General features: G+C 71.4%; 198 protein-coding genes and 2 pseudogenes (2 of these 200 cut by a window edge). 105 read left to right on the top strand and 95 right to left on the bottom strand.

Going from position 1 to position 230,686, the window contains the following annotated elements; translation table 11 throughout:
• The 6 genes from BM290_RS20760 to BM290_RS20735 form a co-directional block, all read left to right on the top strand.
• Window positions 1–1,058: the 3' portion of an aspartate aminotransferase family protein gene (locus BM290_RS20760; RefSeq protein ID WP_093616492.1), read on the top strand. The gene continues 283 nt to the left of window position 1, outside the view; 1,058 of the gene's 1,341 nt are visible here — the last part of the coding sequence; its start codon lies off the left edge, out of view; it ends in the stop codon at window positions 1,056–1,058.
• Between the two features lie 153 nt (window positions 1,059–1,211).
• Entirely contained in the window at window positions 1,212–2,663 is a 1,452-nt protein-coding gene (locus tag BM290_RS20755) for an aminobutyraldehyde dehydrogenase (protein WP_203779430.1), read from the top strand.
• 3 nt (window positions 2,664–2,666) lie between these two features.
• Window positions 2,667–3,779, top strand: a complete 1,113-nt coding sequence (locus BM290_RS20750; RefSeq protein WP_093616490.1) for an ABC transporter ATP-binding protein — start codon at window positions 2,667–2,669, stop codon at window positions 3,777–3,779.
• 41 nt (window positions 3,780–3,820) lie between these two features.
• Window positions 3,821–5,029, top strand: coding sequence for a polyamine ABC transporter substrate-binding protein (locus tag BM290_RS20745; protein WP_239143620.1), 1,209 nt, complete (start codon window positions 3,821–3,823; stop codon window positions 5,027–5,029).
• 4 nt (window positions 5,030–5,033) lie between these two features.
• Window positions 5,034–5,897 (top strand): ABC transporter permease, encoded by an 864-nt coding sequence (locus tag BM290_RS20740; RefSeq protein WP_093616486.1) that lies wholly within the window; start codon window positions 5,034–5,036, stop codon window positions 5,895–5,897.
• Entirely contained in the window at window positions 5,894–6,691 is a 798-nt protein-coding gene (locus tag BM290_RS20735) for an ABC transporter permease (protein WP_093616484.1), read from the top strand. The genes BM290_RS20740 and BM290_RS20735 overlap by 4 nt, the downstream gene beginning before the upstream one ends.
• Window positions 6,692–6,719: 28 nt before the next feature.
• Here BM290_RS20735 and BM290_RS20730 read toward each other — a convergent pair whose 3' ends face one another.
• The gene (locus tag BM290_RS20730) at window positions 6,720–8,894 is read right to left on the bottom strand and encodes a hypothetical protein (protein WP_093616482.1); all 2,175 of its coding nucleotides are present in this window, start codon (window positions 8,892–8,894) and stop codon (window positions 6,720–6,722) included.
• A gap of 73 nt (window positions 8,895–8,967) precedes the next feature.
• Entirely contained in the window at window positions 8,968–9,777 is an 810-nt protein-coding gene (locus BM290_RS20725) for a hypothetical protein (protein WP_093616480.1), read from the bottom strand.
• 104 nt (window positions 9,778–9,881) lie between these two features.
• On the opposite strand from BM290_RS20725, the gene BM290_RS20720 reads away from it, so the two are divergent.
• Window positions 9,882–11,264, top strand: a complete 1,383-nt coding sequence (locus BM290_RS20720) for an aspartate aminotransferase family protein (RefSeq protein ID WP_093616478.1) — start codon at window positions 9,882–9,884, stop codon at window positions 11,262–11,264.
• Window positions 11,265–11,427: 163 nt separating this feature from the next.
• On the opposite strand, the gene BM290_RS20715 is transcribed toward BM290_RS20720, so the two are convergent.
• Window positions 11,428–11,763, bottom strand: a complete 336-nt coding sequence (locus tag BM290_RS20715; RefSeq protein WP_093616476.1) for a gamma-glutamylcyclotransferase family protein — start codon at window positions 11,761–11,763, stop codon at window positions 11,428–11,430.
• A gap of 38 nt (window positions 11,764–11,801) precedes the next feature.
• On the opposite strand from BM290_RS20715, the gene BM290_RS20710 reads away from it, so the two are divergent.
• Window positions 11,802–12,575, top strand: coding sequence for a hypothetical protein (locus BM290_RS20710; RefSeq protein WP_093616474.1), 774 nt, complete (start codon window positions 11,802–11,804; stop codon window positions 12,573–12,575).
• 95 nt (window positions 12,576–12,670) lie between these two features.
• Here BM290_RS20710 and BM290_RS20705 read toward each other — a convergent pair whose 3' ends face one another.
• Window positions 12,671–14,758, bottom strand: coding sequence for a glycoside hydrolase family 3 protein (locus tag BM290_RS20705; RefSeq protein ID WP_093616472.1), 2,088 nt, complete (start codon window positions 14,756–14,758; stop codon window positions 12,671–12,673).
• Between the two features lie 134 nt (window positions 14,759–14,892).
• Between BM290_RS20705 and BM290_RS20700 the strand changes: the two genes are divergently transcribed.
• Both BM290_RS20700 and BM290_RS20695 read left to right on the top strand, forming a co-directional pair.
• A complete protein-coding gene (locus BM290_RS20700; RefSeq protein ID WP_093616470.1) occupies window positions 14,893–15,321 on the top strand; it encodes a response regulator in 429 nt (142 codons plus the stop codon).
• A gap of 73 nt (window positions 15,322–15,394) precedes the next feature.
• Window positions 15,395–17,029, top strand: a complete 1,635-nt coding sequence (locus tag BM290_RS20695) for an ATP-binding protein (protein WP_093616468.1) — start codon at window positions 15,395–15,397, stop codon at window positions 17,027–17,029.
• Between the two features lie 137 nt (window positions 17,030–17,166).
• On the opposite strand, the gene BM290_RS20690 is transcribed toward BM290_RS20695, so the two are convergent.
• From BM290_RS20690 to BM290_RS20665, 7 genes are all read right to left on the bottom strand, one after another.
• Complete coding sequence (locus tag BM290_RS20690; protein ID WP_093616466.1) at window positions 17,167–18,438, bottom strand: NAD(P)/FAD-dependent oxidoreductase; 1,272 nt, start codon at window positions 18,436–18,438, stop codon at window positions 17,167–17,169.
• Between the two features lie 4 nt (window positions 18,439–18,442).
• Window positions 18,443–18,898, bottom strand: coding sequence for an Lrp/AsnC family transcriptional regulator (locus BM290_RS20685; RefSeq protein ID WP_093616464.1), 456 nt, complete (start codon window positions 18,896–18,898; stop codon window positions 18,443–18,445).
• 48 nt (window positions 18,899–18,946) lie between these two features.
• On the bottom strand, window positions 18,947–20,212 hold the full coding sequence (gene gabT / locus BM290_RS20680; protein ID WP_093616462.1) for a 4-aminobutyrate--2-oxoglutarate transaminase: 1,266 nt from the start codon (window positions 20,210–20,212) through the stop codon (window positions 18,947–18,949).
• A gap of 2 nt (window positions 20,213–20,214) precedes the next feature.
• Window positions 20,215–21,651 (bottom strand): gamma-aminobutyraldehyde dehydrogenase, encoded by a 1,437-nt coding sequence (locus BM290_RS20675; protein ID WP_093616460.1) that lies wholly within the window; start codon window positions 21,649–21,651, stop codon window positions 20,215–20,217.
• A gap of 140 nt (window positions 21,652–21,791) precedes the next feature.
• The gene (locus BM290_RS49890; RefSeq protein WP_239143622.1) at window positions 21,792–22,037 is read right to left on the bottom strand and encodes a SpoIIE family protein phosphatase; all 246 of its coding nucleotides are present in this window, start codon (window positions 22,035–22,037) and stop codon (window positions 21,792–21,794) included.
• Complete coding sequence (locus tag BM290_RS20670) at window positions 21,932–22,441, bottom strand: serine/threonine-protein phosphatase (RefSeq protein ID WP_239143624.1); 510 nt, start codon at window positions 22,439–22,441, stop codon at window positions 21,932–21,934. Before BM290_RS20670 ends, BM290_RS49890 begins: the two co-directional genes overlap by 106 nt.
• Before the next feature lie 113 nt (window positions 22,442–22,554).
• A complete protein-coding gene (locus BM290_RS20665) occupies window positions 22,555–24,903 on the bottom strand; it encodes a glycoside hydrolase family 3 N-terminal domain-containing protein (protein WP_239143619.1) in 2,349 nt (782 codons plus the stop codon).
• Between the two features lie 235 nt (window positions 24,904–25,138).
• Here BM290_RS20665 and BM290_RS20660 point away from each other — a divergent pair, with 235 nt between their 5' ends.
• The 3 genes from BM290_RS20660 to BM290_RS20650 are packed head-to-tail and all read left to right on the top strand — an operon-like array spanning window position 25,139 to window position 28,279.
• The gene (locus BM290_RS20660) at window positions 25,139–26,455 is read left to right on the top strand and encodes an extracellular solute-binding protein (RefSeq protein WP_093616456.1); all 1,317 of its coding nucleotides are present in this window, start codon (window positions 25,139–25,141) and stop codon (window positions 26,453–26,455) included.
• A 17-nt stretch (window positions 26,456–26,472) separates the two neighbouring features.
• A complete protein-coding gene (locus BM290_RS20655) occupies window positions 26,473–27,378 on the top strand; it encodes a carbohydrate ABC transporter permease (RefSeq protein WP_239143618.1) in 906 nt (301 codons plus the stop codon).
• A 1-nt stretch (window position 27,379) separates the two neighbouring features.
• Window positions 27,380–28,279: a carbohydrate ABC transporter permease gene (locus BM290_RS20650; RefSeq protein ID WP_093616452.1), complete on the top strand. Its 900-nt coding sequence runs from the start codon at window positions 27,380–27,382 to the stop codon at window positions 28,277–28,279.
• On the opposite strand, the gene BM290_RS20645 is transcribed toward BM290_RS20650, so the two are convergent.
• Window positions 28,244–29,281 (bottom strand): LacI family DNA-binding transcriptional regulator, encoded by a 1,038-nt coding sequence (locus BM290_RS20645; RefSeq protein WP_239143617.1) that lies wholly within the window; start codon window positions 29,279–29,281, stop codon window positions 28,244–28,246. The genes BM290_RS20650 and BM290_RS20645 overlap by 36 nt on opposite strands.
• A gap of 221 nt (window positions 29,282–29,502) precedes the next feature.
• Here BM290_RS20645 and BM290_RS20640 point away from each other — a divergent pair, with 221 nt between their 5' ends.
• The gene (locus tag BM290_RS20640; protein WP_093616448.1) at window positions 29,503–29,982 is read left to right on the top strand and encodes a hypothetical protein; all 480 of its coding nucleotides are present in this window, start codon (window positions 29,503–29,505) and stop codon (window positions 29,980–29,982) included.
• A 42-nt stretch (window positions 29,983–30,024) separates the two neighbouring features.
• On the opposite strand, the gene BM290_RS20635 is transcribed toward BM290_RS20640, so the two are convergent.
• Window positions 30,025–30,906: an LLM class F420-dependent oxidoreductase gene (locus tag BM290_RS20635; RefSeq protein WP_093616446.1), complete on the bottom strand. Its 882-nt coding sequence runs from the start codon at window positions 30,904–30,906 to the stop codon at window positions 30,025–30,027.
• A gap of 305 nt (window positions 30,907–31,211) precedes the next feature.
• Between BM290_RS20635 and BM290_RS20630 the strand changes: the two genes are divergently transcribed.
• Window positions 31,212–31,703 carry an Hsp20/alpha crystallin family protein gene (locus BM290_RS20630; protein WP_093616707.1) on the top strand — a complete coding sequence of 164 codons (492 nt, stop codon included), beginning with the start codon at window positions 31,212–31,214 and terminating at the stop codon, window positions 31,701–31,703.
• A gap of 414 nt (window positions 31,704–32,117) precedes the next feature.
• On the top strand, window positions 32,118–32,303 hold the full coding sequence (locus tag BM290_RS20625; protein WP_093616444.1) for a hypothetical protein: 186 nt from the start codon (window positions 32,118–32,120) through the stop codon (window positions 32,301–32,303).
• Window positions 32,304–32,501: 198 nt separating this feature from the next.
• Here BM290_RS20625 and BM290_RS20620 read toward each other — a convergent pair whose 3' ends face one another.
• Window positions 32,502–34,550: a catalase gene (locus BM290_RS20620; RefSeq protein ID WP_093616442.1), complete on the bottom strand. Its 2,049-nt coding sequence runs from the start codon at window positions 34,548–34,550 to the stop codon at window positions 32,502–32,504.
• A gap of 97 nt (window positions 34,551–34,647) precedes the next feature.
• On the opposite strand from BM290_RS20620, the gene BM290_RS20615 reads away from it, so the two are divergent.
• Window positions 34,648–35,493, top strand: a complete 846-nt coding sequence (locus BM290_RS20615; RefSeq protein ID WP_093616440.1) for a P1 family peptidase — start codon at window positions 34,648–34,650, stop codon at window positions 35,491–35,493.
• On the opposite strand, the gene BM290_RS20610 is transcribed toward BM290_RS20615, so the two are convergent.
• Window positions 35,480–36,295 carry a MerR family transcriptional regulator gene (locus tag BM290_RS20610; protein WP_093616438.1) on the bottom strand — a complete coding sequence of 272 codons (816 nt, stop codon included), beginning with the start codon at window positions 36,293–36,295 and terminating at the stop codon, window positions 35,480–35,482. The genes BM290_RS20615 and BM290_RS20610 overlap by 14 nt on opposite strands.
• 60 nt (window positions 36,296–36,355) lie before the next feature.
• Here BM290_RS20610 and BM290_RS20605 point away from each other — a divergent pair, with 60 nt between their 5' ends.
• Entirely contained in the window at window positions 36,356–37,375 is a 1,020-nt protein-coding gene (locus tag BM290_RS20605) for a TIGR03617 family F420-dependent LLM class oxidoreductase (protein WP_093616436.1), read from the top strand.
• Here BM290_RS20605 and BM290_RS20600 read toward each other — a convergent pair.
• The gene (locus tag BM290_RS20600) at window positions 37,324–37,698 is read right to left on the bottom strand and encodes a DUF427 domain-containing protein (protein ID WP_093616434.1); all 375 of its coding nucleotides are present in this window, start codon (window positions 37,696–37,698) and stop codon (window positions 37,324–37,326) included. The genes BM290_RS20605 and BM290_RS20600 overlap by 52 nt on opposite strands.
• Window positions 37,699–37,714: 16 nt before the next feature.
• On the opposite strand from BM290_RS20600, the gene BM290_RS20595 reads away from it, so the two are divergent.
• Window positions 37,715–38,176: an aminoacyl-tRNA deacylase gene (locus BM290_RS20595; protein ID WP_093616432.1), complete on the top strand. Its 462-nt coding sequence runs from the start codon at window positions 37,715–37,717 to the stop codon at window positions 38,174–38,176.
• On the opposite strand, the gene BM290_RS20590 is transcribed toward BM290_RS20595, so the two are convergent.
• Window positions 38,166–39,020 carry an SDR family oxidoreductase gene (locus BM290_RS20590; RefSeq protein ID WP_093616430.1) on the bottom strand — a complete coding sequence of 285 codons (855 nt, stop codon included), beginning with the start codon at window positions 39,018–39,020 and terminating at the stop codon, window positions 38,166–38,168. The two genes, BM290_RS20595 and BM290_RS20590, sit on opposite strands and share 11 nt — an antisense overlap.
• Before the next feature lie 140 nt (window positions 39,021–39,160).
• Here BM290_RS20590 and BM290_RS20585 point away from each other — a divergent pair, with 140 nt between their 5' ends.
• The 6 genes from BM290_RS20585 (at window position 39,161) to BM290_RS20560 (ending at window position 45,325) form a co-directional block, all read left to right on the top strand.
• Window positions 39,161–39,532, top strand: coding sequence for a winged helix-turn-helix transcriptional regulator (locus BM290_RS20585; RefSeq protein WP_239143616.1), 372 nt, complete (start codon window positions 39,161–39,163; stop codon window positions 39,530–39,532).
• Between the two features lie 12 nt (window positions 39,533–39,544).
• Window positions 39,545–39,895, top strand: coding sequence for a UBP-type zinc finger domain-containing protein (locus tag BM290_RS20580; RefSeq protein WP_093616426.1), 351 nt, complete (start codon window positions 39,545–39,547; stop codon window positions 39,893–39,895).
• 68 nt (window positions 39,896–39,963) lie between these two features.
• Complete coding sequence (locus tag BM290_RS20575) at window positions 39,964–41,523, top strand: methyl-accepting chemotaxis protein (RefSeq protein WP_093616424.1); 1,560 nt, start codon at window positions 39,964–39,966, stop codon at window positions 41,521–41,523.
• A gap of 208 nt (window positions 41,524–41,731) precedes the next feature.
• Window positions 41,732–42,787 (top strand): GGDEF domain-containing protein, encoded by a 1,056-nt coding sequence (locus tag BM290_RS20570; RefSeq protein WP_177319811.1) that lies wholly within the window; start codon window positions 41,732–41,734, stop codon window positions 42,785–42,787.
• Between the two features lie 45 nt (window positions 42,788–42,832).
• Entirely contained in the window at window positions 42,833–43,876 is a 1,044-nt protein-coding gene (locus BM290_RS20565) for a GGDEF domain-containing protein (RefSeq protein ID WP_177319810.1), read from the top strand.
• Window positions 43,877–43,984: 108 nt separating this feature from the next.
• Window positions 43,985–45,325: a cellulase family glycosylhydrolase gene (locus BM290_RS20560; RefSeq protein ID WP_093616418.1), complete on the top strand. Its 1,341-nt coding sequence runs from the start codon at window positions 43,985–43,987 to the stop codon at window positions 45,323–45,325.
• Window positions 45,326–48,748: 3,423 nt separating this feature from the next.
• Here the strand turns inward: BM290_RS20560 and BM290_RS20555 are convergent.
• Window positions 48,749–49,831, bottom strand: a complete 1,083-nt coding sequence (locus tag BM290_RS20555; protein WP_093616416.1) for a CaiB/BaiF CoA transferase family protein — start codon at window positions 49,829–49,831, stop codon at window positions 48,749–48,751.
• A gap of 15 nt (window positions 49,832–49,846) precedes the next feature.
• On the bottom strand, window positions 49,847–51,010 hold the full coding sequence (locus BM290_RS20550; protein WP_093616414.1) for an acyl-CoA dehydrogenase family protein: 1,164 nt from the start codon (window positions 51,008–51,010) through the stop codon (window positions 49,847–49,849).
• A 140-nt stretch (window positions 51,011–51,150) separates the two neighbouring features.
• On the opposite strand from BM290_RS20550, the gene BM290_RS20545 reads away from it, so the two are divergent.
• Together BM290_RS20545 and BM290_RS50700 are read left to right on the top strand one after the other, a co-directional pair.
• Complete coding sequence (locus BM290_RS20545; RefSeq protein ID WP_093616412.1) at window positions 51,151–51,756, top strand: TetR/AcrR family transcriptional regulator; 606 nt, start codon at window positions 51,151–51,153, stop codon at window positions 51,754–51,756.
• 169 nt (window positions 51,757–51,925) lie between these two features.
• The gene (locus tag BM290_RS50700; RefSeq protein WP_275413281.1) at window positions 51,926–52,051 is read left to right on the top strand and encodes a hypothetical protein; all 126 of its coding nucleotides are present in this window, start codon (window positions 51,926–51,928) and stop codon (window positions 52,049–52,051) included.
• Window positions 52,052–52,076: 25 nt separating this feature from the next.
• Here the strand turns inward: BM290_RS50700 and BM290_RS20540 are convergent, their stop codons facing one another.
• The gene (locus BM290_RS20540; RefSeq protein WP_307837942.1) at window positions 52,077–53,933 is read right to left on the bottom strand and encodes a sulfatase-like hydrolase/transferase; all 1,857 of its coding nucleotides are present in this window, start codon (window positions 53,931–53,933) and stop codon (window positions 52,077–52,079) included.
• Between the two features lie 127 nt (window positions 53,934–54,060).
• On the opposite strand from BM290_RS20540, the gene BM290_RS20535 reads away from it, so the two are divergent.
• The 11 genes and pseudogenes from BM290_RS20535 to BM290_RS20485 form a co-directional block, all read left to right on the top strand.
• A complete protein-coding gene (locus BM290_RS20535) occupies window positions 54,061–55,692 on the top strand; it encodes an ABC transporter substrate-binding protein (RefSeq protein WP_093616410.1) in 1,632 nt (543 codons plus the stop codon).
• On the top strand, window positions 55,689–56,603 hold the full coding sequence (locus BM290_RS20530; protein ID WP_239143615.1) for an ABC transporter permease: 915 nt from the start codon (window positions 55,689–55,691) through the stop codon (window positions 56,601–56,603). The genes BM290_RS20535 and BM290_RS20530 overlap by 4 nt, the downstream gene beginning before the upstream one ends.
• A 5-nt stretch (window positions 56,604–56,608) precedes the next feature.
• On the top strand, window positions 56,609–57,457 hold the full coding sequence (locus tag BM290_RS20525; protein ID WP_093616408.1) for an ABC transporter permease: 849 nt from the start codon (window positions 56,609–56,611) through the stop codon (window positions 57,455–57,457).
• A 114-nt stretch (window positions 57,458–57,571) separates the two neighbouring features.
• Complete coding sequence (nikE, locus tag BM290_RS20520; RefSeq protein ID WP_093616406.1) at window positions 57,572–59,101, top strand: nickel ABC transporter ATP-binding protein NikE; 1,530 nt, start codon at window positions 57,572–57,574, stop codon at window positions 59,099–59,101.
• On the top strand, window positions 59,098–60,063 hold the full coding sequence (locus BM290_RS20515; RefSeq protein ID WP_093616404.1) for an LLM class flavin-dependent oxidoreductase: 966 nt from the start codon (window positions 59,098–59,100) through the stop codon (window positions 60,061–60,063). The genes nikE and BM290_RS20515 overlap by 4 nt, the downstream gene beginning before the upstream one ends.
• Window positions 60,056–61,324 (top strand): LLM class flavin-dependent oxidoreductase, encoded by a 1,269-nt coding sequence (locus BM290_RS20510; protein WP_093616402.1) that lies wholly within the window; start codon window positions 60,056–60,058, stop codon window positions 61,322–61,324. The genes BM290_RS20515 and BM290_RS20510 overlap by 8 nt, the downstream gene beginning before the upstream one ends.
• Window positions 61,321–62,334, top strand: coding sequence for an LLM class flavin-dependent oxidoreductase (locus BM290_RS20505; protein ID WP_093616400.1), 1,014 nt, complete (start codon window positions 61,321–61,323; stop codon window positions 62,332–62,334). The genes BM290_RS20510 and BM290_RS20505 overlap by 4 nt, the downstream gene beginning before the upstream one ends.
• Window positions 62,335–62,336: 2 nt before the next feature.
• The gene (locus tag BM290_RS20500) at window positions 62,337–63,464 is read left to right on the top strand and encodes an LLM class flavin-dependent oxidoreductase (RefSeq protein ID WP_093616398.1); all 1,128 of its coding nucleotides are present in this window, start codon (window positions 62,337–62,339) and stop codon (window positions 63,462–63,464) included.
• A gap of 78 nt (window positions 63,465–63,542) precedes the next feature.
• Complete coding sequence (locus BM290_RS20495) at window positions 63,543–64,736, top strand: MFS transporter (RefSeq protein ID WP_143133852.1); 1,194 nt, start codon at window positions 63,543–63,545, stop codon at window positions 64,734–64,736.
• Between the two features lie 8 nt (window positions 64,737–64,744).
• Window positions 64,745–65,722, top strand: a complete 978-nt coding sequence (locus BM290_RS20490; protein ID WP_093616394.1) for an SMP-30/gluconolactonase/LRE family protein — start codon at window positions 64,745–64,747, stop codon at window positions 65,720–65,722.
• A 302-nt stretch (window positions 65,723–66,024) separates the two neighbouring features.
• Window positions 66,025–66,843: pseudogene (locus BM290_RS20485) on the top strand (LysR family transcriptional regulator); the annotation flags it as partial.
• A gap of 33 nt (window positions 66,844–66,876) precedes the next feature.
• Here the strand turns inward: BM290_RS20485 and BM290_RS20480 are convergent.
• The 4 genes from BM290_RS20480 to BM290_RS20465 form a co-directional block, all read right to left on the bottom strand.
• A complete protein-coding gene (locus BM290_RS20480; protein ID WP_093616392.1) occupies window positions 66,877–67,602 on the bottom strand; it encodes a GNAT family N-acetyltransferase in 726 nt (241 codons plus the stop codon).
• Entirely contained in the window at window positions 67,599–68,540 is a 942-nt protein-coding gene (locus BM290_RS20475; protein ID WP_244903939.1) for an ABC transporter substrate-binding protein, read from the bottom strand. The genes BM290_RS20480 and BM290_RS20475 overlap by 4 nt, the downstream gene beginning before the upstream one ends.
• 66 nt (window positions 68,541–68,606) lie before the next feature.
• The gene (locus BM290_RS20470; RefSeq protein ID WP_093616388.1) at window positions 68,607–69,362 is read right to left on the bottom strand and encodes an amino acid ABC transporter ATP-binding protein; all 756 of its coding nucleotides are present in this window, start codon (window positions 69,360–69,362) and stop codon (window positions 68,607–68,609) included.
• The gene (locus tag BM290_RS20465) at window positions 69,359–70,267 is read right to left on the bottom strand and encodes an amino acid ABC transporter permease (protein ID WP_093616386.1); all 909 of its coding nucleotides are present in this window, start codon (window positions 70,265–70,267) and stop codon (window positions 69,359–69,361) included. The genes BM290_RS20470 and BM290_RS20465 overlap by 4 nt, the downstream gene beginning before the upstream one ends.
• 155 nt (window positions 70,268–70,422) lie before the next feature.
• Here BM290_RS20465 and BM290_RS20460 point away from each other — a divergent pair, with 155 nt between their 5' ends.
• Genes BM290_RS20460 through BM290_RS20450 form a run of 3 tightly spaced genes read left to right on the top strand, consistent with a single transcriptional unit; the run spans window position 70,423 to window position 73,068 of the window.
• Window positions 70,423–71,274 (top strand): ABC transporter permease, encoded by an 852-nt coding sequence (locus BM290_RS20460; RefSeq protein WP_203779428.1) that lies wholly within the window; start codon window positions 70,423–70,425, stop codon window positions 71,272–71,274.
• A 17-nt stretch (window positions 71,275–71,291) separates the two neighbouring features.
• Window positions 71,292–72,323 (top strand): taurine ABC transporter substrate-binding protein, encoded by a 1,032-nt coding sequence (locus tag BM290_RS20455; protein WP_093616382.1) that lies wholly within the window; start codon window positions 71,292–71,294, stop codon window positions 72,321–72,323.
• A complete protein-coding gene (locus BM290_RS20450) occupies window positions 72,310–73,068 on the top strand; it encodes an ABC transporter ATP-binding protein (protein ID WP_093616380.1) in 759 nt (252 codons plus the stop codon). Before BM290_RS20455 ends, BM290_RS20450 begins: the two co-directional genes overlap by 14 nt.
• Before the next feature lie 54 nt (window positions 73,069–73,122).
• Here the strand turns inward: BM290_RS20450 and BM290_RS20445 are convergent, their stop codons facing one another.
• The 8 genes from BM290_RS20445 to BM290_RS20410 all read right to left on the bottom strand — a co-directional run bounded on the left by BM290_RS20445 (window position 73,123) and on the right by BM290_RS20410 (window position 89,513).
• A complete protein-coding gene (locus BM290_RS20445) occupies window positions 73,123–74,124 on the bottom strand; it encodes a hypothetical protein (protein WP_093616378.1) in 1,002 nt (333 codons plus the stop codon).
• Between the two features lie 135 nt (window positions 74,125–74,259).
• Window positions 74,260–75,066 carry an SAM-dependent methyltransferase gene (locus tag BM290_RS20440; protein WP_093616376.1) on the bottom strand — a complete coding sequence of 269 codons (807 nt, stop codon included), beginning with the start codon at window positions 75,064–75,066 and terminating at the stop codon, window positions 74,260–74,262.
• A gap of 111 nt (window positions 75,067–75,177) precedes the next feature.
• A complete protein-coding gene (locus BM290_RS20435) occupies window positions 75,178–77,112 on the bottom strand; it encodes a putative bifunctional diguanylate cyclase/phosphodiesterase (protein ID WP_093616374.1) in 1,935 nt (644 codons plus the stop codon).
• Window positions 77,109–82,367, bottom strand: coding sequence for a diguanylate cyclase domain-containing protein (locus BM290_RS20430; RefSeq protein WP_143133851.1), 5,259 nt, complete (start codon window positions 82,365–82,367; stop codon window positions 77,109–77,111). Before BM290_RS20430 ends, BM290_RS20435 begins: the two co-directional genes overlap by 4 nt.
• Window positions 82,368–83,283: 916 nt before the next feature.
• Window positions 83,284–84,963, bottom strand: a complete 1,680-nt coding sequence (locus BM290_RS20425) for a glycoside hydrolase family 13 protein (RefSeq protein WP_093616370.1) — start codon at window positions 84,961–84,963, stop codon at window positions 83,284–83,286.
• Window positions 84,964–85,045: 82 nt separating this feature from the next.
• A complete protein-coding gene (locus BM290_RS20420; RefSeq protein ID WP_093616368.1) occupies window positions 85,046–86,077 on the bottom strand; it encodes a LacI family DNA-binding transcriptional regulator in 1,032 nt (343 codons plus the stop codon).
• 10 nt (window positions 86,078–86,087) lie between these two features.
• Window positions 86,088–87,290: a sulfite oxidase gene (locus tag BM290_RS20415; RefSeq protein WP_093616366.1), complete on the bottom strand. Its 1,203-nt coding sequence runs from the start codon at window positions 87,288–87,290 to the stop codon at window positions 86,088–86,090.
• Window positions 87,291–87,458: 168 nt separating this feature from the next.
• On the bottom strand, window positions 87,459–89,513 hold the full coding sequence (locus BM290_RS20410) for an MMPL family transporter (RefSeq protein ID WP_093616364.1): 2,055 nt from the start codon (window positions 89,511–89,513) through the stop codon (window positions 87,459–87,461).
• Window positions 89,514–89,658: 145 nt separating this feature from the next.
• Here BM290_RS20410 and BM290_RS20405 point away from each other — a divergent pair, with 145 nt between their 5' ends.
• The 3 genes from BM290_RS20405 (at window position 89,659) to BM290_RS20400 (ending at window position 91,813) form a co-directional block, all read left to right on the top strand.
• Window positions 89,659–90,090 (top strand): MarR family winged helix-turn-helix transcriptional regulator, encoded by a 432-nt coding sequence (locus tag BM290_RS20405; RefSeq protein ID WP_239143614.1) that lies wholly within the window; start codon window positions 89,659–89,661, stop codon window positions 90,088–90,090.
• Window positions 90,091–90,589: 499 nt separating this feature from the next.
• A complete protein-coding gene (locus BM290_RS48450; RefSeq protein WP_177319809.1) occupies window positions 90,590–90,748 on the top strand; it encodes a hypothetical protein in 159 nt (52 codons plus the stop codon).
• Between the two features lie 228 nt (window positions 90,749–90,976).
• On the top strand, window positions 90,977–91,813 hold the full coding sequence (locus BM290_RS20400) for a tetratricopeptide repeat protein (RefSeq protein WP_093616701.1): 837 nt from the start codon (window positions 90,977–90,979) through the stop codon (window positions 91,811–91,813).
• Between the two features lie 420 nt (window positions 91,814–92,233).
• On the opposite strand, the gene BM290_RS20395 is transcribed toward BM290_RS20400, so the two are convergent.
• Window positions 92,234–92,647, bottom strand: a complete 414-nt coding sequence (locus BM290_RS20395) for a MarR family winged helix-turn-helix transcriptional regulator (protein ID WP_093616360.1) — start codon at window positions 92,645–92,647, stop codon at window positions 92,234–92,236.
• A 163-nt stretch (window positions 92,648–92,810) separates the two neighbouring features.
• On the opposite strand from BM290_RS20395, the gene BM290_RS20390 reads away from it, so the two are divergent.
• The gene (locus BM290_RS20390; RefSeq protein ID WP_203779427.1) at window positions 92,811–94,556 is read left to right on the top strand and encodes an ABC transporter ATP-binding protein; all 1,746 of its coding nucleotides are present in this window, start codon (window positions 92,811–92,813) and stop codon (window positions 94,554–94,556) included.
• A gap of 116 nt (window positions 94,557–94,672) precedes the next feature.
• A complete protein-coding gene (locus BM290_RS20385) occupies window positions 94,673–94,951 on the top strand; it encodes a hypothetical protein (RefSeq protein ID WP_093616356.1) in 279 nt (92 codons plus the stop codon).
• A gap of 517 nt (window positions 94,952–95,468) precedes the next feature.
• Here BM290_RS20385 and BM290_RS20380 read toward each other — a convergent pair.
• Together BM290_RS20380 and BM290_RS20375 are read right to left on the bottom strand one after the other, a co-directional pair.
• Window positions 95,469–96,110, bottom strand: coding sequence for a nitroreductase family protein (locus BM290_RS20380; RefSeq protein ID WP_093616354.1), 642 nt, complete (start codon window positions 96,108–96,110; stop codon window positions 95,469–95,471).
• A 49-nt stretch (window positions 96,111–96,159) separates the two neighbouring features.
• Window positions 96,160–97,338 carry a citrate synthase gene (locus tag BM290_RS20375; RefSeq protein WP_093616352.1) on the bottom strand — a complete coding sequence of 393 codons (1,179 nt, stop codon included), beginning with the start codon at window positions 97,336–97,338 and terminating at the stop codon, window positions 96,160–96,162.
• A 67-nt stretch (window positions 97,339–97,405) separates the two neighbouring features.
• Between BM290_RS20375 and BM290_RS20370 the strand changes: the two genes are divergently transcribed.
• On the top strand, window positions 97,406–98,530 hold the full coding sequence (locus tag BM290_RS20370) for a citrate synthase 2 (RefSeq protein ID WP_093616350.1): 1,125 nt from the start codon (window positions 97,406–97,408) through the stop codon (window positions 98,528–98,530).
• A gap of 192 nt (window positions 98,531–98,722) precedes the next feature.
• Window positions 98,723–99,613, top strand: a complete 891-nt coding sequence (locus BM290_RS20365) for a hypothetical protein (protein ID WP_093616348.1) — start codon at window positions 98,723–98,725, stop codon at window positions 99,611–99,613.
• A gap of 160 nt (window positions 99,614–99,773) precedes the next feature.
• On the opposite strand, the gene BM290_RS20360 is transcribed toward BM290_RS20365, so the two are convergent.
• Genes BM290_RS20360 through BM290_RS20340 form a run of 5 tightly spaced genes read right to left on the bottom strand, consistent with a single transcriptional unit; the run spans window position 99,774 to window position 104,131 of the window.
• Window positions 99,774–100,613, bottom strand: a complete 840-nt coding sequence (locus tag BM290_RS20360) for an alpha/beta fold hydrolase (RefSeq protein WP_093616346.1) — start codon at window positions 100,611–100,613, stop codon at window positions 99,774–99,776.
• Window positions 100,610–101,482, bottom strand: a complete 873-nt coding sequence (locus BM290_RS20355) for an SDR family NAD(P)-dependent oxidoreductase (protein WP_093616344.1) — start codon at window positions 101,480–101,482, stop codon at window positions 100,610–100,612. Before BM290_RS20355 ends, BM290_RS20360 begins: the two co-directional genes overlap by 4 nt.
• Before the next feature lie 12 nt (window positions 101,483–101,494).
• Entirely contained in the window at window positions 101,495–102,949 is a 1,455-nt protein-coding gene (locus tag BM290_RS20350; protein ID WP_093616342.1) for a flavin-containing monooxygenase, read from the bottom strand.
• Complete coding sequence (locus BM290_RS49885) at window positions 102,939–103,442, bottom strand: DUF4873 domain-containing protein (RefSeq protein WP_093616340.1); 504 nt, start codon at window positions 103,440–103,442, stop codon at window positions 102,939–102,941. Before BM290_RS49885 ends, BM290_RS20350 begins: the two co-directional genes overlap by 11 nt.
• Window positions 103,439–104,131, bottom strand: coding sequence for a TetR/AcrR family transcriptional regulator (locus tag BM290_RS20340; protein ID WP_093616338.1), 693 nt, complete (start codon window positions 104,129–104,131; stop codon window positions 103,439–103,441). Before BM290_RS20340 ends, BM290_RS49885 begins: the two co-directional genes overlap by 4 nt.
• 54 nt (window positions 104,132–104,185) lie before the next feature.
• Between BM290_RS20340 and BM290_RS20335 the strand changes: the two genes are divergently transcribed.
• The 12 genes from BM290_RS20335 (at window position 104,186) to BM290_RS20275 (ending at window position 117,274) form a co-directional block, all read left to right on the top strand.
• Complete coding sequence (locus BM290_RS20335; protein WP_093616336.1) at window positions 104,186–105,139, top strand: AurF N-oxygenase family protein; 954 nt, start codon at window positions 104,186–104,188, stop codon at window positions 105,137–105,139.
• A 450-nt stretch (window positions 105,140–105,589) separates the two neighbouring features.
• A complete protein-coding gene (locus BM290_RS20330; RefSeq protein WP_093616334.1) occupies window positions 105,590–106,105 on the top strand; it encodes a hypothetical protein in 516 nt (171 codons plus the stop codon).
• 240 nt (window positions 106,106–106,345) lie between these two features.
• A complete protein-coding gene (locus BM290_RS20325; protein WP_093616332.1) occupies window positions 106,346–106,564 on the top strand; it encodes a hypothetical protein in 219 nt (72 codons plus the stop codon).
• 131 nt (window positions 106,565–106,695) lie between these two features.
• A complete protein-coding gene (locus BM290_RS20320; protein ID WP_203779425.1) occupies window positions 106,696–107,793 on the top strand; it encodes a uroporphyrinogen-III synthase in 1,098 nt (365 codons plus the stop codon).
• Between the two features lie 528 nt (window positions 107,794–108,321).
• Complete coding sequence (locus BM290_RS20310) at window positions 108,322–109,152, top strand: sirohydrochlorin chelatase (RefSeq protein ID WP_239143611.1); 831 nt, start codon at window positions 108,322–108,324, stop codon at window positions 109,150–109,152.
• Window positions 109,153–109,247: 95 nt separating this feature from the next.
• Complete coding sequence (locus BM290_RS20305; RefSeq protein WP_093616328.1) at window positions 109,248–111,347, top strand: molybdopterin oxidoreductase family protein; 2,100 nt, start codon at window positions 109,248–109,250, stop codon at window positions 111,345–111,347.
• Between the two features lie 2 nt (window positions 111,348–111,349).
• The gene (locus BM290_RS20300) at window positions 111,350–111,697 is read left to right on the top strand and encodes a molybdopterin oxidoreductase (protein WP_093616326.1); all 348 of its coding nucleotides are present in this window, start codon (window positions 111,350–111,352) and stop codon (window positions 111,695–111,697) included.
• Window positions 111,697–114,159, top strand: coding sequence for a nitrite reductase large subunit NirB (gene nirB, locus BM290_RS20295; protein WP_093616324.1), 2,463 nt, complete (start codon window positions 111,697–111,699; stop codon window positions 114,157–114,159). Before BM290_RS20300 ends, nirB begins: the two co-directional genes overlap by 1 nt.
• Window positions 114,156–114,473: a Rieske (2Fe-2S) protein gene (locus tag BM290_RS20290; RefSeq protein WP_093616322.1), complete on the top strand. Its 318-nt coding sequence runs from the start codon at window positions 114,156–114,158 to the stop codon at window positions 114,471–114,473. Before nirB ends, BM290_RS20290 begins: the two co-directional genes overlap by 4 nt.
• A gap of 2 nt (window positions 114,474–114,475) precedes the next feature.
• A complete protein-coding gene (locus BM290_RS20285) occupies window positions 114,476–115,825 on the top strand; it encodes a nitrate/nitrite transporter (RefSeq protein ID WP_093616320.1) in 1,350 nt (449 codons plus the stop codon).
• A gap of 157 nt (window positions 115,826–115,982) precedes the next feature.
• Window positions 115,983–116,402 carry a hypothetical protein gene (locus BM290_RS20280; protein WP_093616318.1) on the top strand — a complete coding sequence of 140 codons (420 nt, stop codon included), beginning with the start codon at window positions 115,983–115,985 and terminating at the stop codon, window positions 116,400–116,402.
• 227 nt (window positions 116,403–116,629) lie between these two features.
• On the top strand, window positions 116,630–117,274 hold the full coding sequence (locus BM290_RS20275; protein WP_093616316.1) for a maleylpyruvate isomerase family mycothiol-dependent enzyme: 645 nt from the start codon (window positions 116,630–116,632) through the stop codon (window positions 117,272–117,274).
• A gap of 114 nt (window positions 117,275–117,388) precedes the next feature.
• On the opposite strand, the gene BM290_RS20270 is transcribed toward BM290_RS20275, so the two are convergent.
• Window positions 117,389–119,215: a hypothetical protein gene (locus tag BM290_RS20270; protein WP_143133850.1), complete on the bottom strand. Its 1,827-nt coding sequence runs from the start codon at window positions 119,213–119,215 to the stop codon at window positions 117,389–117,391.
• Window positions 119,212–119,970 (bottom strand): ABC transporter ATP-binding protein, encoded by a 759-nt coding sequence (locus BM290_RS20265; RefSeq protein ID WP_093616312.1) that lies wholly within the window; start codon window positions 119,968–119,970, stop codon window positions 119,212–119,214. Before BM290_RS20265 ends, BM290_RS20270 begins: the two co-directional genes overlap by 4 nt.
• A 96-nt stretch (window positions 119,971–120,066) precedes the next feature.
• On the opposite strand from BM290_RS20265, the gene BM290_RS20260 reads away from it, so the two are divergent.
• Complete coding sequence (locus tag BM290_RS20260; protein WP_093616310.1) at window positions 120,067–121,953, top strand: zinc metalloprotease; 1,887 nt, start codon at window positions 120,067–120,069, stop codon at window positions 121,951–121,953.
• A gap of 71 nt (window positions 121,954–122,024) precedes the next feature.
• Here BM290_RS20260 and BM290_RS20255 read toward each other — a convergent pair whose 3' ends face one another.
• Window positions 122,025–122,393, bottom strand: a complete 369-nt coding sequence (locus BM290_RS20255) for a MerR family transcriptional regulator (protein ID WP_093616308.1) — start codon at window positions 122,391–122,393, stop codon at window positions 122,025–122,027.
• A gap of 53 nt (window positions 122,394–122,446) precedes the next feature.
• On the opposite strand from BM290_RS20255, the gene BM290_RS20250 reads away from it, so the two are divergent.
• Together BM290_RS20250 and BM290_RS20245 are read left to right on the top strand one after the other, a co-directional pair.
• Window positions 122,447–123,064, top strand: a complete 618-nt coding sequence (locus BM290_RS20250; protein WP_093616306.1) for an NADPH-dependent FMN reductase — start codon at window positions 122,447–122,449, stop codon at window positions 123,062–123,064.
• 236 nt (window positions 123,065–123,300) lie between these two features.
• Window positions 123,301–124,896, top strand: coding sequence for an MFS transporter (locus BM290_RS20245; RefSeq protein WP_143133849.1), 1,596 nt, complete (start codon window positions 123,301–123,303; stop codon window positions 124,894–124,896).
• 398 nt (window positions 124,897–125,294) lie between these two features.
• Here BM290_RS20245 and BM290_RS20240 read toward each other — a convergent pair whose 3' ends face one another.
• The 4 genes from BM290_RS20240 to BM290_RS20225 form a co-directional block, all read right to left on the bottom strand.
• On the bottom strand, window positions 125,295–126,215 hold the full coding sequence (locus BM290_RS20240; protein ID WP_093616302.1) for a carbohydrate ABC transporter permease: 921 nt from the start codon (window positions 126,213–126,215) through the stop codon (window positions 125,295–125,297).
• Entirely contained in the window at window positions 126,215–127,192 is a 978-nt protein-coding gene (locus BM290_RS20235) for a carbohydrate ABC transporter permease (protein ID WP_093616300.1), read from the bottom strand. The genes BM290_RS20240 and BM290_RS20235 overlap by 1 nt, the downstream gene beginning before the upstream one ends.
• Before the next feature lie 120 nt (window positions 127,193–127,312).
• Window positions 127,313–128,686, bottom strand: coding sequence for an ABC transporter substrate-binding protein (locus tag BM290_RS20230; protein ID WP_093616298.1), 1,374 nt, complete (start codon window positions 128,684–128,686; stop codon window positions 127,313–127,315).
• 362 nt (window positions 128,687–129,048) lie between these two features.
• Window positions 129,049–130,413, bottom strand: coding sequence for a UDP-glucose dehydrogenase family protein (locus BM290_RS20225; RefSeq protein WP_093616296.1), 1,365 nt, complete (start codon window positions 130,411–130,413; stop codon window positions 129,049–129,051).
• 301 nt (window positions 130,414–130,714) lie between these two features.
• Here BM290_RS20225 and BM290_RS20220 point away from each other — a divergent pair, with 301 nt between their 5' ends.
• The 5 genes from BM290_RS20220 to BM290_RS20200 all read left to right on the top strand — a co-directional run bounded on the left by BM290_RS20220 (window position 130,715) and on the right by BM290_RS20200 (window position 141,970).
• A complete protein-coding gene (locus BM290_RS20220; RefSeq protein WP_093616294.1) occupies window positions 130,715–133,393 on the top strand; it encodes a cellulose-binding domain-containing protein in 2,679 nt (892 codons plus the stop codon).
• A gap of 104 nt (window positions 133,394–133,497) precedes the next feature.
• On the top strand, window positions 133,498–136,383 hold the full coding sequence (locus BM290_RS20215) for a glycoside hydrolase family 48 protein (protein WP_093616292.1): 2,886 nt from the start codon (window positions 133,498–133,500) through the stop codon (window positions 136,381–136,383).
• Window positions 136,384–136,385: 2 nt separating this feature from the next.
• Entirely contained in the window at window positions 136,386–137,495 is a 1,110-nt protein-coding gene (locus BM290_RS20210) for a lytic polysaccharide monooxygenase auxiliary activity family 9 protein (RefSeq protein WP_093616290.1), read from the top strand.
• Between the two features lie 163 nt (window positions 137,496–137,658).
• Complete coding sequence (locus tag BM290_RS20205) at window positions 137,659–138,918, top strand: SGNH/GDSL hydrolase family protein (RefSeq protein WP_177319807.1); 1,260 nt, start codon at window positions 137,659–137,661, stop codon at window positions 138,916–138,918.
• Window positions 138,919–139,093: 175 nt separating this feature from the next.
• Entirely contained in the window at window positions 139,094–141,970 is a 2,877-nt protein-coding gene (locus tag BM290_RS20200) for an AfsR/SARP family transcriptional regulator (protein WP_093616286.1), read from the top strand.
• Here the strand turns inward: BM290_RS20200 and BM290_RS20195 are convergent.
• Window positions 141,951–142,583: an L-threonylcarbamoyladenylate synthase gene (locus BM290_RS20195; protein WP_093616284.1), complete on the bottom strand. Its 633-nt coding sequence runs from the start codon at window positions 142,581–142,583 to the stop codon at window positions 141,951–141,953. The genes BM290_RS20200 and BM290_RS20195 overlap by 20 nt on opposite strands.
• A 23-nt stretch (window positions 142,584–142,606) precedes the next feature.
• Between BM290_RS20195 and BM290_RS20190 the strand changes: the two genes are divergently transcribed.
• Window positions 142,607–143,059: an NUDIX hydrolase gene (locus tag BM290_RS20190; RefSeq protein ID WP_093616282.1), complete on the top strand. Its 453-nt coding sequence runs from the start codon at window positions 142,607–142,609 to the stop codon at window positions 143,057–143,059.
• 23 nt (window positions 143,060–143,082) lie between these two features.
• Here the strand turns inward: BM290_RS20190 and BM290_RS20185 are convergent, their stop codons facing one another.
• The 3 genes from BM290_RS20185 to BM290_RS48430 form a co-directional block, all read right to left on the bottom strand.
• Window positions 143,083–143,913, bottom strand: a complete 831-nt coding sequence (locus BM290_RS20185) for an SWIM zinc finger family protein (RefSeq protein ID WP_143133848.1) — start codon at window positions 143,911–143,913, stop codon at window positions 143,083–143,085.
• A 10-nt stretch (window positions 143,914–143,923) separates the two neighbouring features.
• On the bottom strand, window positions 143,924–144,121 hold the full coding sequence (locus tag BM290_RS48435) for a hypothetical protein (RefSeq protein ID WP_177319806.1): 198 nt from the start codon (window positions 144,119–144,121) through the stop codon (window positions 143,924–143,926).
• 94 nt (window positions 144,122–144,215) lie between these two features.
• Window positions 144,216–144,371: a hypothetical protein gene (locus tag BM290_RS48430; RefSeq protein ID WP_177319782.1), complete on the bottom strand. Its 156-nt coding sequence runs from the start codon at window positions 144,369–144,371 to the stop codon at window positions 144,216–144,218.
• Window positions 144,372–144,473: 102 nt separating this feature from the next.
• Between BM290_RS48430 and BM290_RS20175 the strand changes: the two genes are divergently transcribed.
• On the top strand, window positions 144,474–145,901 hold the full coding sequence (locus tag BM290_RS20175; protein WP_093616276.1) for an NAD-dependent succinate-semialdehyde dehydrogenase: 1,428 nt from the start codon (window positions 144,474–144,476) through the stop codon (window positions 145,899–145,901).
• On the opposite strand, the gene BM290_RS20170 is transcribed toward BM290_RS20175, so the two are convergent.
• Entirely contained in the window at window positions 145,891–146,424 is a 534-nt protein-coding gene (locus BM290_RS20170; protein ID WP_093616274.1) for a GNAT family N-acetyltransferase, read from the bottom strand. The two genes, BM290_RS20175 and BM290_RS20170, sit on opposite strands and share 11 nt — an antisense overlap.
• 306 nt (window positions 146,425–146,730) lie before the next feature.
• On the opposite strand from BM290_RS20170, the gene BM290_RS20165 reads away from it, so the two are divergent.
• A complete protein-coding gene (locus tag BM290_RS20165; RefSeq protein ID WP_093616272.1) occupies window positions 146,731–147,861 on the top strand; it encodes a sugar ABC transporter substrate-binding protein in 1,131 nt (376 codons plus the stop codon).
• 31 nt (window positions 147,862–147,892) lie between these two features.
• Here the strand turns inward: BM290_RS20165 and BM290_RS20160 are convergent, their stop codons facing one another.
• From BM290_RS20160 to BM290_RS20150, 3 genes are all read right to left on the bottom strand, one after another.
• A complete protein-coding gene (locus BM290_RS20160) occupies window positions 147,893–148,618 on the bottom strand; it encodes an alanyl-tRNA editing protein (protein WP_093616270.1) in 726 nt (241 codons plus the stop codon).
• Between the two features lie 11 nt (window positions 148,619–148,629).
• Window positions 148,630–150,768 carry an RNA polymerase recycling motor ATPase HelR gene (gene helR / locus BM290_RS20155; protein ID WP_093616268.1) on the bottom strand — a complete coding sequence of 713 codons (2,139 nt, stop codon included), beginning with the start codon at window positions 150,766–150,768 and terminating at the stop codon, window positions 148,630–148,632.
• Window positions 150,769–150,898: 130 nt separating this feature from the next.
• Window positions 150,899–151,879, bottom strand: coding sequence for an ArsR/SmtB family transcription factor (locus BM290_RS20150; protein WP_093616266.1), 981 nt, complete (start codon window positions 151,877–151,879; stop codon window positions 150,899–150,901).
• A gap of 66 nt (window positions 151,880–151,945) precedes the next feature.
• On the opposite strand from BM290_RS20150, the gene BM290_RS20145 reads away from it, so the two are divergent.
• Window positions 151,946–153,316: an MFS transporter gene (locus BM290_RS20145; RefSeq protein ID WP_093616264.1), complete on the top strand. Its 1,371-nt coding sequence runs from the start codon at window positions 151,946–151,948 to the stop codon at window positions 153,314–153,316.
• A gap of 154 nt (window positions 153,317–153,470) precedes the next feature.
• Here BM290_RS20145 and BM290_RS20140 read toward each other — a convergent pair whose 3' ends face one another.
• The 4 genes from BM290_RS20140 to BM290_RS20125 are packed head-to-tail and all read right to left on the bottom strand — an operon-like array spanning window position 153,471 to window position 155,706.
• Window positions 153,471–154,475 carry an LLM class flavin-dependent oxidoreductase gene (locus tag BM290_RS20140; protein ID WP_093616262.1) on the bottom strand — a complete coding sequence of 335 codons (1,005 nt, stop codon included), beginning with the start codon at window positions 154,473–154,475 and terminating at the stop codon, window positions 153,471–153,473.
• A gap of 6 nt (window positions 154,476–154,481) precedes the next feature.
• Window positions 154,482–154,961 carry an SsrA-binding protein SmpB gene (smpB, locus tag BM290_RS20135; protein WP_093616260.1) on the bottom strand — a complete coding sequence of 160 codons (480 nt, stop codon included), beginning with the start codon at window positions 154,959–154,961 and terminating at the stop codon, window positions 154,482–154,484.
• A complete protein-coding gene (locus BM290_RS20130; RefSeq protein ID WP_093616258.1) occupies window positions 154,954–155,247 on the bottom strand; it encodes a hypothetical protein in 294 nt (97 codons plus the stop codon). Before BM290_RS20130 ends, smpB begins: the two co-directional genes overlap by 8 nt.
• Before the next feature lie 27 nt (window positions 155,248–155,274).
• Entirely contained in the window at window positions 155,275–155,706 is a 432-nt protein-coding gene (locus BM290_RS20125; RefSeq protein ID WP_093616256.1) for a DUF1801 domain-containing protein, read from the bottom strand.
• Between the two features lie 24 nt (window positions 155,707–155,730).
• Here BM290_RS20125 and BM290_RS20120 point away from each other — a divergent pair, with 24 nt between their 5' ends.
• Together BM290_RS20120 and BM290_RS20115 are read left to right on the top strand one after the other, a co-directional pair.
• Window positions 155,731–156,489 carry a suppressor of fused domain protein gene (locus tag BM290_RS20120; RefSeq protein ID WP_093616254.1) on the top strand — a complete coding sequence of 253 codons (759 nt, stop codon included), beginning with the start codon at window positions 155,731–155,733 and terminating at the stop codon, window positions 156,487–156,489.
• Between the two features lie 60 nt (window positions 156,490–156,549).
• Window positions 156,550–159,846 (top strand): hypothetical protein, encoded by a 3,297-nt coding sequence (locus BM290_RS20115; protein ID WP_093616252.1) that lies wholly within the window; start codon window positions 156,550–156,552, stop codon window positions 159,844–159,846.
• Window positions 159,847–159,889: 43 nt separating this feature from the next.
• Here the strand turns inward: BM290_RS20115 and BM290_RS20110 are convergent, their stop codons facing one another.
• From BM290_RS20110 to BM290_RS20095, 4 genes are all read right to left on the bottom strand, one after another.
• On the bottom strand, window positions 159,890–160,957 hold the full coding sequence (locus BM290_RS20110; RefSeq protein WP_093616250.1) for a cellulose binding domain-containing protein: 1,068 nt from the start codon (window positions 160,955–160,957) through the stop codon (window positions 159,890–159,892).
• 423 nt (window positions 160,958–161,380) lie between these two features.
• Window positions 161,381–162,790, bottom strand: coding sequence for a (Fe-S)-binding protein (locus tag BM290_RS20105; protein WP_093616248.1), 1,410 nt, complete (start codon window positions 162,788–162,790; stop codon window positions 161,381–161,383).
• A gap of 81 nt (window positions 162,791–162,871) precedes the next feature.
• Window positions 162,872–164,053, bottom strand: coding sequence for an FAD-binding oxidoreductase (locus tag BM290_RS20100; protein WP_093616246.1), 1,182 nt, complete (start codon window positions 164,051–164,053; stop codon window positions 162,872–162,874).
• 40 nt (window positions 164,054–164,093) lie between these two features.
• Window positions 164,094–165,542, bottom strand: a complete 1,449-nt coding sequence (locus BM290_RS20095; RefSeq protein WP_093616697.1) for an FAD-linked oxidase C-terminal domain-containing protein — start codon at window positions 165,540–165,542, stop codon at window positions 164,094–164,096.
• 158 nt (window positions 165,543–165,700) lie between these two features.
• Between BM290_RS20095 and BM290_RS20090 the strand changes: the two genes are divergently transcribed.
• The 3 genes from BM290_RS20090 (at window position 165,701) to BM290_RS20080 (ending at window position 170,232) form a co-directional block, all read left to right on the top strand.
• The gene (locus BM290_RS20090; protein ID WP_093616244.1) at window positions 165,701–166,393 is read left to right on the top strand and encodes a hypothetical protein; all 693 of its coding nucleotides are present in this window, start codon (window positions 165,701–165,703) and stop codon (window positions 166,391–166,393) included.
• A gap of 321 nt (window positions 166,394–166,714) precedes the next feature.
• Entirely contained in the window at window positions 166,715–169,393 is a 2,679-nt protein-coding gene (ppdK, locus tag BM290_RS20085; protein ID WP_093616242.1) for a pyruvate, phosphate dikinase, read from the top strand.
• 434 nt (window positions 169,394–169,827) lie between these two features.
• Window positions 169,828–170,232 (top strand): VOC family protein, encoded by a 405-nt coding sequence (locus BM290_RS20080; protein ID WP_093616240.1) that lies wholly within the window; start codon window positions 169,828–169,830, stop codon window positions 170,230–170,232.
• Window positions 170,233–170,381: 149 nt separating this feature from the next.
• Here the strand turns inward: BM290_RS20080 and BM290_RS20075 are convergent, their stop codons facing one another.
• The 4 genes from BM290_RS20075 to BM290_RS20060 form a co-directional block, all read right to left on the bottom strand.
• Entirely contained in the window at window positions 170,382–170,795 is a 414-nt protein-coding gene (locus BM290_RS20075; RefSeq protein WP_093616238.1) for a DUF4259 domain-containing protein, read from the bottom strand.
• A 371-nt stretch (window positions 170,796–171,166) separates the two neighbouring features.
• Window positions 171,167–172,144 carry an ABC transporter permease subunit gene (locus BM290_RS20070; RefSeq protein WP_093616236.1) on the bottom strand — a complete coding sequence of 326 codons (978 nt, stop codon included), beginning with the start codon at window positions 172,142–172,144 and terminating at the stop codon, window positions 171,167–171,169.
• On the bottom strand, window positions 172,141–173,040 hold the full coding sequence (locus BM290_RS20065) for an ABC transporter ATP-binding protein (protein ID WP_093616234.1): 900 nt from the start codon (window positions 173,038–173,040) through the stop codon (window positions 172,141–172,143). The genes BM290_RS20070 and BM290_RS20065 overlap by 4 nt, the downstream gene beginning before the upstream one ends.
• On the bottom strand, window positions 173,037–173,432 hold the full coding sequence (locus BM290_RS20060; RefSeq protein WP_093616232.1) for a GntR family transcriptional regulator: 396 nt from the start codon (window positions 173,430–173,432) through the stop codon (window positions 173,037–173,039). The genes BM290_RS20065 and BM290_RS20060 overlap by 4 nt, the downstream gene beginning before the upstream one ends.
• 489 nt (window positions 173,433–173,921) lie before the next feature.
• Between BM290_RS20060 and BM290_RS20055 the strand changes: the two genes are divergently transcribed.
• Window positions 173,922–174,593 (top strand): YceI family protein, encoded by a 672-nt coding sequence (locus BM290_RS20055; protein ID WP_239143610.1) that lies wholly within the window; start codon window positions 173,922–173,924, stop codon window positions 174,591–174,593.
• Between the two features lie 602 nt (window positions 174,594–175,195).
• Here BM290_RS20055 and recQ read toward each other — a convergent pair.
• From recQ to BM290_RS20040, 3 genes and pseudogenes are all read right to left on the bottom strand, one after another.
• A pseudogene (recQ, locus tag BM290_RS20050) lies at window positions 175,196–177,037 on the bottom strand (DNA helicase RecQ); the annotation flags it as partial.
• Between the two features lie 137 nt (window positions 177,038–177,174).
• Entirely contained in the window at window positions 177,175–179,085 is a 1,911-nt protein-coding gene (locus BM290_RS20045; protein ID WP_093616228.1) for a SpoIIE family protein phosphatase, read from the bottom strand.
• Between the two features lie 42 nt (window positions 179,086–179,127).
• Complete coding sequence (locus tag BM290_RS20040; protein WP_093616226.1) at window positions 179,128–179,787, bottom strand: GTP cyclohydrolase II; 660 nt, start codon at window positions 179,785–179,787, stop codon at window positions 179,128–179,130.
• Between the two features lie 114 nt (window positions 179,788–179,901).
• On the opposite strand from BM290_RS20040, the gene BM290_RS20035 reads away from it, so the two are divergent.
• The gene (locus tag BM290_RS20035) at window positions 179,902–180,594 is read left to right on the top strand and encodes a RibD family protein (RefSeq protein WP_093616224.1); all 693 of its coding nucleotides are present in this window, start codon (window positions 179,902–179,904) and stop codon (window positions 180,592–180,594) included.
• 53 nt (window positions 180,595–180,647) lie between these two features.
• On the opposite strand, the gene BM290_RS20030 is transcribed toward BM290_RS20035, so the two are convergent.
• From BM290_RS20030 to BM290_RS20010, 5 genes are all read right to left on the bottom strand, one after another.
• Window positions 180,648–181,739, bottom strand: coding sequence for a lysylphosphatidylglycerol synthase transmembrane domain-containing protein (locus BM290_RS20030; protein WP_093616221.1), 1,092 nt, complete (start codon window positions 181,737–181,739; stop codon window positions 180,648–180,650).
• 51 nt (window positions 181,740–181,790) lie between these two features.
• A complete protein-coding gene (locus BM290_RS20025) occupies window positions 181,791–182,702 on the bottom strand; it encodes a class I SAM-dependent methyltransferase (RefSeq protein ID WP_093616693.1) in 912 nt (303 codons plus the stop codon).
• A 330-nt stretch (window positions 182,703–183,032) separates the two neighbouring features.
• Window positions 183,033–184,061: a glycosyltransferase family 4 protein gene (locus BM290_RS20020; protein ID WP_239143609.1), complete on the bottom strand. Its 1,029-nt coding sequence runs from the start codon at window positions 184,059–184,061 to the stop codon at window positions 183,033–183,035.
• A 296-nt stretch (window positions 184,062–184,357) separates the two neighbouring features.
• Complete coding sequence (locus BM290_RS20015) at window positions 184,358–184,756, bottom strand: 6-pyruvoyl trahydropterin synthase family protein (RefSeq protein ID WP_093616219.1); 399 nt, start codon at window positions 184,754–184,756, stop codon at window positions 184,358–184,360.
• Between the two features lie 56 nt (window positions 184,757–184,812).
• Window positions 184,813–185,757 carry a zinc-dependent alcohol dehydrogenase gene (locus BM290_RS20010; RefSeq protein ID WP_093616217.1) on the bottom strand — a complete coding sequence of 315 codons (945 nt, stop codon included), beginning with the start codon at window positions 185,755–185,757 and terminating at the stop codon, window positions 184,813–184,815.
• A gap of 107 nt (window positions 185,758–185,864) precedes the next feature.
• Here BM290_RS20010 and BM290_RS20005 point away from each other — a divergent pair, with 107 nt between their 5' ends.
• Window positions 185,865–186,626, top strand: a complete 762-nt coding sequence (locus tag BM290_RS20005) for a CDP-alcohol phosphatidyltransferase family protein (RefSeq protein ID WP_093616215.1) — start codon at window positions 185,865–185,867, stop codon at window positions 186,624–186,626.
• Between the two features lie 10 nt (window positions 186,627–186,636).
• Here the strand turns inward: BM290_RS20005 and BM290_RS20000 are convergent, their stop codons facing one another.
• Genes BM290_RS20000 through BM290_RS19990 form a run of 3 tightly spaced genes read right to left on the bottom strand, consistent with a single transcriptional unit; the run spans window position 186,637 to window position 190,053 of the window.
• Window positions 186,637–187,200 (bottom strand): PadR family transcriptional regulator, encoded by a 564-nt coding sequence (locus BM290_RS20000; protein WP_093616213.1) that lies wholly within the window; start codon window positions 187,198–187,200, stop codon window positions 186,637–186,639.
• Between the two features lie 10 nt (window positions 187,201–187,210).
• Window positions 187,211–188,008, bottom strand: coding sequence for a crotonase/enoyl-CoA hydratase family protein (locus tag BM290_RS19995; protein WP_093616211.1), 798 nt, complete (start codon window positions 188,006–188,008; stop codon window positions 187,211–187,213).
• Window positions 188,009–188,016: 8 nt separating this feature from the next.
• On the bottom strand, window positions 188,017–190,053 hold the full coding sequence (locus tag BM290_RS19990) for an NADPH-dependent 2,4-dienoyl-CoA reductase (RefSeq protein ID WP_093616209.1): 2,037 nt from the start codon (window positions 190,051–190,053) through the stop codon (window positions 188,017–188,019).
• A 132-nt stretch (window positions 190,054–190,185) separates the two neighbouring features.
• Between BM290_RS19990 and BM290_RS19985 the strand changes: the two genes are divergently transcribed.
• On the top strand, window positions 190,186–190,728 hold the full coding sequence (locus BM290_RS19985) for an SLOG cluster 4 domain-containing protein (RefSeq protein ID WP_177319805.1): 543 nt from the start codon (window positions 190,186–190,188) through the stop codon (window positions 190,726–190,728).
• Window positions 190,729–190,836: 108 nt separating this feature from the next.
• On the opposite strand, the gene BM290_RS19980 is transcribed toward BM290_RS19985, so the two are convergent.
• Window positions 190,837–192,279 carry a nucleobase:cation symporter-2 family protein gene (locus BM290_RS19980; RefSeq protein WP_093616689.1) on the bottom strand — a complete coding sequence of 481 codons (1,443 nt, stop codon included), beginning with the start codon at window positions 192,277–192,279 and terminating at the stop codon, window positions 190,837–190,839.
• Between the two features lie 92 nt (window positions 192,280–192,371).
• A complete protein-coding gene (locus BM290_RS19975) occupies window positions 192,372–192,650 on the bottom strand; it encodes a hypothetical protein (RefSeq protein ID WP_093616207.1) in 279 nt (92 codons plus the stop codon).
• 176 nt (window positions 192,651–192,826) lie between these two features.
• Here BM290_RS19975 and BM290_RS19970 point away from each other — a divergent pair, with 176 nt between their 5' ends.
• Both BM290_RS19970 and BM290_RS19965 read left to right on the top strand, forming a co-directional pair.
• Window positions 192,827–193,195, top strand: coding sequence for a hypothetical protein (locus tag BM290_RS19970; RefSeq protein ID WP_093616687.1), 369 nt, complete (start codon window positions 192,827–192,829; stop codon window positions 193,193–193,195).
• A 96-nt stretch (window positions 193,196–193,291) separates the two neighbouring features.
• On the top strand, window positions 193,292–194,182 hold the full coding sequence (locus tag BM290_RS19965) for an alpha/beta hydrolase (RefSeq protein WP_239143608.1): 891 nt from the start codon (window positions 193,292–193,294) through the stop codon (window positions 194,180–194,182).
• 133 nt (window positions 194,183–194,315) lie between these two features.
• Here BM290_RS19965 and BM290_RS19960 read toward each other — a convergent pair whose 3' ends face one another.
• Window positions 194,316–194,972 (bottom strand): hypothetical protein, encoded by a 657-nt coding sequence (locus tag BM290_RS19960; protein ID WP_093616205.1) that lies wholly within the window; start codon window positions 194,970–194,972, stop codon window positions 194,316–194,318.
• Between the two features lie 165 nt (window positions 194,973–195,137).
• Here BM290_RS19960 and BM290_RS19950 point away from each other — a divergent pair, with 165 nt between their 5' ends.
• From BM290_RS19950 to BM290_RS19935, 4 genes are all read left to right on the top strand, one after another.
• Window positions 195,138–195,896 (top strand): prolipoprotein diacylglyceryl transferase, encoded by a 759-nt coding sequence (locus tag BM290_RS19950; RefSeq protein WP_093616201.1) that lies wholly within the window; start codon window positions 195,138–195,140, stop codon window positions 195,894–195,896.
• Window positions 195,887–197,431, top strand: a complete 1,545-nt coding sequence (locus BM290_RS19945) for a radical SAM protein (protein WP_203779415.1) — start codon at window positions 195,887–195,889, stop codon at window positions 197,429–197,431. Before BM290_RS19950 ends, BM290_RS19945 begins: the two co-directional genes overlap by 10 nt.
• On the top strand, window positions 197,428–197,682 hold the full coding sequence (locus BM290_RS19940) for a hypothetical protein (protein WP_093616199.1): 255 nt from the start codon (window positions 197,428–197,430) through the stop codon (window positions 197,680–197,682). The genes BM290_RS19945 and BM290_RS19940 overlap by 4 nt, the downstream gene beginning before the upstream one ends.
• 95 nt (window positions 197,683–197,777) lie before the next feature.
• Window positions 197,778–198,707 (top strand): endonuclease/exonuclease/phosphatase family protein, encoded by a 930-nt coding sequence (locus BM290_RS19935; protein ID WP_239143607.1) that lies wholly within the window; start codon window positions 197,778–197,780, stop codon window positions 198,705–198,707.
• Window positions 198,708–198,728: 21 nt separating this feature from the next.
• Here BM290_RS19935 and BM290_RS19930 read toward each other — a convergent pair whose 3' ends face one another.
• Entirely contained in the window at window positions 198,729–200,069 is a 1,341-nt protein-coding gene (locus BM290_RS19930) for a hypothetical protein (RefSeq protein WP_093616197.1), read from the bottom strand.
• A 93-nt stretch (window positions 200,070–200,162) separates the two neighbouring features.
• Here BM290_RS19930 and BM290_RS19925 point away from each other — a divergent pair, with 93 nt between their 5' ends.
• Entirely contained in the window at window positions 200,163–201,224 is a 1,062-nt protein-coding gene (locus tag BM290_RS19925) for a hypothetical protein (protein ID WP_143133847.1), read from the top strand.
• Window positions 201,225–201,335: 111 nt separating this feature from the next.
• Here the strand turns inward: BM290_RS19925 and BM290_RS19920 are convergent, their stop codons facing one another.
• Window positions 201,336–201,905, bottom strand: coding sequence for an HAAS signaling domain-containing protein (locus BM290_RS19920; protein WP_093616193.1), 570 nt, complete (start codon window positions 201,903–201,905; stop codon window positions 201,336–201,338).
• Between the two features lie 142 nt (window positions 201,906–202,047).
• On the opposite strand from BM290_RS19920, the gene BM290_RS19915 reads away from it, so the two are divergent.
• On the top strand, window positions 202,048–202,932 hold the full coding sequence (locus BM290_RS19915) for an ABC transporter substrate-binding protein (protein WP_093616192.1): 885 nt from the start codon (window positions 202,048–202,050) through the stop codon (window positions 202,930–202,932).
• 59 nt (window positions 202,933–202,991) lie between these two features.
• Window positions 202,992–204,839, top strand: coding sequence for a molecular chaperone HtpG (htpG, locus tag BM290_RS19910; protein WP_203779413.1), 1,848 nt, complete (start codon window positions 202,992–202,994; stop codon window positions 204,837–204,839).
• Between the two features lie 73 nt (window positions 204,840–204,912).
• Here the strand turns inward: htpG and BM290_RS19905 are convergent, their stop codons facing one another.
• Together BM290_RS19905 and BM290_RS48425 are read right to left on the bottom strand one after the other, a co-directional pair.
• Entirely contained in the window at window positions 204,913–205,749 is an 837-nt protein-coding gene (locus tag BM290_RS19905) for a PfkB family carbohydrate kinase (protein WP_093616190.1), read from the bottom strand.
• 1 nt (window position 205,750) lies between these two features.
• The gene (locus tag BM290_RS48425; RefSeq protein WP_177319804.1) at window positions 205,751–205,912 is read right to left on the bottom strand and encodes a hypothetical protein; all 162 of its coding nucleotides are present in this window, start codon (window positions 205,910–205,912) and stop codon (window positions 205,751–205,753) included.
• Between the two features lie 151 nt (window positions 205,913–206,063).
• On the opposite strand from BM290_RS48425, the gene BM290_RS49880 reads away from it, so the two are divergent.
• From BM290_RS49880 to BM290_RS19890, 3 genes are read left to right on the top strand one after another with little or no spacing between them, the layout of a single operon-like run.
• Window positions 206,064–206,756 carry an MFS transporter gene (locus tag BM290_RS49880; protein WP_239143606.1) on the top strand — a complete coding sequence of 231 codons (693 nt, stop codon included), beginning with the start codon at window positions 206,064–206,066 and terminating at the stop codon, window positions 206,754–206,756.
• Window positions 206,657–207,571, top strand: coding sequence for an MFS transporter (locus BM290_RS49875; protein WP_239143605.1), 915 nt, complete (start codon window positions 206,657–206,659; stop codon window positions 207,569–207,571). The genes BM290_RS49880 and BM290_RS49875 overlap by 100 nt, the downstream gene beginning before the upstream one ends.
• Window positions 207,568–208,173, top strand: a complete 606-nt coding sequence (locus BM290_RS19890; protein WP_093616186.1) for an acyl-CoA-like ligand-binding transcription factor — start codon at window positions 207,568–207,570, stop codon at window positions 208,171–208,173. Before BM290_RS49875 ends, BM290_RS19890 begins: the two co-directional genes overlap by 4 nt.
• Here BM290_RS19890 and BM290_RS19885 read toward each other — a convergent pair.
• Entirely contained in the window at window positions 208,139–208,777 is a 639-nt protein-coding gene (locus tag BM290_RS19885) for a TetR/AcrR family transcriptional regulator (RefSeq protein WP_093616184.1), read from the bottom strand. The genes BM290_RS19890 and BM290_RS19885 overlap by 35 nt on opposite strands.
• 82 nt (window positions 208,778–208,859) lie before the next feature.
• Between BM290_RS19885 and BM290_RS19880 the strand changes: the two genes are divergently transcribed.
• The 4 genes from BM290_RS19880 (at window position 208,860) to BM290_RS19865 (ending at window position 213,686) form a co-directional block, all read left to right on the top strand.
• Window positions 208,860–209,534: an SDR family oxidoreductase gene (locus BM290_RS19880; protein ID WP_093616182.1), complete on the top strand. Its 675-nt coding sequence runs from the start codon at window positions 208,860–208,862 to the stop codon at window positions 209,532–209,534.
• A 68-nt stretch (window positions 209,535–209,602) separates the two neighbouring features.
• Window positions 209,603–211,141: an alpha/beta hydrolase gene (locus BM290_RS19875; protein WP_093616180.1), complete on the top strand. Its 1,539-nt coding sequence runs from the start codon at window positions 209,603–209,605 to the stop codon at window positions 211,139–211,141.
• 9 nt (window positions 211,142–211,150) lie between these two features.
• On the top strand, window positions 211,151–212,620 hold the full coding sequence (locus BM290_RS19870) for a GntP family permease (protein WP_093616178.1): 1,470 nt from the start codon (window positions 211,151–211,153) through the stop codon (window positions 212,618–212,620).
• Between the two features lie 316 nt (window positions 212,621–212,936).
• On the top strand, window positions 212,937–213,686 hold the full coding sequence (locus BM290_RS19865) for a class I SAM-dependent methyltransferase (RefSeq protein WP_093616176.1): 750 nt from the start codon (window positions 212,937–212,939) through the stop codon (window positions 213,684–213,686).
• A 635-nt stretch (window positions 213,687–214,321) separates the two neighbouring features.
• Here the strand turns inward: BM290_RS19865 and BM290_RS19860 are convergent.
• From BM290_RS19860 to BM290_RS19850, 3 genes are all read right to left on the bottom strand, one after another.
• Window positions 214,322–215,356, bottom strand: a complete 1,035-nt coding sequence (locus BM290_RS19860) for an NAD(P)H-dependent flavin oxidoreductase (protein WP_093616174.1) — start codon at window positions 215,354–215,356, stop codon at window positions 214,322–214,324.
• Entirely contained in the window at window positions 215,353–215,634 is a 282-nt protein-coding gene (locus BM290_RS19855) for a hypothetical protein (protein ID WP_143133846.1), read from the bottom strand. The genes BM290_RS19860 and BM290_RS19855 overlap by 4 nt, the downstream gene beginning before the upstream one ends.
• Window positions 215,635–215,728: 94 nt before the next feature.
• On the bottom strand, window positions 215,729–216,475 hold the full coding sequence (locus BM290_RS19850) for an SDR family NAD(P)-dependent oxidoreductase (RefSeq protein WP_307837941.1): 747 nt from the start codon (window positions 216,473–216,475) through the stop codon (window positions 215,729–215,731).
• Between the two features lie 602 nt (window positions 216,476–217,077).
• Here BM290_RS19850 and BM290_RS19845 point away from each other — a divergent pair.
• From BM290_RS19845 to BM290_RS19815, 7 genes are read left to right on the top strand one after another with little or no spacing between them, the layout of a single operon-like run.
• Complete coding sequence (locus tag BM290_RS19845) at window positions 217,078–217,392, top strand: WXG100 family type VII secretion target (protein ID WP_093616168.1); 315 nt, start codon at window positions 217,078–217,080, stop codon at window positions 217,390–217,392.
• 18 nt (window positions 217,393–217,410) lie between these two features.
• Window positions 217,411–217,689, top strand: coding sequence for a WXG100 family type VII secretion target (locus BM290_RS19840; protein ID WP_093616166.1), 279 nt, complete (start codon window positions 217,411–217,413; stop codon window positions 217,687–217,689).
• Window positions 217,690–217,713: 24 nt separating this feature from the next.
• Entirely contained in the window at window positions 217,714–218,115 is a 402-nt protein-coding gene (locus tag BM290_RS19835; protein WP_093616164.1) for a hypothetical protein, read from the top strand.
• A gap of 10 nt (window positions 218,116–218,125) precedes the next feature.
• Entirely contained in the window at window positions 218,126–219,403 is a 1,278-nt protein-coding gene (locus BM290_RS19830; RefSeq protein WP_093616162.1) for a WXG100 family type VII secretion target, read from the top strand.
• Between the two features lie 37 nt (window positions 219,404–219,440).
• Window positions 219,441–220,736 (top strand): S8 family serine peptidase, encoded by a 1,296-nt coding sequence (locus BM290_RS19825; protein ID WP_177319803.1) that lies wholly within the window; start codon window positions 219,441–219,443, stop codon window positions 220,734–220,736.
• The gene (locus tag BM290_RS19820) at window positions 220,733–221,032 is read left to right on the top strand and encodes a hypothetical protein (protein ID WP_093616158.1); all 300 of its coding nucleotides are present in this window, start codon (window positions 220,733–220,735) and stop codon (window positions 221,030–221,032) included. Before BM290_RS19825 ends, BM290_RS19820 begins: the two co-directional genes overlap by 4 nt.
• A complete protein-coding gene (locus BM290_RS19815) occupies window positions 221,029–221,373 on the top strand; it encodes a YbaB/EbfC family nucleoid-associated protein (protein ID WP_093616156.1) in 345 nt (114 codons plus the stop codon). The genes BM290_RS19820 and BM290_RS19815 overlap by 4 nt, the downstream gene beginning before the upstream one ends.
• Window positions 221,374–221,431: 58 nt before the next feature.
• On the opposite strand, the gene BM290_RS19810 is transcribed toward BM290_RS19815, so the two are convergent.
• From BM290_RS19810 to eccCa, 6 genes are read right to left on the bottom strand one after another with little or no spacing between them, the layout of a single operon-like run.
• Window positions 221,432–221,998, bottom strand: coding sequence for an SMI1/KNR4 family protein (locus BM290_RS19810; protein ID WP_143133845.1), 567 nt, complete (start codon window positions 221,996–221,998; stop codon window positions 221,432–221,434).
• A 17-nt stretch (window positions 221,999–222,015) separates the two neighbouring features.
• A complete protein-coding gene (locus BM290_RS19805; RefSeq protein WP_093616152.1) occupies window positions 222,016–222,621 on the bottom strand; it encodes a suppressor of fused domain protein in 606 nt (201 codons plus the stop codon).
• A gap of 17 nt (window positions 222,622–222,638) precedes the next feature.
• The gene (locus BM290_RS19800) at window positions 222,639–223,724 is read right to left on the bottom strand and encodes a hypothetical protein (protein ID WP_093616150.1); all 1,086 of its coding nucleotides are present in this window, start codon (window positions 223,722–223,724) and stop codon (window positions 222,639–222,641) included.
• A complete protein-coding gene (locus BM290_RS19795; protein ID WP_093616148.1) occupies window positions 223,717–224,049 on the bottom strand; it encodes a hypothetical protein in 333 nt (110 codons plus the stop codon). Before BM290_RS19795 ends, BM290_RS19800 begins: the two co-directional genes overlap by 8 nt.
• 16 nt (window positions 224,050–224,065) lie before the next feature.
• Complete coding sequence (mycP, locus tag BM290_RS19790; protein WP_143133844.1) at window positions 224,066–225,421, bottom strand: type VII secretion-associated serine protease mycosin; 1,356 nt, start codon at window positions 225,419–225,421, stop codon at window positions 224,066–224,068.
• Window positions 225,421–229,362, bottom strand: coding sequence for a type VII secretion protein EccCa (gene eccCa, locus BM290_RS19785; RefSeq protein WP_093616144.1), 3,942 nt, complete (start codon window positions 229,360–229,362; stop codon window positions 225,421–225,423). Before eccCa ends, mycP begins: the two co-directional genes overlap by 1 nt.
• An 86-nt stretch (window positions 229,363–229,448) precedes the next feature.
• Between eccCa and eccD the strand changes: the two genes are divergently transcribed.
• Window positions 229,449–230,686, top strand: the 5' portion of a protein-coding gene (eccD, locus tag BM290_RS19780; protein ID WP_093616142.1) for a type VII secretion integral membrane protein EccD. 166 nt of this gene lie beyond the right edge of the window; 1,238 of the gene's 1,404 nt are visible here — the first part of the coding sequence; it begins with the start codon at window positions 229,449–229,451; the stop codon falls past the right edge of the window.

The raw sequence follows: 230,686 nt of genomic DNA, 5'->3' as shown, positions 1-230,686 counted from the left end.
TCGCCGAGCTCGCCCCGCCGAACCTGAACAAGGTGTTCTTCACCAACGGCGGCGCCGAGGCCAACGAGAACGCGATCCGGATGGCCCGGCTGCACACCGGCCGGCACAAGGTGCTGTCGACCTACCGCAGTTACCACGGCTCGACGGCCACCGCGATCACCGCGACCGGGGACCCGCGCCGCTGGCCGAACGAGCCGGTCGCCGTCGGTGTCGTGCACTTCTGGGGGCCGTACCCCTATCGGTCGCCGTTCTTCTCGAAGGACGAGCACGAGGAGGGGCAGCGGGCTCTGCGGCACCTGCGCGACACGATCGTCTTCGAGGGCCCGGCCACGATCGCCGCGATCCTGCTGGAGACCGTGGTCGGCACCAACGGCATCCTGGTGCCGCCGCCCGGCTATCTGGCCGGGGTGCGGGAGATCTGCGACGAGTTCGGCATCGTCTTCATCGCCGACGAGGTGATGGCGGGCTTCGGTCGGTGCGGCGAGTGGTTCGCGGTCGACCGCTGGGGTGTCGCCCCCGACCTGATCACCTTCGCCAAGGGCGTCAACTCCGGCTACCTGCCGCTGGGTGGCGTGGTGATCTCCGACGCGATCGCCGAGACGTTCCGCGAGCGTCCGTTCCCGGGCGGCCTCACCTACTCCGGGCATCCGCTGGCCTGCGCCTCGGCGGTGGCGAGCATGCAGATCTTCAAGGAGGAGGGGATCGTCGAGCACGCCCGCGCGCTCGGGGACGACATCATCGCGCCCTTTTTGAAAGAGATGTCGGAAAAGCACCCGAGCGTCGGCGACATTCGCGGCCTCGGCGTGTTCTGGGCCGTCGAGTTGGTCACCGATCGGGAGTCCAAAGCGCCTTTGGTACCGTTCAACGCCGCCGGTGCCGCGGCCGCGCCGATGAACGCGGTCGCCGCGGCCTGCAAGGAACGGGGCCTGTGGCCGTTCGTTCACTTCAACCGGCTGCACGTGGTTCCGCCGTGCACGATCACGGCCGGGGATCTGCGCGAGGGCCTCGCGATCATCGACGAGGCGCTGACCGTCGCCGACGGCTATTACGCCGCCTAAAACGCCGGATTACGTAGCTGGAACGGGGTCGGATCTTCTGATTCCGTTTCGGTTTTGGAAATTACTTCGGATTCCCTTGCTAGCTCACTCGTCTGTGTGACAAGGTCCCTCCAGTCCGGGTGAGATCGCCCTAGACGGAAGGCCAAAATCCCTGTGAGCACTCCTGTTCCCGTGCTGCGCAATTTCGTCGCCGGGGCCTTCACCGGCACCGAGGACGGCGTCACGTCCCCGGTGATCGACCCCAGCACCGGGGAGACGTATGCGCAGGCGCCGGTCTCCTCGGCGCGGGACGTCGAGAGGGCGGTGGCGGCCGCCGCACAGGGCTTCGAGGTCTGGCGGGACAGCACCCCGGCCGAGCGGCAGCGGGCGCTGCTGCGCATCGCCGACGCGATCGAGGCGCGGGCCGACGAGATCATCGCGGCCGAGGTCCGCAACACCGGCAAGCCGGTCGAGGCGACCCGCGCCGAGGAGATGGGACCGATCCTCGACGAGCTGCGGTTCTTCGCCGGCGCGGCGCGGATCCTGGAGGGCAAGGCCGCGGGGGAGTATCTGCGGGACCACACCTCTTTCGTACGCCGTGAGCCGATCGGCGTCTGCGCACAGATCACCCCGTGGAACTATCCGATGGTGATGGGTGTGTGGAAGTTCGCCCCCGCCATCGCGGCCGGCAACTCGGTAGTCCTCAAGCCGTCCGACACGACCCCGGTGAGCACGCTGCTGCTCGCCGAGATCGCGAGCGAGTTCCTGCCGCCCGGCGTGCTGAACGTGGTCTGTGGCGACCGGGACACCGGCCGGGCCCTGGTCACCGATCCGATTCCGCAGTTCGTGTCGATCACCGGCTCCACCCGGGCCGGCATGGAGGTCGCCGCGGCCGCCGCCCCCGACCTCAAGCGCGTGCACCTGGAGCTGGGCGGCAAGGCCCCGGTCGTGGTCTTCGACGACGTCGACGTCGCCGCTGTCGCCGCCGCGGTCGCCGGCGCCGGATACTTCAACGCCGGCCAGGACTGCACCGCCGCCACCCGCGTGCTGGTGCACGAGCGGATCGCCGCCGACTTCACCGCGGCGCTCGCCGAGGCCGCCCAGGGCACCAAGGTCGGGCCGCCGAGCGACGCCGACGCCTTCTTCGGCCCGGTCAACAACGCCGTCCAGCTGGACCGGGTCACCGGCTTCCTGAACCGGACCCCGGACCACGCCGAGGTCGTCACCGGCGGCCACCGCGTCGGCGACCGTGGCTACTTCTTCGCGCCGACCGTGGTGGCGGGGCTGCGGCAGCGCGACGAGATGATCCAGGACGAGATCTTCGGACCGGTCGTCACGGTGCAGAGCTTCACCGACGAGGACCAGGCCGTCCGGTGGGCCAACGACGTGCGGTTCGGGCTGAGCGCCAGCGTCTGGACACAGAACCACGGCCGGGCCATGCGGATGTCCCGTCGTCTCGACTTCGGCGCCGTCTGGATCAACACGCACCTACCCTTCGTGTCCGAGATGCCGCACGGCGGATACGGTCACTCCGGTTACGGCAAGGATCTCTCGATGTACGGGTTCGAGGAATACACCCGTATCAAGCATGTGATGAGCTTCAATGACACCCCCGCTCAGAGGTGATGGATGACCACTTCTCCCTCCACGCCGGCGATCGAGTTCGCCGGCGTGCGCAAGGACTACCTGTCGCACGGTGAGGCGGTGCCCGCCGTCAAGAGCCTGGACCTGGCGATCGGACAGGGGGAGTTCTTCTCACTGCTCGGCCCGTCCGGCTGCGGCAAGACCACCACGATGCGGATGATCGCGGGCTTCGAGGAGCCCACCGCCGGCAAGGTCTTCCTGGACGGCCGGGACGTGACCGGGGTCGCGCCGAACAAGCGCGACGTCAACATGGTCTTCCAGTCGTACGCGCTGTTCCCGCATCTCACGGTGCAGCAGAACGTCGCGTTCGGCCTCGAACGCAAGAAGGTCGCGAAGAACGACATCAAGCGCCGCGTCGGCGAGATGCTCGAGATCGTCTCGCTGACCGGCATGGAGCGGCGGCAGCCCAAGGAGATGTCCGGCGGCCAGCAGCAGCGGGTCGCGCTGGCCCGGGCGCTGGTCAACCACCCGCGGGCGCTGCTGCTCGACGAGCCGCTCGGCGCCCTCGACCTCAAGCTGCGCCAGCAGATGCAGATCGAGCTCAAGCGCATCCAGCGCGAGGTCGGCATCACCTTCGTCTACGTCACCCACGACCAGGGCGAGGCGCTCACCATGAGCGACCGGATCGCGGTGATGAACAGCGGCCTCATCGAGCAGCTCGGCTCGCCGCGCGACATCTACGAGCGCCCGTCCACCCGCTTCGTGGCCGGCTTCATCGGCACCTCCAACATCATCGACGGCCGGGTCACCTGGTCCGATCAGGGCTACGCGGTCCTCGAGAAGGGCCCCGGCGAGCGCGTCGTGGTGCCCGTGCCGGCCGGCGTCGCCGTCGGCCGTGACATCGAGGTCTCCGTCCGTCCGGAGAAGATCGACCTGCACCGGACGATTCCGAGCAATGTCAATGGGAGCCTTCTCTCCGGCACCGTCACCGAGGTCGTCTATCACGGGACCTCGACGAATTACACAGTGGCGACCACCGCTGGAACGGACTTCGTGGTGTTCGATCAGAATGCTCACGATGCAGAGGACGTCGCGTCTCGTGGCGAGCGCGTCTTCCTCACCTGGGCCCCGCAGCACTCGTACCCGATCGGAGTCTGATGTTCCCCACCGATAAGCCGAGCCCCTCCCTCCTGCGAGGCATGACGCAGTCGCGGCTCGGTCGCCGTGACGCGCTGCGCCTCGGCGGGTTGTCGGCGATGGGCGCCTTCCTCGCCGCGTGTGGCGTGGAGGGCAAGGGCAAGCCGCAGGCCAGTATTGCCCCCGACGCCGTCGCGAAGTTCTGGAGCGGCAAGACCCAGTCCGGCAAGCTCAACTTCGCCAACTGGCCGCTCTACATGGACCCGAAGAAGCCGGAGCTCAAGAAGTTCACCACGAAGACCGGCATCCAGGTCAAGTACGACGAGGTCATCCAGGAGATGGGCCCCTGGTTCGCCAAGGTCCAGCCGCAGCTGTCGGCCGGGCAGTCGATCGGGTACGACCTGATGGTCATCACCAACTCGATCCAGTTCGGCCAGTTCCGCGACTCCGGCTTCCTCGCTCCGCTGGACCACTCGAAGCTGCCCAACTACGCCGCCAACGCGGCCAAGTCGTACGCCGCCTCCTCGTACGACCCGGGCAACGTCTTCAGCATCCCGTACGCGTCCGGCATCACCGGCATCGCCTACGACCCGTCCAAGATCAAGGAACCGGTCACCAGCCTCGCCGACCTGTGGAACCCGAAGTACAAGGGCAAGGTCGGCATGTTCAAGGACCTCCAGGAGCTGGGCAACTTCGGCCTGCTCGCGGCCGGCCTCGACCCGTCCAAGTCGGACGAGACCTCGTGGAAGCAGGCGGCCGCCAAGCTCAAGGAGCAGAAGGACGGCGGCCTGGTCCGCAACTACTACGACCAGAGCTACGTGGACGCGCTCGGCAAGGGCGAGGTCTGGATCACCCAGGCCTGGTCCGGTGACATCTTCCAGAAGAACGTCTCGGACGGCACGAACTTCAAGTTCGTCATCCCGTCCGAGGGCGGCACCATCTGGACCGACAACATGGCCATCCCGGTCACCGCCGAGAACCCGGTGGACGCGATCACGCTGATGGACTTCCTCTACGACCTGGAGAACGCCACCACGCTCGCCGAGTACATCAACTACGTGTGCCCAGTCCCCGGCGCGCAGGCCCAGATGAAGAAGCACGCGGCCGCCGCGTCCGGCGAGGACAAGGACTTCCTGCTCTCGGTCGCCGACAGCCCGCTCGTCTTCCCGGGTGACGCCGAGTACAAGCGGCTGCACTACTACGTCAACTTCAACACCGCCGAGGAGAAGAACGACTTCGAGCGGGTGTTCCAACCGATCGTGCTGGGGTAATCGTATGGACCGGGTGAAACGTACACTCGCGCCCTATCTGCTCGTCCTGCCCGGCGGGCTGTGGCTCCTGCTGTTCTTCGCGGTGCCGATGGTCACCATGCTGTCGCTGTCGCTGCAGGAGGGCGACATCGTCAACGGCTTCGTGTTCACCGGCCACTGGCAGAACTACACGGAGTCGCTGGCGGACTATCAGACACAGCTGATCCGCTCGCTGGTGTACGGCGCCATCACGTCGATCGTCCTGATCGTGCTGGCGTTCCCGGTCGCCTACTGGATCGCCTTCTACGGGGGTAAGAAGAAGGCGACCTACCTGTTCCTGATCATGCTGCCGTTCTTCGTGTCGTTCGTGCTGCGCACCATCTCGTGGCGGATGCTGCTCACCGACGACGGCGTGCTGCTGCATCCGCTGAAGTCGGCCGGAGTGCTCCCCGACGACTTCCAGGTGCTCGGCTCGTCCAGCGCGGTCGTCTTCGGGCTGGTGTACAGCTTCCTGCCGTTCATGGTGCTGCCGATCTACGTGGCACTGGAGCGCATCGACCCGCGGGTGGTCGAGGCGGCGCGGGATCTGTACGCCTCCCCGATGACCTCGTTCCGCAAGGTGATCTTCCCGCTGGCGCTGCCGGGTGTCTTCGCCGGCGTGCTGATGACCTTCGTGCCGGCCAGCTCCGACTACGTCAACTCGGAGCTGCTCGGCAGTTCGGAGACCACCATGATCGGCCAGGTCATCCAGGCCAAGTTCCTGTCCAACTCCGACTACCCGTCCGCCTCGGCGCTGTCCTTCACGCTGATGGCGGTTCTGTTGATCGGTGTCTTCGCGTACGCCCGTGCGCTGGGCACCGAGGACGTGATGAAGGTGGCGGCGCGATGAACGGTCGTGGCGGACGCCTGCTGCACGTCTACACCTGGGTGCTGATCGCCTGGCTGATCCTGCCGATCTCGGTGATGATCCTCTTCGGGTTCAACAATCCGAGCGGCCGGTACAACCAGACCTGGCAGGGCTTCACGCTCAAGTGGTACAGGGACGTGTTCGCCCTGGAGGCGCTCACCGACGCGCTGATCACCTCGCTGCTGGTGGCGGTGCTGACCGCGCTGATCGCCGGCGCGCTCGGCACCGGCATCGGCTACGCGCTGGGCCGCTGGCAGTTCCGCGGGGCGGGCGCTCTCAACCTGCTGATGTTCGCCGCGATCTCCTCGCCCGAACTGGTGATGGGCTCGTCGCTGCTGAGCCTGTTCGTGTCGATGGGGGCCTCGCTCGGGACGGTGACCATCACGATCGCCCACGTGATGTTCTCGGTCTCGTTCGTCGCGATCGTGGTCCGGGCCCGGGTGGTCACCCTGGACCGGTCCCTCGAGGAGGCGGCGGCCGACCTCGGCGCGACCGGGTGGACCACCTTCTGGAAGGTGATCTTCCCGATCATCCTGCCGGCCGTCATGTCCGGCGTGATGCTCGCGTTCGCGCTCTCCATCGACGACTTCGTGATCACCAACTTCACCGCGGGAACCACCGAGACGTTCCCGCTGTGGATCTGGGGCGCGACCCGTGTCGGCCTGCCCCCGCAGGTCAACGTGATGGGGACGATGATCTTCGCGGCCGGCGTGCTGTTCGCGGTCGTCTCCAACGTCCGGTCGCGGTCGAAGCGTAAGGCCGCCGTGGCGGCCTGAGAGACCCGGTGTGTGCGGTCCGGCGCGGTCAGCGCCGGGCCGCGTTCCATTCCCGGCGTCGCCGCTGCTGACGCCACAGTGATCGTACGAACAACGCCGCCACCAGCAGCGCCATCACCGCCCCGGCCAGCCAGGTGAGCAGGGACGTCACCTTGAACGGCACGGCCGGCCGGTCGGCGGAGACGCCACCCAGCCAGATCTGCCCGCCGTCCTCGACCGTGCCGCCCAGCGAGTTCGCGACCGTCGACGGCAGCCCGCCCAGCGCGGCGGCCCCCACGTCGCTGCGCGGCGATCGGGAGAAGTCCACCCCGCCGTAGATGTAGGTCCGCGTCTCGACCACGTTGCCCGTGGTGGTCCGGTGGGTCACGTTGAACTCGCCGTCGGTGTACGACTTCACGTACCTGTCGAACACCTCCCGGGGCGTCCACCCGGTCCGCGACGGCCAGCGGCTCACGTCGCCGCTGTTCACCACACCGGCGAAGGCCGTGTTGTGGTTCGTGCTGCGCTGCCGGTACCACTCGGCGGCGACCCGGCTCAGGTAGACGCGGCGCAGCTCGGCGTACTCCGGCGCGGTGTTCACCGCCTCCTGGACCTTGACCAGGATCTGGCTGCGGAACACCTCGGCGTTGTGCTTCTCGGTCGCCTCGTCACCCGGCTTGCAGCCGGCCGCGGCCCCTTCGGCGGCGTCCCCGCTGTCGAAGTACTCGGTCTCCGACTTGACGATCAGCGGCGCGTCCACGATGTAGAGCCCGCCGTCCTGCTCGTGCACGGTCGCCGTGTCCGGCACGATCCACTGCCGGAACGACAGGCACGTCTGCTCGTCGTCGGTGTTACGCAGCGCGTCCCAGAACCGCCGGCCGCCCGCGCTGTCCGGGTGGATCAGCTTCGCCACGGTCTTCTTCATCTGCAGGTCGGCCTCCAGCAGCACCCGCCCCGCATCGGTGGTGCCGAGGCGTTCCTCGATGATCCGGTCCGGCTCGTTCGGGTTGAGGTTGACCCAGAAGTGCTCGGGCCGCAGCGCCATCCACACGAAGAACGCGTCCGACGCCTGCTGTGCCGCCGCCAGCCCACCCCACGACAGCTGCCCGTCCGCCGTCGGCTTCGCCGAGAACGAGTACTTGAGCCCGGCGTCCCCGTCCACCGGATCGGCGATGTACCGGAGTTCCAGCGTGCTGAAGTCGATCCCCCCGGTCTCGTCCGGCATGTCGTCCGGGTCGTCCCACTCGCCGGCGAACTCGGCCCTGGCCTTCCTCAGCTGTTCGGCCTCGGCCCTGGTGGCGGGTGAGGTGGCGATCGCTGTGACGGCGGTTCCGGTCGACGGCGCCTGGTCCGGGGTGGTGAACACCTGACCGCTGCCGCCGTCCTCGGGCCCGGTGGGTTCGGTGGCGGCGGCCGCATTGCCCGGGGGGTCGCTTCCCGGCAGCACCGGGGTGCCGGTGGCGCGGAGCAGAACCACGACGATGTTCGCTTCGGTAAGGGTCTCGAGGTCTTCCTCCGACGGCATGTCGGCGACCACCTGGATCTGCAGGATCTCCTGTCCGGCGGGCCGGGTGTCCGCCTTCTTGATCGCTTTGTCCTTGTCGACCTGCTCCTGCACGAACTTCTCTTCGCCGGACTTGCCCTCGATGCTGATCGGGCGGCCCTTCTTGCGGAAGACGTCGTACACGCGCTTCTTGTCGAAACCGGGAGCCGTGACCTTCTCCTGGCAGACCCAGCCCTTGTCGCCGCCCAGCCGGAAGGCCTTGATGATCTCCTGGTCGAAGGCGTTGCCCTGGTTCGGCTTGCCCTGGTTCCCGACGTACATGTCCCGGTACTGTTCCCAGGTCAGCGAGCCGTCCGTCTCCTGGTGCCGCTTCCAGTACGCGTAGAGGCGATTCGTGCGCAGTTCTTTCGGGTTGACCGCGCCCAGCCCTTTCTTCAACTTGTAGTCCTCGACCTCGGTGATGGCGTCGAGCACTTCCGGAGCAGGTTCGGGAAGATCGGCCAGATCCATGGCGGGAGCGAAGAAGAAGTAGTCGAACCGTTTGTCCGGGAAGGGGTCGACCACCGCGCCGGGCTTGAGGCTGTCCAGGTCGAACGGCTCTTCATCGAAGATCGGGCACTTCGCTCCGGCCAGGGCCGGGGTCGTGGTGACCGGCGTGGTCAGCAGCAGCAGGACAGCGGCCAGGATCGCCGCCGGTGCCGAGCGTCGCCATCCGCGCATGAGCCACCTCGCCGTCAGCGGGAACCGGCTGCCAGGATAGTGCTCGCACGCAACACATGCGAATGCCTGGATGTCACCGGCAGTAGCGCTCCAGGGCGCGCCGGAAGTCGCCGGGCTCGGTCCGCTCCAGTGCGGCGAGCCGGACGACCGGGACGACGGTTCCGGTTCTCGGCGGCGCTTTGCGCACGTATCGGTTGCCGCGGAAGATGTTGCCGCGGACCGGCGGCCCGGCCATGAAGGTCCACGCGCCGCCGCCGCGCCGGACCAGGGTCTCGCCGAGATACCACTCGGCGACGGCGGCCGGCACCTCACCGGCTCGCGCGATCGCCTCCAGCGCATCCAGGGAATCCGCGGAGAAGTCCCAGTTCCCGACCCGGCCACGGGACCACTCGGCGAACGCCGCCGACTGGGCGTCGAGCCAGCCCGCCAGCTCGGGGGACGCCGGCTCCGGCGCCTTCTCCAGGCCCGGTGTCGCCTGCTTCGCCGGAGTCCAGCCGGGGTCCGTGCGCTGCCGCTCGGCCACCGCGGCGGCCACCCTCCGCGCCGTCGCCCGGAGCCCGGCGTGCGGCAGGGGCGCGAGCATCAGATCGGGCAGGCCGAGCGCATCGTCGAACCGTACCGCTGCGGGGTTGTCGTCGGTGACCACCCACCGCCCGCCGCCGATGCGCATCAACGTCTCACCGATGTAGGCGCGCGCGCCGTCGGCGAAGGTCTCGTCGCCGTCGCGCGCCGCGAGAAGCGGCTCCAGCGCGTCGAGCGAGGCGGGGGAGAAGTCGAGCCGGACGTCCTCCGGAAGGTCCTGGTAGTCCTCGAGGTTGCCGAGACGGGGATGAACCGCCTGCACCCAGTCCGAGTCGTCCTCCAGCGGCACGATCCTCACCATCGCGCCATTGTAAAACGTGCGGAAATAGTGGCCATCTGTCTTGTGCGCGACGGAATCCGTGGGCAGTATCGGATCAACATCCTGAACTAGTGGGAGAGATACCCGTGACAGACCGATCGCCCGCTGACGTGGACACACTGTCCGACACCGCCCGTGACCACCTCTGGATGCACTTCACCCGCCTGTCGGCCTACCAGAGCGCCCCGGTTCCGGTGATCACGCGCGGCGACGGCTGCTATGTCTGGGACTCCACCGGCCGCCGCTACCTGGACGGACTGTCCGCCCTGTTCGTGGTGCAGACCGGGCACGGCCGGCAGGAGCTGGCCGACGCCGCCGCCAAGCAGGCGTCCGAGCTGGCCTACTTCCCGATCTGGTCGTACGCCCACCCGAAGGCGATCGAGCTGGCCGCCCGCCTCGCCGACCTGGCCCCCGGCGACCTGAACCGGGTCTTCTTCACCACCGGCGGCTCGGAGGCCGTCGAGTCGGCGTGGAAACTGGCCCGCTCCTACTTCAAGCGGGTCGGCAAGCCGCTGAAGACCAAGGTGATCTCCCGGGCCGTCGCCTACCACGGCTCGTCGATGGGCGCCCTGTCGATCACCGGCATCCCGCCGTTCAAACAGGACTTCGAACCGCTCGTCCCGTCGACGATGCGGGTGCCGAACACCAACTACTACCGGCGCCCCGACGAGAGCATGACACCCGAGCAGTTCGGGATCTGGGCCGCCGACCGGATCGCCGAGCAGATCGAGTTCGAGGGCCCGGACACGGTCGCCGCCGTCTACCTGGAGCCGGTGCAGAACGCGGGCGGCTGCTTCCCGCCGCCGCCCGGCTACTTCCAGCGGGTCCGGGAGATCTGCGACCGCTACGACGTGCTGCTCGTGTCCGACGAGGTGATCTGCGCGTTCGGCCGTCTCGGTGAGTGGTTCGGCGCCGACCGGTACGGCTACCAGCCCGACATCATCACCGTCGCCAAGGGCCTGACCTCCGGTTACGTCCCGCTCGGCGCGATGATCGCGTCGGAGCGCCTTGCCGAGCCGTTCCTCACCGGCACCAACTGGTTCGCGCACGGCATCACCTACGGTGGCCACCCGGTCGGCTCCGCGGTGGCGCTGGCCAACCTGGACATCATGGAGCGCGAGGGCCTCAACCAGCACGTCCGCGAGAACAGCCCGGTCTTCCGCTCCTACCTGGAGAAGCTGCTCGACCTGCCGATCGTCGGCGACGTCCGCGGCGACGGCTACTTCTTCGGCATCGAGATGGTCAAGGACAAGTCCACCAAGGAGACCTTCAACGCCGACGAGTCCGAGCGCCTGCTCCGCGGTTTCCTCTCGCAGGCCCTCTTCGAGGCCGGCCTGTACTGCCGGGCCGACGACCGCGGCGACCCGGTGATCCAGCTGGCGCCGCCGCTGACCGCGACGGAGACCCAGTTCGCCGAGATCGAGCAGATCCTGCGCGCGGTCCTCACCGAGGCCCACAACCGCCTCTGAACCATGAGAGGTACGGCCACGAACAGCACCGTTCCCTACCCCGCGACGCGCGTCGCCGGTCCCGGCCGGCAGCGCGCCCGCCGGGCGTGTGCGGTGGTTGCGGGTAGGGCTCTCACCGGTGTCTCGGCTCGCCGGAGACACCGGTCAGCGCCACACCGGGTTCTCAGGCGCGGGCCGCATACACCCACGCGGTGTCGCCGGAGGACAACGGGGCCGTGACGCGGTGGTAGTCGTCGACCTCGTAGGCGTCGGCGAGCAGCAGCTCCGCCTCGGTCACCTCGAACACCGACCCCTCGACCGTCTCTCCGTCGTCGCCGGTGCGCACCAGGATCGGGTGGAAGGCCTCCCCGCTCACGGCGAGCACCTCCGGATCGGTGATCTCCAGCTGCTCGACCCGGAACCCGACGATCCGGTCGCCGCGCCCCGCCGGCTCGCGCCCGAAGACGCTCCTCTGCACGGCCGGATCACGCAGGGTCCCGTAGGAGAACAGCAGCGGCATGGCGGTGATCCTATCCGGACGCCCGGCTATCCTCGGGCATGATCCAGTTGCGCAACCACGCGGGCCCGGACAACCTGCGGACGGTGACCCCGGCCGACCCGGCCGAGGCCTACCGGGCCGCGGACCCCGCCGACTGCCCGCTGTTCTTCCGCGGCGACGACCCGCTGCTGCAGGTGTGGATCGTCGACGACACCCGCTGCCAGGTGGTGCGGCGCGAGGGCGGCCGGTGGTACGACCTGATCGACTCGGACGCCGCGGGTGATGTCGAGGTCCTGCTGGGCGGCTGGCCCTCGCTGGTTCCGGCCGCCTCGGTGGTGCACCGCGACCGGGGCCTGGAACTGCTGCGGACCACCGGCGACCTGGCCGGGTGCACGTGGCGTCCGGTCCCGGCGTGGGTGGTGGACCGCGGTTCGTCGCTGATGCGCGACGTGGTGGACGCCCATTGGGAGCAAGCCGTCGACCTGCACTGGGACATGATGTTCGACGACGAGCCCGGGGACGGCGTCTCGCCCGGGCTGCGCGGTCTGGCCTGGCTCTCCGGCATCCACAACAAGACGATGGCCGACGGCCTGCACGACGCCGTCGAGGCGCACACCCCGGAGCAGCTGGACGAGGCCGTCGCCTTCGCCACCCGGGTCGGCCTGCACGAGATCGCGGCGCTGATCACGTTCGCCCGGACCGCCGAGCCGTCCGACGAGCACAGCGAGCAGTACTGGCACCTGAGCGGCTGGCCGGAGCGGGACGCCGGCGCCGTCCTCGACGCGATCCGCCGCGACATCGCCGACGACCCGGCCCACTGGGGCCTGGCCTGACGATCAGCACCGGCCGCCTGGCCTGACGATCAGCACCGGCCGCGCGCACGGCGCTCCGGCGAGCCCGGCGAGCGAGGCCCGGGAGCCGGCCGGGATCAGGAGTTCAGGCGGCTCAGGAGGGAGGCGGCGCGGGTGGGGTCGCCGGACTCGGTGGCGGCCTCGGCGTCGGCGATCGCCGACTGCCAGCCGTCCGGCACCGCACCGGCGGCCACCCGCTCGCCGGCCGTGGAGCGGGCGTCCGTAGCGGCGGCGACCCGGTCGACGGCCGTGGCGAGGGCGTCCGTCGCGCCGGGGCGCAGGCCCCAGCCGTACGGATAGAGCGGCTGATAGGTCCTGTCGCCGACGTTGACCGGCACCTGATCGGCGGCGGCCGGCCACGACACCGGCAGCCGTCCGGTGAACGGTTTCGCGCCGAAGAGCACGTCGGCGACCCCGCCGCCCTCGCTGCCCGGCAGCCACGAGGCGACGAGCGCGTCGATCCCGCCGAGCTGCTCGGTGATCACCTGCGGCCGGCCGGAGACGATCAGGACGACACACCGGTCCACCGCCCGGCAGACCCGGTCGACGACCGCCCGGTCGCCCGGCTGGAGGGTGAGCGACTTGGGTTCCCGCTGCCGGTCGGTGCCCCGGGTCCAGGGCACGCTGCCGACGTCGCCGAACCCCTCGGCGTAGGGAGTCTCGCCGACCACGACGACGCCGACGTCCGAGGCGGCGGCCGGGGCGGACCCGTCGGCGCTGTAGGTGACCCGCGAGGTCATCGATCGGAGGCCGTCGAGGATGGTGGTCCCGGGGATGACGTCGCCGTCGCGACCCTGCCAGTCGACGGTCCACCCGCCGGACTGCATGCCGATGTCGTCGGCGGCCCGCCCGGCCACGTAGATCCGGGTGTCGCGGGGCAGCGGCAGCAGGTTCCCGGTGTTCTTCAGCAGCACCTGGGACGCGGCGACGGCTTCGCGGCCGAGGTCCCGGTGGGCGGTGGTCCCGATCGGCCCGGCGACGGGGTACGGGTTCTCGAAGAGCCCGAGCTCGAACTTGACCCGCAGGATCCGCGTGACGGCGTCGTCGATCCGGGACATCGGCACCCGCCCGGCCAGCACTTCGGCACGGAGCCGGTCCTGGAAGAGAGGGGCGGTGGACGGCTCCATGAACATGTCGACGCCCGCCGCCACGCCGGCCCGGACCTGCTCGGCGCTGGGCTCGTCGCCGGCGCCCGAGGGCAGTTGGTGGATGGCCTCCCAGTCGCTGATCACGAACCCGTCGAAGCCGAGCCGCTCCTTGAGGGTCCCGGTGATCAGCTCCCGGTTCGCGTGCATCTTCACCGCGTCGCCGGCGCCGTCCTCGGTCCAGTCGACGCTGGAGAACGACGGCATGACGCTGCGCACCCGGTGCCCGCTGACGGCCGCGGCGTACGGCGCGAGGTCGATCCGGTCGAAGTCGGCCCGGCTGGTGACGGTCACCCCCTGGTCGACGGCGTAGCCGCTGTCCCCGGTGCCGTTCTCGGTGTCGCCGTCGGCGGCGAAGTGCTTGACGGTGGCGATCACCCCGTTGCGCTGGAGCCCGTCCACGGCGCCGCCACCGAGCCGGGTGACCAGGGCCGGGTCCTCGCCGAAGCTCTCGTAGGAACGGCCCCACCGCTCGTCGCGGGTCACGCACACGCACGGCGCGAAGTCCCACGTGATGCCGGTGGCCAGCATCTCCCGGGCGGTGGCGGCGTACACCCGCTCGACCAGGGCGGGGTCCCGGGCCGCGCCGAGGCCGATGTTGTGCGGGAAGACGGTGGCGCCGGGCACGCTGCCGTGGCCGTGGACCGCGTCGATGCCGTACAGCAGCGGGATCCTCAGCGGGGTGGCGAGGGCCGCGTCCTGGAGCCGGCGGACCAGGGCGGCCCACGCCTCCGGGGTGTTCGGGTCCGGCGCCGATCCGCCGCCGGACAGCACCGACCCGAGTCGCCGGCGGGTGACCAGGTCCGGATCGTCGGTGACCTCGGCGCGTTCGGCCTGGGTCATCTGCCCGATCTTGTCGTCCAGGGTCATCCGGGACAGCAGGTCGGCGACCCGGCGTTCCACCGGCTGTGTGGCGTCCCGGTAGACGACCGGCGGTGACGTGCCGGCGGACACCGGGACCACCGCCACGGTGAGCGCCGCGACAGCGCCCAGCGCGGCCAGGCGGAAGTGCTGTCGCATGTCGTGCTCCTCGGGATGATCGGGGTTCTCCGCCAGGGAGAACGCGCGAGTCGGGGGTGGCGATATGCGGTTCTCGCCCCGGCCCGGAGCGGGCTGGCGCATGCTGGAACGACGGACTTCTCCACGGAGCTGACATGGCCGTATTGCTGATCGCTGAGGACGACGAGGACATCGCCCTGGTACTGGTCAGGGTGTTCAAGCGAACCGGAATGACCGTGCTGCGCGCATCGGACGGCCGGGCGGCGTTCGACGCGATCCTCGAGCACCGGCCGGACCTCGTGCTCACCGATCTCGGCATGCCGGTGATGGACGGCTGGGAGTTGATCGAGGCGATCCGTAATCACCCGGACGACGATGTCCGGCTCATCCCGGTTGCTGTGCTCAGCGGGCACCTGCGGCCCGGCGATCCGCGGGCCGGCTCGGCGCGGGTCTGCGCCATCATGCTCAAACCGTGCCCCAACGACCAGCTGCTCGCAACCATGGAGGAGCTGATCAGCATCGGGCCGCACGACCACGACGCGGCCGACAAGCGCTGTCCGGCGGACGTGCCCGTCTCCGTATGAAAAATGCCGAACAGGGTACGGCGGTGAGGCAGCCCGTGACCCACGGGCCTCGCTGAACAGGATCGGGCGGGTCATGGTGGTGCTGGACGAGGCCGCGGCTGCGCTGGGCAACGGGGCCTTCCTCGGCGCCCTGCTGCAGAGCATGGACGCCGGGGTGCTCGCCTGTGACGCCGACGGGCGGGTGGTCTTCGCGAACCGGGCGATGCGCGAGATCGTCGGCATCGACACGGACGGCCCGCTCCCGCCCGACTTCGAGGACCGGGCCTTCCGGCACCTGACCACCCCCGACCGGCGGCCGATGACCCCCGCCGAGAACCCGCTGCTGCGCGCCCTGCACGGCGAGCACGTGATCTCCGAGGACATCCTGGTCAGCCGCCCCGGTCACCGGGTCCGGATCTTCGACACCAGCGCGCAGCCGATCCCCGGGCCGGCCGGGACGCCGCTCGGCGCGGTCGCCGTCGCCCACGAGGTCACCGCGCTGCGCCGGGTCGAACGGTTCCGTAACTGCCACATCGCCGTCGAGTACGTGCTCAAGCACTCGGCCGGCGCGGCCGAGGCGGCGCCGAGCGTGCTGCGCGCCGTCACCACCACGCTCGGCTGGCCCTGCGCGGAGCTGTTCCTCATCGACGAGGCCACCGGACGGCTGCAGCCGGCCGGGCACTGGGACTCGGCCGGCCTCGACCCGGAGGACTTCTTCGGCCACACCCCGGAGTTCGGGCAGGGCATCACCGGGCGGGTCTGGGAGTGCGGCCGCCCGATCTGGGTGCCGGACATCGCGCTCAGCTCCAGCCGGCGGACCGCGTACGAGCGTGAGCGGGTGAAGATCTGCCTGCGCCACGGCGTACGGACCGCGCTGGCCGTGCCGGTCCGCGACGGCGGCACCCTGCTCGGTGTGCTCACCTGTTACGCCGGCACCCAGGAGTACGAGCCGGACCTGCTCACCGTGCTGCTCGACGGGGTGGCCGCCCAGATCGGCGTCTTCGTCGCGCAGCGTCGCGCCGAGGAGTTGTCGCGTCAGCTGGCCCGCGTTCAAGGTGACTTCGTGAACCTGGTCGGGCACGAGCTGCGTACCCCGCTGACCTCGATCACCGCCAACGCCACCCTGCTCGCCGAGGAGAGCGCCGGGCTCGATCCGGAGATCCGCGAGATGGCCCGGGTGATCGCCCGCAACGCCGAGTCGCTGCAGCGGATCGCCGACACCCTGCTCGACCTGGCCGGCCTCGACTCCGGCCACGTCGGGCTCGACCTGCACGACGTCGACCTGGCCTCGCTGGTCGCCGACGCGGTGACGTCCCTGCGGCGCGGCGGCGGCCGGCTCACCCTGGTCACCGAGGTGCCGGCGGTGCTGTGGCTGCCCGGCGACGCGGTCCGGCTGCGGCAGGTCGTCGACGACGTGCTGCTGAATGCGGTGCGCTACAGCCCGCCCGGCTCACCGGTCCACGTCCGGCTGCGCCAGGCCGGTCCGGTGGCCGAGCTGTGCGTCGCGGACAGCGGCATCGGCACGCCGGCGGGCGAGCACACCCGGGTCTTCGACCGGTTCTTCCGCGGCAGCAACGTGCGCCACCAGGGCAGCGCCGGCAGCGGACTGGGCCTGAGCCTGGCCCGCGCGGTGGTGCTGCTGCACGGCGGAACGATCAAGCTGTCCGACAACCGGCCGTCCGGCACGATCGTCTGCATCCGCCTGCCGCTCGCCGGCCCGCCGGGCTGACCGGCCGCCGGCTCACCGGCCCGCCGGACTGACGGGCCGGGCTGACGGGCCGGGCTGACGGGCCGGGCTGACGGGCCGGGCTGACGGGTGGCAGGGGCTGACCGGCCGGCCGTTCGCCGGGCCGGCGGTTTCAGGTCTCAGGCCGCCCGGCGGCGGTCGAGGGCGTCGAGCAGGGCGGTGGCCCGCAGGCCCGCGTTGATGCCGAGCCAGCGGGCCGGCTCCGGCTCCCAGCGGCGCGAGCGATGCCCGACCCAGGGCAGGCGGGTCAGGTCGCTGTTCACCCCGAGGATCAGATCAGCGAGGGTACGCCCGGCGAGGTTGGCCGCCGCGACACCGTCGCCCACGTAGCCCCCGGCCCAGGCGATGCCGTCGCGCAGGCCGACCGACGGCATCCAGTCCCGCGCGATGCCGAGCGGCCCACCCCAGCGGTAGGCGATCGGCGGGTCGATCCCGAACAGCTCGGTGATCGTCGCCCGCAGCGCCTCGAACACCTCGGGGACCAGGTCGTACTCCGGGCGGACCTTGGAGCCGAAGTGGTACGGGGCGCCGCGCCCGCCGAACGCCAGCCGGTCGTCGGCGGTCCGCTGACCGTAGATGACCAGCCGCCGCTCGTCGGTGAACGTCTCCCGCCGGGCCAGGCCCACGCGCTGCCAGAACTCCCCGGGCAGCGGCTCGGTGACGATCATCAGGGAGTAGATCGGGGCGATGTCACGGCGGTGCCCCGGCAGTTCGGCGGTGTAACCCTCCAGTGCCCGCACGATCGTGGGCGCGTGGACCGTACCCCGCATGGTGTTGATCTGTCCGGTTTTGATCTGCTCGGCCCGGGTGCCCTCGTGGATGGTGACGCCGAGCCGCTCGACGGCGCCGGCGAGGCCGCGGACCAGTTTCGCCGGGTGCAGGGCGGCGCAGTGCTCGCTGTAGACGCCGCCGAGCACGTCGGTGGCGTGGCACATGGCCCGCGCCGTCGCCGCGTCGACGAAACCCGGGTCGCGGCGGGCGCGGCGCAGCTGGGCCGGGCTGCGGACCAGCGAGAGCGTGCCGCCCTTGGCGTAGTCGCAGTCGATGCCCTCGGCCTCGGCGACCCGGCCGACCTCGTCGACGGCGCCGGCGAGCGCCCGGTGCATGGCGGCCGCCGCGTCCGGCCCGGACCGCCGGGCGAGTCTGGCCTCGGAGACCGGGAAGAGGCCGGAGGCCCAGCCGCCGTTGCGGCCGGACGCGCCGAACCCGCAGTACTCCGCGTCGAGGATCACGATCCGCCGCGACGGGTCGGCCTTGGCCAGGTAGTACGCGGTCCACAGGCCCGTGTACCCACCGCCGGCGATGGCCACGTCGGCGTCGAGGTCACCGGCGAGCGGCGGGCGCTTCTCGATCGGGCCCAGACTGTCGAGCCAGAAGGAGGGGCTTGTCATGTGGTTACCGTGTTCCCCAGGCGTAGGTCTGTTTGGCGAGCCGCAGATACATGAAGGTGTCGGCCTCGGTGACGCCCTCGATGGTGCGCACCTTCTCGTTGAGGATGTCGAGCAGGTGCTCGTCGTCGGTGCAGACCAGCTCGACGAGCAGGTCGTAGCGCCCGGCGCAGATCACCACGTAGTCGACCTCGGGGATCTCGGCGATCCGGTCGGCGATCGTCCGCAGGTTGCCGTTGACCCGCAGCCCGACCATCGCCTGCCGGGCGAAGCCCAGCGTCAGCGGGTCGGTGACCGCCACGATCTGCATCAGCCCGTTGTCCAGGAGCCGTTGCACGCGCTGGCGCACCGCGGCCTCGGAGAGACCGATCGTCTTGGCCAGCGTGGCGTACGACATGCGGCCGTCACGCTGCAGATGCTCGATGATCAGTTTGTTCGTATCGTCCAGCGTCACGTCCGTCACGCCGCGATTCTTCCCTGGAACGCTTGACGTCAGCAAAGGGGTCGCCCGTCAGGTGAGCAGAGCGGCGCGGAGGATGTCGAGTCCGCGGCGCAGATCCTCGTCCGGAATGACCAGCGGCGGCAGGAAACGCAGCACGTTGCCGTAGGTGCCGCAGGTCAGCGTGAGCAGCCCGGCCTCGTGGCAGGCCTTCGACACGGCCGCGGTGCGGGTCGCGTCGGGTTCGATCGTTCCGGGGATCACGAACTCCATGGCGATCATCGCCCCACGGCCACGCACCTCGGCGACACCCGGATCGAGGTCGGCGAGCGCCGCCTTGATGGTGTCGCCGATGCGCCGGGCCGCGGCGTTCAGGTCCAGCTCGCGCATGGTCTCGATGGCGGCGAGGGCGGCCGCGCAGGCCACCGGGTTGCCGCCGTACGTGCCGCCCAGCCCACCGGCGTGCACCGCGTCCATCAGATCGGCCCGCCCGACGACACCGGCGATCGGCAGCCCGCCGCCCATGCCCTTGGCCGTGGTGATCAGATCCGGCTCCAGGCCCTCGTCCTCGGAGGCGAACCACTGCCCGGTACGCGCGAACCCGGTCTGGATCTCGTCGGCGATGAAGACCGCCCCGTTCGCCTTCGCCCACGCCGCGACGGCCGGCAGGAAGCCCGGCGCCGGCACCACGAAACCGCCCTCGCCCTGGATCGGCTCGATCAGCACGGCGGCCACGTTCGACCCGCCGACCTGCTTCTCGATCACGTCGATCGCGCGGCGGGCGGCTTCCGGACCGGTCAGTCCGCCGTCGCGCAGCGGGTACGACATCGGCGCCCGGTAGACCTCCGGGGCGAACGGGCCGAACCGGTGCTTGTACGGCATGTTCTTGGCGGTCAGCGCCATCGTCAGGTTGGTCCGGCCGTGGTAGGCGTGGTCGAACACGACGACGGCCGGCCGCCCGGTCGCGTGCCGGGCGATCTTGACGGCATTTTCCACCGCCTCGGCGCCCGAGTTGAACAGCGCGGCCCGCTTCTCGAAGCTCCCCGGCGTCAGGTCGATCAGCTGCTCGCAGACCGTCACGTACGACTCGTAGGGGGCCACCATGAAACAGGTGTGGGTGAACCGCTCGACCTGCGCGCGGACCGCCTCGACCACCCGCGGGGCGGCGTTGCCCACGTTGGTGACCGCGATCCCGGACGCGAAGTCGATCCACTCCCGGCCGTCGACGTCGGTGAGGGTGCCACCTCCGGCCGAGGCGACGTAGCTCGGGATCACCGACCCGACACCCTTGGCGACGGCCGCGAGCCGCCGCTTGTGCAACTCCTCCGAGCTGGTCACGGTCAGGCCCCCACGTTGTGCATGACGTGCTTGATGCGGGTGTAGTCCTCGAACCCGTACACCGACAGGTCCTTGCCGTGCCCGGAGTGCTTGAACCCGCCGTGCGGCATCTCGGCGACCAGCGGGATGTGGCAGTTGACCCAGACGCAGCCGAAGTCGAGCCGCTGCGTCATCCGCATGGCCCGGCCGTGGTCCTTCGTCCACACGCTGGAGGCCAGGGCGTACTCGACGCCGTTGGCGTAGGCGACCGCCTCGTCCTCGTCACCGAACTTCTGCACGGTGATGACCGGGCCGAAGACCTCGTTCTGGATGATCTCGTCGTCCTGCCGCAGCCCGGAGACGACCGTGGGGGAGTAGAAGAAGCCCCGGTCGCCGACCCGCGAGCCACCGGCCTGCAGCACGGCGTGGTCCGGCAGCCGGTCGATGAAACCGGCCACCCGCTCCAGCTGCGAGGCGTTGTTGACCGGGCCGTAGAGCACGTCCTCCTGGTCCGGGGCGCCGGTCCTGGTCTGGCGGGCCTGCTCGGCGAGGGCGGCCACGAAGTCGTCGTGGACGCCGGCCGAGGCCAGCACGCGGGTGGCGGCGGTGCAGTCCTGCCCGGCGTTGAAGTAGCCGGCCTCGGCGATCGACGCGGCGGCCGCCTCCACGTCGGCGTCGTCGAAGACCACGACCGGGGCCTTGCCGCCCAGCTCCAGGTGGGTGCGCTTGAGGTCGGCGGCGGCGCTGCCGGCCACCTCCATGCCGGCCCGGACCGAGCCGGTGATCGACACCATCTGCGGAGTCCGGTGGGTGACCAGGGCGCGGCCGGTGTCGCGGTCGCCGAGGACCACGTTGAACAGACCGGCCGGCAGGAACTCGGCGGCGATCTCGGCCAGCAGCACGCTGGTGACCGGGGTGGTGTCGGAGGGCTTGAGCACCACGGCGTTGCCCGCGGCCAGCGCCGGCGCGATCTTCCACATCGCCATCAGCAGCGGATAGTTCCACGGGGTGACCTGCGCGCAGACGCCGATCGGCTCGCGGCGCACGTAGCTCTCGAAGCCGTTCATGTACTGCCCGGCCGAGCGGCCCTCCAGCACCCGGGCGGCGCCCGCGAAGAACCGCAGGTGGTCGATGGCCGGCGGCAGCTCCTCGCTGGCGGTCAGGCCGAGCGGCTTGCCGGTGTTCTTCGACTCGGCGGCGACCAGCTCGTCGGCGCGCGCCTCGATGGCGTCGGCGAACTTCAGCAGAGCCCGCTGCCGCTCGCCGGGGGTGGTGTCGCGCCACTGCTGGAACGCGGCGGAGGCGGCGGTCATGGCCCGGTCGACGTCCTCGGACCCGGAGACCGGCGCCGAGGCGAACACCTCACCGGTGGACGGGTCGATGAGATCGGAGTACCGCCCCTCGACGGGCGCGACGGCTTCGCCCCCGATGAGATTGTGCAGTACCGTCTTCGCGGTCATCCGGCGCCTCCAGCTGTGGTATCAGCGAATTCGGCCCCATCTTTTCTGCTGAATCCGTTGCGAACAAGAGTTCACGGCAATATTTCCGTAGGATCCGGGACCGGTAACGAACCTGCCATGGAACGGTGACACACCGGTCGTCATCCGTGACGGCGAACGGCGAGAACCGCGACGTCGTCGGAGGGCGACGCGTCGGCGGCGTCCGACATGACGGTAGCGCAGACCACCTCCGGTGTGTCGGCCCGAACCGTCGCGACCAGCCGGTCCAGCCCGGTGTCGATCACCTCGCCGCGCCGCTCCACCAGCCCGTCGGTGTAGCACAGCAGCAGCGCGCCCGGCACCGGCGCGACGGTGGTGCTGCGCCGCGGCCGGACCGGGTGCGGCACCCCGAGCGGCGGGTCCACCGGCACCGCGGCCAGCCGGCCGCCCCGTCCGGTTCGGCCAGCACCGGGCACGGGTGCCCGGCCGTGGAGATCACCGCCCGGTCCCGGCCCGGACTGATCATCGCGTAGAGGGCGGTGGTGAGGCTGCCGCCGCCGATCCCGGTGGCGTGGCCCGGAACATACCGCGCGGCCAGGTCGACGCTAGGCACCGACGGCAGGCGGGCCGGCAGCAGGCTGCGCTGCAGCGCCAGGATCGGCACGCCCAGCAGCGAGCGGATGCCCTTCGCCGTCAGGATCGGGTTGACCACGTCGCCGGGCCGGACGTCGACGAGCCGGACCGCGGTGCGGGCCGCCGCGATCCGGCCGGCGAACCCGCGCCCCACCGCCACCCGGAACCCGGCCCGCACCTCCTCCTTCAGGCCTTGGCCGCGGTCGCGACCAGGTGCCCGGAGTGGTCGTCCAGCAGCAGGATCGCCGCGGTGTCCACATGCAGCAGGTCACGTCGGGGCACGGTCTCAGCCTAGTGTTCCGGCAGCACCTCCACCGGTGTGGTGATGACCCGTCCGGGCCCCGCCGGGCGGACCGGCCCGGTCAGCTCGACGGTCGCCGCACAGGGCAGGTCGCCGGCCGACGTGCCGGCGAGAACCCGCAGCTCACCGGGCTCGACGATACGTTTCAAATCACGGCCGGTGAAAGCCGTACGGTCGGTGTGCACCCGGAAGACGACGTCCGCCGCGGCGCCGGCGGCCAGCTCCACCCGCTGGAAGCCGGCCAGCTGAATGACCGGACGGGTGACCTGGGCGACCGGGTCCGACAGGTACAGCTGCACCACCTCGGCGCCGTCCCGGCCACCGGTGTTGCGCACCCGTACCGTCGCGGTGAACTCGCCGTCGGTCGGCACCCGGGTGTCCGACAGGCGCAGGTCGCCGACCTCGAACGTGGTGTACGACCGGCCGTGCCCGAACGCGAACAGCGGCGTCGGGTCCAGGTTGCTGGTGCCGGTGTGCACCGCGCCGAGCCGGGGCTGCAGGTAGGTGCCGGGCTGGCCACCCGGGGTCCGCGGGATCTGCACCGGCAGCTTGCCGCTGGGCTGCACCCGGCCGGAGAGCACGCCGGCGATCGCCGGGCCGCCCTCCTCACCCGGCATGAACGCCTGCACCAGGGCGGCGGCCCGGTCGGCGAACTCGCCCAGCGCGTACGGCCGGCCGGAGACCACGACCACCACCACCGGAGTGCCGGTCGCGAGAAGCGCTTCGACGAGGTCCGCCTGGACGCCGGGCAGCCGCAGGTCGGCGGCGTCGCAGCCCTCGCCCGAGGTGCCCTTGCCGAACAGGCCGGCCAGGTCGCCGACGAACGCCAGGCACACGTCGGCGTCCCGGGCGGCGTCCACCGCCTCGGCGAACCCGGACCGGTCGTCGCCGTCGACGGCGCAGCCCCGGGCGTACGCGAACGTGGCGTCGGCGAACTCGGCCCGCAACGACTCGGCCGCGGTCGGCAGCGCGATCTCCGGCTCGACGCCCGGATAGCGGGGGAGCACGTGGTTGGCGAAGGCGTAACAGCCCAGGAAGGTACGGGCGTCGTCGGCGCACGGGCCGACCACCGCGATCCGCCCCGTGCCGGACAGCGGCAGCGCGTCACCCGGGTCGAGCAGCACGATCGACCGCTCGGCCACCTCGCGGGCCAGCTCCCGGTTGGCCGCGGAGTCCAGCACCACCTGTCCCGACGTGGCCACCGAGGCCTCCGGGGTCCACTCCGGATCGAGCAGGCCCAGCTCGGCCTTCTGGGTCAGGACCCGGCGGGCGGCGCGTTCCACGTACGACTCGTCCAGCTCGCCGGACCGGACCCGGGCGACCATCTCGGCGCCGTAGCCGATGGTGTCCGGCAGCTCCACGTCGATGCCGGCCTCCAGCGCGCGCGCCCCGGCGCCGCCGTCGTCGGCCGCGATGCCGTGCATGCTCGCCAGGAACGGCACCGCCCAGTAGTCCGAGACGACCGTGCCGGTGAAGCCCCACTCGTCCCGCAGCAGGTCGGTGAGCAGCCAGGAGTCGGCGCCGGCGGGCACCCCGTCGACGTCGGAGTACGAGTTCATCACCGATCCGGCGCCGTCGCGGACGGCGGCCTCGAACGGTGGGAGGATCATGTCGAGCAGCTCCCGACGGCCCATCGGCACCGGGCCGTGGTTGCGGGCGCCGCGGGAGGCGGAGTAACCGGCGAAGTGCTTGAGCGTGGCCAGGACCCCGGAACTCTGCAGACCGCGGACGTACGCCGACCCCACCCGCCCGACCAGGTAGGGGTCCTCGCCGATGGACTCCTCCACCCGGCCCCACCGGTAGTCGCGGACCACGTCGAGGACCGGGGCGAGCGCCTGGTGCACCCCGAGCGCCGCCATGTCCCGCCCGATCGCCGCGGCCATCCGCTCGATCAGCTCGGGGTCGAACGTGGCGCCCCAGTTGATCGCGGACGGATAGACCGACGCGCCGTGCATGGTGAACCCGGTGAGGCACTCCTCGTGCACCATCGCCGGGATCCCGAGCCGCGACGAGGCCATCACGATCCGCTGCTGGCGGACGAGCTCGGCGGTACCCTCAGCGACGGTGATGGGGTAGCTGCCGTAGATCCGGGTGAGCTGGCCGAGACCGTGCCGGCTGGCGTCCTCAAGCGCGGGGCCCCCGCTGAACTCGCTCTCCATCGGGGCGACCGAGTGCTCGTGCTCCGGCTCGGGTCCGGCCGGGCCGGTGGCGCCCTTGTCCTTGCCGATCCACCGGCTGCCGAGCTGGGCCACCTTCTCCTCGAGCGTCATCGCGGCGAGCAGTGCCTCGACCCGCTCGGGAACCGGCAGCGCCGGATCTTGCCAGGGATGTGTTGTCAACGAAACCTCCGAAACTTTCGGTGCCGTCAAGCGGCGGGCCGGCGGGCCGCGGCGAACGGTGACGCGCCCGGCGGCGTTGCTAACTCTCGCGCTCCGGGCACGGTTAGGGCAAGAGTCTTGACACTCGTCACGGCGAAACCCTACGTTAACGAAACCTCGCGTTAATTTGCAGCTGTCACTCGAAACTTTCGGCAGTGGTTCCGCTCCTAATTTGCGTCAGACAACGGAGATCAGCGTGAAGCGCAGGAATTTCTTGACCCTCGGCGCCGGCGCCGCCGCCAGTGCCGCGCTCGCCGCCTGTGGCACGTCCGGTCCGGCCGGTGGCGGTGGCACCGCCAAGGCGGGCGAAGCGTCCTACTGGTTCCTCAGCGGCCCGCCCGGTGAGTCGGTCCGCACCGGGGCCGTGGAGCGGTTCAACAAGGCCAACCCGAACTCCCCGATCAAGCCCACGGCGTTCCAGAACGACGCCTACAAGGACAAGCTCAAGACCGCGCTGGGCGCCGGGCAGCCGCCGACGATCATCTGGGGCTGGGGCGGCGGCGGTCTGAAGAGCTACGTCGACGGCGGCCAGGTCGAGGACCTCACCGACTGGTTCGGGCAGAACGCCGCGGTCAAGGACCGGCTCTTCCCGGCCTCCTTCGGGCCGGCCACGATCAACGGCAAGATCTACGCGATGCCGGCCGAGACCGTGCAGCCGATCGTGCTCTTCTACAACAAGCAGGTCTTCGCCGACAACAACCTCACCCCGCCGCAGTCGTGGGGCGAGATCATGGACCTGGTGCCGAAGTTCAACGCCAAGGGCATCGCGCCGTTCTCCCTCGGCGGGCAGTCCCGCTGGACCAACATGATGTGGCTGGAGTTCCTCTTCGACCGCATCGGCGGCCCGTCGGTCTTCGGTGACGTCTTCGAGGGCAAGGCCAACGCCTGGAGCAACCCGCTCGCCATCGACGCGCTCACCAAGATCCAGGACCTGATCAAGGCGGACGGCTTCGTCAAGGGCTTCTCCTCGATCACCGCCGACTCCAACGCCGACCAGGCCCTGCTCTACAAGGGCAAGGCGGCCATGATGCTGCACGGCAGCTGGTCGTACGGCATCATCCAGGCCCAGGGCGGCTCGTTCATCAAGGACGGCAAGCTGGGCTACATGAACTTCCCGGGCGTCGACGGCGGCAAGGGCGACCCGAACGACACCGTCGGCAACGCCGGCCAGTACCTGTCGATCTCCTCCAAGGCCTCGGCCGAGCAGAAGGACATCGCCAAGAAGTTCTTCACCAGCCTGCTCGACGACACCGAGCAGTCCGACTGGATCAAGACCGGCGGTGTGCCGATCATCAAGGGCGCCGACGCCAAGCTCGCCTCCTCGCCGGACGCCGACTTCCTCAAGTTCGTCTACGGTGTGGCCAGCAACGCCAAGGTGTTCGCCCAGTCGTGGGACCAGGCGCTCAGCCCGACCGCCGCGGAGACCCTGCTGTCCAACATCTCGAAGCTGTTCACCCAGTCGATCGGTCCGCAGCAGTTCGCCGACAACATGAACGCGGTCATCGGGAAATGACGATAGCTCCGCCTGTGGTGCGGACCGCTCCCCCCGGCAGCAACAACGCCGGGGGGAGCGGGTCCGTCTCGTGGATGGCCTGGCCGGCCCTGATCGCGTTCACCCTCTTCGGGGTGGTTCCGCTGCTCGGCGTGCTGGTGCTCAGCTTCAGCTCGTGGACCGGCCAGACCACCGACATCCCCTTCTCCGGGCTGGACAGCTGGCGTACGGTGCTGGCCGACCCGGACCTGCCGCACGCGCTCTGGGTCACCTTCCTGATCATGGCGTTGTCCTGGCTGGTGCAGACGCCGCTCTCGATCCTGATCGGGGTGTTCCTCGCGGCCCGGCACCGCTACCGCGCGGTGCTGGCGGTGCTCTACTTCATCCCGCTGCTGCTCAGCCAGGCCGCCATCTCGATCACCTACAAGGCGCTGCTCGACCCCAACTTCGGGCTCGGCGCCGGGCTCGGCTTCCCGTTCCTGCAGCAGGACTGGCTCGGCGACGGCACCCTGGCGCTCGGCGTCGTGGTGTTCGTGGTGTCCTGGCAGTTCATCCCGTTCCACTCGCTGATCTACCAGGGCGGGGTACGCCAGATCCCGGCCTCGATGTACGAGGCGGCCCAGATCGACGGGGCCGGCCGGATCCGCCAGTTCTTCAGCATCACTCTGCCGCAGCTCAAGTACACGATCATCACCTCGTCGACGCTGATGGTCGTCGGGTCGCTGACCTTCTTCGACCTGATCTGGGTGCTCACCGCCGGCGGTCCCGGCGGCGCCACGCAGGCCCTCGCCGTCGACATGTACCAGCGCGGATTCAAGGCCAACCTGATGGGGCCGGCCAGCGCGATCGCTGTCATCCTGGTGCTCGTCGGACTGTTGCTGGCGCTGGGACTGCGCCGGCTGGGCGGGCGCGACCAGGCCGACAGCCAGCTGGAAGGAGCCTGACATGGCGACGATGCTCGACAGCCGTACCCCCGCGCCGGTGGCCGAGAAGCCGCCGGTCAAGGCGCGTCGCCGGATCAACCCGCTGCAGTGGAACGTCGCCGGTGGCCTGGCCGGCTGGCTCTGGCTGGCGATCGTGGTGGTCCCGATCTACTGGATCGCCGTCACCAGCCTCAAGCTGCAGGACGACTACTACGACGCCAACCCGCTCGCCCTGCCGACCGACCCGACGCTGGAGAACTACCGGTTCGTTCTGGAGAGCGACTTCGCCCGGTACTTCACCAACAGTGTCATCGTCACGGTCGGCTCGGTCGGCCCGGCGGTCCTCGTGTCGTTCATGGCGGCGTACGCGATCATCCGCGGCGGCGCCGGCAGCCGGTTCCTGCGGACGGTCAACGGCCTGTTCCTGATGGGCCTGGCGATCCCGCTGCAGGCGGTCATCATCCCGATCTACCTGATCATCATCAGGATCCAGATGTACGACACCCTCGGCGCGATCATCCTGCCCTCGCTGGCCTTCGCCATCCCGCTGAGCGTGCTCGTCCTGGGGAACTTCATCCGCGACGTGCCGAAGGAACTCTTCGAGTCGATGCGGATGGACGGCGCCACCGAGTGGGGCACCCTGTGGCGGCTCGCCTTCCCGCTCACCCGCCCGGCCCTGGTGACGGTCACCATCTACCAGGGGTTGACCGTGTGGAACGGTTTCGTGCTCCCGCTGATCCTGACCCAGAGCCCCGAGCAGCGGACCCTGCCGCTCGCCCTCTGGGAGTTCCAGGGACAGTACAGCGTCAACATCCCCGCCGTGCTCGCCGCCGTGGTCCTGACGACGCTGCCGATCCTCACCCTCTACGTGATCGGGCGCCGTCAGCTACTGAGCGGCCTGACCGCCGGTTTCGGCAAGTGACCTGGTGCTCTCCCGCACCATGAGCTTGGTGGCCAGCTCCACCCGGGGGGTCTCGATGGCCTCGCCGCGCGACAGCCGCAACACGGTCCGCGCGGCGAGCCCGCCCATCTCGGCCAGCGGCTGGCGCACCGTGGTCAGCGGCGGCGACGACCAGCGCGACTCGGGCAGGTCGTCGAAGCCGACCACGCTCAGCTGATCGGGCACGCGCAGGCCACGCCGCCGGGCCGCCTCGCACACCCCGAGCGCCATCAGGTCGCTGGAGGCGAAGATCGCGGTCGGCCGGTCGGGCAGGTCGAGCAGCCGGTTGCCGGCCAGGAAGCCCGCCTCGTTGCCGAAGTCACCGGTGGTGAGCAGCTCCTCGTCGACCCGGACCCCGGCCGCCTCCATCGCCGCGCGGTAGCCGTCCAGCCGGGCGCGGCTGCACAACAGGTTACTGGGGCCGGCCACGAACCCGATCCGCCGGTGGCCCAGCGACAGCAGATGATCCGTGGCGGTGCGGCCGCCGGACCAGTTCGTCGCCCCGATCGTCGGCACGTCCGAGGCCACCCCGCCGGCCGGGTCGATGATCACCACCGGCACCTTGAGCCGGTGCAGCTCGCTGTGCACCGGCTCGGCGACGTCCGAGGTCACGAAGATGACCCCGTCGGAGGCGCGGGCCCGCAGGTTCTGCAGCCACTGCCGGGTCGCGGTGCTGCGCCGGTGCACCTGGGACACCACCGTCCCGACGCCGGCGGCGTGCGTCACGTCCTCGACGCCGCGCACCAGCTCCAGCGCCCACGGGCTGTCCAGGTCGTTGAAGACGAGGTCGACAAGCCGGGCTCGTCCGGAATGCCGAGAGTTGCGGGGCCGGTAGTCATGCTCTCGCAGCAGCCGCTCGATCAGCTCCCGGGTCCCTGGTGACACGTCGGACCGACCGTTGAGCACCCGAGACACCGTGGGCACGGAAACCCCCGCTGCCTCGGCTATCGCGGCGATCGTCACTCTTCCCCTGCCAGACACCACGGGGATGCTCCTTACCGCCGGCCCATCTCGGCTGGAACTTTCGGAGCCCGGCATCGGAATTCTGCCATGCCCCGATCGTACGAGAAATGCCTGGTCGGACTGGGACCGCTCCCACATGCGTTTCGCTTCCCGGAACACCGATTTCCCTCAGTGGCTCGCCCGTGGACACTCCGCCGGAAAATCCGATGTGGAGGTACGTCGCGCCCGGGCAGCATGATCGGATGCGGACATCGATCGGCCTGCTCGTCATCGGCGCGGCTCTCGTCGCCCTCACCGGCTGCGGCGGCGACGGCGAAGCACCGAAGGTCTCTCCCGACAAACCCTGTGAGCTGCTCACCGACGCGGAGGTCACGGCCGCCTCCGGCATCGGCGAACAGGGCAGCCCGTGGACCGAGGGGCTGCACGACGGCTGGGAGTGCCGCTGGCGCCGGCCCGCTGCCGGCCGTGACTCGTGGGAGCTGCGGCTCATCACGCAGAACAACGACGGTGGCTGCTACACCCCGCCGGGCGCGGTGCCGGCTCCCGACCTGGACCCGACGGCGTTCATCTCCACCGAGACCGACTCGGTGGTCGCCGTCGAGCGCAACGGCACCTGCATGCGGCTCTACGCCGACAGCGACACCCCGGAGGGCAACGGCACCGGCATCTCCGTCGAGGAGAACCGCGAGCTGACCGAGAAGGCGATGGAGCGCCTGCGCTGACCGGTCTGTCGCGGGCCCGTCGTGGCGGGCCCGCGACAGTGCTCAGGAGAACTGCGGGACGACCTCCTCGGCGAAGCGCAGCAGCGGCTCGTGGTCGTACGCGACCCGCGGGAAGTAGGCGATCACGTAGTCGGCGCCGGCCGCGGCGAGCTGCTCGATCTTCGCGATGTGCTGGGCGCTGGAGTGGGCCAGGTCGATGTGGTAGCTCGTCGACTTCCTGATCCGGTCGTAGTCGCGCTCGAGCCGGTCACAGTGCTCGCGCAGCACCGCGGTCTTCTGCTTGACGATCTCCGGGTCGCCGTTGCCGAAGTTGGCGCCGTCGGCGTATTTAGCCACCAGCTTGAGCGTCACCTTCTCGCCGCCGCCGCCCAGCCAGAACGACGGGTGTGGTTTGCGCACGCCCTTCGGCTCGTTGATCGGCTGGTCGATGCGGTAGTGCTTGCCGGTGAAGACCGGACGCTCCTCGGTCCACATCCGGTGCACGATCTCGACGGCCTCCCGGAACGCGGCCATCCGCTCCGGGACCTCGGCCCACTCGTAGCCGTACGCCTTCCACTCGTGCTCATACCACCCGGCGCCGAGGCCCGCGTAGAGCCGGCCGTGGCTGGCCACGTCGACCGTCGACGCGATCTTGGCGTAGAGGGCCGGGTGCCGGTAGCCGTTGCAGCCGACCATCTGCCCGATGTTGACCCGGCTGGTGTCCCGGGCCAGTGTCGAGCTGACCGTCCAGGCCTCGAACGTCGTGTTGATCGTGGGCTCGGGCACGGTGTGGAAGTGGTCGTACACCCAGATCGAATCCCAGGGTCCGGCGTCGGCCACCTTCGCCACCGCCGTCATCGCCTCGTACTGCTCGACCGGGTCGGCGATCTCGACCAGATCCATCCGCCACCCCTGTGGCACGAAAACCCCGAAACCAATGCTCATGAGATCAACCTACCCACCGTACGAGCGGTTACCCGAACCTGAGCGCCTGCCCGCCTTCACCATCGACGCCACCCGGTGACGGTCGCCGGCTCACGCGCGTTCGTGACGGCCACCGGGTTCCGGTCCGGCGCCCGGCGGTTCTTCAAAAAATCTTGGCGGAACGGTTGGCACTCCAGGTCGGGTAGTGCTAAAAAATGTCTTGTCGGTGCTGGTCAGAGAGAGATGACCACCGACCTCGGCGAGAATTGTCAGCCGAGCGCCACGTGCCGCCGGACAGTCCGGCGGCCGCTTCGAGGAGGTTGATCGTGGTGCTGACTTTCGATCCTTTCCGCGAGTTCGACCGCCTGGCCGACCGGATGCTGGGGGTCCCCGCCGTCGCAGGTGGCGCCGCCGCCGTGGCGATGCCGATGGACCTGTACCGGTCCGGTGACCACTTCGTCCTGCACTGTGACCTGGCCGGGATCGACCCGGGCTCGGTCAGCGTGGACGTCGACAACCGCGTGCTCACCATCCGGGCCGAGCGTTCCGCCCGCACCGACGCCGACGTCCAGTGGCTGCGCCGCGAGCGCGTCACCGGCACCTTCGAACGGCGGCTCACCCTCGGCGACGGCCTCGACCTCGCCCGCATCGACGCGACCTGGCAGGACGGCGTCCTCACCCTGACCATCCCGGTCGCCGAGGCCGCCAAGCCGCGCCGCATCGAGATCAACACGGGCGGCGCGCCGGCCCTCACGAAGCAGGCCGACCCCACCACCATCGAGGGCGACACCACCGCACAGAAGTCCCTCGCCGGCTGACCCGTGGCGGGCGCTGCGCCTTGCGGGCGCAGCGCCCCCGGCAGCCCCGACGTGCGGTGCAGCGCTCTCCGGCGGCCGGGCTTTGCGGCTGCAGCGCCCTGCGGCAGGCGGGCTTTGCAGCAGCAGCGCCCTCGCCGGTCTTTGCCCCGTTGATGTCGTGGATCCACCGGCGACGGCCCGGCCCAGGTTCTGGGCCCACGGTTGACCGGCCCTCGACCGGTGGGATCCGCGCCATCCCATGGTCATCCGATCGCTCAGCCAGTTGTTCCCTCACCCGGCCGGGTCGGCGATGCGCCGGCCCGGCTCTTCGCCGTCGACGGACGTCCGGAAGATCGGCCGACTGAGCCGTTGCGACCGGACAGGGTGGTGGGGGAGGGTTGCTGCTCCCCGTCAGCCACACCCCGGGAGCCTGTCTTGCCGCGCTCATACCTGCAGGTGGCGGCCACCGCCGCACTCGTCTTCATCGGCGCCGCCCTGATGGTCCTTAACAGTTCACCGACCGGATTTCCCGGCACCCTGATGACCTCCGTGCTGGCGCTCACCTGGCTCACCGTCTGCTGCAGCCTCGCAGGCCTGGCCCTGTCCTCGATCCGCCGCTGACTTCCGGCTGGTTCTCCGTGCTGTCCCAAGACCCTCGCGACAGCACGGAGAACCAGCCGGGATCTCCGCGGGCCGCCAGGCCCGCGGTAGATGGCCCGGACCGGGCCCGCGGTGGGTGAGGCGGACCATGCCGCGGTGGGTGGCCCGGGACCGGCCCGCGGCGGGCGGGGCGGACCGGGGCCGCCGCGGGCGGATGGGTCAGGAGCCGGCGGAGGCGGCGGCCGGCTTCAGGAGGGGGACCCGGTCCCAGACACGGTGCTGGCCGAGGGCGGTGGCCAGGGACTCGGCGTCCGGGTCGGTGAGGATGCCCGGGGCCTTCGGGTCGATGCCGGCGGCGGCCAGGGTCCGGTCGCCGGCGCCCTGGACACCGATCGGCTTGGCGTGCCGGTACGCCTCCTGCAACAGGACCGTGACCTGCGGATTGTCGGTCGCCATGGCTACCACGACGGCGTCGAACTCGACGGACCGCGCGGTCTGGAACGTGCGTTCCACTCCTTCGCCGCCGACGGGCGCGATCACCCGTACCACCGCGCCCTGGGTTTTGAGGGTCTGTTGCAGTGCCGCCGTGCCGGCGTCGGGTGTGCCGATGACGCCGACCACCCGCCCGGTGATCGGCCACGCCCGGTCGGTGATCTGGGCGAGCGCCGGCGACGGCGTGACCTGGGCGGGCGGTGTCCCTTCGGGTGCCGGGAGGCCGAGTCCGGCGGCGACCTCGGCGGTCAGACCGGCGTCCACGTTGGCCAGGACCGACAGCATGCGTACGCGAATGGCCTGCTCGTAGCACTTGCTCAGCTCGAACGTGAACGCCTCGACGATGTGGTCCTGCTCGATCGGGCTGAGGCTGTGGTAGAAGAGCGCGGCCTGGCTGTAGTGGTCGGCGAACGACACCGGGTTGGCGCGCACCTTCTCACCGTGCACCAGCCGGGGCACGTTGACGTAGCCACCCTTCTCCGGTCCGGCCGGTACCGGTCCCTCCGGGCCGCTGAGGCTGTTCGGCAGGTAGGGCGCCACGCCGCGGTGCACGACGCTCTGGTGCAGGCCGTCGCGGTGGTTGTCGTTCACCGGGGCCTGGGACCGGTTGATCGGCAGTTGCGCGAAGTTGGGGCCGCCGAGCCGGCTGAGCTGGGTGTCCAGGTAGGAGAAGAGGCGGCCCTGCAGCAGCGGGTCGTTGGTGACCTCGATGCCGGGCACCAGGTGGCCGAGGTGGAAGGCGATCTGTTCGGTCTCGGCGTGGAAGTTGTCCGGGTTGCGGTTGAGCACGAGCTTGCCGACCGGCTGCACCGGCGCCAGCTCCTCCGGCACGATCTTGGTGGGGTCGAGCAGGTCGATGCCGTGGAACGTCTCGTCGTCGCTGTCCGGCATCACCTGGATGCCGAGCTCGAACTCGTAGAACAGCCCGGCGTCGATCGAGTCGGCCAGGTCGCGGCGGTGGAAGTCGGGGTCGACGCCCGCGGTGATCTGGGCCTCCTCCCAGGCGAGCGAGTGCACCCCGGCGACCGGCTTCCAGTGGAATTTCACCAAGGCCGTCCCGCCCTCGGCGTTGACCAGGCGGAAGGTGTGGACCCCGAACCCCTCCATGGTCCGGTACGACCGCGGCACGGCTCGGTCGGACATGGCCCAGAACACGTGGTGGGTGGCCTCGGTGTGCAGGGACACGAAGTCCCAGAACGTGTCGTGCGCGGTCTGTGCTTGCGGGATCTCCCGGTCCGGATGCCACTTCGCGGCGTGGATGACGTCCGGGAACTTGATCGCGTCCTGGATGAAGAAGACCGGCATGTTGTTGCCGACCAGGTCGAAGTTGCCCTCGGCGGTGTAGAACTTGACGGCGAACCCGCGGGTGTCACGGACCGTGTCGGCGGAGCCCCGCGATCCGAGCACGGTGGAGAAGCGCACGAACACGTCCGTCTCGCGGCCCTTCTCGGCGAGGAAGCCGGCCTTCGTCACGGACGCCGCGTTCCCGTACGCGGTGAACGTGCCGTAGGCGCCGGACCCGCGGGCGTGGACCACCCGTTCCGGGATCCGCTCGTGGTCGAAGTGCGTGATCTTCTCGCGGAGGTGGAAGTCCTCCAGCAGTGACGGCCCGCGCGGCCCGGCCTTGAGGGAGTGGTCGGTGTCCGGCAGCCGGAGGCCCTGAGCGGTGGTCAGGTAGTCGCCGGTCTGCAGTCCCCGCGCCGGGGCGAGGGATTCCTTGACCGGGCTGGTCTCCGCTTCTTCCTTCGCCTTGGGACTGGGAACAGTGGGCTCCATGTCGGATTTCCGTTTCTGTGCGCAGTTTCAGCCGAACAGCCGACTGCATACCCCGGCAATCCACGGCGGAACGTCCCAGCGGCTACGGTTCCGGTTCATGAGCCGACCACAGCTGCTTTCGGCCCACGCGGGCCATTGGACCGGCGCCGGCACCGGCGTCACGGTGATCCTGCCGCCGCCCGGCACGGTCGGGTCCGGCGAGGTCCGCGGCGGCGCCCCGGCCACCCGCGAGTTCGCCCTGCTGGAGCCGGGCCGCCTGGTCGAGCACGTCGACGCGGTGGTGCTGTCCGGCGGCTCGGCGTTCGGGCTGGCGGCCGGCGACGGCGTCGCGCGCCTGCTGCGCGAGCGTGGCCGCGGTTTCCCGACGCCCTTCGGCCCGGTCCCGATCGTCGTCGGCATGTCGATCTTCGATGCCTCGGTCGCGGCCGATCCGCCGGGTCCGGGTGCGGGGCGCGAGGCGGCGCTGGCGGCGCTCACCGGACAACCCTTCGGCGGCGGTACGGTCGGAGCCGGCGCCGGGGCCACCATCGGCAAGTGGCGTGGCGCCCTGGAACCCGGCGGTCTCGGCGTGGCCACCGGGCGAGCCGGGCGGGCCACCGTCGAGGCGGTCGCCGTCGTCAACGCCTGGGGTGACGTGATCGGCGCCGACGGGTCCGTCCCGGCGCCGCCGGACACCCCGGCCGGCGGGTTCCTGACCAACACCACGATCGCCGTGCTGCTCACCGACGCCAGGCTGAGCAAGCTCGACTGTCACCTGCTCGCCCAGAGCGGCCACACCGGGTACGCCCGCGCCCTGCACCCGGCGCACTCCCGCTACGACGGCGACGCCGTGGTCGCGCTGGCCACCGGCGAGGTCGAGGGCGCCGACCTGGACCTGCTGCGGGCGGCGGCCGCCGAGGTGACGGCGGCCGCGATCCGGTCCGCGGTGGTCAGGCCCTCGTGACCGCCACCTGCAGCTCGGTCACCCAGTCGTCGCGGTTCTCCGGGCACTCCAGGTTGATCTCGCGGGCGTAGCCGACGGCCCGGTAGCCGTTCGCGTCGATCCACTCGGCGAGGGCCTGGCCGGTCGGCACCACGGCGTCCATCGACCCGTGATGCACGATCGTCGCGGCCTCGGCGATAACCGGCAGATCCCGTACCTCGAAATCGCCCGAACCCGGACCGGCGGCGACCTGGATCGCGGCGTGCACGGTGATCCGCCCGTCCGCCGCGTCCTCGTAGTAGGCGACGCCCGGACCGGTGGGCCGCACCCCGGCCGCCTCCAGGCGCTGGAACAGCTCGGCGTAGAGCGGCTGGATCACCGGGGAGATGTGCTCCGGCTCGTAGCCGTCGGCGACCGCGGTCAGCTCGGCGACACGGACCGCCGGGATCGGCTTGATGACGACGTCGTCGGTGGGCATGCGGCCCTCCCTCTCGATGGCCCGGAGACGCGCCTCGACCCGCACCAGCCGCGCCGCCGACTCGGCCACCGCCGCCTCCAGCTCGGCGCGGCGCAGCCGGAGCATGCCGCGCAGCTCGCCGGCGTCCAGCGTGCCGTCGAGGATCTCCCCGACCTGCTGCAGGGTGAGCCCGAGATCCTTGAGCGCGATGATCCGGTTGAGCCGGGCCAGCTGGCCGGCCGTGTAGTGCCGGTAGCCGGTGAACCTGTCGACGTGGGCCGGCCGCAGCAGCCCGGTCGCGTCGTAGTGACGCAGCATCCGGATCGACACGCGGCCGTGGCGGGCGAAATCTCCGATGGTGAACATGACAGCTCCGAGTTCAGACCCTGACACGGTGGGAGAGTCAAGATCTGGTAAGTCTGGGGGATGCTGGTCGACTACGCCGCCCCGATCGCGGCCTCCCCGTCCGAGGCCGAGACGGCCGCCGTCTCCGCCGAGCAGGTCGGCTACGACGGCTTCAACGCGGCCGAGACCCGGCACGACGTGTTCACCACGCTGACCCTGGTGGCCCGGGCGACCGCCACCCTGTCGCTGCAGTCGTCGATCGCGGTCGCGTTCGCCCGCAACCCGATGAACGTCGCGGTCCTCGCCAACGACCTGCAGCTGATCTCCGAGGGCCGGTTCCGGCTGGGTCTCGGTTCCCAGGTGAGACCACACATCGAGCGGCGGTTCTCGATGCCGTGGGGGCGGCCGGCCGCGCGGATGGAGGAGTTCGTGGCAGCGCTGCGGGCCGTCTGGCACTCCTGGGCGACCGGCGAGCGGCTCGCTTTCCGCGGCTCGTTCTACCAGCACACGCTGATGACGCCGTTCTTCGACCCGGGGCCCAACCCGTTCGGCAACCCGCCGGTGCAGCTGGCCGCGGTCGGCGAGCGGATGGTCGCGGCGGCCGGCCGGGTCGCCGACGGGCTGCTGGTGCACCCGCTGACCAGCCCCGCCTATCTCGCGGAGCGGCTGATCCCGGCCGCCCGGGAGGCGCGCGGCGGCTCCCTCGACGGATTCGCGATGGAGATGAGCGCCTTCGTGGTCCTCGGCGCCGACCCGGCCGGCCGGGCGAAGGCGGAGCGGGCGGTGCGCGGGCAGATCGCCTTCTACGCGTCGACACCGTCCTACCGGCCGGTGCTGGAGCTGCACGGGTGGGGTGAGCTCGCCGACCGGCTCAACCTGCTGTCACGCCGGCAATCGTGGGACGAGATGGCCGACGCGATCACCGACGACGTGCTCGACGCGTTCGCGGTGGCCGGCGACCCGGCGGCGGTGGCCGCCGGGCTGCTCGACCGATTCGGTTCCGCGATTGATCGGATCTCGCTCTACACGCCGTACGAGGCGGATCGCTATCAGCTGGCGGCGGTGCGATCCGCGATCCGGACCTCCGCCTTGTCCGGATAGAACGCGACGTGGCCCTTGATCTCGGCGACCGCGTCGTGCGGATCCTGGTATCCCCAGACCGCATTGTCCGCCTCCGGCAGTGACCAGTAACTGGCCTCACCCTTGTACGGACAGTAGGTCTGGTGATCGGTGGCGGAGATCAGTGCCGGGTCGACGTCGCTGAGCGGCACGTACTGCACGGGCGGATAGTTCGCCTCCTGCAGCGTGAGCGCGCTCGTGGTGTCGGCGACGACCCGCCCACCGGCGGTGACCGTCACCCTTGAGCCGGTCGGGGTGATCGTGATCGGATGATCGGGGCCTGGTTGCAGACGAGGCTTGGCCATGTGAAGGAGCCTAACGTTGTCGAGTGCCGTGGATGCGGTGTCCGCCGCCGGAATCGATTACGACGTGATCCGGCACGGCCCGGTCAGCAGCGTGGCCGAGGCCGCCGCCGCCCAGCGGGTCGAGGTGCGTGACCTGGTGAAAACCCTGGTGGTGCGCCGCGCCGACGATGACTATCTGTTCGTCCTGGTGCCCGGCGACCGGTCCATCTCGTGGCCCAAACTGCGGGCGCTGCTCGGCGTGAGCCGGCTGTCGATGCCCGACGCGGCGACCGCCAAGGAGGCCACGGGGTACGAACGGGGCACCATCACCCCGTTCGGTTCCCGCCGCCCGTGGCCGGTGATCGCCGACGAGTCGGTCCGCGGCCGGACCATCAGCCTCGGCGCGGGCGAGCGCGGCCTCGGTCTACGGGTGGAGGCCGACGCGGCGGTCAAGGCCTTGGGCGGCTCGTTCGCCGACGTGACCGACCTCAGTTCTTGAGGGCGGCCGCCACGGCGTCGGACAGCGGGGTGGTCGGGCGGCCGATCAGGCGGGACAGGGTCTTCGTGTCGTCGTCGAGGTGGCCGTCACGGATCTTGACGTCGGTGTCGGCGAGGAGGCCGGCGAAGGCCTCCGGCAGGCCGGCGCCGACCAGGGCGGCCTGGTACTGCTCGGCGGGCAGGTCGGTGTAGGCGACCGGGGCGCCGGACGCCTCCGCCACCGCGGCGGCCAGGCCGGCCAGGGTGAACGACTCGTCGCCGGCCAGCTCGTAGACGCCGGTCTCGCCGCTGAGCAGGACGACCGCGGCGGCCTCGGCGAAGTCGGCGCGGGTGGCGGCGGCGATCCGGCCGTCGGCGGCGCTGCCGTACAGGGCGCCCTGGGCGATCGCGGACCCGAACGAGCCGGCGTAGTTCTCGATGTACCAGCCGTTGCGCAGGAACGCGTACGGAATGCCGCTGTCCTTGATCAGATTTTCGGTGGCCAGGTGCTCGGGCGCGAGGCCGATCGGGCTGGTGTCGGCGCGCAGGATGCTGGTGTAGGCGAGGAAGCCGACACCGGCCTGCTTGGCGGCGTCGATCACCGCGGTGTGCTGGGGGATCCGCTGGCCGACCGCGTTGCCGGAGATCAGCAGCAGCCGGTCGACACCGTCGAGCGCCGCGGTCAGCGTCTCCGGCCGGTCGTAGTCGCCCTCGCGCACCTGCACGCCGAGCGTGAGCAGGCCGCCGGCCTTGGCGGTGTCCCGGACGACGGCGACGATCTCGCCGGGCGTGGCGCCGCGGGCGATCAGCGCCTCGACGACGAGGCGGCCCAGCTGTCCGGTGGCTCCGGTGACGGCGATGGTCATGTCGACTCCCTGTAGAAGGTCCTCCCGGCCGGCGCTGAGACCACGCTCAGCTCCGACCGGCCGCTTTGGCGATGACCAGAACAATGGCACTAACTTTTCGAAAGCGCAAACCTGACGACAGTGCTGGTATTCTCTGCCGCGTGGACGACGACGAGCTGATTCCCAGCGTTTTCGCGCGGGACTGCGCCTCCCGCGGCGTGCTCGCCGACGTGACCGGGCGCTGGGGTGGCCTGGCGCTGGCCGCGCTGCACGACGGGGCGTTCCGGTTCAACGCGCTGCGCCGCCGGGTCGACGGCGTGAGCGAGAAGATGCTGGCCCAGACGCTGCAGGCGCTCGAGCGCGACGGCCTGGTGCGGCGCGAGGTGCAGGCCACCATCCCGCCCCGCGTGGAGTACAGCCTGACCCCCCTCGGCGAGAAGGTCGCGGCCAAGTTCGTCGAGCTGATCGAGCTGGTCGAGGGCGAGTTCGGGCAGATCGCCGTGGCGCAGCAGGCGTATGACCGTACCCATTGATAGGTTTTGGCCGTGACCAGCGACGCACCGATCCATACCGACGTCCCTCCTTCCGGCACCGGCTGCGCCGAGTGTCTCGCCGCCGGCGGCTGGTGGTTCCACCTGCGCCGATGTGCCGAGTGCGGCCATGTGGGCTGCTGTGACAGCTCGCCCTCGCAGCACGCCACCGCGCACTGGAAGCAGACCGGGCACCCGATCGTCCAGTCGTTCGAGCCGGGCGAGGACTGGTTCTGGAATTATGAGACCGAGCAGGGCCTGTCCGGGCCCGAACTGGCCCCACCGGGCAGCCGGCCGGACGATCAGCCCGTCCCCGGGCCGGCCGGCTCGGTGCCTTCCGACTGGACGCGTCGTCTGAACCGCTGAATCCGCCCTTCCCTCAGGTGAGCCCCGCCACTTCCGATGATGTGTGCGTCGGATGCTAAGGAGGGCAGATGCGGGCGATTCAGAACATCGGCACGGCCAAGCGGCTGGGGGTGATCGTCGTCACCGGGGCCGTCGCGCTCGGCGGCCTGGCCGCCATCACCCTGACCAGCCAGTCGACCCTGAGCACCCAGGCCGAGGAGATGCGCAGCCTGGAGGCCTGCCTCGCCGCGATCAACCACCTGAACAACCGGCAGAGCGAGCTCAAGGTCGACGCCTACCGGGCCGCTCTGGGCCAGGACGTCAGCCAGGACGTGGTCGACGACGTGGCGTCGTCGACCGAGGCCGCGGACAAGGTCGTGGAGTGCGGCCTTCCTGCCGCGATGCTCACGGAGTTCCAGGGCGACCGCCCGGACTTCGTGGCGTTCGGCGAGTTCATCAGCAAGTTCGTCACCGACGGTGTGGCCGACCCCAAGTCGGTTCTCGGCCGGATCGACGAGATCCCCGAGGCCAACAACAAGACCGACGACCAGCTCGACGCCCTCACCGAGAAGGTGGAGGCCGCCATCACCGAGCAGAAGGCCGAGATGCTGAAGGCGGTGTCCGGCACCCGTACCATCGCGATCATCGTGGCCGGCATCGGTCTGGTCGTGCTGATCGGCATGGCGATCCCGCTGGTCCGCTCGATCCTCGGCCCGATCCGCGAGCTCGGCAAGGTCATCGACGCCCTCGACAAGGGCGACCTCACCGTCCGCAGCGGCATCACCAGCCGCGACGAGTTCGGTGTCATGGCCGCCGGCCTGGACCGCTCCCTCGACAAGCTGCGCACCTCGATGCAGACCATCGCCGGTGACGCCGACAAGCTCGCCACCGCGTCGAACCAGCTCGCCGGGGTCTCCGGGCAGATCGCCGACGCCGTCGACAACACCGACCGGCAGAGCTCCTCCGCCGCCACCGAGGCCGACGAGATCTCCCGCAACGTGCAGACCGTCGCCGCCGGCTCCGAGGAGATGGGCCTGTCGATCCGGGAGATCTCCCGCAATACCAGCGAGGCCGCCCAGATCGCGTCGATCGCCGTCACCGAGGCCGCCCGCGCCACCGACACGATCCGCCAGCTCGGCGAGTCGTCCGCCGAGATCGGCAACGTGATCAAGCTGATCACCTCGATCGCCGAGCAGACCAACCTGCTCGCTCTCAACGCCACCATCGAGGCGGCTCGCGCCGGAGACGCCGGCAAGGGCTTCGCCGTGGTCGCCAGCGAGGTCAAGGACCTGGCCCAGGAGACCGCCCGCGCCACCGAGGACATCCACAGCCGGGTCAACGCCATCCAGCAGGACACCGGCGGCGCGGTCGAGGTCATCAACCGCATCTCCGAGGTCATCGCGCAGATCAACGACTTCCAGACCACCATCGCCTCGGCGGTGGAGGAGCAGACCGCCACCACCGGCGAGATGAGCCGCAGCATCGCCGAGGTCGCCGCCGGCTCCAGCCGGATCGCCGCCAACATCAGCGACGTCTCCTCGGCCAGCGCGGCCACCGTCGGCGGCGTCACGCAGACCCGCGAGGCCAGCGCGGCGGTCTCCCGTACCGCCGATGAGCTGCGCAACCTGGTCGGCGCCTTCAAGTTCTGACGTCTCGCTCGTCCTTCCGGCGGGGCCGGTCGCCATTGCGGTGACCGGCCCCGCCGCTTTCCTCCTGGCTCGCGGTGGTCCGCTTTCCTCTTCTCTCAGGGGCCGCGGTGGTTCGCTTCTCTCAGGGGCCGCGGTGGTTCGCTTCTCTCAGGGGCCGCGGTGGTCCGCTTCTCTCAGGGGCCGCGGTGGTCTGCCGATCGGAGGGCCCATGCCTACGCTGCCTCAGCGCTCAGCCGCCCCGGTGGACGACGACGGGCTCTCGCGGCGGCGGCGCACCATCGAGACCGGCGCTCTCGTGGCCCGCAGCTTCGGGCTGATCTCCACCGGCGTGGCCGCGGCCGGGATCGGCGCCGGAGCGGCCGCCGTGGCCAGCGCCGACATGCGCTTCGTCTGCTGGGCGGGCGTCGTCACGATGGGCGTGTCGAACGTGCTGGCCCACCTCGGCCGGCGCCGCCCGGCATCGAGGTGGTACCCCTGGCTCAGCGCCGGGCAGAGCGTGATCGAAACCGCGACGATCACCGCGATCGTGGCCCTCGCGTCGCGGGAGACCGCCGAGACCACCTGGCCGCTGCTGGCCCCGGCGATCGCGGTGGCCGCCGTACGGCATCGGATCGTCGGCGCCCTGATGGTCTTCGCGGCCACCACCCTGGGCTTCGCGCTGCTGGCGCCCGGCTCGCACGATCTGTTCTACCTGATCGTCGTCGGCTTCATGATCGCGGTGATCACCGGCACCCAGTCGTCGGCGCTGGACCGCCACCTCCGGGCACTCGACGAGACCCGGCACGCCCTGCAGCACCAGGCCACCCACGACGGGCTCACCGGCCTGCCGAACCGGGCCCACCTCGCCGCCTACGCCGACCGGCACACCGGCCGCCCCTTCGGCGTGCTGCTGCTCGACCTCAACGGGTTCAAGCAGGTCAACGACGAACACGGGCACGCCGCCGGCGACCTGCTGCTGCACGAGATCGGCGCCCGGCTGACCGTCGCGCTCGGCGGCGACGGGCTGGCCGGACGGCTCGGCGGCGACGAGTTCCTGGTGCTGCTGCCGGACGCGGACAGCGCCGTCGCCGCCCGGGTGATGGTCCGCATCCACGACGCGATCCGCCGGCCGGTCGACATCGGCGCCGGGCGTGCGGTCACCGTCGGGGTCAGCGCCGGCGTGGCGTTGCGGCCCAGGGACTGCCCCGCCGATCTGGACACGCTGACCGCCGAGGCCGATGCCGGGATGTACCGCGACAAACGGGGCCGATCTCGGGCGGCCTGACTCCTCAAGGTGAGGGCCGTCACCGCCGATGGGAGGCACATGAGGGTGATCGGCAGAGGGGCCGTGCCGGTGGTCGACGACTCCATGCGATCGCGCCGGCGTACCGTCGAAGCCGCCGGACTGGCCTCCCGATCCCTCGGGCTGCTGCTCACCGCGGTCTACATGAGCGGCGTGACCGACCTCGCGCCGCTGGTCCTCAGCGACGACATGGCCACCGTCTGCCGGCTCGTGCTCGGGCTCATGTCCGGGGCGAACGTGCTGGCCGTCCTCGCCGCCCGTAACCCCTGCTCACGCCGGTACCCGCTGTGGAGCGCCCTGCAGGTGCTGCTCGACACGGTGACGATCGTCGCCTTCGTGGCCGTGTCGGAACGCGACTTCACCCAGACCACCTGGCCACTGCTGGGTCTCAGCATCTCCATCGCCGCGGTCCGGCACCAGTTCCTCGGCGCCCTCCTCACCTTCGTGGCCACCTCGGCGGCGTTCGTCCTGCTCGTGCCGGACTCGCCGGACACCGCCTTCGTGCTCGGCACCAGCGCGATGACCGCGATCATCGCCGGTTCCCAGTCGACCGCGTTCGCCCGGCAGCTCACCACCCTGCAGGAAACCCGGCGGGCGCTGCAGCACCAGGCCACCCACGACGGGCTCACCGGCCTGCCCAACCGGGCCCACCTCGACGAGTACGCCTCCCGGCTCACCGGTGGCGCGCTCGGTGTCCTGCTGCTCGACCTCAACGGATTCAAGCAGGTCAACGACACGTACGGGCACGCGGCGGGGGACCGGCTGCTGCACGAGGTGGCGGTCCGGGTCACCGAGGCCGGCGGCCCCGGAGTGACCGCCGGGCGGCTCGGCGGCGACGAGTTCCTGATCCTGCTGCCCGGCGCCGGAGCGGGCGCGGTCGCCGCCGCCTGCGAGCGCATCCGCGACGCGATCCGCCGGCCCGCCGACCTCGGCGACGGCATCGTGGTCACGGTCGGCGTCAGCATCGGCGTGGCGCTGCGCCCGGCCGGCGGCGAAGCGGGGCTCGACGCGCTCACCGCCGAGGCCGACGCCGCCATGTACCGGGAGAAGCAGGCCCGGCGGGCCGCCTGACATCGATCCATTGCGATGCGACAGGTGGGCGGGTAACGTGCCGTTAACAACTGCCCGGGGCGGGGCGTTCAGTGAACGCCGTTACATTCCCCCCTCAAGAGGCAGGTCATGAAGAGAAGACTGACCACGATCGCCGCAGTCCTCGTCACCCTCACCGCAGCAGTGCTGACCGTCGTCACCCCCGCCTACGCCGCCACCGGCCTGCACATCAGCGGCCGGAACATCGTCGAGGCCAACGGCAGCACGTTCGTCATGCGCGGCATCAACCACATGCACACCTGGTACGCCGGGCAGACCGGATCGTTCGCCGACATGAAGGCGGCCGGCGCGAACACGGTCCGGGTCGTCCTCAGCGGCGGCCGCTGGACCGCCAACACCGCCGCCGACGTCACCAACGTGATCAACCTGTGCAAGGCGAACAGGCTGATCTGCGTCCTGGAGGACCACGACACCACGGGGTACGGCGAGGACGGCGCCGCTTACACCCTCGACCAGGCCGTCAACTACTGGATCTCGCTGAAGAGCGTGCTCCAGGGCCAGGAGAACTACGTCGTCATCAACATCGGCAACGAGCCGATCGGCAACACCAACCCCGGCCAGTGGACCGCCGCCACCGTCGCCGCCGTCCAGAAGATGCGCAGCAACGGCTTCCAGCACCTGCTCATGGTCGACGCCCCGAACTGGGGACAGGACTGGCAGTACACCATGCGCGACAACGCGCAGACGGTCCTGGACGCCGACACCCTCGACAACACGGTGCTCTCCATCCACATGTACGCCGTGTTCAACACCGCCGCGTCGATCCGCAACTACCTCGACGTGTTCCAGAACAACAACTGGCCGCTCGTCATCGGCGAGTTCGGCTGGCAGTTCGCCTCCGGCGAGGTGGACGACACCACGCTGATGGCCGAGGCACAGGCCCGCGGCATCGGATACCTCGGGTGGTCGTGGGCCGGCAACACCGACCCGATCCTCGACATGACGAACAGCTTCAACGCGGCGTCCCTCACGACCTGGGGGCAGCGCATCGTCAACGGACCCAACGGTCTGAAGGCCACCAGCAAGGAGGCCACCATCTTCGGCGGGGTGCAGCCCAGCTCGCCCGCGCCGTCGCCCTCCTCCCCGTCGCCGTCCCCGTCGACCCCGGCCGGCGCCTGCACCGCCACCTATGCGGTCACCGGCCAGTGGGCCGGCGGATTCCAGGGCGACGTCAAGGTCACCGCGGGCAGCGCGGCGATCAAGGGGTGGACGGTGACCTGGACGTACGCCAACGGCCAGACCGTGAGCAACGCCTGGGGCGCGACCGTCACCAGCAGCGGAACCACGGTGACCGCCCGCAACGCCGCCTGGAACGGATCCTTGGGCGCCGGCGCGAGCACCAATTTCGGTTTCCTCGGCTCCTGGACGGGAAACAACAGCGTACCCACGCTGACCTGCGCCGCCAGCTGATCCCAACCGGCCCGGCCGGTCGTTCTCCCGGCCGGTCCGGTTGCTTTGGGAGCGCTCCCATGTAGGATGTCCGGCAGGCGCGCCCGCCCCGGCGCAGGATACACCCTCTCTACCAACACATCCCCTGCACAGAAACACCCGGTCAGGGGCTCACCACCGCCCCCACGTGGGGTGGGCGACGGCGGCGAGCCCCTGACCGGCCCCACACTCTGGTCCCCTCACGCACCCCCGCCGGCGGTTCCCCTGCCGCCTGGCGGGCGGCGGTCCTCTCGGTCCACTTCCGGTTGGCGGTCCTGGCGGTTGAGTCTCTGCCTGCCGCTTCCGGTTGGCGGTCCTCGTGGTTCAGTCTCTGCCTGCCGCTCCTGGTCGGCGGTCCTGGCGGTTCAGTCTCTGCCTGCCGCTCCTGGTCGGCGGTCCTGGCGGTTCAGTCTCTGCCTGCCGCTCCTGGTCGGCGGTCCTGGCGGTTCAGTCCCTGCCTGCCGCTCCCGGTTGGCGGTCTTCTGGGTTGAGGTGCTGCCTGTTCGCGGCCGCTTTGGCCTCAGCCGCTTGCGGCTGGCGGTCTTGCTGAGCCAAGCGACTGTGGTCGCCGCCCCTTCTCGCGTCCCCGGGTATCCCTGGCTCTCGGTTCCGTTGAACTTCCATACCTCCGGAGCCTGGTCTCGGGCGGCCGCCTCCGTCTGCTGGCTGTCTCCTGTTGGTGGTCTTCTCCCGTCGGCCGTCTTCTCCTGTCGGCCGTCTTCTCCTGCCGGCTGTCTCCTGTTGCTGGCTGTCTCCTGTTGGCGGTCTCCTGCTACTGGCCACCTTCCTCCTGCCGGCTGTCTTCTCCTGTCGGCCGTCTCCTTTCGTCCTGTCGGCCGTCTCCTTTCGTCGGCGGGCTCCTCCTGCCGGGTGTTCGTCGCCTGCGTCGATTCCGCTGGCCGGCTCCCTCGTTGGCTGCCATCGGGAGGGCTGGCGTGCTGACGGCGAGGGTCGCCACTTCCGGGTTCCATGCCGTCGCGTTGCTGGTTTCCATTGCTGCTGTCGGGATGTTCCCTTCGAATTCCGTCGAGCAAGCATCTCCTTGTCGCCTCCTTCACCCCCTTTGTCGCCGCGCCGTCGGTGATCCTCTTTGGGCTGTCATGCTGTTGTGCTTTTTCGTCAGTTCTTTGCAACCGATTTCCGTCCCGCTGACGCCCTCGTCGGCCATCTTGCTAAGACGAGCTGAAAGTATTGACAGATTCATCCGCAAACTCGTGGTCTCCGGCCGTCGTCACCCATAATTGTTGTGCCGAGGATCACTCTTTTTCGAGGTCGGGTAGCTGGTGAGATCATGGCGATATCCGATTTTGATGAGAATCTGGTTTGGCATGATCAAATACTGACATTCTCGTATGGGGGCGCGAGAGAATCTAGGCATGGCGCAGATGTCGTTGTTCAGTCGGGCAGAGGTTTCTACGATGCGTGACCGAACCGCGTCGCGGAACTATTCAGCCGCCAGAGAAGAGTTTCGGCGTGAGCACGAGCGTCATCGCGCGTGGGGATTGCAACGGCGCCATGCCGAGAAGCTTCGACGCATCCGCGAGGCCGCAAGCTCGCCAACGCCCGAAGGTGCGAAGCGTTCCGATTCGCCGGCTGCATCGCACGCGGTTCCGGAGTCTCGGCAGCCATCCGTCGCATCGCCGACTGTGCCTTCCTCGGCGTCTGGGCGCCCGCCTCGGGACCCGTCACCAGCACCGCACGGAGTACTTCACTCTCTGACTCGTCCGCCTGCAGGTCGCCCGCCTGCAGGTCGCTCGCTTGCAGGTCGCTCGCTTGCAAATTGCGCATTTGTAGATCGCTTGCCTGCGGACCGCTCGTCTGTTGACCGTCTGTCGCCAGGCCGCTCGACCCCAGGCCGCTCGCCCGCGGACTGCTCGTCTGTCGCCAGCTTGCCTGCGAGTCTCTCGTCCGCGGGCCGCTCGTCTTTGGTCAGCTGGTTTTGGGATTGCTCACCGTCGGGCCACTCGTTTGTGGAACGCCTGTTCGCAGGGCGCTTGCTCGTGGGCCGTCCGTCCGTGGGCCGCTCATCGGCGGGTTGCTTACTTGCGGGCTTCTTGACCGCGAGCTGCTCGTCTGGGGACCGCTCGTTCACGGGGCGCCTGGCCGTTGGCTTCTTGTCTGTGGATCGTTCGTCTGAGGGCTGCGCGAGTGCGGATCGCTGGCCTGCGGCTTGCTCGTCTGCGGTGCCTGTGTCTACTGCGGACTTATCGTCCGGCGACCCGTTGACCTTGTGCCAGGTGTCGGTCGATCAGGTGCCGTTCAGCGAGTCGCCTCTGGGCCGATCACCTGCAGGTCTCGCGATGGTTGCGCCTTCTTCTGCAGGGCCGTCAGCTGTTCCGCCGCTGTCTGCCGTTCCGGGACCGTCTGCTGTAGTGCGGCCATCCGTCGAGATGTCGACTCTTGGCGTGTCGCCCTCGGCGAAGGTGCTTGTACTTAACGTGCTGCAGGCGTCTGGCCTGGTGATTGGGGCTGACGCGCGATCGGCTTGCGTTATGTGGCCGGTTGCTACTGTTCGGCGGTTTGAGAGATTGACTCGGCTTCTTTCTGGGCGATGTTCGGATTTGTTGCTGGATTGTGCGCAGATTCCGTTGTTTTCTTCTCTGCGACGGTGGCTGGTTCTGTGTGTTGCCGGAGGCGGATTGAACGCTTGCGTTGGGCGCTTCGCTGGGGCGCGGCTGTGGAGGTTGTTACGGCTCTGGCTGTGTTGGCGTTGGAGGTTATTGATTCGGGTGGCCGGTGCAGGATTGTGGCTGAGGTTTCACGCGAGGAAGTCGATCGGGAATGGGATCGTTTCTATCACCCTTCTGTGGTTGAGGTCAAATCTGGGTCGAATTGCTGTGCGCGCGGGTGGATTTCGATTTTGCGTAGTGACCTTCCAGTCCTGTCAGTTGTTTGGGGGATATTTTCCTTGCGATAGCGGAATGGCTCGATTTTTATCTTTCGGCGGCGGCGGCGGCGGCGGCGGCGGTGGCGGTGGCGGCGAAGGAGGCAGCGGGGAAAGAAGCGGAGAGGGAGGCGGTGGCGGAGGAGAGACGGAGAGGAAGGCGGTGGAGAGGGCGAAGGAGAAGGGGAAGCGGTGGAGAGGGTGAAGGAGAAGGGGAAGCGGTGGAGAGGGTGAAGGAGAAGGGGAAGCGGTGGAGAGGGCGAAGGAGAAGGGGAAGCGGAGGGGAGGGCGAAGGAGAAGCGGCGAGGAAGGCGGTGGCGGAGGAGAAGCGGTGCGGAGGGCGGAGGCGAAGGAGAAGGGGAGGTGGGGCCGCAACGGAGACGGGACTTGGGGTGGGGGAGCGTCTTGGGCCGCATTCGGCCCGGTGGAGGCGGGTCGGTCCGGGCCCGGCAACCACCTTGCGTGGTGGGGCGGGTCCGGGCCGGCTGCGGTGGGGCGAGGTGTGGTTCGTACCGTCGCGGTCAGGACCAGGAGGTGAGGATCTCCTGGACCGTCGACGCCTGCGGTGGGGCCGGGATCTCGGCCGGGGTGCGCTGGAAGCGTGGCGCCGGCGCCGGCTGGACCACGCCGCCCACCTCGATGAACGCCTTCCGAGCCTCGTTGTGTGGGTGCAGCGGCGCCTCGGTCAGGGAGAGGACGGGGGTGACGCACGCGTCGAGGGGCTCGAAGATGGCCGCCCATTCGTCGCGGGTCTTCTGCAGGAAGCGTTCGGTGAAGCGGCGCCGGAGTTCCGGCCAGGCGGCGAAGTCGAACTGGCCGGGGAGGTCCGGGTCGTCGGCCAGGTCGAGGCCTTTCAGCAACGCGGCGTAGAACTGGGGTTCCAGCGAGCCGACGGCCAGGTGACCGCCGTCGGAGGCCTGGTACGTGTCGTAGAAGGGAGCGCCGCCGTCGAGCAGGTTGCGGCCTCGCGGGCCGGGCCAGCGGCCGGCTGCGGACATGCCGTGGATGAACGTCATCAGCAGCGATGATCCGTCGACCATGGCGGCGTCGACGACCTGGCCACGGCCGGAGCGGGAGCGTTCGACCAGGGCGGCCAGGACGCCCACGGCCAGGAGCATGCCGCCGCCGGCGAAGTCGCCGAGCAGGTTGACGGGGGCGTGCGGCTTCTCGCCGGCGCGGCCCAGCGGGTCGAGGGCGCCGGCGATCGCGATGTAGTCGATGTCGTGGCCGGCCGCGGCGGCCAGCGGGCCCTCCTGGCCCCAGCCGGTCATCCTCGCGTAGATCAGGCCGGGGTTGAGCCGCTCGCAGACGTCGGGGCCGAAGCCCAGGCGCTCGGCCACGCCGGGGCGGAAACCCTCGACCAGGACGTCGGCCCTCCCGGCCAGGGCGAGCAGCTCGGCGACGCCGGCTTCGGATTTCAGATCGATCGTTACGGTACGGCGCCCGCGCTGCAGCGGTCCCGGAGGCGGACCGGCCGGTCCGTTGCCACCGGGACGTTCCACCAGCACCACGTCGGCGCCGAGATCCGCCAGGACCATGCACCCGAACGGGGCCGGCGCCAGGCCGGACAGCTCCACGACCCGGATGCCGGCGAGGGCGGTCATCGGGGGAGCCCGCTGTCACAGGACACGGGAGATCAGCTCCTTCATGATCTCGTTGGTGCCGCCGTAGATCTTCTGGACCCGCGCGTCCGCGTACATCTTCGCGATCGGGTACTCGGTGGTGTACCCGTAACCGCCGAAGATCTGCAGGCACCTGTCGACGACCTCGCACTGGCCCTCGGTCAGGTACAGCTTCGCCATCGCGGCGGTCGCCACGTCCAGTTCGCCGCGGGCGTGCCGCTGGATGCAGTCGTCCAGGAACGCCCGGGACACGCGGGTACGCGTCGCCACCTCGGCCAGGACCATGCGGGTGTTCTGGTGGCCGAGCAGCGGCTTGCCGAAGGCGACCCTCTCCTTGGCGTACGCGACGGCCAGCTCGACGGCCCGCTGCATGGCCGCCACCGCGCCGACCCCGATGACCAGCCGCTCCTGCGGGAGCTGCTGCATCATCTGGATGAAACCGGACCCCTCGGTCCCCAAGAGGTTCGCGGCGGGAACCCGGAAGTCGTCGAAGAACAACTCGGCCGTGTCGTTGGAGTGCAGGCCGATCTTCTCGATCTTGCGGCCGCGCCGGAAGCCGGCCGGGTCGCCGGTCAGCTCGCACACCAGCAGCGAGATGCCGTGCGCACGTGCGGACGTGTCGGTCTTCACCGCCAGGACCAACAGGTCCGCAAGGATCCCGTTGGTGATGAACGTCTTCGAACCCGTCACCACATAATCGTCGCCGTCACGGACCGCGCGGGTGCGGATCGCCTGCACATCGGAGCCGCCGTCGGGCTCGGTCATGCCGATCGCGCCGACCAGCTCGCCGCTCACCAGGCCCGGCAGCCAGCGACGTTTCTGCTCCTCGGAGCCGTAGTCGTTGATGTAGCCGGTGACGATGCCGCTGTGCACGGCGATGCCGAGGCTACCCTCGCCGGCCAGGGTCTGCTCGTGCAACAGCGTGGCCTCGTGGGTGAAGTCGCCGCCACCACCGCCGTACTCCTCCGGCATGGAGAGGCCCAGCAGGCCCAGCTCGCCGGCCCGGCGGTAGTGCTCGCGGTCCGGGTGGCCCTGCTGCTCCAGGCGTGCGGCGTGCGGCAGCACCTCCTTGGTGAAGAAGGTGCGCGCGAGTTCGGCCAGGTCGTCGTGTTCCGGCTTGCGCCACGGTTCGACATAACCGTCCAGTCCAGGCGTCGGCATCGACCCACCATCGAGCACTATTGGCGATGTGTCAACAAGCCGCGTATGAATTGCCGCGATTCATCGTTTGCGCCGATGGGAACATCGACAACCCGGGCATCTCGGAACGGTATCGATCGACGTGCCGTAAGGTCGGGCGGGTGAGTGTCGAGGCGATACGCCGGCGCCGGCTGGAACCGGACGCCCGGCGCGAACAGATCCTGTCGGTCGCGATCCGCCTGTTCGGGTCGAAACCCTACGCCGACGTCTCCACCACGGACGTCGCCCGGGACGCCGGCGTCGCCCGGGGCCTGGTCAACCACTATTTCGGTACGAAAAAGGACCTCTACCTCGAAGTGGTGCGCGTCATGCTGACGGTGCCCGAAGTGGCGCTGGAGCAGCTTCCCGAGGGCGAACTGCCCGAACGGGTCGATTCCATCGTCAGCTGGTTCCTCGACGTGGTCTCCCGGCACAGCACGTCCTGGCTGGCCGCCACCGGCGCCGGCGGGATGGCCGGTGACGCCGACGTGAACGCCGTGATCGCCGAGGCGGTTGATGTCGCCGCGGCCGGTGTGCTGCGTGCGGTGGGAATGGGCGACGATCCGTCACCGGCGCTGCGGGGGATGGCCCGGTCGTATGTCGGCCTCGCGATCTGGACCGCTCAGGAGTGGCTGCAGCGTGGGGTGCTGACGCGCGAGCAGGTGCACTCGCTGCTGGCCACGTCGCTGGTGGCGCTGGTGGACCGGGTGTTCCGTTCGGCAGACTGATCGGTCCCGCTTTTGAACTAGCCTCCTAGGATGTTCTAGCGGATGGGGCCACGGCGGCGTGTCCTGCGGAGGGTGGTCGGCGGGTTCGGGGCCGCCTGGTGGTAGCGCTGATTCCTCGTCGTCGATCTGACGACGACGTTCCCGATGTCGCACGACAGGAGCGATGTCGATGCCGTTCCTGGCGGAGGCGGCGCGGCGTGGAGTGTTGCGGCGCAACGGTGCGGTGTACCAGTTCCGGCACGAGCGGCTGCGGGAGCATCTGGCCGGGGCAGGCGGTGTGCGGCGCCTGGAGTGACCGGGACCGGCGCCGCACACCTGGCTCAGTGGCTGCCGCCGTTGGGGCCGAAGGCGGTGAAGAAGCGGTCGCGGAAGGTGTTCATCGGCCAGACCGGGGCGTCGGGGGCCGGCTTGAGGCTGGGGGTCCAGTTCCAGCCGGTGATGCGGTCGAGGACGGCCGGGTCCTTGGCGACGATCGTGATCGGGACGTCGTGGCTGGCGTTGTCGCCGGTGACGACGCTGGACGGCTGGTGGTCGCCGAGGAAGACGAGGACCAGGTTGTCGTTGCCGTACTTCTCGATCCACGAGATCAGGGTGGTCAGGGTGTAGCGGATCGACTTGCCGTACTCCCGGCGGACCTTCGCGGCGCTGGACCAGATGTCGGCCTTCTGGGCGCCGTCGGCGGCGATCGCGTTGTAGACGGAGCCGTCGCCGACCTGGTCCCAGTCGATGAAGGTGGGGATCGGGGCCCACGGGGTGTGGCTGGAGATGAGCGGCATCTCGACCATCAGCGGCTTGCGGCCGGGCTTGTTGTACTCGACCTCGGTGAACTGCTTGAGCGTGTACTGGTCGGGCATCTGCGCCCAGCTGAACCGCGGACCCTGGTAGGAGAGGTTGCGGGAGTCCCAGATCCGGTTGTAGCCGTAGAACTTGCCCTCGGGGAAGGCGCGGGTGGCGCCGGGCATGACGCTGACGGTGTCCCAGCCGGCCTTCTGCATGGCGTACGGGATGGTGAGCCGGTCGCTCGAGGTGAGGTTGCGGTACCGGGACTGGTTGTTGATCCACAGTCCGGACAGCGTGGTGGAGTGGGCGAGCCAGCTGTTGCCGCCGAACGTGGGTGAGGTGAGCCAGCCGCTGCGTGCGGAGAAGCCGGCGGCCTTGAGGGTGGCGTCGCCGTCCTCGAGCACGGCGGCGGTGCCGGCGGCCAGGCTGGGCGACTCGACGGCGTTGCGGCCGTAGCTCTCCACGAAGGTGATCATGACGTCCTTGCCGCGCAGGGCGGTGAGGATCTGGTCGGCGGGCACGTCCTTGTACGGGTCGGTCTTGATCTCGTCGGCGAACGCGGCCTCGTTGGCGATGCCCTCCTTGGCCTGCCAGGCGCGGTCCCAGGCGTAGGTGACCGAGGTGCGTGCGGCGACCGGGACGGCCGGGAGGAGCTGGAAGCCGAGGGCCAGCGACAGCATCCAGGCGGACGCGATGCCGGCGGCGGCCAGGGCGGAGCGGCGGCGGTGCTCGGTGATCAGGGCGGCGAGGCGCAGCACGGCCCAGATCATCAGGGCGACGACGCCGATGGCGAGCACTACGGCGCCGATCGCGGCACCGTAGGCGCCGAACGCGCCGTACGAGTCGCGGATGAAGTTGAACGTGTCGTCGAAGAGCTCCCAGTCGAGGATCACGTCGAAGGGGCGGGCGAGGGTCTTGAACCAGCCCATGTCGAGGCTCTTCTGGATGAGCAGCCAGCCGAGGCCGGCGCCGAGGATCGAGCCGACGACCAGGCGGGGCCGGCGGGGCAGCACGATCAGCAGGAGGATGCCGAACGCGGCCTCGATCGGGATGCGGGCGAAGTTGCCGAGGGTGAGCCGGCGCAGGACGTTCGGGTAGAGCAGGGCGACGAAGACGAGCCCGCCGGCCAGGATGTTGAGTGCGTACGACATGCCCGGCGAGCGCAGGATCCGCCGGATCCGTCCCGGCGCCCGGCCGGCCGGCTCCTCGACGGCGGGCTCGGCCGGCTCGTCCTCCGAGGCATCCGAGTCGACCAGGGCGACCGAGTCCTCCGAGGCATCCGAGCTGTCCGGAGCCTCCGAGGCGACCGAGGAGACCGGGGTGACGGGTGAGGTCGGTGGCGTCGGCTCCTCCGCGTCGGGGTTCTGTGTCGGGTCGGCGAGGTCTGTCGGCTGCACGTCATGGGACACGCATGCCGCCGCGGGATGGTTCAGCGGAAGGTCGAGAAGTTGGGTGTCCAGGGTCTCAGCCTCTTGCCAATTTCCTATAGGAACGATAGGAAAAGTGGTAGAGGAGGAACCGCCCATGCGCCGTACCCGGCCCGCCGTCGCCGCCATCGCTCTCGCCCTCGTCCTCACCGCCTGCTCGTCCGGAACACCTCAGGCGGGCGCCGAGGCCGGCCAGCCGGTCAGCGGCGGATCGCTGACCTGGGCCGTCGAGACCGAGCCGATCACCTTCAACCCGCACCAGTACGCCCAGGCCAAGGCCCGCCTGCTGGTCTGGAACACCTTCGAGGCCCTGCTCACCCACGACGGCCAGGGCGGTTACCTGCCGTGGCTGTCCACCGGCCACGAGGTGTCGGCCGACGGCAAGACCTACACCTTCACGTTGCGTACGGACGTGACGTTCAGCGACGGCACGAAATTCGACGCCGGGGCCGTCAAGGCGAACATCGACCAGTTCTCCGTCGAGGGGTACAACCCGGCCGTTCTGGCCGTGCAGCTGCGCAACCTGGACAGGGTCGAGGTCGTGGACCCGGCGACCGTCACCTTCCACCTCAGGCAGCCGGACGTGCTGCTGCTCGACTTCCTCTCCTCGCCGCAGGGCGCACAGGTGTCGCCGAAGTCGCTGAAGGAGGCGAAGAACCTCAAGGCCGGCGGCCCCGACCTGGCCGGCACCGGCCCGTTCGTGCTGGACCACTACACCGCCGGGCAGGAGGTCGTGTTCACGAGGAACCCGGCCTACAACTGGGCGCCCGCCAACGCGGGGCACACCGGGCCGGCCTACCTCGACCGGATCACCTACCGGTTCCTGAAGGAGTCGTCGGTGCGGGTCGGGGCGCTCACCTCCGGGCAGGTGCAGGTCGTCGAGGGGGTGCCGGCCACCGACGAGGCGCTGATCACCGCGAACCCGCAGCTGTCGCTCAGCCGGGGGCTGAACTCCGGCTCGGCGTACGCGTACTACTTCAACACCGCGCACGCCCCGTTCGACGACCTCCGGGTGCGGCAGGCGTTCCGGGAGGCCGTCGACGTGGACGCGGTGCTCTCCGGCGTCTACCGGGGCACCGCCACCCGGGCGTGGAGCGTGATCGGGCCGACCAGCCCGTTCTATGACAAGACCCTGGAGAAGACCTACGGCGGCGATGCCGCCGAGGCCAACCGGCTGCTGGACGAGGCGGGCTGGACGGCGCGGGACGCGGACGGATTCCGGACCAGGGACGGCAAACGGCTGACGGTACGGCTGGTGCAGTCGGCGCCGTTCGTCCGGGACCGCCGTGACGTGCTGGCGCAGGCCGTGCAGGCGCAGGTCAAGCAGAGCGCCAGCATCGACCTGAACGTCGCCGTGGTCGACCAGGGCACCGCCACCCAGGCGCTGGCCGACGGGCAGTACGAGGTGTTCGACAACTCGCGTGCCGACACCGACGCCGGGGCGGCGCTCAACCTGCTGCTGCACTCCGGTGGGGCGATCAACCGCACCGGGTTCACGGATCCGGCTCTGGACAAGCTGCTCGAAGCCGGTCAGGCCGGCCCGGATCAGGCGCGGCGGCAGGCCGCGTACCAGCAGGTGCAAAGGCTGGTCGTCACCGACCAGGCGCTGGTCCTGCCGCTGTACGCCCCCGCCGACCAGGTCGCCGCCGGCACCGGTGTCGGCGGACTGGGCTTCGAACCGACGGCCGGGGTGCCGGGTAGCGCCTACAACCTCTGGCTGAGCAAGTGATCAGGGCGATCGCCCGGCGGGTGGCCTCCGGTGCGGTGGTGCTCTGGGCGGCGGCCACGGCGGCGTACCTGGCGCTGCTGGCCGCCCCCGGCGACATCGTCGACAGCCTGATCGGCGACGGCGCCGACACCCCGCAGATCCGTGCCCAGATCATCGCCGAGTGGAACCTGGACCGGCCCGCCGTCGTGCAGTACCTGGACTACCTGTGGCGGGCCGCGCAGGGCGACCTGGGCCGCTCCTACCTGCTGCAGCGGCCGGTCGGTGAGGTGATCGGCGACCAGGTGCCGCCCACGCTGAAGCTGGCCGTGGCGGCGGCCGTCTTCGGGGTGGCCCTGGCCCTGGTGCTGGCCGTCACCACCCGGCACCGGTGGGCACGCCGGGCCAGCTCGGCCGCCGAGCTGGTCATCGTGTCGACGCCGCCGTTCCTGATCGGGATCGTTCTGCTGAGCGTGTTCTCGTTCCGGTTCGGACTGTTCCCGGTCTCCGGTGACCGGGGCTGGGCGGCGCTGGTGCTGCCGGCGGTCACGATGGGCCTGCCGATCGCCGGGGTGCTGGCCCAGGTGCTGCGCGACGGCCTGGACCGGGCGCTGGACGAGCCGTTCGCGATCACCGCGCGGGCCCGTGGCCTGCGGGAACGGGCGGTCCTGATCCGGCACGCGCTGCGGCACGCGCTGATGCCGGCGGTCACCATGCTCGGCTGGCTCACCGGGGTTCTGCTCGGCGGCACGGTGATCATCGAGCAGGTCTTCGGCCGGCCCGGGCTGGGGCAGGTGACCCTGCAGGCCGTCGGCAACGGCGACATGCCGGTGGTGCTGGCCGTGGTGGTCCTGGCGGCGGCCGCCTTCGTCGTGATCAACACAGCGGCCGATCTCGCCTATCTGGTCATCGATCCACGGTTGCGAAGGAGCTGAGTCGCGTGACCCTCGCTCTGCCCAGGCCGGTGGCACGCCGGCTTTCCCTGCGACGGCCCCGGCCGGGCCTCGCCGCCGCCGGGCTCGTCCTCCTCCTGGCGCTGGCCGCGGTGATCTGGCCGGCGCTGTTCGCCGGCGACCCGCTGGCCGCCGATCCGCTGCGGGTGCTGGAGGCGCCGTCGGCGCAGCACTGGTTCGGCACCGACCAGCTGGGCCGTGACGTCTTCGACCGGGTGGTGCACGGCGCCCGGCACTCGCTGAGCATCGGCGTGGCGGCCACCGTGATCGCGGTCGGCGCGGGCATCCTGCTCGGGCTGATCGCCGGGCTCGCGCACCGGGTCGCCGACGAGGCCCTGAGCCGGGGTTTCGACGCGCTCGCCGCGTTTCCGCTGGTGCTGCTGGCGTTGCTGTTCATCGCGATCGCGGGCACCGGCACGACCAGCCTGGTCGTGGCGATCGGCATCGCCACCACACCGCACTACGCCCGGGTGGTGCGGGCACAGACCCTGGTGGTGCGGCAGGCGGCGTACGTCACGCACGCCGTCGCGTTCGGAGGGTCGCGGGTCCGGCTGGTGCTGCGGCACGTGCTGCCCAACGTGCTCGGCCCGATCCCGGTCCTGGCGATGATCGGGCTCGGCGAGGCGGTGCTGATCGCGGCCGGCCTGAGTTTCCTCGGCCTCGGGCCGCAGCCGCCGTCGCCGGAGTGGGGCGCGATGCTCTCCGAGGGCCGCGGCTACCTGCACATCGCCTGGTGGGCGTCGGTGCTGCCGGGCGCGGCCGTCACCGCCACCGTCATCTCTCTCACCGTGATCGGTCGGCATCTGCAGAACCGGTTCGAGGGGCGGCCGGCGTGATCGAGTGCACCGCAGCGAAGCAAGGGCCGCGAGAGCACGCCAAAGGTGGCACAGCGTGATCGAGTGCACCGCAGCGAAGCAAGGGCCGCGAGAGCACGCCATAGGAGGCACAGCGTGATCCACGTCGAGAACCTGCGGGTCGCCTTCACCGGTAGACGGCAGGTCGAGGCGGTACGCGGGGTCGACCTCACGATCAGCGAGGGCGAGTGTGTCGCGCTGGTCGGCGAGAGCGGCTCCGGCAAGAGCGTGACCGCCCGCAGCCTGGTCGGACTGGCCGGTCCGAACGCCCGCGTCGAGGCGGACACGTTCACCGTCGACGGCCGGGACGCGCGCGCCTTCGCCGCCCGTGACTGGCGCCGGCTGCGGGGCCGGTTCGCCGGGCTGATCCTGCAGGACGCCCTGGTGTCGCTCGACCCGCTGCGCACCGTCGGCGCGGAGATCGGCGAGGTGCTGCAGACCCACGGCATCGGCGACCGCCGGGACCGGCCGCAGCGGATCCGGCAGCTGCTCACCGACGTGCACGTGCCCGAACCGGAGCGGCGGGCCCGGCAGTATCCGCATCAGCTGTCCGGTGGCCTGCGGCAGCGGGCGCTGATCGCCTCGGCCATCGCCGGCGGGCCGCGGCTGCTGATCGCCGACGAGCCGACCACCGCCCTGGACGCGACGGTGCAGGCGCAGATTCTCCGGCTGCTCGCCGAGCGCCGTGCGTCGGGGGAGACACTGCTGCTGATCAGCCACGATCTGGCGGTCGTGTCGACACTGGCCGACCGGGTGCTGGTGATGAAGGACGGCCGGGTCGTCGAGGGCGGCGACACCCGCACCGTGCTGGTGAGCGCCGGTCACCCGTACACCAGGAAATTGATCTCGGCGGCGACCGGGAGGCGGCGCGGGACCACCACCGAGCCGGGCGACGTCGTCGCCGAGGCCACCGCGCTGCGCAAGGTGTACGGCGACCGCACCGTCGTGAAGGACTTCGGCGTGACGATCCGCCGCGGCGAGATCGTCGGGCTGGTCGGCGAGTCGGGGTCCGGCAAGACCACCGTGGCGCAGCTGCTGTTCGGGCTGGCCGAGCCGACGTCGGGGCATGTGCGGTTCGAGGGCGCCGACTTCAGCGGGGTGCCCGAGCGTGCCCGCCGCCCGATCCGGCGACGGCTGCAGCTGATCGCCCAGGATCCGCTGTCGGCGTTCGACCCGCGCTGGACGGTGCGGCGCATCGTCGGCGAGGCCCTGCCGCGCGGTGCGGACCCGGAGCCTTGCCTGGAGCGGGTGGGGCTCGGCGCGGACGTCCTCGACCGGTATCCGCGGCAGCTGTCCGGCGGGCAGCGGCAGCGGGTCGCGGTGGCCCGCGCCATCGCCCCGCGACCGAGTCTGATCATCTGCGACGAGCCGGTGTCGGCCCTCGACGTGTCGGTGCAGGCGCAGGTGCTGGACCTGCTCGCCGATATCCGCGAGGCCGACGGGACGGCGTTGCTGTTCATCTCCCACGACCTCGGCGTGATCCGTGACATCGCCGATCGCGTCCTGGTCATGCACGACGGCCGGGTGGTCGAACAGGGCCCGGTCAAGGCCGTCTTCGACCATGCCGGCCACGAGTACACCCGGGCGCTGCTCGACGCGGTGCCCACTTTGGAGGTTTCCCGATGACAGTGCAGCTCGCGGTCGCGCTGAACGGTGACTCGTTCGACGCCGGCCACTGGATCAGGCAGGTCCGGCTGGCCGACGAGGCCGGGCTCGACTTCGTGACGTTCGAGGACCGGTTCGGGCGGCACGGGCCGGACGCGGTGCAGGTCGCCGCCCGGGTCGCGCCGCTGACCCGGCACGTCGGCCTGGTCCCGGTCGCCACCACCACCCACACCGAGCCGTTCCACCTGTCCACCGCCCTGGCCACCCTCGACTGGGTGAGCCGGGGCCGGGCCGGCTGGCAGGTGCGGATCTCCACGGATCCGGCCGAGGCGGCGCTGCTCGGCCGCCGGAGGCCGCTGCCGGTCGAGGACCTGCTGGCCGAGGCGGGCGACGCGATCGAGGTGGTGCGGCGGCTCTGGGACAGCTGGGAGGACGACGCGATCATCAAGGACGTCGCCACCGGCCGCTACATCGACCGGGACCGGCTGCACTACATCGACTTCGCCGGCGCGCACTTCTCGGTCAAGGGCCCGTCGATCGTGCCGCGGCCGCCGCAGGGCCAGCCGGTGGTGGCCGCGCTCGCCCACGGCCCGCAGGTCTGGGACGCCCTGGACGCCGACGTCTTCTTCGTCACCCCGGCCGACGCCGACGACGCGGCCCGGATCGTGGGCCGGATCGTGCCGGAGAAGAAGATCTTCGCGGACCTCACCGTCGGTGGGCACGTCCCGGGTGACGCGGCCACCTTCAACGGCACGCCCGGCCAGCTCGCCGACCTGATCCAGAGCTGGTGGACGGTCTCCGGCGTGGACGGCTTCCGGCTGCGGGTCGGCGACGTCGCCGACATCACCGAGGGCCTCGTCCCGGAACTGCGCCGCCGTGGCCTGTTCCAGCCGTCGGCGCACACGACACTCCGGGAACGCCTCGGACTGCCGGTCGCCGTGAACCGCTACGCCGCCCGCCCGGAGGAGATTCCCGTTGCCTAAGCAGATCATCCTCGCCGCCCACTTCCCGGGCGTGAACAACACCACCGTCTGGAGCGACCCCCGCGCCGGCAGCCAGATCGACTTCGACTCCTTCGAATACCTGGCGCGCACCGCCGAGCGGGGGCTGTTCGACTTCTTCTTCCTGGCCGAGGGCCTGCGGCTGCGCGAGCAGCGGGGGCTCATCCACGACCTGGACGTGGTCGGACGGCCGGACACCATCACGGTGCTGACCGCCCTGGCCGCGGTCACCGAGCACCTCGGCCTGGCCGGAACCCTCAACGCCACCTACCACGAGCCGTACGAGCTGGCCCGCCAGCTGGCCACCCTCGACCACCTGTCCGGCGGGCGGGCCGCGTGGAACGTGGTCACCTCGCCGGGCGCGTTCTTCGGGGAGAACTTCCGGCGCGGCGGGTTCCTCGACCACGCGGACCGCTACGTCCGGGCCGGGGAGTTCATCGAGACCGCCCGGAAGCTGTGGGACAGCGACGGCGGCGACTTCGCGATCAGGAACAGCCAGTTCGACATCGAGGGCCGGTTCGGGGCGCCGCGCAGCCCGCAGGGCCACCCGATCATCCTGCAGGCCGGCGACTCCGACGGCGGCCGGGAGCTGGCCGCGAAGCACTCCGACGCGATCTTCTCCCGGCACCACCAGATCGACGACGCCCGGCGGTTCTACCGCGACGTCAAGGACCGGCTCGCGAAGTACGGCCGGACCGAGGACAGCCTGAAGATCATCCCGGGGGTGTCCTACGTGCTCGGCGACAGCGACGCCGACGCGCAGGAGAAGGCGCACCACATCCGGCGGCAGCAGGTCAGCCCGCAGACCGCGATCCTGCTGCTGGAACAGCTGTGGAACACCGACCTGTCCGGCTACGACGCGGAGGGGCCGCTGCCGGACATCGATCCGGTCCTCGACGAGGACGACACGATCATCAAGGGCCGCGCCGGGATGTACCCGGACCGGCTGAAGACGGCCGCCGAGTGGCGGGCCCGGGCCGAGGCCAAGAACCTGTCGATCCGGGAGCTGGTCATCGAGGTCACCGGGCGGCAGAACTTCATCGGCACCGCGGCCCGGGTCGCCGAGCAGCTCGACGAGTACGTGCAGACCGACGCGTGCGACGGCTTCATCCTCGTCTCGCACCTCACCCCGGCCGGGCTCGACGACTTCGTGGACCAGGTGGTCCCGTTGCTGCAGGAACGCGGCGTGTTCCGGACCGCCTATTCCGGCACGACGCTGCGCGAAAATCTGGGGCTGGCGTGAAATTCCTGCTGCTCAGCCTGATCACGTACCTCGACCGGTCCAAGAGCATCCAGCAGCGGCTGCGGGAGGTCGTCGACGCGGCGGTCCTCGGCGAGCAGCTCGGCTTCGACGGGTTCGCCGTGGGGGAGCGGCACGAGCGGCCGTTCCTGTCGTCGTCACCGCCGGTCGTGCTCAGCCACATCGCCGCTCTCACCAGCCGCATCGAGCTGTGGACCGGGGTGACCACGCTCAGCCTGCTCGACCCGGTCCGCGCCTTCGAGGACTACGCGACCCTGGACAACCTGTCCGGCGGGCGGCTGCAACTGATCATCGGCAAGGGCAACGGGGCGGCGCAGGCGCAGCTGTTCCACGTGACCGTCGACGACCAGTGGGACCGGCTGCGGGAGAGCTACGACCTGTTCCGACGGCTGTGGCGGGAGGAGAAGGTCACCTGGGAGGGAAAGTACCGGCCGTCGCTGACCGACGCCGAGACGTGGCCCCGCCCGCTGCAGAACCCGATCACCGTCTGGCACGGCTCGGCCACCAGCAAGGCGTCGGTCGAACTGGCCGCCTCCTACGGCGACCCACTGTTCTCCGCCAACGTCACCAACCCGATCGAGCCGTACGTCGAGCTGATCGACCACTACCGGGAACGGTGGGCGCACCACGGCCACGACCCGGCCGCGATCCGGATCGGGGCGGGCAGCGCCGGTTTCTACGCCGCCCGCACCTCGCAGGAGGCGATCGACGTGTACCGGCCGATCTTCGAGGCCCGGCAGGAGGCGTTCCGCAAGGTCGGGGTGCAGCCGGTCTTCCACAGCGTCGAGGACGCCGTGGAACGCAGCTCGATGCTGGTCGGCAGCCCGCAGCAGATCATCGACAAGGTTCACCGCTACCACGACCGGCTCGGCCACTCGGTCACCCACCTGAGCGCCGACACCGAAGGCCTCACCGAGAAACAGAACCGGGCCAGCCTGGAGCTGTTCGCCTCCGACATCGCCCCCGTGTTACGCCGACTGAAAGGGCGGTAGCCATGCCCGTACCCCTCTCCATCCTCGACCTCGCCCCGCTGGTCTCCGGCGGTGACGTGCGCGACGCCCTCCGGCGCACGCTCGATCTGGCCCGCCGGGCCGAGCAGTTCGGCTATCACCGCTACTGGGTGGCCGAGCACCACTTCACCCCCGGGGTGGCCAGCTCGCAGCCGGCGCTGCTGCTCGGCCAGATCGCCGCGGTCACCGACCACATCCGGCTCGGCTCCGGCGCCGTGCAGACCGGCTTCCAGACCGGGCTGTCCATCGTGGAGCAGTTCGGGCTGCTCGACGCGCTCTACCCGGGCCGATTCGACCTCGGACTGGGCCGGTCCGGGCCGGGCAAGAAGGAGGCCGCCCGGCTCGTCGCCGAGGAGAAGAAGCAGCAGGCGCCACCGCAGGAACGCGTCGTCGACGGGCTGCTCATCCCCAAGCCGTTCTCCTGGGCGCCGATCTTCGCCTCCAAGCGCACCGAGTTGGCCGGCAGCTTCCTGACCCAGCCGGGCGCCGAACCGCTCGGCCTCAACGACGTCCTCGACCAGATCCAGGCGCTGCTGGCCGGGCCGGTCGTCGACGACGAGGGCAACGAGGTGACCGCCACCCCGGGCGCGGGCGCGGATCTGCAGGTGTGGCTGCTCGGCAGCTCCGGCGGGGAGAGCGCCCGCACGGCCGGAGCGCGTGGTTTGCCGTTCGCCGCCAACTACCACGTCGCGCCGGCGAAGGTGCTGGAAGCCGTCGAGGCGTACCGGGAGTCGTTCGTGCCGTCGCCGGCGCTCGCCGAGCCGTACGTGATGGTGTCGGCCGACGTGCTGGTGGCCGAGGACGACGCGACCGCACGTCACTTGGCGAAGCCGTTCGCCGTGTGGGTCCGCAGCATCCGTACCGGCCTCGGCGCCGTCCCGTTCCCGAGCATCGAGGAGGCCGAGGCGTTCCCGTGGACCGACCAGGACCGGGCGATCGTCGCCGACCGGGTCGACACCCAGTTCGCCGGATCGCCGCAGACCGTGGCAGAACGGCTGCAAACTCTGCAACGCGTCACCGGCGCCGACGAACTGCTGGTCACCACCATCACGCACGACCACGCCGACCGGGTCCGCTCCTTCGAGTTGCTCGCCAAGGAGTGGTCCGCCTGACCGATCGCCTATGATCGGCTGGTGCCGGACATTGAAGATCATGAGGTTGTGAGCCGGCCGGGGGCGATCAGCCGTCCGATGCGGAATCTCCTCGCGGGCTACTACACGTCGATTCTCGGCACCCAGATGACCCCGGTGGCGCTCGCGTTCGCGGTCCTGGCCAGCGGACACGGCGTCGCCGGGCTGGGCCTGGTGCTGGGCGCCGGCCGGCTGCCGATCGTCGGCTTCATCCTGATCGGCGGCGTGCTGGCCGACCGGGTGTCGCGGCGGACCCTGCTGCTGATCACCGACGTGGCCCGCGCGGTCAGCCAGGCCACCCTCGCGATCTGGATCTTCACCGGGCACGTGCCGCTGACCGCCCTGATGGTCTTCGCCTCGATCGACGGGCTGGGCAGCGCCTTCTTCCGGCCCGCACTCGGCGGCATCATCCCGTCGCTCAACGAGCCGGCCACCCTGCAGCGGGCCAACGCGCTGATCGGGTTCGGCCGCTCGCTGGGCAGCCTGCTCGGCCCGGCCACCGGCGGCCTGCTGGTGGCCGCCTTCAGCCCCGGCGCGGTGTTCGCCGTCGACGCCGGCTCCTACCTGGTCAGCGCCCTGTTCCTGCTCGGCGTCCCGCGCGACGCCGCCGCACCGCGGACCGGAGCGACGGGCGTGGTCGCCGACCTGCGGGAGGGCTGGGCCGAGTTCAGCTCCCGGCGATGGCTGTGGGCGCTGGTCGCCCAGTCCGGGGTGTTCCACCTGATCGTGCTCCCCGCCTACATGGTGCTCGGCCCGCAACTGTCCGCCGACGGGCTCGGCGGCGCCCGCGGCTGGGGGTTCATCCTCGGCGGCTTCGGGGCGGGCGCCCTGCTCTCCGGGCTGCTGATGACCCGCCTCACCCCGCGGTACCCGCTGCGCACCGGCATCCTGGCCAACGTCGGGTTCGTGCCGGCGCTGCTGACCCTCGCCCTCGGCGCCCCGCTGCCGGCCGTCATCCTGGGCGCGTTCGCCGCCGGCGCCGGCATGGGCACCTTCGTCACCCTGTGGGAGACCAGCCTGCAGGCCAACGTGCCCCGTGAGGTGCTGTCCCGGGTCGTCGCCTACGACTGGTTCGGCTCCCTGGTGACGCTGCCGCTCGGTTTCGTGCTGGTCGGGTTCGCCGCCCCGATCCTCGGTCCGGTCCCGCTGCTGATCATCGGCGCCGTCGTGGTCGCCACGGGCAACGCCGCCGCGCTCGCCCTGCCCGACGTGCGCCGCCTGACCAACGGACCCGCCCCGGCGCACCAGGCATAGGAGACCCCATGGCACGCCGCTGGATCCGGCCGCGACGATGGTCGCCGCCCGCCCTGGACGACCGCGGCGCCACCGGCCCGCTGCGGGTACGGCGGCTCCTCCCCACCGGCGGCCACGGTCCCGAGGACGTCGTCGTCGACAGCGACGGGCAGGTGATCACCGGGCTCGCCGACGGCCGGATCGTACGGATCGACCCGCGCAGCGGGGACCGGACGGTGCTCGCCCACACCGGGGGACGGCCGCTCGGGCTGCATCCGCGCGCCGACGGCGGGGTGCTGGTCTGCGACCACGACCGGGGACTGCTCGCCGTCACCCCGGACGGGACCGTCGAGGTGCTGGTCGACACCGTCGGCGGCGAACCGCTCACCTTCGCCAGCAACGTCGTCGAGGGGTCCGGCGGGACCATCTGGTTCACCTCGTCGACCACCCGGTGGAGCCTCGACGACCACCTCGGCGACGTGTTCGAGCACTCCGGCACCGGGCGGCTGCTGCGCCGCGACCCGGACGGCGCCGTCACCGTGCTGCTGGACGGGCTGAAATTCGCCAACGGGCTGGCCCTGACCGCGGACGGGACGGCGCTGCTGGTCGCCGAGACGGCCGGCTACCGGATCCGCCGGTACGGCCTCGACGGCACCGACACGGTGTTCGCCGACAACCTTCCCGGCTTCCCCGACAACCTCCTGCTCGGCGGCGACGGGCTGCTCTGGGCCGGGATCGCCGCACCCCGCGACCCGCTGCTCGACCGGCTGCTGCCGCTGCCCGGGCTCCTGCGGCTGCTGGTGTGGAACCTGCCCGAGGCGGTCCGGCCCAAGGCCACGCCGATCGCGTGGGTGATGGCCTTCGACACCGACGGGCGGATCGTGCACGACCTGCGATCCGGCGACGGCGGGTACGGATTCGTGACCTCGGCGGCCGAGCGGGACGGGCTGCTGGTGGCGGGCAGCCTGACCCGGCCGGAGATAGCGGTGCTGGAGCCGCCCGGCTGAGCGGGGCTCCGGCGCGGCCCGGGACCGCAGCGGGTGACGCAGGCCGCCGCGGCGGACGCCCGGGACCGCAGCCGGGGACGGGCTGCCACGGACGTCCGGGGCGGAACCGCTACGGCAGTCCGGGCCGGTCCTGGTGACGGGCCGCTCGAGCCCGGCGGGCGCGGCACGGTCCGGGCGGCCCGCCCGCCGCGCGTGGTAGGCCCGGGGCGGCCACGATTCGGCGGAAACGGGCTGGCTCGTACAAAAGAGTGATTTATCGGTTTTGGAGAATTCTGCCGAAGAAAGACGATCATCATCGTCGGATGGAGATTCGGCAGCTCAGCTACGTCGAGGCGGTGGCCCGGTACGGCGGCTTCACCCGCGCGGCCGGTCGGCTGCACGTCGCCCAGTCGGCGGTGTCGGCGCAGGTCAGGGCACTGGAGATCGAGCTCGGGGTGACCCTGTTCGCGCGGACCACCCGCAAGGTCGCGCTGACGCCGGCCGGGGAGATGTTCGTGGCCCGGGCCCGCCGCATCCTGGCCGAGCTGGACGGGGCCCGCGGTGAGATGGCCGAGATCACCGCCGTGGTCAGCGGCCGGGTGACCGTCGGCGCGACCGCCAGCCTCGGACCCTACGATCTGCCGGCGGCGCTCGCGTCGTTCCGGGAGCGGCATCCGGGGATCGCGGTGCGGCTGCGCTCGGGGCGGATCACCGGGCTGCTCGGCGCCTGCGACGGCGGCGAGCTGGATCTGGTGGTCGGCCCGGTGCACGCCGATCTGCCGCCGCGCTTCGACGCGGTGCCGCTCGCCGACGAGCAGTTGCTGCTGGCGCTGCCGCCCGGCCATGCGATGGCCCGCGGGGGCCGGCTGACCCTGGGGGAGGTCCGCGACGAGCCGTTCGTGAGCATGCCGCCCGGCTCGGGTCTGCGCTGGATCCTGGAGGACGCGGCCCGGTCGGCGGGATTCCTGCCGCGCGTGCACTACGAGACGCACAGCCTCGACGGGGTGCGTGCGCTGATCGCCGCCGGGCTCGGGGTGGGCCTGCTGTCGCGCACGGTGGCCGAGTCGTCGCCCGGCCCGGCGATCGCGGTGCGCCAGCTGCATCCGCCGCCCGCGCACCCGCCGGTCGGGGTGATGCGGCAGCGGGACCGGATGCTCGGCCCCGCCGCCCAGTCGCTACGCCACCACCTGGTCGAGGCCGCCGGCCGGGACCCGGCGGTAGGCGGTGAAGTCGGTCCGGCGGCGCAGGACGAACCCGATCGACTCGTAGAGCCGGATGGCGTTGACGTTTCCGGCTGACGTGTGCAGGAACGGGGTCTCGCCGCGCTCCCGGATGCCCGCCGCCACCGCCCGGACCAGACGCGTGGCCAGGCCCTTCTTCCGGTGCGCCGGGTCGGTGCAGACCGCGCTGATCTCGGTCCAGCCCGCCGGGTGCAGACGCTCGCCGGCCATCGCGATCAGCCGGCCGTCCGCCGAGCGCAGCCCCAGGTAGACGCCGAGCTCGACGGTCCGGCGACGGAACGGGCCCGGCTGGGTACGGTCGATCAGGTCGAGGATCTCCGGCACGTCGGCGGCGCCCAGCCGGACCGCGTCCGGAGCCGGCGCCGCCCGCAGCGACACGTCGACCAGTTGCACACCGGCGACGCTGTGCTCGACCTGCCATCCCGGATGGGCGGCGGCGCCGGCCCCGGCGATCGTCACCACGACGCCGGGCTCGACCAGTTGTGCCAGGTCGGTCCAGGCCCGCGGGTCGGCCGGGTCGGCCAGGGCGTGGAACGGGGCCACCTCGTGGTCGTACCGTGCGGCCCGGCCGTGCGCCACCGCGAACTTCGCGTGCGCGCCGGCCAGCGAGCTCCAGGCCGGGTTGTCCAGGATCGCGGCCGGGGCGAGCGCGCGGGTCACTTGCCCTCGATCGGCAGGCCCGGCGGGTTGACCTCGGCCTTGGTGACACCCTCGTTGGTCAGGTTCCAGCGCTGCAGGATCTTGGCGTAGTCACCCGAGGCGATCAGCTTGTCCAGCGCCGCGGCGTACGCCTTGACCAGCCCGTTGTCCTTCTTGGTGGTGAGCGCGATCAGGCCCTGCAGGTCCTTGCCGGCGCCGGAGTAGGTGCCGACGATCTCGGTCTGGCCGGTGGTCGCCACGTGGTAGGCGGCCGACGGGCTCGGGCCGAGGTGGATGTCGATCTGGCCGGAGCCGAGCGCCAGGTAGACGGCCTGGTTGGTCTGGTAGTACTTGATCTCGACCTCGGGCAGGCCCGCCTTCTTCACCTCGTCGGCCCACTCCACCAGGATCTTCTCCTGGTTGGTGCCGGAGCTGACCGACACCCTCTTCCCGGCGATGTCGGCGGGCTTGGAAACGGAGAGGCCGGAGCCCTTCTTCGCCAGCCAGGCCAGGTTGTCCAGGCGGTAGGTGACGAAGTCGTACTTGAGCTTGCGCTCCTCGGTGACGGTGATGTTCGACGCGCCGAGCTGGTATTTCCCGCTGTCCAGGCCGATGAACAGGTTCTCCCAGGAGGTGTTCTCCAGGACCGGCTCCAGGCCCAGCGTGCTCGCGATGGCGACGGCGATGTCCGGCTCGTTGCCGATCAGCGTCCTGTTGTCGGTCGCGGCGAAGGCGAGCGGCGGGAAACCGGAACCGGCGGCGCCGACCCCGATGATCAGCTTGCCGGACGCCTTCACGTCGGCGGGCAGCAGCGCCGCGGCGGCGTCGTCCTTGGCCGGCCGGATCCGGTTCTGCTCGGGCGTGAGGTTCAGCGAGCCACCGGCGGCGGACGCCGCCGGACCGGCTGCTGCCGCCGCCTTCTCCTCCGGCGCGGCGCAGGCGCTCAGGCTCAACGTCACCGCAGCAAGAGCAACCATCCATTTTGTACGCACGACAACTCCAGTTTCCACGAAAGAGGCGGGTGGTCAGACCAGGACCTTGGACAGGAAGGCCCTGGTGCGTTCGTGACGCGGGTGGTCCAGTACCTGAGCCGGGGCGCCCTGCTCGACGATGCGGCCCTCGTCCATGAAGACGACCGTGTCGGCGGCTTCCCGGGCGAAGCCGATCTCGTGCGTCACCACGATCATCGTGGTGCCGCCGGCGGCCAGGTCCCGCAGCACGTCGAGGACCTCGCCGACCAGCTCCGGGTCGAGCGCCGAGGTCGGCTCGTCGAAGAGGATCAGCTTCGGCTCCAGCGCCAGGGCCCGGGCGATCGCCACGCGCTGCTGCTGGCCACCGGAGAGCTGACGGGGGTAGGCGTCGGCCCGATCGCCGAGTCCGACAGAGGTCAGCAGCTCGCGGGCGCGTTCGTACACCTGTGCCCGGGGTCTGCCCTGCGCCGAGATCGGCGCCTCGGCGATGTTCTCCACGGCGGTGAGGTGCGGGAACAGGTTGAAGTTCTGGAAGACGAAGCCGATGCCGGCGCGCTGCCTGAGGATCTGCCGCTCGCTCAGCTCGTGCAGCCGGTTTCCGGCCTGGCGGTAACCGATCAGCTCGCCGTCCACCCGGACCCGGCCGGAGTCGACCTTCTCCAGGTGGTTGATACAGCGCAGCAGGGTCGACTTGCCGGAGCCGGACGGGCCGAGGACGACGGTGACGGTGCCGGCCTTCGCGCTCAGCGACACGCCGCGCAGCACGTGCGCCTTGCCGAACGACTTGTGCACCCCGGTGATCTCGATCATCTGCCGATCGCCGCCTTGAGCTTCTGGAAGGGTGTCGGCGGCAGGGTGCGGACCGCGCCGCGGGCGAAGTGGCGTTCGGTGTAGTACTGCAGGATCGACAGCAGCGCGGTGAGGATCACGTACCAGACGGTCGCGACCATCAGCAGCGGCACCACCCGGCCGTTGCGGCCGTAGATCACCTGCACCTGGTAGAAGAGCTCGCCGATCGCCAGGATGTACACGATGGACGTGCTCTTGAGCAGGTTGACCAGCAGGTTCGCCGCGTTCGGGAGGATCGCCCGCATCGCCTGCGGCAGCACGATCCGCCTGAACTGCCGCCACTTCGGGATGCCCAGCGCCGACGCGGCCTCGTGCTGGCCCTGGTCCACCGAGAGCAGGCCGGCGCGGATGATCTCGCCGGCGAAGGCCGCCTCGTGCAGGGCCAGGCCGAGCAGCGCGGCGCCGAACGTGCTGATCAGGCTCACCGTCGGGAAGGACACGCCCGGCCCGAACGGGATGCCGATCTGCAGGCTGTCGTAGAGGTAGCCGAGGTTCGCCCAGAACAGCAGCTGCACCAGCAGCGGCACACTGCGGAACACCCAGATGTACGCCCAGCTGACCGTGGACAGCACCGGGTCGGGGGACAGGCGCATGGCGGCGAGCGGGATGCCGCCGAGGAATCCGAGGACGGCGCCGCCGAGGGTCAGCAGCAGGGTCAGGCCCAGCGCCTCGACGACCGACTCCTCCAGGAAGTAGCCGAAGAACGTCTCCCAGTCCCAGCCGGGATTGGTGACGAGCCCGTGCACGAACTGCGCGAGCAGGACGAGGACCAGAGCGGTCCCGGCCCATCGCCAAGGGTGGCGGGCCGGGACGACGACGAGGTCGTCGACGTTTTCCTCCCGCCGTTGCGGGGTCAGGACGGTCATGGCCGAAACGCTAGGCAGCCCGTCGCATGACCCACAATGCCTATCAGTGCTATATGTTTAAACACATCATTGCCTCTGTTGCGGGTATTGCCTGTAACCCCATAGATGCGATAGGAATAGCGGGCATTCGTCGGGCACCCCTGCCAGGAGATTCCGTGACCACCACTCTCGCCCCCGCGCCGCCGGCCGCACCGCCGTCGCCCAAGGCGGCGCTCGCGCCCGAAGGCGGCCTGCGCCGCCGCCTCGTGTTGCGCCTCGTCGCGCTGGTCGCGCTCTACCTGCTGTGGGAGCTGACGGCCCGGGTCATGCACAACCCGACCTTCATCCCCTCACCCGCCGCGGTCTGGGATCAGCTGATCACCACCTCGACCACCCACGACGGGGTACGCGGTTACAGCGGCCACCTGCTCATCGAGCACCTGGGCGTCAGCCTGCGGCGCATCGTCATCGGCTCGGCCATCGGCGTCGCCGGCGGTCTGCTCATCGGCGTGCTCCTCGGCACCGTCAGCTGGCTGCGCGTGGTCGCCGAGCCGGTCATCACGTTCGTCCGGGCGCTGCCGCCGCTGGCGTACTTCAGCCTGTTCATCATCTGGTTCGGCATCGACGAGACCCCGAAGCTGTGGCTGCTCTCGATCGCCGCGCTGCCGCCCGTCGCGGTCGCCACCGCCGCCGCCGTCCACAATGCGCCGACCGGCCTGGTCGAGGCGGCCCGGGCGCTCGGCGCGAGCCGCCGGCAGAGCATCCGCGACGTGGTGCTGCCCAACGCGCTGCCGGAGATCTTCACCGGCGTCCGGCTGGCCGTCGGTGTCGCGTACTCGTCGGTCGTGGCCGCCGAGACGATCAACGGCGTGCCCGGCATCGGCGGCATGATCCGCGACGCCCAGCGCTACTCCCAGACCGACGTGGTCGTCCTCGGCCTCTTCGCCATCGGCCTCTCCGGACTGCTCATCGACGCTCTGTTGCTCACCGCCGAGAACAGGCTGATCCCCTGGCGCGGACGCGCCTGATCCTGAAGGAAACCCCTGTGAAGAAGTTCCTTGCCGTCGTTGTCTCCGTCGCCCTCGCCGGGGCCCTCGCCGCGTGCGGGAACGGCGCCGCCAGTGGTGGCGCCGATCCCGCGGAGAAGTCGATCCGGATCGCCTACCAGGCCTTCCCGTCCGGCGATCTGATCGTCAAGAACCAGGGCCTGCTCGAGAAGGCGCTGCCCGACTACAAGATCACCTGGACCAAGTTCGACTCCGGCGCCAGCATCAACACCGCGTTCGTCGCCGGCAGCCTCGACATCGCCGCGATCGGCTCCAGCCCGGTGGCCCGTGGGCTGTCCGCCCCGCTGAACATCCCGTACCAGGTCGCCTTCGTCCTCGACGTGGCCGGCGACAACGAGGCGCTGGTCGCACGCAACGCCTCCGGCGTCGCCGACGTGGCGTCGCTGCGCGGCAAGAAGGTGGCCACCCCGTTCGCGTCCACCGCCCACTACAGCCTCCTGGCCGCGCTGGACAAGGCCGGCCTCAAGGAGTCCGACCTGACCATCGTGGACCTGGAGCCGCAGGACATCCTGGCCGCCTGGACCCGCGGTGACATCGACGCCGCCTACAGCTGGCTGCCGTCGCTCGACGAGCTGAAGAAGACCGGCAAGGTCCTGGTCACCAGCCGCGAGCTGGCCGCCGGCGGCAAGCCCACCCTCGACCTGGGTGTCGTGTCCACCGCGTTCGCCACCGCCCACCCGGAGGCCGTCGACGCGTGGCGCAAGGTCGAGGCGCAGGCCCTGACCGTCATCGCCACCGACCCGGACGCCGCGGGCAAGGCCGTCGGCGCCGAGCTCAACCTCTCCGCCGACGAGGCCAAGGCGCAGCTGTCGCAGGGCGTGTTCCTCAAGCCGGCCGACCTGTCGTCGCCGGAATGGCTCGGCACCGACGGCGCGCCCGGCAAACTCGCCGACAACCTGGTCAGCGCCGCCGAGTTCCTCAAGTCCCAGCAGAAGATCGACGCCGTGCCGGCGCTGGCCGACGTCCAGAAGGCCATCTACGTCAAGGGGCTGCCCGGTGTCCTCGGCTGACGCCATCACTGTCGACGCGGTCACCCACTCCTACGGTGACGTGACCGCCGTCGGCCCGATCGACCTGACCGTGCCACAGGGCGAGTTTCTCGTCCTGGTCGGCGCCTCCGGCTGCGGCAAGAGCACGCTGCTGCGGCTGATCGCCGGCTTCGAGCAGCCCACCAGCGGAACCGTGCGCACCGCCGGGACGGCCCCGGTGCCCGGACGCGGGGCAGGGCTGGTCTTCCAGCAGCCGCGGCTGTTCCCCTGGAAGACCGTCGGCGGCAACATCGCCCTGGCCCTCAAGTACGCCGGACAGCCGGTCACCGCGGAACGCGTCGACGACCTGCTCGCCCGGGTCGGCCTGCACGACGTGGCCCACCGCCGGGTCTGGCAGATCTCCGGCGGCCAGCAGCAGCGCGTCGCCATCGCCCGCGCCCTGGCCGTGGACAATCCCCTGCTGCTGCTCGACGAGCCGTTCGCCGCCCTGGACGCGCTCACCCGGGAGAAACTGCAGGACGACCTGCGTCAGGTCAGCGCCTCCACCGGCCGGACCAGCGTCTTCGTCACGCACAGCGTCGACGAGGCGGTGTTCCTCGGCAGCCGCGTCGTGGTGCTCACCCCCCGGCCCGGCACGATCGCGCTCGACCTGCCGATCGACCTGCCACGGACCGGCATCGCCGCCGACGAGTTGCGGGGCCTGCCCGAGTTCGCCGCGCTGCGCGCCGAGGTCGGGCACGCCATCCGCGACCGCGTCACCGTCTGACGGCGCCGCCGCACCGGAAGCCGGCCGCACCGTCCGCGGCCGGCTCTCCCACGATCACACCTTCTTGACGACGACCTTCTTGCCGGACGCCTTCACCGTGTAGGCGACCGTCTTCTTCGTCCACGGGTTGGTCGCCGAGACCCGTACCCCCGCGGTGATGTTCTTGACCTTGACCACGTCGACGTTGACCGAGTCGTTGACCCGGTCCGCGTCCCGCCGGACCAGCTTGCGCAGCGTCGCCACCTTCACCTTGCCGCCCTTGGCCGCCTTGCGGGTGTCGGCCGCGCCGGTCACCGCGCTGTCCCGCACCAGCCCGGACATCTCGACGTAGGCGACGGCCTTGGCCAGGGTTCCCGCCTGCACCGTCTCGTCGGCCGTCGGCAGCGTCACGGTCTGCGGACCGTAGCCGTAGCCGACCGAGACCGAGAGGTTCGCGTCCTCCTCGTCCAGGGTGGACTCCGCGGCCGTCAGCACCGACGAGGCGTCGACGTGCAACGTCACCGCGCCCATCACCGGGTCGGCGAAGGTCAGATCGGCCGAGCCGTCGTCGTGCAGCGTCCGCTTGCCCGCTCCGACCGACGTCACCACCACGTCCATCGGAGCCGGACCGTCGTTCTTCAGGGTCAGCGTCGGCGCCGCGGTGAACGCGAACGTCGCTGCCGGCCGGCCCATCATCGTCAGCGCCGCCTCGGTGCGGCTGTCCTCCGGCAGCGACGAGTAGACGCCGCTGCCCTCGTCGAGGAAGACGCTCGCCACCGGTGTGTCCTCCAGCGCGGACGACACACCCATCAGGCCGTGCTGCGGGTCCGCCACGATCGACTGGCGGCCGGTCGCGGTGCGGCCGCCGAGGGCGACGGTGAGATCGAGGTCGGATTTCCAGCCCTGCTCGGCGGCCGTGCCGGTCGCCGCGGCCACCGCCGCCACCGCCGTCCTCATCTCGGACGCGGACAGGTCGGTGGTGGTGTCGGCGGCATATGCGGCGGCCGGGGCGACCAGGAGGCCGGCGGCGACCGCGGCGGAGGCGAGCAGGATCGCGGGACGGGACAGCACGGACATGCGGTGACCTCGGAAGGTAGCGGGGGAGGGGCGCCGCTAGGATCGGCCGCCCACCCCGCCGGATGAGATCTTCCGCGCAGCCGCTGTCTCACCGCTCGGGGCCGCGGCCCCGGACGGCTTGCCGGCCACCGCGCCTCAGGGCTTGCGGGCCACCGCCCCGAACTCGTCGACCTCGCGCAGGTCCTCGCCGGCGGCGTCGGGGGCCGGGCGCCACTTCGAGCACGGGACCAGGCCCGGCTCCAGCACCTCGAGGCCCTCCAGGAAACGGGAGATCTGGTCGGGGTGACGCAGGTGGTAGCTGAGCGGCGCATTCGCGTTCCACACCGCGATCGCCTCCTCGAACGCCGGGCCGTCGATCACGTTGGTGCCGTCGGCGGTGAGGAAGTAACTGCCCGACGGCAGCCGGTCGAGCAGGCTCCGGACGATCGCGACGGCCTGATCGATGTCGGGCACGTGCCCCAGGATGTTCATCAGGATCAGGCCCACCGGCTGGGTCAGGTCGAGCGTCGCGCTCGCCGCCTCCAGGATCCGCTCCGGGTCGTGCAGGTCGGCGTCGACGTAGTCGGTCCGGCCCTCGGGGGTGCTGGTCAGCAGGGCCCGCGCGTGCACCAGCACCAGCGGGTCGTTGTCCACATACACGATCCGGGTGTCGGGGGACGCGGCCTGCGCCACCTGATGCGTGTTCTCCGCGGTCGGCATACCGGTGCCGATGTCCAGGAACTGCCGGATGCCGGCCTCCGTCACCAGGAAGGTGACAGCCCGCTTGAGGAACGCCCGCGAGTGCCGCGCCACCACGGTGATGTCCGGGTAGAGATCGGCGAAGTCGTCGCCGACCGCCCGGTCGACCGGGAAGTTGTCCTTGCCGCCGAGCCAGTAGTTCCACACCCGCGCCGAGTGCGGAACGCTGGTGTCCAGCTTGGTGGTGGCGTCACTGTCGGTCATGGCTGCTGCTCCCCGTCGGCGGGCTTCGCGGTTGGCGCCGAGCATACGCCGACCGCCCGGCGGGTCCACACCGGACGGTCGGGGTCCCCGGCGCTGCCGGGAGCGCTCCGGTCAGCCGGCCACCGAGCTGAGGAACCGGGCGTCCAGATCGGCGGCCGGGACCGGCCGGGCGAAGTGGTAGCCCTGCGCGGTGTCGCAGCCCAGACCGTTGAGCGCGGCCGCGGTCCGGTCGTCCTCGACGCCCTCGGCGACCACGGTCAGGTTCAGGTTGTGTGCCAGGTCCACGGCCGACGCCACGAGCGCGTGGCTGGACGAGTCGGCGACCATGTCGGCGACGAACGAGCGGTCGATCTTGAGTTCGTCGACCGGCAGGAGCTTCAGGTACGACAGCGACGAGTAGCCGGTGCCGAAGTCGTCGATGGACGTCTTCACCCCCAGGCCCCGGATCCGGCGCAGCGCGTCGATCGTGGTCGTCGGGTCGGACATCACGGTGTGCTCGGTGATCTCGATGCAGAGCAGCTCACCGGGCACGCCGGCGGCCTCGAGCAGCGCCGCCAGCCGGCCGGGGAACGTGTCGTCGAGCAGGCTGCGGGTGGACACGTTGACCGCCACCGGCACGCGGTGCCCCGCGTCGAGCCAGGTCCGGGCCTGCTCCAGGGCCAGCGTGAGGACCCGCTCGGTGAACGGGTGGATCAGGCTGGTGGTCTCCAGCACCGGCACGAACTGGTCGGGCGGCACCGGGCCACGCGTCGGGTGGTGCCAGCGGGCGAGCGCCTCCACCCCGGAGAGCGAGCCGTCGGCCAGCGCCACCTTCGGCTGGTAGTGCAGCGTGAACTGGGACGCGTCGGTGAGGCCGCGCCGCAGATCGCCGAGCAGGGTGAGCCGGTCGGCGCTGTCCTGCCCGGTGGTGCCGCTGAACCGGCGGAAGCTGTCGTGCTGCTGCTTCGCGTCGTGCATGGCGCTGTCGGCGTGCCCCAGCAGGGTGCTCACGTCGTCGTCGGCCGCGGCGGCCGCCGCCCCGATGCTGATCTCCAGGTCCACGGTGATGTCGTCGAGGTGGAACGGCTCGTCGAAGGTCTCCCGCAGCCGGGTGGCGACCGCGTCGGCGCGGGTCGGGTCCAGGTCGCGCAGCAGGATCGCGAACTCGTCGCCGCCGGTACGGGCCACCAGGTCGCCGTCCCGGACCACCGCCGCCAGCCGCCAGCCCGCCTCGGCCAGCAGCCGGTCGCCGATGTGCGGGCCGAGCTGGTCGTTGACGTGCCGGAACCCGTTGATGTTGACGGTCAGCACGGTGATGCCGGGCAGGCTGCGAGCCGGCCGGGCCGCGGACAACGCCCGCTGCACGTGCGCGGTGAACGCGGCCCGGTTGGGCAGCCCGGTGAGCAGATCGGTGGCGGCCAGCGACTCGACCTGGCGCCGGTGCGCCCGGGTGTGCCAGCCGAACAGGGCCAGCACGATCAGGCTCAGCACGAACGTGATGACGCTGCCCCACACCAGCCGGTCGGAGTCGTGCCGCGCGGCGGCCTGGTTGTGCTCGTACCGCTGCTGGTACCGGTCACGCAGTTGCAGCAGCCGTTCGGTGTTGCGCTGGTGGCTCGGCTCGATCAGGGTGTCCAGGGTGTCGATCGCCTTGACCGTCTCGCCGCGGTCCAGCATCGCCAGGAACCAGACGATGTCCTGCCGCAGGTTGATCTGCCGCTGCGCGATGGTCCCGGCCTCGGCCGCGTCACCGGAGTCCGGCGCGGCCACCGCGATCGCCAGGGTCGCCCGGTGCATCTCGTCGTCGACCGCGAGCACCCGCCCGCGCTCCGGGCCCGTCGGGTTGTCGGCGGCCTCCTGGATCAGCGACATCTCGTACGCCGAGAGGTAGGCGGCCTGCTGGTAGGCGGTCACCCGGTCGCTGTCGCGCAGCAGGTCCTCCACGATGCCGGAGTGCCGGCGGCTGTCCACCAGCGAGAACCCGGACAGCAGCGCCAGCGACCCGACGAGCGTGCCGATCACCCACCGCCGGGTACGCCGCAGCCCGGTCTCGTCCACGCCGCTCATCCGGCCACGACCCGGTTGCGGCCGGCGCGCTTCGCCTCGTACAGCGCCTCGTCGGCGAGTTTGTGCAGCTGATCGGGGTCGGCGTGGGTGAGCGGGGTGCCCGCGGTGACGCCGACGCTGACCGTGACGGTGCCGTCGTCGGCGAGCGCGTGCGGCTGCTGCAGCCCGGCCACGGCCCGGCACGCCCGTTCGGCGACGACCTTCGCGTTCGCGGCCGTCGCGCCGGGCATGACGATGCAGAACTCCTCACCGCCGTAGCGGGCGACCAGGTCGGTGCTGCGCACCTGCACCCGCAGCGCGTCGGCGACCAGGCGCAGACACTCGTCACCGCCCTGATGGCCGTAATGGTCGTTGTACTTCTTGAAGTTGTCGATGTCGATCATCGCGACGCCGATCGGCTCACCCGACCGCTCCGCGCGCAGCCACGCCTCCTCCAGGAACGTGGTCAGCTTGCGCCGGTTCGGCAGCCCGGTCAGCGGGTCGGTGACGGCCAGCAGCTCCAGGCGCAGATTCGCCTCGGCCAGCTCCTCGGTACGCTCCGCCACCGCCCGTTCCAGCGACGCGTACACCTGCGCGTTCTCCAGCGACACGGTGAGCTGCCCGGCGATCAGCAGGACCGCGTCCAGCCGCCCGGCCGAGAACGCGCGCCGGCTGAGCCGGTTCTCCAGCACCAGCACCGCCCGCGGCTGGCCCTGCCCGATCACCGGGACCACCAGCAGCGAGCAGTGCTCCAGACCGGCCAGGTACGGATCCCGTCCCACCCGGTCGTCCAGCGACACGTCGTCGACCAGCATCGGCTCGCGGGTGCGCTCGGCGTACCGGATCGCGGCCAGCGGCAGCAGCCCCCGCTCCGCGGCCTCCTCGGCCGTCAGGTCCGGCCGGTCGCCGTCGCCGGGCAGCACCCAGCAGCCGGCCCGGTCGTCGTGCAGCACCACGTGCACCGCGGTGGCGCCGGTCATCGCGCCGAGCACCTGCTGCACCCGAATCCGCAGCAGGTCCACACTGGTCTCCGAGCTGAGCGCCCGGGCCGCCTCCAGCACCGCCATCAGGTCGATCACCTCGTTCGACAGGTTGACGCTGGCGCCGCCGAGAGTGGCCGACCGGCCCGGTGTGGCCGAGCCGAGAGCCGAGCCGAGCGCCGGATGGGCCCGCTTCATGGCGTGCACCTTCGCCACGGCGCCCCACCGGGCGTACCCCGGAAGGGCCTCGGCCAGCAGCCGGGCGCCCACGTGCTCCATCCCGTGGTCCAGGTAGAACCGGGCCGCCAGCTCGGTGATCAGCGGCGTGTGCCAGGACCGGCCGGCCGTCGCCGCGTCCGACATCGCCTCGTCGTAGGCGGCGGCCGCGGCCGCGACGTCGCCGTGCGCGGCCGCCCGGGTCGCCTCGGCCAGCCGGTACAGGTGCCGGAAGTTGGCCGGCTGCCCGGCGGCGCGCGCGGCCAGGAAGTCGTGGCTGCGGTCCAGCGTCGCGAGAGCCTCCTCCCGGTCCTGGCCGGTGCGCGCGGACACCGCCGCGGCCAGCGCGGCCAGCAGGTGGGCGGGCGCGGTCAGGTAGTTGCCGGGCAGGGCCGGCAGCACCCGCATCGACTCGGCGCTGAACCGGACCAGCGCCTCGTCGTCGCCGAGCACCGCCGCCAGCAGCGCCCGCATGGTCGTCGCGAACGCGTACGCCGTGTCGTTGCCCGCCAGCGCCTCCACCACGGTGTCGTCGAAGTCGCCGGTGCCGCGCAGGGTCTGCACCAGCATGTCCACGGTGGTGAACAGAGCCGCGTCGGGGCCCGCGCCGATCCGCTCCGCGAACGCCTCGGCGGCGCGCATCTCGCGCAGGAACGGCTCCAGGTCCTCCGACAGGTCCAGTATCTGCGGCAGCGACGCGAAGTAGGTGTAGAACGCGGTCCGCAGGTCGCCGCCGCGCAGCAGCCCGTCGCGTGCCTCGTGGGCCATCCGGACACCGTTCTCCAGCGGCTCGTACCACGGCACCGTCGCCAGAGCGTGCAGGAACCGGACCTGCGCCGTCGCCAGCTCGTGTCCGTGCTCCACCCCGATCGCCAGCACGTGCGCCGTGGCCCGGTAGGCGGCCTCGTGGTCGCCGGAGCCGGCGATCGTGACGACCCCGATGTTGCCGAGCGTGCCGGTCAGCGCCGCGCACACGCCATGCCGCGCCCACAGCTCGGCGGCCTGCGCCACCAGCCACGCCATCGTCACCCGGTCGGCGAAGAACGCCGCCGCGGTCAGCCGGTCGATGACGTGCGCGGCAGCCAGGATCCGCGGATCGGTGATCTCCGGCCGTTCGGTGTCACCGGCGGTGGCCAGCCAGCCGTAGAACCTGTCCATGCCGGCGCTGATCCGCGGGGCCATCTCGGCCGGACCGGACGGCACGTCGATGCCCAGCGTCGACAGCGTGCTCAGGCCCAGCTCCAGGGCCTCGGCCAGCATCCGCCGGGTGGTGAGGGCGCCCAGTTGCTCGGCCACCGGGCCGGCCAGCCGCACCGGGTCGCCGGTGGTCGCGGCCAGGTCGGCGAAGACCCGGTCGGCGTCGCCGAAGCGGCCCAGCGCGCAGAGGGAAGCGTGCCAGGCGGCGCGCGTCTCGGCGTACCCCTCATCGGTTTTGTGCAGCAGACGGGCCGCGACCGCCAGACACGCCTCGGCCGACGCGTGGTTGGCCACCAGCCGGGCCGCCGCGGCGGACGCGCGCAGCATCGACGCCGCGGTCCGGCGCTCGCCCGGCGCCGACGCGCCGGGAACCACCAGCAGGTCCGCCGCGGCGAGGTAGAGCGGCGCCGCCTCGGGCGCCGGAGCCAGCCGGCGGGCCAGCGACAGGCTCAGCCGGGCCCGCTCGTCGGGGCGCAACCGGCTGTACGCGGCCTGCTGCACCCGGTCGTGCCGGAACCGTGCCGTGTCGCCGTCCACCACCACCAGGCCGTCGTCGACGGCCGCCGTCAGCGGCGCGGCCAGCAGCTCCAGCGGCACGTCGCCACCGAGGCAGGCCATCATGTCGACGGCTGCCCGAGTGCGGGTGGGCAGCGCGGCGATCCGGGCGGTGAGCATCGCCAGCACGTCACCGTGCCCGACGAAGTCGCGGACCGCCGTCGCGTCCCAGCGCCAGCCGCCGCCGTCCGGCACCAGCACACCCTCCCGGCGCAGGGCGCTCAACAGCTCGACGGTGTCGAACGGATTGCCATCGGTACGCTCGGCGAGCACCTCGGCCAGCCGGTCCGCCTCCGGCAGGCGCAGCATCTCGGCGATCAGCACGCCCAGGTCACCGACGCTCAGGTTGTCCAGCCGCACCTCACCGGCGTCCCCGCGCTCCCGGCGCAGACGGGCCAGCACAGCGGTCAGCGGGTGCGCCTCGTCCACCTCCTCCTCCCGGTAGGCGCCCAGCACCAGCAGACCCGGCACGTCCGGGTTGTCCAGCACGTCGTCGAGGTAGCTGAACGCCGCCCCGCTCGCCCACTGCAGGTCGTCCAGGAAGAACACCAGCGGGGCGCCGTCCGCCACCGTGCGCAGCAGCGTCATGCCGGCCCGGCGCAGACGCGCCAGGAAGACCCGCGGGTCGACGTCATGCTCCGGGGCGACGTCCAGTACCGCCCGGAACGGCGGCATCAGCGCCGCGATCAGCCCCGCGTCCGCGCCGAGCGCCTCCCGCAGCCGGGCACGCAGCTCGACGACCACCTCCTCGGGCTCGGCCAGGAGCTGCTCACCGAGCCGGTCGAACGCCTCCCGTACCGCCCCGCCACCCGCATCGTGGTGGAACTGGTCGAACTTGCCGGCCACGAACCGCCCACCGGCCTCCGCGACCGCCGGGCGCAGCCGGTCCACCAGCGCCGTCTTGCCCACCCCGGGCGGGCCGGTGACCAGCGCCAGCGCGCTGCCGTCGGCCGTACCCGCGAGCAGCGTGTGCAGCGTGGCGAGCGGCGCGTCCCGGCCGATCAGCCGCGCCGGCGGCGCCAGGTGGATCGGGAAGTCCCGCTCACCGAGCACGGTCAGCCGCCCGGCGCGCAGCTGCGCCAGGTCGTACGCCAGCCCTTCGCCGCTCTGGTAGCGAAGCTCCGGCTCCTTGCTCAGCAGCCGCAGGATGATCTCCGACAGCAGCGCCGGGACCAGCGGGTTGACCTCCGAAGGAGCATCCGGCACGGTCGCCAGGTGATCGTGGATCAGGCTCAGCGGATCCCGGTCCCGGCCGAACGGCGGCCGGCCGGTGGCCAGCTCGTACAGGGTGGCGCCGAGCGAGTACAGGTCACTGCGGTGATCCACGGCGCAGCCGGTACGGCCGGTCTGCTCCGGCGCCAGATACGGCAGGGTGCCGACCAGGCCGCTCTTGCTGTCGGCGGCGCGCGCCCCGACCTGCCCGCTCTGTCCTTCGCCGGCGCGCCCGGCGGCGATCCCGGTCGTTCCCTCGATGGCGCCGGCGTCCGGCATCGTGCCGGCCGGCCGGGTGTTTCCCTCACCGGAGCGAGTGCCGATCGGTCCGTTCGGTCCGGTCTTTCCGTCACCGGCGCGCGTGCCGGTCGCCTCGGTCTTTCCGTCACCGGCGCGCGTGCCGGTCACCCTGGTCGTTGCGTCACCGGCGCGCGTGCCGGTCACCCCGGTCGTTGCGTCACCGGCGCGCGTGGCGGGAACTCCAGTCCTGCCCTCGTCACCGGGTGTGCCGAGCACCACCGTCTTTCCGTCACCGGCGCGAGTGCCGGCGGCTCCGGTCGTCTCCGCACCGGTGCGCGGACCGGCCACGCCGGTCTTTCCGCCGCCGGGGTGCAGGCCGGCCACCCCGGTCCTGGCTTTGCCGGCCCGGACGCCGCCCGGCCCGGGTTTGGCCTCGGCGGCATGCGCGCCCGGCAGCGTGGCCAGCTCGAAGTCGATCAGCATGGGCCGCCGCGTCACCGCGTCGACCAGCACGTTCGCCGGGCTGACGTCCCGATGCACCACACCGCGCCGGTGAATCCCGGCAAGAACCTCGGCAAGACTCAGCCCGAGCTCCAGCAAGGCGTCGGTCGCCCAGGGCATTTCAAGATCAGCGAGGGTACGCGCCCCCGTGTCGACAAGCTCGAGCACTCCGCCGGCGCCGTCCCCGGCCAGCGTCGGAGTACCGTCCAGGGACTCCAGCCGACGAAGCACCGCGATCTCGTTACGAAGCCGCCCGGCCGCCCCACCCCCGAGCGGCTGCTTACGAACGACAAGTTTCCCGTCCGCCAGCCGAACACGGCTGACCCGGGTCCGGTCACTGTCGTACAGCAGCTCGTCGGCACGCTCAGAAGTCACGCGCTGCCTTTCGGCCCGCCGACGCCCACCATGAGCCTTGCAACCCCTCTACCACCCACCGTCCCCCACCCCGCCCCGCAGAACCCCTCCCACCCGCCCTGTCCCCGCGCCCGTCCCGTCCCGTCTCCGTGCCGTCCTGCGCTTGCGCCGTCCTGCGCTTGCGCCGTCCCGCGCTTGCGCCGTCCTGCGCTTGCGCCGTCCCGCGCTTGCGCCGTCCCGCGCCCGCCCCGTCCCGCGCCCGCCCCGTCCCGCGCCCGCGTTGCCTCACCTCGCGCTGCCTGCATACGCTTCCGCTTCCGCCTCACCGATCCAGCCCGACTCGCCGGCCGCCTTCCTCCGGCCAGCGCTGTTACATCCCGGCCGGAACCTGTTCGGTCGTTTCGTTCGCGGATGTCCCTTAAGCGGCTTTATAGTCTAATAAGGAGATCTCTAGCGCTCGTGGGCGTTGATTTTGGGGACTTCGGGGTCGGCGGGGGAGCACACGCGACGGCTCTGGGGCAGCGCGTTGTCCCGGCGGTGGTGGGTGCACGCGATCCGGTTCGTGTGGGTGCGGGCCGTCGTAGCGGCGAGAGCTTGGTCGCACGAGGGGCGCTTGAGTTTGCCTGTCATTGCTCACGTGGCCACGGAAGCACCGCACGATTACGCAACCGGCGGCTCACCAGCCCTCCGGGGCCGCCGAAACGACGTTGAAGGGCTGTCCCGGGAACGGGGACTCCAGAGGGCTCGGCGTGATCAGCGGGACGCCGGAGTGCCTCTTGCGCGCGGACTGGCACGCGTGGCCGTATCGGAAAAGGAATCCGGAAACCGTCAGGCGCGGCCGGGCCTGGGGTCACCGGACGGCCGCGAGGTGGGTCGTGACGCTGCCCGGCCGGCCATCCCCCGTTGACGGCGGGGGATGGCCGGGTGCCGGTGCTTCTCAGTGGGGGAGGGACCACCAGACGGTGGTGTCGGGCGGGAGCACGACGGTGCCGGCATCGCCTTCGACGGGGCCGCTGGCCAGCAGGATGTCGCCGGGGCGGGGGAGTGCGACCGGGTCGGGGCCCATGTTGACCGTGCAGCGGAAGGTGGGGGCGCCGGGGGCCGGGCGGTCGAAGGCGAGCACGCCCGCCGGGGACGGGACCCACGTCAGGTTGTCGGTCGGGGCCATCGCCGGGGTGGTGCGGCGGATCGCGAGGGCCGCGCGGTACAGCTCGAGGGTGGAGCCGGGCACGCCTGCCTGCGCGGCGACGCTGAGGGCGGCCCATGACGCGGGCTGGGGGAGCCAGCTGGCGCCGCCGTCGGGGCCGAAGCCGTAGGGGGCCTCGGCGCCGCTCCACGGGATCGGGACGCGGCAGCCGTCGCGGTAGCCGTCCTGGCCGGTCGCGCGGTGGAACGCCGGGTCCTGGCGGACCTCCGGCGGCAGGTCGATGACTTCGGGCAGGCCGAGTTCCTCGCCCTGGTAGACGTACGCGGACCCGGGCAGCGCGAGCATCAGGGCGGAGGCGGCGCGGCCACGGCGCAGTCCGGCTTCCTCGTCGACGGCGGCGGGTTTGCGGCCGGCCGCGTCGCCCTCGATCTTCTGCATGAGGCGGGTGGTGTGCCGGACCACGTCGTGGTTCGACAGGGTCCACGTGGTGGGCGCGCCGACCGCACGCATCGCGGCGAGCGAGTCCTCGATCATCTCGCGCTGCTCGTGCACGTTCCACGCGGTGCCGAGGTAGCTGAAGTTGAACGCCTGGTGCAGTTCGTCACCGCGGACGTAGTTGGCGACCCGGGCCAGTGTGGGCGCCCAGGCCTCGGCGACGGCGATGCGCTCGCCGGGGTACTCGTCGAGGATCCGGCGCCAGTCGCGGTAGATCTCGTGCACGCCGTCCCGGTCGAAGAACGGGCTCTCGCCGGCGCCCAGCAGATGCCACTCGCCGGTGTCGCCGATGTCCGGCAGGCCCGGCTCCTTGACCATGCCGTGCGCCACGTCCACGCGGAATCCGTCGACGCCCAGGTCGAGCCAGAACCGCAGGATCGTCTTGAACTCGTCGCGGACGGCCGGGTGCTCCCAGTTGAAGTCGGGCTGCTCGGGGGCGAACAGGTGCAGATACCACTCGCCGTCGGCGACGCGGGTCCACGCCGGCCCGCCGAAGATCGACGGCCAGTCGTTGGGCGGCAGCTCGCCGTTCTCGCCCTGGCCGGGGCGGAAGTGGTAGCGCTCGCGGAACGGGGAGCCGGGGCCTTCGGCGATCGCCCGTTTGAACCAGTCGTGCTGGTCGGACGAGTGGTTGGGGACGAGGTCGACGATGACCCGCAGGCCGAGGGCGTGCGCGCCGGAGATCAGCTGCTCGGCGTCGGCGACGGTGCCGAAGATCGGGTCGACGGTGCGGTAGTCGGAGACGTCGTAGCCCGCGTCGGCCTGGGGCGAGGCGTAGAACGGGGACAGCCACACCGCGTCGACACCCAGGTCCCGCAGGTACGGCAGCCGGCTGCTGATGCCGGGCAGGTCACCGATGCCGTCGCCGTTGGAGTCGGCGAAGCTGCGCGGGTAGATCTGGTAGATGACCGCGTTGCGCCACCACGATGCGGGGGGCGCCGCCACGGTGGGCGGTGCGATCAGTTGATCGGTCATGGCGACGAACGCTAGCAGCTTACTAACACGTGTTACATAGCCTGGCGGCTGCTTTCTTGCAGCAAGTTCTTGCAGGGCGCTGTTATGTCGCTTTCGCGGTGGATTCCCGGACGATCAGGGAGGTGTCCAGAGTCTGGTGCGGATGCTGCGCCTCACCCCTGATTGCCGAGATCAGGAAGTCGGCGGCCATCCGGCCCTTGGTCACGATCGGCTGCCGGACGGTGGTGAGCCGTGGCCGGAACCACGAGGACTCCTGGAGGTCGTCGAACCCGGTCACGGAGACCTCGGCGGGCACCTTTATTGCAAGTTCTTGCAAAGCATCCACGGCCCCGTAGGCCAGCACGTCGGAGAGCGCCAGCACGGCCGTCGGGCGCTGCTCGGCGGCCATCAGCTCGCGCGTCGCCCGGTAGCCCTCGCTCCGCGTCACCGGCACCTCGGCCAGCCGGACGTCGGCCATCGTCAGACCGAAATCGGTCAGCGCGTCGGTGATCCCGGACAGCCGGCGCGCCAGCGGCCCCCGGTAGCCGCGTTCCGGGACGTGGGCGCCGGGATCCATCGATAGCACGGCCAGCCGTCGATGCCCCAGCTCCAGCAGGTAGCGGGTCACCTCGCGGGCCCCGCCCCGGTCGTCGACCTCGACGCTCGGCGCGCCGTCGAGGCGATCGCTGTCGATCAGCACGAACGGGATGCCCCGCCGGGTCAGCTCCGCGACCTCACCACGGTCCGCCTCCAGGCCGCAGACGATGAAACCGTCGACCGCGGCGTACGGAATGGCCTTGAGCACCGAGTCCTGCAGGGGCGGGGTCAGCAGCAGCGTGTAGCCCTCCTGGTCGCACACCTGCCCGGCGCCCATCAGGAACCGTGCGTAGTAGGGGTTCTCCAGGATCCGGGCCAGCCGCTGGGGCAGCAGCACGCCGATCGAGTGGGTGGTGCCGGCCTGCAGCATCCGGCCCAGCGTGCTGGGCGCGTAGCCCAGCGACTCGGCGGCGGCCAGGATCCGCTCCCTGGTCGCCGCCGAGATCCGCTGCGGATTGTTGAACGCGAAGGACACCGCCGACCGGGACACGCCCGCCGCCGCCGCGACGTCACTGGACGTGGCCCTTCCCGACGGCATGGGCGGCACCCTATCCCACGGCGGTCACCGGGACGCGGACCGCGGCGTCGAAGAGGTAACCCAGCGTGTTGAACCGCGCGACGTCCGGCTGGGTGTTGCCGCGCACGTCGGTGGCCCGGGCCAGGAGCACGTGCTCGCCGGCGGCGGGCGTCCAGTCGTACTCCCAGCGCTGCCACACCCCGCCCGGCGTCGCCCCGTAGGGCCGGGCGCGCCGCCAGGTCGTACCCCCGTCGGTGCTGATCCTGACCTCGCGGATCGGGCCGTCGGCCGACCAGGACCGGCCGGTGAGCCGGGTGCGCACGCCGGCCGGGAACGTGGCGCCGGGGTCCAGCTCGAAGGCGCTCTTGATCGACTGCCTGTCGAACGGCCGGCCCTCGGCCGGGAAGTCCGGGCCGAACAGGCGGTAGAACTGCGTGTTCCACGGGGAGAACAGCGGTTCGGCGGAGACCTCGATCCGCCCGACCCACTTGATCGACGAGATCCCGATCCAATGGGGTACGACCACCCGCACCGGGAAGCCGTGGTCCGGCGGAAGCGGCTCGCCGTTGAGTTCGTAGGCGAGGATGACGTCGTCGAACGCCTTGCGCACCGGGAACGGGCGGCGGACCGGGCCGAGGTCGACGCCGCCGCTGACGAAGTTCGGGTCGAGGCCGATCGGCTGGACGTCCACGGCATGGCGGGAGATGCCGGCTTTGCGCAGCACGGTGGAGAGCTTGACGCCCTTCCACTTGCCGACGCCGATCGCGCCCAGCGTCCAGGCCGTGCCGGAGACGGTCTGCCCCTGCTGGGAGGTGTAGTAGCTGCGGCCGTTGCCGGCGCACTCGATGGCGACCGGAACGGTGACGCTGGGCAGACGCTTGATGTCCTCAAGTCCGAAAAATGCTGACTTGGTGCCGCTGCCGGAGATCTCCAGCTGCCACGATCCGGCATCGATGGTCGGCGTGACCGTGTGGTTGCGCACGAAGAATCGGTCGACCGGAACGTAGTATCCCTGGTCCTTCAGGGCCGACCAGCGGGTCTCCGCGTTGGTGCCCAGCGGCCGGAAGAGATCGTCCGGCAGCGGTTTGACGATGGGGGAGGCGGCGGCCGCGGGTGATGCCGGAAGCAGGGCGGCTGCCGCGGTGAGCGCCAGCAACTCCCGGCGGGAGAATCCACGCGCCCGCCCGGCCAGGAAATCCCGCAGTCTGCGCTCGTCGTACGCACGCTCACTCATGCCGAGAGATCCTATCGATTGAATAGGATAACCGGATAGTCCTGGCGGCAGGGATTTCCCCCGGCGACGCCGACCGAGGTCACCGAGCGGCTGAAATTCCTGGTGGCGGTCCGGCCGGGCCGGGGACGAACGCCGGGTGGCCCCGATGAGGACCACCCGGCGTTCCTTTCACTGGCGGAGAGTGACGTCCTTGTCCGCGGCGCGGTCGACCTCGTCCCAGTCGGTCCGCGGCCGGTCCGGCGGCGTCCCGGTGCTCCCGGCGGCGGCCTGCGGGCGGCCCGGCCACCAGAATCGGTCACCGGTGAGCGTCGCCAGGGCCGGGACCAGCACGGTACGCACGAGCAGCGTGTCCAGCAGCACCCCGATCCCGACGATGATCCCGATCTGGGTGAGGGTGACCACCGGCAGCACGCCGAGCACCGCGAACACGGCCGCCAGCAGGATCCCGGCGCTGGTGATCACGGCCCCGGTCACGGCGAGCGCGTGCACCATGCCGTCCTTCGTGCCGCGTGTCGCCGCCTCCTCCTTGGCCCGGGTGACCAGGAAGATGTTGTAGTCGACACCGAGCGCGACCAGGAACAGGAACGAGAACAGCGGCACCGAGTTGTCCAGCGCCGGGTAGTCGAGCACGTTCCGGAACAGCCACGACCCGGCGCCCAGCGACGCCGCGAAACTGAGCACCACCGTGATCATCAGCAGGACCGGCGCGACCAGCGCCCGCAGCAGCACGACCAGGACCAGGAACACCACGGCCAGGATCACCGGGACGATCACGGCCAGGTCGTGCCGGGCGGCGTCGCGGGTGTCGAGGGCGGTCGCCACCGTACCGCCGACCAGCGCCTCGCCGTCCAGCTCGGCACGCAGCGCCCGGATGGTGTCGAAGGCCTCGGCGGTGTCCGGGGCCGCCGTGAGCACGGCGCTGATGCTGACCTGGGTGGCGGTCTGCTCGGCGACCCGGGCCTGGGCGACGCCCGCGGTGCCGGACACCGTGGCGAGAACCTGCTCGGCCCTGGCCGGCTCGGTCAGGATCACCGCGGGCCCCGCCGCCCCGGCCGGGAAATACCTGCTGAGCGTCTCGAGGCCCTGCACCGACTCGGCCTCGACCCGGAACTGCTCGGTCTGCGACAGGCCGACCTTGGTGCCGAGGCCGCCGAGGGCCAGCAGACCGAGAACGGCCATCGACGCCGCGGTGACCACGACCGGACGGCGAACCACGCCGTGGCCGACCCTCGCCCAGAAGCCCTTGCCGTCCTCCGGCCCGGACTCGCCGACCCGCGGGATGAACGGCCAGAACAATTTGCGCCCGCAGATCACCAGCGCCGCCGGCAGCACGGCGAGAGCGAAGACGGCAGCGATGGCGACCCCGGCCGCGGCCGAGATGCCGAGCGCCGTGTTGCTCTTCAGGCTGGCCAGCAGCAGGGTGAGCAGGGCCAGGATGACGGTGCCGGCGCTCGCCGCGATGGCCGGTCCGGCGCCGCGCAGCGCCTTGCCCATCGCCTCGAACCGGTTCTCGTACCGGTGCAGCTCCTCCCGGTACCGCGAGATCAGCAGCAGCGCGTAGTCGGTGCCGGCGCCGAACACCAGCACCGTGACGATGCCCGCGGTGGACCCGTTGATCGCCAGGTCGGTGTGCTGCGACAGCAACGCGATGACCTTGGCGGCGAGCTGGTCGGCGAACCCGACGACGAACAGCGGGACGATCCACAGGATCGGGCTGCGGTAGGTCACCAGCAGCAGGATCGTGACGACGACCACGGTCACGATCAGCAGCTTGGTGTTCGCCCCGCTGAAACTGTTGGACAGGTCGGCGCCGAACCCGGCGCCACCGGTGACCTGCGCGGTCACCCCCGCGGGCAGCCCGTCCTTCACCTTCGCGCGCAGCTCGGCGACGGCGTCGCTGGTGGCGTTCGCGTCACCGGTGGCCGGCAGCGGCACGGTGACGATGGCGGCCTTGCGGTCGTCGGACAGGATCGGCCGGCCCAGGCCGGTGACCGTGACCAGATCGGCGTCGGTGAGCACCTGCCCGCCCTTCGCCACCACGACCAGTGCCGGGTTGGTGCGCCCGGACGGGAGCTGTTTCTGCAGCTCGGCAACCCGCGTCGACTCGGCCGAGGCGGGCAACGACGACGTCGGGTCGTTGTCGGTCTCCGTGGTCCCGGCGAACCCGAAGACGAGTCCGCCGAGCAGCAGGGCCAAGAGAAGCGTCGCCCATGCCCTTCTCATCGCTGGTGCCCCCTAAGGCATTTCTTCAAGACCGAGAATCTTTACCATCGAGATTGTTCACCAACGTGAGCAGATCTGCAACACTTGCCGCGTGGAAGGAACAGAGACCGCGGAACGCGCGCGGTTGCGCAGGGACCTGGTTGACTTGCTGAACACGTACAGCAGTGAGGCGCAGCACATCGGGCACGCGTTCGCCAACCAGCACCGGCTGCACGCCACCGACATGCACGCGCTGCTGGCCGTCATGCACGCCGAACGCCGCGGCGAGCCGCTCACCCCCGGCCGCCTGGGCGAGGCCATCGGCCTGACCTCCGGCGCCACCACCGCGCTGATCGACCGCTTGGAACGAGGCGGCCACCTCCGCAGAAGCCGCGAGAGCGCCGACCGCCGCGTCGTCCACCTCCGCTACGCCGACGCCGGCATGGCCTTGGCGCTGGCCTTCTTCACCCCGCTGGCCCCCCGCACCGACGAGGTGATGGCCCAGTTCGGCGTGGACGAGCTGCACACCATCGAAAAGTTCCTGCAGGGCATGATCGGCGCCCTCACCGCCTACCGCGACGAGCTCCGCCAGTCCTGATCCCTGCCGCTGCACCCCTCCGCGCGGCCTCTGATGGCCACCTTCCGCGGCGTAGCGCTTTCCGGGACGGTCGTTGCGCGCCTCGGCCGGGACGGCCCGTTGACGAGCAGACCACCGCGGCGGTACGGGTCACACCTCCGGCAAACGCATCGATCCCGATCCGGGCCTACCTCGCGACAGGCCGGGTGGTCCCGGCCGAAGCGCGCCCGCCGGGCTGAACCCGGCCGAGACGAGACCCATCATGCCCAGCCCCGACGGATGGCATTCGGACGCGTGGGTGAGGCCTCATGGTGAGGTGGCCACACGAAAGCCCGACGACGGTGGCCCCGACGGCGGTGATTCGGGCGACGTTGGTTGGGGCCACGGTGATTCGGGCGACGGTGATCGGGGCGACGGTGAGCCGGGCTGCCTTGCACGGGGCAGCCGCGACGCTCGGTGTCTGCGGATGGTTCGGCCGTGATCCGGAAGGCGGTCAACGGCGGGGCGTAGTCCAGCGGCTGTGATCCTGCGTGGCAGGCCGGGCGGCCGCTATCGGGAGCCGTGGACCGAGGGCAGTGATCCGGGCGGCTGTGGATCGGGGACCGGCTGGTTGTGGGAGTGGTGGCCGGCCGGCGTGACCCTGTCCGCGCAACTGACGACCACCCCACGCAAGTGCTGACGCGACCGGCGCGGTGCGGGCGGTGGGCTCTGCCGTTCGGTGGGGCGGGGAGTGTGCCTCAGGTTTGATGGGGGCCTGACGTCCGTACCATATCGGGGTTTTGAGAAGGGTGATGCTGCGGCAGGCGCGGCTGGGCCCTGACGGAATGCCGGGGTTGCGGGGGTTTGCAACGGAGGTGCACCGGGCGACCGTCACATGCGTGCCGGGTGGCTGCCGATCGAAGGCGGCGTGCGAACCGAGCTCCTACTCGCCGAGGCCGACGCCCTGCTCGCCCGCGGCCGTGCCCACAACGCCGAACGGCTGCTGGCGCCCTTCGTCGGGCGGGAGCCGGAGAACGTCGGCGCCTGGCATCGGATGGCCCGGGCCCGTCTCGACCTCGGCGACCTGCCCGGCGCGCTGCTGGCGGCGCAGGCGGCGTGGCATCTCGACCCGTACTCGCCGGAGTCGCTGTTCTGGCTGAGTCACTCCCGGTCAAGGCTCGGTGACCACGCCGAGGCGATCGCCGCCGCGTCGGCCGCCTGCCGTGAGGACCCCGGCAACCCGCGCCTGCACAACCGGCTGGCCGAGGCGCAGCTCGCCGCCGGCCTGCCCACCGACGCCGCCGAAGGTTTGCGCTGCGTAGTCGACATGGCTCACTACGACGCGGATCTGCACGTGACGTACGGGCTGGCGCTGTTCGCGGTGGGCCGCCCGCTCAGCGCCCGGGAAGCCCTCGGTCGGGCGCTGGCGATCGATTTCGGTCACGCCAGGGCTCGTGCTGCGCTGCGGGAGTTCGATCGGGCGATGAGCGCCGCGGTCGACGCAGCCTCGCTGGCGCTGGCGGCCGACGAGTTCGCCGAGTCGCTGCGCATCCACCCCGGCGGGCAGCAGGCCCGCCGCCCGGGACGTGATGCTCTCGGTCACGTGGCTCGCGTGGCGCTGATCTGGTTCGTGGCCGCGATCGCCGGCGTCGGCATCCTGGAGGCGACCGGGCTGTTAGTGGCTCCGACCAGCCTGTATCTGTCGTTGTTCTGCGCCGCCGGCGCCGCGGGGTGCATGTCGAATCTCGCACGCCCGGTGTCCTAGACGAGCCAGGCTCAGCGCGGCGTGTGGCTTGCTCCGGCTTGCTGAACGCGTCGGGTCCGCTTGCTCCGGCTTGCCGGGCGCGTCGGGTCCGCTTGCTCCGGCTTGCCGGGCGCGTCGGGTCCGCTTGCTCCGGCTTGCCGGGCGCGTCGGGTCCGCCTGCTCGGGCTTGCCGGGCGCGTCGGGTCCGCCTGCTCGGGCTTGCCGGGCGCGTCGGGTCCGCCTGCTCGGGCTTGCCGGGCGCGTCGCGTCCGGCCCGCTCGGCCTTGCTGAACGCGTCGCGTCCGCCGGCTCCGGCTTGCTGAACGCGTCGGGTCCGCCTGCTCGGCCTTTTCGGGTGCGGTGCCTGGCTGCGGCTGCCCTACTGCCGCAACCGGACGGACTCCGGCGGCGAGTTTGTTGCGGTCTCGGCGGCGGCCGGGGTCAGCGGGCGTCTCGGAGCTGGCGCAGGATGCGGGTCAGGTCGGCGCGGTCGGCTGGGTCGAGACCGGCGAACAGACGCTCGCCCTCGGCTGCGCGGGCCTCGTTGATGGACTGCATCGTGGCGACGCCCTCGGCGGTCAGGGCGACCAGGGTGGCCCGGCGGTCGGACGGGTCGGGCTTGCGGACTGCCAGGCCACGATTCTCCAGGTCGTCGACGACCTCAGTGGCGGAGCGCGGCGCGATGTGCAGGTGGTCGGCGAGGGCGCTGAGCCGCATCTCGCCGTGCCGGGAGAGCACGCCGAGCGCCCGCGACTGCGACGGCGACACGTGCCACGGCTCGAGGGCGACCCGGACTTGCACACGCAGGCGGCGCGTCACCGCCCAGAACGCCTCCAGCAGGTTCTCGTCCTCCACGGGAACAACCTTACCGCGATTACCGTTCCACCCTCATGATGAGGTAACCTCAGTGTTGTTCCGGCGACCCGTGATCGCCTCTTGCGCGACCACGGCGGCGCCTCGTCCGTACCGGGAAGGTTTGTTCTTGGCAGATGGAAAAGGCCGCGGCGCGGCACGCACATTGACCCCCGCGGAGAAGGCGCAGGCCCGCGCCGTCTCGCTGCGCCGCATCGGCGCGCTGTTCATCGGTCATCGGCGGCAGCTCGCCGTCGTCGTGGCCGTCATCGTCCTCTCGTCCGTCATCGCGATGGGCTCGCCGTTCCTGCTGCGCGAGGTCATCGACGTTGCTCTTCCACAATCCGACGTGCGGCTGTTGTCCCTGCTGGTGGCCGGCATGATCGGCATCGCGGCGGCCACGTCGGCGCTCGGCGTCGTGCAGACGTGGATCTCCACGACCGTCGGTCAGCAGGTCATGCACCGGCTGCGCACACGCGTGTTCGCGCACCTGCAGCGGCAGTCCGTCGGGTTCTTCACCCGCACGCGCACCGGCGAGGTGCAGTCGCGGATCACCAACGACATCGGCGGCATGCAGCAGGTCGTCACGTCGACCGCCACCTCCGTCGCCGCCAACCTGACCACCGTGATCGCCACTCTGGTCGCGATGACCGCGCTGTCCTGGCAGCTGACCCTGGTGTCCCTGGTCGCGCTGCCACCGGCGATCTACTGGACCCGCCGGGTCGCCCGCATGCGCCAGGCGATCACCGCGCAGCGGCAGCGTGAGCTCGCCGATCTCAACGTCATCATCGACGAGGGCCTGTCGATCAGTGGCGTCCAGCTCGCCAAGACGATGGGCGCCGGCGGCCTGCTGACCCAGCGGTTCACCGCCTCGTCGGCGCGGCTGATCGATCTGGAGCTGCGGTCCGAGCTGGCCGGTCGCTGGCGGATGGCCACCATGAGCATCGTGTTCGCGGTCATTCCGGCGTCGATCTACCTGGCCGCGGGCCTGCCGTTCGCCGCCGGGGCGATGAGCATCGGCACGCTCGTGGCGTTCACCGGTTTGCAGGGCGGCCTGTTCCGGCCGCTGATGAGCCTGCTCGACGTGGGTGTCACGCTGACCGCGTCGCTCGCGTTGTTCCAGCGTATTTTCGAGTATCTCGACCTGCCGGTCGAGATCGAGGAGCCGGCGGCGCCCGTCCGGCTCGATCGGGTGCGGGGCCACCTGAGGTTCGAGGACGTCACTTTTGTGTACGGGGAGAGCCCCTCCGCCGCCCTCGCCGGAGTGAGTCTGGACGTTCCGGCGGGCACGTCACTGGCCCTGGTCGGCGAGACCGGTTCGGGCAAGAGCACGATCGCCGCCCTGATCGCCCGCCTCCACGACCCCACGTCGGGTCGCGTGACGATCGACGGCGTCGACCTGCGCGACATGTCGCTCGACGATCTGGCCGCGACGGTCGGTGTGGTGAGCCAGGAGACTTATCTGCTGCACACCACGATCCGGGAGAACCTGCGCTACGCGAAACCGGACGCGACCGACGCCGAGATCGAGCGCGCCACCCGGGCCGCGCAGATTCACGACCTGATCACGGCCCTGCCAGACGGCTACGACACGATGGTCGGCTCCCGCGGCCACCGGTTCTCCGGCGGCGAGAAACAGCGCATCGCCATCGCCCGGACGCTGCTGCGCGACCCACGGATCCTGGTCCTCGACGAAGCGACGAGCGCCCTGGACAACGAGACCGAGCGGGCCGTGCAGCGAGCCTTCGACGAACTGTCCCGAGGCCGCACCACGGTGACCATCGCCCACCGCTTGTCCACGGTTCGCAATGCCGATCAGATAGCCGTCATCGACCACGGTCGCATCCTGGAGTCCGGCACCCACGACGACCTGATCGAGGCCGAGGGCCGATATGCCGCGCTGGCACGCTGAAGCCCCGACAGGGCTGCCGGTCGTCGTGCGGCCGCTGGCCTTGGCTCACTACGAGGTCGTCGTCAGCTGCTTCCTCGGCGACCACACCCCGAGCCGGTCCTGGAGCCGCTTCGCTGGTGGTGCGACTGGACTCGGCGACGGGCAGCAGTGACGAGGCCGACGACGGCCCGCACGCCGACGACGACAGCGATGAGGGCAGCGGCGACGGGATTGACCGCGACGGCACTGACCGCGACGGCACTGACCGCGACGGCACTGACCGCGACGGGATTGACCGCGACGGGATTGACCGCGACGGCACTGACCGCGACGGCACTGACCGCGACGGCACTGACCGCGACGGCACTGACCGCGACGGCGCTGACGGCGACAGCAACGGCACCGGCGACCGGTGACGGTCGAGCCGGCGGCGGCCGCTACGACGGCGAGGACCGCGACCGCCGGGCCGCTTCGTTGGTGGTCGGTGGTGAGGGCCATGCGCGGGTGGCAGTCGGCCACCGGCCACGTCTGCGAAAGACCCGTGGGTGCGCCTGTCGCCGTAGGCGGCCGTGAAGTTGTGAGCGGGAGGTTCGCCGGGGGCGACGGCGGCGAAGGCTCGTGGGTGCGCCTGTCGCCGTAGGCGGCCGGGAACGGTGTGGGCGGGGGAGCTCGCCGGGGGGCGACGGCGGCGAAAGGCCCGTGGGTGCGCCTGTCGCCGTAGGCGGCTGCGAACTGGCAGGTTGCCGGTGGTGGCGTCGGGGCGAGGCCGGGTTCGGGTGGCGTCTTGCCGTGGTGGCGTTTGTCAGCGGGCCTGTGCGTGGGGACGGCCGGTAGTGGGGTGATGAGTGGGGATCGCAGCCCGGCGGGGGCGTTTCGGTCCGGTGCCGCAGCCACCTTGCTGGGTGGCTGCGGGACTGGGGTGGCCGTACCTGATCAGTTGCTCTTGAACTTTTCGAAATGGACCACCTCGTCGAGCGGGCGGCGTTTCGGCTCGGACCAGCGGCCCTTGCTGGGGTGACCGAGAGGGATCAGGGCCATGGTCAGGGCGTCCTCGGGGAGGCCGAGCAGGGTGCGGACGTCCTCCTCGTGGCCGATGTGCAGCGTGGTGAGGGTCGCGCCGAGGCCGTGGGCGCGGGCCGCGAGGATCAGGTGCTGGACCGCGCCGTAGATCGACGAGCCGAGCCGCGGGTTCGTCGACTTCGCGGCGCCGAGCAGCACCGGGATGATCCAGACCGGCGCCTCTTCGAGGTGGTTGGCGAGGTGGTCGGCGGCGAGGAAGCTGCGTTTGCTCATCGGGCCGCCGTCGGGGGCGCCGAGGATCTGCTCGCGGCGGGAACCGTAGTGGCGCTCCCAGCCCTCGCGGTACCAGCCGGCGATCTGCTTCTTCGTCTCCGGGTCGCGGACCACGATCCAGGCCCAGAACTGGCCGTTGCCCGCGGACGGGCCGCGAATCGCAGCGTCCAGGATCGCGCGGATCACGTCGTCGTCGATCGGCTCGGTGGACAGGTAACGGCGGGCGGGCGTCGAGTGCAACGCCTCCAGCAGGGGGAGGGCGTGCGGGTCGGGAGAGGTCATGCCCGGAGCCTACTGGCCGGTAGTAAACGGTGTGCGGGACCCGTGGCGCTCACGCGGGCTGGTTGCCGGCGTAGGAACCGGACGGGCGGAAGCGGCTCGGGCGGTCGCCGTACTCCTCGAGGGCGTGGGCCAGCCAGCCCGCGGTGCGGGCCACCGCGAAGATCGCCTCGCCGGCGTCGGCCGGCATGCCATGGTGCAGGGCGAGGGCGGCCAGCGCGAGGTCGACGTTGGCGGGCGTGCCCGAGCGGGTACGCATGGTCGCGTCGAGCGCCAGCGCCGCCTCCTTGACCGGCCCCTCGCCCAGCAGGCCGAACAGGGTCTCGGCGCGCGGATCGCCGCTGCGGTAGATCGGATGCCCGAAGCCCGGCACCGCCACCCCCGAACGCAGGCGGTCCGAGATGGTGGCGACCGGGCCCGGGCCGTTCACCGCTTCTTCCACCAGGGGGTACGCGAGACCGCTCGCCGCCCCGTGCAGCGGCCCGTCGAGCGCGGCGAGCCCGGCGCTGACGACCGCGTACGGGTGGGCGCGGGTGGACGCCGCGATCCGGGCGGCCAGGGTCGACGCCGCGATGTCATGGTCGGCCAGCAGGATGAGTGCGGCGTTGAGCAGGCGTAATCCGGATTCGCTCGGTTTCTCGCGGGTGAGGCGCAGCCACAGCGCCTCGGCGAACGGCACCGGCTGGACCGGGATGCCGTTGAGGGGCGGCAGGCCCTGCACCATGGCGGCGAGCAGTTGCCGGCCGGTCGCGACGACGGCTGCCGGCGTGGTGTCGAAACGTAACGGGTCGGCGGCGGCCGCGGCGGCGACGGTGACGCGGAGCCGGTCGGTGAGGCGGGCGGTCGCCGGCAGTCGCGCGGTCACGTCCATGACGAGGCGGCGCAGGTCCGGGTTGACCGGGAACGGGACGTCGTCGAGATCACCGGTCCACAGCAGGGTGGCGACCGCCTCGTACGTGCTGGTCCGCGCCAGCACTGTCGCGTCACGGCCGCGGAAGAACAGGTTGTCGTCCTTGATCAGGGTGATGCCGGTCTGGATGCCGGGTGTGGTGGTGCGTTTACGGCCGGCCAGGAACGCGTCGACGTCGGTCTTCGCGAAGAGGCTGTTCTTGCCGTCGGCGTTGCGGCGGCTGGAGAGCAGGCCACGGCTCACGTACGCGTAGACGGTGGCCGGCTTGACGCCCAGCAGGATAGCGACCTCTTCGGTGGTCAACAGCGTTTGCGCGGTCATGTCGTCATCCTCTCATGTTGACTGGATCAATATTGACATCAACACTTGACGAATCCAGATTGAAGTCATGTTGACAGTCAATCCAGGACTTGCCGGTGTCGTTGCGTTCGATACCGAGATCGCCGAGCCCGACCGGGACGGTGGGGCGCTGCGATACCGCGGTGTCGACATCGACTCCCTCGCTGGAACCGTCTCCTACGGCGACGTGTGGGGTCTGCTCGTAGATGGTGACTTCACCCGCGGCCTCCCGGTAGCCGAGGACCTCCCGCCTGTGGATAACTCCGGCGACATCCGGGCCGACGTTCAGTCCGCGGTGGCGCTCCTGGCTCCCCGGTGGGGTCTGCGGCAGTTGATCGACATCGGTGACGAGCAGGCCCGGGAGGACCTCGGGCGCGCGTCGGCGGCGGTGCTGTCGTATGTCGCGCGGGCGGCACGGGCCGCGTTCCCGCCCCGGTCCGCGTCCGGCGGGGAGTCGCCCGCGGTGCCGCGGCGGCTCGTCGAGGCCGGGCGGACCGCCACCGAACGGTTCATGATCGAGTGGCAGGGGGAGCCGGATCCGCGGCACGTCGCGGCGATCGACCGGTACTGGATCTGCGCGGCCGAGCACGGCATGAACGCCTCCACGTTCACCGGCCGGGTCGTCGCCAGCACCGGAGCGGACGCCCCCGCCTGCCTGTCCGCGGCCATCGCGGCGCTCTCCGGTCCGCTGCACGGCGGAGCGCCGTCCCGGGCGCTCGGCATGATCGAGGCCGTCGAGTCGGGCATCGACGCGAGTCGCTACGTACGGCAGGTGCTGGACTCCGGCCGGCGCCTGATGGGGTTCGGGCACGCCATCTACCGTGCCGAGGACCCGCGCGCCCGGATCCTGCGCGACGCCGCCCGCGAACTGTCCGCGCCCCGCTACGAGGTGGCCCGCGAACTGGAGCTTGCCGCCCTCGCCGAACTACGCGCCCGCAAACCCGACCGCGTCCTGGAGACCAACGTCGAGTTCTGGGCGGCGGTGATCCTGGACTTCGCGGGAGTGCCGGCGGACATGTTCGCCGCCATGTTCACCTGCGCCCGGACGGCCGGATGGAGCGCCCACATCCTGGAGCAGAAGCGTCTCGGAAAGATCATCCGTCCGTCGGCCGACTACGTGGGTCCCGGGGAGCGCGACGCCGCCCTGGTGGCCGGCTGGCCCGCCGCCCGCTGATCCGCCCGGTGAACGGCCGGCGGGGAGGGGCGGCGTTCGCGAGCGGGCGAGAGCCTCGCCACAATACCGACACTACGGACAACCGCATCCAAACCGTAGGCGGGCTGGTTATCGGGTCGGATGGCGCCGCCGAGCACGGCGCTCCGGCCGGCGGTTCACCGGCGGCCATGCCGATCATGCGGAGGGCGTTCGATGGTTGTCACCTCCCGGGGAACCGAACCCGGCGGCCCGCACGAGAACCCGGCCCTCCCGGAGCAGCCGCCGGCCCGCCCGCCGTGGCGCCCGCGCACGATGATCAGCGACCCGGCGGTGACACTGGTGCTGAACCGGGCCACGGCCGCCGTGAACCGCGAAGCACGCCGGCGCCCGGCGCTGAGCGCGGCACTCGTGGCGGCCGGGCTCGGTGCCGTCGTCGTCTCGATCGCCGGGCCGGGAGCCGCCGCCCCGGAGTTCCGGACCCCGCCGACCGTGGTCATGGCGACCCCGTCGGCCCAGGCGCCGGCCGCCGCGAAGCACACGGGCCTCGCGCCGTACGAGCCCCCGCCTCCCGCGGAGGGCCCGCTGTCACCCAGCCCTCGTGCCTCGGTGTCGCTCGGTCCGAGCGGGCTGCCCGCCCCGCTCACGCCGATCGGCGGCGACGATGCGACCGTCCTGTCCGGTGTGCGTGAGCTGCCTCCGGAGAAGACCCCCAACAGTGCTGTGAACAGGACCTTCGTCGATCCGCCCGGCGTGTCGGCCACACCGGTGACGGCCTCGGTCATCGTGGGCGAGCCCCGCGAGGGTGACAGCATCACCGCGGCGACGTCGATCACCGGAGTCGCCGACATGCCGAAGGACCACCAGGTCTGGTTGTTGTCGCGCCACGGTTCGAGCGCCTACCGGATCGAGGGAGCCTGCCGGGGAGACCGTAGTTTCGTCTGCGGCCCGGCGACGCTGGAGAGCGGCGGCGACGACACATTCCAGCTCACCGCCGTCGTCGTGGACCCGGCGACCGCGCGAGGCCTGCAGGGCGGCGAGACCCGCGACGCCCTCCCCGCCAACCTGGCCCGTAGTGAGGTCACCGTCCGGCGCGCGGCCGCCTGAGAGGAGCCGGTGGTCGGTGGCCCATGGTTGGCCGGCGCGCGGTTGCCTGAGAGGAGCCGGTGGTCGGTGGCCCATGGTTGGCCGGCGCGCGGTCGCCTGACAGCGGCTGGTGGTCGGTGACCCACGGTTGGTCGCTGAGTTGCGGACGGCCGGTGGGATTTCAGGCGGCCACCCGGGCCAGCATCGGGCGGACCAGCCCGGCGAACTCGTCCGGGCGCTCGATCTGGGGCATGTGGCCGGTCCGGGCGAACATGTGCGACTGCGCATGCGGGAACGCCGCGCGGGCCGCGGCCAGATGCTTGCTCGGCAGGATCAAGTCGCGGTCGCCCCAGACGAGCATTGTCGGCTTGGTGCTGGCGGCGACGCGGGCCAGCAGGTCGGTGCGCCAGGCGGCGGCGACACCGCGAAGCCCGCCGAGAGCCTTGGCGATCTCCAGGTAAACGGGCGCGAAGTCCGGCTGCCGGGCGATCTTGATGGCCATGGCGACGCGTTCCGGAGTGACCAGAGCACGATCGGCGAAGATCATGCGCTCCATCCGGGGCGCGGTGATCCGGTCGATGCGGCGCAGCATCTGGCGGCCCAGGCCGGGCACGGCCAGCATCCGCAGCGCCACCGTCACCTCCTTGCCGAAGCCGGCGCTGTTGACCAGCGTCAGCGTGGACACGCGGTCGGGGGTGTCGGCCAGCATACGCATCGACACGGCGCCACCCAGCGAGTTTCCCATCAGGTGTACGGGCCGGTTCTCGCCGATCGTGTCGAGCGTCGCCCACACCCCGTCGGCGAGGACGTCGAGTGTGGTGGGGGCGGGCATCCGCTGGGACAGGCCGAAGCCGGGCATGTCGATGCTGATGACACGATATTCGTTGTCGAGTAGGGGGTGCTGCAGCGCCCAGTCCTCCAGGCTGCGGCCGATGCCGTGCAGCAGCACGACCGGCGGGGCGGCCGGATCGCCTGTTGCGTGGAAACGGACGCGGGTGCCCCGTACCTCCTCGAATCTCATCTCTTGATCACCGCCGGGCGCGTGCCGCGAGAGGAGGCAGCGACGGTGGCCGCGCGTACGATCCGGGCGTGACCGACCGGCAGCAGCCGGGCGAGAATGTCCGGCGCCTTGGCGCTGGACGCGATGAGCAACCGGGCCTTTCGCTTCGCGACGGCCCGCAGGATCTGTTCCGCGGCCTTCTCCGGGGGATAGCTGAGCAGCGCGGCGAAGAGTCTGCGATTCGGCTCGATTTCATCCTGGGGTACGTGTGAGCCCACCAGAGCGGACTCGGCGATGCGTGTTTTTATCCCGCCGGGGTGAACAGTGGTCACACCGACTCCGTTGTCGATGAGTTCCCCGCGCAGCGATTCGCTCAGCCCGCGCAGGGCGAACTTACTCGCGCAGTACGCGCTCTGGCCGGGCGGCGCGATCAGCCCGAACAGGCTCGACACGTTGACCAGGTGCCCGCCGGGCGTGGCGGTGAGCGCCGGCAGCAGCGCGTGGGTGAGCAGCATCGGCGCGCGGAAGTTGACGTTCATGACCTGCTCGAACTGGTCGGTCGTCACCTGGTCGAAGCGGCCGCCGAGCGCGATGCCGGCGTTGTTGACGAGCAGCCCGATCGCCGGGTGCTCGGTCAGCACTCGCGTGGCCAGGGCCTCGACGGCGACCCGGTCGGCCAGGTCGGCGACGACGGTCTGCACTCCGATCGCGGGATGTGCGGCACGGATACGGTCGGCGACCGGCGTGAGCCGGGCCTCGTCGACGTCGGCCAGGACCAGGTCGCTGCCGCGGTGGGCCAGGCCGTAGGCGAGCTGTTCGCCGATGCCGCCGGCCGCTCCGGTGAGCACGGCGGTACGACCGGCGAACCGGTATTCGGGAAGTCGTGTCATGAGACCACCTCTTCAGGTGCGGACGGGAGCGGGTAGGCGGGTGAACTCCATGTCGCGGGTGACGTCGGCGCGGGGTGTGGTGAGCACGTCGCGCAGGTAGTTCTGCCGGACGAGCCACGGATCGCGGTCGCCCTGGCGGGGGAAGAGGTCGAGGGCGCGCTGCACGTATCCCGAGGAGAGGTCGAGCAGTGGACGGCCGGTGCCGCCCGGCGCGGTCGGGGCGGCCGCCGCGTAGCCGTGCCGCTCCATGTGGTCGAGGAGTTTCACCAGGTAGCGGTGGGACAGGTCGGCGCGCAGCGTCCAGGAGGCGTTGACGTAGCCGATGCAGTAGGCGAAGTTCGGGACGCCGCTGAGCATCAGGCCGCGGTACGAGGCGGACTTCCCGACGTCGACCGGGTCGCCGTCGACGGACAGCCGGATGCCGCCGACCGGCAGCAGCGACAGTCCGGTCGCGGAGACGACGATGTCGGCATCGAGTGTCGTTCCCGATTTGAGGCGGATGCCCTCGGGAACGAACGTGTCGATGTGGTCGGTGACGACCGAGGCGCGGCCACTGGTGATGGACCGGTAGAGATCCCCGGACGGGATCACGCAGAGCCGCTGGTCCCAGGGGTCGTAGTGCGGTTTGAAGTGCTCGTCCACGTACCCCGGATTCTTGAGGAAGTGCACGGCGACGGCGCGCAGCGCGCGACGGACCAGCTGCGGCCGGCGTTTCGCCAGCTGGTAGAAGCCTTGCGTGACCAGGATGTTCTTGGCGCGGGCCACACGGTTCGCGGCGTGCGGCGGCAGGATGCGGCGGGCGACGTCGGCGATCACGTCCCGGTTCGGGAGTGGAGTGACGTACGACGGGGAGCGCTGCAGCATCGTCACGTGCGCCGCGTCCTCGGCCATGGCCGGCACCAGGGTGACAGCGGTGGCGCCGCTGCCGATGACGACCACGCGCTTGCCGCGGTGGTCGAGGCTCTCCGGCCAGAACTGTGGGTGCACCAGCGTGCCGGTGAAGTCGCCGAGACCGGGGAAGTCCGGCCGGTAGCCCTCGTCGTAGTTGTAATAGCCGGCGCACCCGTACAGGAATCGACAGGTCAGCGTGGATCCGCCGGCGGTGTGCACGGTCCAGCGGGCATCCGCGGACGACCAGTCGGCTCCGGTCACCTTCGTGCCGAAGCGGATGTGCGAGGTGATGCCGGCCTCGTCGGCGGTCTCCTCGATGTAGCGGCGGATCTTGTCGCCGGAGGCCAGCGACTCCGGCTCGCGCCACGGCCGGAACGGGTAGCTGAGCGTGTACATGTCCGAATCGGATCGGACGCCGGGATAGCGGAACAGGTCCCAGGTGCCGCCGATGGCGTCGCGGGCCTCGAGAATCGCATACGTGTCCCGCGGCCGCTGGTGGGACAGCCGCCACGCGGCGCCGATCCCGGACAGGCCGGCGCCGATGATCAGCACGTCGAAGTGCTGGTCACTCGCCATGCCGCACCGTCCCGAACCACGGGGGAGTGCCGGTTCCGGAGATGCGGACGCCACCCCACGGGTCGGGGTCGCCCAGTTTCACCGCGGTCTCCGGGGAGCCGGGCACGACGATGGTCGCCTGTCGTAGCCCGGCGCCGACCCGTTCGCGCAGCATGTCGTGCGGCCGGGTGCGGCCGGCCCAGCGGAACCGGCCCTCGATCGGCTCGAAGCGGGCGGACATCCGGATCTCCACCGGGACCGGTCCGTCGTCGAGACGTAACGTGGCCGGACCTCGATACTCCTCATCACCTGCATTGACCGCCTCAACGTTGACCGCCTCAACGTTGACCGCCTCAACGTTGACCGCATCAACGTTGACCGCCTCAACGTTGACCGCCTCAACGTTGACCGCCTCAACGTTGACCGCCTCAACGTTGACCGCCTCAACGTTGACCGCCTCAACGTTGAGCGGGTCAACGTTGAGCGAGTCAACACGTCCCGGGTCGGTGCTCACAGGTCTCTCGCCCACCCTTCGTGTGCGGCAAGTCCACCGGGCACATCGGCGGCCCGCCGCATGCCGGCGATCCCGGCCCAGAGGAACGTGGTCAGGTAGTCGCCGAGCGCCTCGCGGCTGATCGGCTGCTGCTGGCGCAGCCACCAGTCACCGACCGACTGGACGTAGCCGACCACCCCGTACGCCCAGGGCAGCGCCGCCCCGGAGTCGAGGCCGCGGGCCCGCAGCCGGTCGCCGAAGATCCGGGCCAGGCCGCTGGCCACGGTGTCCATCACGTCGGCGACCACGTCGCGGTGCCGGGCGATGTCCGGCTGGTGCACCACGAAGCGGTACAGGTTGAGGTCGGCCTCGATGTGGGCCAGGTAGACGTCGATGGCCGCGGCGACGACGGCCCGTTCCTCCCGGACGGCGGCGACCGCCGGGACCATCGCCTCGATCAGTGTTGCCCCCGCCTGCTGGCCGACGGCGAGCCACAGCTCCGACTTGTCGGCGAAGTAGCGGTACAGCACCGGCTTGCTGACCCCGGCGTGCGCGGCGATGGCGCCCATGCCGACATCGGGGCCGTGCAGCCGGATCGCCTCGATCGCCGCGGTGGTCAACTCCGCCCGGCGCTGTTCACGATGACCGTCCCAGCGGCCGCGACGGCCGTCCGACCTGCTGGGATTGACGGGTGGAGTGGCGGAGTTCATAGTACAAGAAGTAACTGTTACCGCCGGTAACGTCAAGATGCTCCGGAGGATCGGATGACCACCACCTCTCCGCCTGATCGTGACCGCACCGCCACCCGGCTGCTCCGTTCCTCGGCCGAGCACTCGTACGACCCCGAGGTGGAGATCGACTGGGAGGCGCCGTTCGTCGGAGGCAAGTACTTCGTCCCGCCGCACCGGTCCAGCCTCTACGGCACCGCCCTCTGGGAGCGGATGACCGAGGACCAGCGCATCGAGCTCACCAAACACGAGGTCGCGAGCATCGCCGGACTCGGCGTCTGGTTCGAGACGATCCTGATGCAGTTGCTCATCCGGGAATACTTCAAACAGGACCCGACGGCACCCCACGCCCAGTACGCGCTGACCGAGATCGCCGACGAGTGCCGCCACTCCGTCATGTTCGGCCGCATGATCGCGCGCCTCGACGCGCCGCTCTACCAGCCGACCGGTGTCAACCAGTGGCTCGGCAAATGGATCGCGCACACCGGTGTCGGCCCGCGCATGTACGCCGCCATCCTCATCGCCGAGGAGATCCTCGACACCCTGCAGCGCGAGGCGATGAACGACGAGAACGTGCAGCCCCTGGTCCGGATGGTCTCCCGCATTCACGTCGTCGAGGAGGCCCGGCACGTCCGGTACGCCCGTGAGGAGCTCGCCCGGCAGATCCGCGCCGCCGGTCGCGGGCGCCTCGCCTTCGACAAGCTGGTGATCGGGCGGGCCGCCTACCTCACCGGCACCCGCCTGATCGACCCTCGCGTCTACCGCGCCGTCGGCCTCGACCCCGAGGAGGGCCGCCGCGCCGCCCGCGCCAACCCCCACCACCGCGAGACGATGCGCTGGGCCGGCGAGCGGATCGTCGCCTTCCTCACCGACCTCGACCTGATCGGCGGACCGGGCACCGCCCTCTGGCACGCCTCGGGCCTGCTCCCGCGGGGCGCCGCGGGATACCCGCGGGGCGCCGCGGGATACCCGCGGGGCGCCGCGGGATAGTGCCGGCGATGCGCCGGGCGCTCCAGGGCGTGACTCGGCACGGCCGGTACCTCGCCGCCCGCGGTCTCCTTTCCCTCTTCCTCCTCCTCGACGGCATCATGCCCGCGAGCGATCTCGGCTGCGCCGCGGAGTCCTGACACGGGCGGCGACCCATTGGTGTCCCGCCGTCGATCCGGGCCGGTGATCGTGTCGTCGGCGACCGGGAGAAATGCCGCGGGTCAGCGCTCGCACCCGGATCACCGCGCCGCCGTCTCCGTGGGGAGGTGGCCGTGCCACGACGCCGGCCGGAGGCCGCAGCCCCCTGCAGCGCGTCGACGCGCACGCCCGCCGGATCGGCGGTGAAGGGAGCCGGATGGGTACGAGCGACCGCCACTGATCCATGGCCGGCATCATGCCGCCCGGGTACGACAGAAATCGCCGCCGGCGGGCACGGCGACTAGATTCAAGATCATGAGCGAGCGATCGTACGGCCGTCGCGATCTGATCGATGCGTTTCTGGCCACGCGCGAAGGGGAGAGGTACGGCGGCTACCACCCGGAGTCGTCGGCGTACAACGCGGCGCTCCGGGCTCACCACGAGGCGATGTTCGGCGTACTGCAGCGTCTCTTCGAAGTGAGTCTCACCGGGGAGGCCGCGCCGGATCGGGTGCTGTTCATGCTCTTCCAGTCGACGGCTCGTTCGCTGCTCGCGCTGACCACGCCCTGGTCGGGATTCCTCGAGGCCGGCCTGCTGCACCGGCGTCTGGAGGCCACCGGCGACCCGGGCGCCCGGGTGATGGCCGCGAGCGACCGCATCTGGTCCCGCAACGACGAGTCCCGCGAGGATCACCTGCTGATCCTCGACGAGCTGCTCACCGTGTTCCTGGGTGATCGCGCCGGCCGTACCTTCACCGCCGCCGACCTGATCGCCGCCGGAACCGACCCGACCCCGCCGAGCACCGCCGACCATCCCCTCTACGAGGATTGATCCGCTACCCCGGGGTGACCCTCGTGAGCTGCGGTGACGCATGTCGCACGGGGTGCGGGACGGTTTCGGCGAGGTTGCCGGTTCCCTACCGCCGGCCGGTCGGGCGGCGTCGGCGGACGGGCGTCCGGTTCGGGACGGTCGGCCGGTGGGCGACGGCCGCACGGTGTGCGAAATTGTCGCGACGTTCCGCACTGTCCCGCGGGACGGCGCTGACCGTGACGTGGCCGGAGAGGAGACGAGATGGACGACGCTCTGGTCGCCTACAACGCCGGGCGGGTGGACGGGGCCGCCGGATACCGGGATCCGCAGATCGCTGAGGACCCGGAGGTCGGCGCCGATTACCGGATCGGGGTGCTGGACGGCCGGATCGCCGCGTTCCATCTGATCAAGGAGATCCGAAGGATCCTCGGGGTCGAGGGTTCACTCTTCGAGGGCCCCGACGACGTCACCGGAGCATGATCAACAGCTCACAACTGCAGCTCGCGGCCAAGTGATCGGCCGTTATTCTGGCGGAAACATTCACTCGACGGTCCCGAAACCAGGCCTTAGGACTCTTGCACCGGACGGCGGCACAGGATGGGGACCGGATGATCGAGGGCGCACTGGCCGGCTTCACCGTGGCGGTGACCGCGGAACGACGCCGGAATGAGATGGCGGCTCTGCTGGAACGACGCGGAGCACGAGTGATCAGCGCACCCGCGATCACCATCATTCCACTGATCGACGACGAGGCGCTGCACGCGGCGACGGCGGCCTGCATCGGTCTGGAACCACATCTGGTGGTCGCGACCACCGGTTTCGGGTTCCGCGGCTGGCTGGAGGCGGCCGAGGGCTGGGGGCTCGCCGAGGCACTGCGGGAGTCGCTGCGCAACGCGCGGATCATCGCCCGCGGGCCGAAACCGTGCGGCGCGATCCGGGCGGCCGGGCTCACCGAGGACTGGGCGGCCAAGACCGAGGCCTCCGAGGAGGTGCTCGAACGGCTGCTCAGCGAAGGCGTCGCCGGGCTCCGGATCGTGGTGCAGGAGCACGGGGAGCCGCAGACCGAGTTCGTGAAGGCGCTGCGTACGGCCGGTGCGGCCGTCGTCGAGGTGCCGGTCTACCGCTGGGCGCTGCCGCCCGACACGGCCCCGGTACGGCGTCTCGCCGAGCAGGTCGCGGCCGGCCAGATCGACGCGGTGACGTTCACCAGCGCGCCCGCGGTCAAGGCGTTCCTGCAGATCGCCGAGGAGGCGAAAGCGGACGTCGCGACGGCGTTCGACCGCCGGACCCTCGCCGCGTGCGTCGGCCCGGTCACTGCGGCGCCGCTCGCCGAGCGCGGGATCCCCACGGTGATGCCGGAGCGCTATCGGTTGGGCGCGCTCATCAAGACGGTCACCGACGAGCTGCCGCGGCGCGCGGTCCGGCTTCAGGTCGCCGGGACAACCCTGGAGGTACGCGGACACGCCGTCCTGATCGACGAGGTGCCACACGCGCTCGCCCCCGCGGCGATGTCGATTCTGTCCGCGCTGGCCCGCAAGCCCGGCGCCGTCGTGTCGAAGGAGCAGCTGGCAGCGGCCCTGCCCCGAGGCAACGACGGTCACGCGGTGGACGTGGCGGTGGCCCGCCTGCGGGCAGCCCTGGGTTCCGGCAAGCACATCGAGACGGTGATCAAGCGCGGTTACCGTCTACGCATAGACGAAGCCGCCTGACAGTCCGCACTCAACCCGATCAACCCGATCAACCCGATCAACTCAAGTAGTCCACTCAACACGAGCAACGCGTCAACACGAGCGAGACGTCAACACGAGCAACGCGTCAACACGAGCGGGACGTCAACACGAGCAACGCGTCAACACGAGCAACGCGTCAACACGAGCGAGACGTCAACGCGAACAACGCGTCAACACGAGCGAGACGTCAACACGAGCGAGACGTTTAAACGAGCACGACGAGCTGGCTGTTGTTTGGCCGGCTTGGATCCGGCGACGAGGCCGGGTAGCTGGGAGCGCCCGATGTTCATGCCGGGCCGCCAGCGCAGACATCGAAACGTCAACGGCTGACGCGGTCATCAGAACAGTTCTCCGGTGACCGTCACGGCCGTATCGAACCGCGTGCCTGGTGCGATGCCGGGCCGCTGCCCAACCGCGTGCCTGGTGCGATGCCGGGCCGCTGCCCAACCGCGAGCCTGATGCGATGCCGGGCCGCTCCCCAACTGCGATGCCTTGAGGAGATGTCCCATGAGCGAGTACCCCACCCTGATCGCCGTAGCCCACGGCACCCGCTCGCCCGCCGGCCGCCGGCAGATCCAGGAGCTGGCCGCCGCGGTGGCCCGCCGCCGACCCGGCCTCGACGTCCGCCTCTGCTACGTCGACGTGCAGGAACCCAAGGTCGCCGACGTCGTGGCCACGGTGCTCGACGAGCGGCGGGCACAGGCCGGCAACGGTGAGCAGGGCGGGGAGCCGGGGGCGCTCGACGAGCGGCGGGCACTGGCCGGCAACGGTGAGCCGGGCGGGGAGCCGGGGGCGCTCGACGAGCGGAGGGCACAACCCGGCAACGGTGAGCAGGGCGGGCAGCCGGGCGCGGTCGTCGTTCCGCTTCTGCTGTCCGCCGGGTATCACGTTCGGGTGGACATCGCCGAAGCGGTTGCCGGGACCGGGTTTCCGGTCACCGCGCCGCTCGGGCCGGATGACGTCTTCCTGGAGAGCCTGCGCCGTAACGTGCCCGGCCACGCGGACGCGATCGTGCTCGCGTCCGCCGGGTCGTCGGATCCGCTGTGGGTGCGGGGGATCCGTGAGGTGGCCGCCGGGCTGCCGGGCCGGGTCGAGCTCGGGTACACGTCCGGCAGCGGGCCGCGGGTCGCCGATGTGGTGGCGCGGTTGCGGGCCGAGGGCGCCCGGACCGTCGCCGTCGCCGCCTATCTGCTGGCCGAGGGGCTCTTCTACCGCACCCTGCACAGCGCCGGCGCCGACGCGGTGACCCCTCCGCTGTGCCACGACGCGCAGGTCGCCGACCTGGTTCTGGGTCGGTTCGACAGCGCAGTCCTCACAACCGCCGGTAGCGGTTTGTAGTCACAACTGTGGCGGAGCGGTTGTAGGGATTCCTGAACAACAGTGTCACCGCGAGGCGTCGTAAGGGTTAACGGCGAGCCGAAAACATCGTGGTTGTGACGGCGACCCAGACGCATTGCCCGTACTGCGCCCTGCAGTGCGGGATGACGCTGACGCCCGAGCTTCCCACGCGACTGGGGATGCCGGGTGTCCGGCTCGAGCCGGCCGAGTTCCCGGTCAACCGGGGCGGCCTGTGCGCCAAGGGCTTCACGGCGGCGGACCTGCTGGACCACACGGACCGGCTGCTGACGCCGCTGGTCCGGAAGGAGCCCGGCAACCGGGACTCTCCCTTGCGGGAGGCGTCCTGGGAGGAGGCGTACGAGCGGATCGTGACCGCGATCCGCACCAGCCAGGACGAGTTCGGCCCGGACAGTGCCGGCGCTTTCGGCGGTGGCGGGCTGACCAACGAGAAGGCGTACGCGCTCGGCAAGTTCGTGCGGGTGGCGCTGCGGTCGTCGGCGATCGACTACAACGGCCGGTTCTGCATGTCGAGTGCGGCGACCGCGGCGAACCGGGCGCTCGGCATCGACCGGGGCCTGCCGTTCCCGCTGGCCGACGTGGCCGAGGCGCGGACGGTGCTGCTGGTCGGCGCGAACCCGGCCGACGCGATGCCGCCGTCCATGCAGTACCTGGACGCGGGCCGGGCCAACGGCGCGAAACACATCGTGGTCGACCCGCGCCGCACCAACACGGCCAACGGCGCCCACCTGCACCTGCAGCCGCTGCCCGGCACCGACCTGGCGCTGGCGAACGGGATGCTGCACATCGCGATCCGCGAGGGCTGGGTCGACGAGAAGTACATCGAGGAACGGACCGAGGGTTTCGCCGCCGTCCGAACGGCGACGAATTCCTACTGGCCGGAGCGCGTGGAGCGGATGACCGGCGTCCCGGAGGCGCAGCTGCGCGAGACGGTGCGGCTGCTCGCCACCGAGGGCCCGAGCATGATCCTCACCGCGCGCGGCGCCGAGCAGCACAGCAACGGCACCGACACCGCGCAGGCGTGGATCAACCTGGCGCTCGCGCTGGGCCTGGTCGGCCGGCCGTTCTCCGGGTACGGCACGATCACCGGCCAGGGCAACGGCCAGGGCGGGCGCGAGCACGGGCAGAAGGCCGACCAGCTGCCCGGTTACCGCCGCCTCGACGACCCGGCGGCGCGCGCTCACGTGGCCGCGGTGTGGGGGATCGACCCGGACGAGCTTCCCCGGCCGGGCGTCTCCGCGTACGAGATGATCGATCGTCTCGGCACCGACGGGGGCGTCCGCGTCCTCTGGGTCCTGGCCAGCAACCTCGTCGTGTCCGCCCCGCACAGCGCCAACGTCGTACAGAAGCTCAAGGATCTTGATTTTCTGGTCGTCTCCGACATCTTCCTGTCGGAGACCGCCGCCCTCGCCGACGTCGTCCTGCCGACCGCCCAATGGGCGGAGGAGGAGGGCACGATGACCAACCTCGAGGGCCGGGTGATCCGCCGGAAGATGGCGTTGCCGCCTCCGCCGCTGGTCAAGAGCGATTTGACGGTGCTCACCGAGCTCGCCGGGCAGCTGGGCCGCGGTGAGTTCTTCACCGACGAGCCGCGTGCGGTGTTCGAGGAGCTGCGCCGGGCCAGTTCCGGCGGGATCGCCGACTACGCCGGCATCAGCTACGAGCGGATCGACGACGAGCAGGGCGTCTTCTGGCCCTGCCCGGACGAGACCCATCCGGGCACGAAACGGCTGTTCGCGGAGACGTTCCCGACGGCCTCCGGCCGGGCGCGTTTCATCCGGGTCGATCACCGCGATCCGGCCGAGGTTCCCGACGGGAGTTTTCCGTACGTGCTGACGACCGGCCGCAACATGCAGCAGTACCAGAGCGGCAACCAGACCCGGCGGGTACGGGCGCTCACCGTGGCGCTGCCCGAACCGCGTGCCGAGATCCATCCCGACCTGGCCCGCCGGCACGGGATCGCCGACGGTGACCTGGTCGAGCTGCGCAGCCGCCGGGGCGCCGCGACGTTGCGGGCCCGGCTCAGTGACGGGATCCGGCCGGACACGGTGTTCGCGCCGTTCCACTGGCCGGGCGCGAACGCGCTGACCAACCCGGCGCTGGACCCCCACTCGAAGATGCCCGCCTTCAAGGTGTGCGCGATCGCCCTGTCCAAAGCCGAAGACGGGAGCTTCTGACCATGTACTCCACACCTCGCTTTCTGCAGGGCGTGTTCGCTTTCGAGGGCAAGGGGCTCGACGAGCCGGCCCCGCTCGGCGCCTCGCTCAGCTGGACGGTGCCGGCCGGCAACACCGGTCAGGCTGTCTACTTCCGCGGCGGCAACGCCAGCGACGAACTGATCTGCGTCGTGCTGGTGCGCGACGGAGCACCCATGCGGTACTTCCCGGTCGGCGCCAAGAGCGACGTCCACGTGCCGCTGCGGGTGCTGGAGGACCTCGCCGGTGGCACCACGGTGGAGCTGTGGCTCGCCGCGCCGGCCGGACTGAACGGAACCGTGATCGTGGACCTCGGACTGGTGGAGATCTGATGACGCAGCGACTTGTGGTTATCGGCAACGGCATGGCCGGGGCCCGCACGGTCGAGGAGATCCTCGCCCGTGGCGGTGACTTCTCCATCACGATGTTCGGTGACGAGCCCTACGGCAACTACAACCGGATCATGCTGTCCAACCTGCTCGCCGGGGTGGAGGACGAGGCCGGGATCTACCTCAACGACCTGAGCTGGTACGCCGACAACAACATCACCCTCAACGCGGGCGTGAAGATCGAGCGGATCGACAGGTTCGCCAAGAAGGTGTACGCCACGGACGGCACCGCCACGCCGTACGACAAGCTGATCATCGCGACCGGCTCCAGCTCCTGGACGCCGCCGATGAAGAACGTCCACAACCCGAAGCGGGGCTTCCACCAGGGCGTCTTCGCGTTCCGGACGCTCGACGACACGCGCGGCATGATCCGGTACGCCCGGGATCACGAGCGCGCGGTCGTGATCGGCGGCGGCCTGCTCGGTCTGGAGGCGGCTCGCGGCCTGCAGAACCACCTGAGCGATGTGACCCTGCTGCACGCCGCCGGCCACCTGATGGAGCGGCAGCTCGACGAGAAGGCCGGCCACATGCTGCAGGCCAGCGTCGAGAACAAGCTCGGCATCAAGGTGATCACCAAAGCGATGACGACCGAGATCCTCGGCAAGGACCGGGTGACCGGGGTCAAGCTGGCCGACGGCACGGTGATCCCCTGCGACGTGGTGGTGATCGCCGCCGGCATCCGGCCGAACACCCAGGTCGCCGCGGACAGCGGGCTGCCCGTCGAGCGCGGCATCGTGGTCGACGATCAGATGCGGGTGCAGGACGAGGACGACATCTACTCGGTCGGCGAGTGCGCCCAGCACCGCGGCAACCTGTACGGCCTGGTCGCGCCCCTGTGGGACCAGGCGAAGGTGCTCGCCGACCACATCACCGGCCGCGACACGGCGGCCGCCTACACCGGCTCGAAGCTCTCCACCAAGCTCAAGGTCGCCGGCATCGACGTCGCCTCGATGGGCCTGATCGCCCCGGAGACCGACGACGACGAGGTGATCGTCTACAGCGAGCCGAAGAAGGGCGTCTACAAGCAGCTGATCATCCGTGACGGGGTGCTGGCCGGCGCGATCCTGGTCGGCGACAACAGCAAGGCCGCCAGCCTGATCCAGTCGTTCGACCGCGCTCAGGCCCTGCCGGAGGAGCGGGCCGAGATGCTCTTCGACATCGGCGGCCCGGCCGGTGAGGTCAAGCCGGAGGACATGTCGGACGACGCGCAGGTCTGCAACTGCAACGGCGTCAGCAAGGGCGCCATCTGCGGTGTCGTCAACGCGGGCTGCAAGACGGTCTCCGGCGTGATGGACAAGACCCGTGCGGGCAAGGGCTGCGGCACCTGCAAACCACTGGTGCAGCGGATCGTCGAGTGGGCGGCCGGCGGCGAGGCCGAGGAGGACCCGGCCGCGTCGTGGTACGTCCCGGGCGTGCCGATGCCCAAGCCGGAGCTGATGGCCGCGATCCGCACCCACGAGCTGAAGAGCGTCTCGGCGGTCTTCGACAAGCTGGTGCCCGGCGGCGAGCACGACGCCAAGAGCAAGATGGGCCTGGCCTCGCTGCTCAAGATGATGTGGGCCGACCAGTACGTCGACGAGCGCGACGCCCGCTTCATCAACGACCGGGTGCACGGCAACATCCAGAAGGACGGCACGTTCTCGGTGGTCCCGCAGATGAAGGGCGGCGTCACCACCCCGGCCGAGCTGAAGCGCATCGCCGAGGTCGCCGAGAAGTACAACGTGCCGATGGTGAAGCTCACCGGCGGCCAGCGGATCGACCTGCTCGGCATCCCGAAGGAGCAGCTGCCGGCCATGTGGGCGGATCTCGACATGCCGTCGGGGTACGCCTACGCGAAGAGCTTCCGCACCGTCAAGACGTGTGTCGGCTCCGACTTCTGCCGGTTCGGTGTCGGCGACTCGACTGCGCTCGGCATCGCGATCGAGGAGCGTTACCAGGGTCTCGAGGGCCCGGGCAAGATGAAGCTCGCGGTCACCGGCTGCCCGCGCAACTGCGCTGAGGCGTACGTCAAGGATCTCGGTGTCGTCGCGATCGACGGCGGCAAGTGGGAGATCTATGTCGGCGGCGCCGCCGGCGCCCACATCCGCAAGGGCGACCTGCTCTGCACGGTCGGCTCCGCGGAGGAGGTGATCCGCCTGACCGGTCGTTTCCTGCAGTACTACCGCGAGAACGCGAACTGGCTGGAGCGCACCTACGCGTTCGTGCCCCGGATCGGCATCGAGCGGATCCGCGAGATCGTCGTCGAGGACACCGACGGCATCGCCGAAGCCCTGGACGCCGCCGTCGAAGAGGCCGTCCAGTCGTACAAGGACCCCTGGAAGGAGCGTGCCGTCCCGGCGACGCCCGGCCAGTTCCGCACTTCTCTTCCCCTGACCGTTCTCCCTCAGGTTCCGGTGCGCTCATGACCATCGCCCCCATCGCCGAGACCGTTCTCGGCCCCATCGACGAGATCCCGTTCGGCGAGGGACGCACCTACGCCGTCGGGTCCGACATGATCGCAGTCTTCCGCCTCCGCGACGGCTCCCTTCGCGCGGTGTCGGCGGTCTGCCCCCACAAGGGCGGCCCGCTCGCGGACGGTCAGATCGACAACCGTGTTGTCGTCTGCCCCTTGCACCTGTACGCATGGGACCTCGCCACCGGGTGTTCCCAGTCCGGACAGCCCCCGATCAGCGTCTACCCGGTCCGGGTCGATGACGGTCACATCATTCTGGGAGACTGACAATGACTGCGACACTTCCTACTATTTCTCCCGAACGGCCGGCGGCGAAGACGCTGAAGGGCCACTGGATCGACGAGTGGCGGCCCGAGGACCCCGCGTTCTGGGACAACGGCGGCAAGCAGATCGCCAAGCGGAACCTGATCTTCTCGATCTTCTCCGAGCACATCGGCTTCTCGGTGTGGTCGCTCTGGTCGGTCATGGTGCTGTTCCTCGGCCCCGCCTACGGCTTCGACCCGGCACAGAAGTTCCTGCTCACCGCCGTGCCGACGCTGGTCGGAGCGGCGCTGCGGATCCCGTACACCTTCGCCGTCGCCCGTTTCGGCGGCCGCAACTGGACCATCATCAGCGCGTCGCTGCTGCTCATCCCGTCGATCACGGCGGCCTTCCTGGTCAAGCCGGGCGTCGAGTACTCGACCCTGCTGATCCTGGCCGCGCTCGCCGGCGTCGGTGGCGGCAACTTCGCCTCGTCGATGGCCAACATCAACGCGTTCTACCCGGACCGGCTCAAGGGCTGGGCGCTCGGCATCAACGCCGGCGGCGGCAACATCGGCGTCCCCGCGGTGCAGCTGGTCGGCCTGCTGGTGCTCGCCACCGCCGGGGCCGGCAGCCCCGGCCTGGTCGCCGGCGTCTACATCCCGCTGATCGTGATCGCCGCGGTCGGCTCGGCGTTCTACATGGACAACCTGACCCAGGCCCGCAACGAGAAGCGCGGCATGCGCGACGCCGCCAAGGAGGGCCACACCTGGATCATGTCGGTGCTCTACATCGGCACGTTCGGGTCGTTCATCGGGTTCGGGTTCGCGTTCGGCCAGGTGCTGCAGGTGCAGTTCGCGGACACCTTCAACACCCCGGTCAAGGCCGCCTACCTGACCTTCATCGGCCCGCTGCTCGGCTCGCTGATCCGGCCCTTCGGCGGGGCGCTGGCCGACCGGTTCGGCGGCTCCAAGGTCACCTTCATCAACTTCATCGCGATGGCGGCCGGCGCGTCGATCGTGCTCTTCGCGGCCCAGCAGCGGTCGCTGCCGCTCTACCTGGTCGGGTTCATCACCCTGTTCATCCTCAGCGGACTGGGCAACGGCTCGACCTACAAGATGATCCCGGCGATCTTCAAGCAGAAGTACGCGGGTGACGAGCACCGGGCCCGGCGGATCTCCGGCGCGGTCATCGGCATCGCCGGAGCGATCGGCGCGGTCGGCGGGGTGCTGGTCAACCTGGCGTTCCGGCAGTCGTTCCTGACCTACAAGGACGCGGACGCGGCGTACATGGCGTTCATCGGCTTCTACGCCCTCTGCGTGGTGATCACCTGGGCCGTCTACCTGCGGCCGTCGGCTCGTACCAAGATCGCTGTCTGATCGGCCGAGCATCTTACCGGCTGAAAGTATGAACTCCCGCAGCTGAGCTGGGGGAGTTCATACTTTCGGGGCGCGCGTCTCCGGCGGTCCGGGGTCGCCTCGTTTCTACGATCCATCTTGTCCAGAAATTACCCTTTCTTATGGAATCGGTGATCGTATGAACAAGATGACCCGCGCGCTCGTCATGACCGGCGTCGCCGTCACCGCCGGCGTGACGGTCGCCGCCGGCCCCGCGACCGCGTCATCGGCGCCCGGCGCCCGGCCCGCCGCCACCCAGCAGAAGGACCACCAGCGCCGCGACCGGATCTACGGCTTCTACAACAGCCCGCAGACCTGCCACCGGATCGGCCGGATCGGCCAGTGGAAGAACCGGTGGGAACGGTACAGCTGCTTCAAGGTCTACCGCGGGTTCCACAGTGGGGACTGGGCGCTCAAGGTCTACTACGGCTGGGACCACCACCACGGCGGCAAGCACGGCAAGGGCGGGTCCTACGGCGGCGGCTTCTCCGGTGGCGGCCACAACGACTACGCGCAGGGTGGCGACGACTACGGCGGCCACGGCCAGCGCAAGAGCTGAACCGGCGGTCCCGGCCGGGCTGGGGGCCGCTCCGTCAGCGGCGCGGCTCTCCGCCGTCTCCGGCGATCCGCCCCCGCCGGGCACCAGCGACACCGCCCAGCCGACCCGTCCGCCCAGTTCCGGGCCCTGACCACCGCCGTGCTGGGCGCCCCCGTCCACTGAGTGTCCGGCCGGCTCCCGGAGCTGTCCCGGCACGCCGGAGCCAGCCAATCGAAGAGGTGACGGACATGAATCCCTGGCCCGAGATCCACCGGCAGCGGATCGCCGTCGCCGCAATGCTCGACTCGCTGCGTGACGACCAGTGGGACCAGCCGTCGCTCTGCGCGGGGTGGACGGTCCGCGACGTCGCCGGCCACCTCACCCTGCAGCAGATCGGGTTCCGCGAGCTGGCCGGCATGCTGCGGCACTGGCGCGGCGGCATGGACGCCACCATTCAGGACGCGGCACGCCGCCGGGCCACCGCGTGGAGCCCGGAGCAGCTCGTCACGAACATCCGCGACACCGCCGCCCTGCGCCGTCACAACATCGGCGTCACCCCGATGGAGACGCTCATCGACCTGCTGGTCCACGGGCAGGACATCGCCGTACCCCTCGGTCTGGATCATCCGATGCCGCCGGAGGCGGCCGCCGCAGCCACCCGCCGCGTGCTCACCATGCGATTCCCGCCACCGCCTCCGTCGGTCCGGGCCACCTCCGGCGTACGGCTGACCGCGACCGATGTGACGTGGTCCCACGGCGAGGGCCCCGAGGCGCGCGGCCCGATCGCGGCCCTGCTGCTGGTCGCGACCGGCCGCCTGATCGCCCTGCCCCGGCTGACGGGCCCGGGCGCCGAGATCCTGGCCGCCCGCCGCACCCCGCCCCCACCCTCCTGAAATGCGGTCTCGATCCACCGGTGGTGAAGGGCGTCCATCGCGCCCGGCGTCCACCGTCCAGGCCGGATCAGGATTCCGGTCCGGCCTGTCGTAGCGGACGGGCGCCGTCGGTTTCTAGGCGGTGGGCCGGGGGCGGCGGCCCCAGAGGACCAGGCCGGTCAGCAGGACGGCGCCGCCGAGGGCGACCATCGCGACCGCGGTTCCGGTTCGGGTGGCGCCGGTGAAGTGGGATGCCACGATCCAGCCGCCCCGGATGTCGAGGACCAGCACCATCAGGCCTTGCGGAATCACCGGGATCCAGCCGGCCATCAGCAGGATCAGGGCCCAGGCGGTGGCCCGGTTCTCGCGGTACCAGGCGGCGTCCCACGTCAGCGGGATCGGGGTCTCCGGGGGACGGGTCCGCCGGCCGGCCGCGGTCAGCACCTCGGCGCCGCGGGTGGCCAGCCGATCGTCGGCCAGCCAGGCGCCGCCGGCCCACATCGCGGCGCCGGCGGCGAGGCCCAGCACCGGGGCCGGCCACCGCAGGCCGTCCGGACCCCAGATGATCAGGGCCATCGGTGCGGCCGCGGCGAGCAGGCCGGCGGCGGAGGCGACCAGCACGCTGATGATGTCGGTCGGGTTGTCCGCGGACGTCGGATGCCGCGGGTCGGGCACGGGGCGGACCCGCAACAACGACACCCACACGGGTACGGTCGCGCCCGCTCCCAGCACCGCCGGCAGCACCGCGATCGCGGGCAGCGGGTCGACCTCCGGCGTCAGCAGGATCCCGGCGACGGTGAGCGCCAGCGCGATCGGCGCGACCAGCAGCAGCCAGGCGAGTGCCCGTCCGCGGACCTCGGCCCGTTCGCCGTCCGGAGTGGTGAACGGCATCCACAACGCGGTGCCGTCCAGCCCGACCAGGCCGGCCGACATCGCGGCGGCCCACAACGCGGTGAAGACACCGGCCCACGGGACCAGCAGGTTCGCGTCCGCGACCATCGGCAGCCCGGCCAGCAGGGCGCCGTAGATGACGGCGAACGCCAGGTACTGCAACCGGAGCGGGTGCCGCCCCCACGTGCGCAGCTCCCGGCCGGTGACCGCCCACACCGGACCCGGCCCCCACCAGCCGCCGGCGAGCCGCCGTCCCCCGGTCCGAGCGGGCGAGGGCGAGGGGGATGGCGTGGGCGAGACCGGGGCACGACGGGGACGCCAGGACGCGCCGGTCACCAGGGAACGGCGGACCAGCAGGAGGTACGCCAGCGCGAACCCCACGACGATCGCGACAAGACCACCGAGCAACGCCGCCGTGCGGAGCGGGGAACCGGTGGCAGCGGACAGGGGCCAGCTTCCCGGGAACCACGGCAGCCACCGCACGACGTGTGGCGGCGGCCCCGCGAGCAGCGCCGTGATCCACGAGGCGACCGCCCACACCGATCCCAGGACACCCATCACGGCGCCGGTGAACACGCCGGTGAGGATCGCGCCGACCGGGCCGCCCGCGTGCCCGATGGTCTCGAGGGCGAACGCCGAACCGATCAGACCGGTCAGCCACAGCAGCAGCGCCCCGGCCCCGGCGGCCAGCACACCCCGGAACCCGTAGCGGGCGGCGTGCACCGGCAAGGACGCGAGCGCGACCAGCGACACCAGCGGCCCGATGCCGACGGCCGAGGCGAGCAGCAGGCCGGCCGCGGCGGGGACACTGCCGACCGGCTCCAGGCGCAGATGCGACGGGCGGACCCGGCCGCGGCCCCCACCGAGCATGAGCGGCAGCACGATCCACCCGAGCACCCAGGTCCCGGCCAGGATGGACAGGGTGTGCGGGTTCCCGTACACCCCATATCTGATGAGCCACCCGGCCGTGAGCAGACCGGTGAGCGCGGCCACCGCCGGACCGGGATGCTCGCGCAGCGAGCGCTGGAACATGGTGGCCCGCATCCGCGCCGGAGTGAGAACGGCGCTCATCGGACGAGCCACGCCAGGCCGTCGCCGCCACCGGTCTCGGCGCCGACGAGCTCGACGAACCGGTCCTCCAGGGGGATGCCGCCGGCGACCTCGGCGACGGCGCCCGCCGCGACGACCCGGCCCTGGTGGATGACTGTCACGTCGTCGCACATCTGCTCGACCAGCAGCATCGAGTGGGTGGACAGTACGACGGTGCCGCCGCCGTCGACGAACCGCCGCAGCACCCGCCGGATGCTCGCCGCGGACACCGGGTCGACGGCCTCGAACGGCTCGTCGAGCACCAGCAGCCGGGGCGCGTGCAGCAGCGCCTGGGCGAGACCGACCTTCTTGCGGTTGCCGGTGGAGCAGTCGGCGAGCGGGGTGGCGGCAGCCTTGGTGATGCCGAGGACCTCGATGAGCTCGCCGGCCCGTTCGGCAGCGGCGGCACGCGACAGTCCGCGCAGGCCGGCGCTGTACCGCAGGAGCTCCGCGCCGGTGAGCCGTTCCGGCAGGTCGAGGCCGTCGGGCAGGACCCCGGTGACGGCCCGTGCCGACGCCCGGTCGCGGATCGCGTCGTGGCCGAGGACGCTGATCGCCCCGGCGTCCGGGACGACCAGGCCGACGGCCATGCCGATGGTGGTCGACTTGCCCGCGCCGTTGGGCCCGACGATGCCGTGGAAGGTGCCCGGCGCCACGGTGAGGTCCAGGTTGTCCACCGCCCGGAAGCTTCCGAAGGTCTTGCGGAGTCGTCGAATCCGGAGTGCAGGCGATGACATGCGCGACAGGATAGTCAAAGTCGCATCGACGGGGGTTCCCATCGGCCTGCGTTGATGGCAGCGTGTCACCACATGGGATGGAGAAGATCTTTCACCGTGGCGGCCGTCGCGGTCCTGGTCGGAGCCTCGGTGGGACCCGCCGGATCCGCCGCGGCCGCCGGGTCGTCGTACGGCTATCTGAAGCCGGGCGGCCAGCCGCGCCTCGTCGAGAAGGTGCCGGTCAACGTGGTGTTCATCGGCTACGAGCCGCAGCAGGTGGGGAAGAAGGCGTTCCTCGGCGAGCTGGCCGGCGGATACGAGCCGGTGGTCCGGTCCCGCCTCAACTACGGCGTCACCGAGAAGCTCGGCATCACCTACAAGTACGACTACAAGCTCACCTACGCCGACCGGAAGTACGAGGACAGGTTCTTCCGCCAGCTGACCAAGCTCGCGAAGCCGGCCGACCTGACGACGTTCCAGCAGGCGTACAACGACCAGGAGAACAACGTCCTGGACATCGCGAACAACAACTTCATCGACGCGCCGAGCGTGGAGAAGTGGCTGGCCTTCAACGCGCCGGCCGGCGTGGACACGCGCCGCAACACGGTCTTCTTCATCAACTGGTACGGCCGGGCCGACTTCAAGCACCACGTCTACACGAAGATCGGCGAGCCGGACCCGGACACCGGCTACGACTTCGGCGCCAACCGGGCCAGCCGCAAGATCATCGCCTGGGGCGGCACGACCGCCGACGACGAGGAGACCGGCCTCGGCAGCACCCGCCGCGTCTGGTTCCACGACTTGTCGGCCGGTCCCGAGTCGTGGACCAGCAACTACGACGTCGACAACCGTGACCTCGACGGCGACGGCGTCGAGGACTACCGGATGCCGCCGACCTGGGAGTACACCGCGGGCGGCTACCGTGCCCCGTCGGCGCTCGCCGGCGACCTCGGCAAGATCACCCGCTACGTGGCGCTGAACCTGCTGTTCACGTCGTCGCCGCTCTACCCCGTGGAGCTGCCCTCGGCCGAGCCGCCGAAGACGCTGAACATCGACGACAACACGTACGAGGGCTGGCCCGGTGTCAACGCGTCCGAGGCGTACACCACCCCGTCGCTGCTCAAGGCCGAGCTGTCCGAGCTGCGCTGGCGCAACAAGTTCTCCTACGACACGCAGGATCTGCCGTACGACGCCAAGGCCGAGGCCTGCTACCTGGGCGCGGTCGTCACCGAGGAGTCCTGCTACCCGGAGACCGGCTTCCCGGCGTTCGCCAACCTGTACCTGTACAACAAGGAGAACCTGGCCCGCGCCCTCGACGATCAGGGCAAGGTCGACTACGAGATCCCGCTGTTCAACTACGCCGTCGGCGAGGGCGTCCCGACGCCGGGCCTCGGTGTCGCCGACGACGACTACGTCACCGGCACCCAGAGCTACGTGTTCTCGTTCGTCTCGCCGGAGGTGGTCGCCGCCGGGTACGGCCTGACCACCACACAGATCCACGAGGTCGGCCACCACCTGGGCATGAGCCACCCGCACGACGGCTACGACAGCGCCACCGGTGTGGACTACGGCCCCGGTAACGAGTTCTACTTCGCCAACGCCGGCGACGAGAACAACTCGATGATGAGCTACATCGACGTCAACTGGGACTTCAGCCAGTTCGACCGGGACAACAGCGACCGGTTCCTCACCGCCGCCTACTGGGAGGCCGCGAACCGGCTGGCCGCCAAGGTCCCGGCCGGCAAGGGCAAGCTCGCGCTCAAGGCCGCCGACGTCCTGCTCGGCGGCGCGTCCAAGGCGTTCGCCGCCCATGACTACCGCGCCGCGTACGCCCTGTCCGAAAAGGCCTACTACACGGTCGCCTCGGTCCCCGGCGTCGACGCGGCCGGCCTGGCCGCCACCCGCAAGGCCGAGGCCGATCAGGCCCGGCGCACCACCGACCTGCACAGCCCGCACGAGTTCATCGACACCCTGGCTCCGGACAGCCCGCGCAGCCAGCCGTAACACCATGCCGGCCTCGGCCTACGCCGAGGCCGGCACCCTCAGAGCACATTCAGCGGTACGGCAGTCGCGCGCTACATCTCACAAAGACGCCCTCCCGAGCGCAACTGGGAAAGGTAGGAGCGCAGTGCGGCCGTGCGCTCCTCGGCCTCCCGGATCAGCGTCTCGGCGACCTGGCCCCAATCCTCCGGTCGCGGCTGCTCCGGCAGACGGTCGAAGATCTCCGCGATCTCCCGCACGGTGAGCCCGACCCGCTGCGCGACCTTGGCCACCCGGATCCGGCAGGCCGCGCTGTCGTCGAACCGGCGCTGGTCACCGGCGGTGCGCTCGGCGTGGATCACCCCGTGCTGCTCGTAGAACCGCACCGCCGAAGCGGCGACCCCACCGGCGGCGGCCACCTCGCCGACGGTCAACGTGTAAGCCCCGGAAGTCTCAACGGTCATGCCCCCATCATGCGCTTGACTTCAACCAATGTTGAAGGCCGAGCCTGAAACCCATGACCGAGACGTCGTACGCCGACCCGCCCACCGTCCCCACCGGCGGCCCGTCCGCCGAACCGCTGCGCATCGCGGTGATCGCCGCCAGCGTCCGTGACCACCGGATGGGCCGCACCCTCGCCGAATGGGCCGCCTTCCGGGCCGCCGCGTCACCCGGCGCCGAGGCCGACCTGATCGACTGCGCCGAGACCGAGCTGCCCTCCGACGAGCTGCTGCGGCCCGGTGCCAGCGCCGGGACACCGGTGTCGTCGCGGCTGGAGGCGGCCGACGCGTTCCTGTTCGTGACGCCCGAGTACAACCACAGCTACCCGGCCGGCCTGAAGCGCCTGATCGACTGGCACTACCGGGAGTGGATGTTCAAACCGGCCACGGTCCTGTCCTACGGCGTGCACGGCGGGCTGCTCGCCACCGAGCACCTGCGCGGCGTCCTGGCCGAGCTGCACGTCGTCACCACCCGCAGGGTCGTCGGCCTGCCCCGCCCGTGGGCCGACCTCAGCCCCGCCGGCTACACCGCGCCCACCGACGTCACCGACGCCTTCGACGCCGCGCTGCACGAGCTCACCTGGTGGGCGGGCCTGCTACGCACCGCCCGAACCGAACGCCCCTACGCCCGATGACCGCCGCCTCCCCGCCCGGCCCTGCCTCATCTGCCGCTTCTTCGTCCGGCCCGGTCTTGTCCGCCGGTTCTTCGTCCGGCCCGGTCTCGTCTGCCGGTTCTTCGTCCGGCCCTGCCTCATCTGCCGGTTCTTCGTCCGGCCCGGTCTTGCCCGCCGGTTCTTCGTCCGGCCCGGTCTCGTCTGCCGGTGATGTGCCCGGCGCCGCGGGGGCGCGCCGGGCGCCGCTGGACCGGCGGGTGCGAGCGATCGGACTGGCGCTCGCCCTGGGCGGCCTGATGGTCGTGATCGACACGACCGTCACCGCGGTGGCCCTGGCCGCGATCGTGTCCGGCCTGCACGCGTCGCTGCCGGCCGCGCAGTGGGCGACCGCCGGCTACCTGCTCGGCCTGGTCGCGGTGATCCCGCTGGCCGGGTGGCTCTCGGGCCGGTTCGGGGCCCGCCGTGTCTACCTCGCGGCGCTGCTCGTGTTCACCGTGTTCTCCGCAGCGACCGGGCTCGCCGGGGACGTGACGTCACTGGCCGTCTTCCGGGTGATGCAGGGCCTCGGCGGCGGCCTGCTGAACCCGGTCGGCCAGGCCATCGGCTTGCGGGCGGCCCCACGGGAGGCCCGCGGCCGCCTGATGAGCCTGCTCGTCCTGCCGCTGGTGATCGGCCCGGTGCTGGGCCCCCTGCTGGCCGGCTGGCTGATCGACACCGCGTCCTGGCGCTGGATCTTCCTGCTCAATGTGCCTCTCGGCCTGCTCGCTGCCCTGGTCTGCGCCCGCGTCCTGCCCCGCGATCCCGCGACAGGCCCGGCCGGTGCAACATCGGGCACCGTCCTGTCCCGCGATCCCGCGCCCGGCCCGGCCGGTGCGGAACCGGGTCCCGTCCTGTCCCGCGCGGTCCGGTTCCGGCCCGGCCGGTTCTCGGCGCTGTCGCGGGTGCGCGACCGTGGCGCCGACGGCCGGCCGGACTGGGGTGGCCTGGTGCTGATCTCCGGCGGTGCGGTGACGGTGGTTCTCGGCGCCACGCTGGTGGACCGGCCGGAGAGCGCCGGCTTCGCGGCTGGGCTCGTGCTGATCGTTGCCGGGCTGGGGATGCTCGGCGGGTTCGCCTGGAGGGCCCGCCGGATCGCCGAGCCGATCGTCGATCTGCGGCTGCTACGGTACCGGCCGGTCCGGGCCGGCGCCGGGGTGCTGATCTGCTTCGGGGCCGCCTACTTCGGGTCGATGGCGGTGCTGCCGCTCTTCGTGCAGGGCGTGCGGGGCGATCCGGCGTCGCTCGTCGGGGTGATCGGGGTGCCGTCGGCGGTCGCGGTCGGCATGGTGGCGCAGGTCGCGACCCGGCTCGTCGACCGGTACCCGGCCCGGCGGATCGTGCTCACCGGAACCGCGGCCGGCACCCTCGGCGGCGCCCTGCTCCTGGCGGCGACGGTCACCGACGCCGGCTACCCGTGGATCATGGCGGCGACCGTGCTGGTCAGCGCCGGTTCGGGGGCGACGCTGATGCCGACGATGACGGTCGCGCTGCGGGACCTGGATCACGCCGAGACACCTCGCGGCACCACGCTGCTCGCGCTGATCGTGCAACTGTCGAACGCGCTCGCGGGCGCCGTCACCGCGGTCACGCTCAGTGTCCTGGTCACGCGGGCCCTGCCGGGCGATGGCGGGGGAGTGCCGGTGATGCTCGCCCTCGACGAGGCGTCCCGGCAGGCGCTGCGGCCCGGCCTCGCGGCCGCGGTGGGCGCCGCCTACCTGCTGCCGGTGATCCTGCTGGCCGGCAGCTGGCTGATCACACACCGGTCACTGCGCCCGACCCCCGCCATGGCTCTCCTGGGGCCTTCGGCGCGGTGAGGGCGGGGGTTTCGGCGCGGTGAGGGCGGGTGCTTCGGCGCGGTGAGGGCGGGGCCTCCGGCTCGATGAGAGCGATACCGGGCGATAGGCCCCGAGCTGTTCGGAGGGCACCCGGATCCGGTGCCGGGCGGTGACGTGGGCGGTGGGGGCGGCGCGTGGTGAGAGTGCGGGTCAGGAGGGCATCCGGATCCGGTGCCGGGCGGTGGCGCGGACGGTGGGGGCGGCGCGTGGTGAAGGGTGCGGGCCAGGAGGGGACGGCGGGACGGGGCGGCTGCGGTCGGGGGCGGTCACGGGCGTACCGGATGAGGGCCGGGGTGAGGAGAGGTGACCGTGAGGCGCGGAAAAGGCCGCACCCTCCGCGGAGGATGCGGCCTTTCGTGAAGCGATGACGCCGGGGGTCAGCCCTTGACGCTGCCGGCCAGCAGGCCTCGGACGAAGTACCGCTGGAGCAGCAGGAACACCGTGACCGGCACGATGATCGAGACGAACGCTCCGGCGGACAGCAGGTACCAGGCGGTGCCGCGGGTTCCGGTGAGGTTGGACAGCTGCACGGTCAGCGGGGAGATCGCCGGGGAGCCGGCGAACGTCAGCGAGACCAGCAGGTCGTTCCACACCCACAGGAACTGGAAGATGCCGAACGCCGCCAGTGCCGGGGTGAGCAGCGGCAGCAGCACCCGGAAGAAGATCGACACGTGGCCCGCGCCGTCGATCCGGGCCGCCTCGATCAGGCTGGACGGCACCTCTTTGATGAAGTTGTGCAGCAGGTAGATCGCCAGTGGCAGCGCGAACGTCGAGTGCGACAGCCAGACGGTCCAGAACGTGCCGTCGATGTCCCACGAGACGAAGAGCTGGAGCAGCGGCAGGAGGGTGACCTGCAGCGGGACGATCTGCAACGCGAAGATCGCGATGAACAGGAAGTTCTTGCCGGGGAAGTTCATCCACGCGAACGCGTACGCCGCGAGCGACGCCAGGCACAGCGGGATGAGCACCGACGGGATCGTCATGACCAGCGAGTTCAGGAACGAGTCCGGAAGGTTCGCGCCGGCCTGCTCCGGGTCGAGGACCGCCTTGTAGTTGTCGAGCGTGAACAGCGGGTTGGTGAACGTGGTCCACCAGCCCGTACGCCGGATGTCCTCGGTCGTCCGGAAGGAGGTGATGAGCAGCCCGAACGTCGGGATCGTCCAGATCACGGCCAGGACGACAGCGGCCAGGGACGCCCAGGGCGAGGACAGTTTCGCCTTCGCGGTGGCGGCCGCGGACAGCTTCTTGGTCTCCGCCTTCGAGACCGGCGTGGTGGTGAGAGGTGCTGCGGTGGTCATCACGCCTCCGATCGGCGAAGCTGGCGGATGTTGTAGACGACGATCGGGATGACGAGGATGAACAGCACGACCGCGAGCGCGGCGCCGAGGCCCCGGTTGTCGCTGCGGAAGGTCTGGCTGTAGAACTCGTTCGCGATGACGCTGGTGTCGAAGCGGCCGCCGGTCATGGTCTGGACGATGTCGAAGACCTTGAGCGTGCCGATCGCGATGGTGGTGACCACGACGATGACCGCCGGGCGGATCGCCGGGAGGGTCACGAAGCGGAACATGCCCCACGGCCCGACGCCGTCGAGGCGGGCGGCCTCCACGATGTCGTCCGGGATCGCCTTGATGGCCGCCGACAGCACGGTCATCGCGAACCCGGCCTGGATCCACACCATGACGGCGATCAGCAGGAACGTGTTCAGCGGCGAGTCGATGAGAAGCTGCTGCGGCTCCCCGCCGAGCCAGACGATGATCTGGTTGACGAAGCCGATCTGCTTCACCGTGCCCTGGTTGGGCCGGTACTCGTACATGAACTTCCAGATCACGCCGGCCGCGACGAACGAGATCGACATCGGCAGGAAGATCAGGGCCTTGGCGAACGACTCCATCCGGGCCTTGTCGACCAGGATGGCGTAGAGCAGGCCGACGCCGGTGGCGACGAACGGGGTGACCAGCACCCAGAACGCCGTGTTCCGCAGCACTGTCAGCTGTTCCGAGTCGCTCAGGATCGTCACGTAGTTGTCGAACCCGATGAAGTTCTTCAGCGACGCGTCGAAGAACGACTGGTAGATGGTCCGCAGACCGGGGTAGAGCAGCCCGACGCTGAGCATCAGCACGGTCGGGGCCAGGTACAGCGCGGCGACCGCGCGGTCACGCTTGCCGGTGAACCGGCCGGCGATGAACAGGATCAGGCCGATGACAGCGGCGAACAGAAGGATCGCCGCGCCCATCTGCAGGATCTTCTGAGATGTCGTGGTGGCGGTGGTGAACACGCGGCCCGTTCCTCCCCAATGCGTACGGAGGGGTGTGAGGTCTTAAGTGAAGAACAGAAGTGATCAGACTGCTAGGGCCGGTCGGGCGATATCCCGACCGGCCCCGGTGCAGCTATCTGGTCACTTGGGCCAGGCGGCTTCGATGTTGTCGAGGGTCGTCTTGGTGTCCTGACCGGTGATCCAGTTGGTCGCCTGCTTCCAGAACGCGTTGGAGCCGACCGCGGCGGGCATCATGTCCGAGCCGTCGAAGCGGAACTGCGCGTTCGGGTCCTGAAGGATCTTGGCGGACAGCTGGTCGATCGGGTTCACCAGGTTCTCGACCTTGAGGCCCTTGTTGGCGCTGACCCAGCCGGAGGAGACCTTCGCCTTGGCGTTGGCCCAGGTGTCGGTCGCGAGGAAGGTCTGGAAGGCCTTCACCTCGGGACGGTCCGCGAACGCGAGGACGAACTCGCCACCACCGAGAACCGGCTTCTTGTCGGCGGTCTCACCCGGCAGGTAGAAGGCGTAGACGTCGCCGTTCTCGGCCACCTTGGTGTTCTTGTCGAAGTTGGCCGCGTAGAAGCTGGCCTGGCGGTGCAGCGAGCAGTTGCCCTCGATGATCTGCAGGCCGGCGTCCTGGAACGTGGTGCTCGCGATGCTCTTGACGTCGCCGAGACCGCCGTTGACGTACTTGTCGTTCTTCAGGTAGTCACCGACGGCGTCGAGCGCCTTGGTGGACTCGGGGCTGTTGAACGGCAGCTCGTGCTTGACCCACTTGTCGTAGGCCTCGACACCGTTGAGACGGAGGTAGAAGTCCTCCATCCAGTCGGTCATCGGCCAGCCGGTCGCCTCACCGGAGGAGATGCCCGCGCACCACGGCTTCTTGCCGGTGGCGGCGATCTTGTCGGTCAGGGTCTTGAGGTCGGCGAGCGTGGTGGGCACGGTGTAGCCGTTGTCGGTGAACTCCTTGGGGGAGTACCAGACCAGCGACTTCACGTTGGCGCCCAGCGGCGCGGCGTAGAACTTGCCGTCGACCGTCCCGTACGCCTTCCAGTCGGCGCCGAAGTTTTTGTCGACGAGGGCGGCCGTCTCGGCGGGGGCCTCCTTGGCCTTGCCGGTGGCGACGAGACGCTGCAGCAGGCCCGGCTGCGGCACGTAGGCGAGGTCCGGCGGGTTGCCGGCCTCGGCCCGGATCAGGACCTGGGTCTCGAAGGCCTTGTCACCCTCGTACTTGATGGTGACGCCGGTGCAGTCCTCGAAGGGCTTGTAGGACTGCTTCTGCGGGGCGTCTTCCGGGGTCACGATGCCCGTGTAGATCGAGACTTCCTTGCCCTTGATGTCGCCGAAGGCGGTGTAGGGCGAGCAGTCGATGGCTCCCAGGGACGAGGCGGGGACCGTGCCGGTGCCGCCGCTGTCCTTACTGTCCGCGCAGGCGCTCAGGCCGAGAACCAGGCCCGCGCTGAGGGCACCGGCGAGCACGACCCGCGATCGCGAACTCCCACGTTGAACGAACATACCGCTCCCTATGTCATGTAGCGCCTCCGGCGTCTTGCGACGCCGCCGTCCGAAGCGCTTCTTGACCAACAGTCAAGAGGTAACCAGCAAGTTGCGCAATGATTTCAGCGCGATCGAGTCGGTAACGATATCGCTGCGACCCACGGGCACCTTAACCGGTTAAGGAGATTGGCGGAAGAGCCTACCGCCACGCGACTCGCGGCGCGGGTTTTTACCCGTCTTTGTCCCGACTAAACGGCACTCGCGTATGGTGTGAGCCGGTTTTGTTGGGTTCGAGTTGACCCCGCCCGGTAAACCCGGGAAAAGAAACCGCCGCGGCGGCCCGAGGCCACCGCGGCGGTTGACGCGCGTCTACGTGCGTTCTATCCGGATACGGCCACGTATCGGTAGCCGAGCCGCCGCATCCGGTCGGCGTCGAGCACGTGCCGGCCGTCCAGCAGGATCGGGGTGCGCATCAGGCCGACGAACTTCGACCAGTCCAGCTCCAGGTACTGCGCCCACTCGGTGACCAGCACGACGGCGTCGCAGTCGGTGAACACGTCGTCGATGCTGTCGCTCAGGTACGCCGACAGCTCCGGCTGCTCGACGCGGAACCGGCCGGTGGCCACCGGGTCGTGCAGCTTGACCCGGGCGCCACGGGCGATCAGCGAGTTCGCGATGTCCAGCGCGGGCGCGTCGCGCAGGTCGTCGGTGTTCGGCTTGAACGCCAGGCCGAGCAGGCCGATCTTGCGGCCCTTGAGGATGCGCAGCTCGTCCTGCAGCCGCTCGACGGCGATGGCCCGCTGCCGGCTGTTGACCTCGCGCGCCGCCTTCACGATCGGCATGTCGAGGTTGTACTCCGAGGCGGTCGCGATCAGCGCCTTGGTGTCCTTGCCGAAGCAGGAGCCGCCCCAGCCGACGCCCGGCTGCAGGAACCGCGAGCCGATCCGCTGGTCCAGGCCCATGCCCCGGGCCACCTCGGTGATGTCGGCGCCGACCTTGGCGGCGAGCTGGCCGATCTCGTTCGCGTAGCTGATCTTCAGGGCCAGGAACGCGTTCGCCGCATACTTGATCAGCTCGGCCGACGCCAGGTCGGTGGAGACCAGCGGGACCGCGTTGGCGTCCTCCGGCCGGGGCAGGAAGCTCGGCGCGGTGAAGGTCTGGTTGATGATCGGCCGGTAGAGGCGGTTGAGCACCTCGAGGCTGCGCGGGTTGTCCGAGCCGATGACGATCCGGTCCGGGTAGAGGGTGTCGGCGATCGCGTTGCCCTCACGGAGGAACTCCGGGTTGGACGCGACGGCGAACTCGACGCCCTCGGGCCGCTCGTCGCGCTGCTCGAACGAGTCGCGCAGGATGGCGTCGACCCAGTTGCCGCTGCCGATCGGCACGGTGGACTTGTTGACCACGACGGTGAACTCGTGGTTCAGGCTCTGCGCGACGCTCTCCGCGGCGCGGCGAAGGTACCGGAGGTCGGGGCTTCCGTCCTCGGCCGACGGGGTCTGCACGGCCACGAACACGACGTCGGCGCCGGGCACCGCCTCCTCGTACGAGGTGGTGAAGGTGAGGTTCTGCGCCGCCTCGGCGAGCAGATCCTCCATCCCGGGCTCGTAGATCGGGCACTTGCCGCCGCGCAGCATGTCGACCTTGGCCTGGTCGAGGTCGACACAGGTCACCTCGTGGCCGAGGAAGGCCAGGCTGACGCCCGTGGTCAGGCCGACATAGCCGGTCCCGATAACGCAAACCTTCATGCAATCTCCTCCACCGCTATGCCGTACCCGCGGTTACGCCACGTATTCGGAACGTGGCCCAACCGGCCTCTGTCCGGGCCGGCCGGCCGGCGCCTCGGATGGTGCCGACCTGCGTGTTCCGGCCGAATGATACACAGCCCTTCCAGCGACTAAATGTCACCGAATGTCGCTTTGGTTCAGACGAGGTGAACGACCGGCCCGAAGTCACCGCGAAGTTTCCGGCTCTTGACATGAAGATGACAGCGACCGACGCTTCTGGGAGCGCTCCCACTCATGCCTTTCAATGAAAGGGTCATCCCCCATGCGAAGGTCCCCCGGCTTCGCCATCGTCGCGGCGCTCGTCACCGCGGCGACGGCGGTCGTCGTAGCCTCCGGTCCCCAGGGTGCCGCCGCCGCCCCCGCAGAGCCCTACACCTGGAAGAACGTTCGCATTGACGGTGGCGGGTTCGTGCCCGGCGTCGTCTTCAACCCGGGCGAGAAGGATCTCGTCTACGCCCGTACCGACATCGGCGGCGCCTACCGCTGGAGCCAGTCGGCGCAGAGCTGGACCCCGCTGCTGGACTGGGTCGGGCAGGACGACTGGGGACACAACGGTGTCCTCAGCATCGCCGCCGACCCGGTCGACACCACCCGGGTCTACGCCGCCGTCGGCATGTACACGAACAGCTGGGACCCGAACAACGGCGCCATCCTGCGCTCCACCGACAAGGGAAACACCTGGTCACGGACGTACCTGCCGTTCAAGGTCGGCGGCAACATGCCGGGCCGGGGGATGGGGGAGCGGCTCGCCGTCGACCCGCGGAACAACCGGAACGTCTATTTCGCCGCCGAGGGCGGAAACGGGCTCTGGCGCAGCACCGACTACGGCGTCACGTGGGGAAAAGTGGCCAACTTCCCGAACGCCGGTAACTACGTCGCCGACCCTGCCGATCCGAACGGCTATCTGAATCAGAACCAAGGTCTGACATGGGTCACCTTCGACCCTGCGTCACCGGCTGTATACGTAGGGGTGGCGGACAAGGCGAACCCGGTCTACCGGTCGCTCGACTCCGGGGCGACGTGGGAGCGGGTCGCCGGGCAGCCCACCGGATATCTCGCGCACAAGGGCGTGATCCAGGGCAAGTACCTGTTCATCGCGACCAGCGACACCGGCGGGCCGTACGACGGCGCGGCCGGCCAGGTCGCCCGCCTGGACACCACCACCGGCGTCTGGACCGACATCTCGCCGACCCCGGTCGCCGACCGCTACTACGGCTACTCCGGCCTGACCGTCGACGCGAAGAAGCCGGGCACCCTGATGGTCGCCACGCAGATCTCCTGGTGGCCGGACGCGATCTTCTTCCGCTCCACCGACTACGGGGCGACCTGGACCCGCGCCTGGGACTGGAGCAGCTACCCGAGCCGGACCAAGCGCTACACGCTGGACATCTCGGCGAACCCGTGGCTGGACTTCAACAGCACCGCCCAGCTTCCCGAGGAGAGCCCGAAGCTCGGCTGGATGAACGAGTCCCTCGCGATCGACCCGTTCGACTCCAACCGGCTTTTCTACGGCACCGGCGCCACCCTCTACGGCACCACGAACCTCACCAACTGGGACAGCAACACCACGGTCACCATCAAGCCGACGGCGAAGGGCCTGGAGGAGACCGCCGTCCTCGACCTCGCCAGCCCGCCCACCGGCGCGCCCCTGGTCAGCGCCCTGGGCGACATCGGCGGCTTCTACCACGCCGATCTCGACACGGTGCAGCCGAACTTCCACGACACCCCGGCCCTGGGCAGCAACACGGGCCTGGACTTCGCCGAGCTCAGCCCGTCGTTCTTCGTCCGGGTCGGCAACGGCGACGCGGCCCCGCACATCGGCGTCTCCAACGACGGCGGCAAGAGCTGGTACCAGGGACAGGAGCCGTCCGGCGTGACCGGCGGCGGCACCGTCGCGGTCGGCGCCGACGCCAACGCGGTGGTCTGGTCGCCGGCCAGCGTCGGCGTGCACTACTCCACCACCCGCGGCAGCACGTGGAGCGCCGCCACCGGCATCCCGGCCGGGGCCAAGGTGGAGAGCGACCGGGTCAACCCCAAGACCTTCTACGGGTACGCCGCCGGCAAGTTCTACACGAGCACGGACGGCGGCGTGACGTTCACCGCGTCGGCTGCCGCGATGCCCGCCGACGGCCGGGTCAACCTGAAGGCGGTGCCCGGCGTGGCCGGCGAGGTGTGGCTGGCCGGCAAGACCGGGCTGCTGCGCTCCACCGACTCCGGCAGGACGTTCACCACCGTCGGCGGCGGGGTCTCCGAGGGCGTCAACGTGGCGTTCGGCAAGGCCGCCCCGGGCGCCACCCGGCCCGCCGTCTTCCTGGTCGGCACGGTCGACGGCGTCGACGGGGTCTTCCGGTCCGACAACTCCGGCGCCTACTGGGTGCGGATCAACGACGACAAGCACCAGTACGGCAACGCCGGCGACGCTCTGGCCGGTGACCCGCGGATCTACGGCCGGGTCTACCTGGGCACCAACGGCCGGGGCATCCTCTACGCCGACCGGCAGGGCGGCCCGGCCAGCCCGACCCCGTCGGTGTCGTCGTCCGCGTCGGCGAGCCCGCACCCGTCGGCCTCCGTGTCGATCTCGATCCCGCCGTCGGTCACCGTCTCGCCCAGCACCTCGACCGGAACCTCGGCCGGCTGCACCGCCACCTACCAGGTGACCGGCCAGTGGGGCGGCGGCTTCCAGGGCGAGGTCACCGTCAAGAACACCGGGACCACCCCCACCACCGGCTGGAAGGTCGGCTGGTCCTACACCGCCGGGCAGGTCGTCACCCAGAGCTGGGGCGGCGCCGTCACCCAGTCCGGGACCGCCGTGTCCGTCGGGAACGCCGGCTACAACGGCGCGCTGTCGTCCGGGGCTTCCACCACCTTCGGATTCCTCGGCAGCAACACCGGCACCACCAACCCCGTTCCGTCCCCGATCACCTGCACCACCACCCCGTAGACCGGGTGGGCGGCGCCCGGTGTCCGACCGGGCGCCGCCCACCCGGCGGAGAGGAAATCCCCGTGATCCCATCCCCCAGACCCGCCGGAAGACTCCGGCGCAAAGTGGCCGTCGCCGGCGTCGCCGTCCTCGGCGCCGGAGCGGTTCTCGCGGCCGGCGCCCCGGCCTACGCGGCGGCCGGCTGCACCGTGGTCTACAAGGTGCAGAGCCAGTGGCCCGGCGGATTCACCGGCGACATCCAGATCAAGAACACCGGTGACCCGCTGACCAGCTGGAAGCTCGAGTTCGACTTCCCGGACGCGGCACAGAAGGCGGGCCAGGGCTGGAGCGGCGTCTACAGCCAGTCCGGCCAGCACGTCACCGTCAACAACGCGGCCTGGAACGGCTCGCTGGGCACCAACGCGACCATCGGCACCGGCTTCAACGGGACCTTCGGCTCGGCCAACCCGGTGCCCACCGCGTTCACGCTCAACGGCACCGCCTGCAACCAGACCGCCAACGTGCCGACCGTGGCGATCTCCAGCCCGGCGGCGAACACCCGCTACACCGCGCCGGCGTCGATCCCGATCGCCGCCACCGCGACGGCGGCGAGCGGGCAGAGCATCAGCAAGGTCGAGTTCTACCACGACGGCCTGCTGCTGGGCACCGACACGGCAGCGCCGTACACGTACTCCTGGGACGGTGTCCCGGCGCAGAGCGCCGCCTACCACCTGCAGGCCATCGCGTACGACAACGCCGGCACCAAGAGCAGCACCGCCGACGTGCCGGTCTTCGTGGACGCGGCGACCACCCCGGCGATCGTCGCCGACGCCACCTCGCTGGCGATCAACCCGGGTGCCAGCGGCACGTTCAAGCTGGCGCTCAGCAAGGCGCCGACCGCCGACGTGACGGTGAACGTGGCCCGCAGCGCCGGATCCACCGCGGTCACCGTGACCCCGGCGACGCTCACCTTCGGCACGTCCGACTGGAGCACCGGCAAGCCGGTCACCGTCTCGGCGGCGAGCACGGCGACGGCCGGGTCCACCGCGACCATCTCGGCCACCGCGACCGGCTACACCTCGGCCCAGCTCGGCGTCACGGTCACCGAGCCCGGCTCGGTGGACACCCGGTTCACCCAGCTCTACAACGACCTGAAGAACCCGGCCAACGGCTACTTCAGCCCGGAGGGTGTGCCCTACCACTCGATCGAGACGCTGATCGACGAGGCGCCCGACCACGGTCACGAGACCACGAGCGAGGCGTTCTCCTACTGGCTGTGGCTGGAGGCCGCGAACTCGCGGATCACCGGCAACTGGGCGCCGTTCAACAGCGCCTGGACCACGATGGAGAAGTACATCATCCCGTCGCACGCCGACCAGCCGACGAACGCGAGCTACAACGCGTCCAAGCCGGCCACCTACGCGGCGGAGTACCCGCTCCCGTCGCAGTACCCGTCGCAGCTGGACAGCGGCGTCTCGGTCGGCACCGACCCGCTGGCCGCCGAGCTGAAGAGCGCGTACGGCACCGACGACATCTACGGCATGCACTGGCTGATGGACGTCGACAACGTCTACGGCTTCGGGCACTGCGGTGACGGCACCACGCGGGTCGCGTACATCAACACCTTCCAGCGCGGCCAGCAGGAGTCGACCTTCGAGACCGTGCCGCAGCCCTCCTGCGACACGTTCAAGCACGGCGGCCCGAACGGCTACCTGGACCTGTTCACCAAGGACGCGTCCTACGCCAAGCAGTGGAAGTACACCAACGCGCCGGACGCCGACGCCCGCGCGGTGCAGGCCGCCTACTGGGCTCTGCAGTGGGCCACCGAGCAGGGCAAGCAGTCGCAGATCTCGACGACCGTCGCGAACGCCGCCAAGATGGGCGACTACCTGCGGTACTCCTTCTACGACAAGTACTTCAAGCAGCCCGGCTGCGCGTCCACCTCGTGTGCCGCCGGCACCGGCAAGAACTCGTCCAACAACCTGATGTCGTGGTACTACGCCTGGGGCGGGGCCTACGACACCAGCGCCGGCTGGGCCTGGCGCATCGGGTCGAGCACCAGCCACTTCGGCTACCAGAACCCGATGGCCGCGTACGTGCTGTCCAACGTCAGCGCCTTCACCCCGAAGTCGCCGACCGCGAAGGCCGACTGGCAGGCCAGCCTCTCCCGGCAGCTGGAGTTCTACCAGTGGCTGCAGTCGTCCGAGGGCGCGATCGCCGGTGGCGCGACGAACAGCTGGAACGGCAACTACTCGGCCCGGCCGGCCGGCACGCCGACCTTCTACGGCCTGGCCTACGTGGAGGCCCCGGTCTACGCCGACCCGCCGTCCAACCAGTGGTTCGGCATGCAGACCTGGTCGCTGGAGCGGCTGGCCGAGTACTACTACACGACCGGTGACACCAAGGCCAAGTCGGTCCTGGACAAGTGGGTCACCTGGGCGCTGGCCAACTCCACCATCACCGCCACCAGCTTCGAGATCCCGTCCGACCTGACCTGGTCCGGCGCGCCGGCCACGTGGAACCCGTCGAGCCCGGCGGCGAACACCGGCCTGCACGTCACGGTCAAGAGCAAGGGCACCGACCTCGGTGTGGCCGGCTCGTTCGCGAAGCTGCTCACCTTCTACGCCGCCAAGTCCGGCAACACCGCGGCGAAGACGGCCGCGAAGAACCTGCTCGACGCGATCTGGACGCACAAGGACGGCAAGGGTGTCTCGGTCACCGAGACCCGTGCCGACTACAACCGGATGGACGACGTCTACGACGCCACCACCGGCCAGGGCATCTACATCCCGCCGGGCTGGACCGGCAAGATGCCGAACGGCGACGTGATCAAGCCGGGTGTCTCGTTCCTGGACATCCGCAGCTTCTACCGCAGCGACCCGGACTTCCCGAAGGTCGACGCGTACCTGAAGGGCGGCGCCGCGCCGACCTTCAACTATCACCGGTTCTGGGCGCAGGTCGACGTGGCCACCGGCTACGCCGAATACGCCCGCCTCTTCCCCCAGGGGTGATGATGAAACGCCTACGTTTGGTCGCGGTGGCCCTGTTCGCCGCCGCGGCCGGGATCCTGGCCCTGCCCAGCAGCCCGGCACTGGCCCACGGCGCCATCCAGGTGCCCGGCAGCCGCACCTGGTTCTGTTACCAGGACGGCCGTAACCCGTCCACCGGCGCGATCGAGCCGAAGAACGCGGCCTGTGCCGCTGCGGTCGCCCAGAGCGGGGTGACCTCGCTGTACAACTGGTTCGCCGTGCTCCGTTCCGACGGGGCCGGGCGGGTCAACGGGTTCATCCCGGACGGCCAGCTCTGCAGCGGCGGCACCGGTGGCCCGTACAACTTCACCGGGTTCAACCTGGCCCGGACCGACTGGCCCACCACCCACCTGACCGCCGGGGCGAACATCCAGTTCAAGTACAACGACTGGGCCAAGCACCCCGGCACGTTCTATCTGTACATCACCAAGGACGGCTACGACCCGACCAAGCCGCTCGCCTGGAGCGACCTCGAGCCGACGCCGTTCGACCAGGTGACCAACCCGCCGGCGAACGGCGGCCCGGGCACCGACGACGGGCACTACTACTGGAACGGGAAGCTGCCGGCCGGCAAGTCCGGCAAGCACCTGATCTACTCGGTGTGGTCGCGCTCGGACAGCACGGAGACCTTCTACGGCTGTTCCGACGTGGTCTTCGACGGCGGCAACGGCGAGGTCACCGGCGTCGGTGGCGGCGGCACCAGCCCGTCGCCGAGCAACCCCGGCCCCTCGCCCAGCAACCCGGGCCCGTCGCCGAGCAACCCCGGCCCGTCGCCGTCCACGTCGACCAACCCCGGTGGCTGCACCGCGATGTACAGCGTCGTGTCCTCGTGGACCGGCGGCTTCCAGGGTGAGGTCATGGTGCACGCCGGCACCTCGGCGGTGAACAACTGGAAGATCACCTGGACCTGGCCCGGCGGGCAGCAGCTCGCCCAGGTCTGGAGCGCCAAGGGCACCAGCAGCGGATCACTGGTCTCGGTGTCGCCGGAGAGCTGGAGAGCGAACGTGCCGGCCGGCGGCCACGTCACGTTCGGCTTCCTGGCGTCCGGCACCACCGCGCCCTCGGTGCAGAACCTGGCCTGCACCACGGGGTGACACCCCGGTGACGGTTCCCCCGGCAGAGTGACCAAGGTCCCCCTGCCGGGGGCGCTGTCCACCGGAGGGTGGCTTGACGCCGAACCACACCGATCCGTACGTTACACGCATATTCACGAAAAGCCCTTTTACCGGTCGATCGGGGACGGCGCTGCATCGCGCCGTGACCCGGCGCGGCCTGCTGCTGGCCGGCGCCGGAGCGACGGTCGTGATCGGCGCCCCCGGCGAGGCCGGTGAGGGCGACCCCGTCCGCCACCGCCCGTCCCGCGTCGGCACCTGGGCGGCCGCGTCCACAGCGGTCCCGGCCAAGAAGATTCTCACGCTCGCCGGCGAGACGGTCCGTCAGGTGGTGCACACCAGCATCGGCGGCGACCTGCCGCGCGTCACCCTCGCCAACACGTTCGGCGCCGAGCCGGTCCGCATCGGCGCCGCCACGATCGGCGTGCGCGCCGGCGCCGGCCGCTCCTGCGACACGGTGCCCGGCACCCTCCGGCCGCTCACCTTCGACGGCGCCCCCGACACCCTCCTGGCTCCCGGCGGCGTCCTGGTCAGCGACCCGTGCGACCTGCTCGTCGAGGCCGGCGCCGACCTGGTGATCAGCCTCTATCTGCCGGGCGAGGCCCGTCCCGGCACGGTCAGCCCGCGCGCCAAGCAGTCCAACCTGATCGTCGGCGGCGACGCCACCGCCACCGACACCCCGGGCCGCGGCCGCCGGACCAGCCGCTACCTGTGGCTGAGCGGTGTCAGCGTCCGCGCCGGCCGGGACGCCGCCGCCGTCGTCGCGCTCGGCGACTCGATCACCTGCGGCACGAAGACCACCGACAGCGCCAACCACCGCTGGCCCGACCTGCTGGCCGGCCGGCTGCGCGCCGGGCACCGCCCGCGCGGCCTGCTCAACGCCGGCCTCAGCGGCAACCGGCTGCTCTTCGGATACGAGGACCGCACCGGCCGCGCCCACCCGAAGGCGTCGATCGGGCCGGCCGCGCTGCGCCGCTTCGGCCGGGACGTGCTCGGCCAGCCCGGTGTGCGCTACGTCGTCACCCTGATCGGCGTGAACGACCTGGGCAACAACCCGCGCCTGACCGCCGCGCAGCTGATCGCCGGGCACCGCGAGCTGATCGCCAAGGCGAGGGTCAACGGCCTCCGGGTGTACGGCGGGACGCTGCTCCCGTTCGCCGGGGCGGCCCGCCGCTACGACAACCCCGCCAACGAGGCCAAGCGACAGGAGCTCAACCACTGGATCCGGACCGCCGGACAGTACGACGCGGTGATCGACTTCGACGCCGCCGTCCGCGACCTGAAGGATCCACGCCGGATGCAGCCCCGCTACGACTCGGGCGACGGCCTGCACCCCAACGACCTCGGCACTGCGGCGCTGGCCGCGGCCGTGCCCCTGGAGCTCTTCGAGACCTGGCAGGCCTGATCAGGGCGGCCTGCCAGGTCCCGGTGATCGCCCGTCATGGACGTGGCCGGGCGCCCACGACCCCCCGTGGCCCGTGGACGCCGGATCATGGTGCCGACCCCGGTTTGCAAAACGATTGCATGTCGGCAATTGTTCTAACCTCGTAGCGGGGGAGCGACCGGGAGAACAACCGATCATGCGTTGGCGGCTGCTGGGGCCCATGCGGTTGTCGTATCAGGGGCAGGACGTCGATCTCGGCCCCGGCAAGCAGCGCTGCCTGCTCGCCGCCCTCCTGCTCACCCCGCGCCAGGTGGTGCCGTCCGGCACCCTGATCGACCGGATCTGGGGCGACGCGCCACCCCGCTCGGCCACCCCGCTCGCGCCGTACGCGACCCGCCTGCGCCGCGTCCTCGACCCCGTCCTCGGCGCTGGCAGCCTCCGGTTCGCCTCCGGTGGCTACCTGATCGACTGCGAGCCCGACCTGGTCGACCTGCACCGGGCCCGCCGCCAGGTCTTCGAGGCCCGCGCCGCGGAGGAGGCGGGCGACGACGAGCACGCCGGCCGGCTGCTGCTCGACGCCCTCGACGGGTGGGGCGACGAGGCCCTCACCGGGGTGCCCGGCGACTGGGCGGCCCGGGTCCGTGACGCGCTCGCCCGGGAACGGCTCGACGTGCTCACCCGCCTCGGCCGCAGCGCCCTGCGCCTGGGCCGCGCCGAGGAGACCGCGGAACGGCTCGCCCCGTTCGCCGCCGAGCACCCCACCGTCGAGGGTCTCGTCGCGGTGCAGATGTCCGCCCTGGTCGCGGCGGGGCGGCCGGCGCAGGCGCTGGAGACGTTCGCGCGTACCCGGGACGCCATCGCCGACCGTCTGGGCAGCGAACCCGGACCCGAACTGACCGCCCTGCACACCCGGATCCTGCGCGGCGACCCGCCGCCCGCCCCGGCGGCGGCGCGCCGGGGCGGCGAGCTGTCGCAGCTGCCCGCCGACGCCATCGCCTTCACCGGCCGCCGCGCCGAACTCGGCGAGCTGGACCGGGCGCTGACCGGCGGCCGGCGGGTCGCCGTCGTCACCGGCCCACCCGGCGTCGGCAAGACCGCCCTCGCCGTGCACTGGGGCCACCGGGCCCGGCACCGTTTCCCGGACGGCCAGCTCTACCTCAACCTGCGCGGGTTCGACCGCACCGGCGACGTGATGAGCGCCGACGAGGCGGCCCGCACCCTGATCGCCGTCCTCGACCCCGGCCGTCCCGTGCCGCCCGGCCTCGACGCCCGCACCGGTCTGCTGCGCGGCCTGCTCGCCGGGCGGCGGCTGCTGCTCGTGCTCGACAACGTCCGCGACGCCGCGCACGTGCGGCCGCTGCTGCCCGGCGCCGGCGCGACCGTCACCCTGATCACCAGCCGTGACCGGCTCAGCGGCCTGATCGCCTCGCACGGGGCGGCGCCGGTCCCGCTCGACGCCCTCGACCCCGGCGCCGCAGGTGAGCTGCTCGCCGGCCGTCTCGGCGCGACCCGTCTGGCCGCCGAGCCGTGCACCGTCGCCACCCTCGTCGCCGCCACCGCGGGGCTGCCGCTCGCGCTGGTCACGCTCGCCGCGCGGGCCGCCATCCGGTCCGGCGAGACCCTCGGCGACCTGGCCGCCGAACTCGCCGCTTCCCGCCTCGACGGCCTCGGCGACGACGACGAGACCGACCCGCGAACCGTGTTCTCCTGGTCCTACCGCTCGCTGAGCCCGGCCGCCGCCCGCCTGTTCCGGCTGCTCGGCGCCCACCAGGGCCCGGACATCTCAGCCGCCGTAGCCGCCTCCCTCGCCGCCACCCCGGGTGAGGGCGGCACCCTGGGTGAGGGCGCCACCCTGGGTGAGGGCGCCGCCTCGGGTGAGGGCGCTAACCCCGGTGAGGGCGCCGCCTCGGGTGAGGGCACCAACTCGGGCGAGGGCGCTTCCGGGGACGCCCACGCTGAAGCCGCCGTCGCGGCGCCGGTCGGGGAGGCCATCGACGAGCTGGTCCGGGCCAGCCTTCTCAGCGAACACCGTCCGGGCCGTTTCGTGATGCACGATCTGCTCCGGGCGTACGCCGCCGATCTGCTCTCCGAGACCGAACGCGGCCCGGCGGTGCGCCGCCTCCTGGACCACCTGCTGCACACCGCGCGCACCGCCGCGCTCAACCTGGACAGCAAACGGCGCCCGCTGACGTTCCGCCCACCGGCCGCGGGGGTCCGTCCCGAGCCGCTCAGCGGCGAGGCGGAGGCGCTGCGCTGGTTCACCGCCGAGCACGCCACGCTGATGGCGGCGCTGCGGCAGGCCGCCGACCTCGACGACTACGGCTGGCAGCTGCCGTGGGCGATGAAGGACTTCCTGGACCGGCAGGGCCACTGGGACGACGGGGCGGCCGCCGAGCGCATCGCCGTCGCCGCCGCCCGCCGCCGCGGCGAGACCCGCGCCGAGGCCGGCGCACACCAGGCTCTCGCCCGCGGCTTCGTCCGGGTCGGCCGCTTCGACGAGGCCGAGCCGCACTACGCCGAGGCGGTGCGCCTCTACGAGCGGCTCGACGACCCGGGCGGCCGGGCCAACATCCTGTTCGGCATCGCCTGGATGCGCGACCAGCAGGGCCGCAACGCCGACTGCCAGGAGCTGATCCGGCAGGCCCGGCCCCTCTACCGGGCGGCCGGCGACCTCGTCGGCGAGGCCCGCGCCCTCAGCGCGCTCGGCTGGTCCCTGGGCCGCGACGGCCACCACGATCTCACCCTGCGCCACTGCCGGGAGGCGCTCGCCCTGCACGACGAGCTCGGCGACCGGCACGGGCAGGCCGCCACCTGGGACAGCATCGGCTGGGCGCACCACCATCTCGGTGACCACGAGCAGGCCGTCCAGGCCTACCAGCGGTCCCTCGACCTCTACCGGTCGGCCGGGGACCTCGCCAACGAGGCCGACATCCGCGACCACCTCGGCGACGCCTACGCCGCCGCCGGGGACACCGCGGCCGCCGTCGCCCAGTGGCGGCAGGCCCTAACCCTGCTGGAACGGCTCGACCACCCGGGCGCGGCCGGGCTGCGCGTCAAATTGCGGCTGAACTGAACCGGCCCGGATCGCCCGCGCCGGCCCGCAGGATCTCCGGCTCGCCCTCGGACAGGTCGATCACCGTGGTCGGCTCGGTGCCGCAGTCCCCGGAGTCGATCACCGCGTCGATCGCGTGGTCGAGGGTCTCCTTGATCTCCCAGCCCTGGGTCATCGGCTCGGTCTCGCCGGGCAGCAGCAGCGTCGACGAGACCAGCGGCTCACCCAGCTCGGCGAGGATCGCCTGCGCGGTGGTGTGCGCGGTGATCCGTACCCCCACCGTCTTCTTTTTGGGGTGCAGAAGCCGCCGCGGCACCTCCTTGGTGGCCGGGAGGATGAACGTGTAGGGCCCCGGCGTCGAGGCCTTCACCGCCCGGAACAGCGCGTTGTTGATCGTCACGAACTGGCCCAGCTGCGCGAAGTCGTGACACATCAGGGTGAAGTGGTGCCGGTCGTCGAGATGACGGATGGCCCGGATCCGGTCCAGCGCGTCCTTGCTGCCCATCCGGCAGCCGAGCGCGAAACACGAGTCGGTCGGGTAGGCGACCAGGCCGTCGGAGCGGATCAGCTCGACGATCTGATGGATGCTGCGCGCCTGCGGGTTGTCCGGGTGCACGTCGAAGTACTTGGCCACTCCCGACAGCTTAGGCTTCGGCGATGGCGAGCGTTCACCGCCCGGCGGTCCGGGTCATCTGTTTCGACGCCGACGGGCGCGTCCTGCTGATGCACTGGGAGGATCCGGTCTCCGGCGGGCGCCTGTGGGAGCCGCCCGGCGGCGGCATCGACCCGGGCGAGACCCCGCTGCAGGCGGCCCGGCGCGAGCTCGCCGAGGAGACCGGGCTCGACCCCGCGGCGATCGGCGATCGCTACCTGGAGGTGGTGCGCGACTCGGTCTGGAAGGGCACCCACTTCGTGGGGCCGGAGCAGTTCTTCACGGCGTCGTTCCCCACCGCACGGCCGCCGGTGGTCCGGGAGGGCCTGCTGCCGTACGAGCAGAGCGAACTTCTCACCCACGCCTGGATCGCCTCGTCCGACCTGGCCACGCTGCCCGACCGCCTGGAGCCGCCCACCCTGCCCGAGCTGCTGGCGGAGTTCCGCTCCTGGTCCTGATATCGGTTCGTTCCCGGGCCGGATCAGGTCACCGGCACGAAGTCGCAGCGGTCGGCCAACCGGCCGATGCGGCTCTCGATCTCGGCGCTGTCCAGCTCGAGGCGCTCGCAGAGGGCTCGGTGCGCCGCGAGCAGCGGCTCGGTGACGTCCTCGGGGTCGGTGCGCCGAACCTCCCACGCGTCGACGAGGATGCCGGCGAGCTCGTCCCACACCTCGATCGCCTCCTCGACCAGGTCCAGCATCTCCACGGTGGCCGGCCAGACGGTCACGATCTCGGTCTCGGCGACCAGGCGAAGGCCGGCCAGCTCGACGTCGGCGATCTCCCACCGGCCGCCGCCGGTCACGTTCGACGCGTCGCGGACGGCGTCGGCCAGCCCGGTCGGCGGCGGCCCGCCGAGCAGCCCGGCCCGGCCCAGCAGCCGGGCCGCGAACCCGCGGTCGCGCAGTGCCTGGTCCACCACCAGCTCGGTCAGCTGCCGGGGACCGAGGGACTCGACCGCCCGCCGATAGTCGGCACGGTCCGGTTCGTCGTCACCGTCGTCGCCGTGCGGGATGCCGGCCGCGGAGAACCGGATGCCATCCTCGAAGGCGGCCAGCGCCACCGCGACCGCGTGGGCGCAGAGCCCGTCGTCACCGGCGCCGGCCGGGCAGTCGCAGTCGCCGGTGAGCGCTCGGTCGACCACGCCCACCCAGGGCTCGAACCGGTCACCGCCGTCGGTCACCACGGACCGGGCCCCGCCGCCGACCGCCTCCGGCCGGGCGACGGCGCCGTCGTGCAGCAGCCGCTCGGCCGCCGCGGCGACCGCGGCCGGGAGGGATTCACGAAACGCGGGGACATCGATGAGCACGGCCACGCCCGTCACCCTACCCACCCTCGGCGGGGCCGTCGGGGGAGAGGCGCAGGCGGCTGCGCACGCTGACGGCCTCGCGGGTCAGCGGCAGCGACGGTGACGCGAGGTGGGCGGCCCAGCCGGGTGGGACCGGTAGCCACGGCGGCGCCGAAGCGGCGCCAGGCCGGGTCCCGACGGGTCGCCGGCCGGCGCCGCCCGGAAGAGTGGGCACCGGTCGGTGATCACCCGCAGCCCGAGGTGGTGGGCCCGGGCCACCAGGGCGTCGAAGTCCGCCAGGTCACCGACGCCGTCGCGCCACCACACTCTCAGCGGCGGTGCGAGCGGTTCTGCAGGCGGGCGAAGAGGCTGCGCAGCCGCTGCTGGTTCTCCGGCTTGGCGAGCTGGCGGCGGCCCTGGTCGACGAGCTGCCGGCCACGCGGGCTGGTGAGGAAGGCCTGGATGCGCTGGGTGATGGAAGCCATGGCCTTCATGTGCCCCGCCGGCCCGCCGCGGAATCATGGCGGTGTGTCACGTTCCGGGGAATGCTGGGGGCGTAGCAGAGCCGCGAACGTGAGGGAGCCGTTGTGGAGACCGACCTTTTCATCGCCGGGAAGTGGGTGCCCGCGTCGTCGGGCAACCGGTTCGACGTGCTCGATCCGGCGACCGGCGACACCGTCGCCTCGGTCGCCGACGGCGGCGAGGCGGATGCGATCGCCGCGGTGGAGGCGGCGGCCGCGGCGGGTCCGGGGTGGGCGTCGACCCCTCCGAGGGTACGGTCGGAGGTGCTCCGCAAGGCGTTCGAGCTGATGACCGAGCGCTCCTCGGAGCTGGCGAAGCTGATCAGCCTGGAGAACGGCAAGGCCCTGGTCGACGCGAAGGGCGAGGTGACGTATGCCGCCGAGTTCTTCCGCTGGTTCGCCGAGGAGGCGGTCCGGGGTGAGGGCGCGATCGCGACCGCCCCGTCCGGCGCCAACCGGATCCTGGTCGTGCGCCAGCCGGTCGGCGTGTGTGTGCTGGTGACGCCGTGGAACTTCCCGGCCGCGATGGCCACCCGCAAGATCGGCCCGGCACTGGCCGCCGGCTGCACGGTGATCCTGAAACCGGCCAGCGACACCCCGCTGACCGCGCTGGCGATGGCCGCGATCCTGGCCGAGGCCGGGGTGCCCGAGGGTGTGGTGAACGTGGTGCCGTCGCGCAGCTCGGGAAAGGTGGTGTCGGCGATGTTGCGCGACGCCCGGGTGCGCAAGCTGTCGTTCACCGGCTCGACCGAGGTCGGCCGGATCCTGCTGGCCCAGGCCGCGGAGAACGTGGTGAACACGTCGATGGAGCTGGGCGGCAACGCCCCGTTCGTGGTGTTCGCCGACGCCGAACTGGACGCCGCGGTGGACGGCGCGATGATCGCGAAGATGCGTAACGGCGGTGAGGCGTGCACCGCGGCGAACCGGTTCTTCGTCGAGGAGCCGGTGGCCGCCGAGTTCGCGCGCAAGCTCGCGCAGCGGATGTCGGCGCTGGTGGTGGGCCCCGGCACGGACGAGAAGACGCAGGTCGGCCCGTTGGTCAACGAGGACACCGTGGCGAAGGTGGACGACCTGGTCAAGGGCGCCCTGGACGGCGGGGCGGAGGCGGTGACCGGCGGCCGCCGGCCGGAGGGCCCGGGCTTCTACTACCCGCCGACGGTGCTGACCGGGGTGCCCGCGGACGCGCCGATCCTGCGGCAGGAGATCTTCGGCCCGGTCGCGCCGATCGTCACGTTCACCGGCGAGGCGGAGGCGGTCCGGCTGGCCAACGACACCGAGTACGGCCTGGTGGCGTACGTCTACACCGGCGACCTGGCACGCGGCATGCGGGTCAGCGAGGCGATCGAGGCCGGCATGGTCGGCATCAACCGTGGCCTGGTCAGTGACCCGGCGGCCCCGTTCGGCGGGGTGAAGCAGAGCGGCATCGGCCGGGAGGGCGGCCACGACGGCCTCCTGGAGTACCTGGAGTCGAAGTACATCGCCGTCAACTGGTGAGCGTCTTGCGCATCCGGACGAGCGGGACCGGCACGCCGCCCCGGTCGTCGTGGAGGCGCTCGACGACGGTGAAGCCGGCCGCGGTGTAGAGCGGCTGCCCGGACATGGTGCCCATCAGCTCGCACGTCCGGAAGCCCTCGGCCGCGGCCGCTTCCTCGCAGGCGGCCAGGATCATCCGCCCGATGCCGCGGCGCACGTGCGCCGGATCGGTGTACATGGCCCGGACCCTGGCCGGGTCGCGTTCCGGGTCGAGCAGCGCGGCGTCGCGCCCGGCGGTGTGGTCGCCGCCGTAGAGGGTGGCCCGCCGGCTCCAGCCGCCGCAGCCGCGGATCGCGTCGCCCTCGACCACGGCGAAGTAGGTGCCGTCCTCGATCAGCTGCGTGTCCAGCCCCATGATCGCGGTGCTCGCGGCGATCTGGGCGTCGTCGAGGAAGTCCTTCTGGAGTTCGGCGATGGCCGCGGCCATGAGCTGGTGCAGCGCGGGCAGGTCGTCGTGGGTGGCGAGCCGGACAGTCAGCGTCATGTCCCCCATTCTCCGGTGGACGACCCGCTTTCCGGCGACCGGGACAGACCGGATGGCCGATTTCGATCAGATTGGGGCGTCCGAACGGCTGTGGTGCGGGGACCGGACGGCCGGAATCCGGTGTCCGAAACGGAAACGAAACTAACCAATTACGTACGGTGATTGTTGGCAGTCACCGCGGGGAGATGAATAATCTTGTTCCTCGGCCCCCCACCCGATGATGATCACGTTGTGCGTTGACCGATACTTGGCGGACCGTTCAGCGCCCACCGCAGCTCGGGTCACCCTGAGAGGACATCTATCGTCATGCGCAAGTCTTTGCTAGCCCTGGTCGCCGCCGGCCTGCTGACGACGGCCACGCTCACGGCCTGTGATGACGGGGGCGACACCAGCGAGACCGGTAGCGGGAGTGCGAAGAGTTCGAACGGTGGGAGCGAGATCACCGGAGACGCCGGCATCGGGGTGATCCTGCCCGACACAAAGAGCTCCGCCCGGTGGAGCACCTCCGACCCGGCGTATCTGCAGGCGGCGTTCAAGAAGGCGAACGTCCCGGCCCAGATCGTCAACGCCGAGGGCGACAAGGAGGAGTTCAAGCGGCTCGCCGACACGCTCCTCGACAAGGGCGCCAAGGTTCTCATCATCGCGAACCTGGACGCGGCCAGCGGCAAGGCGGTCATCGACGACGCGCACTCGCGCAACGTGCCGGTGATCGACTACGACCGGCTCACCCTCAACGGCAACGCCGACTACTACGTGAGCTTCGACAACGAGAAGGTCGGCATCCTGCAGGCGCAGGAGCTGCAGAAGTGCATCGCCGAGAAGAACGTGACTAACCCGGTGATCGCCACCCTGAACGGGTCGTTGTCGGACAACAACGCGACGCTGTTCAAGAACGGCTACGACAGCGTGCTGAACCAGCTGTACGACACCACCGAGTACCGCAAGGGCCCCGACCAGTACGTTCCCGACTGGGACGAGGACAACGCCCGCGAGATCTTCTCCTTGATGATCAAGCAGTACCCGAACCTCGGTGGCGTCCTGTCGGCCAACGACGGTCTCGGCAACGCGGCGATCGAGGTGCTCCGGGAGAAGGGCCTGAACGGCAAGGTCCAGGTGACCGGCCAGGACGCGACCGTCGAGGGCCTGCAGAACGTGCTCGCCGGCGACCAGTGCGTCACCATCTTCAAGGACGGCAAGCTGGAGGCCGACGCCGCCGCCGAGCTGGCCGTCAAGCTGTACAAGAACGACAAGCCGGTGCTGCCGGACAAGCTGAAGGACCCGGCGTCCGGCCTCTACATCCAGTTCGCGAAGCTGGAGCCGCAGGCCATCACGAAGAACAACGTGAAGGCGGTCGTCGAGGCCGGCTACGTGGCGCCCGACAAGCTCTGCACCGCCAAGTTCAAGCGGGCCTGCAAGACCGCCGGCATCACCGAGTAACGACGAGACACCGGGGCCGGCAGGCCCGCCCTCAGTCCGCGATCCTGATCCGGACCCGGCGGTTCTGCCGGCCCTTGCTTTCCACCTTCACCACCTCGACCCGGCCGACCTGCGCGGTCGACGCCACATGGGTGCCGCCGTCGGCCTGCACGTCGAGGCCCACGATGTCGATCACCCGGATCTCCGGGTGGTCCAGCGGCGGGAGGGCGTCCTGCGTGCGGACCAGCGTCGGGATCGCCAGCGCCTCGGCCCGCGGCAGCACCCGCGCCACGATCTTGCGGTCCGCGCCGATCTCCGCGTTGACCGCGTCCTCCAGCGCCTGTTTGAAACCGGGCGGCACCTCGGGTAGGTTGAAGTCCATCCGGGCTTCGCCCGGCTGCATGTTCCCGCCGGTCACCAGGGCCCCGAAGTCCCGGAACACCGTGCCGCAGAGGATGTGCAGACCCGAGTGGGTACGCATCAGACTGGTCCGCCGTTCGTCGTCCAGCGCGCCCCGCACCGTCGTCCCGGCCGCCGGAACCGGATCGCCCGGCGCCGGGATCAGATACTGCTCGTCGCCCTTGCGGGTGTCGACGATGCGGGTCCGCACCCCCTCCCACAGCAGCACCCCGTGGTCCGGCGGCTGCCCGCCGCCACCCGGGTAGAAGGCCGACCGGTCGAGCACGATGCCCGCCTCCGGATCGGCCGGATCGGACCACACCACCGTGCAGTCCCATTCGCGTACGGTCGGGTCGCTCCAGTCCAGTCGTTCGGTCACGCCTCCGGACTCTAATCGGTCAGAACCGCCAACCGGCTCGTTGCGCGGGTCATCGCCACGTACCGGTCGACAGCGGCCTCGATGCCGTCCCCGCCCTCCGCGCCCGCCCCGGGCCCGTCCGGCTCGATCAGCACGACCAGGTCGAACTCCAGGCCCTTGACCAGTTCCGGGGTGAGCGCCCGCACCCGCTCCCGCGGCCGGAACGTCCGGTGGCCGATGACGCACGCGGTGCCCTCGGCATGCCCGGCCAGCCACGATTCCAGGATCGTGTCCAGCTCGGCGACCGTGCCGTGGTGCACCGGGACGCCGCTGGACCGGATCGACGTGGGGACGTTCGCGTCCGGCAGCACCGCCCGGATCACCGGCTCCGCCTCCGCCATCACCTCCGCCGGGGTGCGGTAGTTGACCGTCAGCGACGCCACCGAGATCCGCTCCAGGCCGGCCCGCTCCAGGCGCGCGGTCCACGAGTCGCGGAACCCGTGCCGGGCCTGCGCCCGGTCCCCGACCACGGTGAAACTGCCGGACGGGCAGCGTGCCAGCAGCATCTGCCACTCGGCGTCGGTCAGCTCCTGCGCCTCGTCCACCACCACGTGAGCGAACGGGCCGGCCAGCGGGTCCGCGTCGCCGGCCGGCAGCGCGCTGCCCTCGGCCAGCACCTCCCGCAGGTCCTGCTGGCGCAGCATGCTCATCAGCCCCTCGCCGTCGTCGTACTCGTTCGACGCGATCAGGTCCTCGACCACCCGGTCCATCCCGGCCCGCCCGGCCTCGACGGCGGCCGCCCGCCGGCGCTGCTCCCCGGCCGCCCGCGGGTCGCCGAGCAGACGACGGGCCGCGTCCAGCAGGGGCAGGTCCGCGACCGTCCACGCCCGCGGAAACGGCCGCTGCAGCGTACGGACCTCGGCGGCGCTCAGCCACGGCGCACACCGGCGCAGGTACGCCGGGACCGACCACAGATCCGCCACCAGGTCGTCCGCCCGCAGCACCGGCCACGCCCGGCCGAAGGCGGACCGCAGATCGGGGTCACGGGCCAGCTCCGCCTCGCCCGCCTCGGACCGGTCGGCCAGGATCGCCAGCAGCTCGGCCCACACCTGGTCGCGTGCCTCGTGATGCGGGGTGCCCGGATCCGGCACGGCGAAGGCCTCCGCCCAGTCCGCCGCCGTCACCGTCACGTCCTCGACGGTCAGCGTCGCCGTCGGCGGCTCCTGGTAGAAGCGCACCGCCGCCTCCATCGCCGCGACCATCCGCGCCTCCGACTTGAGCCGCGCCACCTCCGGGTCGGTCTCCGGGGCCGCGTCCGCGCCCTCCGGCGCCAGGTCCCGCAGCGTGCACGTCTGCACGTCCTCCTCACCGAGGTTGGGCAGCACGTCCGACACGTACGCCAGATAGGGCTCGTGCGGGCCGACGAAGAGCACCCCGCCCCGGCCCTTGGCCAGCCCCGGGTCGGAATAGCGCAGGTACGCCGTACGGTGTAGCGCCACCACCGTCTTCCCGGTGCCCGGCCCGCCGTCGACCACCAGCACCCCGGCCGCCCCGGCCCGGATGATCGCGTCCTGGTCGGCCTGGATGGTGCCGAGCACGTCGCGCATCCGCGGCGACCGGCCGGCGCCCAGGCTCGCGATGAACGCCGACTGGTCGTCCAGCGCCGCCGCGTGCCCGGCCAGCTCGTCGGCGGCGAACACCTCGTCCCAGTAGTCGCTCACCCGGCCGTCGGCCCACCGGTAGCGGCGGCGTGACGCCAGGCCCATCGGGTTGGCATGGGTGGCCCCGAAGAACGGTTCGGCCGCCGGTGACCGCCAGTCGACCAGCAGCCGGCCGCCCTCGCCGTCGGTCAGCCCGAACCGGCCCACGTAGACGGTGTCGCCGTTCGCGTACACCATGCGCCCCAGGCACAGGTCGAGGCTGAAGCGCCGCAGCGCCCGCAACCGGGAGCTCAGCCGGTGGACCGCGTCGTCCCGGTCGACCGCCTGCCGTCCCTTGCCGGCCGGCGCCCGCCGTTCGGCGTCGAGGCGTTCGGACAGCTCGGCGATCGACCGGGCCAGGCCGGCCGCCATGCCGGCGAAGTGCTGCTCGTCCGCGGCGATCAGCGCCGGCGCGGCCTTGGCGGCGAGCCGCTCGGGCAGGGCGAAGGCGCTGGTGGTGGAGAGAGTCACGGTGTCCCCGTTCGCGCAGAGGTTGTGCTTGAGCAGCGATTCTGCGCCGGGTACCGGGTCTTGCGGCAAGACCCCCTGTGTGCTATAGCTTAGAAGTGGCGGGAGGATGGTAAATCCTCATCCGCCCTTTTTATTGCCCGCCCTCGATCAGTGAATCACCGAGGGCCGTCCGGCGGTAGAGCACCGACCGGCCCGACCGGGCCCGCTCCACCAGCCCCGACCGGTGCAGCACCGCCAGGTGGTCACCGACCGCGCCGACCGCCATCCCGAACGCCCGCGCCAGCTGACTCGTGCTCGCCGTGTCGGCCAGCGAGTCCAGCAGCAGCGCCCGCGACCGCCCGAGCAGCGCCGCCAGATGCTCCGGGGCCGCCGCCGGCTCGCTCTCCAGCAGGGTCGCCACCCCGCGGGCCGGGTAGACGATCGCCTTCGGCCACGGCTCGTCGCCGTACACCGCGATCTCCGGCCAGATGAACACCGACGGGATCAGCAGCAGCCCCTCGCCGCCCAGCACGATCGTCCCCGGGCTCCGGCCGGCCAGGTCGATGCCGCCGGCCCGCCACCGCACCTTCGGATGCAGCCCCGCCAGCGCCGCCGCCCACCCGGAACGGCCCAGCTCGGCGGCCCGGTGCACGACGTCACGCTCACACAGCAGCCGCATCCGCGGCCAGTCGCCGGCCAGCAGCCGCTCCCACGCCGCCGCGAACGCCACGGCCAGCCGCTCCAGCACGTCCGCCCCGGTGAGCACCGCCCGTGCCGCGTCCCCGATCTCCGGCCGCCGCTCCAGGTAGTACCCGATCTCGGCCCGCGCCGCAGCGCCCGGAGCGGCCCGCAGCGCCGCCAGATCGTCGGCGATGGTCTGGCCGATCCGCTGCGGCGGAGGGCAGAGGAACGTCGCCCCCGAATCCGAGGTGTGCAGCGCGAGAACCGCGTCCACCGCCGGATCCGCCGCCCGCAATCGCGCGAACGGCGCCCGCAGCCGCCCCAGCCAGGACTCCGGAACGCCCCGGTTGTGCGGCCCCTCCAGCGCCCGCATCACGTTCTGCAGCTCGAAGACCGGCGACAACGCGAACCGGGTCCGCAGCAGATCCTCCGCGCCCACCTCGAACCGCATGCCCCGACCTTACGTCCAGTGGCGAAACATTCGCCGTGCCGGACCGCCCCCCGGCACGCTCACCGCATGACCGTCGCCACTCGCCCGGCCACTTACCGCGAGGTGTTCGCGGAGCCGGGCTTCCGCACCCTCTTCGCCGCCCGCACGTTCGCCATCAGCGCCACCTCGTTGCAGATCTTCGCGCTCTCCGTGCTCGTCTACACGACCACCGAGTCCCCGCTGCTCAGTGCCGTGGCGTTCGGCGCCGGTTTCCTGCCCCAGTTCGCCGGCGGCCTGCTGCTCGGCTCCCTCACCGACCGGCTCCGCTCCCGCCCGCTGATCGTCACCGGCTACGCCGTCGAAGCGGCCCTCTCCGCCGTCCTCGCCCTCGCCGACCTGCCGGTCGGCGTCGCCCTGGCCCTGGTCGCGGCGGTCGCCTGCTTCGCCCCCGTCTTCAACGGGGCAGCCGCCAAGGTCATCGCCGACCACCTCACCGGCGACGCCTACGTCCTCGGCCGTGCCGTCTCCAGCATGTCCTCGTCGTTCGCTCAACTCCTGGGCCTGGCCGGCGGCGGCGTCGCGGTGGCCGCCCTCGGCGCCGGCCACGCCCTCCTGCTGGCGGCCGCCTTCTTCCTGGTCGCCGCCACCATCGTCCAGACGTTCCTCCCGACCCCGCCCAGCCCTCCCGCCGCGCCGCCGGACCCTTCCGCGCCGCCAGGGCCTTTCGCGCCTTCCGCCCAGCCCGGCACATCCTCGCCGGTGGAGACCGCCACGCCGGTCCGCACCGCGACGACGGCCGCCTCCTCACCGCCGTCCTCCGCGGCCGCCCGTCCGGACTCACCGCCGTCGCCCGCGGCCGCCCGTCCGGACACCGGCCGAAGGAACGCGATCCAGGACAGCTGGACCGGCGCCACCGCCATGCTCACCGACCGCACCATCCGCCGCCTGCTACTCGCCCAGTGGCTGCCACCAGCCCTGGTAGTCGGCGCAGAAGCCCTGCTCATCTCCTACAGCGCGACCCGGGGCCTCTCCCCGGGCGCCAGCGCCCTCCTGATGGCCGGCCCCGCGATCGGCATGCTGATCGGCGACCTGGTGATCGGCCGTTTCGTAGCCCCGGCCCGGCGCGAACGCCTGGTGTCCCCCTTGGTGCTCCTGATGGGCGCCCCGCTGGTACTACTACCGGCCGCCCCACCGCTACCGGTCACCGCAGCCCTGCTGATCCTCTCCGGATTCGGCGCCGCCTACAGCCTCGGCCTCCAGCGGGCATTCCTCGAAGCAGCCCCCGAACACCGGGTAGGCCAACTCTTCGCCCTGCTCTCCACCGGTTTGATGGCCCTGCAGGGCGTAGGCCCCCTGCTGTCCGGCGCCCTGGCCGAACTGACCACCCCAGCCCTCGCCATAGCCTGCGCCGGCGCGGCGACGATGCTGGTAGCGGTAACAACAAGAAAACCGCGATAGAGGTACGGCCACACCTCTCCAACCGCACCCACCCGCCCCGAACCACCCCCACCGCAGCCGAAACCCCGGACCGCCCGCCTCTGCCGGGCTCATGCGGTGGTTCCCCACCCGGCCCCACCTCGAGCCAGGCGCCGCCCGAGCCCCTGATCGCCGGCTAGGTGAGGAGGTCCCGGACTCGGGGGACGACCTGGGTGGCGTACAGCTCGATGCATCTGGTCAGGTGCTCGGTGGGGAGGGGCCCGTGCGAGTACTTCAGGTCGAAGCGGTCGACGTCCAGGGCTCGTACCGTCGCGGCGATCTTCTGGGCGACGGTCTCGGGGGAGCCGACGTGCCAGGCGCCGTCGGTGACGTCGGCTTCGAAACGGTCGCGGGTCGCCGGTGGCCAGCCCCGTTCGCGGCCGATGCGGTCGAGGTTGCGGCGGGCGTGCGGCCACAGGATGTCGACGGCCTCCTGGTCGGTGGCGGCGACGAAGCCGGGGCAGTGCACGGCGATCGGCTGCGGTTCCTGGTCGAGTTCCTTGAGGGCCCGCCGGTACAGGTCGGTGTAGGGCGCGAACCGGGCCGGCGCCCCGCCGATGATCGCCAGGACGAGAGGCAGACCGTACTGGGCGGCGCGGACCACCGACTCCGGGCTTCCGCCGACGCCGATCCAGGTGCGGATGCGGCCGGACTCGGTTTTCGGGTAGACCTGCTGGTCACGCAGCGGCGGCCGGATCGAGCCCTCCCACGTGACCGGCCCCTCGTCGAGCAGCTCGGACATCAGGTCGAGTTTCTCGGCGAACAACCGCTCGTAGTCGGCCAGGTCGTACCCGAAGAGCGGGAACGACTCGGTGAACGACCCGCGGCCGAGCATGATCTCGGCCCGCCCGCCGGACACGGCGTCAAGTGTGGCGAAGCGCTCGAAAACCCGTACCGGATCATCGGAACTGAGAACCGTGACCGCCGTGCCCAGCCGGATCCGTTCGGTCCTCGCGGCGATCGCCGCCAGGACGATCTCCGGTGCGGAGATCGCGTAGTCGTCGCGGTGATGCTCGCCGACGCCGAAGAAGTCGACACCGAGCCGGTCGGCGAGCACACCCTGCTCGACGACGTCCCGGATGACCTGCGCGTAGGGTTTGCCGTTGACGTCGCCGAAGGTGTCGAGACCGAATTCCACCAAGGGATCTTAGCGGCGGCCCTTCAGGCGCCGGCCCATCTCCCTGGCGATCTCCTTCTTGGCGTCCCGCTCGGCCATGACCTGCCTCTTGTCGTACGACTTGAGGCCGCGCGCCAGGCCCAGCTCGACCTTCGCCCACCCGTCCTTGAAGTACAGCGACAACGGCACCAGGGTGAGGCCCGACCCCTCGTTCAGCTGATTGAGGATCTTGACGATCTCGACCTTGTGCAGGAGCAGTTTGCGGGTGCGCCGCGGCGCGTGGTTGGTCCACGAGCCGAACCCGTACTCCGCGATGTGCAGCCCGTAGAGCATCAGCTCGCCCTCGTGCTCCTGCGCGAACGTGTCGACGAGCGACGCCCGGCCCAGGCGCAGCGACTTCACCTCGGTGCCGGCCAGGACCAGGCCCGCCTCGTACGTCTTGAGGATCGCGTAGTCGTGCCGGGCCTTCTTGTTCGACGCGATCAGCTTGACGCCGGTCTCCCTAGGCATCGGGGTCGGCGCCGTTGAGGTCGGCCGGGATCGGCCGGCGCATCGAGTAGGTGACGCTGCTCAGCCGGTGCGGCTCGTCCTTCACGTGGATGACCGCCCGGTCGTACGCCTGCCAGCCGGCCTGTCCCGCGCGGTTCAGATGGCGCAGGTCGTCGAAACGCTCGTCGGTGCCCCAGCGCAGCACTCCGCCCGGATGGTGGAACGTCGCGGTCCAGTCCATGAAACGGTCGGCGCCGAGCGTGCCCGCCGCGCGGTACTCCAGCCGCGCGAATTCCCAGTTGTCCACGCCGATGATTATGCCGCCCGATTCGACCTATTGCTGTTCGGTGCTGAGCGTCTGACCGTCCAGATGCCGGAATCCCTTCGCCACCAGCGATTTCAGGACTTCCGGGTCGACGTCGGCGAGTCGTTTGAGGTAGAGGCACGACTTGCCGGTGGTGTGCGGGCCGAGCCGGTCGAGCAGGTCCTGGTAGCCGTCGAACCCGGGCGAGACGTAGAGCGTCAGCGCCTGCTTGCGCGGGGACAGCCCGACCGCCGGCCAGTCGCCGGAGCGTCCCGACGCGTACCGGTAGTGGTACTCGCCGAACCCGATGATCGCCGAGCCCCACATCACCGGCGCGGCGCCGGTCGCCTCGGCCATCAGCGCGCACGCCGCCTCCGCGTCGGCCCGCCGTTTCGGGTCGGCGACGGCGGCCAGGAAAGCGGTCACGTCACCGTCGTTGCGTGTGGTCCTCGGCTCCGCCATCAGGCCAGAGTAGGCTCCCCGGCCATGGTGGAGGGCGACGGCGTGCTGCGGCACCGGTACGTGCACGACGGTTTCGTGGCGGCGCAGGGCATGCGGCGGGAGGTCGCCGACGCCATCGACCGGCACATCGAGCAGTTCTTCGGGCCGGTCGAGTTCGTGTATCACGAGTTCGGGTCGCACCTGGTGGGCGTGCACGTCTACGTGATCGCGCCGACCGAGGCCCGGCCGTACCGGACGCTGATCACGTCCGGGATGAGCGAGCTGCCGATGACCGTTCCGGCGGGGGTCAGCCCGTACGCCGAGGTCATGCTCTGTCTTCCGGCGGACTGGCCGCTGGACACGGTGTATCCCGGCGACTCGGCGCCGGACTGGCCGATCGCGGTGCTCAAGCAGGTGGCGCGGCTGCCGCACGAGTACGGCACGTGGATCGGCGAGTGGCACTCCGTCCCGAACGGCGATCCGGCCGAGACGTACGCCGACGACGTCCCGTTCTGCGGTGTCGTCGTCGCCCCGATGCTGCGGGTTCCGGCCGCGGCCCGGGTGATCACCGCCCCGGACGGCATCGAGATCAATCTGCTCGCCGTGATCCCGCTGCACCGCGACGAGGTGGCCGCCAAGATCGAGCGGGGCACCGACGCGCTCATCGAGATCCTGGACCGTGGCGGGGTGACGGAACTGCTCGACCCCGGCCGCCCGTCGTTCGCCGTGGTGGAACAGAGCCTCAGCCAGTCGATCGACGAGTCCGATCGGTCGGAACTCGGTGAGCCGGCCGTCGATCGTTGACGCGTGCACCGGGCGGACCGCCCGGATATTCGATCTCGGCCCGGGGCGCCGGCGGGCACAATGAGCCGCGTGCTCGCCGCCACACGTGATCTCCTGGCCTCGCTGGACCCGCTGTCGTACCGGATGCGGATGACCCGCCTCGCGGAGTGGGCGCGGTCCGCCCCCGACCGCGCCCGCGTCTGCGCCGACCTGCGCGAGCAAGGTCCCTACGAGAGGCGGCTCGCGCTGGTCGCGGCGATGACGGCCGGCGCCGCCGACGAGATCGCCGCCGCGGTGTTCGACCCGCAGCCGTCGATCAGCGGCGCCGCGCTGACCATGGCGGTGCGCGCCGGCATCCCGGCCGGGGACCATGCCGACCGGCCGGCGGTGGACCGGCGCCGGGTCTATCGGACGCTGCGCCGCCACGTCCGGCCCGGCGACGCCGACGCGCTGATCGGCCGGGTTCGCGCCGAGTTCGGCGACGAGGAGGCCGCCGCGCTGCTGCCGGCCTGCGGATCCGGCACGGTCCGGGCGCTGCTGCCCGACCTGGAGCACGCGCTCAGCCCGGGACGGCTCGTGCGCCGGCATCCCGAGGTGCTGGTGGACCGGATCCGTGAGCGGCTGGCCGCGGCGCCGGCCGAGCGGCGGGACCGGATCTGGGCCGAGGCCGCCGGCGCCGTGCTGCGCTGTGCCCCGGAACAGGCACTGGACCTGCTCGAACAGTATGCGCCGGAGCGCTGGCTGCCCGGACCGCTACGAGCCTACGGCGTCCTTGCGGCGTACGACGCGCGCCGTCTCGTACCCCTGCTGGCCTCTCCCGGCCGTGCGGCCTGGCTGCGGCGCATCGTGCTGCCGCATGCGGTGCTGCGCCGCCTCGCCACGCTGCCCACCGCCGAGCTGGCGCCGCTCGCGGCCCGGCTCCGGGAGAACGACAGGGGGCTGGCCGCGCTGCTCCGCGCCGTCGCGCCGGCACGCCGGGCCGAACTCTACGACCACGCCATGGCCGAGGTCGACGTGACAGCGTGGGCGCCCGCGGACGTGATCATGGAGGTGCTGCCCGCCGGCGTCCGGATCCGCGAGGCGACCCGCATGCTGGCGATGCCGGAGGTGCGGGAGCGGGAGGATTCGGTGTACCGGTGGAGCGCCTGTCTGGCCTGGCCGGAGGCCTCGGCCGCGCTGGAGACGGCGCTGCGTTCCGGTGATGCGGCGGTGCGTGCGACCGGGTACACCCGGCTGCTGGCCGCCGCCCGCCGATCCCGCGATCCGCGGACGGTCGCCGAGGCGATGGGCCGGCTGGGCCGGCTGCGCAACGAGCAGGATCCGGTACGGGCGGCGGCGCTCACCGCGCTCTCCGGGACGGCGCCGCTGCTCACCGCGGACACCGCGCCCGGCCTCACCCGGCTGACCACCGACGCGGTCGAGGCCCGGGACGCGTCGGCGGCGAGCATGCGGGCGCTGAGCGGGCTGGCCGCCGACGTGCTGCGGCATCATGTCCGGGTGCCGGAGCTGCGGGAGTGGGCGCTGCTCACCACCGATCTGGTGACCAGCGGGTCGCAGGCGCCGACGCTGCGCCGTTTCGGCGCCGTGTTGCGCCGCGGCGACGAGGCGGCGGTCTTCGACCGGTTGCGGGGCTGGGTCGAGGCCGGTGTGGCGCGTGGCCGGTACGGCCCGCTGTTCGCGCTGACCCACGCGCTCGACGGTCGCGCCCGCAACGTGCCGGAGCTGCAGGAGCTGCTGCGCCGCGCGATCGGGCCGGAGACGCTGCCGTCGGTCGCGCGGACGGCGATCGCGCTGTGGCTGGACGACCCGCGCACCCGTGCCGAGCGGGTGGCCGAGGTTCTCGAGATCGACGCGAGCGCGGTGATGATCGACCCGGTGTGGCCGACCCTGTGCAAGGTTCGTACCGACCTGCTGGACCGGGTGCTGGACCGGGCGCCGCGCGGCCGGTTCGTGGACGCGCGGATCCGGTGGGCGCCGGCGTGGGCGCCGCACTGCGACCGCTGGCTGCCGCGCCAGCAGGCCAGGTTCCTGGCCCTCCAGGAACAGATCATCGCGGACACCGGGCAGGGGGTCTGGCAGCGCGCGGCCGCGGTCCGGGCCGCCGCGCGAGTGCCCGCCGGCGGTCGTGAAGCGACGCTGCGCCACGTCGGCGCGCCGGAGGTGCCGATCGCCGAGGCGGCGCTGGGCGCGCTCGTCTGGACCGACCGCCCGGCCGACGCGCTGCCGGTGCTGCTGGGCCATGCCGGCGGAGACCGGGCACGCGTGGCGCTGTACGCGGCGGGACGTGCCGCCCAGCACGTGCCTCCGTCCCGGCTGCCCGAGGTGCTCGGTCCCCTGCTGACCGGCGACACCAAGGTCACCAGCCGGAAGGAGGCGGCACGGCTGCTGGCCCGCTACGGGCCTCCGCACATGATGGGGATGCTGCTCGACGCGTACACCCATCCGGCCGCGCACCGCGACGTGCGCGCGGCGATCGTCTCCGCCGCCCGGCAGCGCCTGGACGCCGAGGCCGCCTGGCGGATCCTGGAGACCGCGCTGACCGGCAGCCGGGAGGAGCGGCAGGCGGTCCTGGACGCGCGGGCGTCCACGATCCCGGCCCGTCACCGCCCGCGCTACGGCGCACTGATCGTCGCCTCGTGCCGGGTCGCCGATCGGGAGGTCCGGCGCGCCGCGTTCGGGCGGCTGAACGAGTGGGCGCCCTGGCTCGACGGGCTCACCGGCCTGGTGGTGGACCGGATCACCGATCTGGGCGAGACGATCGGCGTCATGGAGTTCGCCGAGCTGCTGGCGGCCGGCGGCGACGAGGTCTTCGGCCCCGCTCTGACCCGGCTGGTGGAGCGCGACGCCGCCGACGACCGGCCCGGCGGCCCCGGCACCGACCGGCCCGCCCGGCGCCGGGTCGCGTGGCTCGCCCAGGCCGCGGCCCACCGCTCCGCCGCCCGCCCGGCCGGAGCCGACCGGTCCGTTCTCGTCGACCGGGCACGGTGGCTGGCCGACCGGCCCGGCTTCGCCCCGATCGCCGTCCGGCTGCTCGTCGACCTGGGCCGGCTGGACAACCTCGGCGAGGTCGCCGATCGGTGTGCCGGCCGGCCCGTCCTGGCCGTACGGGCGGCCGAGCACCTGACGCAGCGGATGCGGGACCTGTCCGCCTTCCACGACACCGGTGCCCTGGCGCGTCTCGCCGGCCGGCTGGCGGCTCGCGGTGATCTCGCCGGTGGCCTGCTCGCTCTGGCCCTGGCCGAGTTCGGTCACGACGTCGGCTGGACGGCGCCCTGGCCGGATCTCGTCCACGAGCTGCGACGCCACCCCGAGGCCGGGGTACGCGACGAGGCGATCGACCTGGACATGGCCGCGCCGAAGCACACCTGGACGTCGTGAGCGCCGGCCGGTGGAGCCAGGGGACCCACCGGCCGGACGGATGTCACGCGATGGCGGCCTGGACGGCGGGCAGCCAGCGGGCGGCGATCTTCACGTTGCCGGCGTCGTTGGGGTGGACTCCGTCGTACGTGTCGGTGGCGGTGGTGAAGCCGGTCCACTGGTCGACCACGGTGATCGGCGACGCGGCCGTGCTCAGCGACGCCGCCCAGGCCGGGATCGCGGCGTTGAGGGTGACGACGCGCTGGCCGCAGTCGGCGCAGGTGGACGGGTTCAGCGGGATGATCTGCGCGACGACGATCTTCATCTTCGGGTTCGACGCGCGCATCTGCCCGACCAGGGTGGTGTACGCGTTGAGGATCGTGGCGGCCGGGACGTTGCTCCACGCGTCGTTGGTCCCGAAGTGCATCAGCACCACGTCCGGCCGGCTCGCGGAGAGCCACGCGGGCAGCTGGTTCTGGCTCGCCACGTTGGTGACCAGGAAACCGCCGTGCCCCTCGTGCTCGCCGTCGTACGGGAAGCCGCACCCGTCGCCGGGCAGGGTGCCGACGAAGTCGACCCGGGCGGCCGGGAGCTGCTGCCAGAGCAGGGCGCGCCAGCAGCCGGGCGAGCCGGTGATCGAGTCACCGAGAGCCATGATCCGCTTCACGGCGCCGGCGCTCGGCGACGGGCTGGGCAGTCCGCTGGCGTCACTGGGCTCGGGCTCGATCCCTCCCGTGCACCGCACACCGTTGAGAGTGAAGGAGGCCGGCACCGGGTTGCTGCCGGTCCACGAGCCGTTGAAGCCGAACGACGCCTTGCCGTTGGTGGCCACCGAACCGTTCCAGGCGGCGTTGCGGACGGTCGCCGTCGAGCCGGACTGGGTGACGGAGCCGTTCCACAGCTGGGTGATGCTCTGGCCGGCCGGGAACGTGAACACCAGCGACCAGCTGGTGATCGGGTCGCCGAGGTTGGTGACGTCGACGGCGGCGCCGAAGCCGCCCTGCCACTGACTGCTGACGGTGTACTTGACGGCGCAGCCGGCGGCGGCGCTCGCACCGGTCGCGACGGCGAAACCGCCGAGCGTCAGCAGCGCGGTGACCAGACTGAGGACGGTCCATTTTCGTCTTTGCACGGTTGCCTCCGGGGATGTGCTTGACGGGCGTGCGGGGACGGAGCACGCTGGGAGCGCTCCCAATTAACGCACATCAATGGGCTGGGAGAGAACGGCTATCCGTCTGTTCGTCGTCGCGCACCGGAGAGGCAGTGAAAGCGCATGGAGAGGCGCTGGTGCTGGGCGAGACGTGCGGCGCGAATGGGATGGGTGCCGCATGGGTGAGCGGCCGCGGTGGAGTGGGGTCGGCAGCGCGGGGGCGCAGCGATCTCACGGCGGTCGCCCGCCGGGAGAGCGGGGAGACCGGGCGACTACGGGGCCCGGCTCCCCGCGTTCCCGACCCGCACGTCCCCGGTCCGGGCGTGTGGTCGTCACCGGTGTCTCACCGCCTCTGAGGCACCGGTGACGACCACACACCCGGACCGGTGAGCGCGCCGTACGGCGTCAGACGGTGCGGGACAGGAGCGCGTCGGGACCCAGATTCCGGAGCGAAGCGTCCAGCACGTGGGCGGTGTGGGCCAGGGCGATCGTCGCGTCCCGGCGACGGACCGCGGCGGCGACCTGCATGAGACAGCCCGGATTGGCGGTGACCAGCAGTTCCGCGCCGGTGGCGAGAACCGCGCGCGCCTTGCGGTCACCGAGTTCGGCGGCCGGCTCCGGATTGAGGACGTTCCAGACGCCCGCCGACCCGCAGCAGATCTCCGCCTCGGCGATCGGGCGCACCTCCAGTTCCGGGATGCCGCGCAGCAGCGCCCGCGGCTGAGCCCGCACACCCTGGGCATGCCCGAGATGGCAGGCGTCGTGGTAGGCGACCGACATCGGCAGCGGGTGACGGCGGGCGACCGGCCCCAGTTCGACAAGCAGTTCGGACAGGTCACGGACCTTCGCGGCGAACGCGGCGGCCTTCCCCGCCCAGGCCGGATCGTCGGCCAGCAGATCGCCGTACTCCTTCAGCGACGAGCCGCATCCGGCCGCGTTCACCACGAAGAAGTCCATCCCGGTCCGCTCGAACGTGTCGATCAGCTCCCGGGCGAACCGCTGCGCCTCCTTCCGGCGGCCGTTGTGCACACTCAGCGCGCCACAGCAGCCCTGGCTCGGCGGGATCAGCACCTCACAGCCTTCGGCGGCGAGGATCCGCACCGTCGCGGCATTGACGTCCGGGAAGAACGCCGACTGAACACAACCGGTCAGCATGCCGACGACTGCGCGTCGCTCACCGCGCGCCCGGACACGGGCCGGAGGGCGCGGCACGCTGCGCAGCCGCGGCGCGAGAGCGTCCAGGGTGGCCAGGGTGGGCGAGAGGCGTCGCAGGATCCCGCTGCGTTCGGCGAGCCGTTTCAGACCCATCGCCCGGTACGCCCGGAGCGGCCCCCGGAGAAGCCGGAGCCGGCTCGGGTAGGGGAACAGCGCGAAGATCGCCGCCCGCAGCGCCCGGTCCCGGGCCCCGCGCCGATGACGACGCTCGACCTGCGCGCGGGTGTCCTCGATCAGCCGGTCGTAACGCACCCCCGACGGGCACGCGGTCACGCACGCCATGCAGCCGAGGCAGTTGTCGAAGTGCCCGACCATCGAGTCGCTCAGCGGCTCCCCGGTGAGCCCCTGCCCGATGAGGTGGATCCGCCCGCGCGGCGAGTCCATCTCCTCGCCCCACAGCACGTAGGTCGGGCACGTCGTCAGACAGAACCCACAGTGAACACAATCGGACACAAGCTCGGCACTCGGTGGGTGATGCCGGTCGAAGGCCGTCCCGTTCTCCGCGGCCCGCAGCACATCGAGCGTCTCCGGCGCCGGGGGAGCGGCGCCGTGGGAGGCGTCGACCGGATGCGACGCGGGCCCGGGGGTGCTCTCGGCCATCAGATACCTCCCACGAAAAGGCGGGGGGTGGTCTCGGCCATCAGATACCTCCCACGAAAAGGCGGGGGGTGGTCTCGGCCATCAGATACCTCCCACGAAGCGGCCGGGGGCGAAGCGGTGATCCGGGTCGAACCGGTCCTTCACCCGGCGCATCAGATCGAGCCCCGGCACCGGGCCCCACATGTCGATCCCGTCCCGTGCGGCGGGTGGCGCGATCAGCACGACAGCGTGACCACCGGCCGCCGTGGCCGCCGCCCGCAACAGGTTCACGACATCGGCGACCTGGCCGGGCTGTCCCGGCGTGGCGGCGGGGGAGGGGACGCCGGCGTAGAGGACCCCGGTCCCGGCGGAGCCGCGGATCGTCAGGCCCGCCTCGACGGCCGCACGGACCAGGGCGGGGACGGCGGCGAGGGTGCAGGTCAGCTTGAGCGCCAGGGACGGGCTGTCGGCGGGCCACGGTGGGGTGTCCCACCACGGGGGCGGGGCGCCGGTCACCTCGCCGTCGAGGAGCCGGGCCACGGTGGCGGCCCGGGCGCGGACACCGGCCTCGGTGCCCTCCAGGAGCACCGCGAGCTCCGGGGCGGCGCCGGGCGCGGCGCTGACCTCCAGAGCGCTGGCAGCGAATTGGCCGGCCAGGATGTTCGCCGCGTGGGTGGGCGGGGCGTTCGAGCGTACGAATGCGGCGAAAAGAGGGACCGGATGCAACCGGAAGACGCACTCGGTGATCAGCCCGAGCGTGCCTTGCGATCCGGTGTAGAGCTTGCCCAGATCGTATCCGGCGACGTTCTTGACCACCTTGCCGCCGGATTTCGTGATCCGGCCGTCCGGCCGGACGACGGTGATGCCGATCAGCAGGTCGCGGGCCGTGCCGTAGCGCAGACGCCGCGGGCCGGAGGCGTTCGCCGCGACCGTGCCCCCGGCCGTCGCCGCCGGTGGCGCGTCCAGCGCGAGCTGCTGGCCGGGCAGATCGTGCAGCTCGGCCATCGGGGTGCCGGCCTTGACCACGGTGATCAGGTCGCCGGCCGCGTGTTCGACGACCCCGGCCAGCCGTCGCGTGTCGATGATCAGGTCGAGCCGGCGGGGCGGTGGCCCTTGCTGCACCTTCGTGCCGCCGCCGCGCACCACCACCGTCAGATCGCGGCTCGCGGCGATCAGCGCGGCCGCCTCCTCGGTGGTGGCCGGCGCCGCGACCAGGCGGGCCGGGACCCCGGCGATGACGTCGCCGTCGCCGGCCTCGACCGCGAGATCGTCGAGAACGCTCACCGGCGGCCTCCGAACGCTCGAACCCCTGCGCGGGTGGGCATCAGAAGACCTCCGCCACGCCGGCCTCCTGCAGCGGAGGGGCGCCGCGGTGGCGGCCCGGCCGCTCGCCGCACAGCCGTGGGGTGGGGAAGACCTTGCCCGGGTTGGCGATGCCGTCCGGGTCGAAGGCGCATCTGACCAGCTGCATCGTGTCGAGGTCGTCGTCGGTGAACATGCGCGGCATGTAGCGGGCCTTGTCGACGCCGACACCGTGTTCGCCGGTGATCGAGCCGCCGTGCTCGATGCACAGGTCGAGGATGGCGCCGGAGACGGTCTCGGCGCGGCCCGCCTCCCCGGGGACGTCGTCGTCGAAGAGCACCAGCGGATGCAGGTTTCCGTCGCCGGCGTGGAAGACGTTGGCGACCCGGACGCCGTGGTCGGCGGCCACCTCGTTGATGCGGCGCAGCACCGTCGGCAGCGCGGTCCGCGGGATCACCCCGTCCTGGACGATGTAGTCGGGGCTGATCCGGCCGACCGCCGCGAACGCCGACTTGCGGCCCCGCCAGATCAGCTGCCGCTCGGTGTCGTCGGCGGCGACCCGGGTCTCGAAGGCGCCGTTGTCCGTGCAGAGCCGGCTGACCTCGTCGAACTGCGCGTCGACCTCGGCGGCCGGGCCGTCCAGCTCGACGATGAGGACGGCGCCCGCCCCGGCCGGATAGCCGCAGTGGACGGCGGCCTCGGCGGCCTCGATGGAGAGCGCGTCCATCATCTCGATCGCGGCCGGCACCACCCCGGCCGCGATGATCGCCGAGGTGGCGGCCCCGGCCTGGTCGGTGCTCGGGAACGCGGCGAGCAGCGTGCGGACCGTCTCCGGCAGCCGCGTCAGCCGGACCGTGACCTCGGTGGCGACGCCCAGCGTTCCCTCCGAGCCGACGAAGGCGCCGAGCAGGTCATACCCCGGGGTGTCCGGCGCCGCGCCGCCGAGCCGGACCAGATCGCCGTCCGGAGTGACCACCTGCAGGCCGGTGACGTGGTTGGTGGTGAAGCCGTACTTCAGACAGTGCGCGCCGCCCGAGTTCTCCGCCACGTTGCCGCCGATCGAGCAGATCTGCTGGCTGGACGGGTCGGGCGCGTAGTAGTAGCCGTGCGGCGTCGCGGCCTGCGTCACCTGAAGGTTGATCACGCCCGGCTGGACCACGGCACGCTCGTCCTCCGGCCGCACCGCCAGGATGTCGCGCAGCTGGGAGGTGACGATGAGGACGCCGTCCGCGTGCGGGAGCGCCCCGCCGGACAGCCCGGTGCCCGAGCCGCGGGCCACGAACGGCACCCGCTCCTCGGCACAGGCCCGGACCACGGCGGCGACCTGAGCCGCCGAACGGGGAAGGACGACCACCGCGGGCACGACCTTGTAGTGGGCCAGGCCGTCGCACTCGTAGGTCCGCAGCCGTTGCCGGTCGGTGATCAGCTGCTCCGGGGCCAGCTCGGCGCGCAGCCGCGACAAAAGGGTCATCCGAACCTCCTCGGCACCATTGCCCACCGCCACGCTAACCGTCATCGGCGTCCGGCGCGACGGGCGGAATCGAACCTGTGGACAACCGGTCGGTGCCGAGGGCGTCACCGCCTGTGGATACTTTTCCGCCGGGTTCCGGCGTCTGCCAAGATGGCCGGATGTTCCTGACCGCCAGACCCGTCCGTGCCGCTCTGGGCGCCGCTTGTGCCCTGGTCATGGCGGCCGGGTGCAGTTCCTCCGACGAGCCCGGCCCGGATGCCGGGCTGATCACCGTGACCACCATGCGGGGCGCCTTCCTGCAGCCCGCCGAGATCGGCCCGGCGTGGGCCGCGCCGGAGGAGAGCGCCGCCCCGCAGACGCTCGTCAGCTTCTGCGGCGGCACGAGCGTGCCGCCGCAGACGCCGCCCGGCGCGGAGCTGGTCTACTCCAACGCGGCCGACGAGGGGGAGAAGGGCGCGCAGACGCTCCAGCAGTCCGCCCTGGTCTACGGCGACGCCGACAGCGCCACCGCCGGCCTGTCGCTGCTGCGCACCGTGGCCGACCAGTGCCCGAAGTCGTCCGAGGTGCCGGCGGCCGTGACCGCCGACCGCAATGAGCCCGCCTACACCGAGACCGTCGAGATCCGCGAGCTGGACGAGGGTGGCTGGACCGGGTTCGTCATCGTGCGCCACAAGCTCTACGAGGCGGCCCACCCCGGCACCGCCGACGTCGCCGTGGCCGTGCTGCGCACCCGCAACGTGGTGCTCGTCGACAGCTACGCCATCTATCAGTTGAACAACGGGAGTCCCGCGCCGAACTTCGAGACCGACTGGAAGCGGCTCGTCGGATCGGTCGTCAAGCGCGTGGGATAGACACGGCGACGATCGTCGTCTAATGTTCGCGGTGCGCCGTTGCGAGTTCTTCCCCCGTGGAATTCGCAGCGGCGCTCTTATTTTTCGCCGTGAACCGTGCCGGCGTCCCCTCCGCACCACGCGATCAGCAGTCGCCTACTGGTCGTCTGCCACCGTCCGTGCTCGTTACTGCGCGGAGAGAGCGCATACCGCTCAGTGATGGCCGTACCCCTGTGGAAAAAGCCACGGGACTGTTAACTATTCACTGCCGTCATGCTTAGCCTTACGAATCCCAGGGCAGGACTGGGTATCCGCCGCGGATTCTTAGCCGGGAGGTAAGGCATGAAGTTCGTCTACGACTTCGCCGAGGGCAACAAGGACCTCAAGGATCTGCTGGGTGGCAAGGGCGCCAATCTCGCGGAGATGACCAATCTGGGCCTGCCCGTGCCTCCCGGCTTCACCATCACCACCGAGGCGTGCCAGCAGTACCTTCGCAACGGCACCCACGTCGACGGCCTGGCCGCCGAGATCGACGCGCATCTCGCCGCGCTCGAGGAGACGATGGGCCGGCGCCTCGGCGACCCGGCCGATCCGCTGCTCGTGTCGGTGCGGTCCGGCGCCAAGTTCTCCATGCCCGGCATGATGGAGACCGTCCTCAACGTCGGCCTCAACGACGCGTCCGTGGCCGGGCTGTCCCGGCAGGCCGGCGGCAACGACCGGTTCGCGTGGGACTCGTACCGCCGGCTCATCCAGATGTTCGGCAAGACGGTCTGTGACGTGCCCGGCCACGAGTTCGAGAAGGCGCTCGACGACGCCAAGGCGGCCAAGGGGGTCCGCGACGACGTGCAGCTCGACGCCGGCGACCTGCGGGCGCTGGTCACGGCGTACAAGAGAGTGTTCGCCAAGCACACCGGCCACGAGTTCCCGCAGGACCCGCGCGAGCAGCTCGACCTCGCCACCGAGGCGGTGTTCCGCTCGTGGAACGCCGATCGTGCCGTCCTCTACCGCCGCCAGGAACGCATCCCCACCGACCTGGGCACGGCGGTCAACGTGGTCGCCATGGTCTTCGGCAACCTGGGCGCCGACTCCGGTACCGGCGTCGCCTTCACCCGCGACCCGGCCACCGGCGAGCAGGGTGTCTACGGCGACTACCTGTCCGACGCGCAGGGCGAGGACGTGGTCGCCGGCATCCGCAACACGCTGCCGCTGGCCGACCTGGAACGGCTCGACAAACGGTCGTACGACGAGCTGATGCAGATCATGGCCACCCTGGAGGGCCACTACCGGGACCTGTGCGACATCGAGTTCACCATCGAGCGCGGCAAGCTGTGGATGCTGCAGACCCGGGTCGGCAAGCGCACCGCGGCCGCCGCGTTCACCATCGCCGCCCAGCTCGTCGACGAGGGCGTCATCGACCTCGACGAGGCGCTGCACCGGGTCAGCGGCGCCCAGCTCGCCCAGCTGATGTTCCCCCGCTTCGACCTGTCCGCCGCGCCGTCGTCCCTGACCCGGGGTGTCGGCGCGTCCCCGGGCGCCGCCTACGGCCAGGTCGTCTTCACCTCGGCCCGCGCGGTCGAGGTGGCCGCCTCCGGCACCCCGGTGATCCTCGTCCGGCGGGAGACGAATCCCGACGACCTGCCCGGCATGATCGCCGCCAACGGCATCCTCACCAGCCGCGGCGGCAAGACGTCGCACGCCGCCGTCGTGGCGCGTGGCATGGGCAAGACCTGCGTCTGCGGCGCCGACGAGATGGAGGTCGGCCGTGACTCGTTCACGATCGGCTCGGAAACCGTCCGGGAGGGCGACACCATCTCCATCGACGGCACCACCGGCCGCGTCTACCTCGGCGAGATCCCGGTCCGGCCCAGCGAGGTCGTGCAGTACTTCGAAGGCGACCTCGACCCGGCCAACGCCAATGATCCACTGGTCGCGGCGGTGCACCGGATCATCACGCACGCCGACGCGAAACGCCGCCTCAGGGTACGCACCAACGCCGACACCGGCCTCGACGCCGCCCGCGCCCGCCGCTTCGGCGCCCAGGGCATCGGCCTGTGCCGCACCGAGCACATGTTCCTCGGCGACCGCCGTGAACTGGTCGAACGCCTCATCCTGGCGCGCAACGAGGCGGAACGCAACGACGCCCTCGCCGCCCTCCAGCCGCTGCAGCGCGCCGACTTCCTGGAGATCTTCCGGGAGATGAACGGGCTGCCCGTCACCATCCGGCTCATCGACCCGCCGCTGCACGAGTTCCTGCCGTCCCTCGAGGAACTCGCCGTCAAGGTCGCCGTCCAGCACGAACACGGCCGGCGCGTCGAACACGACGAGCAGCTCCTCGCCGCCGTCCGCCGCATGCACGAGCAGAACCCGATGCTGGGCCTGCGTGGCGTACGCCTCGGCCTGGTCATCCCCGGCCTCTTCGCCATGCAGGTCCGGGCCATCGCCGAGGCTGCCGACACCCTCGCCGCCGAGGGCGGCCGGCCCCGCCCCGAGATCATGGTCCCGCTCGTCGGCGCCGTCCAGGAGCTGGAGACGGTCCGCACCGAAGCCGAGAAGATCATCTCGTCGATCGTCGGCGACTCCGGCGTCGACATCCTGATCGGCACCATGATCGAGGTCCCGCGGGCCGCCCTGACCGCCGGCCAGATCGCCGAGGCCGCCGAGTTCTTCTCCTTCGGCACCAACGATCTCACCCAGATGGCCTGGGGTTTCTCCCGCGACGACGTCGAAGGCGCGTTCTTCTGGCGCTACCTCGAACTCGGCATCTTCGGCATCTCCCCGTTCGAGTCGATCGACGCCGACGGCGTCGGCCGCCTGGTCCGCATCGCCACCGAGGAGGGCCGCGCCGCCCGCCCCGGCCTCAAACTGGGCGTCTGCGGCGAACACGGCGGCGACCCCGACTCCGTCCACTTCTTCCACGAGGTGGGCCTCGACTACGTCTCCTGCTCGCCGTTCCGCGTCCCGATCGCCCGCCTCGAAGCCGGACGGGCCGCCGTCACGGCGGAAGGCTCCGACCACCGCTGACCGTCACCCTCAGCCGGTCGGTGGGCGGGGGGCGGTTCGTTCCGCGCCCACCGAACCCTGTGCGGTACGGGCCGGGCCGTCCCGTCGAACCACACCTCCCGGACCACACCGCGAGGCTGCGGCGACACCGGACCGCAGCGCGCCTCACGGGCGTATGCGGTGGTCACCGCGGTCCCGCTCCCGCCGCGGCGGTGTTCGCCCGTCGTGCTCGTCGTGGTGTCGCGCGCGTGTCGGTGCTCGTCGTGGTGTCTGCTCGCCTGTCGCGCTCGTCGCGGTGTTGCTGGCGTCGCGGTGTTGCCGGCCTTCCGTGCTCGTCGCGGTGTTGCTCGCCTTCCCGCGTGCGGGTGTTCGCGGCGTGATCCGGCGGAAAATGTCGTAGGGCGGGTCTAGCGTCCGAGGGGACGGTGTCAACGACGACGATGGAGCGACCCCAGATGACGTCCACGCTCAACCCGTATCTGACATTTGACGGCAAGGCGCGGGAGGCCGTCGAGTTCTACCACGCGATCTTCGGCGGCGAGCTCAAGGTCAGCACGTTCGGCGAGTTCGGCAACCCCGACCCCGCGTCGGCCGATCTGGTCATGCACGCGCAGCTGGAGACCCCGCAGGGCTACACGCTGATGGCGTCCGACTGCCCGCCCGGTATGGAGTACAAGCCGGGCGAGAACATCACGGTCAGCTTGAGCGGCTCCGACGGCGACATGCTGCGCGGCGCCTGGGAGAAGCTCTCCGCGGACGGCCAGGTCCGGGTGCCCTTGGAGAAGCAGATGTGGGGCGACGAGTTCGGCCAGCTGATCGACCGTTTCGGCATCCCATGGATGGTCAACATCACCCAGTGACGTCCGGCCGGACGTGGGCGGAGGCCGCTCACGTCCGGGTTCCCGGTGGTGGGCGGTGGCCGCTCACGTCCGGGTTCCCAGTGGTGGGCGGTGGCCGCTCACGCCCGGTCCCCCGTCGTGGGCGGTGGCCGCTCACGCCCGGTCTTCGGTCAGACCGCCGCCTCCAGAGCCTCGCGGATCGGCCGCAGTGCGGAGAGCGCCTTCGGCAGGCCGTCCTCCCACAGCTCACTCCACTCGGAGCCGTCGCCGGCGACCCGGTCCAGGGCGCGCAGCGCGAGCGCGGGCAGATCGTCCGGCAGCACGAGCGTCTCGCCGGCGGTCACGAAGCCGGGGGCGTAGGCAGAGGTCAGCGGCGTGCCGGTCGGCAGTTGGGAGGCGACGACCGCGGCTGCGGCGACGGCTTGATTGGCCACGTCCGCCTCGACGTATTCCCCTTCGCGCAGCACCTCCTCGAGGGTCTCCCGGATCAGGGCGGCCCGCCGTCCCGGGGCCGCGTCCTGCAGATCGCCGCTCCAGTCAGCGGCGTCGTCGTTGTCGAAGGGCCCGAAATCCCACGTACCCATTGCGTTCCCTCCGGTGAGTCCTGAGCGTGTGTCGGCCCGGCCGGCCCCGTCCGCCCGGTCACCGGTGAATCCTCACCCGGAACGGCCGCCGTGGCGCGGCGCCGCACCGGCGCGACGGCCGCCGACCGAGTATCGGCAGCCTCACCCACCCGCGCCGATGCGGCCGCCTCCGGCCGTGTGCTGGCAGGATGGCCGGCCGCGCCGATGCGGCCGCCTCCGGCCGTGTGCTGGCAGGATGGCCGGCCGCGCCGATGCGGGCGTCTCCGGTCGTGTGCTGGCAGGATGGCCGGCCGCGCCGATGCGGGCGTCTCCGGTCGTGTGCCGGCGGGATGGTCGCCCGCGCCGCGTGACCGTTGCGGCCGGGGCGGCGGCTAGATCATCCGGCGGCGGACCCGCCACACCACCACGCCGATCAGGGCCACCGCGACGGTGACGAAGAGGGCCGCCTCGATGAGCTGAAACCTCCAGAACCGGTCAGCCGGGTGGTAGACCCCGAACTGCTGGATGCCCCGCGCGTGCAGGAGCTGGAGGAGATCGGCGCCGGCCCGATCGGCGGCGTCCTTCAGCTCGTAGTACTCGCTCGAGCTCAGCCTGCGCCCGGTCGCGTCCGCGTAGCCGTGCTCGATCGTCCAGTCGGCGAAACCGGACACGGGCCGGTGACCTACCTGGTCCGCCGGGCCGTCTGCCCCGACCGGCTCCATGGCGGTGAGCGGCGTGGCGTAGGCGGGGCGGGCCAGCAACGCCACCGGCATCCTGGTGGCGAGGAACGCCCCGAACGCGACGCCGAACGCGGGCAGGCTGCGCCGCAGGATCGCCCCGGCGGCGGTGGCCACCGCGAAGGCGAACAGCGCGTACGCAACCGGAACGAGGCCCTCCAGATCGAAGGCGTCGTACTGGAAACGCCCCTCCCAGGTGTCGAACGGCTGGCGGAACCAGGTGAGTACCGCTGTGAACATGCCGGTGAGCACGACCGTGACGCCGGCCAGCGCCGTGAGCTTGGCCGCGAGCCAGCGCATCCGCGGCACGCCTTGTGTCCAGGCCAGCTGCCAGGTGCCTTCCTCCAGCTCCCGCGCCAGCAGGGGCGCGCCAAGGAACGCGCCGATGAGGACCGGGACCAGGTAGAAGGCCGCCAGAAGGTTCTCGACGAACCCGTACTCCTCGTCGAGCCGGCGGAACGAGGTGGTGCAGGCGTCGCTCAGCCCGGCCTCTCCCGCGCACCGCGCGGAGCCGCCGGGAAACAGGGCGTGGGCCTGCGTGCCGAGCACGAGCAGGGTCACGCCGAACACGGCGAGGAGCAGACCCAGGACGCAGACCTCGGTACGGTGCTGGCGCCAGATCAGCCAGGTCATGCCGTCACCACCGGCGTGACCGCGGCGCTCGGCGCGGAGGTGCGGCGTAGGTACGCCAGCACCAGATCCTCCAGCGTGACCGGCTGTGCCTGCCAGCCGGGCGCGACCGGGATCGCGCCGTCGCGTACCAGAAGGGTGGTGTGCCGGTCGCTGTGGACGGCCTCCACGACGGTGCCGGTCCGGTCGAGGTCGGTGGACGTGCGCGGGCCGACGAGCAGCCGGTGTTCGGTGAGGAGGGTGTCGATGTCGCCGGTGAGCGTGACCCGGCCCTGGTCGAGCACGACCAAGTGGTCGCAGACGCGCTCCAGCTCGTGCACGACGTGCGAGGAGAACAGGACGGTCACGCCACCTTCGGCCACCGCGCCCATCAGGACCTGGAGGAACTCGTGCCGGGCCAGCGGGTCGAGGCTGGCCACCGGCTCGTCGAGGACCAGCAGGTCCGGCCGCTTCGCCAGGGCCAGAGCCAGCGCGACCTGGGCCTGCTGCCCGCCGGAGAGCATGCCGGCCCGGCGGGCGAGCGGGATGCCCAGCTTCGCCAGCCGGCGCTCGGCCAGCCCCTGGTCGAAGCGCGGGTTGCAGGCCCGGCCGAAGCGGAGCATCTCGGCGACGGTGAACCGCTTGTACAACGGGTGGTCCTGGGCCAGGAACCCGACCCGGGACAGGGTCTGCGGGGTGCCGGCGGTGACGTCGTGGCCGAGGACCTCCACCGTGCCGGTGCTCGGCGCGAGCAACCCGACGACCAGGCGCAGCAGCGTGGTCTTGCCCGCGCCGTTCGGCCCGACCAGGGCGATCACACCGCCCGCCGGCAGGGCCAGGGTACAGTCACGCAGCGCCCACGCCTTCCGGTATCGCTTGCCCATGCCGTCCGTGCGCAGCGCGAACTCGGGTGCTGTCACGCCACGTCCTCGTTCCTGGTCTGCCGGTGAACAGAGGTGAAGAGGGCCTCGACCGCCTGCTCGTCGAGGCCCGCCGCATACGCCCGGCGCAGCCAGGTCGCCAGGCCACGGCGCAGCGACGTGTAGGTCGAGGCCGGCATCGCGGCCGACTGCTGCTCGTTGACGAACGTGCCCTGGCCGGGCCGGCCGGTGACCAGATCCTCGTGCTCCATCTGCCGGTACGCCTTGGCGACGGTGTTCGGATTGATCGCCAGGTCCTCGACCACCTCGCGGATGAGCGGGAGGCGGTCGCCGGGCTGAAGGAAGCCCAGCAGCACCGCCTGGCGGACCTGCTGGACGAGCTGCAGGTACGGCGGCACGCCGGAGTGGGTGTCGAGCCGGAAGACGAACACAGGGACCCCTTACTGTTTTGCTAGGAAGATAGTAAAGCACCGGATCGGTGGTCAGGGAATACGGCGCGACGGGGCGGCCGGCCGGATGTCATCCCGGCGGGGGACGCTCGATCGGTCGGTGCTGCCGCCCTCGATGTCGTCAGGCCGGGCCGGGGTGGTGCCGGAGCACGCCGGTCACCTCACGCTCCGTGTCCATCGTGGCGATACTCACGCTCCGTGTCGTACTTCCGACACGCTCCGCCAATGGCGCGAAAACGCCCGGAATTGTTGGCCTGATCGCGTTTTGGCATGTCGTGACACGCACCGTTTGTAGTGGATCGGTCGATCTGAGGCATGTGGATCAACTGTGGCGGTCACCACGTAACGCAATCGGGGGGTTAACTGTCTGAATAAAGCGGTGCATAGAATCCTCGCGAATTCAGCACCGGACGAGTCAAGGGGCTCGCCCTGCCGCCGCGCGGCAGCGGTGCTGACGAGGGGGAGAGCTACGTGACGGTCGAACGGCCGGTCCGCGACTGGAACGGCCTGGTCATTCCGGAACCAGGGGTCTACACCCTGGACGAGGCGCACAAACGAATCGGATTCGTGGCGCAGCACATGATGGTCAGTCCGATCCGGGGGGAATTCGCACAAGGCGCCGCGACGATCGTCGTGGCCACTGATCCGCTGCGCTCCTCGGTGAGCGCTTCCATCCGTACCGACAGCATCAACACCCACAACCCGGAACGGGACACGCATCTGTCCAGCCCGGACTTTCTCGACGTCGCGCGTTATCCGACGATCGAGTACCGCAGCACCGGCATCGCCTGGGAGACGGAGAACGACCCGATCTTCAACTGGGCGCGGCTCCGCAACAACCCGCTGGGCCGCCGCGGTACCCTCGCCGACCTGCCGCCCGCGGCCACCCGTCCCTCCGGTCGCTTCGTGATCCACGGCCACCTGACGGTCAAGGCCGTGACCAGGCCGATCGACATGCACATGGAGTTCGGCGGCGCACGGCGTGATCCTTACGGCCGGGACATCTTCGGCTTCAGCGCCACCGCCGAACTGGACCGCGAGGACTACGGCCTGCTGTGGAACGTCGTCCTGGAGTCCGGTGGTGTCCTGGTCGGCAAGAAGATCCGCATCGAACTGGCCGGCGAAGCCATCCGCAACGCCTGAGCGTCCCGCAATGCCGGCGAAGGCATCCGCAACGCCGGAACGTCCCCGCAACGCCGGAGTGCCCCACGGCGCCAGGGTCCCCGATCTGCCAGGCCGCGGAGGGTGCATCTGAGGCCGTCCGTCTTCGGCCCGCATCTTTCTCGGAGACGGGTCCGGTGCGGGCGGTGGGCCGGCGCGGGGCGACCAGCTGTGACAGGGGCCGGTCGCCCCGCGGCGTGCGATCAGCCCTCGTAGTAGGGGTCGTAATCCTCGTCCGGCTCCGGCGGAAGGGGCGGCAGATCGGTGTCGTCGGACGTCGCCGTCCGCGGACGGCCGCCGCGCGGGGATCCGCTCCGCGGAGAGGGCCCGCTCGGGGCGGGCGACACCGTTACGGACGCCGCCGGGGAGGGCACGGCGGATCCTGACGGCCTGGACGTGGGGGCGGCGGGTCCGGCCGGATCGGCGGATGCGGCACGGGCCGGGTCCGCCGCGGCGGCCGGGGTCACGGCGAACAGGGAACCCGGCTCCTCGGCCGAGAACCCGGCCGCCGCCGCGGGCACCGGCGGCGGCCCGGACGCCGAGGCCGGCGCGGTCGGAGCGGCGGCGATGACATCGTCGCCGCGGACGGTGGCCAGGACCGCGTCGCCGAATTTCGTCAACTTGCTCTGGCCGACACCGCTCACCGTGCCCAGCTGCGCCAGAGTTGTCGGCGCGAGGGCCGCGATGGCCCGCAACGTCGCATCGTGGAAGATCACGTAGGCGGGGACCGCCTGCTCCTTGGCGGTGGCCGCACGCCAGTTGCGCAGCCGCTCGAACAGCGCCGTGCCCTCCGGCGAGAGATCGACCGGTGCCGCCTTGGTGGTGGCCGACGGGGCACCGGAGGAGCGTGTCCCGCTCCGGGAACCGCGCGGCGCCTCCCGGCGCATCAGCAGTTTCCGCTCGCCGCGCAGCACCTCGCCGCTGCGGGCCGTCAGGGCCAGCGTCTGATGGCTGGGCTCGACGGCGAGGAAGTCGCCGGCCAGCAGCTGCCGGACCACGTTGCGCCACTCGACCTCGCTGAGGTCGGCGCCGATGCCGAAGACCGACAGCTCGTCGTGCCGGAAGCGGCTGATCTTGTCGGTACGTTTGCCGAGCAGGATGTCGATCGAGTGCTGGGCACCGAACCGCTGGTTGCGCTCCTTGTGCAGGCGGAACACCGTGGACAGCAGTTTCTGCGCGGGAACCGTGCCGTCCCACGACTCCGGCGGAGCCAGGCACGTGTCGCAGTTGCCGCAGGTGGCCGGCGCGTCCTGACCGAAATACTGCAGGATCTGCGCGCGCCGGCAGGTGACGCTCTCGCAGAGGGCCAGCATGGCGTCGAGGTGACGGCCGGCGTTGCGACGGTACGCCAGATCGCCCTCCGAACTCTCGATCATGCGCCGTTGCTGCATCACGTCCTGCAACCCGTACGCCAGCCAGGCGGTCGACGGCATCCCGTCCCGCCCGGCACGCCCGGTCTCCTGGTAATACCCTTCGAGGGATTTCGGCAGGTCCAGATGGGCCACGAACCGCACGTCGGGCTTGTCGATCCCCATGCCGAAGGCGATCGTCGCGACCATGACCAGGCCGTCCTCGCGCAGGAACCGGGCCTGGTTGGCGGCGCGGGTCCGGGCGTCGAGGCCCGCGTGGTACGGCAGAGCCGGAATCCCGTTCGACGAGAGGAACTCCGCGTGTTTCTCCACCGACGCACGGGACAGGCAGTAGACGATCCCGGAGTCGCCGGCGTGCTCGGTGCGCAGCAGGTCGAGCAGCTGGCGGGCCGGATTGTTCTTGCCGACGATCCGGTACTGGATGTTGGGCCGGTCGAAGCTGGCGGTGAAGTGCCGGGCCTCGGTCAGCCGCAGCCGGGTGGCGATCTCGTCACGGGTGGCCGGGGTGGCGGTGGCGGTCAGCGCGATCCGAGGCACGTCGGGCCAGCGCTCGTGCAGCATCGACAGGGCCAGGTAGTCGGGCCGGAAGTCGTGCCCCCACTGCGACACACAGTGTGCCTCGTCGATGGCGAACAGCGAGATCTTGCCCCGGTCGAGCAGCCGCTGAACGGCGGCGGTGCCGAGGCCCTCGGGCGCGACGTAGAGCAGGTCGAGCTCACCGGCCACGAACTCGGCCTCGACCAGCCGCCGCTCGTCGAGATCCTGCGAGGAGTTGATGAAGTCGGCCCGCACCCCGAGCGTGCGCAACGCGTCGACCTGGTCCTGCATGAGCGCGATCAGCGGCGAGATCACCACACCGGTGCCGGGACGGACCAGGGCCGGGATCTGGTAGCACAGCGATTTGCCGCCGCCGGTCGGCATCAGCACCAGCGCGTCGCCGCCGTCGATGACGTGCTGGACGATGGCGGCCTGCTCCCCACGGAACGATGGGTAGCCGAACACACGGTTGAGAGCGTCGGTGGCGCTGGACACGGGGATCGGAGGGGCCTCAGTCACCCCGCGAAGTCTAGAGAGCCGAACGGACGACCGGAGTACGCCCTGTGGATGAACTACCGCCCTGTGGATGACGAAGGCCGCGCCGGGCCCGGAAGCAATAGAGTCCAGTGACCGCGGAAGGACCGGAGCGAGAGGAGCTACAGTGCCGTTGCCGAAGACAGGCCGACGAGGTCGAGGATCCGCCGGGCCGGGCAGCCGGGCGCGGCGACGAGCGCCAGCGGCGTCTTCTCGGCCAGGTGCTGTGCGCTGATCTCGTGCAGCGCCGACACCCCGGCGCTGGCCAGGAAGGTCACGCCGGACAGGTCGACGGTCATCGGCACGGTGCCGCCGCGGCTGCGGCGCAACAGCTCCGCCCGTACCTCGAAGGCGGTGACCGCATCCATCGGACCACCGATCCGGACCCGGGCCTCGTCCCCACCGGGAAGCTCGGTGATCGTCAGGCCGCCGCCCGGCGAAGCCGGCGGGACCGGCGGCGCGGAGAGCAGCCGTGCCGGGCGCAGCAGCGGATGCCGCACGATGGCGACCGTCCCGTTCCCGCCCGGCTCGACCCGCAGGCTCTGCACCAGCTGGGCGGTGAGCGCGAGACCACGCCCGCGGGTCGCCCGGCGTTCCGGCGCCCGCCACCCGCCGCTGTCCGTGACCGTCGCCTCGACCAGCCCGGACGCCAGCAGCCGGGCCCGGATCCCGACCGTGTCGCCGCCGCCGTGCTCGATCGCGTTGGTGACCAGCTCACCGAGCGCGTGCTGGAGCACGAAGACGTCCTCGCCGGCGGCCCCCACGGCGTCCAGCCAGGCGCCGATCGCCCGCCGCGACCCGGCCAGGACCTCCGGCTGCGCCGGCAGATCAAGGGCCAGCGGGGGTACGACCGGAATGCGCTGAGCCGCCAGCAGGGTGATGTCGTCGGCGTGCCCACCCGAGCGGACCAGCAGTTCCAGCGTCTGTGTGCAGACCCGTTCCGCCCCGGTCGCCGACGGATCGTGCAGGGCCCGTCCGGCCGCGGCGTCGGTGGCCACCCGGGCGAACTCGGCGTCCGGGTCGGCGGCGGCGCCGGGCCGTTCGAGCACCCCGTCGGTGTAGAGCAGCAGCGTCTCGCCGGGACCGAGCCGGTCGTGGCGGACCGGGAAGGAGCCGCCGGTGCCGAGCGGGGCGCCCCCGGTGCCGTCGAGGTGGCGGGCCGGCCCGTCCACCGGGATGACCAGCGGCGACGGGTGCCCGGCCGTGCAGTACGCCAGCTCCCCGCTGCCCGTGTCCAGCACCGCCAGGGCGACCGTCGCCGCGTACGCCGCACGCACCCGCCCGGCCAGCCGGTCGGCCGCGGTGAGCGCCTCGGTGACGCTCGCCCCGGCGTCGAGCCGTTCCTGCAGGACCGCCCGCAGTTGCCCCATCACCCCGGACGCGGTCACCCCGTGGCCGACCACGTCGCCGGTGACCAGCGCGATCCGTCCGTCCGGGGTGGTCACGGCGTCGTACCAGTCGCCGCCGGCCCGGGTGCCGGCGTCGGCCAGCAGATACGCCGCCGCCACCTGCAGCCCGGGCAGCACCGGCAGGCCGGCCGGCAGCAGCTCCCGCTGGAGCGCGTCGATCACATCGCGGGTCTGCTCGTAGCGGCGGCGCTGCCGGTCCGCCTCGGCCTCGGCGGCCCGCCGCTCCAGCGCCAGCTCGGTGACGTCGAACGCGGCCCCGATCACGCCGCGCACCGTCCCGTCCGGGTGCCGCCACGGGACCAGCGCGAACGTCGCGAACATCTCCCCGACCGAACCGTCCGGCTGGTCCAGATGGACCCGCCACTGCCGGCCGCTGATCGACTCCCCGGTGCGGTACACCTGGTGGAACGCGTCCAGGAACTGCTGCCCGGACAGGTCACTGAGGACTTCGCGGACGGTCCGGCCGACGAGCTCACGCCCGGGCAGGACCGCCCGTGTCGCCGCGTTGCCGCCGACGACCACCAGGTCCGGCCCCTCGGACACGATGACGATGAACGGCAGCTGGTCGACCGCGGCGATCATCGCCGCCCGGTCGTCCGGCTCCGCACTGTCCCACCCCGTCATCCTGCCCATCGTGCCGGACCGGCGGGCCGAACGCGCCGAACGTCACTCGGCCAGGGGCAGATCGATGGTGTGAGCCGTGTGCGACGCCTTCACCGACAGGTAACGGACGTTGGCCGCCGACAGGTGCACGCCGGTCGGGATCCGCTGGGTCACGTCGATGCCCAGGTCGGCGAGCTGGCCGGCCTTGTCCGGGTTGTTGGAGAGCAGCCGGATCCGGGTCGCGCCCAGGCCCAGCAGCATCTGCGCGGCCGCCGTGTAGTCACGCTCGTCCTCGCCCCGGCCGAGCGCCACGTTCGCCTCGTAGGTGTCGAGGCCGTCGTCCTGCAGGGCGTAGGCGTCGAGTTTCGCGTACAGGCCGATGCCCCGGCCCTCCTGGCGCAGGTAGAGCAGGAAACCGCCCTGCTCGGCGATCCGCTCCACCGCCTCGCGCAGCTGCGGCCCGCAGTCGCAGCGCTGGCTGCCGAACACGTCGCCGGTCAGGCACTCGCTGTGCGGCCGGACCAGCGGGGCCCGCCCGCCGGCCGCGGACTTGGTCAGGGCCCGTTGCCAGTCACCGAGGCCGAGCGCGAGATGCTCCTTGCCGTCGGCCAGCCCGTCGAAGGTCATCACCCGGGCGGTGGTGGCGTATCCGTCGGGGAACCGCAGCGGCACAGTCACCTGCCGCCGGATGCTGGCCTTGGTAACGGTCGTGGCTTCGAACATCGGTCCTCCTCGTGTGGTTCCCGCCGAACTCGGCGCACCGCTTGATCCTCTGCCCAGACTTCGGCTTCCGCACGCGGGGATTATGGTGAGGGCCGATACCTGGAGGCGTCATCGGTGGCTGAGCGTCCTTACACCTTGCTGAGTTGTGGCATGTCCATCGACGGTTATCTCGACGATGCGGGGGATGAGCGGTTGCTCCTCTCCAACGACGCCGACTTCGACCGGGTCGACGCGGAGCGCGCCGGGTGCGACGCGATCCTGGTCGGCGCCGGGACGATCCGTCAGGACAATCCGCGGCTGCTGGTGCGCTCCGCGGCCCGGCGCGCCGAGCGGGTCGCCCGCGGGCAGGCGCCCGACCCGGTGAAGGTCACCGTGACCGGCAGTTGTGACCTCGACCCGGAGGCGTCGTTCTTCACCACGGGCGAGGCCGACAAACTGGTCTACTGTGCGACGTCGACCGTGGACGACGCGCGCAAGCTGCTCGGCGAGCACGCCACCGTCATCGCCGGCGGCGACCCGGTGGACGTGCGGGTGGTCGCCGCCGACCTGGCCGGGCGTGGCGTGCGCCGGCTCATGGTCGAGGGCGGCGGGCACATGCACACCCAGTTCCTGACCGCCGGGCTCGCCGACGAGCTGCAGCTGGTGGTGGCGCCGTTCTTCGTCGGCGATTCGCGGGCGCCGCGGTTCGTCCACGACGGCGTGTTCCCGTGGGGGCCCGGCAACCGGGCGCGGCTCGCCGAGGTCCGCCAGATCGGCGACGTGGTGCTGCTGCGCTACGCGCTGTCCGAGCGTTTCGGGCGCGAGTGAGCCGCGGGCCGGCCCTGCGAGGAGAGCCGGCCCGGTTGCTCGTGATCCTGCGGTCAAACCGTGACACCACCGGAGTAGGCGGGCTGCCGTGCGCCCACTCGTACCATCGCGGGGATCGTGCGGGTGACCGGAAGCGGCACGACCACCGGGGCCGCCGCCATCGCCGGGGCCGGCTTCTGCACCGGCTGCGGCTGCGGCGCGGCCTTCTCGACGCGCTGCGCCAGCAGCCGCGCCACCAGCACCGCCGCGCCCGGAGCGGCCGCCACGAAGGCCAGGATGCCGTAGGCCACCGCGATCGTCAGACCCTGCGACGCGCTCAGGCCGGCCGCGCCGAACGCCCAGGCCATCACCCCTTCGCGGGGGCCCCAGCCGCCGATGTTCACCGGCAGGCCCATCGCGATCAGCGCGAGCAGCAGCAGCGGCGCCAGCTCCACCAGCGAGGCGGCGCTGCCCGCGGCCCGGGCCGCCACCATGAACGTCGCCAGGTGACCGGCCAGCACCGCCGCCGACGCCACCAGCACACCCGGCCCGTTGCGGCGCGACAGCAGACCCGCGCGGATCTCGCTCATCCCGGTCCGGGCCGCGCCGGCCGCTTTCGACCGCCCGGCCCGCAGCCGGCGCAGACCGAGAACGATCAGAACGGCGGCCATCGCGGCCCCACCGGCGACAGCGGCCACCAGCGGCCCGTGCGCGGCCAGGAGATCAACGACCGGCGAGGGTACGGAGACCAGCACCGCCACACCCACCAGGAGCAGCACGACCTGTCCCGCCGTACGCTCCAGCACCACCGCCCGGACCCCGCGGCCCAGGTCGCCCTCGCCCTTGCCGTGCCGCACCGCCCGGCCGACGTCGCCGAGGATCCCGCCCGGCAGCGCCGCGTTCAGGAACAGCGCCTGGTAGTAGTCGGCGGTCGCGTCCTTCAGCGTCAGCCGCATCCCGAGGCCGCGGGCCACCAGGCACCACCGCCACGCGCTGAGCAGCGTGGTGGCGGCGCCGATGCCCAGCGCCGCCAGCAGCGCGCCCGCGTCGAGAACCCGCAGCCCGTCCAGGAACGCGCCGGTCCCGAGCCGCCACATCACCAGAGCCAGAATGCCGGCGCCACCCATCAGGCGCAGCCAGGCCCAGATCGATCGGTTCACGTCCATCGTCCCCTCGTAGCTTCCGAGGACTAGTACGCCCGGCCGGCGGCCCAGGGTTCACTCGAAGATCGCCAAAACATCCCTGTGCCCCACGGAAGCATCCGGAAGTGCTGCCAGACGGCGTTCCAGATAGTCGCCGGCGGGCAGGTCAGGGCGTTCCTCGGCGGCCGCGCCGACCCAGCCGCGCAGCCATTCGGCGGTCAGCGCGGGCATCGCCGGGCCCAGCCGCCACGGGCTCGGGCGGACCGTGACGGTCGCTCCCGCCTTCGTGAACGCCTCCGCGGCGGCCTCCGGTGCGTCCGGGCCGAGCAGTCGCCGCCCGTCGACCACCCGCCGCTGGTGGGCGTTGAACGCCGCCTCGAACTCGCCGTCCAGCGGGTCGTGCGGGGCCAACTGCACCTCGCCGGTCACCGACAGGGTGAACAGCGCCGGCACCCGGGCCTCGGCGCACACCCCGGCCAGGCGTTCCACCTCCTCGGTGGTGAGCAGGTCCAGCAGCGCCGAACAGGTGACCAGGTCGGCGCCCGCCAGGTCGGCCGGCGTGAGATCGGCGACGTCCAGCCGCTGTGTGCTGACCGTCACCCCCTCCGGCATGCCGGAGGCGGCCCGCGACAGCAGCGCCGGATCGCGGTCGGTCATGATCCAGTGCTGGCCCGGGCCCAGGCGCGGTGACAGCCAGCGGCCCAGCGAGCCGGTGCCGCAGCCCAGGTCACGCACCGTCCGAACCGTGCCGGGCAGCAGGTCCAGCAGGTCGAGCGCCCGCGCGGCGGCGTCGGCCGGCTCCCGCAGCGACAGCCAGGCGGCGCTGAACTCGCCGCTTCCGTCGCTGATCGTCGCCCCTTCGGCGCCACCCGCCTCGCGGCGCCCGCCGTCACCGGCCGGCCCGGCCCCGGCCAGCGGCCCACCCAGCCGTCCCTCCCCGGTCACCAGCGGCGTCCCGGATTCGATCTTGCCGTGCACCTCGGTCATCCGTGCCTCCTCGGCATCATCGTCCTCACCGGCATCGTGCTGTCCTTCAGCGTGCCCGTTCACCCGGTCCGGCCCGTGCGCCTGTCCGCCGCCGTCCTCCGGGTCCTTCCTGCCGTCGTCCTTCAGCCACCGGTCGGCCCGCGTCCTCCGGCCGATGGCACCGCCCGCGTCCTTCGGCCGATGGCACCGCCCGCGTCCTTCGGCCGATGGCACCGCCCGCGTCCTTCGGCCGATGGCACCGCCCGCGTCCTTCGGCCGCCGGCTCCCCGTCGGCCGTCCCCGATGCCGTCCTCCCGGTCCTTCTCCTGTCCGCACCGTGTCGTCGCCGGGTCAGAGGCCGGTGAGCACCCGCGCCAGGCGGCGGGCGGTCTCGTCCCAGCCGGTCAGCGTGTCGCGGCGGGCACGGGCGTGTGCCCTCCACCGGTCCCGCAGCTCACCGTCGGTGAGCCAGTCCCGCAGCGCCCCGGCCAGCGCGTCCCGGTCGTCCGGCGGGATCAGCCTGCCGGGGATGCCGCCGCCGGGCGCGAGACCGAGCGCCTCCGGCACCCCGCCGACGTCCGCGGCCACCACCGGCAGGCCGCGGGCCAGGGCCTCGGTCACCACCATGCCGTACGTCTCGGCCCGCGACGGCAACACGAACAGATCGGCCTCCGCGTACGCCGCGTCGAGTTCCGTTCCGTTCAGCGCGCCGACGAAACGAACGGTGTGTTCGCCCGATCCCGCAATCGCGCGGGTCACCCAGGTGGGAGCCGGCGGGCCGGCCATGTCCAGCGTCAGGGCCACGGGTGGCGCGACGCCGAGCGTGGGCACCCGGCCGGCACCCGCCACGGTGCACGTCCAGGACAGCTCGGGCAGCTGCTGCAGGGCCGTCAGCAGGAGATCCTGGCCCTTGCGCGGGGTCAGCGACGCCACGTTGAGCAGGCGGTGGCCGGTGCGGGAGGGTTCGGCGAGCGGGGCCCGGGCCACGCCGGGGGCGATCGCGTGCACACCGGTGAGCCCGTGCAACTGCTCGACGCGGCGGGCGGCCGGGACACTCGTCGCGATCACCGCGGCGGCCAGGCGCAGGGTTCGCGACTCCAGGGCGCGCAGCTCGGCGGCGTCCTCGTCGGTGAGGCCGGTCTCGTCACCGAGCGGAAGGTGCACCAGAACGGCCAGGCGCAGGCGGGTGGCGTGCGGTGCGAGCAGGTCCGGCACACCGCAGGCGATCAGGCCGTCGAGCAGCGTCAACGAGCCGTCGGGGAGGCCGCAGAGCAGCCCGGCCAGCGCGCGCCGATCCGCCTCCGAGGGCCGCGGCCAGGCGCCCTCGACCAGATGCTCACGCACCTCGAAGGCCGGCAGCGCCACCGTCGCGGGGGGCACGGCCGACGTCCGCGCGGCAACGGCGGGCGTCGAGCGAGGCAGGACACCGTCCTCGGGGGTGGGCACGGTGCCGTCGCCGTGTTCCGGGGCGGGTTCCTGCCTCTTGCGCGCGGCGGGGAGGAGTGGCCGTACCTCCGCGGGGTTTCCGGAAGAGGGACCACCGGAGACCTCTTGCGGGGGGAGGCCCGGAGAGCGGGTCCGGAGGTGCCGGAGGACCTCGCGGTCGTAGCGGTTGCCTCCGCTGGGTGCTGCCGGGTCGTCGATCGACGCCGGCAGCACCGCGTGAAGCGGGAGGGTCACAGGTCTCGCTCGTAGGTGGCCCAGGCGATGTGTGATTCGTGGAGGGTCACGGAGAGGCCGGTCAGGCCGGTGGCGCCGGGGCCGAGCTCGCCGGCCTGGGCGCGGACGGCGAGGCGGTCGGCGATCACCTTGGCCAGGAACTCGGTGGACGTGTTGACGCCGGTGAACTCCGGGTCGTCGTCGAGGTTGCGGTAGGAGAGCCCGGAGCAGATGGTGTGCAGCTGCTCGCTCGCCCGGCCGATGTCGACCACGATGTTGTCGTCGTCCAGCTCGGGGCGGCGGAACGTCGCATCCACCACGAAGGTGGCGCCGTGCAGGCGCTGCGCCGGTCCGAAGACCTCGCCGCTGAAGCTGTGCGCGATCATGATGTGGTCGCGGACGGTGACGCTGAACAAGGGCTACTCCTCAGGTGTGGTTCGGTGCGGTGATACGGGTACCCGATCCGGAAAGATCAAATCGGGTGATCGATGACGTGGCAGAGCGCCTTCAGCGTGCCGTCGGCGAGTCGCGGCAGCACCTGCGGGAGGTCGTCGAAGTCGCTGTGACCGGTGATCAGCGCGTCGAACCTCGGGTCCTGGAGCAGGTCGAGGGCCACCTGAAGGCGTGCGGCGTAACCCCGGTGGCGGGCCGGGGCGATCCCGCCGACCTGGCTGCTGCGGATCGTGAGGCGGCGGCTGTGGAAGTTCTCCCCGAGGGGCACGGCGATCCGCCGGTCACCGAACCAGCTCAGCTCGACGAGCGTGCCCTCGGCGCGCAGCAGTTCGAGGCCTCTCCCGAGACCCGCCTCGGTCGCGCTGGCGTGGATGATCAGGTCGCGGTCACCGCGCGCCGCGTCCGGCTGCGCGAAACTGATGTTCAGTGACGCGGCGAGATCCTCCCGGCTCGCGTCGACGTCGACCAGCTCCACATCCGTCGCCGGCAGCCCGGCCAGCACCGCGGCGACCGACGCGCCGACCATGCCGCCGCCGATGACCGTGATCCGGTCGCCGATCTGCGGCGCCGCGTCCCACACCGCGTTCACCGCCGTCTCCACCGTGCCGGCCAGCACCGCGCGGGCCGCCGGCACCCCGTCCGGGATCACGGTGACCGCGTCGGCCGGCACCACGTAGCGGGTCTGGTGCGGGTAGAGACAGAAGACGACCTTGCCGATCAGCTCGTCGGCGCCCGCCTCGACGACGCCCACGTTCAGGTAGCCGTACTTCACCGGGGCCGGGAAATCGCCATCCTGGAAGGGGGCGCGCATCGCCGACCACTGGCTCTCCGGGACGCGGCCCTGGAACACCAGCGTCTCGGTGCCGCGGCTCACCCCGGTGTGCAGAGTGCGCACCCTCACCTCACCCGGCCCGGGATCCGGCACGTCCTCGGCGCGTATCTCCCCGGTTCCCGGGCAAGTCATCCAGAAAGCACGCGCCGTCAAAGTGTTCCCTTCCCTCGGTGAACCGAAAGTCCCCGGAGAGCGTGTTGATCGGGGACAGCGGCTAAACCCTATGCCCAGGAGGACCGGTGACCTTCAGTACCGCCACGACCACGACGAGTCCGTCCCGGGCTCCGCTGGCCGGGTTCGCCGCCCAGCTCCTCCTGCTCGCCGCGCTGGCCGGGTCGGCCGGGCTGAGCGCCTGGGGCTGGCTGGCCGGGACGGCGTACGGAGTCGTCCTGTGCGGTCTGCTCGGCTACGCGTTGCCGCGCGCCGGGATGACCCGGCTCGGCTGGGCGAACGCGGTCACGTTCGGCCGCGCGATCCTCACCGGCGGGGTGACCGCGATGGTGTTCACCCCCGGCGCGCCGGCCGCGCTGCTGGTCACCGTCGCCGCTGTCGCCCTGGCCATGGACGGCGTGGACGGCCAGGTGGCCCGCCGGACCGGCACCAGCACGGCGCTCGGCGCGCGTTTCGACATGGAGGTCGACGCGTTCCTGATCCTGGTGCTCAGCATCTACGCGGGCGCCCAGTACGGCTGGTGGGCGGTCGCGATCGGCGCGTTCCGCTACGTGTTCGTCGCCGCGTCGTGGGCGCTTCCCTGGCTGACCGCCCCGCTGCCGCCGCGTTTCGGCCGCAAGGTGGTCGCCGCCCAGCAGGGTGTGATGCTCGCGGTCGTCGCCGGCGGTGTGCTGCCGACGTGGCTGGCGGTGCTCTCGCTGGCCGTCGCGCTGGCGTCGCTGACCTGGTCGTTCGGCCGGGACATCGCGTGGCTGCACCAGGCGTCGCGGATCCGCTCGGCGGCCCGCAGCCGCTGGTCCGCCCCGCGCCGCGAGCACGCCCTGGTCTAGTGCCCTGGTCTCAGCCGGAGGTGGGGAACCGGCGGGACAGCACGGTGAGGGCCAGGCGGCCCCACGTCAGGTTCTCGCGCTCGAAGATGATGCCCCGCTGCAACGTCAGGTAGGGGCCGATCCGGTTGCCGGTGGCCAGGAACTCCTCCTCGGTGCGGCCGTTCAGGATCTCGGCGAGGCGCTGCTCGTACGACTCCAGCCGACGGCCGCTCGACGCGATGCGGGACTCGATCGACGACCGGACGCTGGCCACGTCGGCGTGTGCCAGCGCCTCGATCTGCACGAGCAGCTCGTCGCGTACCGTCGTGGGCCTCGGGTCCTGCCTGGTGAAGTCGGTCAGGGCCGCCCGGCCCGCCTCGGTGAGCGAGAAGAGCCGCTTGTCCGGCCGTCTCTCCTGGGCCACCACGCGGGCCGACAGCAGCCCGTCCGTCTCCATCTTGTCCAGCTCGCGGTAGAGCTGCTGCGACGTGGCGGTCCAGAAGTTGGCGACCGACACGTGGAACTGCTTGGCCAGCTCGTACCCGGAGGCCTCCCGGTTGATCAGGGCGGCCAGCACGGCGTTGCGTAACGACACGGTACGAAGGTTACGAGCCGCGCGGCCGGAACTCGGGCACCGCCTTCGTCATGGCCGCCTTCTGCAGGATCTTCGTGTTGCGGCGCAGGAGCAGCAGCCGCAGCTGTTCGCGCCGTTCCCGGCCGAAGGTGCGGCGGGCGCTGGACGTGACAGCGCCGTCGAAGAGCCTCTTCGCGGCGGCCACCGCGTCCGGGGAGCGGGTCGCGAGCCGCTGGGCGAAAGCGGTCGCCGCCTCGACCGGGTCGTCGTGCAGCTCGGAGACCAGGCCGAGCCGGGCGGCTTCGGCGCCGTCGATCTGCTCGGCGGTCATGGTGAGCCGTTTCGCCACGTCCAGGCCGACCACCTCGATGAGGCTGCGGACACCGGTCATGTCCGGGATGATGCCCCACTTGCCCTCGAGGACGGACCACTTCGAGCCGGCGGTGGCGAACCGGAAGTCGGCGGCCAGCGCGATCTGCAGGCCACCGCCGTAGCAGTGCCCGTGCACCGCGGCGATCACCGGGACCGGCACCCGCCGCCACGCCCAGCACGCCTCCTGGAAGAGGTTGGTGCCCCGCCACGGCGCCGGCACGAACGCGGCGGCGATCCGGCGCGGCTGCCGCATCGTGCCGGCGATGTCCAGGCCGGAGCAGAAGGACGGGCCGTCCCCGGCGATCACCACGGCGCGCAGCGTACGGTCCCGGCGCAGCCGCCGCGCGGTGGCGACCAGCTCGGTCAGGGTGTCGAGGGTGAGCGCGTTCAGCTTCTCCGGCCGGGCCAGGCGCACGTGTGCGATCCCGCCGTCGATCCGGGTGGTCACCAGAGTCATGTCGTTCCTCACAGCCGGGCGGCGAGCTCGGTCGCCTGTTTGATCGCTCGTTTCGCGTCGAGTTCGGCGGCCACGTCGGCGCCGCCGATCACGTGCACGTCCACACCCCGCGCGGTCAGCGGCACGACCAGGTCGTTCACCGGCTCCTGGCCGGCGCAGACGACCACGGTGCCGACCGCCAGGACCCGCGCCTCCCGCGGCGACTTCGGGTCCTTCGGGTTCACCGGCACGGTGATGTGCAGGCCCTCGTCGTCGACCCGGACGTACTCCACCCCGCCCAGCATGGTCACGCCGGAGTCCTGCAGGGTCGCCCGGTGCACCCAGCCGGTGGTCTTGCCGAGGCCCTTGCCGAGCGCGCTCGCCTTGCGCTGGAGCAGGTGCACCTCGCGGCGCGGCGGGGCCTTCACCTTCGTCGACAGGCCGCCCCGCTGCTGATCCGGATCGGCCACACCCCACCGCCGCATCCAGTGCTCGGCGCTCTCGCCCGGCTCGTGCAGCAGGAACTCGGCCACGTCGAAGCCGATCCCGCCCGCACCGATCACCGCGACCCGGCTGCCGACCTCGGCAGAAGAACCGATGACCTGCTGGTAGGTGACCACGCTCGGATGATCGATCCCGGGGATCGGCGGGATCCGCGGAATCATCCCGGTCGCCACGATCACGCTGTCGAAATCGGTCAGATCGTCCACCGTCGCCCTCGTACCGAGGTGCAGCGTGATCCCGCGTGTCCCGATCATGTGCCGGTAGTAGGCCAGCGTGTGCGCGAAGTCCTCCTTGCCGGGAATCCGCGCGGCGAGCGTGAACTGCCCGCCGATCCGGTCGGCGGCCTCGAACAGGTCGACCCGATGACCGCGGCCGGCGAGCTCCACGGCCGCCGCCAGGCCGGCCGGGCCCGCCCCGACGACCGCGATCCTCTTCCGGGTACGGGTGGGGAGCAGCACCAGCTCGGTCTCGTACGCCGCCCGGGGGTTGAGCATGCACGTCGCGCGCTTGTTGCTGAACGTGTGGTCGAGGCAGGCCTGGTTGCACGCGATGCACGTGATGATCTCGCGCTCCCGGCCGCTCGCCGCCTTGGCGACGAACTCGGCGTCGGCCAGCAGCGGGCGCGCCATCGACACCAGGTCGGCGTCCCCGGCGGCCAGGATCTCCTCGGCGATCTCCGGACGGTTGATCCGGTTCGACGCGATCACCGGCACGTCCACCTCGCGGCGCAGCTTGCCGGTCACCCACGCGAACGCGGCCGGCGGCACCGACGTGACGATCGTCGGCACCCGCGCCTCGTGCCAGCCGATGCCGGTGTTCAGGATCGACACGCCGCGGTCCTGCAGGCCACGCGCCAGCTCGACGGTCTCCTCCCAGGACTGGGCGTCGTCGACGAGGTCCAGCAGGCTGATCCGGTACTGCACGATGAAGTCGTCGCCGACCAGGTCCCGGGTCCGCTTCACGATCTCCAGGGGGAACCGCATCCGCTTCGCGGCACTGCCACCCCAGGCATCGGTACGGGTGTTCGTGCGCGCCGCCAGGAACTGGTTGATCAGGTAGCCCTCGGAGCCCATGATCTCCACGCCGTCGTATCCGGCCCGCCGCGCCAGCGCCGCCGCCCGCGCGAACGCCGTCGCCGTCCGGTCCACGTCACGGGTGCTCAGGGCCCGCGGCTTGAACGGTGTGATCGGCGACTTCCGCCCGGACGCCCCCGCGCTGAACGGGTGGTACGCATACCGCCCCGCGTGCAGCACCTGCAACAGGATCTTGCCGTCGTGCTCGTGCACCGCGTCGGTGACCACCCGGTGCGCGGTCGCCTGCCGGGTGGTCGTCATCTGGCTGCCGAAGGGGAGCAGCCAGCCTCGCCATGTCGGCGCGTAACCGCCGGTGACGATCAGCGCTGTCCCGCCGCGGGCCCGCTCGGCGAAGAACGCCGCCAGTTTCGGCAGGTCACGTCGGCGGTCCTCGAGCTTGGTGTGCATCGACCCCATGACGACGCGGTTGCGCAGCGTCGTGTGCCCGAGGTCGAGCGGACTGAGCAACGTCGGAAACCCACCGGCCATGTCGTCCGCCTCCTCGCTGCCACCGGACAGGCCGCAGCATAGACAACAAAGCACCTATGCAACAAGTTTAGTATCGGCGGGATCGGGCGCCCTCGACGAGGGTGCGGGCCGCCGAGGTGATCTGCTGGGGAGGTGGCATTTCAGGTGGCGGTCTGCGGGCCGGCGGCATGCACCGGCGAGGAAGCGGCGACCGCGCGGCGGGTGGGGGAGCTGCTCGCCGGGCGGGGAGCCGTGGTGCTCTGCGGCGGTGGCGGCGGCGTCATGGCGGCGGTCGCGGCCGGGGCGCGGTCCAGGGGCGGGATCGTGGTCGGGATCCGGCCCGGCGACGGCAGCGAACCGGCCTCGGCGGATCTCACGGTGACCGTCGTGACGAACCTCGGGCAGGGGCGGAACGCGGTTGTCGTCCAGTCCGCCGACGCGGTGATCAGTGTCGGCGGGTCGTGGGGCACGCTCAGCGAGATCGCGCCGGCGATGCGGCGGGGCGGTGTTCCGGTGGTCGCGCTGGGCGGCCGGCGGATCGTGACCGCGGACGGTGCGCCGGTGCCGGGCATCAGCTGGGTGGACAACCCGGAACAGGCGGTCGGGCAGGCTTTCGGGGCGGGGGCGGGTGCGGGTGCGGGTGCGGGTGCGGGTGCGGGTGCGGGTGCGGGTGCGGGTGGGCCGGGACAGGGCTGAGAGCCGGCCGGTGGACGCACGGTTCCCGGCATGAGGAATCCGATCGGGGTGTGCGCCTCATGTCCGGACCCGGGACGCGTGGACCGTACCGTCGCGGGGGTGTGATCTTCAGGGTTTCTCGGGTGAAGCGGCCGTCCCGGCCGCCGGCTCCGCGGCTGCTTCCGGATCGGCGGAATCGGTCGCGCCCGGGGAAGCGCCGGGCGAGGCGGTGTCGGCGGGGGTTGCGGCGGAGTCGGCCGGAGTGGGGCGGGACCAGCCGTTGAAGAGCAGGTTGAGGACGAAGACCACGATCACCGTCGTGGTGATCGAACTGCCGAAGATGATCTCGAGTTCGTCGGGCATCCGGGTGTAGAAGGCGGGCGCCACCACCGGGATCATGCCGACGCCGATCGAGACGGCGATGATCAGCAGGTTGTTCGTGCCGTCGAAGTCGACGCGGCGCAGGCTGCGGATGCCGACCGCGGTGACCGTCGCGAACATGACCAGGGCGGCCGCACCGATGACCGGGCCGGGCACCGCGGCGATGATCTCGCCGAGTTTGGGGACGAGGCCGAGCAGCACCAGGATGACGCCGGCCGCGGTGACGACGAAACGGCTGCGCACCCGGGTGACCTGGACCAGGCCGACGTTCTGGGCGAACGCGGTGTCGAGGAACGAGTTGAAGACGCCGGCCAGGACGCCGGAGAGTCCGTCGGCGGCGAGACCGCGGGCGATGTCGTTCTCGGACGGGCGGCGTCCGACGGCCTCACCGACGGCGAGCATGTCGGCGGTCGACTCGACGTAGATGATCAGCATGACCGTGCACATCGAGACGATCGCGGCGGCCTGGAACTCGGGCGGGCCGAAATAGAACGGCCGGGCCAGCCCGAACCAGCTCGCCTCGCCGACGGCGGAGAAGTCGACCAGGCCCATGAACGCGGCCACGATGACCCCGAAGACCAGGCCGATCAGCACCGACAGGGAGGCGACGAACCCGCGCGCGAACCGGTTGACCAGCACGATCAGCAGGATGATCGCGGCGGCCAGGGCCAGCTTGTCGAGGGCTCCGTAGCCGGGGGCCGCCTCGTCGTTGCCGGCGATCAGCCCCGCTCCGGCGTCGATCAGGGACAGGCCGATCACCGTGATCACCGTGCCGGTCACCAGCGGCGGGAACAGGTGGATGATCTTCGCGAACGGTTTGGCGACGAGCAGGCCGAAGACGCCGGCGGCGAGGAACGCCCCGTAGACTGCGGGAAGGCCGTACTTGGCGCCGATCAGGATCATCGGGTTGAGGGCGGCGAAGGTGGCCCCGGCGACGACCGGCAGGCGCACGCCGAGGATCCGCCCGATCCCGAGGCTCTGGATGATCGTGATGACGCCGGCCACGAACAGGTCGGCGTTGACCAGGATGGCGATGGTGCTCGCGTCGAGCTTGAGCGCGCCGCCGACGATCAGCGGGACGGCGACGCAACCGGCGTACATGACGAGGACGTGCTGGAGACCCAGGACCGCCAGACGGCCGACCGGCAGCATCTGGTCGACCGGGTGCTTGTTCCCGACCGCTTGGCTCATGACGGAACCTTCCATGGGGAAGTGGTTCCGCGGATTCTCGGGACGTTTTGTTTACGTCAGGGTTCGCCGTGTTGCATCGCGGTGAACTTCTTCTATGTCTGGGGGCATCCCGGCCCGGCGGCCATGCCGTTGACGATGCGGTACTTCGAGATGTCCCCGCGCACGTAGTCCTTCAGTTGCCGGACGGAGGTCGGCGTCGTCCCGGTGTTCATCAGGTAACCCATGATCGCGGTGTCCACCGTCCGGCAGGTCGCCTGGTCGGCGACGGTCTGCGCCCGGGACTTGTACTGCGCCGGGTTCAACGCAACGTAAGAAACACCGCCAATACTCATGGTAATCGCACTGGTCATGGCAATCTCGATCAAACGCACTGGGGCAGGTTAGTCATGATCACTCACGGTGGTCATCTAGCCGAACGGCCGAGATCATCTGGCTCAATGACAACGCTGCGTAACAACTCTCACGGAGTGAGTGAATCGACCTGACTCACGATGGCGGTGTTACCGTGATTACTCCGAGCAACGGTCTGATCACGCTGGAGGAACCCATGCGTCGTGTCGCTGTCGTTCTCGCCCTCGCCCTCGCCGGTCTCTGGATCGCCTCGCCGGCGAGCGCCTTCGCCCACAACGCGGTCCACAACCCGGCCCTGCACACGCTGCTGGACGGGCTCACCCTGCTGGTCGCCTCCGCGCCGGTGTGGACGGCGCTGCTGTGGAGCGGCGGCCGCCGATGGCAACTCGCCGCCCTCATCGGGGTCGTCCAGATCCCGGTCGCGATCATCGGGTTCGTGCCGATCGTCGACCCCTACCTGCACCTCACCCTGTTCGTCATCGCGCTCGGCCTGACCGCGGTGTCCCTGCGGGTGGTGCGCGGCCAGGCACGGGCCGCCGCCACCGCGGTATCACAAACCCGGTAACGGGTCGAACGGATGACCGGGTCCTCTCAGCGGCCCGGTCATCCGATGTGATGTCGGCGTAACCTCGCTGTCAGTGAGCCTCGCCACAATGAACGCGTGGTGCACGAGACGATGATGCCGGTCAACGGCATCCACATGTGCGTGGAGACCTTCGGCGAGCCCATCGACCCTCCGCTGCTGCTCCTGGCCGCGGACGCCAGCTCGATGGACTGGTGGGACGACGAGTTCTGCCGGCGCCTCGCGGCCGGCCGGCGGTTCGTCATCCGCTACGACCACCGGGACACCGGCCGGTCCACCTCCTACCCGGCGGGCGCGCTGGCCTACTCCGGCGCCGACCTGATGTGCGACGCCGTCGGCGTGCTCGACGCGCTCCGCGTGCCGGCGGCCCACCTGGTCGGTTTCTCGCTCGGCGGCGCCCTCGCCCAGCGCATCGCCGTCCACCATCCGTCCCGGGTGCTCAGCCTCACCCTCATGTCGACGAGCGTCGACGGCGAGGCCCCCGGCGACGCGCCACTCACCCTCGGCGGCCCGGTCGCCGTCTCCGCGGGCACGGTCACGGCCGGTGTGCGTACGGTGGAAGCGCCGCCCGCCACCGACGAGACCGACTGGTCGAACCGCAGGTCCGCGGTGGCCCGCATGGTCGACGAGGTCCGCGCCCGCGGCGGCCCGTTCACCCCCGAGGAGCCGCACCTGCGCCGCCTCGCCGAACGCGTCTTCGACCGCTCCGCCGACCTGGCCGCCACGCGCCTCAACCACCGCCTCGCCGGCTACGGCCCCCCGGTCCGCGACCTGCTGGGCGGCATCGACACCCCCACGGTCGTCCTGCACGGCACCCTCGACCGGCAGATCGCTCCCGGCCACCCGCAGGCGCTGGCCCGCTGCATCCCCGGAGCCCGCCTGGTCTGGCTCGACGGGGTGGGCCACGAGCCCCCGCCCCGCGCCGTCTGGGCCCAGGTCCTCACCGAGATCCTCGCCCTCGCCGCCTGACCCGAAGCCCGGCCGGGCGTTGCTGCTGTGCCGGCGGCCTCCTGGTGCCCGACTGCCGTGGGTCATCGGCTGGTCGTCGGTACCCGTGCCCGGCGGGTTCGGGCAGCTCTGAGAGACCGCCCGGGTGGGCGCGTCAGGCGCCTGTCATCAGGGCGGTGCAGAAGCCGGAGGTGATGATGCCGGCGGCGGCTGTGCCGATCATCAGGCCGGTGCCGAAGCGGCGCGTCGAAGGTGGGATCAGCAGTGCGCCGCCGAGGACCAGGAGCACCGGCACCCAGGCCCAGGCCAGCAGGACGCCGTCCCGGTTGGTCCCGTCCTGGATGGCGCCGCTCAAAGCCGCGATGAACGACATGCAGGATGCGGCCGGACCCAGGACCGTGCCGACGACGATGCCGATCACCAGGCTGTGATCGTTTTTCCGGGGCAGCGGAGGTGACGCCACGACAAGGCTGATCCGGTCGCCGGACGTGAGGGTCATTTCATAGCCGGCCGGGTCATGGCCGATCAGGAGGCGGCCTTGTGGGGTCTGATCCTCGGAGATCTGGCAGAGGCCCTGCCGCCAGAGGTTCGTCGTCACGGCGAAGACGTCGACGCCGGCCGGTGGCGTGCGGATCGTGACCCCGCGGCGAACCCGGTGGTAACCGGGAGCATCCGGCAGTGCTGGGGACTCGTCGACCGGCAGCCGGTCCACGCCGTCCGGCTCGATGCCGAGGGCTCGCAGGGTGGCCTCGATCCGCTGGTCGGCGCCTCGGCGTAGATCCTCGGGGTGGGGTCCCACCGGGCGGCTCACCGGGTCACCCCCGGCCCGGCCGTGGAGCGGCTCGGCTCCCGGCAGGTCCGAGCGCGTGCGGTGTCGGGGGCGGTCCAAACGCCTGCCACTTCCGGGGCGGTCCGGGAGCGGCGTGCCTTCGGCGAGAACAGCGAGCGCACGGCGATCATGCTATAGCGTCAAAGGGTGCAAATCGGTCTCCTTCCGGCGGAGGCGCACGACGTTTTCGTGGGCGCGGGCGTCGTCGTGGCCGGGGCACTCTTCGCGTACGAGGTTCGCCGCCGGCGACGAACCGACCCGCGGCTGTGGTATCTGGTCGCCGGCGCGCTCGTCGGCGGGCTGCTGGTGAGCCGGCTCGCCGGATGGGCCCGTCACCTCGACCCGGGCCGCAACGCCGGGCTCGTGCAGCAGTGGCTCCACGGCGGGCGCAGCATCCTGTCCGGGCTGGTCGGCGCATACGTGGGAGTGCTGATCGCCAAGCGGCTGTGCCGGTACCCGTGGCGCACCGGAGACCTGTTCGCCCCGGCGATCGCCGCCGGACTCGCGATCGGCCGGATCGGCTGCCTGCTCACCGAGCGTCCGGGCACACCGACAGGCGCCTCCTGGGGCGTCACGCTGAGCCGCGCCGACGCCGCCCGGTTCCCGGGGACGCCTTTTGCGGTGCCACTGCACCCGTCGTTCGCGTACGAAATCGTCTTCCAGATCTTTGCTCTGACCCTGCTGATCGCCTGCCGGGACCGGCCCGCCCGCCCGGATGTGCTGTTCACCGCCTACCTGGCGGCGTACGCGGTGTTCCGGTTCGCTGTCGAATTCGTGCGCGGCAACGAGGTCGCCGCCGCCGGGCTGACCCGGCCGCAGATCTTCCTGATCTGCTGCCTGCCGTTACTGGGCTGGCGGCTGCGGGCACTGCGCGCCGCCCGCCGGGAGGAGACCGCATGGGCCTGAGCATCGGGATGCCGTTGCGCGGTGATCGCATCCATCGGTACGTCAACGCGTTCTGCCCGCACTGCCACCTCGACGACCCCGGCGGTGACCTGGCCGGCGTCGCCCGTCTGTCGGGCCGGCTGATGATCCGTGACGAGCGGGTCTGGCTGGAACGCGGCTGTCCCCGGCACGGCCTGGTCCGCACCCTCTACGACGAGGACCCGGCCATCCTCACCTACCTCGAACAGTGGACGGCGCCGACCAAACAGCACGTGCCCGACGTCGCCGGCAACTTCGCCCCGGTGCCGGCCGCCTACCTCGACGGGCTGCCGGAGATGCAGACGCAGCACACGTGCATCCTGCTCACCGACCTGACCGACGGCTGCAACCTGCGCTGCCCGACCTGCTTCACGTCGTCGTCGCCGTCGGCCGGGGAGCCGGTGCCGATCGCCGACGTGCTCGCGAACATCGACGCCCGGCTGGCCCGGGAGAACGGCCGCCTCGACGTCCTCATGCTCTCCGGCGGAGAGCCCACCCTCCACCCGGACCTGCCGAAACTGCTCGACGAGGTGGCGCAACGGCCGATCGTGCGGGTGCTCGTCAACAGCAACGGGCTCACCTTGGCCCGCGACGACGCCCTGCTCGGCCTGCTCGCCCGGCACCGCGACCGGGTCGAGGTCTATCTGCAGTACGACGGCACGTCGGCCGCCGCCCACCGGCATCATCGTGGCGCCGATCTGGGCCGGCACAAGGAGGAGGCGATCGACCGGCTGTCCGCGGCCGGGATCTTCACGACGCTGACCATGACCGCGGCCCTCGGCGTCAACGACGGCGAGATCGGCGCGGTGATCGACCGGGCGCTGGCCACCCCGTACGTCGGCGGGGTCACCGTGCAGCCGCAGTTCGGGTCCGGCCGCTCCGGCCCGATCGACTGGAACCGCCGCCTCACCCACACCGGCGTGCTCGCCCGTCTCGGCCCGCAGACCGGCGACCGGGTCACCTGGCGCGACCTGACCGCCCTGCCGTGCTCGCACCCGCACTGCTGCTCGGTCGGCTACCTGCTGCGCGACGACACCGGCCGCTGGCGCTCGCTCACCACGCTGATCGGCCACGACCGGTTGCTGGCGCTGCTCGCCGAGGCGCCCGGCCTGGTCGCCAACCGGATCGCCGACACCGGCCTGCCCGCCGAGCTGCGCCAGGCCGTCCGGGAGTCGGTGCTCGGCCTGCTCTCCGAACAGTCGTCGCTGTCGCATCCCCGGATCGGCGACCTGTGGCGTGACATCTGCACCGGCTGCGATCTCGGCATCGGCACGCTGGCGACCCTGGCGCTGCCCGGCCGCCGGGACCGGCTGCGCAGCCTGCTCGCCGAACGCGTCAAACGGATCACCGTGAAACCGTTCATGGACATCGCCACGATGATCGAGGAACGGCTGCTGCAGTGCTGCGTGCACGTCGGCACCCGCCGTGACGACCGGGACCAGTGCGCGCCGTTCTGCGCGGTGCAGGCCTGGCCGGCGCTGTCCGGCCAGCGGCTGTCCCGGGTCGCCGGGCCGTGAGCAGCCCACCCGACCCGCTGCGCCTCTGCGTTTACGCGACAGTGGCCGCGCTGACCTGGCTGTGCGGGCCGGTGGCGGTGGCCTTCTTCGCGGGGCTCGGGCTGGCCGGGTACCTGCGGGCCCGGCGGCAGGGGCTGCGGCGGTCGTCGTGCCTGCTGCGGGACGTCCGGATGGTCCTCGCCTACCTCACCGTGCTGCTCGTGGCGGCTCTGACCGCGACGGTCCGCGCCTGGTGGCCCGGCGGGGCCTGACCCGCTGCCGCCGTGGTCGTGGTGGCGGGGGATCGGCCTGCTGTCGCCGTGGCTGTGGCGGCGGGTGATTTGACCGGCTGTGCGAGCATCGCCGCGTGCGGATCTCCGAGCCGGTGCGGAATTCCGGCGCCTCCGACCGGCTCGGCCGGTTCGTGCTGGCGCCGGTGGCGGCTGTCGTCGCGGTGCTTCTGGTGTTGCCCGGCGGCAGCCTGCTCCCGACCGTCCGGCCCTGGCTCGGCCTCAGCATCCCGGTGCTGCTCCTGCCGGCCCTCCTGCGCCGCTCCCGGCCGGCTCTGCTCGCGACGGCGCTGCCGCTGGCCGCCTGGCTGGCGATCTTCGGCGGCCACCTCCTGCCGGACCGCGACGCGGCCTCCGACCTGGTCGTGGTCCAGCACAACGTCAGCGACGAGAACCCGGACCCGGCCGGCACCGTCCGCACCCTCGTCGCGGCCGGACCCGACCTGGTCGCCCTCGAGGAGATCACCCCCGCAGCGGTGCCCGCCTACGCGGCCGCGTTCCCCGCCGCCTACGCCCACCACACCGTCCACGGCACCGTCGCGCTCTGGTCCCGGCACCCGCTCATCGAGGCCGCGCCGCTGGACATCCGGCCCCTCGGCCTCGGCGACGACTGGAACCGCGGCCTCCGCGCTGTCGCGCACACCCCGTATGGCGACATCGCCGTCTACGTGGCCCACCTGTCGTCGGTGCGCCCGGGCCCGACCGGCCTCGACACCACCCGCCGCGACGACAGCGCCCGGAAGCTGGGCGCGGCGCTGGCCGCCGAACGACACGAGCGGGTGATCCTCCTCGGCGACCTGAACGCCACCATCGCCGACCACGGCCTCGAACCCGTCACCGCCCACCTGGCCACCGACGGCTCCGATTTCGCCTTCACCTTCCCGGCATCCCTGCCGATCGCCCGGATCGACCAGGTCCTGGCCCGCTCGCTGACCGTCACCTCGGTCCGGACGCTGCCCCGGACCGGCAGCGACCACCTCCCGATCGTCGCCCGCCTGACCGTCTGAGCGACGCCGCCACCCCCGCGGTCAGGTGGCGCTCGGCGATCCCACGCTGCGGTCACGCCAATCGGTGACGTCCGTGCCGAGCAGGTCCTCGCCGAACTCGGTCAGCAGCCGGTCCAGCAGTTCGGTCCAGAACGGTGGCGTCGCGGCTCCGCGCTCGGACAGCGCCGCGAACATCAGATGGGCCTCGACGCCGATCCGGTAACCCTCGCCCGGGGCCGGTGACAGCGCCGCCAGGCCGACCCGGCCGAGGGCCTCGGCGCGCGCCGCGACCCGCTCCGGGGCGCAGCGCGTCGACGGTGTCACCGCCTCCACGCCCGGGTCGGCGGCGGTCAGGTCGAGCACGCCGCCGGCACCGTCGACGCCCAGTTCGGCGGCCTGCCGCAGCGCGTACGAGAGGGTCAGGCCGAACCGGTCGGCCTCACCCCGCGTGTCCTGGATCTCGGCCAGCTCGGCGTCGGCCGCGGCGGCGTCGATGGCCCGGGACTCGCGTATCCGGGCCGCGCCCGCCGCCGCCCGGTCCGCCGCGAGCAGATGGGCTCCCAGCCGCGCGATGGCGGCCGCGTGCAGGTCACGGTGCCCGGACCCGCCGTACTCGACCAGCTGCTGGGTGAGGCGAACCGCGATGTCGTCGGCGGCCAGGGCCCGCTCGATCCGGTCGTTGGCGGCGTGGATGCGGCTCGCCAGGGAACACGACGACGACAGCATCGTGAGGTAGGCGGCGGCCTGCGGCATCCGCTCGAAGGCCGCCCGGTTGCGGGTGAACGTCCCGATCGCCGCCTCGGCCGACGCGCACGCCAGGTCCGGATCGCCGGCGAGGGCCAGCACCTGCGCGTTCACCCCGAGCACCCGGACCAGGTCGGCCAGATGCCCGGCGCCGTCCGGGCCGTCGGCGAGTTCCCGGTAGGCGGCCACCGCGAGGTCGGCGTGCACCACGGCGCTGGTGATCCGGCCCAGGTGCGCCAGCGAGGACGCCTGCCGGGCGCGGACGTCGGCGATCAGCGGCGCGATGCCGCCGACACCGGCGCCGGCCACATCGCGGTACGCCGCCAGGCTCTCCGCCAGCACGTCGGCGGCCTCCTCGGGCCGCCCGACCCGGTTCAGGATCCCGGCCAGCCCGTAGAGCATGCCGGCCAGCTCCTGCAGATGAACCGGCTCCGGGTAGGCCCGGACGAGTTGCCGCCCCAGCGCCACACCCTCCTGCGCGCCGCTCAGCGCCTGCTCGATGTGCCCGAGTCTCTGCAGCTCAAGGGCGTGCGAGGTCAACTCGGCGACCCGGGCCACCCGCGGGTCGTCGCGCCAGTCGCCGGCCGGGGCCGCCTCGTCCGGCTGCCGGTCCTGGTCACGGTTCTTCCACCACGCCATGTCGCCCCCTCGATGAGTGCTCCACTGTGTACCAGAGACCCGCCATGATCAAGTGGGAGTGACCGCTGTGGCATCGATGTGTTCTGCTGGATCATGCTGCGCAGACACCTCGACGCGGGACCGCTGACCACGCTCGGCCCGCACGCGAGGTCCTTTGCGGCGATCCCGCCCCGCATCGAGTCGATCGCCCCGGTGGTGCGAGGACTGTTCCTGCTGGAGGAGCGGGCAGCGACGCTGGGCATCCCGCTGACCGAGACCGATCGGCGTACGGTGCACCTGCGCTCCGCCGGCGACATGCTCGACGCGGTGACCGCCCGCGACGCCCGGCCGCTGTCGGAGCCCCGCCCACCCGGGCGGCGCGTCGTGACCACCGCCCGGGGTTTCGCCACGGTGGCGGCGGCCGTGCTGCGGGCCCGTGGCGTGCCGGCCCGTGTCCGCTGCGGGTTCGCGACCTATCTCATCGCCGGCCGCTACGAGGAGCATTGGCTCGTCGAATACCACGAACGACGCCTCGGCCGCTGGTTGCTCGCCGACGTCCAGCTCGACGAGGAGCAACGGCCGGCGCTGCCGCTCCTGCTGCCGGCGCTCGACGTGCCCCGCGGCCGAGCCTGGGTCGGCGGCCAGAACGCCTGGATCGCGATCCGGCACGGCCACGACCCCGCCCGGTACGGCTCGCACCTCACCGCGGCCCGCGCCGACCCGGCTTCGACCGGAACGACCGGCGACACGGCGCCGCCCGGCGAAGCAGGGTACGCCGAGGTCGCCAGGGAAGCGGGGAATGCGCCTGTGGCCGCGGGACGGCGGAACGCCGGGGAACCGGGGCACGCGGAGACGGCCGGAGGAGCCGGGAAAGGCGAGGTGGCCGGAGAGGAGGGGAAAGCAGACGTGGCCGGGGGAGCCGGGTCCCGGGCGGACGCGGTGGCGGGGGAGTCCGTGGTGGCGGCTGTGGTGCTGCGTGACATCGCCTGCCTCGACGACGCGATCTGCCTGCCCTGGGACAGGTGGGCGCCGATGCCGGAGCCGGGCGAGCCGGTCGACCGGGAGCGGTTCGACGCCATCGCGATGGGTGGCGAGCACGTGCATCCGCCCGAACAGGTCTACAACGCCCGGCGAGGGCGGACGGAGACGTTCGTCGGCCGGCCCCCGATCCACTGATCATCCGGCCGGAGGACGCCGTCCGTCCGCCGTCACCGGCCGGCGGCCGGCTTCACCGGCCGGCGGCCGGCTTCGGAGTGTGCGGAAGCTGCCGCATGTGGGCCGGGGCGGTCACGGCCGGGCGCAGGCGTGCAGGGTCAGGCCCGCCGCGATCGAACCGGTGCATGCCGCCGCATAGACCATCAGGAAACCCAAGCCGCTGAGGAGTGCGACGCCGGCCAGCGTCAGCAGGAACATCGCGCCGAGGACCGGGCCGGTGGCCAGCAGCCAGGCCGCGGCCTTCTGGACCGGGGTCCAGCGGGGGGACACCGTCGCGACCATCAGGCCGGCCGCCTGGCCGACCATCGGGAGGGCGACCGCGCCGGCGGTCAGCAGGCCCACCGCGACCCGCTCGGAGCCGCCGGCGGGCGCGGCCGGGGTGGCGGCCGGTGGGCCGGGCAGGCGCAGATGGGTGGGGGCGCCGCTGCGGCGCACCGCGGCGACGAGCTGGTCGGGCGGCCCTAACCGGCCGAGCACCCGGGACGGGTCGTCGGCCAGGTCACGCCGCATCGCGATGTAACCGGCGACGGTGTTCATCAGCTCGTCGCGCGTCTCCGGTGGCAGGTCGGCGGCGGCCGCCCAGAGCGAGGCCAGGTAGTCGAGAACGAGAACGTCGTCGTGGGCCGGCGGTGCCGTCGTCATCGGAGTCCCTTCCGGTGGTCGCAGTATCCGTCGATCCGGTGCCGCCCAGCATTCCCGTTCCCGATGCGCCCCCACATCGGTCCAAGGTGGTAACTACGCGGCCCGGCATCATCCCCCGGTCGTAGTCCGGGAGTATGGGGGCATGCGCCTGGTGTCCCTGCTGCCGTCCGCGACCGAGATCGTCTACGCTCTTGGGCTCGGTGACGACCTGGTCGGCGTCACGTTCGAGTGCGACGAGCCGGCCGCCGCCCGCTCGGAGAAGACGGTGGTGGTCGGCGGGCGCGACACCAGCACGATGACGCCCGGCGAGATCGACGACTACGTGCGCACGCAGATGTCGGCCGGCGGCGACCTCTACACGCTGCACGCCGGGGCGCTCGCCGGACTCGACCCGGACCTGATTCTCACCCAGGACCTGTGCCGGGTGTGCGCGCTGCCGTCGGGGCACGTCGACCGGGCGTTGAGCCACCTCGGCTGCCGCAGTGAGGTGCTGTCACTCGACCCGCACACCCTCCCGGACGTCCTGGACACCTTTTGCGTGGTGGCGAACGCGGCGGGCGTACCGCAACGGGGTCTTGATCTTGTCGCCGGCCTGCGGGCGAGGCTGGCGGCGGTGAGTGCCGCGGTGGCCGGGCGGCCTCGCCCTCGGGTCGCGGTGGTGGAGTGGGTGGATCCGCCGTTCACGGCGGGGCACTGGGTGCCGGATCTGATCGTCGCGGCCGGTGGCGAACCGGTCGCGGCCCGGCCCGGCCGGCGTTCGGTCCAGGTCTCGTGGGCCGAGCTGGCCGCTCCGCGGCCGGAGATCGTGCTGGTCACGCCCTGCGGTTACCACCTGGACGGCGCGGTCCGCCAGGCGGAGGCGGTGGTTCCGCATTTCCCGGGCGCGTCGGTGTGGGCGATCGACGGCGACGGCCTGGTGGTACGCCCGGGGCCCCGCCTCGTGGACGGAGTGGAGGCGATCGCCGCGATCCTGCATCCGGGAGCGGTCCCGCCGGCGCCGGCCGGTGCGGTCCGCCACGTCGCCTGACGGGCGGCCGGGCGGGGGTCCTACGATCGGGTGGGAACCACCGGACATGACGGAAACGGGTGACGATGGAGACGTTGGAGTTCCAGGCCGAGGCGCGCCAGCTGCTGCAGCTGATGGTCCATTCGATCTACTCGAACAAGGACATCTTCCTGCGCGAGCTGATCTCGAACGCGTCGGACGCGCTGGACAAGCTGCGCCTGGCGAAGCTGCAGGACGGGCTCGAGGCGGACACCTCCGACCTGCACATCGAGATCGAGGTCGACGCCGAGGCACGCACGCTCGCGGTCCGTGACAACGGCATCGGCATGACCCGCGACGAGGTCGTGGCGCTGATCGGCACGATCGCCAAGTCGGGCACCGCGGAGCTGCTGGGCAAGCTCAAGGAGGCCAAGGAGAGCCCCGAGCTGATCGGCCAGTTCGGTGTCGGGTTCTACTCGACGTTCATGGTCGCCGACAGGGTCGAGCTGGTGACCCGCAAGGCCGGCACCGAGGGTCACGGCACCCGCTGGGAGTCGACCGGCGAGGGCACCTTCACCATCGACGAGGCGCCGGACGCGCCGATCGGCACCACGGTGACGCTGCACCTGCGCCCCAAGGACGAGGACGACGCGCTCTACGACTACACCGACGAGTGGAAGCTCAAGGAGATCGTCAAGCGGTACTCGGACTTCATCTCGTTCCCGATCCGCAAGCGGTCCGGCGAGGAGGTGCAGACCCTCAACTCGCAGAAGGCCCTGTGGGCGCGGCCGCGCAGCGAGGTGACCGACGAGGAGTATCACGAGTTCTACAAGCACATCAGCCACGACTGGACCGATCCGCTCGAGATCATCAACATGAAGGCGGAGGGCACCTTCGAGTACGAGGCGCTCCTCTTCATCCCGTCCCGGGCGCCGCACGACCTGTTCCAGCGTGACGCCCGCCGTGGGCTGCAGCTCTACGTCAAGCGCGTCTTCATCATGGACGACAGCAAGGAGCTGATCCCCGACTACCTGCGCTTCGTCAAGGGCGTGGTGGACGCGGCCGACCTCTCGCTGAACATCTCCCGCGAGATCCTGCAGCAGGACCGGCACATCCAGATGATCCGGCGCCGCCTGGTCAAGAAGGTGCTGTCCACGATCAAGGACCTGCAGACCAGCAACCCGGAGAAGTACGCGACGTTCTGGCGCGAGTTCGGCCGGGCGGTCAAGGAGGGCCTGCTCGCCGAGCCCGACAACCACAAGCCGATCCTGGAGATCGCGTCGTTCGCCACCACCGAGGGCACCGAGCCGACCACCCTCGCCGCATATGTGGAGCGGATGAAGGAGGGCCAGGAGGAGATCTACTTCCTGACCGGCGAGAGCCGCTCCCAGGTGGAGAACTCGCCGCACATGGAGGCGTTCCGCGCGCAGGGCTACGAGGTGCTGATCCTCACCGACCCGGTCGACGAGATCTGGACCGACGTGGTCCCCGACTTCGACGGCAGGAAACTGCGCTCGATCGCCCGCGGCTCGGTCGACCTGCCCCAGGACGAGGAGAAGCCGGAGCCCGAGGGCGACTTCGGCCCGCTGCTCGGCTTCCTCGGCGAGAAGCTGAGCGAGCAGGTCAAGGAGGTGCGGCTGTCGCACCGGCTGACCACCTCGGCGGCCTGCCTGGTCAGCGACGCCGACGACATCACCCCGGCGCTGGAGAAGATGTATCGGGCGATGGGCCAGGAGGGCCCGCGGGTCAAGCGGATCCTCGAGCTCAACCCGGACCACCCGCTGGTCGCGGGCCTGCGCGCGGCGCACGAGCGCAGCGCGGAGGACACGTCGCTGCGGGACACCGCCGAGCTGCTGTACGGGACGGCGCTGCTCGCCGAGGGCGGCGACCTGGAGGACCCGGCCAAGTTCGCCAAGCTGCTCGCCGACCGTCTCGCCCAGACGGTCTGACCTGCTGAGACGGTCCGCCGGCGCGACAACGCCGGCGGACCGGCCGGCGGAGACCGGTCAGCCCGCGGGCCGGTCAGCTCAGGTGGGTCAGCCAGGACCGGGGGCCGGCGTGCTGGACCCGGATGGCGGCGACCCCGATGGCGTAGGCGATGGCAGCCGGCAGGTTCCGGTCGCCGCGTGCCAGTGCGACGGCGAGAGCACCGTGGAACGCGTCGCCCGCGCCCGCGGTGTCGACGGCGGCGACCGGGGGCACCGCGACCTCGCCCGCTTCGAGTGCGCTGAACCAGCGGACCGGCCCCGGCCCGTGGGTGACCACGACATGCGGCGCCGCAACGGCGTCGGCCGTCGCGGCGTCGATCGGCGCGGCGCCCGGGTGACGGAAGTCGCCGGAGCAGGCCACCACCTCGGCATGGGGGAAGACGTCGGCGAAGACCGGTCGCCAGCTCCCGGCGTCGACCAGCAGACGGCGGGCGGCGCGGGCAGCGGCCGTCGCGAGCGCCGGATGATGCCCGTCGACCAGGGTCAGATCGGCGTCGGGCAGACCTTCGGCGGGCATCGTCACCCGACGGTTGCCGGCGTTGCGGCTGACGATGGTGCGTTCGCCGGTCGTGGCGAGGACCGTCACCGCGGAGACCGGCGGCGGCTCGGGCGAGTCCGGGGCGGCGTCGATCAGAGTGACCCCGTGCGCGGCCAGGTCGGCGCGGACCAGATCGCCGAGCGGGTGCGCGCCGACCACGCTGACCAGTGTGACCGACGCTCCGAGCGCGGCCGCCGTCACCGCCGCGTTGGCCGCCGGGCCGCCCGCGGCCACCTCCACCGACTCGGACTGGACCTTCTCGTCGGCGCCGGGCAGCCGCTGGACCCGCTGCACCAGGTCGACCGTCGCCAGGCCGGCGAAGAGCAGCCGCACCTCAGTTGCCGTTGGCCAGCTCGACGAAGAACGTGCCGATGTTGCTGAAGATGTCGCCGACGCCGTCGCCGATGCTGCGCGCCACGTCGGCGGCCGGGCCCGGATTGGTGCCGATCCAGAAGACGAGCAGGAACAGCAGGACCCAGCCCAGCACCTTCTTCATCGGGAACCGATCCTCCACACGCTGCTGACCGCTGGAAACACCAGCCAAGATCGTGACACAGGCTCGCAACGGCCCGCAGGAAGGCGCGCCGACCCGCACTGCTAGTCGAACAATCTGGTAGTGACTTGATTTTGAAAGCTACTGTCATTTCATGGTTGCTTTCGAAAACACCCACCGGTGGTACGCCCTGGCCGCCCTCGCTCTGTGCACCGTCGTCATCGGGCTGGACAGCACGGTGCTCAGCGTCGCGCTGCCCACGCTGGCCCGCGATCTCGGCGCCACCACCGCCGACCTGCAGTGGTTCACCACGTCGTACCTGCTGGTGCTGGCCGCGGCGCTGCTGCCGGCCGGCATGCTCGGCGACCGGTTCGGCCGCAGACGCCTCCTGCTGATCGCGCTGGTGATCTTCGGGGGTGCGTCGGCAGCCTGCGCCCTCGCCGGCACGATCGGGCAGCTCGTCACCGCACGGGCGGCCCTCGGCCTCGGGTCCGCAGTGATCATGTCGCTGATCGGCGCGATCCTGACGGTCCTGTTCGACGAACGGGAGAGGCCCCGCGCCCTCACCATCTGGATCACCGCGAACGCGCTCGGCATCCCGATCGGCCCCCTCCTCGGCGGCTGGCTGCTCGACCACTTCCACTGGGGGTCGGTCTTCCTGATCAACCTGCCGATCGTGGCGCTCGGGCTGATCGCGGTCGCGGTCCTGGTCCCCGAGTCGTACGGCGACCGCGCCCGCGCTTCGACGTGCCCGGCGTCCTGCTGTCGGCCACCGGCCTGGTCGCCGTCACGTACGGCGTCATCGATGCCGGGGAACACGGCTGGACCGAGGGGCGCGCTCCACTGATCATCGCGATGGGGGTACTGGTGCTCGCCGTGCTGGTGTGGTGGCAGCGGCGGGCCGCCGCGCCGCTGATCGATCTCGCGCTCTTCCGCGACCGGTCGTTCGCCGGTGGCACCCTGCTCGCCACGATCGCCGGGTTCGCGTTCTTCGGTCTCCTCTTCGCCCTGCCCCAGCTCTTCCAGGCGGTCGGCGGCGCGGACGCGTTCGGCGCCGGGCTCCGCCTGCTTCCGGTGATCGGCGGCCTGATGGCCGGCGCCCGGATCGGTGAGCGCCTGGCTGCCCGGACCGGCCCGCGGGTGGTGATCGCCGCCGGGCTCACGCTGATGGCCGCCGCCCTGTTCACCGGGGCGGCCACCGATGCCGCAGCTGGCTACGGCGTGGTCGCCGCATGGATCTCCGTCGCCGGGGTGGGTCTCGGTCTCACCATGCCGACCTCGATGAACGTCGCGATCAGCGCTCTCGGCGCCGAGCGCAGCGGCGTCGGCAACGCTCTCATCCAGGCTGTCCGGCAGGTCGGCAGCGCGATCGGCGTGGCCGTGCTCGGCACGGCGCTCAATGCCGGATACCGTTCGGCGCTGCCCGCGACGGCGGGGGCGGAGTTCCGGGACAGCGCCGCCACCGGTACCACTGCTGCTCAACGGCTCGGCGACGACGGGCTGCTCGAGGCGGTGCGGGCGGCGTTCGTACACGGCATGGATCTGTCCCTGATCCTCTCCGGCGGTGTCGCCGCGGCCGGGGTGGTCCTCGCCCTGGTGATCCTGCCTCGCGGCGCGCGAGCCGGGCGGGAGCCGGACGTGCTGGCAGAATCGGGGTCATGAGCACCTCCCCGACCGGCCTGCGCGAGCGCAAGAAGGCGAAGACCCGTGCCGCCATCCGCGAGCACGCGATGCGGCTGTTCGAGGAGCAGGGGTTCGCCGCCACCACCGTCGAGCAGATCGCGGAGGCGGCCGAGGTCTCGCCCAGCACGTTCTTCCGGTATTTCCCGGCCAAGGAGGACGTCGTCCTCGTCGACGACGTGGACGCGGTGCTGGTCCAGGCGATCCGCGCCCAGCCCGCCGACGTGGCCCCGATCGAGGCGATCGTGCGGGCCCTGCGCGACGTGTTCGCGAACATGGACCCGGAGACCTGGGCCTGGGAGCGGCGCCGGCAGAAGCTGGTGCTCGGCGTGCCGGAGTTGCGGGCCCGGATGATGCATCAGATGACCGGCGCGATCGACCTGATGGCGGAGGTGATCGGCGAACGGGCCGGGTTGCCGCCCGACGACTTCTCGGCCCGGGTGACCGCCGGCGCGGCGGTCGGCGTGATGATGGCGGCTCTGCCCGCCGCGCGACTGACCTCCGGCGAGGGGGTCACGCCCGACGATCATCGGCGCGTGCTGCACGCCCTCACCCTCCTGCAGCAGGGGCTTCCACTGGGTTGACGTCGCGGAGGCCGAGGCTCTCCCGGGCGGCGGTGAGGATGCGGTCGGAGAGGGCCGTTCCGGCCGTCGCGCGGGACAGGATCAGGGCGCCGACCATGGTGCTGAGCGTGGCCAGGCCGGCGTCTGCTCCCCGGTCGGCCTGCTCCCGATCTTCTCCGCCGGTCGGGTGTCGGTCTCCGTCGGCCGGGTGTCGGTCTCCGCCGGCCAGATATCGGGCGAAGCCCTCCACGCCCTCGGCGTAGGCCCGGCGGGTCGCGTCGCCGCCACCGGAGCGGGCCACGTCGCCGCCGAAACCCGCCGAGGGGCAACCGGCGCCGGGATCGTCGCGGTGCCCGGCCGACAGGTACGCGTCGATCAGCGCGGCGGGGGAGCCGGTGTCGCCGAGAGCAGCGGCCTGCTCGGCGAACGCCCGGATCACCGCCTCGGCGACCAGCGCGTCCTTCGAGGCGAAGTGCTTGTAGAAGCCGCCGTGGGTCAGCCCGGCCTCGGCGGTCACGTCGGCGACGCTGACCCCGGAGATCCCGCGCTCACGGAAGAGGCGCGCGGCCGTCGTGACGATGCGTTCCCGGTTCTCGGCGGCCTGCGCCTGCGACACCCGTCCCATGACCCCCACTATAGATTATGTGTGTCATCTATTACTCCCACGACTCTGGCGCTCGTTAGATGATGGTCATAATCTAATTCGCATGGAACTCACCAGCGCAGTCGCCGTCGTCACCGGAGCCAACCGCGGATTCGGCCGCCACCTCGCCGCCCAGCTGATCGAGCGCGGCGCCACGGTCTACGCCGCCGCCCGTACCCCCGAATCCGTCGACCTGCCCGGCGCGATCCCGCTCCGGCTCGATGTCACCGACCCCGAGTCGGTGGCCGAGGCGGCCGTGACCGCGGCCGACGCCACCCTTCTGATCAACAACGCCGGCGTCGGCGTGGGCGGGCCGATCCTCGACGGCGACCTGGACGGCATCCGGCTCGACATGGAGACCAACTACTTCGGCACCCTGCTCGCCACCCGGGCGTTCGCGCCGGTCATCGAGCGCAACGGCGGGGGAGCGGTGCTCAACGTGCTGTCCGTGCTGTCCTGGCTGCACCCGGGCGGTTACGGCTCCTACTCGGCGGCGAAGGCGGCGGCCTGGGCGCTCACCGGCGCCAGCCGTGATCTGCTCGCCCCGCGCGGGATCACGGTGACCGGGCTGCACGTCGGCTACATGGACACCGACATGGCCGCCGCCGTCCCGGCCGACCAGAAGAGCGACCCGGCGGTGGTCGCGGCGCTCGCCCTGGACGCGGTGGCCCGCGGCGACGCCGAGATCCTCGGCGACGACCTGACCCGGGGTGTCAAGGCGCAGCTGTCCAGCCGCTGATCGGACCCCGTTTGCATCGGCAGACTTGAATGGGCGGCGACTCTGTCACCGACACGTGAGGTCTGCCCATGCGTCGCACGACCGTACGTCTGGCCGTACCCCTGATGCTCCTCGCCCTCCTCGGCCCGGCAGTGCCGGGAGCCGCCCACGCCGCGCCACCCGCCGGATCGCTCGCGGACACCATCGACTGGGGGCCGTGCGCCCCGGAGGACGAGGCGCCCGAACGCGTCGTCTGCGGCGAACTGGAGGTGCCCGTCGACTGGTCCCGGCCGGGCGGCTCCACCGTCACCCTGGCCCTGGCCAAGCTGCCGGCCTCCGACCCGGCCCGCCGGATCGGCCCCCTGCTGATCAACCCCGGCGGGCCGGGCGGCTCGGGAGTGAACTTCGCCTACGGCGCCGCAGAGGCGTTCTCCGACGTCATCACCGACCGGTTCGACGTGATCGGGTTCGACCCGCGCGGCCAGGCCCGCAGCCAGGTGATCACCTGCGACAGCGATGCGCTCGACGCGCAGGGGGCCGTGCTGTACCCGCACAGCGCAGCCGAGTACGCGACGCTGCGGGCCGCCAACCGGGCGCTCGGCCGGTCCTGCCACGACCTGTCCGGGCCGCTGGTGAAGTTCGTCGACACAGCCAGCGTGGCCCGCGACATGGACGCGATCCGTGCCGCCATCGGCGCCCGCAAGATCAGTTACTACGGGGTGTCCTACGGGACCATGATCGGTCAGCAGTACGCCGAGCTGTTCCCCGGCCGGATCCGGGCCCTCGCGCTGGACTCGAACATGGACCACTCGCAGAGCATCGCCGACTACCAGAAGTGGGAGACGCTCGCCATGGAGGACTCGTTCCTCCAGTTCGCCTCCTGGTGCGACCGGACACCGGCGTGCGCGCTGCACGAGCAGGGCGCCCTCGCCTACTTCGACGACCTGTACGCGAAAGCCGAGGCGGGCGAACTGGTCGTCGACGGCATCACCTTCCTGCCCGAGTTCCTGACCCAGATCACCTTCGGCTACCTGTACGACCCCGCCGGCTGGTTCGCGCTCGCCGACGACCTGATCGATCTCGGTAACGGAGGCGGCTCGGAGACCCGTCGTCGCGGCGAGCCAGCGCCCAACGGCTACCTGCCCGTCATGTGCTCCGACTTCCACTTCGACGTCGGCGGCTACCAGCGGCTGCGGGCACTCGAGAAGGCCCAGAACCGGCTCGCCCCGCACACCCGGCTCAGCCCCATCGCGTGGACCGACCTGACCTCCTGCCAGAACTGGCCGTACCGGGTCACCAACCCGCCGCACCGGCTGCACGCGTCACCGCAACTGCCGCCGATCCTGCTCGCCAACAGCCGGTACGACGTCGCCACCCCGTACCAGTGGGGTCGCAGCCTCGCCGGCCAGCTGCCCAGCGCCACGTTCCTCACCTACGACGGCGTCGGGCACGGCACCTACTGGCTGAGCCCCTGCGCCCAGGCCGCGATCGACACCTATCTCGTCGACCGGCGGCTGCCGGCCAAGGGCACCCACTGCCCGGCCGTCTTCCCCGAGTCGCCGGCCACCCGGAAATCCGCGCCCGGCAACCCGCTCACCCCGGGATTGAGGACTGTTACCGCGGGGTAAACGCGCCGCATGACGGAGACCATCACCGATGCCGGCACCGCCCAGCTCGTGCTCGCGGCGGTGCTCGGCATCGCGGCGGTGGTCCTGCTCATCGCGTGGGCCAAATGGCATCCGTTCCTCGCTCTGATCACCGGCGCCGGCGTCCTCGGCCTCGCCGCGGGCGCCGCGCCGGCCGACACCGTCGACTCGTTCACCAAAGGCCTCGGCACCACGGCCGGCGGCGTCGGCGTCCTCATCGCGCTCGGCTCGATGGTCGGCGCGCTCCTCGCCGAATCCGGCGGCGCCGACGGCATCGTGAACCGCATCGTCAACGGCGTCTCCGGGGCCGCCCTGCCGTGGGCGATGGCCGGCGTCGCGGCGCTCATCGGGCTGCCGCTGTTCTTCGAGGTCGGGGTGGTGCTGCTCGTCCCGATCGTGTTGCTCGTCGCCCGGCGTACCGACGTGGGCCTGCTCCGCCTCGGCATCCCGGCGCTGGCCGGCCTGTCGGTGCTGCACGGCCTCGTGCCACCGCATCCCGGGCCGCTGGTCGCCATCGACAGCCTGCAGGCGGACCTCGGGCTGACCCTGATGCTCGGGCTGATCTGCGCGGTCCCGACGGTGATCGTCGCGGGTCCGGTCTTCGGCAACTTCATCGCCAAGCGGATCCCGCTGCCGGTCCCGGCGCTGCTCTCCGCCTCGTCCGGCCCGGCTGCCACCGGCGCCGACCGGCCGGCCACCGGACCCGTCGGCGGTCAGGACTTCGTCGACCGCGACGACCTCGCCGACCCGGTCGGCCCCGGCAGGACGGTCGACGAGCAGCTCGGCCCGCGCCGCAACCCCGGCTTCTGGGCGGCCGTGCTCACCGTTCTCCTGCCGGTCGCGCTGATGCTCGCCCGCGGCGCCGCCGAACTCCTCCTCCCCGAAGGCGACGCCGTCCGCGACGTTCTGGAAGTCATCGGCGAACCCGTGGTGGCCCTTCTCGCCGGCGTCTTCGTGGCCATGTGGGCCCTCGGAAAACGAGCCGGATTCGACCGCAGGGAAACCAACGCGGTACTGGGCGGCGCACTTCCGCCGATCGCCGGAATCCTGCTGATCGTCGCCGCGGGCGGCGGCTTCAAACAGGTCCTGGTCGACGCCGGCGTCGGCAACGTGATCGCCGACGCCGCCCGCGACGCCAACATCAACGCCCTGCTCCTGGGCTTCCTGGTGGCCGTCGGAATCCGGGTCGCCACCGGTTCCGCCACCGTCGCGACAATCACCGCGGCCGGCATCGTCGCCCCGCTGGCAGCCACCCTGGACCGTCCCGAGGTCTCCCTGCTGGCCCTCGCCATCGGCGCCGGTTCGCTGTTCTTCTCCCACGTGAACGACGCCGGATTCTGGATGGTCAAGGAATACTTCGGCATGACCGTCGGCCAGACCATCAAAACCTGGTCGATCATGGAGACGATCATTTCGGTGGTCGGTTTCGCTTGCGTCATGCTCCTCTCACTCTTCATTTGATTCTCGTACGGCTACGAAAAGTGCCGAGCCTGTCCGCGCGAGGTGGCTGCCCGCTCCCGGCCGCAGCGCGCCCGCCGGGCTGAGGCCGCTGGTCACCCTGCCCCGTGCCGCCCGGTTTCCGGCCGGCCGCCGTTTCGTGCCTGCTGCTTCGCGGCAGTTGTCTTGCGGCGGTTGCTTCGTGGCGGTTGCCTCGCGGCGGTTGTCTTGCGGCGGCTGTTTCGTGGCGGTTGCTTCGTGGCGGTTGCCTCGCGGCGGACGCATCGCAGCGGCGGCGAACTCGGTGGACAGTTCAGCAACGGTGATGGATGGTCCGGAGATGGATACGACGACCCGGTCCAACCGGGACGCCTGGGAAGCGGCGTCCGAGAAGCACGTCCGCGAATATCCGGAACTGCTTGCCGAAGCGGCCGCCGGCACCTCGCTCACCCCACTCGAACGCGACCTGCTCCGCGACGTTCTCCGGGATGCGCCGGACGTCGTCCACTGGCAGAGCGGCCACGGCGCCGACGACATCGGACTCCTGCAGGCGGGCGCCCGCTCGGTGATCGGCCTCGACTACAGCGCGGTGGCCGCCGGCGCCGCCCAGCGCCGGGCCACCGAACTCGGCGCCGACTGCCGCTACGTGGTCGCAGCCCTGCCCGGCGCCCCACTGGCCAGCGGTTGCGCGGACCTCGTCTACACCGGCAAGGGCGCCCTCATCTGGATGCCCGACCTGAACGAGTGGGCAGCCGACATCACCCGCCTGCTACGCCCGGACGGCCACCTCTTCCTCTACGAGGAGCACCCCGCGGCCCCGCTGTGGACCTGGGACGCCGACGAGCCCCGAATCCGCCCCGACCGCAGCTACTTCGCCCCCAGCCACGTGAACGACTCGTTCCCCGCAGGCGGCGCCGTCCAGTGGCAGCGAACCCTGGCCGAGGTGGTCACCGCCGTGATCACCGCCGGCCTGCAACTGCTCCACCTGGCCGAACACCCGGCCCCGTTCTGGCGAATGGGCGGAGTGGACGCCGCCGCCTGGCACGGCCGCCTGCCGAACGCCTTCACCCTCCTGGCCCGCCGTCCCTGACCGGCAGACCGCGCCCGGGCAGCCCCGATCGCCCACCACCGCCGAACGCGCGCACATCGCTGTGGGCTCTCCCAACCCTCGCCGGTCCACGGGAAGATCCCTCCAGTCGAGTCGAGGAGCAGCCGCTGACTCGCGCCAACGGTGATCGATTTCGGGCAGCGAGCGGATGACAGAACGAAAGCGAGCATCGTCGCGCGAAGCGAGCCGACGTAAGGCGTCCATCGCCCAACCGTCAGCTCCGAACTCTCCCGCGATCTCGCCGACCCCGGCCATCGGCCCGGCGCACGGGGAAGCCGCAGGCCCTTTGAGCACCTGCGGGATCCACGACCCCGGTCGAGGACCGCCGAGTGTCGTCAAGCTTTCCCACGACACCTCACAGCCGTGCCGCTCAGCTGTGTCCCGGCACTGTGATCAGGGCAAGATTCCGCAGCTGAGCGACGGTCGGCGGGCAGCCCCTTGGTCACAAGGCGGTTCGAGGGTCCCTAACGGCGTCCCGCGTCCCGCGCGCCGTGCCCGTGCCTGGCACTCCCCGCGCCCGGTGCCCGCACCGTAGGCGCAAGCTGATCAGCGCGCCCCGCAGGCACAAACGAGGAGGACCGGCCGCATGGCTGGAGGAGGCTTCGGAGGGGAACGGGTCACCGGAGGGACTTCAGGTAGTCGGCGGCCGGGAGGGGACTGGACAGCCGGGCGGCCTGGCCGGCCCAGAGATTCACGTAGGTGGCGTCGTCGCGGGCGGCGCCGGCCGCGCGGAGGGGGCGCATCAGGGTGTTCTGGACCGGGTAGGCGGGGACGGCGTCCTCGGCGGCGGCGAGTTCACGGATCAGGGGGTTGATGATCGCTCGGGCGTGACGGCCGGAGAACAACCTGGTCAGCACCGTGATGTGGGCTTCGGGACCGGCCAGCGCGGCTCGGTGGACGGGGCTTGCTGCGGATTCGGCGGTGGCCAGGAAACCGGTGCCGATCTGCACACCGTCGGCGCCCAGTGCCATGGCCGCGGTCACGCCGCGCCGGTCGGCTATGCCGCCCGCCGCGAGAACCGGGGTCCGCACCGCGTCGGCGACCTGGGGGATCAGCGAGAACGTGCCGACCAGCGACTCGGCGAGCGGGCGCAGGAACGCGCCCCGGTGGCCGCCGGCGTCGCTGCCGGAGGCGATCACCACGTCGAGGCCGCCCTGGTCGAGGGCCACCGCCTCGTCGACGGTGGTGGCGGTGCCCAGTGTGACGATGCCGCGGCGGCGGGCCTCGTCGATCACGCGTGCCGGTGGGACGCCCATGACGAAGCTGATCACCGGCGGCTCGGCGGCCAGGAGCGCATCGACCTGGTCGTCGAAGAGCGGTGGCGGCGTGTAGCCCTCGGGGACCGGCAGGCCGAGACGCTCATACAGCGGACGGAGGCGGTCGAAGTCGGCGGGCGAGGGGCGCAGCTCCTGCTCACCGGGATGCGGCACCCACAGATTGACGTTGAACGGCAGGCCCGCGGGCACGGCCACCCGCAACTCGCCGACCAGGGTGGTGATGGCGTCGGGCGTCAGGTGGTTGGCCCCGAACGAGCCGAGCCCGCCGGCCGCGCTGACCGCGGCGGCGAGCGGCACCGAGGACATGCCACCACCGAACGGCCCCTGCACGATCGGATGCTCGATGCCGAGCAGGCTGGTCAGGCGGTCGCTCATGAATGCCCTCCTCCGGCGTGGCGTGCGCCCCTGAACGCTACGCCTGGGCGGCGGCGGAACCACCGGTTCGACGGTGGGGTGAACATCAGGGCCGTCGCGGTCAGGACAGCGATGACGTGGAGGGTGCGGACGGCCCCGAAGACGAGGCCGGCCGGAGTGCTGCCGGGGAGCGCGGCGGTGACCACCGGCACCGTCTCCACCGTGCCGGCGCCGACGGCGGCCAGCCAGATCACGAACGCCACCCGCACCGTGGCGGGCGCTTCCCGGATATCGTCCATGCCCTGATGCTCGTCCGCCGCCCGAGCCTCCGACATACCGCCGGCATTGCTCTTCATGGTGGTGCTGGGTCTACCCACCACCTTGGTCGGCCGTCTATCGGATGCGGTGGCGCGCCTCCGGGTCGGGGCCGTTCGCGGACCGGCCGCCGTCGACCGGCAGGATCACCCCGTTGACGAAACCGGCGGTGCCGGACAGCAGGAACGCCACCGCATCGGCTGCCTCACCGGCCGTTCCGGGCCGTCCCAGCGGGTGCAGCGCCGCCATCTGGCCGTCCACCTCGGGATGGCCGGCCCGATATGCCGCCGATCGTGCCGTCGTGATCGAGCCGAGGGCCACCGCGTTGGTGCGGATCCCGTCCGGCCCGTGATCGACCGCAACCGCCCTGGTCAGCCCCTCGATCGCGGCCTTCGCGGTGGCATACGGCAGCGCGCCGCGCACCGGCCGCTGCGCCTGGTGCGAGGAGACGTTGACGATCGCCCCGGGCCGCCGATGCTCGCGGAAATGGTTCACCGCGGTGTGGCAGCCGGTCACCGCGAGCGCCAGGTTGGCGGTGATCAGCTCCAGGATGCGCGCGGCCGGCGCGCCGATCAGGTCGGCGTCGTCGAAGATCGCGGCGTTGTTGACCCATCCGCGCAGCGGCCCGGCGGCCTCGGCGGTCGTCGCGGCCCGCAGCGCCACTTCCGGATCGGCGGCGTCCCCGGAGATCAGGACCATGCGGGGGTACGGCGGAACGAGCCGATCGGCCACGTCCACCACCACGACGGTCCCGTCCGCGGCGAGGCGCTCGGCGATGGCCCGCCCCACACCGCGGGCGCCGCCGGTGACGACGAACGAACTCATGGCCACCATCCTGTCGCACGGAACACGGCCGGGAAATCGGTGACCCACCGCCTCGGCCCGGCGGCCGCGTCGCGGTCGTGCGCCGCGCGGACGCCGCGCGGACAGGCTCGGGAGTGGTGGTGCGGCGAAGGGCCGCCCACGCCGTACCCCGCATGGATTTTTTTGCCTACGTTGAGTGACCGGATTTCGGCCTCCCGGACGACCGGGCCCTCGGCCTCACGGTGTGTACCTGCCTGCTGACCAGGTGACAATCGCTGTTCCTGGAGCCGGAGTACGGGATCCGATCGGGGGGACTATGACCTTGTTCTCACTGACGGTCACCGTGATCCACGCGACGCGCGGGTGGACGCCCGCTGACGTGCGTTTATGATCCGTCCTTTTTGGTCCTGATTACGGCGTGCCCGAACCGCCGGGCGTCGGCCGCTATGGCATTCGACACGAGTCATTGTCCGTTTTGCGTTTTGCCAGCGGAAATGGGGGCCGCGAGGATTGGCGTGAATCGGCTATTGTCTCAGCACAGGTCTCCGTCCGGGTAGGAGCACATCAGGAGCGCAGCGGGCGCGATGAGATGTTCCCCCGGCGTGTCGAAGGGATGACGGGGTATGACCGGACCGTTCAGAGTCGATCAGGCCACGCTGGCCACCGCGGCCAGCGATGTGCGGTCGACGCGCACCGAGGTCGACGGGCAGCTGAAGTCGCTGCAGGGCAACGTCCAGGAGCTGGGTTCCGCGTGGAAGGGCCAGGCCGCGACCGGGTTCTCGAACCTGATGCAGCGCTGGGACACGGATGTCAAGAAGCTGCTCACGGCGATGGACGAGATCGCTGATCTGCTGGACAAGTCGGGCAATGTGCACGCCTCGAACGACGAGCAGCAGAACTCGATGTTCAACCAGTTCAACTCGGCCGTAAATCCGTAAGCGGGGGAGTCAGCAAGCATGAGCGAGATCCTTGTCAACTACGCGGCGTTGGAGAACGCCAACTCCCAGATCCAGGCGGCCGCCCGGAGCATCGAGGAGAAGCTGGACACGCTGCGGACCCGTCTGCAGCGGATGCAGTGGGACGGTCAGGACCAGGAGGCGTATGCCGCGCACCAGGCCAAGTGGGACCAGGCCATCGCCGACCTGAACGGCATCCTCGCGCAGATCGGTGGCGCCGTCGGCACCGCCCGTGAGAACTACATGAGCACCGAGGCGAACAACGCCAAGGTCTGGTAAGCATTTCCGGCGCAGGGAGGCACCATGGGGGAATTCACGGCGGCGGACGCGAAGGGCCTGACCGAGCTGAAGGTCGATGTCGCGCACCTGGCGAACATCACGTCGTACCTCAACGCTCTGTCGGCCGCCATCACCGACGACCTGCGGCCGGGGGTCTACGACGCGAACCGGCTCGCCTCGACGGGCGGTGACGAGAGCCGGTCGGCGCTGGGCGACCAGATCCCGGTCGCCGACGAGCTGAAGACGCGGATCGCGGCCACCTTCCAGGCGGTCGACTCGTCACTGAAGAGCCTGGCGACGCAGCTCGAGGTGGACGGGGCCGCGATCACCACGCTGGCCGAGAAGTACAAGACGGCCGAGGAGCGCAACGCGCTCACCGCGTCCGAGTTCATGTCCGCGGTGAACGCCTCCCGGAACAAGGTCTAGGAGGCCGGTCATGCCGACATGGGAGCAGATCGTCGAGCGCGTCTGCATCAAGAGCAACTACTTCAACCTCGAGGCCTCCGCCACGCAGTGGAGCTCGGTGTTCCGGCAGATCGACGAGTTGCGGACCGCGATCAACACGCTCTCCACCAACACGGAGAGCTGGCAGGGGGCCGCGGCCGACGCGTTCCGCGAGCACCTCAAGGGTCACAGCGACATGCTGGAACGACTCGCGGAGGACCACCGCAAGATCGTGCACGGGCTCAACGGCGCGCACGACCACCTGCAGACGGCGGTCAACACCATCGAGATCCCCACCTGGATGTATTCCGAGGTGGAGAGCCGGCAGTCGGCGTACAACCAGGGCGCCGAGATCCCGGGGTACGAGGAGGGCACGTTCGCCCACGGCTACCTGAAATACGTCATGGGCGACGGCATCTCCAACATCCCGCTGATCGGTGACGCGTGGAAGGCCGTCGACGGCTGGATCCGTGACCGCGAGGGCGCCGCGATCGAGGCGTACGAGAAGCTGGTCGGCGGCTACGGCGGCGAGGTGCCGAACATTCCGGAGGGCACCGCACGCAACCCGGGCGGGGTCGACGGGTCCTCGGACTTCACGCCGACCGGCAGTCCCACGCCCAAGGTGCCGTCCGGCGCGTCCGCGGCGAACGGCGGGTTCACCCCGACCGGGATGGACACCACGAGTCCGAGCACGGTGTCGAGCTTCGACCCAGCCGGTGGCAGCGGCACCGGCGGCACCGACACGTTCGATCCGTCGTCGAGTTCGTTCGATCCGGACTCCAGCTCGTTCGACCCGTCAGGCTCCTCCGGGACACTGCCGCCGGGCAGCAGCCTGGCCGGCGCCGGTGGTGGCGGGTTGTCCGGCGCCGGTGGCGGTGGCCTCGGTGGCCTGGGCAGCGGCACCCTCGGCGGCGGCGGTCTCGGCGGTCTCGGTTCCGGCGGTGGCCTGGGATCCGGCGGCCTGGGCGCGGGCGCGCTCGGTGCCGGCGGTGGCCTCGGTGCCGGCCGCGGGCTGGGCGGAGGTGCCGGCCTGGCCGGCAGCAGAGTGCCGCCACTGGGCCCGTCGGTCGCTCCCGGCGGCGGGGCCATGGGCGGCGCGGGCGCCGGCCGTGGCGGCCGCGGCGGCGGTCGTGCCGGCATGGGCGGCATGGCCGGCGGTGGCGGGCACGGCGGCCACGGGGGAGATGACGGCGAGTATTCGACCTGGCTCCAGGAGGACGACGACGTGTGGGGCGGCGACAACGCCACTCCGCCCGGCGTGATCGCCTGACCGGGCCACGAGAGGAATCACGATCAAGATGCGCCGAGTGCGACCGCTGACGCGGACGCTGGTCGTCGTAGCTGCCGGGCTGGCCGTCGTGCTGCCCGGCAGCGCCGCGCGTGCGGAGACCGTCCGCCAGGCCCAGTGGTATCTGGACGAGCTGAAGATCGGCCAGGTCCACCAGATCACCAAGGGCAAGGGCGTGCTGGTCGGGCTGGTCGACTCCGGTGTGGACGCCGACCATCCCGACCTGAAGGGCCGGGTCAAGGTCGGGCCCCGGTTCGACTCGGCGGTCGCCGGGCCGGTCAAGCCCGACACCGACGGGCACGGCACCGGCATGGCCGGTGTCATCGTCGGCAAGGGCGGTGGCCAGAACAACGTGCTCGGCATCGCCCCAGAGGCAACGGTGCTCTCGGTGCAGGGCGCCGCCGACGGACAGGACAACGTCGCCAACCGGGCGGGGATCGAATGGGCCGTCGACAACGGCGCCCAGGTGCTCAACCTGTCCTTCGCGCAGAACGAGCCCTCCCCGGACCTGACCAAGGCCATCGAGTACGCCCTGTCCAAGGATGTCGTGGTGGTGGCCGGCGCGGGCAACCTGGAGCAGGGGCATTACGAGGTCGGCTATCCGGCCGCGATCCCGGGCGTGATCGCGGTCAGCGGCACGTCGCGCGGTGGCAAAGCGTGGGATCTGTCCGCGATCGGTGACAAGGTCGTCCTCAGCGCGCCGGCCGACGGCATCGTCAGCACCGCCTCCCGGGCGTCCGGCAACACCAGCGGGTTCCGCAAGGGCGTCGGCACCAGTGACTCGGCCGCCATCGTGTCCGGTGCGGCCGCGCTGATCCGCTCGAAGTACCCGGATCTCAAGGCGCCCGACGTGATCAACCGGTTGATCACCACGGCCGACGACGCCGGTCCGGCCGGTCGTGACGACAGGTTCGGATTCGGTCGTCTCGACATCCTGAAGGCTCTGACCGCGAAGGTGCCGTCGGTCGCCACCAACCCGCTCGGCGGCCCGGCCGCGGCCGGGAACGGGACCGCGTCGGCCGGCACCGACTGGGTGGCGGCGGATCGGGGCACCCGGGCGGGCCTGTCCGGCAAGGCGATCGCCGGGTTCGCGATCATCGGCCTGCTGCCGGTGCTCGGCATCGTCGCGATCATCTGGCTCGTGGTCGGCAACCGCCGGCGGAAGCGGGCCCAGCTCGCGCCGGCCTCGGGGTATCCGTACCCTCCGCAGCCCGGCTATCCGCCACCGCCCGGCTACCCACCGCACCCGCAGCAGTATCAGCAGCCGCAGCAGTATCAGCAGCCACCCTCGGCTCCGCCGGGCACCGGCCGGTGAGATCGCTGGACCGTCAGCTGGCCGGGAGCACGTCGGCGGCGGTGCGTGACGTGCACACCGCCCTCATGGACGCCTACGACGCCACCTACACCGGCCGGGATCCCGGCGGTCTGGCCACCGTCGAGACCGACGGTTCGGGCCTGGTCACCGGGGTGCGGCTGGTGCCGACGATCAGCCGTCACCCGGCGGCCGCCGTGGCCGGGGCGGTGCAGTCGGCGTACGCCGAGGCGGAGGCCCTGCGCCTGGCCGCGTTGCAGGACGTCGGCCGCCTGGCCCGATCGGCGGGTGCGACATGACGGTGCCCGCCGACTTCCACCGGCTCGCGGCCGACGCCGAGGCGGGCCTGCACGCGATGCAGCAGGCCGCCGAGAAGCTCGGATCCCGGACCGTGGAGTCCCGCTCGGCGGACGGCTCGGTGACGGCGGTGGCCAGCCTGCACGGCCGGATGACCGAGCTGAGCCTGCGGCACGACGCCCTGCGCACCTACGACAGCGAGTCCCTCGGCGAGGCGATCGCCGACACCATCCGGGCGGCCCAGCTCCAGGCCCGCTCCGCGTACGAGACCGAGGTGCGGCAGTCCACTCCCGCGGCGGTCGGCCGCTACCTCGATCTGCTGCGCGAGGCCTGCGAGAGTTAGGCCCGCGCGGACGGGCCCCACCCGATGCGGATCTCCCCGGTGGGCGAGGCCGCGAATGTCAGGCGCGCGCGAACGGGTTCCGCTGGATGTGGATCTCCCCGGTCACGTAACCGGCCCGGTCGAAGCCGAGTTCCGGCAGCCGGCCGGTGAAAAGCTGGAGCAGGGTCTCGACCAGCGTCAGGTCGACGGCCTGCCAGGTGTCGCCGTCGTCGTCACCGACCACCACACTCCAGGCATCCGGGTCGTCGTTGCTGGTGTCCCAGTAGATCTGGGTGTCGTCACTGTCGGCGCAGAGCATCAGCCGGTTCCGGCCGATCCCGAGCGGCAGCGGCGGAGCGGTGAGATGCGTCTCCAGATACTCCTCCTCGGCGTCCGGTCCCTCCCACTGCTCGGGCGCCCGGAGAAGGTTGAACCGGCCCTCCGCGGTTGTCGGGTGTCGCACCGCGAACAGCCGGTTGACGAAGCCGATGCCGTACTCGTCGATGTAGGCCTTGTAGTCGGCCGGCAGGCGCAGGCCGACGGACGACTCGACGGCGGCCCAGTCGACCGGTGGTTCGGTGTTCGGGTCGGCGGAGGTCACTGCTTGCCGCCATTGGACGAAGGCGGCCGTTCCATCACCGGGCATCGGTGTTCCCCTCGGAATCAGACCAGGCCGGGACGGGCCGGATCGGTGATCAGCAACGGACTGCGTTCCCGCAGAGCCGCCACCAGCGGCTCCGCCGTGCCCGCCTCCTGCGCGGCGAGCCCTTCCGGGCCGGTGAGGCCGACCACGGTCCAGAAGTGCACCACGCCGTTCGCGGTGTCGATACGAGGCAGCTCGGGATCGGCGACGATCGTCACCGAGGTCAGCGGCCCGGCCTGGGCGGAGCCGCCCAGGGCGCCGGCGCCGACGATCCAGTCACCGAGGGACAGGTCCATGCCGTCCACGAAGCTACGCGCGACCCCGTTGATGACCTGGATCATCCACTGGGGCGGCAGGACCGTGCGGGGGTCACGGGCCACCCGGGCGGTCAGCTCGAAGCCGGAGCCGGACACCTCGGGAACGCTGGTCTCCTTGTCGTCCAGCTCGCTGAGGCCGTAACTGACCAGGAGCCAGTGGTCCTCCAGCGGGAAGGCCAGGACACCGTCGATCGCGCCGCCCAGCACGGTGCTGAGCCCGAATCGGGCGTCGATCGGCGTGACCCCGGGATGCAGGGCGGCCCAGGCGGCCGTCAACGCGTCCAGGCCACGCCGGGTGGTGGGTTGCATCCGGTCTCCTCCTCCGATCACCAGTTCGGGATGACGGCTGTCTCGCGATAACCGCGGTCACCGAGGGCCGTGATGCGCACGCTGTGCGGGAGGCGTTCGTCTCCGAGGGCCTCCACCCTATAGCGCACGTTCTGCGCGGGGACTCCGGCCTGCCGGCCCTCGATCACCCGCCGGACCCGCATCTCGATCTCCCGCATCGGCGTCTCGTTGATGTGGGGGTCGCCCGGGTCGTAACGGTGGAACAGCGTGACGAAGTTCTCCGGGTCGCTGTGCGAGCCGCCCAGGGTGTCGGCTCGCAGATGTCCTCTGGCGTGCACCGTGGGGTCGTACCCGGCCGGGTTCACGCCGCCGGGGATCCGCCGCTCGCCGCGGGTGCCGGTTTCCGGCAGGTCGGTGGTGTCGAGGTAGGTCTCCATCGTCGTGCCGCGGGTCTCGACGATCGGCGGGTCGCCGGGGTTCCGCCCGGGGGTCGTCCACTCCAGCAACGGGCCGTACCGGTTCTCGTTGAGGGCGGTGTTCGGGTCGAACCCCTCGGCCGCCGCGTCGGGCACCCCCGGTGACAGGTTCTGCACGGTGGCGAGACCGGCCAGCACCGCCTGCAACGCCGACGCCGTGGCGCTGTCCAGGGCGGTGAGCGCGACGACCTGGGTCCGGATCGCGACGCTCAGGTCGGCGGCGACGGCCTGATAGGCGGCGAGCACCGCGGGGCCGGCCGGGCCGGCGGCGGTCGCCTCCGCGTAGTGGGGTGGACCGGGCAGCACCACTCCGCCGGGCATCACCACGAACCCGGCGGACATCATCGAGTTGACGAACTGCCGCAGCGCGTTGACCATCGCGGCCATCTCCTGGCCGCCCGACTGCACGACCCGGCCGGCGTTGGCCAGCGCCTGCTGCAGCCGGTCCATGGCATCGGCACGCTTCTTCGCGGCCTCCCGGTGGGCGTCGGCGGCCTCGCCCTTCCAGTCCGTGCCGGCCCGGGTGGTCGCCTGCACGAACGACGCCCGGAAACCCTCCACGGAGGCCCGCACACTGCTCAGCACGCCGCCGAACGGCTCGGTGAACATCTGCGGCTGGGAGAACAGCGCCACGTCGAACTCAGGCATAGGTGGCCCCCGCAGGCACACCCAGCCGGACCCGCTTCATCATCCAGGCGGCGCGCTTGTCGGTGCTCGTGTACGTCACGGCCGCGTTGCCGAGACCACCGGCGTGCGAGATGAGGGCCTCCGCCAGCACGGCCGCCGCCCGGGTGATCTCGGCGGCCACCTCGTTCGCGGCGGCCGACGTCAGATAGGACGGATTGGCCGCCGCCGCACTGGCTGCCGAACTCTGCACCTGGGCGCCGAGCCCGCCGAACCTTGCGGCCAGCGACTGGACCTGCCGCGCCGAGGTCGTCAGCACCCGTGGGGTCACCTCGAAGCCGTTGCTCATCGTGCCTCCCTGTCCGTCACCCTCGGGTGCGCCGGCCGCCCCGCTCGTCGAAGCCGGGCAGCGTGAAACCCCCCTGCTCGGGCTGCCGGCGCACGCTCGGCGACGTGATCCGGACCGGCTCGCCGAAGACCGGGGTGTAACTGTCGAAACGGGACGCCGCCGGGGCCGGCAGGTCCGGCAGCGCCGCGGGCCGGGTGCCCCGTCGCGCCCGGCGCCGGATCGGGCCGGCCACCAGCAGCAGCACCGCGATCAGCAGGCCGCCGCCGAAGACCCAGCCGCCGATCGCCCGTACCGTGTCCAGCCGGGCGTCGGGAGGCAGGGCCGCCGGGACCTGCCCGGCCGTCGTGTCGTCGCGTTTGTTCTCCGATTCCAGGATCGTAGCGACCGCCCGGTAGGGGTTGACCACCCCGAAACCGACCTGATCGTCCCGATCGCCGGCCGGGGCGTCGGCGGTGAGCTGCAGACGCCGCCGGATGTCCGAGGGCGACAGGCTCGGCGAGTGCTCCCGGATCAGGGCGGCCACCCCGGAGACGTACGCCGCCGCGAAGCTGGTCCCGCCCTCCTGGTCGATCGCGTACCCGCCGCCCTGCGGCGCCGGGCCCTCGATGGCGTAACCGGGAGCGGCGATGTCCACGTACTCGCCGGTGTTCGACGACGCGACGTGCTTGCCCTGCTGGTCGATGCCGGCGACGGCGATCACCTCGGGGTAGGCGGCCGGGTAGACCGGCTGGCCGGCGGACGGCGAGGCGCCCTCGTTGCCGGCCGCCGCGACCACCACCACGTTCTTGCTGACCGCGTACTTCACCGCGGACTCCAGCGCCGGGGTGGGCTCGGTCACCAGCGACATGTTCACCACGTCGGCGCCGTTGTTCACCGCCCACACCAGGGCGTCGGCGATCCGGCGGGGCAGCGTCGGGTCGGTGGACCGTTTGCTGTTCGGCAGGACCCGGACCGGCATGATGTACGCGTCCGGCGCGATGCCGTAGAACGGGACGTCCCTGGTGTCGTTGCCGGCGATGATGCCCGCGACCAGCGTGCCGTGCCCGTCGGCGTCGCAGTCCCCGGACCCGCCGGCCTGCACGAAGTCCTTGCCGGCCACCACCCGCCCGGACAGTTTCGGATGCCGCCGGGTGACCCCGGAGTCGATGACCGCGACCACCACGCCCCGGCCCCGGCTGGTCGGCCAGGCCGCCTCCGGGTCCAGGCGCTGCAACGGCCACGGCAGGGCGGTGAGCTGGTCGGTGAAGGTCGGCCCGCACCGGGGCGGCCCGGCCGGGGCCGCCTGCCCGGCCACCGGCGCCGCGGCCACCAGGGTGAAACCGGTCAGCAGCGCGCCGGCGGCGGCCGCCGCCCGTCGGACGGCGCCCGGCATCACGGCTCCGACCAGGCGGTCTGGATGAGCTGCACACCGTCCTGCCGGCGGATCAGGGTGCCCCGGCCGGGCGGCTGCGGGCTGGGCCGCAGGTTGCCCAGCAGCACGCCCTCCTCCCGGTTGCCGGACATCTGCAGACCCGGGGCGTCCAGCTCGCGCAGACGCTGCAGCACCGGCTCGTACAGGGCCCGGGCCGCGCCGCCGACACGCCGCGCCACGATCAGGTGCAGGCCGATGTCCCCGGCCTGGGGCAGCAGCTCGACCAGCGGCATGAGCGGGTTGTTGCCGGCCGTCGCCACCAGGTCGTAGTCGTCGATCAGCAGGTACAGCTCCGGACCCTTCCACCAGCTGCGGTCACGCAGCTGGGCCGGAGTGACGTCCGGGCCGGGCATCCGCTGAAGCACCGCGGACTTCAGGGCGCCCACCATCTCGCTGAGCACCTGCGCGTTCGGCGCGTAGCCGAGCACGTGGCCGCTGTCGAACGCGCCGAGCAGGCTGCGCCGGAAGTCGGCGACGACCAGCCGCGCCTCGCCCGGCCCGTGCCGCTCGATGATCGACCGGCCGATCAGGCGCAGCAGGTTCGACTTGCCGGACTGCGCGTCACCCAGCACGATCAGGTGCGGCTCGGTGTCGAAGTCCAGCGTGATCGGGGCCAGGTGCGCCTCGTTGACGCCGATCGGCACCCCGCGCGGGGCGGAACCGGCCAGCGCCGCCAGCTCAGCGGCCGGCAGCTGCCGAGGCAGCAGCCGCACCCGGGGCGCCGGCCGGTGCTTCCAGGCCGCCTTCACCGCGCTGACCATCTCCAGGGTGGCCTCCGCGCTGTCGTCCACCGTGTGCTTGCCGTCGATGCGCGACAACGCCGCCAGGAAGTGCAGTTTCTCCCTGGTCAGGCCACGGCCGGGGCTGCGCGGCACATTCGCCGCGGCGCGCCGGTCGATCTCCGACTCGGCCGGCTCGCCGAGCCGCAGCTCCAGCCGGGTGCCGAGGAAGTCGCGCAGGTTGGCCCGGATCTCGGCCCAGCGGGCAGCGGTGATCACCACGTGCACGCCGTAACCCAGACCGCCCGCCGCGATGTTGGTGATCTCCTGCTCCAGCTCCTCGTAGTCCTGCCGGATCAGCGACCAGCCGTCGACCACCAGGAACACGTCACCGAACGGGTCGCCGATCTCCCCGGTGGCCCGGCGGCGGCGGTACGTGGCGACCGAGTCGATGCCCAGCTCGGTGAACCGTGCCTCGCGCGTCTCGATGATCGCCTTGACCTCCGCGACGGTACGGCGGACGGCCTCGGCGTCGCGACGGCCGGCCACCCCGGACACGTGCGGCAGATCGGCCAGCGCCCGCAGGCCGCCACCACTCAGGTCCAGGCAGAAGAACTGCACCTGGGCCGGGGTGTGGGTGAGCGACAGCCCGCCGATCAGCGACCGCAGCAGGGTGCTCTTGCCGGACTGCACGGCGCCGACCACGATCACGTTGCCGCCGGAGCCCTCCAGGTCGACGATCATCGGGTCGCGGCGCTGCTCGAACGGCCGGTCCACGATGCCGACCGCCGCCCGCAGCCGCCCCAGGCCCGGCCACTGGTCCGGGTGCAGGCCGAGCCGCTCGTCGGCGACCAGAGTGGGCAGCAGGTCGTCCAGGCTCGGCGGGTCGCCCAGCGGCTCCAGCCACACCTGGTGCGCCTCCATGCCCTGTCCGTGCAGCTTCTCGGCGATCACGTCGAGCATGGTGGTCTGCTTGCCGGCCTGGTCCTCGGACTCGGTGGCCGGCCGGAGGGGCTCGGCCGGGAGCTCCGGCACGGGCACGTGGCCCAGCCCGTACGGCGCGATCTGCCGTTGCACCAGAGCCTGACTGCGTGGGGACTGGCCGGCGGCACGGTACGGCCCGGAGACGTAGGCGCCCCGGAACCGCAGCATCGTCGTGGTGTCGACCTTGAGGTAACCGTGCCCGGGGGCCTGCGGCAGCTCGTAGGCGTCCGGCACACCCAGCACGATGCGGCTCTCCACCGCGGAGAACGTGCGCAGACCGATCCGGTACGACAGGAACGTCTCCAGGCCGCGCAGCTTGCCCTCCTCGAGTCGCTGCGAGGACAACAGCAGGTGTACGCCGATCGACCGGCCGATCCGGCCGATCTGGATGAACAGGTCGATGAAGTTCGGCTTGGCCGACAGCAGCTCGCTGAACTCGTCACAGATCACCAGCAGGCTGGGCATCGGGTCGAGCGGCTCGCCACCGCGCCGGGCCTGCTCGTACTCGTGCCGGTTGACGTAGTTGCCGGCCGAGCGCAGCAGCTCCTGCCGGCGGACCATCTCACCGGTCAGCGCGTCCTGCATACGGTCGACCAGCGGCAGCTCGTCGGAGAGGTTGGTGATCACCGCGCTGGTGTGCGGCAGCCGGTCCAGCGAGGCGAACGTGGCGCCGCCCTTGAAGTCGACCAGGACGAAGTTGAGCTCCTCGGAGGAGTGGGTGGCGGCCAGCGCGGCCACGATCGTACGCAGCAGCTCCGACTTGCCGGAACCGGTCGCGCCGATGACCAGGCCGTGCGGGCCCATGCCCTCCAGCGCGGCCTCCTTGACGTCCAGCTCCACCACCGAGCCGTCCGGGCCCAGGCCGAGCGGGATGCGCAGCTGGTCGCGGATCGGCCGGGACTGCCAGGTGACCCGGGTGTCGATGGCCGCCGCGTCCGGCACGCCGAGCAGCTCGGGCAGCTCGGCACTGCGCGACAGCGGCTCGTCCTCGCTCTTCTGCTGGGACAGCCGGAACGGCGCCAGCAGCCGGGCCAGCCCCTCGGCCTGCTCCCGGCTCAGCGCGTCGGGGGTTCCCAGCGGCGTCGACGTCTTGCCCCGGCTGACCGCGAGCGTCCCGCCGGCCACCTCCAGGCTCAGCAGCCAGCGGCCGGCGTCCCGGGGGACCGCCCCGGACACGTCGATGACCGTGCTGCCCAGCGGCCCGGACCCGAAGAACTGGGAGGTGCCGGGAAGCTCGCCGCCGTCCAGGATCACCACCACGTGCGGCTCGGTGAGCAGCGGTTTCGCCTCGGGGCTGTGCCGCGGGCGGCCGGTCAGCGCGTCACCGAGCAACCGCTCCAGCTCCAGCACGCTGCGGAACGCCAGCCGCATCGCGCCGGCGCCGTCGGTCCGGCGGCCGTACTGACTGTGCGGCAGCCACTTCACCCAGTCCCACTCGTCCTGCCGGTCCGGGGCGGTGACCACCGCGATCAGCAGATCGTCCGGCGCGTGGAAGGTGACGAGCTGGCCGATCATCGCCCGGACCAGGTCGAGTTTCGCCGACCGCTCGCCGCGCAGGCTGATCCGGCTGAACGCCCGCATCGACAGGGCGCGCGGCAGATCGGGCTGAGTGGTGTGCGCCTTGACGAACCGGCGCAGCGCGATCGCGCTCATCGGCTCCAGGTCCTCCACCGGCTTGGTCTCCGGCGTGATGATCTGCACAGCCAGTTTCTGCGCGCCGACCGAGACCCGGATCTCACCGAAGTCGTCCTCGGTGTTGCGCCGCTCCCACAACCGGCGGGACCCGGCGATCGACCACAGGGCCCGCGGCTCCGGGTGCCGCCAGCCGAGCGCGGCACGCTGCTGGGCGGCCGCCCGCCGGGCCCGCCGGCGCACCTGCGACAGGTAGCGCATGTAGTCGCGCCGCTCGGCGTCGACCTCGGCCTTCTTGTCGTTGCCGCCGAGCTGGCCGAAGAACATGCCCAGCATCGACACACCGAACAGGCCACCGGCCACGTACGTCATGGTGCCGGCGCCGCGACCGGCGTACAGAAACGCCATCGCGCCGACGCCGCAGACCATCGGCAGGATCATCATCAGCTGACCCAGCCCGCGGGGCAGCTGCTCGGGAAGCTCCGGCGGCGATTCCAGGACGAGCTCGCCCCGGGGCAGCTGCGGTCCCGGGCGACGGGGTGGCCGACGGAAGACGACAGTGCTCAAATCGATAGCCTTCCCCCGGTAAATGGCGTCTGTCGAGACATCGTAGGTTTTACTCGAGTGCGGGCAAGACCGCGGGGGAGGACAGATTGACAGCGACCACAGCGAATACGGCTGGTCCGGACGTCAGCCGGGTGACGGTGGTGGGGCCGTCGGCCCGTGCCGACCTATCGATCCCGGTCGACGTGCCCCTGGCGAATCTGCTACCCACCCTGCTGCGTTACGTGGGCGAGCGGCTGGCCGACGAGGGCGTGGCGAAGGGCGGCTGGGTGCTCACCCGGCTCGGCGGCGCCGTGCTCGACGAGAGCCGTACCGCCACTGAGCTGGCCATCCGTGACGGCGAGATGCTCTATTTCGCGCCGCCCGGCAACCCGGTCGGCGACATGGTCTTCGACGACGTGGTGGACGCCGTCGCCACCGCCACCCGCAACCGGCCCGGCAACTGGGCGGCCGCCGACACCCGGCGGTTCGGCCTGATCGCGGCCGTCGCGGCGCTGGTCGCCGGCGCTCTGGTGTTGCTCACCTCACGTCCGCTGACGGTGGCCGGCGCGGTCGGGCTCGGCATCGCCGCCGTCCTGGTCGGCGCCGCCGCCACCCTCACCCGCGCGTTCCGCGAACGCGTCGCCGGCACCGCCCTCGGCCTGGTCGCGCTGGTGTATGCGGCGATCGGCGGCACCCTGGTCCTCGGCGGCGACCGTGGGCTCGACGAGCTGACCGCCCCCGACCTGCTCATCGGCGCGGGCGCGCTGGTGCTGTTCACCGCGCTTGCCTCGGTGGCCACCGGCCAGCACACCGGGGTGTTCGTCGGCGCGCTCGGGGCCGGCGTGGCCCTCGGCGCCGGCGCCGGGATCTCCTTCGGGTTCGGCGCCCCGCCCGCCGCCGGCGCCGCCGTGGTCGCCGCGATCACGCTGGCGGTGATCCCGGCGCTGCCGCTGTTCTCGTACCGGCTGGCCCGGATGCCGATCCCGTCGGTGCCCAGCGGCCCCGAGGACCTGCGCGCCGACGTGGACACCGTCGACGGCCTGCGCCTGCTGGCCCAGAGCGACCGGGCCAACGAGATCCTGACCGGCCTGATCACCACGGTCGCGGTCCTGCTGCTCGGCGCGGAGGTGGTCCTCGGCCTCACCGCGGGCCTGCCCGCCACCCTGCTGTGCGGGCTGCTCGCCGTGCTGGTGATGCTGCGGGCCCGGCCGCACGAGGGGCGGGCCCAGCGCTGGCCCCTGCTGGTCGCCGGGGTGCTCGGGCTGGCGCTGTTCGTCTACGCGGCGTTCGCCACCGGCAACTCCGCGGTACGCCTGTTCGTGCTGCCGGTGGGCCTGCTCGCGGC

It is taken from the genome of Actinoplanes philippinensis, assembly GCF_900113015.1.
Lineage (GTDB): Bacteria > Actinomycetota > Actinomycetes > Mycobacteriales > Micromonosporaceae > Actinoplanes > Actinoplanes philippinensis.
This window is presented reverse-complemented; position numbering and strand designations above follow the sequence as displayed.

Excerpts from the sequence above, each read along its gene's own strand:
- BM290_RS20190 (WP_093616282.1), top strand. The coding sequence starts at position 142,607 with ATGGCGAGCGTTCACCGCCCGGCGGTCCGGGTCATCTGTTTCGACGCC.
- BM290_RS19925 (WP_143133847.1), top strand. The coding sequence starts at position 200,163 with ATGCTGCGCAGACACCTCGACGCGGGACCGCTGACCACGCTCGGCCCG.
- BM290_RS20170 (WP_093616274.1), bottom strand. The coding sequence starts at position 146,424 with ATGACGCTGACTGTCCGGCTCGCCACCCACGACGACCTGCCCGCGCTG.
- BM290_RS20225 (WP_093616296.1), bottom strand. The coding sequence starts at position 130,413 with ATGAAGGTTTGCGTTATCGGGACCGGCTATGTCGGCCTGACCACGGGC.
- BM290_RS20715 (WP_093616476.1), bottom strand. The coding sequence starts at position 11,763 with ATGCCGCTGCTGTTCTCCTACGGGACCCTGCGTGATCCGGCCGTGCAG.
- smpB (WP_093616260.1), bottom strand. The coding sequence starts at position 154,961 with ATGCCTAGGGAGACCGGCGTCAAGCTGATCGCGTCGAACAAGAAGGCC.
- BM290_RS20070 (WP_093616236.1), bottom strand. The coding sequence starts at position 172,144 with ATGACCTGGCTGATCTGGCGCCAGCACCGTACCGAGGTCTGCGTCCTG.
- BM290_RS20735 (WP_093616484.1), top strand. The coding sequence starts at position 5,894 with ATGAACGGTCGTGGCGGACGCCTGCTGCACGTCTACACCTGGGTGCTG.
- BM290_RS20705 (WP_093616472.1), bottom strand. The coding sequence starts at position 14,758 with ATGCGACAGCACTTCCGCCTGGCCGCGCTGGGCGCTGTCGCGGCGCTC.
- BM290_RS20750 (WP_093616490.1), top strand. The coding sequence starts at position 2,667 with ATGACCACTTCTCCCTCCACGCCGGCGATCGAGTTCGCCGGCGTGCGC.
- BM290_RS20600 (WP_093616434.1), bottom strand. The coding sequence starts at position 37,698 with ATGGCCAAGCCTCGTCTGCAACCAGGCCCCGATCATCCGATCACGATC.
- BM290_RS20375 (WP_093616352.1), bottom strand. The coding sequence starts at position 97,338 with ATGACCGCGCAAACGCTGTTGACCACCGAAGAGGTCGCTATCCTGCTG.
- BM290_RS20635 (WP_093616446.1), bottom strand. The coding sequence starts at position 30,906 with ATGAGCATTGGTTTCGGGGTTTTCGTGCCACAGGGGTGGCGGATGGAT.
- BM290_RS20695 (WP_093616468.1), top strand. The coding sequence starts at position 15,395 with ATGGTGGTGCTGGACGAGGCCGCGGCTGCGCTGGGCAACGGGGCCTTC.
- BM290_RS19915 (WP_093616192.1), top strand. The coding sequence starts at position 202,048 with ATGCGCCTGGTGTCCCTGCTGCCGTCCGCGACCGAGATCGTCTACGCT.
- BM290_RS19875 (WP_093616180.1), top strand. The coding sequence starts at position 209,603 with ATGCGTCGCACGACCGTACGTCTGGCCGTACCCCTGATGCTCCTCGCC.
- BM290_RS20495 (WP_143133852.1), top strand. The coding sequence starts at position 63,543 with ATGCGGAATCTCCTCGCGGGCTACTACACGTCGATTCTCGGCACCCAG.
- BM290_RS20675 (WP_093616460.1), bottom strand. The coding sequence starts at position 21,651 with ATGACCGCGAAGACGGTACTGCACAATCTCATCGGGGGCGAAGCCGTC.
- BM290_RS20040 (WP_093616226.1), bottom strand. The coding sequence starts at position 179,787 with ATGTTCGAAGCCACGACCGTTACCAAGGCCAGCATCCGGCGGCAGGTG.
- BM290_RS19845 (WP_093616168.1), top strand. The coding sequence starts at position 217,078 with ATGACCGGACCGTTCAGAGTCGATCAGGCCACGCTGGCCACCGCGGCC.
- BM290_RS19840 (WP_093616166.1), top strand. The coding sequence starts at position 217,411 with ATGAGCGAGATCCTTGTCAACTACGCGGCGTTGGAGAACGCCAACTCC.
- BM290_RS20355 (WP_093616344.1), bottom strand. The coding sequence starts at position 101,482 with ATGACACGACTTCCCGAATACCGGTTCGCCGGTCGTACCGCCGTGCTC.
- BM290_RS20265 (WP_093616312.1), bottom strand. The coding sequence starts at position 119,970 with ATGTCATCGCCTGCACTCCGGATTCGACGACTCCGCAAGACCTTCGGA.
- BM290_RS20560 (WP_093616418.1), top strand. The coding sequence starts at position 43,985 with ATGAAGAGAAGACTGACCACGATCGCCGCAGTCCTCGTCACCCTCACC.
- BM290_RS20725 (WP_093616480.1), bottom strand. The coding sequence starts at position 9,777 with ATGGTGAGGATCGTGCCGCTGGAGGACGACTCGGACTGGGTGCAGGCG.
- BM290_RS20380 (WP_093616354.1), bottom strand. The coding sequence starts at position 96,110 with ATGACCTCTCCCGACCCGCACGCCCTCCCCCTGCTGGAGGCGTTGCAC.
- BM290_RS20620 (WP_093616442.1), bottom strand. The coding sequence starts at position 34,550 with ATGGAGCCCACTGTTCCCAGTCCCAAGGCGAAGGAAGAAGCGGAGACC.
- BM290_RS20535 (WP_093616410.1), top strand. The coding sequence starts at position 54,061 with ATGCGCCGTACCCGGCCCGCCGTCGCCGCCATCGCTCTCGCCCTCGTC.
- BM290_RS19810 (WP_143133845.1), bottom strand. The coding sequence starts at position 221,998 with ATGCCCGGTGATGGAACGGCCGCCTTCGTCCAATGGCGGCAAGCAGTG.
- BM290_RS20425 (WP_093616370.1), bottom strand. The coding sequence starts at position 84,963 with ATGACCGATCAACTGATCGCACCGCCCACCGTGGCGGCGCCCCCCGCA.
- BM290_RS20700 (WP_093616470.1), top strand. The coding sequence starts at position 14,893 with ATGGCCGTATTGCTGATCGCTGAGGACGACGAGGACATCGCCCTGGTA.
- BM290_RS20145 (WP_093616264.1), top strand. The coding sequence starts at position 151,946 with ATGACCGTCGCCACTCGCCCGGCCACTTACCGCGAGGTGTTCGCGGAG.
- BM290_RS19835 (WP_093616164.1), top strand. The coding sequence starts at position 217,714 with ATGGGGGAATTCACGGCGGCGGACGCGAAGGGCCTGACCGAGCTGAAG.
- BM290_RS20025 (WP_093616693.1), bottom strand. The coding sequence starts at position 182,702 with ATGACCGAGGTGCACGGCAAGATCGAATCCGGGACGCCGCTGGTGACC.
- BM290_RS19860 (WP_093616174.1), bottom strand. The coding sequence starts at position 215,356 with ATGAGCGACCGCCTGACCAGCCTGCTCGGCATCGAGCATCCGATCGTG.
- BM290_RS20575 (WP_093616424.1), top strand. The coding sequence starts at position 39,964 with ATGCGGGCGATTCAGAACATCGGCACGGCCAAGCGGCTGGGGGTGATC.
- BM290_RS20115 (WP_093616252.1), top strand. The coding sequence starts at position 156,550 with ATGAGCCGCGTGCTCGCCGCCACACGTGATCTCCTGGCCTCGCTGGAC.
- BM290_RS20445 (WP_093616378.1), bottom strand. The coding sequence starts at position 74,124 with ATGTCCGTGCTGTCCCGTCCCGCGATCCTGCTCGCCTCCGCCGCGGTC.
- BM290_RS20250 (WP_093616306.1), top strand. The coding sequence starts at position 122,447 with ATGACCGAGACGTCGTACGCCGACCCGCCCACCGTCCCCACCGGCGGC.
- BM290_RS20080 (WP_093616240.1), top strand. The coding sequence starts at position 169,828 with ATGACGTCCACGCTCAACCCGTATCTGACATTTGACGGCAAGGCGCGG.
- BM290_RS20640 (WP_093616448.1), top strand. The coding sequence starts at position 29,503 with ATGCGGACATCGATCGGCCTGCTCGTCATCGGCGCGGCTCTCGTCGCC.
- BM290_RS19865 (WP_093616176.1), top strand. The coding sequence starts at position 212,937 with ATGGATACGACGACCCGGTCCAACCGGGACGCCTGGGAAGCGGCGTCC.
- BM290_RS20310 (WP_239143611.1), top strand. The coding sequence starts at position 108,322 with ATGAGCGAGTACCCCACCCTGATCGCCGTAGCCCACGGCACCCGCTCG.
- BM290_RS20290 (WP_093616322.1), top strand. The coding sequence starts at position 114,156 with ATGACCATCGCCCCCATCGCCGAGACCGTTCTCGGCCCCATCGACGAG.
- BM290_RS19890 (WP_093616186.1), top strand. The coding sequence starts at position 207,568 with ATGAGCACCTCCCCGACCGGCCTGCGCGAGCGCAAGAAGGCGAAGACC.
- BM290_RS20435 (WP_093616374.1), bottom strand. The coding sequence starts at position 77,112 with ATGAGCGGCGTGGACGAGACCGGGCTGCGGCGTACCCGGCGGTGGGTG.
- BM290_RS20350 (WP_093616342.1), bottom strand. The coding sequence starts at position 102,949 with ATGGCGAGTGACCAGCACTTCGACGTGCTGATCATCGGCGCCGGCCTG.
- mycP (WP_143133844.1), bottom strand. The coding sequence starts at position 225,421 with ATGCCGGGCGCCGTCCGACGGGCGGCGGCCGCCGCCGGCGCGCTGCTG.
- BM290_RS48425 (WP_177319804.1), bottom strand. The coding sequence starts at position 205,912 with ATGAAGAAGGTGCTGGGCTGGGTCCTGCTGTTCCTGCTCGTCTTCTGG.
- BM290_RS20325 (WP_093616332.1), top strand. The coding sequence starts at position 106,346 with ATGGACGACGCTCTGGTCGCCTACAACGCCGGGCGGGTGGACGGGGCC.
- BM290_RS20230 (WP_093616298.1), bottom strand. The coding sequence starts at position 128,686 with ATGTTCGTTCAACGTGGGAGTTCGCGATCGCGGGTCGTGCTCGCCGGT.
- BM290_RS20090 (WP_093616244.1), top strand. The coding sequence starts at position 165,701 with ATGTTCCTGACCGCCAGACCCGTCCGTGCCGCTCTGGGCGCCGCTTGT.
- BM290_RS20515 (WP_093616404.1), top strand. The coding sequence starts at position 59,098 with ATGACAGTGCAGCTCGCGGTCGCGCTGAACGGTGACTCGTTCGACGCC.
- BM290_RS20075 (WP_093616238.1), bottom strand. The coding sequence starts at position 170,795 with ATGGGTACGTGGGATTTCGGGCCCTTCGACAACGACGACGCCGCTGAC.
- BM290_RS19815 (WP_093616156.1), top strand. The coding sequence starts at position 221,029 with ATGACGGTGCCCGCCGACTTCCACCGGCTCGCGGCCGACGCCGAGGCG.
- BM290_RS20500 (WP_093616398.1), top strand. The coding sequence starts at position 62,337 with ATGCCCGTACCCCTCTCCATCCTCGACCTCGCCCCGCTGGTCTCCGGC.
- BM290_RS20440 (WP_093616376.1), bottom strand. The coding sequence starts at position 75,066 with ATGACCGACAGTGACGCCACCACCAAGCTGGACACCAGCGTTCCGCAC.
- BM290_RS20010 (WP_093616217.1), bottom strand. The coding sequence starts at position 185,757 with ATGACTTGCCCGGGAACCGGGGAGATACGCGCCGAGGACGTGCCGGAT.
- BM290_RS49880 (WP_239143606.1), top strand. The coding sequence starts at position 206,064 with ATGGTTGCTTTCGAAAACACCCACCGGTGGTACGCCCTGGCCGCCCTC.
- BM290_RS20200 (WP_093616286.1), top strand. The coding sequence starts at position 139,094 with ATGCGTTGGCGGCTGCTGGGGCCCATGCGGTTGTCGTATCAGGGGCAG.
- BM290_RS20045 (WP_093616228.1), bottom strand. The coding sequence starts at position 179,085 with ATGACGGGGTGGGACAGTGCGGAGCCGGACGACCGGGCGGCGATGATC.
- BM290_RS20465 (WP_093616386.1), bottom strand. The coding sequence starts at position 70,267 with ATGACCGTCCTGACCCCGCAACGGCGGGAGGAAAACGTCGACGACCTC.
- BM290_RS19995 (WP_093616211.1), bottom strand. The coding sequence starts at position 188,008 with ATGACTCTGGTGACCACCCGGATCGACGGCGGGATCGCACACGTGCGC.
- BM290_RS20550 (WP_093616414.1), bottom strand. The coding sequence starts at position 51,010 with ATGCCGACGCCTGGACTGGACGGTTATGTCGAACCGTGGCGCAAGCCG.
- BM290_RS20150 (WP_093616266.1), bottom strand. The coding sequence starts at position 151,879 with ATGCGGTTCGAGGTGGGCGCGGAGGATCTGCTGCGGACCCGGTTCGCG.
- BM290_RS19885 (WP_093616184.1), bottom strand. The coding sequence starts at position 208,777 with ATGGGACGGGTGTCGCAGGCGCAGGCCGCCGAGAACCGGGAACGCATC.
- BM290_RS20335 (WP_093616336.1), top strand. The coding sequence starts at position 104,186 with ATGACCACCACCTCTCCGCCTGATCGTGACCGCACCGCCACCCGGCTG.
- BM290_RS20650 (WP_093616452.1), top strand. The coding sequence starts at position 27,380 with ATGGCGACGATGCTCGACAGCCGTACCCCCGCGCCGGTGGCCGAGAAG.
- BM290_RS20690 (WP_093616466.1), bottom strand. The coding sequence starts at position 18,438 with ATGACAAGCCCCTCCTTCTGGCTCGACAGTCTGGGCCCGATCGAGAAG.
- BM290_RS20490 (WP_093616394.1), top strand. The coding sequence starts at position 64,745 with ATGGCACGCCGCTGGATCCGGCCGCGACGATGGTCGCCGCCCGCCCTG.
- BM290_RS19795 (WP_093616148.1), bottom strand. The coding sequence starts at position 224,049 with ATGAGCAACGGCTTCGAGGTGACCCCACGGGTGCTGACGACCTCGGCG.
- BM290_RS19945 (WP_203779415.1), top strand. The coding sequence starts at position 195,887 with ATGGGCCTGAGCATCGGGATGCCGTTGCGCGGTGATCGCATCCATCGG.
- BM290_RS20605 (WP_093616436.1), top strand. The coding sequence starts at position 36,356 with ATGCTGGTCGACTACGCCGCCCCGATCGCGGCCTCCCCGTCCGAGGCC.
- BM290_RS20220 (WP_093616294.1), top strand. The coding sequence starts at position 130,715 with ATGCGAAGGTCCCCCGGCTTCGCCATCGTCGCGGCGCTCGTCACCGCG.
- BM290_RS19855 (WP_143133846.1), bottom strand. The coding sequence starts at position 215,634 with ATGGACGATATCCGGGAAGCGCCCGCCACGGTGCGGGTGGCGTTCGTG.
- BM290_RS20270 (WP_143133850.1), bottom strand. The coding sequence starts at position 119,215 with ATGAGCGCCGTTCTCACTCCGGCGCGGATGCGGGCCACCATGTTCCAG.
- BM290_RS19850 (WP_307837941.1), bottom strand. The coding sequence starts at position 216,475 with ATGAGTTCGTTCGTCGTCACCGGCGGCGCCCGCGGTGTGGGGCGGGCC.
- BM290_RS19805 (WP_093616152.1), bottom strand. The coding sequence starts at position 222,621 with ATGCAACCCACCACCCGGCGTGGCCTGGACGCGTTGACGGCCGCCTGG.
- BM290_RS20210 (WP_093616290.1), top strand. The coding sequence starts at position 136,386 with ATGAAACGCCTACGTTTGGTCGCGGTGGCCCTGTTCGCCGCCGCGGCC.
- BM290_RS20745 (WP_239143620.1), top strand. The coding sequence starts at position 3,821 with ATGACGCAGTCGCGGCTCGGTCGCCGTGACGCGCTGCGCCTCGGCGGG.
- BM290_RS20420 (WP_093616368.1), bottom strand. The coding sequence starts at position 86,077 with ATGCCGTCGGGAAGGGCCACGTCCAGTGACGTCGCGGCGGCGGCGGGC.
- BM290_RS20330 (WP_093616334.1), top strand. The coding sequence starts at position 105,590 with ATGAGCGAGCGATCGTACGGCCGTCGCGATCTGATCGATGCGTTTCTG.
- BM290_RS20255 (WP_093616308.1), bottom strand. The coding sequence starts at position 122,393 with ATGACCGTTGAGACTTCCGGGGCTTACACGTTGACCGTCGGCGAGGTG.
- BM290_RS20615 (WP_093616440.1), top strand. The coding sequence starts at position 34,648 with ATGAGCCGACCACAGCTGCTTTCGGCCCACGCGGGCCATTGGACCGGC.
- BM290_RS20415 (WP_093616366.1), bottom strand. The coding sequence starts at position 87,290 with ATGAGTGAGCGTGCGTACGACGAGCGCAGACTGCGGGATTTCCTGGCC.
- BM290_RS20285 (WP_093616320.1), top strand. The coding sequence starts at position 114,476 with ATGACTGCGACACTTCCTACTATTTCTCCCGAACGGCCGGCGGCGAAG.
- BM290_RS20570 (WP_177319811.1), top strand. The coding sequence starts at position 41,732 with ATGCCTACGCTGCCTCAGCGCTCAGCCGCCCCGGTGGACGACGACGGG.
- BM290_RS20730 (WP_093616482.1), bottom strand. The coding sequence starts at position 8,894 with ATGCGCGGATGGCGACGCTCGGCACCGGCGGCGATCCTGGCCGCTGTC.
- BM290_RS20360 (WP_093616346.1), bottom strand. The coding sequence starts at position 100,613 with ATGAGATTCGAGGAGGTACGGGGCACCCGCGTCCGTTTCCACGCAACA.
- nirB (WP_093616324.1), top strand. The coding sequence starts at position 111,697 with ATGACGCAGCGACTTGTGGTTATCGGCAACGGCATGGCCGGGGCCCGC.
- BM290_RS19920 (WP_093616193.1), bottom strand. The coding sequence starts at position 201,905 with ATGACGACGGCACCGCCGGCCCACGACGACGTTCTCGTTCTCGACTAC.
- BM290_RS20120 (WP_093616254.1), top strand. The coding sequence starts at position 155,731 with ATGGTGGAGGGCGACGGCGTGCTGCGGCACCGGTACGTGCACGACGGT.
- BM290_RS19980 (WP_093616689.1), bottom strand. The coding sequence starts at position 192,279 with ATGAGCCAAGCGGTCGGGAACAAGCACCCGGTCGACCAGATGCTGCCG.
- BM290_RS20710 (WP_093616474.1), top strand. The coding sequence starts at position 11,802 with ATGATCCAGTTGCGCAACCACGCGGGCCCGGACAACCTGCGGACGGTG.
- BM290_RS20240 (WP_093616302.1), bottom strand. The coding sequence starts at position 126,215 with ATGACCACCGCAGCACCTCTCACCACCACGCCGGTCTCGAAGGCGGAG.
- BM290_RS20165 (WP_093616272.1), top strand. The coding sequence starts at position 146,731 with ATGCGCAAGTCTTTGCTAGCCCTGGTCGCCGCCGGCCTGCTGACGACG.
- BM290_RS19880 (WP_093616182.1), top strand. The coding sequence starts at position 208,860 with ATGGAACTCACCAGCGCAGTCGCCGTCGTCACCGGAGCCAACCGCGGA.
- BM290_RS20555 (WP_093616416.1), bottom strand. The coding sequence starts at position 49,831 with ATGACCGCCCTCGCCGGCATCCGGGTCGTGGAGCTGTCCGGCCTGGCG.
- BM290_RS20470 (WP_093616388.1), bottom strand. The coding sequence starts at position 69,362 with ATGATCGAGATCACCGGGGTGCACAAGTCGTTCGGCAAGGCGCACGTG.
- BM290_RS20590 (WP_093616430.1), bottom strand. The coding sequence starts at position 39,020 with ATGACCATCGCCGTCACCGGAGCCACCGGACAGCTGGGCCGCCTCGTC.
- BM290_RS19990 (WP_093616209.1), bottom strand. The coding sequence starts at position 190,053 with ATGGCCGGTGGGTTTCCGACGTTGCTCAGTCCGCTCGACCTCGGGCAC.
- BM290_RS19870 (WP_093616178.1), top strand. The coding sequence starts at position 211,151 with ATGACGGAGACCATCACCGATGCCGGCACCGCCCAGCTCGTGCTCGCG.
- BM290_RS20410 (WP_093616364.1), bottom strand. The coding sequence starts at position 89,513 with ATGAGAAGGGCATGGGCGACGCTTCTCTTGGCCCTGCTGCTCGGCGGA.
- BM290_RS20340 (WP_093616338.1), bottom strand. The coding sequence starts at position 104,131 with ATGAACTCCGCCACTCCACCCGTCAATCCCAGCAGGTCGGACGGCCGT.
- BM290_RS20030 (WP_093616221.1), bottom strand. The coding sequence starts at position 181,739 with ATGGACGTGAACCGATCGATCTGGGCCTGGCTGCGCCTGATGGGTGGC.
- BM290_RS50700 (WP_275413281.1), top strand. The coding sequence starts at position 51,926 with ATGCCGTTCCTGGCGGAGGCGGCGCGGCGTGGAGTGTTGCGGCGCAAC.
- BM290_RS20740 (WP_093616486.1), top strand. The coding sequence starts at position 5,034 with ATGGACCGGGTGAAACGTACACTCGCGCCCTATCTGCTCGTCCTGCCC.
- BM290_RS20280 (WP_093616318.1), top strand. The coding sequence starts at position 115,983 with ATGAACAAGATGACCCGCGCGCTCGTCATGACCGGCGTCGCCGTCACC.
- BM290_RS20125 (WP_093616256.1), bottom strand. The coding sequence starts at position 155,706 with ATGGCGGAGCCGAGGACCACACGCAACGACGGTGACGTGACCGCTTTC.
- BM290_RS20095 (WP_093616697.1), bottom strand. The coding sequence starts at position 165,542 with ATGACCCTTTTGTCGCGGCTGCGCGCCGAGCTGGCCCCGGAGCAGCTG.
- BM290_RS20275 (WP_093616316.1), top strand. The coding sequence starts at position 116,630 with ATGAATCCCTGGCCCGAGATCCACCGGCAGCGGATCGCCGTCGCCGCA.
- BM290_RS19970 (WP_093616687.1), top strand. The coding sequence starts at position 192,827 with ATGCGTCGTGTCGCTGTCGTTCTCGCCCTCGCCCTCGCCGGTCTCTGG.
- BM290_RS20105 (WP_093616248.1), bottom strand. The coding sequence starts at position 162,790 with ATGGCCGAGAGCACCCCCGGGCCCGCGTCGCATCCGGTCGACGCCTCC.
- BM290_RS19930 (WP_093616197.1), bottom strand. The coding sequence starts at position 200,069 with ATGGCGTGGTGGAAGAACCGTGACCAGGACCGGCAGCCGGACGAGGCG.
- BM290_RS19830 (WP_093616162.1), top strand. The coding sequence starts at position 218,126 with ATGCCGACATGGGAGCAGATCGTCGAGCGCGTCTGCATCAAGAGCAAC.
- BM290_RS20300 (WP_093616326.1), top strand. The coding sequence starts at position 111,350 with ATGTACTCCACACCTCGCTTTCTGCAGGGCGTGTTCGCTTTCGAGGGC.
- BM290_RS20610 (WP_093616438.1), bottom strand. The coding sequence starts at position 36,295 with ATGTTCACCATCGGAGATTTCGCCCGCCACGGCCGCGTGTCGATCCGG.
- BM290_RS19800 (WP_093616150.1), bottom strand. The coding sequence starts at position 223,724 with ATGCCTGAGTTCGACGTGGCGCTGTTCTCCCAGCCGCAGATGTTCACC.
- ppdK (WP_093616242.1), top strand. The coding sequence starts at position 166,715 with ATGAAGTTCGTCTACGACTTCGCCGAGGGCAACAAGGACCTCAAGGAT.
- BM290_RS20365 (WP_093616348.1), top strand. The coding sequence starts at position 98,723 with ATGGTTGTCACCTCCCGGGGAACCGAACCCGGCGGCCCGCACGAGAAC.
- BM290_RS48430 (WP_177319782.1), bottom strand. The coding sequence starts at position 144,371 with ATGGCTTCCATCACCCAGCGCATCCAGGCCTTCCTCACCAGCCCGCGT.
- BM290_RS20370 (WP_093616350.1), top strand. The coding sequence starts at position 97,406 with ATGTTGACAGTCAATCCAGGACTTGCCGGTGTCGTTGCGTTCGATACC.